Genomic DNA, 184633 nt, shown 5'->3' with positions numbered 1-184633 from the left:
CCCTGATCAATAACGACTACATAAATTTTTCAGTCATTTTTTGTCCGCATGCGGACATTCAAGCGAAGGATTGTGCATGTCAGGCGGCAAACTCGCGAGGCCCTTTCGCTCAAATGCGCGACTTTCTAGCCCTCCATAAGAATGGCCATTAACTACTTCATCCCACGTCCAGGTCGCTTTCATAAAAGCTATCTGACTCAATCAAGTTATGAGCGAATAAGGTCAAAGGCAGATAACCCAGCAACAAATGTCATTTCCTTCCGGCCGTCGCCCACATCAAACGTCGAGCACGCTCACTTAACCACAACTTATTGAAACCATGAAAAGAAAAGCAATCGCAGCACTACTACTTGCCCAAACCATGCTATTTGGTTGTGCCAGCTACAACTACACCGACGCTCCGCCGACACTAGGGGTGTTGTACTCAAAGTACGCCTACATCGGATATACCGGTGAGCCAAAGCCTATCGAAGACGTTGGCATCGTCACAACGGATGGACTGATCAAAATCAGTTTGGTTAATGGCCAGCCCATCTCGAGCTACAAAGTGTTCAAAACATCAGGAATGTATTCGGGTGGGCGCTATCAGTTGCATCTACTTCCTGGGACGCACGTCTTATCAATGGGCTTTCACGATGACAGGGGAAATGGCTCAAGATCTTGGTCGACCTCCGACGTCACCAGAACGATCTCTATTGCTAAGGGGCAAGTCGTTCACTTATCCGTAACTGGTGGAAGTGGCAGAGGGACATGGACGGCAAAAGAATCTGATGGAAGTAGCGTGCTTCCGCTGATTACAAGCGATTTCAAAGAACTGACCAATGCCAAATAAAGCTCGCAAAGCGTTATTAACGGCCGCTTCAGCTGATCGAGGGTCGTTTGAATTTATCTCCTGAAACGCTTGAAAAACTTATTGTCACACCTACGGATTACAGACTACCCTTTACTTACTATGAAAACTTCCTTCTCGGCATTTATCTTTTCTGCATGTTTGGCCACTCATGCCATCTCAAGTCACGCGATGAGCGCATCCGATGACTTCATCACCAAATTTTCCGCCTGCGACTCGGGCTTGTTTGCTGAACTAAAAAGCGATGACATCACATGGCGCAAGGTCGCTCCCGTAGAGATCGGCGATGGCGCGGCTTGGATCAAAGTACCAGACCGCAAAGACGGAGGAAAGAATGAGGTGCTCTTGCAAAGCCCGGTTGCTGTGGCAGGAATGGAGCTTCTCTCCTACTTCGACGAAATTTTGGAACTTGATTCCATCGGCAGCTACTACTTCTGGGGATTTACGGTTAAAGGCGATGTTTCCAGTGTAGAAAAGAAAATCCGAGCCTTGGTGTTCGACAACGGGAGACTCAGGCGTGACGGGCCAGCGTTCGTCAGAACGGAACTCAAGGTGGGTCGCGGCCCCTGGCAAAAAGCAAACACGGCAAGCGCCGCAGTCGGGGCAGGGAAGATAGAGCGAGTCTTTCTCATCGAGCCCCATGAAAGCAGGGTAAACACCGTCAGGTTGTCCTGCTCACTTCAGGGAACGTTGTTGCCTGAAGTCATAAAAGATGTCCGCCCTGACATAGCGTTCGACACTGAGAAAAAATAAAACAGTCGACTCAAACGACATAATGATTTGTGACGGTCTCGGAATTAAAGCGCGTCCGCATACGGTTGGATCTACCTCAAAATGGACCGCTGTTCTCGCGACTTGTTGACTCGATGGCCTGCCAGGTGGTCAGTCTCTCTGTGTAGGAATTGATCCTGAACCGCCACGGAGTGACCCGCAACCGCCCACCCTCACAACATCAACCTCTCCACCTGCTCCACCGGATAACTGCGCCAGCGCCGGTTCAAAGTCTCCTTGGGACTGGTGTTGCGGGCGTGCACGCGCGCGACGTAGAGGTGCTGGTCGGGGTTGATCGCGATGCGTTTTTGCTGTGGGGCCCAGACGAAGGCGTTGTCTTCGCCGACGTTGATGTCGGCGAAGGGCGCGCCGCGCCAGAATTCCCTGCGGTAGCACAGGGTGCCGCCGCAGACCCAGGGCGAGCGGCCGTCGTAGACGTATTGCCAGGCGCGCCGGCCCTCGGGGGCGTAGAAAAATACTTTGTCCAGGCCGCAGATGTCGGCGCCCTGCTCCAGCAAGGCCTTGACCTGGGAACTGAGCCAGCGGGGTGCCATCCAGTCGTCGTCGTCCCAGTGCGCGATCAGCTCGCCGCGGGCCAGCTCACAGGCGATGTTGCGTTTGGCGCCCAGGGTCAGCTTGCGGTCCAGCCGCATGTAGTGGATGGCTTCGTGCTGGGGGATCAGGTCGGCCACGCTGTCGCGGCCGTCGTCGAGCACGATGAGTTCGCGCGGACTGTAGTCCTGGGCCAGGAAGTTGCGAATGGCCTGGGGCACGAATTCGCGCCGGTCGGCGGTGGGCATGATGCAGGAGACCATGGGCCGCGCGGGCGCGGCGGGCGGCGGCGCGGCAAGTGCCGGGTTGGGGAAGTAGAAATCGCGGTCGTGCTGCAGGCATTCGGGCTGGGGCATGCGCGTCCAGGCGTTTTGCTGCAGGAACTGGCCTTCCTTGAATTTCCAGGTGTTGCCGTCGTGGCGCACGTAGATGTAGAGCTCGCGCCCGGGCACGCGGCTCAGGCGCGCGCCGCTGCCCAGGATTTTAAGCAGGAAGTCGGCGTCCTCGCGCAGCGAGGTGGCGGGGTAGCGGCAGCCGGCCTCCCACAGGCTGCGCCGGTACACCAGGGTGCCGCCGCTGACGTTCTCGACGAACATGCGGCGGAACAGCGCGCGGCTGGCGGCCCAGAATTCGGCCTGCGGCCGCGCCATGAAGAGCATGTCATGGATGCCGGTGACGTCGGCGATGTTGTGCAGGATGGGCGCGGCCTGCCGGCTCAGGCGCTGCTCGCTGTACCAGTCGTCGTCATCCCAGTGCGCGACGAGCTCGCCCAGGGCCAGGCGCACGGCCTCGTTGCGTTTGGCGCCTATGCTGGTCCCTGGCGGCATGCGGATGCAGCGTATGCGCGGGTCGCTGATGTCGGCGGGCAGGTCTCCGTCTTCCTCGTAAACAATGATGAGTTCCAGCGCCGGGTAATCCTGGCGCTGGAAGTAGCGTATGGACTGCGCGACGAAACCGGGCCGGCCGCGCGTGGGCATGATGCAGCTCAACAGCGGTGAGGCGATGGCCGGCGCCGGCACGGGCGGGGTTGGCGGGAGCGGGGCCAGGCCGGTGGCCGGCGGCACAAAGATGCGCATGCGCTCGGGCATGGCGAAGTAACGGCACTGTTCGCCGGCGCAATGCGCGTGGTAAGGCGGGGGCTGCTGGTGCGCCTCGCCGCGCCAGGCGCAGAAGCGGTCCTGGTAGAGCTGCTTGCTGGTGTCGAGCAGCGTCTCCTGCAGCCGCGACTGCCGCGGGCAAGGCGGCGCGCGGTGCACAAAAGCGCCCTGGGCCCAGACCCCGCGAAAGCCGGCGCGCGCGGCGCGTATGTTGTAGTCCATCTCCCAGCATGGGCCCTGGGCATAGGCGGTGTCGGCGCCGCCTATGGCAGCCACCACCTCGTTCTTCACCACATAACAAAAGTCCGAGAGGCTGTGCAGCGGCTCCAGCGTCACGCAGGCGGTGCCGAACTTCGCCGCCAGCGCATCGGCCTGATTCCACAGGGCATCTTGCGTGGCAGCGCAGGCCGGCGCCACGGCCTGTTCGTTCCAGCAGCGGTTGGTCGAGGGGCCGGCCAGGCCGTGGCTGGCGTCGGCATCGAGCGCGGCCAGCAGCAACTCCAGCCAGCCGGGCGTGACGCGTGCGCCGTTTTCGAGGAAGACATAGACGTCGGCCGGCACGCCGACCAGCCGGTTGAAGCAGGCGGCCGCACCTTCATGCACGGGCCCGGGCAGCTGCTCCATGCCCGGGAAGGTGTCGAGCAGCGCCTGCAGCGCGACGGCCTCGGCTTCGTCGGCGGGGTCTGGCAGCAGCCGCAGGCCGAAAGGCAGGGGCGTGTTCTCGAACAGGCTGGCCAGGGTGGCGGCCAGGGCGTCGGCATGCGCGGCCACATGCACGCCGACCAGGATCTGGCGCTCTTGCGGGGCCGGCATCTACCACTCCTCGCAGCTGGCGGGCAGGGCGAAGAGGCTCGCGCGCGCATCGCCGGACAGCACCCGTAAGACGCGCTGGTGGACGGACACGCTGAGCGCGTGCCGCGCGTGGTCCGCGTGCGCCATGGCCGGGAAGCTGCTGGTTTGCATGGGCGGTTCCGCGCGCCGCTCACCAGCTCTTCATCGGCTCGGGGCCGGAGGTTGTGGCGCTGAACTCGAAGGCATTGCCCTGGAAGACAAAGCCCGGCACGTTGATCTTGCACCAGACGGCGCCGTTGTAGGGACTGCTGCCGGGCCTCAGTTCCATCTGGATGCTCACATTCTGCTTGAGCGCATCCTGCGTCTGCAGCGACAGCGACAGCGGCAGGAAGTAGTTGTTGCCGTAGAAGTTGGTCTTCTTGCTGCGCGGTTCGCAGACCATGGTCACGTACTTGCCGTTGTCGTCGTAGACCAGCAGGAAAACGAACTGGTAGTCGGTGCTGGCCTGCCAGAAGAGCCGCACGGTGCTGCCCGGCACGGTCTGCTGCGCCGGAATGGCGCGCGCGGGGTAGATGTTGACCACGCCGGCGCCGCTGGCGTAAAGGTGGTCGACGGGCACTTCCAGCACCGGCGAGGTTCCCTGCAGCGCAATCGGGTCGTTGCTGACCGGCGTGCTGGAGGACATCACCACATTCCTCAGGGGCGGCACCTGCTCGGCCAGGGTGGAGTGGCGCGCGGCGCCGGAGCCGTCGCAGTTGAACACATAACCGCCGAACTGCGTGACCACGCTGGGGGCCTGCACGCCCATGCCGCAGGAAGGCACCAGCTGCAGCTGGATCAGGTCCTGGCCCGGCAGCTGCGGCGACTTCTGCAGGCGGCGCACCGTGCCGAGGTGGTCCAGGCAGACCTCCAGGCCCCAGGTGATGCCGGCCAGCGAGAACACGCCCGAGCCGTCGTAGTTGAGCACCTGCTGCTCGCGCCCCGGCCCGCCCGTGGTGGACGGCGCCAGGTGGTTGACCTCGCCCAGCAGCAGGCCGCCGGGATTGGCCGCGGTGGCGATGAAGTCCACGCCCGACATGAGTTCCTTCATCACCACGACCGCGCCCGTGTCGCCCTGCGACGCCACGCCGCCCTGTTGCACCAGCGCGAAGTTGTAGACCTCCTTGTTGGCCAGCGGGTCGATGTCGTAGGGGGCCGTCTTGAAGGTGGGCGAGGACACGCCCAGGATGGTGCCGAAGGTGAACAGCCAGTCGGTCCAGCCGGGTTTCGCGGCCATGCCCTGCAGCGTCGCGATGACCAGCTGCACGTCGTCCATTCCGTAGGCGCCGTTCACGCCGCGGAAAAAAAACTCGGGCGCCATGAAGACGTTGAGGGTGTCTCCGTCGGGCACCGGCGGCGACTGCGGCGGCAGCGCATCCTTGGCGACCTGCATGGCGCGCAGCATCAGCTCGCAGCGCGCCTCGATATCCAGCGCCGGGTTGTTCAGCCCGAGGTAGATTTTCGAACCATCGGGATTCGACTCGGGCGCGGTATCGATCACGTAACCTATGAATCGGACATTGTTGTAAGCCATGCTGTTTCTCCTGTTAAAAATACTCGAGGTCATCGGATGAACGGCGCCAGACCGTAGGTGAACTTGATGATGTGGTTGACGTAGACGTTGATGGGACGCGTTTCGTACAGGCTCACCTGCACTGCAGACTGGCCCTGCTCGGTCACCGGCCCGGTGGTCGGCGTAGAGGTGCTGGTGGAGGCACCGGCCGCCGTGCCACTGGACGAGGGGGTTGCCGGTGCGGGTGCGCTGTCGTAATCGTGCGCATGGGTTTGCAGCGCGAAGGACTGCGTCGAACCCACACCGCTGCCCTGCCCCTGGCCGCCGGGCGGCACGCTGCGTGTACCGATGTCGGGGTCGTTCTTCGTGCCGGTGCCGTTGCCGCGCAGGAAGAAGCCGCGGTAGTCGGGAATCAGGAACTGGTTGCCGCTGCCGCCGTAGACATAACCAAGCACCGCGAACAGCTCGGGGTAGTCATAGGTAGGCAGCGAGCGGCCGTCGCAAAACATCCAGCCCCAGGCCTCCAGCGGGTCGGTGACGTAGTCCTGCGGGGTCACGGTGGTGGCGGCGCCGGCGCTGTCGGGCGCGCCCAGGGTGCCGGCAAAGGCCGTGACGGAGCCGACCGGCAGATCGCCGAAGCCGGGGCGCACGAAGAAAGGGTTGTTCATGCCCGGCGCCATCATGGTGCTGCACTCCCCAGGTCGATGCCGGGCAGTCCCTCCGCGCCGGCGCCGGACTCGTCGAGCACCTGCATGGCCGTGGGCACCACCACCTCCCAGCACGGGCCTATGGGCCGCAGCGGTGGGCGTTCCGGCCCGGACTGCTTGAGGTCGTTGACCAGCGGGACGTCGGCGGGATTGGCGGGTGCCAGCCGGTCGCCGGAGGCCCACAGCATGCCGGACGAGTAGAAATACAAAAACGCCATCACCTGCGCGGGTCGCACCGGCAGCAGCACACGCGCCTGGTCGGCCTGCAGGAAGCTGGAGAACAGCGCGTCGTCGTCGCCGGCCAGGCTGCCGAGCTCGAACTGCGCGCCGCCCGGGCCCAGGCCGGGGCTGGCGTAAAAGCTGTAGACCATCTCGTTCCACTCGAGCACCTCGTCGAAGAACTGCAGGTAGCGCGGCTCGTAGACGGCGAACTCCGAGGGCGGCGACAGCGCGCCGCCGCGGGCGTCCATGCCGGTCAGCGTGAGCATGCGCTCCAGCAGCAGGCGCAGGCAGGCGTTGCGCAGTTCGCGCTGCTCGATCTGCCGGTTCGCCAGCGGCGAGCGCGGGGCGATGCGCCCCTGCGGGCCGCCGTCGGCGCGTGCGTAGTAGGCGGCCAGCCGCTCCTGGTAGGCGCGCATGACGGCGGCGTAAATGCGGATGCGCCACTCGTCCATGCAGCGCTCGGAAGGCGCGCACTGGATCTCGACGTTGACCTGCACCTGCGGATCGACGGGCGGCGACAGGCTGGGCGGGTAGTCGAGCACCGACACCGGCACGCTGTCGTCCTCGCCGAACAGCGCCAGGCCGTCCGGGCTGCCGGGCGGGGTGAAGGTCTGCCGCCCCACCAGCACCACGGGTGCCGGCAGCCCCGTGGGTGCGCTGACGTAAGCCACAAAGGCCTTGGTGGCGCAATAGCCGGCGGGAATGGCGACCTGCTTTTCTTCCCCGTCGCGCAGGGTGGCCGAGGCGAAACGCTGCGCCAGCGGCGGCGGCTCCAGGTCCAGCACGCCGTAGTAGGCGCCCAGGGCGGCGTAGTTGCCGGGCTGGATGTCTTTGAAGGTGGCGATGTGCAGATGCAGCTGCAGCGGCGACACCGGCTTGACGAAGTCCTGCCCGGCCGAGGCCTGCTCGCCCGCAATGAAGGCGGCGGCGGGCCTGCACACCATGAACTCCATCATGAGCCGCTGGCCGTAGTTGACGACGCAGGCCTCGTAGACCTTGTTGAGCCAGCGGTAGACGCCGCGCAGGCTGCGCGTGCCCCCGGTGTTGTCGACCAGGCTGACCACCGAGTCCTCGGTCTGGCTCATGGTGCTGCTGGAGCGCGTGAGGCTCACGCTGCGGCTGATGCGGTTGACGGTCTTGTTGAGGATGTCGCGCGCGAAACGTGTGGTGTCGTCCAGGCCCGGCGTGGCGCCGGGCTGCACGGTCTTGCTCCAGGAGCCGTCCAGCGTGGCCTGCGTGGGCGGGCCGTAGCTGCTGGTGAACTTGTTGTACTGGTTGGTTTCGGTGGCCTCGGCCACGGTCTTGCGCGACTCTTCCTGCAGGTTGCTGCGTTCGTCCGCGGCATCGTTCTGCAAGAGTTGCTTCTCGCCGCTGCTCTGGTGCAGTTCGTCGAGCTGGCGGTGGGTGCGCCTGTGGGTCACTTCGCGGCGTTCGCCGCGCATCACGTTCTCGATGCGCGCGATCTCGCCGCACTGGTAGCGCAGCAGGCGTTGGCGCACCATCTGCAGGTCGCCGATGGCATACGGCTCTATCCAGCCCGGCAGCCCCGGCGGCGGGGAAGCCGCGGGATCCTGGTCTTGCGCCGCCGGCAGCGGGAACACCTGCGCGCTGAGCACGGGCGTGGCCTGCAGCAGCGCCTTGATCTGCTGCGTCGTCAAGCGATCCAGCAGCGGCGCGAGGACGGGTGGCGCGGCGACAGGCGTTTCGCCGGCTGCCGCGGTGGGCGCATGGGCGGCATTGGCGGCATCGGCTGCGGTAACGGCCGCATTGGCCTGCGCGAAGCTCTCGAAAGGCTGCAGCGCCACCTCTATCAGGTGCGCCATCAGCAGCGCGCGGGTGAATTCATCGCGCAGCGCGCTGTCGTAGCCCAGCGTGACCACCAGGGCGAAGTAGCTCTGCCAGACCTGGTCCAGCGCTTTGGCATAGCCGGTGGAGTCAAAATAAGTCCAGTCCAGCGCATAGCGCGACAGCACCCGCGTGAGCTGCTCGCAGGCCTTGGCCAGCCAGGCCGCCGGCGGGCCCTCGGGTTTGGGCAGGCGCATGAAGAGCTGCGGGAACTCGCTCACGGGGCAGGCCAGGCTGTCCATGCTGCTGACGAAGTCTCCCGCATAAACCTTGCCGTCGATGAAATCCACGGCCAGTTGCTGCGCGGCCTGGCGCGCGCCCTGCGCCTGGTTGCGCGCGTTCACCAGGTCGCCGAAGAAGCCGCTGGAAGGCGGGCTGGAACTCACGTAGTTGACGAAGCCGTAGAGCAGGTCGGCGGCGCTCACCTTGGGCCAGCGCCGCACGTAGACATAAGGAAACAGCTCGTCGGGATGGCTGGTGACGATGGGAATCGGTTCGACCGGGTCCACGGAAGGATCCGGATCGATGGGCAGCGGCCCCGGTGGCCAGGGCGGCGGCGGCAGGGGCCCGCGTGCGGGGCAGGCCACCATGATGCCTTCGAAGTGGTGGTCGTCGCTCTGCCCTCTCATGCCGTAGTGGATGTCGGCAAAGATGGCGGTGTTGGTGATGCCGTTGATGTGCACCGGCGTTTTCTGCTGCAGGTAGCCGGTGACGTAGCAGCCCGAGCGGAATTTGAATTCAAAAGGCTTGCTGGGCCACAGGCGCGTGATGGTGACCTGCTGGCTGTCGGCCGGGCCGGACTTGCAGGACACGCTGGCGATGGACGGAATATCGTCGGCCGGCTCCCGGTTGATGGTGAAGTCGAAGACCAGGCAGCCGTCCATGGCCGACCAGCTTCTTTTGACCATTTCATTCACGCGGGAGCTCCTGGGTAGGCGGCATTCTGCGCGCATCACCGGCGCACGGCCCGGGGGCCGCGCGCCGGCGAAGCGGCTTAGCACATCACGATGTTTTCGAGGTTGAAGGCGAAAGGCGTCGAATTGGCGCCAGGGCCGCCGCCGGTCATGACGATGTCGGCGCTGGCAATGCCCAGCAGGGAGATCTCGGTGTTGATGTTGGAGATGATCGCCGAGTCCATGACCTGGCCCTGCACGATCTGCGAGGCCACGCCGATCCAGATGGTCGGCTTGAACTCGAACACCGCTTTTTGCTGCGGGGCGATCGAGGTCTTGATCGCCAGCAGCCTGCCGGACTTGTAGATGCTGGCGTTGATGGCGCCCTTGGCCAGGCTGTTGAGCACCTGCACTTCCTTGGAGCTGGTGCCGGCGCCCGCGGCCACCAGGCGGTCGCCCGAGGTCGTCAGCGCCATCTGGAACAGCTGGCCGTTCTGCGCGTCGAGCTGCGGCGTGTAGTTGCCGTAGCTGTCGCTGGCGCCGACCTGCATGGTCATGGGGAAGGTGAAGGGATGGTTGTCACCCTGGCCGCAGTAGCGGATGACCTGCCAGGCCACCGCGAGCTCGTCGAAGTTGGTCGCGACGTTCTTCTGGAAAATCACGATCTCCGAGTTGTTCGCGTCGTTCGAGTTGTTGATGAAGTTCAGTGCAATATCCATGGTTTTCTCCTGTTGATAAAAAAGATGGCAGCGCACCATGCGTTGCCCGTTTGCCATCGTTGCCCTGCTGCCCCGGCGGCGAACCCTGCGTGTCCAGGCCTGGCGGACGCCCTCAGGCCTGGACGATGTTCTCGAGATTGAATTGGTAGGCGGTCGAGCCCTCGCCCGGCCCGCCGCCGGTCATCACGATGTCGGCGCTGGCGATACCGAGCAGCGAGATCTCGGTGTTGATGTCCGACATCACGGCCGAGCTGATCGGCTGGCCCTGCACGACCTCGGAGGCCACGCCTATCCACAGCGCCGGCTGGTACTGGAAGACCGCCTTCTGCCCGGGCACCACCGAGGTCTTCGCGCCCACCATGCGCCCGTCGCGGAAGATGCAGATGTCGACCGAGCCCTGGTTCATGGCGTTGAGCACATCGAGTTCGGTCGAGGCGCTGGCCGGCCCCGTGTACAGCAGGCGCCGGCCACCGATGGGGGTGGAGACCAGGCTCAGCATCTGGCCGTTCTTGGCCGGCAGGCGCGGCGTGAAGTTGCCGTACTCGTCGGTGATGGACACCTCGTAACCGTCGGGGTAGACAAAGGGATGCGTGCAGTCGCGCCCGCAATAGCGGATCACTTTCCAGGCCACCGCCAGCGAGGCCATGGTGGTCAACACGTTCTTCTGGTAGACCACCACCTCGGACTTGTTGCCGTCGCTGGACTTGTTGACGAATCGCAGTTTGATATCCATGGTGATTCCCTGTGGTGGCTGCTCTGCTCGGGCCGGTGGGCCTTTGTGCTTCAGTGCCGCTACTCTAGGGAAGGCCCATGGCCAAAGCGATTACAGGCGATTACAAAAGCGCACAGGGAGCGCACGTGAAAATTACCCTTGCGCGGCGGCCCTGAATGCGCTGCGAGCCCAAGGGCCGCCTTGTCATAAACTTGACGCACTTGCGCTGCCCATCCGGACGCGATGCGCCCCGCCCTTGCTCCCTACCCGATTGGAAATTTGCCCATGGCCAAGCCAGACACCCCCAAGCCACCCGCCGCGACGCCCCGGCTCACCAGCCTGTCGCACGGCGGCGGTTGCGGCTGCAAGATCGCGCCCGGCGTGCTCAGCGAGATATTGAAAAACTCGGGCAACCTGCCCGGCATCAACCTTCCGCCGCAACTGCTGGTGGGCATTGAAACCGCGGACGACGCGGCCGTGTACCAGCTCAACGACGAGCAGGCGCTGATCGCCACCACCGACTTCTTCATGCCCATCGTGGACGACCCCTACGACTTCGGCCGCATCGCCGCGACCAATGCGATCAGCGACGTCTACGCCATGGGCGGCACACCCATCATGGCGCTGGGCCTGGTCGGCATGCCCGTCAACGTGCTGCCGCTGGAAACCATAGGCGCCATCCTGCGCGGCGGCCAGGACGTCTGCCGCGATGCCGGCATCCCGATCGCCGGCGGCCACACGATTGACTCCGTCGAACCGATTTACGGCCTGGTGGTGATGGGCCTGGTGCACCCCTCGCGCGTCAAGAAAAATTCCGGCGCGCGCGCCGGCGACGTGCTGGTGCTCGGCAAACCGCTGGGCGTGGGCATTCTTTCAGCCGCACTCAAGAAAGAGGTGCTGGACGCCGAGGGTTATGCCCGCATGGTCGCACTCACCACACAGCTCAACAAACCCGGGATAGAACTCGCACGCATGGAAGGCGTGCACGCGCTGACCGACATCACCGGCTTCGGCCTGGCCGGCCACGGCCTGGAACTGGCGCGCGGTGCGGGCCTGCAGGTCAAGATCGACTGGCAGCGCGTCCCGCTGATTACCGGCGCGCGCGAACTCGCAACGCAAGGTTGCGTGACCGGTGCTTCGGGACGCAACTGGGCCAGCTACGGCCATGAAGTGATGTTGCCGGCCGGCTTTGCCGAAGTGGACAAGGCCTTGTTGAGCGATCCGCAAACCTCGGGGGGACTGCTGGTGTCTTGCAGTGCGGAGAGTGCGGCGGAGGTGCTGAAGATTTTTCGGGATCAGGGGTTTGGGGAGGCGGCGGTGATGGGGGAGGTTGTTGTGGGGCGGGGGATGGTGGTGCGTTGAGAAAGACAAAGAGACTGCCCAGAATCCATAGCGGCTAGCAACAGACACTTCCCTACTTCGCAACAATAAATCCATCAGGTGAATCGATAACCGAGTTAAACCCCAGTTCACGAATAATTTTGTTCGACGGTCTTTCGTTTGTGCCGATGACTTGCAACAACTCATACCCTGTTGCTCGGCTCTCTTCGCCGCAGTGCTCGTCAACCGCGTACAACGCACGTATCAAGAGATCTGCCGAACTCTCTTGAAAGCGGGTCGACAGAGTGGTAATCCGTCCGTCAACCAAACCCGGTCGCGCAGATCGAACGGCCAAGTCATTTACCGGGCTCGATACAACCCATATCGGCATCTGCCTGGCAAGTTCGATGATTTGATCACCAAACGCTCGATCAAGAACGAGCGAAATCATTGCTTTCATGGTTTGGCTTTTTCGTTTTTCACCTAGAGCTTCGGGATTAGTATTTGCCCAATCAATTTTGGCTATTCAGCAATAAACATTCTGCCAACGCTACGTCCTCACTGCTCCACCCAAGGCCGGGCGTACTTATCGTTAGTCGAAGTCTCTTTTCAAACTCTTCCTTTACGGCATCGAGTCTTAATGCAGAAAGCCTCACCTCAGTGCAAAACAGTGCAGTCGAACGAATGATCGAGCAGATACCCGGTCATAAATTCTAAGCGTTCCATCGGTATCAATGCGGAACTCTGTGCCCTGCGTGCTCAAGGCCGAAGTGCGAAAATCCTGCGCAAGCCTTGCGTAGTCACCTGAACTCTTCACACCGAAATCTCGTCCATGTCTGTCAAAGTGATCTTGCAATGTATCAGGCCGACCCCAGCAGTCATTGTGGAGGCAATTGTTAAATAAATACCCAAATGCCGCAGTAACCGCTCCGCTCTCAAACTTCCCACCGGCAATCATGGAACCCACTCCACCAGCGATCGTGGACCCCATCAAACCGTAAGCTGTACCGGCCAAACCGGATACGCCGGATAGTGCACCCGAGCCGCAGCTGCCGCCGCTGGCAACACTGGATACACAGCCCACTGCGGCATGCGCTCCAAAATGCTCGATGCCATATTTACCGTAAACCTCACCGACGTCCCCAGCCCAGTTAAATGCTTGTGCCATGGCATAGGTCGTGGCGTAGGTAGTAGCCCCTGCTCTGTAAGCCGCAGCCACAGACCCGGTACTTTGATAGGCGTAGTACGAAGACCAGATCGCTCCGCCGCAACCGCCGCAGATGGCCGTGAAGGCAGTCGCCGCAACCTGCCCAGCGGCATAGAGCACCGGGTTGTTCATCACATACTGGTCGACCTGCTTTTGCCCCGGTTGCGCGGCCACGAGATTGAACAGGTTCCGGGTGGAAGTGAAGATTGAGAAGGAGGTGAATGCCTTGAACATTCCCCCAAAAGTGCTGCTCAACCAGCCATACCCGCTGGGATCAACCAGGCGCAAAGGATTGTTGCGAACATAGGCATAACGGTTGTAGTTCTGCAAATCGCTGGCGTTGTCGATGAAGGGGTCCGAACTCATGAACCTGCCAACCAGCGGGTCATAGATGCGTCCATTCATGTGAATCACCCCCATCTCATCGAGGTGCTCATGCATCGTGTAGCCGCGGTCGGTGTTGAATCCCACAATGGAATCCAGTACGTCCGGCCTGCCGTTCACAAATCGCCGCTTGCCCCAGGGGTCAAAGGCCATGCGCTCGACGACTGAGCCCGTTTCATCACTGATCGCGACCACGCTGCCCAGGTGATCGTTGTGGAAGTAACGGGTGCTGGTAGCCGGTGTTGAACCGAGTGCTCCCGTGCGGTTCACAAACAAGGCAAATGCCACCCCGCCGGCACTGACGTAATGTTTGTTCTCGGTAATGCCGCTGGCGAGCTGTTCCTTCTCGTAGCTCAGGCCCAGGCTGTCTTCGCCATTGAGGTACCAGGTCGTGCCCGGATTCGGTCCGCCCGTGACCACTTGTTTGATGCGCTGGTGCTCGGGGCCATAGACAAATGCCAGCTTCCTGTCCACCGGCCCGGCCGCGCTACCCGCCGTGGTGCCGAGCAGGCTGCCGAAGGTGATGGTGGACGGCATGTTGAAGCTGGTGTAAACCTCTCCCCTGTACGTGTGTCGCCCGTTCACCGCGTCCAGGCTTACCGTGTATTCAAGGTTGCCGTTACCCAAGGCCGTGCCATTGACCGTCTGGGCGCCCGGCTTGTAGTCGTCAAAGGCATAAACCAGCTGGCGTGTGCCGGTCAGCGCCATCTGCGCACCCGGCGCCGTCTCCAGCGTGATGTTGGTCATGCGGTTGGGCCGCGCGCCGTCATACCAGTAGCGACCTACGTCACTCTTGTAGGTGATGTTGCCCCTGGCGTCCGGTTGATCTGCCAGTGCCAGGTGCCGGTGTAGTTCAGCTTCTGGTCCGCGATCCTGAAGGGAAGCGTGAGGCTGGCATCGGCGGTGACCAAGGCAAAGCGTGAAGTGCCTTCGTTGTATTGTTCTTCCGGTGCGGTCAGCGAGCCAAAAGCGCCGGTGCCGCGTTTGTAGGCCAGGTTGCCTTCCAGGACGGCCTCCAAGATGAACTCCTTGTGGCCGATATCGAAGGCCCAGCCGCCGGTCGCGCGGCGCTGCGGTTCCAGCTCATAGTCGTCGATAAAGTTCTTCGACTTGCGCTGCCAGCCCTTGAGGCTGAGCGTGGTCTTGCGCGAGGCATCGCGGTAGACCAGGCGCGAGAGTTTGATTTCCGCGGTGTCGCTGGTACCGCTATAGGTATAGGTCTGGCTGGGGCCGACGACGTTCTGGTGGTAGTTGCTGCGGCTGGCGGTGACGCCCAGCAGCCAGTAGCCGTAGGGCACGCTGTAATGCACGACGCCGCCGCGCGTTCCGCGCTCACCCGCAGCGCCCCCGCCCAGGTCGTGGTTCACCGTGACATAGAACAGGTCGTTGAGCGTCCACCAGTTGTCATAGCTGAAGGTCATGCTGCCTTGGTATTTGCCGGTGGTTTTGGTGCCGCTGTCGTCGGCGGAGAGGGACAGGCGAAAGGGGCGGGGCTGCTGGTAGCGGATGACGAGGTCGCTGCGGCCGGGAGCTCCCTGGACCGGCTCGACCACGATTTCGGCCTGGGCGCTAGGCACGCGCCTGAAGTTTTCGATGGCCTGCTCAAGGTCGCGCAGGTTCAGGACGTCGCCGGGCTTGAGTGGCATGGCATTCCAGGCATTGCCGCGAGGGCTTGCGGGCTCGGCGAAGCGGATGGCATGGACGCGGCCCGGGATGATGGTGAAGGTGAGCGCCTGACTGGCTTTGAGGTCTTGCTGCGCCAGCAATACCGCTGTGGTTGTGAAGCCGCGTGCCACCACCGCGTCCTGCATGCGCTGGGTCAGCAGCTTGATGCCGTCGGTGCCCAGGCAACGCCGCAGTGGCGAGTCGTCATGCCCCGGGCCGTCCAGGGACTTGAGCGCCCAGTCCCAGTCGGCGACCGGGCTGGGGTCGCCCGCGATGACTTGCAGGCCGACCTGGTGGACGGAAAAGCAGGGCGCCTCAATTGGCAGGCGCGCTGCCGGTGGGGGTGACGCTGCGGGCCGGCGTTCGTCGGGGATTTTTTCCTGCTGCTGACGCAGGGCGCGCTCGCGTTCCTGGGCGCGGTTCTGGGCCTCGCTGTCGTCCCGATTGCGTTCCCGCTGTTCTGCCGGTGGCAATACCCTCGGAGGGACGGATTGCGCCATGGCCACATAAGGCAAGGCCAACACCACCGCGATGCCGAATGACGCACACCAACCGTAGCTTGTTTTCCTGAGACTTCGTTTCCGCACACGCACACTCCCTCAATTCGTTCCGGTCCAGCTTTTTTTGAATTGAGGCGTGACGGACTCAACATGGAATATCCCGCCCGAGCGCGCGAGGATTTTTCCGGTTCATGGTGAAACCCGGCATGGGCCGGGGCGGAAATTTCGGTCAGGGAGCAGCTCGTCTTCACTCTCGATCAGGCGAAGCAACAAGACCTTGAGCCCTCGCAGTGCCGTGCCTTGATGAGAAACCCAGCCGCCGGGTGTCCGCGTTTTTTTTGCAACCACGAACCATACCGGCGATATATCAACGGCCTGCCGCGAATTGTCCGCAGGCGGATATTGATTGTTGGAAATGCTGCAGAAAATGGATGAGTGGTCGGTCGGTGACCGGGCGTACCAACTCGCCGGACATCCACACAGGCGGTTTCCGGGGCCCAGGAGTCCCAGGCCGCGACTCAGGTCAAAGGCGGGTTCACGCGCGGTGCTCAGCCATCAGCCTGAACACCCGGTCTTCCCCCTCATGCCGCGCGGCGGCCGTGCCCAGGTATTCCTCCAGCTGCATATTCGCCGCCAGTTCGCGGCGGGCGTGCTGGCTGGCGACGATGGCGCCGGGGGCAGCCACGCTGTTCAGGTGCAGGGCGACGTTGGCGCCGTGGTTGCGGCTGGTGGCATCGTGGCGCGAGGCCGGGACCACGCTGTGGATGCCGCCCGAGATTTCGAGTCGCACGCCGTGCTGGACTTCCAGCAGGCGGCTTCTGCGCTGCACGCGCGTGCACAGGTCCATGGCGGCGGTTGCCGCCTGCTGCAGGTTCTGCGCGCTGCTCTGGCCCTGCTCAAAATGAAACAGCATGCAGTCGCCGAGCACGCCGGCGCTCTGGCCCTGGCCGCCCTGCACGGCGTTGGCGCACCAGCGCATCTGCTGCTCGCGCATCTCCTGCAGGTAGGCCAGGGCCAGCGAGGAATTCCTTGCGGGGTACAGGCGCAGGCCCACGCACAGGATGCCCAGGGCATGCTCGGCGCTGGAGGCGTCTTCCGGGATGTCCAGGCTGTCCAGCGTCAGCTGCCTGGCGGTGGCCGCAGGGGCTGCCGGCGCGGAGGGCGCCTGGCGCGCGCCGTGCAGTTGTGCCAGGCACTGCACCAGGTCGAGGTAGAGGCCGGCCGCATCGGTCGCGCGTTGCTGGAGGTCTTTTTGCAGGGCCTGCCGCAGCAGCGGTGCCAGCGGGTGGCCGGTCAGTTCCTCGGGCAGGGCAATGGCGGTTTCGCTCAGCTGGCGCTGCAGCACTTCGCCGACGTCCGCGCCCTGGACGCAGGGCCTGCCGCTCAGGCATTCGAGAAACACCAGGGCCCAGGCATAGATGTCGGTCGCGGGTGTGCAGGCTTCGCCGCGCAGCTGCTCGGGCGCGCAGTAGGCGGGCGTGCCCTCGGCGCCGGCCTCGAAGCGCGGCTCACCCTGGTGGCTGGCCAGCCCGAAGTCGAGCAGCTTGAGGTGCAGGGCCGTCCCGGTGGAGGCGACCATGATGTTCTCGGGCTTGAGGTCGCGGTGCACGACCTGGTGCTGATGCAGAAAGGTCAGGGCGTCCAGCAGTTGCGCCATCAGGGCCATGGTGTCGGGCAGGGGCAGGCCGCCGTTGCGCTGCAGAAAATCCCTGAGCGTTTCCCCGGGGATGAACTCCAGCACCGCGAAGAGCAGCCCGCCCGCGGCCATGCCTTTGTCGATGAGCCGCACCACGTGCGCATGCTGCAGCATGGCCAGCACCCGGGTCTCCTGGTGCAGGCGCTGCTGCACGCGCCGGTTGGCCGCGGGATCGTCGGCCGAAGCCGGATGGGGAATCTTGATGGCGACGAACTGGCCGGTGCTGCGCTGCCTGGCCTTGAACACCTGGCCCGATGCGCCTTGCCCCAGCAAGCCCAGGGACTGGTAACCCGGCACGCCCACGGGAAAGCCGTGCGTGGGCACCCGCGTCATGGTCGGGAGCAGGGGTCAGGCCAGGAGCGATTCTTCCGGCAGGCTCTGGCTGCCTGCCAGTGGATCGAAGTCGGCCTCCAGCGCGGCGCCGCGCAGGATGCGAAAGCGCAGGCTGCCGAAGCGCAGCGAGCCGCGGCGGCGCTCTATGAGCTCGGGTACGTGCGCGCCCTGCGGCATGGCGAGCGCGAGCTGCTTGCGCATGCGGAAGATCTGGATGTTCAGGTGGCCCGGCTCCAGGCCCAGCATCTTGGCCAGGCGGTCGAGTTCGACCCAGCCCTGCGCGTGGGGCGCGAGCTGGCGCTGCGCATCGGCCAGCCTCAGGCGCGCCAGGATCAGCAGCGCGTAATGGTGCGAGCGCTCGCCGAGGTTGAGGTGCAGGCCGGCATCGTGCAGTTCCAGCCACGCGTGTTCTTCGTCCTGGCTGACCTTGAAGAACAGCGCCGGCTGCGCCCGCCTCAAAAGGGCCTTGCCGCCGGCCATGCAGTCCATGGTGGAGGCCACCTCGGCGGCCAGCAGGAAGCACCAGGCCTTGCCGGCAAAGCGGACCTCGTCGCCGTCTTCGAGCAGCCAGCTGCCCTCGGGCGTGGTGCACACCCATTGGCCTTTGTCGCTGCGGTGGATGGACAGCTCGGCGGCCAGCCCCTGCGGCAGCAGGTTGGAGTGGCCCAGGGGGATGTAGGGATCGTCATGGCCCAGCGGCCACAGCAGGTTGCGGGGAGGGGAGAGGTCTTCCACCAGCCAGGCGGCCCCGCCTTCGCGCCCGAAGGCCAGGGTGGCACCCACGTGCAGTGCCAGGCCCTTGGTGTTGGAGAGCAGCGCGTCGTCGAGCAGGGTGCCGTTGCGGCTGTGGTCGTGCAGTTCCCAGGCCTTGCCGGTCCAGCGTATCGACGCGTGCAGCTGCGAGGCGTCGAGGTTTTCAAGCAGGGTGTCGGCGGAACGGCCCCGCCCGAAAACATGGTGTGCCCGCAAATAGATTTTGCGCTGCGTGGCGCGGTTTCTCAGAATAGCCACTTGCGTTCTCCCTCTTCTTGCCATCAATCCCATGGCAAGAGCCATCGCTCTGCGGCGCTGTGCATCCTGCCAGTGTCGGAAAACCGTATCGGTCGGCGCAGTATCTGCGAGAGCTTCAATCGTCGTCAAGCGCTGCGGCGCCGTATTTACAGAACAAATCCGTTTCGGCATTAATTGCCTTGATCCAGCTTTACACGGCGGACGTATCCAGGGGAACCCGCGGTGGCCGTGCACACACACAGCATGGCGTAATTTGAAGCGCAGTCAATCGGGGATTTCTTCCTGGATGGCCATAGCCGGCGGCAATGCGCCGAGGCTTTAAGTCAAAACGTTTCGCCGAAAAAATTACGTGAACGCGTTTGAATCTCAAAGTGTTAGTGATGCAGGGCGCGGCGCCGGCCATCTGTAATGCGCTGTAATCGCCAACGCATGGACCCGCGCCGACAATTTCTTCAGCGAGACGGCAGTTGCCCTTCGCAGCGAACCCCTTTGCCGGAGAAGTCCATGCCTTACCTCACCAACGCACAACGCAACCTGCTGGCCCCGGCCGGTGAAGAGCATCCCGAACGCGGGGCAATGGTACCTACCTCTGACCAGGCGCCTTTCTTCAACGCCGCGTGCTGGGGCTGGGCCCTGACCGGCGAATACGAGAACGCCAACAACGCCTACACCGCCCCCACCATCTACAACTCCGACGAAGGCGCGTTTGTGTTCGACGAAGACCGCGTGCCGACCGGGCTCAATGCCGACTTCTTCGCCACCACCGACGACTTCTTTCCGCAGACGGCGCCTTTCCACCAGGTGCTGGTGGACAACCTTCCGGCGGCGCTGAACGGCGACGAAGACGCGCAGGACGCATGCCGCGTGGCCCTGATGACGATCACCGCGCAGCTCAACGGCCTCACGGTGCTCGCCGACGACGGCTCGGAGGTCTACACCCTGGTCATGAAGTCCAGCAGCTGGTACGGCTGGGACCACTGGGGCCTGGGCATACAGGCCACGGACGGCGTGACCACCACCTGGCAGCAGAAGGTCAGCGGCAGCCCGGCCGACCCGCAGGCTCTGTACTACAACTGCGGCGAGATGTGGGACGCGGACCTGGCGCTGGAAACGGTGCTCAAGATCGACGGCCTGCAGCAGGCGCAGGTCGACATGCTCAACAACGTCGTCTGAGGGAGGCGGTCATGCGGGTGAGAGGCATAGACGTCAGCCACTACCAGGGCAGCATCAACTGGCAGCAGGTGGCCGGCAGCGATGTGGCCTTTTGTTTTGTCAAGGCCACGGAGGGGATGTACGTCGTGGATCCTTTTTTCAAGGACAACTGGGCGGGGTCCGCGGCCGCCGGCTTGCAGCGCGGCGCCTACCACTTCGGGCGCCCGAGTACCAAAGCCCAAACCCAGGCCCAGCAGTTTTTCGCGACGGTGGGCCCGCTGGGACCGAATGATCTGCCGCCGGTGCTGGACATCGAAACCCTGGACGGATGCAGCGCCCAGGCTGTGCTGCAGTGGGTGCTGGATTTCACCACCGACGCCGACGCCTTGTTCGGGCGCCAGACCATGGTCTACACCGACCACGGATTCTGGGAGAAGCTGGTCCCCCTTCTGGCCGGCGATCCGGCGGCCTCCCAGTCCCTGGGCGCGCGGCCGCTGTGGCTGGCCGGCTACGTGGCGGCCCCTACCGTTCCCGCGCCCTGGCAGGCATGGTCTTACTGGCAGTACAGCGACGGCACCGTCAACGGCGGAACGCCCGTGCCCGGCGTGGCCGGCGCCGTGGACCAGAACTGGTTCGAGCAGGCCGACCCCGAATCGCCGACCTCCGCATCCCCCTCACCGTAGTCCAAGGATTCCCATGACAAGTTACGTCACCCTGAGCATCGTCAACAACAGCCAGGCAAACGGCACGGCATCGGGCCTGGCCGACGATGCGATCTACCTGTTCCTGACCCAGGAAACCCTCAACCAGGCCTGGCGCATGGACCCCGCCACCGGCGTCGCCTCGCCCATGCCCGCGCCGGGGACGCCGGCCCCGGCCTTCACGCTGGCCGGCCTGAAGGCTGCCGGCGGCGCGATCCAACTGGACGCCGGTGTCCCGCTTCCTTCGGCACGCCTTTACTTCAGCAGCTCGCCGGATGCGGTGACCGCGCCGAACGGCAAGATCAGCGGGCCGACCGCCAGCACGGCGGATTTTTTCTATGACTTCGTGGAGGTCTCGCTGACCTGCACCGCAGCCAATCCGCCGGCCCACGCCGCGCCGGACAATCTCAACCTGGACTGCACACAGGTGGACCAGCTGGGCATCCCGTTCACGCTGCAGGTCACGCCCCGTGACCCCAGCTTCGGCGCCGGATCGGGCATCGTGGCCACGCTGGACCGGCAGACCCTGGTGGCCGATTACAAGGCCATGGCGGTGGGCCCGCTTGCGCCTTTTGCCGACTGCGTCTACCCCGAGGGCAGCGACGCGTCCACGCCTTACCGCCTGCTTAACCCCAACGACGTGATCAACGGCCAGCTGCAGGCGGCCAGCCTGCAGGGAACGCTGGCCGTCTCGGGCAGTCCCGGCGCATGGCAGGCCAGCTTCAGCATCACGGGCCCGGGCACCCCGGCTCCCACCAACGGCGGCCTGGTGGTGGGCATGCCGGTCAGCGGCCCCCTGATGCCGGCCGGCGCCACCGTGGGCAGCTTGCCCGGCGCGCCTTCGGGCAACACCGTGGTGATCAGCAGCGCGAGCAGCGCCGCCAGCAACCCTTTCACGGCCAGCACCAGCCCGGTGGAGCTGTTCTTCGTGACGCCGCCCACCACCGCACTGGCGACCTGGTTCGACGCGGCGATCGACAATTTTTTTGCCTGGTGCAAGAAGAATCCCGGCTTGCTGCAGATCGAGCAGAACAACAACGGCAACCACCTCTACACCGGCAACCTGGTGCAGGTGGGCGGCATCATCGACATCAGCGGCAACAGCAACACCTATACCGTGCTGCAGTTCACCGGCGGCAACAGCGAGACCTACAACCTCTACTATCCCTTCTTCAGCACCAACTCGGCCGCCGGCAAGACCACGCCTTTCGGCGCGGACGTGCCGCCGCCGCCCGCCTGGTGGACGCCGCTCAAAGGCCTGGCGTACTACCAGCCGCCTTCGGCGATGGTGTTCGGCGCCAGCGGTGTATTTGCCGACAACACGCAGCAGCCGCTCACCGCACCCAACAGCAGCGCGGTGCTGGGCGCGATCGAGAACGTGATCGTCACCGCGCTGGGGCGCGGCTACGCGACCAGCTGGAAATTCCTGCAGGGCGGCATCACGCCCGGCAACCCCGCCACCACCGCGACCGTCAGCCTCAGCGGCGGCGCCACCACGGCCGGCCTGGTGGACGGGATAGACATGGCCTCCTTCCAGATCGCCAACATTCCGATGACGGCCTCCATCCCGGCCGGCGCGCCGGTGAGCAGCTTCGGCGTGAGTTCACCGCTGGCCATACTGCCGACCACACCGGGCCTGCTGACCTTCTCGCAGTTCTATCCCGCCGGCGGCACCTTGAGCGCGTTCGCGAATTTCCTGCACAACCCAGCCGTCACGATAGACGGGCGCGCCTATGCCTTGCCCTTCGACGACCAGGGCGGCTTTAGCTCGGACCTGAATGCGGCGACCTCGGTCGCCAGCCCGGCCGGCGTGCTGCTCACGCTGGGGGCCTGGGCGCCCGGGTCTGCCGGGCCGGCCGTCGTGGGCGGCGACAAGTTGCCGGTACGGCTCGTCTGGCAGGCCAGCGCGGACTATTGCTTCACCTTCCTGCTGCACTACGACACCAGCGGTGAATACTCCACGATGCAGATTACGATTCAGGGCGGCCAGTTCAGCGGCGGCTACACCCCGCCGGTGGCGCTGCAAAGCACGACGGAGATCATCGATATGAACCTGGTAGCCGTGGGCGCACCCTACAACTGGGGGCTGTGGTGCAACATCCACGTGCCCGGTTTTGACTTCGAGGGCAATGCCTTCGAGTTCAGCACCCAGTACAACAATCCGCCGCCGGACACGGTCTGGGATTAAAAACGGTTCAGGCCCTGGGCAGCTTTGAACCTGCTTACTGGTCCTTGTCCGCCTTGAGTTCGCCCTTGGCGGCATCGTAGACAAACAGGCGTTTGGCCAGCGCCGGCTGGTAGTTGAGCATGTCGATCAGGAAGCTCAGCGCGCCCAGGTTGTTGCCGAGGCGGTCGAAGACGCCGGCCGCGTGGGCCTGCTGTTCGTCGGCGCCGGGCTTGAGCATGCGCTCGACCAGCTCGCGCATGTGCGTCACCGCCAGCGCCGCCTGGTCCAGTCCCAGCATGGAGAGCACGCCCTGCATCTGCGCCAGCTGCCCCGGCACCACGGTCAGCAGCTTGGTGTCTTCGGGTGTGCGGAAAAACTGGTCCAGCGATTTTTCCAATGCGGCCAGGGAGGAGTGCAGCTCACCGACCACGCTGCCCATGGTCTGCTTGTCGTTGACGCGCTGGTAGAGCTGCTCCATCCAGGATTCCAGGGGCTGCGCCTTTCCGCCCTTGCGCGCGCTCTCGAGCCGCTCGGCGAGCCGCGCCGTGCGCGCCCACAGCTGGGGGTCGTTGGGATCGAAGTCGTCGAACACGGCCTCCAGGAAGAGCACGGCGGTGGCGAATTCGAGCCCCAGTTCGGGGCTGGGGGCCTGGCCGGAGCTGACCGTGCTTTCAATCACGCGCCCCATGGCGCGCGCCAGCGCTTCGCTGGGCGGGTGCAGCTTGACCAGCGAATCCGTCACCAGGCTGAACTGGTCGGTCAGCGCCTTGAATTTGCCGAGGTCGCCCGCGGTCGCCGCGGACCAGGTTTCCTTGGCCGAGCTGATGCGTTTGCGGGCCTGGGCGATCAGGGCCGGCGCGAAGCGGCCGAACTGCAGCGATTCATAGTCGACCGGCTTGAAGCGTTTCAAGCCGTAGGCCGTGCGCACGGCCGACAGCACGGGCGAGTCGGCGGCGCGCTGGACCTTGGCCTGGGAACACAGGAAGAGCAGGTCTTCGGCGAGCCGGGCCGAGGCCTCCGTGCCCTTGGCCAGCCACACGTATTGCAGCAGCACGCGCAGGGTTGCGCGCTTGACGTAGAGGTCGACGTTCAGCAGGCCCTGCGCCAGCGCCTCGAAAAAGCCGGCGGCGATTTTCCAGAAGGTCCGGGCCTCGATGCCGGTTTGTGTCCACGCAAAACCCAGGCAGATGTCGCTGAGGCTGCGCGCCGCCTCCGGGTCGCCGGTGCGTATCAGGGTCAGCATCAGCTTGTCGAGCAACTGCCTGGACTCGTCGCCGTACTCGCGGGCCGGGGCGGTGATGTCCAGCACCGGCTCGATCCAGCGCCACTCGAAAACCCAGAGGTCGGCGGGGTGGACGCGGTCGGCGCCGACCAGGCCCTGGATGTCGCGGTACTGGGGGAACAGGGAGACCGCCGAGCCCGGTTTGCCGGCCAGGACGTTTTCCAGGTAGTGGACGATGGAGAAGCCGGCGAGCTCGATCTTGCCCACGGCGTCCGGGGTGCACAGCGCCGGCGACTGGATGAATTTCTGCACCGCCGTTTCCATGGCGCGCAGCACCAGCGCCGGGGCGCTCATGCCCACCATCTCGAGCGCGCCCACGGCCTGGTGCAGCTGCTGGCGCGCGGTGCGCAACTGGGTCGCGTCCAGGGCGCCGATGTCGGATTCCTTCCCGGCCTCGGCCTCGCGCACAAAACGTTTGAGGGCCTTGGTCGAGCCTTCCAGCGATTTGCGCAACTCTTCCAGCACCCAGGCCAGGGGCCCGAGATCCAGCAAGGTCATGTCGAGTTCGGCGGGCGATGAATTCAGGTCGTGTACTTGCATGGAGGTCGGATCGGTGAGGGACTGGAGGTCGGATCGTGGGAATTGTGGAAAGCGTGGATCTGGGGGCCAACGCTGCGCCTCAAGACCCCTTCCTCCAATTGCAGGAGGGCTGGGCGCAGTCTATCCGTGTCCTTGCCGAATCAGAAGGGGAAAATACGGATGGATTAACCCGGACCGACCGGCGGTGCCGCGGGCGCGACAGACAGGCGCCGGCCGCCGGAAACGCGTGATGCACGCTATTGGCTTATAGCCGCCAGGACGGCCGTGTCTCTGCTATTCTGGCCTTAACGCGTGCGCGGTGTGATGGCGCCTTGTTGGCGGCCATCACCACCGGGCACGGCAGGACGGCAGCCTTGGCTTCAGACGCTACACCAAATTCATTACCCTCCTCATCGCCGGCCGCGGCAGGCGCCCTGACGGACTCGCCCGCGATGCGCAGCGCGGGCCGTGACCCGCTGTCGCTGGCACTGATGGATGCGCGCAACAACACCCTGCACCTGTTCGCGCAATACCAGCATGCGCTGGAGGCCGGCTTCACCGTGCCGCGGCTGGCCAACGTGAACCCGCCCCTGTGGGAACTCGGCCATGTGGGCTGGTTCCAGGAATGGTGGATTGCCCGCAACATGCAGCGCGCCCTCGGCGCGCGCTGCGCGCCCGCGCACACCCGGCTCGCCTCCATAGAGCCGAACGCGGACCGCTGGTGGAGCGCGCAGGTGCCGCACGCCATGCGCTGGACGCTGGACCTGCCCGACATGGCGAATTGCCGGGCCTACCTGCTGGACACGCTGGAAGGCACGCTGGACCTGCTCGAAAAAACCGCCCCTGCCGGTGGCCGGGGGGAGGGCGGCGACGACGCGCTGTATTTCTACCGCCTCTGCCTGTTCTTCGAGGACATGCGCGGCGAAGCGCTGGTGCGCAGCGCGCAGACCCTGGGCCTGGCGCTGGACAAAGCTTTGCAGGAGGCCTTCACACCGGCGCCCATGGCACTGCGCGATCCCCTGTTGATCCCGGCCACGGTGTGGCAGATGGGCAGCGCATCAGGCGTGGGGTTTGCCTTCGACAATGAGCAGGCGGTGCATGCCGTCAGCGTGCCGGAGTTCGAGATCGACGCCCAGCCCGTCAGCTGGGCGCAGTATGTGGAATTCGTCGGCGACGGTGGCTACGACCGAGAGGAACTCTGGCACCCGGACGGCTGGCGCTGGCTCCAGGGCCAGGCCGCGGGCGAAGGCCGGCGCGGCCCGCGCTACGTCGACCAGATCGGCATCTCCAGCGGCGCGGTGATACAGAACCGTTTCGGCGTGCCGCGCCGCATGCAGGGCAGCCAGCCGGCGATGCACATGAGCTGGTGGGAGGCCGATGCCTGGTGCCGCTGGGCCGGGCGCCGCCTGCCGGCTGAAGTCGAGTGGGAACTGGCCGCCCATACGGCGGCGCGGCGCGGTTTTAAATGGGGTGATGTCTGGGAGTGGGTGGGCAGCAGCTTCAGGCCTTATCCGGGTTTTGTCCCCGGCCCCTGGCAGGCCTATTCGCAGCCGCGCTTCGGCACGCACAAGGTGTTGCGCGGCGCTTCTTTTGCGACACGCGCGCGCATGAAAACCCCCAGGCACCGCGGCTTTGCCCTGCCGGACCGGGACGATTTGTTCTGCGGCTTCCGTTCCTGCGCGCTGTGAAAGCGGGGGGGCTCTAGGCCCTGCCGGGCTTTTCCTTGCGGAAGGTCCACCAGGGCAGGGTGGCGCGCAGCGACAGCACCTTGCCGCTCTGGGCCTGCTGGCCGCTGTAACCGGGCAGTTCTTCCAGCGTGGCCTGCCAGTCGCGGCTCTGCAGTTCGGTAAGCAGCGCCTGCACCTGCGGCGTGGGCAGCTCGGACTTCAGGCAGACCAGGTGGTAGCGCTCCTGCGCCAGCGGCACAAAGCCCAGGCCTTTTTCGCGCGCCGCCGCCTCGATGCCCAGGCCCGCGTCGGCCGCGTCGCTGGCGACGGCCTGGGCCACGGCCGTGTGCGAAGGTTCCTGGCGCGGGTAGCCCGTGATCGCGGAAGCGGCCACACCGGCTTTGGCCAGCAGCTCGTCGAGCAGCACGCGTGTGCCCGTGCCTTCGGCGCGGTTGACGTAACGCAGGCCGGGCCGCGCCAGGTCGGCGATGCCGGTGATGCCCAGCGGATTGCCCTTGGCCACGATCAGGCCCTGGGTGCGGTGGGCGAACCCGATCAGCTTGTGCAGGCCGGGTTTGAGCAGGTTGCGGTAGCTGCGCGCGGTGACCGACTGGCTGCCCGGCTGCTCCAGCGTGTGGAAGCCGGCCATCATGCAGCGCCCGGCGTTCAGCGCCGCGATCGCATCCACGCTGCCCATGAAGCGGATGTCCAGGTGCAAGCCGCGCGCGCCGGCCTGTTCGCGCAAGGCGGACAGCGCCGCATCGTGGCTGGCATACAGCGTGAGCACATGGGCATCGTCGTCAAAGGCCGTGGAAAAGGCGCGCTCGATGTCGCTGGTCAGGGCTTCGATCTGCGGCGCCAGCCGGGCCTGCGCCTGGCGCTCGGCCCACAGCAGCTTCTCGCCGAACTCGGTGAGCCGCGCGCGCTGGCCCTTGTCCCAGACGATGAGCTCGCGCCCCAGCGTCTGCTCCCAGTCCTTGAGCGCTCCCCAGACGTGGCGGTAGGACAGGTCCAGCGCTTTGGAGGCTTTGGAGATGGAGCCCTGCTCGCGCACCGCGTGGAGCAGGTCCATCAGCGGATTGCGTATCAGCGCGCTTTTGCCGCGCTGCGGCGTGAGCAGGTAGGAGAGTTCGACTTTGTGCATGGCGGGGCGGAAGTGGCTCGATTATGAGTGCAGGGGCGGGCGGGGCCGGGAGGCGAAGGGCAATCCGCCGCGCAACCTATGCAAACCCATTCATAGCGATGATTCCTGATGTAAATCAAGGACTTAGGCCCTAGGCTAGAGTGCTCCCCAAAACTGCCAATGAACACTTTCTCCGACAGCGCCGCCACGGCCTTCTCCCTCATCACCTCGCTTGACCCCGTGCTGGCCAGCATCGTCGGCCGCTCGCTGGCCGTGAGCGCGTCGGCTTGCGTGATCGCCTGCGGCGGCGGCCTGCTGCTGGGCGCCTGGCTGGGCGTGTCGCGCTTTCGCGGCCGCGGCGCGGTGCTGGCGCTGCTCAACACCGCGCTGGCGCTGCCCTCGGTGGTGGTGGGGCTGGTGGTGTATTTGCTGCTGTCGCGCACCGGGCCGCTGGGTTTTCTGGGCTGGCTGTTTTCCTTCAAGGCCATGGTGCTGGCCCAGGCCGTGCTGGTGCTGCCGGTGGTCACCGCGCTGGTGCGCCAGGCGATCGAGGATGCCGACCGCAGCCACGGCGAGCAGTTCCAGTCGCTGGGCGCGGGCCGCTTCGTGCGCGGCCTGATCCTGCTGTGGGACGAGCGCTACGCCTTGCTCACGGTGCTGATCACCGCCTTCGGCCGGGCCGTCTCGGAGGTCGGCGCGGTGATGGTGGTGGGCGGCAACATCGACGGCTTTACGCGCGTGATGACCACCGCGATCGCGCTGGAAACCAGCAAGGGCGACCTGCCGCTGGCGCTGGCCCTGGGCATGGTGCTGCTGGGCGTGGTGCTGCTGCTCAACATCCTGATCGCGGGTGTGCGGCGCTGGCGCGAACAGTTCGACGACCGCCTGCCGGATCCGGCCAGCCTGGCCGCGCAGGGAGGGCCCGCATGACGCAGCTCTTCAACCTGCACGGTGTCGGCGTGCGCTTCGGCCGCGTTCATGCGCTCAGCGATTGCACATTGCGCATCCAGGCCGGCGAACGGCTGGCGCTGGTGGGCTCCAACGGCAGCGGAAAAAGTACCTTGTTGCGAACCCTCAACGGCCTGGTCCGTCCCGTGGCCGGCAGCCTGCAGCATGACGCGCAGGCGCGCCAGGCCATGCTGTTCCAACGGCCTTACATGCTGCGCGCCAGCGTGCTGCACAACGTGGCCCTGGGCCTGTGGCTGGGCGGTGTGCGCTGGCGCGAGGCCAAGGCGCAGGCCCTGGCGGCGCTGGCGCGCGTGGGCCTGGAACACCTGGCCACGCGCAACGCCAAGGCCCTGTCGGGCGGGCAGCAGCAGCGCGTAGCGCTGGCACGGGCCTGGGCGCTCAAGCCGCAGGTGCTGCTGCTCGACGAGCCCACCGCCAGCCTGGACCCCTCTGCCAAGCGCGAAGTCGAACGCCTCATGGCCGAGTTCGCCGATGCCGGCATGACGCTGATCTTCAGCAGCCACAACCTGGGCCAGGTCAAACGCCTGGCGCAGCGCGTGATTTACCTGGAGCAGGGCCGGCTGGTGGCCGACCTGCCGGTGGCGGAATTTTTCAACGGACCCGTCCCCGCCGCGGCGGAAGCATTTTTAAAAGGAGAACTCGCATGATGACCTTGAAGACCCTCAGGACACTCGTTCTGGTCCCGCTGGCCATGGCGGCCACGCTGGCCGTGGCGCAAACCGGCACCATCGTGATGGCGTCCACCACCTCGACCGAGCAGTCGGGCCTGTTCCCCCACCTGCTGCCCGAATTCAAGAAGGCCACCGGCATAGACGTCAAGGTGGTGGCCGTCGGCACCGGCCAGGCCATCGACATGGGACGGCGCGGCGACGCCGACGTGCTGTTCGTGCACGACCAGGTCGCCGAAGAGAAAGTCGTGGCCGAAGGCTTTGCGATCAAGCGCTTCCCGGTCATGTACAACGACTTCGTGCTGGTGGGCCCCGCGGCCGACCCGGCCAAAGCCAAAGGCAAGGACATCGTCGAGGCCCTGAAAAAACTCAGCGCGGCGAATGCCAATTTTGTCTCGCGCGGCGACAAGAGCGGCACCCACGCGGCTGAGCTGCGCTACTGGAAAAACGCCGGCATCGAAACACCGGCCGACAAGCCGGCGTTCGCCAACTACAAGGCCTGCGGCTGCGGCATGGGCCCGGCGCTCAACATCGCGGCCAGCAGCGGCGGCTATGTGCTGGCCGACCGCGGCACCTGGCTGTCCTTCAAGAACCGCGGCGACCTGGCCGTTTTGGTCGAAGGCGACACGCGGCTGTTCAACCAGTACGGCGTGATGGTGGTGAACCCTGCGAAGCACCCGCAGACCAAGGTAGTCGAAGCCCAGAAATTTGTGGATTGGGTGATTTCGCCTGCGGGGCAGGGGGTGATTGCTGGCTACAAGATCAATGGGGAGCAGTTGTTCTTCCCTAACGCCACCAAATGAGTTCCCCCCTGCCCAGGCTCACTGCGTGTAGCCTGTTCCCCCCTCGAGGGGGCGACGCCTGCGGTCTGGCAAAGCCAGTCCCGCGGCGCCTGCTGGCCTGGATTGCTGCTGTGCTTGTTTTTTCAGGAGGCTTGACTATGGCGCATGCCCAGTCGCCCGCAGCATCTGCTGAAGGTGCCGCGCCTCTGCGCGTTTACGCTGCGGGCAGCCTGCGCGAAGCGCTCACGGAGATTGCGCGTGTTTATGAATCACGCACGGGGCTCAAAACCCAGTTGACCTTTGGCGCGTCCGGCCTGCTGCGTGAGCGTATTGAAAAAGGCGAGCCGGCGCAGGTGTTCGCATCGGCGGACACGCAACATCCGCAGCGCCTGCATTCCATGGCCGGCAGCACGTGGGCACAACCCACCCTGTTCGTGCGCAACCAGCTGTGCGCGCTGGCCGTGCCGGCGCTCAAGGCCGAACCGGACCGGCTGCTGGACCTGATGCTGGACCCGGCCGTCAAGCTAGGTACCTCCACGCCCAAAGCAGACCCGTCGGGCGACTATGCCTGGGCGCTGTTCCGCAAGGCCGATGCCCTCAGGCCCGGTGCTTACGCAGCGCTGGACGCCAAGGCCCTCAAGCTCACCGGCTCGCCCGAGACGCCCCCGCCCCCGCCCGGCCGGAGCGTCTATGAGTGGCTGATCAGCGAAGGCCGCGCCGACCTCTTCCTGACTTATTGCACCAATGCCGTTGCGGTGCAGAAGGAGTTGCCCCGCATGAGCGTGGTGCAGATTCCGGCCGCCTTGCAGGTGAGTGCGGCTTATGGGTTGACTGTGCGGGGTGGGGATGTGGCGGCAGGGGAGTTTGCCGGCTTCTTGCTGTCGGCGTCGGCGCAGGAGGTGTTTCGCCGATTTGGCTTCGGCGCGCCTTGAGGCAGGGTCTTGCGCCGGCAGCGCGCTCCCTTTCCTCTGTGCTCTCTTCTAAGTTTTGTTGGCCGGGGGTTGCCCGGCAGCAAGTAACTTTCTTTTGCTTCGCCAAAAGAAAGTCACCAAAGAAAAGGCGACCCGCAGTCTGGGTCCCTGCGCTTCGCTCCGGGCAACCTGCGGTGCTCGAGCCAAGCGGGGTCCGGCTAAACTCGCTTCGCTCAGACAACGCCGGCCCTGATCCGCTTGTCTCTGCTCTCCTCGGCCCAGCCAGGACGGGGCAATCGGGATCGGGGACAAAACACAAAGAATCAAACCAAGATAAACAAGGACTCGCCACGGCGAGTCCTTGTTTCTTAGGTATTGGTATTCATTCCCCACCCCTTGTGGATGCGCCGAGGAGCGGAGGTTCAGGCGGATCAGGGATCGCGTTGTTTGAGCCGAAGGCGAGTTTAGCGAGACCCCGCCTGAACCGAGCACCGCAGGTTGCCCGTAGCGAAGCGAAGGGACGCAGCAACCAGGGTCGCCTTTTCTTTTGCTTACTTTTCTTTTGGCGAAGCAAAAGAAAAGTGAGTAGCCGCCGGGCTACCCCCGGCCAACAGCCCTCAGCAAAGAGCGCAAAGGCCGGAGCAAGAACCGGCCTGCCTATAATCCCCCCGTGCCCCACCACCCCACCTCGCGAAAAACCCTCCCCGTATGGGAACGCCTAGCCACCTGGCTGGCCTTCCTGGCGGTGTTGTCGGCGCTGTGGGCACCGGTGTCCATGCTGGCCCAGGATGTGCAGACCGGCAAGCTGGGCGGTATCTGCAGCATCAACACCGCTTCATCCAGCGCCAGCGGTGATGCCGCCGACGGCGATGCGGGTTCCACGGGCCTGCGCTGTGACCTGTGCGCTTCGCCGGGCCTGGTGCTGCCGCCTTTGCCGGTGGCCGCTGCTCCCTGTTTTTCCGGCGACTATGTTGCCGTGGCGGATGTCCCGGTAAGTGCCGGCGCCGCCGTCCCCGGGCTGCCCTTCAGCCGCGGGCCGCCCGCACTCTGAATTGAACCGCCTCGCCTGAGGCCTTCCCGCGCGCGGCCTTGCTGCTGCGCGTCCGTTCATTTCAGAGTGTGAGTTTTCATGAACCTTTCCCGTACACCGTGCGCGCTTGCCTGGCGCGGCGCCACGGCCCTGGCCTTCCCCTTGGCGGCTTTCGCGCAGGCGCCGTCGGCCGACGCGCCGGCCAAATCCCTGGGCGTGGTCACCGTCAACAGCGGCCAGCCGACCTCCTTGCCCACGCAGATCCCGACCACCATCGAAGGCATCACGCGCGAGCAGATCGCGCAGACCATCAACGCCACCGACAGCGAAGACGCGCTCAAGTACTTCCCCAGCCTGCTGGTGCGCAAGCGCTACATCGGCGACTACAACCACGCCATCCTGTCCAGCCGGGCCTCGGGCACCGGCAACAGCGCGCGTTCGGCGGTGTATGCCGACGGCATCCTGCTGTCCAACTACCTGGGCAACGGGATCGCCAACGGCACCAATTACGCGCCGCGCTGGGGGCTGGTCACGCCCGAGGAAATCGAGCGGGTCGACGTGCTCTACGGCCCGTTCTCGGCGGCCTACCCGGGCAACTCGGTGGGCGCGGTGGTGGATTACGTCACGCGCATGCCCACGCAATTCGAGGCACACGCCAAGCTCAGCGGCTTCACGCAGGACTTCAAGCTCTACGGCACCCACAGCAGCTTCAGCGGCAGCCAGGCCAGCGCCTCGCTGGGCAGCCGCAGCGGCGACTGGTCCTGGTTCATCAACGCCAACCGCACCGAAAGCGCGGGCCAGCCGCTGACCTTCGCCACGCGCACACTGAGTGCGGCGGCGCCCGCGGCCGGCGCCACCGTGGTGAGCGGCGCGGTGCCCGGGCTCAATACACGCAATGTGCCCTGGCTGCTGCTGGGCGGCGCCACGCAGTACGAGACGCGGCAGGAACACCTCAAGCTCAAGGTCGCCTACGATTTTTCGTCCACGGTGCGCGCCAGCTACACGCTGGGCTACTGGAAGAACGATGCCGAGAACCGCTCGCAAAGTTATCTGCGCGACGCGGCGGGTACCCCGGTGTACAGCGGAAACGTCAGCATCAACGGCCGGGGCTACACGCTGGCGGCCAGCGACTTCGGCGTCAGCAACGAAGCCCTGACGCATCTGATGCATGGCCTGTCGGTCAAGTCGAACACGCAAGGCGTGTGGGATTGGGAAGTCTCGGCCAGCCTGTATGACTACCAGAAGGACCAGGTCCGCGCGGCCACCACCGCGCAGCCGGGCGCGCTGAATGGCGGGGCCGGCACCTTGCAGGACCAGGGCGGCACGGGCTGGAACACGCTGGCCTTCAAGGGCATCTGGCGGCCTGAGGGCATCAAGGGCGCACACATCGTGGACTTCGGCTTCCAGCAGGATAGCTACACGCTGCGCATCCTCAAATCCGCGGCGGCCAACTGGCTCAATAGCGGGCCGGGCGCCGTGGTCAGCGACGTGGGCGGCAAGACCCGCTTGCGCAGCGTCTATGCGCAGGATGCCTGGGCCTTCGCGCCCAAGTGGAAAACCGTGCTGGGCGCGCGGCTGGAGAACTGGACGGCCTCCGGCGGCTTCACCAGCTTCGGCGCGGGCAATCCGGCCAACACCGGTTATGCGGCGCGCAGCGAGAGCGCTGTTTCGCCCAAGGCGGCGCTGTCCTACCAGTGGTCGGCCGACACCACACTCAAGGCCTCCGCCGGCCGCGCCGTGCGCTTCCCCACGGTGGGCGAGCTGTACGGCGCGACGGCCAGCGTCAATTCGCAGTACATCAACGACCCGAATTTGCGGCCCGAGAAATCCTGGACCACCGAGCTGACGGCGGAAAAAGACCTGGGCAACGCCTTGCTGCGCCTGACCTTCTTCACCGAGAACACGCGCGACGCGCTGTATTCGCAAACCACCTTCGACCCCGTCGCCAACAGCAACATCAGCCGCGTGCAAAACGTTGGGCGCATCAAGACACAAGGTGTGGAAGTCGCCTTCAGCGGCAACGACGTGCTCAAAAAAGGGCTGGACCTGAGCGGCAGCGTGACCTACGCTGATTCACGCATCAAGGACAACAGCGGCTTTGTGGCGGTGGCCGGCGACACGCTGGGCAAATACCAGCCGCGCGTGCCGGTGTGGCGCGCGACGGCATTGGCCAGTTACCGCTTCGACGCGGCCTGGACGGCCACGGTGGGCGCGCGCTACAGCGGCAAGCAGTATTCCAGCCTGGACAACAGCGACGTCAACGGTTTTGCCTACCAGGGCACCAGCAAGTACTTCACGACCGACGTGCGCGTTCGCTACCAGGCCGGCAAGCAGTGGAGCGCGGCCGTCGGCATCGACAACCTGAACAACTACCAGTACTGGAATTTCCACCCCTATCCGCAGCGGACCCTGATGGCCGAACTCAATTTCAGCCTTTGACCCGCTGCTTTTCGTTTTTAAATTTTTATCGTCACCAAGGATGAACATGAACTACCTGAACACGCTTAAAACCCTCGCCGCTTCCGTGCGCCCCTGCTGGGCTGCGAGTGCCTTGCTGCTCGCTGTCTCGCTGCCTGCCGCCGCCCACGTCACGCTGGAATACCAGGTGGCCAATGCCGGCAGCTATTACAAAGGGACCTTCAAGGTTGGGCACGGTTGCGGCAACTCGCCGGTCAAGCAGATCGTGGTCACGATTCCCGCGGGTGTGCAGGGCGCCAAGCCCATGCCCAAAGCCGGCTGGACGCTGGAAGTCACGCGTGAAAAACTGGCCCAGCCGCGGCAGGACCATGGAAAGGCGATTACCGAGGAAGTGTCCCGCATCAGCTGGACGGCCAAGACCCCGGCCGACTACCTGCAGAACGACTGGTACGACGAGTTTGTGCTGCAGGCCAAGCTGCCCGCCAAGCCCGGCATGTTGTACTGGCCGGTGATGCAGGTCTGTGAAGAGGGCAAGGTCGACTGGGCGGAAGTGCCCAAGCCGGGCCAGAAACCATCGGAGCTGAAAAATCCCGCCGCGGCACTGGAGCTGATGCCCGCGGGCGGTGGCGGTGAGCACAATCACTGAGTGGGTGCGGCCTTTTTTTCTAAATCAATCACCGTTCAAGGAGAACCTTCACATGAACATGACATTCGCAAAATTCCCCAAAGCCGTCCTGATGCTGTCACTGGCGCTGGGCGGCATGGCCGCCCTGGCGCAGACCGCCGCCGTCCAGGTCGATGGCGCCTGGGCGCGCGCCACCGTGCAGGGCCAGAAGGGCACCGGCGCTTTTATGAGCCTGACCGCCAGGGACGCGACCCGGCTGGTGGGCGTGTCGTCGCCGGTCGCGGGCGTGGCCGAAGTGCATGAAATGAAGATGGAGGGCGACGTCATGAAAATGCGCGCGTTGCCATCGCTGGAACTGCCCGCCGGTAAAAAGGTGGAGCTCAAGCCGGGCGGCTACCACGTCATGCTGATGGACCTGAAAGCGCCGCTGGCCAAGGACAGCACGGTTCCCGTGACCCTGCTGTTCAAGGATGCCAAGGGCGTGGAAAGCCGGCTGGAGCTGAAGTTGCCGGTGACCACTACCGCGCCGGGCGCAACCGGCGCCGCGGCTGAGCACAAGCACTGAGCGAGAAGTGGTGATTTGAATGAAAATTTCGCAATAATTACTATTCTGTAGCGTTAATTGATGAAATTTCATTCGATTCCTTGAATCTGAATAAAAAAACTGCGATAGTTGATCTGTGAAGTCAACTGATCAAGATTTTTCATTCAAGAAAATGCTGGCGGTCCTGCCTCGGGCAGAACCGTTGGACGTGGCCGACCTGAAGGAAAAAGGCCTCAGCCCATCCCATGCTTCTCACCTTGCGAAGGCCGGGTGGCTGACCCATCTGGGTCGTGGCGTTTACATGCTGCCCGGCGATACGTTGAGCCGGGACGGATGTCTTGCCTATCTCATGCGCCGCAATGCCGGCCTGCATGTCGGGGCTAAGACGGCTCTCGCATGGCGCGGCGTTAAACACAACATCGCCTTCCGGGAAACCATCGCGCTCTGGGGGGAACAGCCGATGCGCCTTCCCGCCTGGCTGGTGAGTCGCTTTGAGTGCAGCTACCAGACAACTCGCCTGTTTGGCGCCGGGATGCCGTCCGGTTTCGGCTTGCAGTCTTTGCCCGGTGGCCATCCCTCTGTCCTGGTCTCGGTTCCCGAACGCGCCATGCTGGAACTGCTCAGCGACGTCGGCAAGACAGAATCGCTGCAGGACGCTCGCCAGCTCGCTGAGAGCGCGCGCAACCTGCGCGCGTCCGTCCTCGAAACACTGCTAACGCATACCACGCGCACAAAGGTGGTTCGCCTGGCACGCGCTTTGTCGGAGGAGCTTGACCTGCCCTGGGCCGCTATCGCCAGGAAAAGCAGCGAAGCCAAAGGAGGCGGGTCGCGATGGATCGCTGTTTCCAGAAACGGTGAAAGGCTGGACCTTAAACCATGAAGCAGGAATACATCGACACGGTCCGCCTGCTGATCGACATTGCTCCGGAGGTTTTCAAGTCGCCCCGCTTTGCGATGAAAGGCGGAACGGCACTCAATTTATTTGTGCAGGACATGCCGCGCCTGTCCGTCGACATTGATGTGGTTTTCACCGACCACACGCTGTCGCGCGATGATGCGCTGCAAGCCATCGAGAGCGACTTGAAGGACGCGGCCGTCATTCTCGAAAGGCGCGGGTACGAGGTCACCGTGCCGCGAAAGCCCAATGGCGAAGACGTGAAACTTTTTGTGCGCGGCGATACGACTGAAGTGAAGATCGAGGTTAACCACGTCTTTCGCGGCACTCTGCTGCCCGTCAAGGCGGTTGCGCTCTCACCGGCAGCGCAGGAGATGTTTACGGCGGAGCTTTCGGTGCCGATGCTGGATCGGGCCGAAATCTACGGCAGCAAGCTTGTTGCGGCCAGGATCGCCAGCACCCCCGAGACATCTTCGATGTCTTGAAGATGTATGAAAAATTCGGCCTGGACAGTGCCTTCGTGGAGTGCTTTGTCGCTTATCTCGCGGGACATAACAGGCCTGTTCATGAAGTTCTTTTCAGTGCCGATGCCCCCTTCGAGACGATTTACGAGAATCATTTCAAAGGCATGACCAGCGAAGAGATCTCTCTTGAGACTCTTTTAAAGGTTCGCGCCGACCTGAAAAGAGATTTACCAAAGGCACTCACACATCAGCACAAAGACTTTCTCCTTTCACTGGCCAAGGCGGAACCAGCATGGGAACTCATGCCGTTTGTCCATCTGAAAGACCTTCCCGCTCTGAAGTGGAAGCTCGCCAATCTGGAAAAACTGAAATCGGCAAAACGTCCGGTATTCGACCAACAGTACTCGCTGCTGGCAGAACGCTTCGGAGACTAGCGGTTAACCGCGCTTGCCCGGGCCCAGCCGGCGGTACACCGTGGCCCGGCTCACGCCCAATGCTTTGGCGGCCTGCAGCACATTGCCGCGCGCATCGCTGACGGCCTTGCGGATCAGCGCGGTTTCAAGTTCCTTGAGCGGCCGGCCTGAATCGCCCGAAGGCGGCAATTGCAGCGAGGCGGGCGCGGCTTCGCGGCCCGCCAGCACCGGCAGCGCATGCAGGCGCAGGCCTGTCCACAGCGGTGCCTCCAGCACGCCGCCCTGCGGGGGGCTGCGGCGCTGCGCCGCGTCAAACAACATTTCAAAAGGCATGGCAAACAGCTCGCTGCAATGCAGCATGCCGTCGGCCGTGGCGCCCAGGCGCGAGACCATTTGCCGCGCCGCCGGATTGGCGCCGGTGACGCAGCCGTCGTCGTCCACGCAGACCAGGCCGTCGGTGTCGTCGCCGAGCACCCGGCCCGGCCAGTTGAGCCGGATCAGCAGGGCATGGGGCCGGCCCAGCGTGAGCGCGTTCTCGATGCTGCGCGCGGACTGCGCGACCAGGTGCTTGAGTTCGGGCCGCTCGGCCGCTTCGATGCCGGTCAGGTCCAGCATGCCGGCGCAGTGCCCGTCGGGGCCGAACAGCGGCGCGCCGGCGCAGCTGTAGACCGAGGTCGCGTCGAAGAAGTGCTCGCCGCGGTGCAGCCAGACCGGCTGCAGCTCGGTCAGCGCCGCGCCTATGGCGGTGGTGCCCACGCGCGTCTCCGACAGGTCGGTGCCTATGCGCGTAATGAGGTCGGCGCGGCTGTCGCCGCGGTCTATCGGGCCGTTGACGTCGACCACCACACCGGCCTGGTTGGTCAGGATGGCGAAGTAACGGGTGTCGGCAATCGCGCGCCCCAGGCGCTCCAGGGTGGGCTTGGCGGCCTGCACCAGCTGGTGGTTGGCGTCCTGGTGGCGCCGTGTTTCGGCGGCGGGCAGGATGTCGAAGGAGGGGGGGTGTTCGGGGCGCTGGCCGCTGGCCAGGCAGCGCAGCCAGGAGCGCTCTATCCAGCTTTCCAGGGCCGGTGCGGCATCGGCGGCCCCGGCTTCGCCGTACAGCACCGCCTGCCGGGCATGCCCTATGCGCGCCAGCCGGTCCTGGCCGCCCGTTGCGTGGGCGGTATGAAGGGAGGTCATGGAAGCCATGGCCGATTGTGGCCAATTCCGGCGGCTTGCGGTAGCCAGGGGTTTTGCCTGACTGCGCCGCTGCGGCAAAGGCCTGGGTTCACGGAGAGCCTCAGCGCGCGTGGGCGGCGATCAGGAACATCGCGGACTTCAGGCCCGCCACCGTCATCAGCAGCGAGCCCAGCACGTGCGCCGTGGCCGTGAGCGCCGCCAGGCCGTAGCGCGCGTCCATCAGGAAGATCACCACCTCGGCCGAAAACGAGGAAAAAGTGGTCAGCCCGCCCAGGAAGCCGGTCACCAGCGCCAGGCGCCAGACCGGGTCCAGGTGCGGCATGGCCTGGAAGGCCGCGATGCAGACACCTATCAGGTAGCCGCCTATCAGGTTGGCCGCCAGCGTGCCCCAGGGAATCATGCCGCCGGGCGTGAGCCAGAGGCTGAGGCCCCAGCGGGCCAGCGCACCCAGCGAGGCGCCTATGGAGATGGCAAGGACAGTCAGCATGGCGTGTGTGGGAGGTAAGGGTGGTGGCTTTGGCGGGACAATGCAGCCATGACTTTAACCGCTGCATCCCCGTCCGGCGAGACCGGCTTCCTGGGCGTGGTCATGCTTGATACCCGTTTCCCCAGGCCGCCCGGCGACGTGGGCCATCCCGACACCTTTGGCGTGCCGGTGCGCCAGCGTGTGGTGCGGGGCGCCTGGCCCGGCACGATTGTGCAGACGGCCGAGGGTTTGCGCGCCGCGGGCATGGCGCCGGCCTTTGTCCAGGCGGTGCAGGCGCTGGAGGCCGAGGGTGCGCGCGCCATCACCACGAGCTGCGGCTTCCTGGTGCTGCTGCAGGCCGAACTGCAGGCGGCCGCCCGGGTGCCCGTGATCACTTCCAGCCTGCTGCAATTGCCGGGATTGCTGGCGCACCAGCCCAGGGTCGGCGTGCTGACCATCAGCGCGGCCGCGCTGGGGCCGGAACATTTGCTCGCCGCAGGTGTGCCTGTGAGCCGGCTTGATGACGTGGTGGTGCAGGGCCTGGAGCCTACCGGGGAGTTTGTGACTGCCATCCTGGGCAACCGCGACACCCTGGACATAGAAAAAGCCCGCCGGGATGTGGTGCATGCCGCAGTGGCGCTCAAGCAGCGCGAGCCTTTGCTGCAGGCTGTGGTGCTGGAGTGCACCAACCTGCCGCCTTACCGGCAGGCGATTGAAGCGGCCACAGGCCTGAAGGCCTGGGCGCTGACGGACGATGAGCGGCTGCTGCGTCCGTGGCGATGAGCCGCCGCAGACCTTTGCAAGCCCGCTACATCTTGCCCGGTAGCCAGGTGGCGATCTGCGGGAAGAACCAGAGCAGCAGCACCATGCCGCACATCAGGAAGAAAAAAGGCAAGGTGACCCGCGCGATATAGGTGATTTCTTTCTTGGTCATGCCCTGGAGCACAAAGAGGTTGAAACCCACGGGCGGCGTGATCTGCGCCATCTCGACCACGATGACGATGAAGATGCCGAACCAGATCAGGTCCAGCCCGGCCGCCTGCACCGTGGGAAGGATGACGCCCATGGTCAGCACCACCATCGAAATGCCGTCGAGAAAGCAGCCCAGCACGATGTAGAAGATGCTCAGCACGATGATGAGCATGAAGGGGCTCAGGCCGAGGCTTGAGACGAATTCGGCCAGGTGGCGGGGCAAACCGATGTAGCCCATGCTCAGCGTCAGGAAGGCGGCGCCGGCCAGGATCAGCGCAATCATGCAGTACAGGCGCGTCGCACCCAGCAGCGACTCCTTGAAAGTGCTCCAGCTCATGGACCTTTGTACTACGGCCAGCACGAGCGAGCCGACGACGCCGATGGCTGCGGCTTCGGTCGCGGTAGCTACGCCGGTATAGATGGAGCCCAGCACAGCGCTTATCAGCAGCACGACCGGTATCAGGTGGCGCGACTCGTAGATTTTTTCACCGAAGCTCATCGCGGCATCGGGCGGCGGGATCTTGCCTTTGTTCAGCAAGGCCCAGACGATGAGGTAGCCGGAGAACAGCGAGGCCAGCAGCAGGCCTGGAAAAACGCCCGCGATGAACAGCCGGGCGATGGACACATCGGCACTGACGCCGTAAACAATCATGATGATGGACGGCGGGATCAGCAGGCCCAGCGTGCCGGCGCCCGCGAGTGAGCCTATCGTGATGTCCTCCGGGTAGCCGCGCTTGGCCAGCTCCGGCAGCGTCATCTTGCCGATGGTGGCGCAGGTCGCCGCCGAGGAGCCCGACACCGCGGCAAAGATGGTGCAGCCGATGACGTTGGTGTGCAGCAGGCCGCCCGGCAAGCGGCTGACCCAGGGCGCCAGTCCCTTGAACATGCTTTCGCTGAGCTTGGTGCGGAACAGGATTTCGCCCATCCATACAAAAAGCGGCAAGGCCGTCAGCGTCCAGCTTGAGGACGATCCCCAGATGGTCACGGCCATGGCGTCGCCGGCGGCGCGTGAGGAGAACAGCTGCATGCCTATCCAGGCGACGCCTGACAGCGTGAGGCCTATCCAGACGCCGGAGCCCAGGATCAGGAAAAGCGAAAGAATCAGCAGCGAGGTGATGGCGAGATCGGACATGAAGGTTCTTTGTTGTTATTCGTGGTGCAGCGCTTCGTCGCTGTTGGCCTGGGTGCGCCGGCCCCGGATCTCCAGCACCAGTTCGTCGATGAACGCGATCATCAGGATGACGGCACCTACGCCCATGGTGATCTGCGGAATCCACAGCGGCGTGGCGTCGTTCCCGGTGGAGATGTCGTGATAGGCGTAGGAGTTGACCGACAGCATGACGCTGTACCACGCGAACAGCATGGAAAGCGCCGTGGCCGCTGCCAGCGCCCAGATTTCCAGGGCACGCCTGGCAGTGCCTTTCAGCCCATTGAGGATCAGCGTGACGCGGATGTGCTCACCCTTCTTGAGGGTATGGGCCAGCGCCAGGAAGCCACTGGCCGCCATGCAGTAGCCCGCATACATGTCGGTGCCGCGCAGAGACCAGGCGAACTGACGGTCCAGAACGCCGGCCAGCACCGACACCAGCGTGCCGATCATGAACAGCGCCCCCAGCCATGCCGCGCTGTCGTACAGCGCATCGAGCAAGCGGCGCATGCTTATTTCTTCGCCGCGTTGGATTTGTCGAAGGCCGACAGCATTGCTTCGCCCTCGGGGCCGGCGCGCTTGATCCAGTCGGCTTTCATGATGCCGCCTACCTGGCGCAGGTCGGCCACCAGTTTCGGCGAGGGGGTCATGATCTTCATGCCTTTTTCGGCCAGGGCTTTTTTGTAGAAGTCGTTTTTCTCCTCGCTGATCTTCCAGCCGCGGGTTTCGGCGTCCGCGGCGGCCTTCAGGACGGCGGCCTGGGTAGGCGCGTCCAGCGCGTCAAAGGATTTTTTGTTGACGATGACGGCATTCTTGGGCAGCCAGGCTTGCACGTCGTACCAGTACTTGATGCTTTCGTAGGTCTTGGTGTCGTAACCGGTCGATCCCGAGCTCATGTAGCTGTTGACGACACCCGTCGCCATGGCCTGGCTCAGTTCCGCCGCCTGCACGGTCACGGGCTGCGCGCCGACCAGCTCGGCGATCTTGCTGGTGGCCGGGCTGTAGGCGCGCCACTTCAGGCCCTTCATGTCGGCAACGGCGGTGATTTCCTTGTTGACGTAAATGCCCTGGGGCGGCCAGGCCACTGTGTAGAGCAGCTTCATGCCTTGCGTGCCCAGCAGCTTTTCCAGCGCCGGTTTTTGCGCTTCGGCCAGCTTGTGCGCCGAGGTGTAACTGGAAGCCACAAAGGGCAGGCCGTCCGCGCCGAATATTGCGTTTTCGTTCTCGAAGTTGACCAGCAGGATTTCACCGATCTGCGCCTGGCCGCCTTGCACCGCGCGCTTGATCTCGTTGGCCTTGAACAGCGAGGCATTGGCATGCACCGTGATCTTGAGCTTGCCGCCGCTGGCCTTGTCGACGTCGGCGGCAAACTGCGTCAGGTTCTCTGTGTGGAAATTGCTGGCCGGGTAGGCGGCGGGCAGGTCCCATTTGGTCTGGGCAAAAGCGTTGGCGCCGAAGGCAAGGGCGGCGGCCGTCAGGGTGATCTTGAATTTCATGAAAGGCTCCAGGGCAGGAAATTGATAAGTCGTAATAGGATAGACGCAAATCCCGCGCCAGTTCACCGGGCATACCCCGAAAACCGGCCCCCACCCGTTTCGCGACCCAGAGGCCCCGCCATGAACCTGCGCTTTGTTGAAGCCTTTTACTGGGTGGCCTCGCTCAAAAGCATCTCGCGCGCCGCCGACAAGCTCTACCTCACGCAGTCGGCCATGTCCAGCCGCATCGCCACGCTTGAAGATGAATTGGGCGTCCTGCTGCTGGATCGGCGGGACAAGCAGTTCAAGCTCACGGGAGCGGGTATGCGCTTCCTGCAGTACGCGGAGAAACTGCTGGCTCTACAGCGGGAGGTCAAGGCCGAAATGGGATCTGGGCAGACCATGGCGGTTTCCATGCGCATAGGCGCCATCGAATCGGTGCTGCACTCGTGGCTGATCCCCTGGCTGGAAAAACTGCGTGCCGACTATCCCGGCCTCGAACTGGAATTGACCGTCGAGACCACGCCCATCCTGATCGACCAGATGCAGCGCGGTACGCTCGATCTGGTTTTTGCGGTACTGCCTGCCTCGGCGGAGGGCGTTCGAAATCATGCGCTGCCGGCTATGGACATGGTGTTTGTTGGCCACCCGGACCTGCATAAGAAGAGAAACTACAAGCTTGACGAGCTTGCTGGCATGGAATTGCTGACCTTCCAGAAAGGCTCGCAGCCGCATGTCACCTTGCTGGACCTGTTCAGGGCGCATCGCATGGAGCCCAAAAAGGTGCATGCGATTTCCTCTATTTCCGCCATGGTGCAGCTTGTCCAGGGCGGCTTCGGCGTGGCCTTGCTGCCTCGCGCGGCGGTCGAACGGTTGACCGGTTTCGCCCGGTTGAAACCTTTGACCTGCGACGCGAAACTGCAGTCCCTGCCCATCCACGCCAGCTACCGTACGGACCCCAGCTCCAAGACGGTGGAAACGGTTGTGCAATCGGCGGTTGCTTTTGCCGGTAACCGCAAAAACGCACCAAAAGGGCGTCAGAAAACCGTCTAAAGGTAAACCCCTAGCATCGAAAAAATCGATGACTTGAGCGAAAAATTTTGAATTTGCTGAAGGTCGCCGACACTCACACAATTCGCCCATCGTCATGAAAGTGACATACGTAAACGGGGAATTTTCTGGTGAGCACATCGACTGAATCGGCGCTTTCGGTTTTCGGCGCAGGTGACATCCACGATGCCGCGCACGTTCGCGGCGTTATCCGGCAAGGTCGCTGGACTTCGCAGACGAGCGGCCTGGCCAAGGGCCACGTGCAGGGGAACGTGGTCATACTTCCGGCAGCCGAAGCCGGGGACTTTCTGCGCTATTGCCAGCGCAACCCCAAGCCCTGTCCGGTGCTCGCGGTATCGGAGCCGGGCCATGCGGAACTGCCGGCGCTGGGCGGCGGCATCGACATCCGCACCGATCTGCCGCGGTACCGCGTGTGGCGCCATGGCGAACTGGTCGACGAGCCTATAGACATAAGCGCGCTGTGGCGCGACGACATGGTGACGTTTGTGCTCGGTTGCTCATTTTCTTTCGAGCAAGCCCTGCAGGAAGCGGGTTTACGCATCAGGCATATCGACCAGGGCAGCAATGTTCCGATGTACCGCACAACTACGGCCACCGAACCGGCGGGCCCCTTCCATGGACCTATGGTGGTCACCATGCGGCCGTTCAAGGCGGCCGATGCGATCCGCGCCGTTCAAATCACCTCGCGTTTTCCCGATGTGCACGGCGCGCCGGTGCATATCGGCGATCCGGCCGAGATCGGAATCGCCGACATCACCAAGCCCGACTACGGCGATGCCGTCGAGGTGCTGCCGGGTGAAATCCCGGTGTTCTGGGCCTGCGGGGTGACGCCGCAGGCGGCCATCATGCAGGCGCGTCCCGAATTCTGCATTACCCACGCGCCGGGTGCGATGCTGATCACCGATCTTTTGAACCACCAACTTGCCAGTTTCTAAAAGGAGTTTTGATGAAGACACTTATTTTTGGTTTGGCGCTTGCCTGTGCCGGGCTTGCCGGGGCCCAGACAAAATGGGACTTGCCCACAGGCTACGGTGCCAACAGTTTCCAGACCCAGAATGTGCAGCAGTTCGCCAACGAGGTGAACCAACTCACCGGCGGCAAACTCAAGATCACCCTGCATGCGGGCGGTTCGCTCTACAAGGCCAACGAGATCAAGCGCGCGGTGCAGACCGGCCAGGTGCAGGCTGCCGAGTTCATCCTTTCCGGCGCTGCCAACGAGAACCCGCTGTTCGGTGTTGACTCCATTCCCTTTCTGGCCACCAGTTACGGCGATGCGAAACGCCTGTATATGGCTGCCAAGCCCGCGCACGACAAGCTGCTGGCGTCCCAGGGCATCAAGGTCCTTTTCACCGTACCCTGGCCCGGCCAGTCGCTGTATTCGCTCAAGCCCATCAACACGCCGGCTGACTTTGCCGGCACCAAGATGCGTGCCTACAACCCGGCGACCACGCGCATCGCCCAACTCCTCAAAGCCCAACCGGTAACCATCCAGCTGGCTGAACTTGGCCAGGCGCTGGCGACCGGTGGCGTGCAGAACTTTTTGACGTCCAGTGCCAGCGGCGTGGAAAGCAAGTTGCATGAACAGGTCAAGTACTTCTATCCCGTCAGCGCCTGGCTGCCGCGCAACGCTACGGTGGTGAGCCAGAAAGCGTTCGATGCGCTGGACAAGCCCACGCAGGACGCGTTGCTCAAGGCCGCAGAGGCTGCCGAACAGCGCGGCTGGGCGACCAGCGAGAAACTGGATGGCGAATACATAAAAGAACTTGCCGCCAAAGGCATGGCCATCAGCCCGCCTTCGGACAGCGTCAAGAAGGAACTCGCCGCTATCGGCGAAACCATGACAGCCGAGTGGCTGAAGACTGCGGGCCCCGAAGGCCAGGCGGTGATCGACGCTTACCGCAAGAAATAAGCGGTTTTTTGCGGCGGGCGGGTTTGCGGCATGCAGACCCGCTGGCGGAAGGCTCGCCGCTCTTTCTTTCCTTTTTTGATCGATGCAGGAGCACGCGATGGGCAAACTCGTCCAGAATTTTTACAAACTGCTAATGGGCTTGTCCTGCGTGGCGATGCTGGCGGCCTTTGGCACCGTCATGCTGGGTGTGCTGGCGCGTGAGGCGAACTGGGATATTCCGGGCCTCGACGGCTACGCCGGCTATGCGATTGCCGCGGCCCTGTTCCTTGCGCTGCCCGGTACGCTCCAGCATGGCGACCACATCCGTGTGACCCTGTTGCTGGAACGCGTTTCTCCCAGGGTGCGCGGCATTCTTGAGTGGTGGTCCCTGGGCGCCGGGCTGGTGTTGACCGCTTATGTGGCCTGGTACGCGGTGCGGCTGGTCTGGGTGTCTTACAGCACCCACGACACCTCACCGGCGGCAGACGCCTCGCCCCTTTGGATTCCGCAGCTCGCCATGGCGCTGGGCTGCATTGGCTTTGCGTTGTCCTTTGTACAAGCTCTTGTCGATCGCTGGCGCGGTGGCAGCTTTATTGCCGTCTCCAGTGAAGCTGCCCATATTGAATAAGCCTTGGAAAAAAAATGGACATCGTTATTGCTTTCGGATTGATCGTGTTGCTCTTTGTGGCGTTGGGATCGGGTTTGTGGATAGGGCTGTCCCTGCTGGCTGTGGCCCTGCTTGGAATGGAACTTCTGACCCAGCGCCCCGTGGGAGATAGCATGGTGCTGACCATATGGGGCTCCACGTCCAGCTGGACTTTGACGGCCCTTCCGCTGTTTTTGTGGATGGGTGAGATCCTTTTCCGCAGCAAGCTGTCTGACAGCATGTTCAAGGGCCTGGCGCCCTGGCTGGATCGGCTGCCTGGCCGGCTGCTGCATATCAATGTCGTGGGTTGCACGATCTTTGCCGCGATTTCGGGCTCATCGGCGGCCACCTGCGCCACCATTGGCAAGATCACCTTGCCCGAACTCAAAAAACGCGGCTACCCCGACGACATTTCCGTCGGGACACTGGCCGGCGCGGGCACGCTGGGTCTGTTGATTCCGCCATCCATCATCATGATCGTGTATGGCGTGGCCGCCAATGTGTCTATCGCCAAGCTGTTCCTGGCCGGCGTGATTCCAGGCTTGATGCTGGCTGCGCTGTTCATGGGCTATATCGTGGTCTGGGCCTTGTTCAACAAGGACAAGGTGCCGGCGGCTGACGTGGCCATGAGTTTCGGTCAGAAAATCTACGCTTCGCGTCACCTGATTCCGGTGGTGTCGCTCATTGTGGTGGTTCTCGGTGGCATATACAGCGGTATCGCCACCGCTACCGAAGCCGCCGCGCTGGGGGTGGCGGGCTCACTGGTGCTCGCAGCCATTGAAGGTTCGCTGAACTGGAGCAAGTTCAAGGAAGGGCTGGTCGCCGCCTGCCGCATTTACTGCATGATCGGCCTGATCCTCGCCGGTGCGGCTTTTCTGACCTTGTCCATGGGATTCATCGGGCTGCCGCGGCACCTGGCTGAATTCATAGGCGCATTGCACCTCTCGCCCTTCATGCTGATGCTGGGGCTGATCGCCTTCTTTATTGTCCTGGGCTGTTTTCTCGACGGCATCTCGGTGGTCGTGCTCACCATTGCCGTGTTGCTGCCGACGGTGGAGGCGGCCGGGTTCGATCTGATCTGGTTCGGCATCTTCATCGTGCTGGTGGTCGAGATGGCACAGATCACACCGCCGGTCGGCTTCAATCTTTTTGTCATCCAGGGCCTGACGAGGCGCGAGGTGACCTGGATCGCACGCACGGCGCTGCCCCTGTTCTTTCTCATGATTGCCGCGGTGCTGATTACCTACTTTTTCCCCGATGTGGTGCTGTGGCTGCCACGTCATATGTAGTTCAACAGCAAACAGCCGCATCTTTTCAGGAGTTCCCATGAGAAAGCTTTTGATGTCCGCCTTGTGCGCGGTTTCGCTGGGTCACGCCTCCACCGTCGTGGCCCAGACGACCTGGAAGCTGGCCACGGGCTACCGGGCAGAGTCCTTCCATACGCAGAACATCCAGCAGTTCGCCCGCGACGTGGACCTGGCCACACGTGGAGGACTGCTGATACAGGTCTACCCCAACAACACGCTGGCCAGGCTGGCGGACATCAGTGCGGCCGTGCAGCAGGGAAAGGCCGAAGCCGGCGAGACCATCATGACCAGCATGGTCAAGGACATCCCGCTGGCCGGCGCGGACTCCATTCCTTTTGTCGTTACTTCCTACAAGGATGCGCAACGCCTCTGGAAGCTGCAGCGGCCCGGGCTGGAAAAACATTTCAACGAGCACGGCATGAAGCTTCTTTACGCCGTGCCGTGGCCGCCGCAAGGCCTGCATTCGAACAAACCGGTGCGGGGCCCGGTGGACTTCCGCGGCACCCAGATGCGCACCTACAACCAGACCACGATGCGCATCGCCGAGATGCTGGGCGCCAAACCTGTGGACGTGGCCATGGTGGACGTGGGCAAAGCGTTGGCCGAAGGCCGGATGGACAACATGATCACCTCGGCGCTGACCGGGGTGGAGAACAAGGTATGGGGCCCGATCAAGTATTACTACGAGATCAACGCCTGGTTCCCGAAAAACGCGGTGTTTGTGAACAGCAAGGCCTTTGAGGCGCTGAAGCCCGAGGCGCGCGCCGCCGTGCTCAAGGCGGCGGGCGAGGCGGAGGTCCGCGGTTGGCAGGCCAGCCAGGCACTGGCCGCCAGCGCCACCGAGGAACTGCGCGCCAACGGCGTGAAGATAGAGCGCATTTCGCCCGAACTGGACACCGAGATCAAGCGCATGGGCGAGAAGTTCTCGCGCGAGTGGATACGCTCCGTGGGCAATGAGGCCAATGATATTTTTGTGCCCTACTACATGCCGCAATAACCCGGCATTCAACCCTTCAAAAACAGGCAATCAAGCCGGCAGGGCCCGTCGGGCCGATTTGCCGGTATTCTTCAGGCAACAGCAGCAAAAACATGACACAAACCAACTCATCGAACACGGGCGGCACGGGCAGCGGACGCTGGCAATTCTGGATAGACCGCGGCGGCACTTTCACCGACATCGTGGCCAAGAAGCCCGACGGCTCGCTGGTCACGCACAAGCTTCTGTCGGAAAACCCCGAGCAGTACCGCGATGCGGCCGTGGCCGGCATACGCCACCTGCTGGGCCTCAAGGCCGGCGAGCCGATACGCGCCGACGTGGTCGACTGCGTGAAGATGGGCACGACCGTGGCCACCAATGCGCTGCTGGAGCGCAAGGGCGAGCCCACGCTGCTGGTCACCACACGCGGTTTTCGCGATGCGCTGCGCATCGCCTACCAGAACCGCCCGCGGCTGTTCGACCGCCACATCGTGTTGCCCGAGCTGCTTTACAGCGCGGTGGTCGAGGCCCAGGAGCGCGTCGGCGCGCAGGGCGAGGTGCTGCAGGCGCTGGACGAAGCGCTGCTGAAAAAAGAACTGCTGGCGCACTACGACAAGGGCTTGCGCAGCCTGGCCATCGTGTTCATGCACGGCTACCGCTTTACCGAACACGAAAAGGCCGCCAAACGCATCGCGGCCGAGGTGGGTTTTACGCAGATCAGCACCTCGCATGAAACCAGCCCGATGATGAAGTTCGTGAGCCGCGGTGACACCACCGTGGTCGACGCCTACCTCTCGCCCATATTGCGCCGTTATGTGGAGCAGGTCGCCAGCGAGATGCCGGGCGTGCGCCTGTTTTTCATGCAGTCTTCGGGCGGCCTGACCGATGCCCATGTGTTCCAGGGCAAGGACGCCATCCTGAGCGGCCCGGCCGGCGGCATTGTGGGCATGGCCCGCACGGCGGCGATTGCCGGCCATGCCAAGGTCATAGGCTTTGACATGGGTGGTACCTCGACCGACGTGTCGCATTACGCCGGGGAGTTCGAGCGCGAGTTCGAGACCCAGGTGGCGGGTGTGCGCATGCGCGCGCCCATGATGAGCATCCACACCGTGGCGGCGGGCGGGGGCTCCATCCTGAAGTTCGACGGCGAGCGTTTTCGCGTCGGCCCGCAGAGCGCGGGCGCCAACCCCGGCCCGGCCAGCTACCGGCGCGGCGGGCGCCTGGCGGTGACGGATGCCAATGTGATGGTCGGCAAGGTCCAGCCGCGCTACTTTCCCAAGGTGTTCGGACCCAATGCCGACGAGCCGCTGAGCTACGAGGCCGTCGAGGCGCAGTTCAATGAGCTGGCCGGCCAGACCGGGCGCAGCGCCGAGGTGGTGGCCGAGGGCTTCATCAACATCGCGGTGCAGCAGATGGCCAACGCGATCAAGAAAATTTCGGTGGCGCGCGGCTACGACGTGACGCGCTACACGCTGCAATGCTTCGGCGGTGCGGGCGGCCAGCATGCCTGCCTGGTGGCCGACGCGCTGGGCATGACCAAAGTCTTTGTGCACCCGCTCGCCGGCGTGCTGAGCGCCTACGGCATGGGCTTGGCCGACCAGAACGTGATCCGCGAGCAGGCGGTGGAATTGAAGCTCTCCACTGCTGCGCTGCCCGAAATCGCCGGCAAGCTCGAGGAGTTGGCCGCCCATGCCGAGGCCGAGCTGCAGCGCCAGCAGGTCAGCACCGGAAGCATCACCACGCACCGGCGCGTGCATGTGCGCTACGAGGGCAGCGATTCCGCGCTGATTGTTCCTTTCGGCACGCTGGACCAGATAGCGGCCGGCTTTGAGGCCGCCTACCGCCAGCGCTTCGCCTTTTTGATGCAGGGCAAGGGCCTGGTGGTGGAGGCGGTGTCCGTCGAGGCCGTGGTGGCCGGCGATGCGCCGGCCGAGCCGCGCCATGCCACGCACGAGCCGCGTGAAGTGCCGCGCCGCGAAACCGTGCGCATGTATTCCGGCGGCCAGTGGCACGACGCGGCCCTGGTGGTGCGCGAGGACTTGCGGCCGGGCGACATTATTTCGGGCCCGGCCATCATTGCCGAGAAAAACGCGACCACGGTGGTCGAACCCGGCTGGGAAGCGGCGCTGACGGCCCTGGACCACCTGGTGCTGGACCGCCGGGCCGAGCGCGCCGTGACCTTCGCGGCCGGCACCACGGTGGACCCGGTGCTGCTGGAGGTCTTCAACAACCTCTTCATGAACATCGCCGAGCAGATGGGGCTACAGCTGCAGAACACCGCTTATTCGGTCAATATCAAGGAGCGCCTGGATTTCAGCTGCGCGCTCTTTGACACTGAGGGCAACCTGATCGCCAACGCGCCGCACATGCCGGTGCACCTGGGTTCCATGGGCGAGAGCATCAAGACGGTGATTCGTGAGAACGCCGGCAGCATGCAGCCGGGCGACGTCTATGTGCTGAATGATCCCTACCACGGCGGCACGCACTTGCCCGACATCACGGTGATCACGCCGGTCTACCTGGGCACGGCCACGCAGCCGACGTTCTACGTGGGCTCGCGCGGTCACCATGCGGATATTGGCGGCACCACGCCAGGCTCCATGCCGCCGTTCTCGACGCTGATCGAGGAGGAGGGCGTGCAGATCAACAACGTCAAGCTCGTGGAGCGCGGCGTGTTGCGTGAAGCGGAAATGATTGCTTTGCTCAAGAGCGGCAAATACCCGAGCCGCAACCCGCAGCAGAATATGGCCGATCTCAAGGCGCAGATCGCCGCCAATGAAAAAGGCGTTCAGGAGTTGCGCAAGATGGTCGACACCTTCAGCCTGGAGGTGGTGCTGGCCTATATGCGACACGTGCAGGACAACGCGGAAGAGTCGGTGCGTCGCGTGATCACGCGCCTCAAGGATGGTGAATTCACGCTGCCGCTGGACAACGGCGCGCAGATCAAGGTGGCGATTCGCGTCAATGCCAAGGGCCGCAGCGCCGAAATCGATTTCACCGGCACTTCGGCGCAGCAGAGCAACAACTTCAACGCGCCAACGGCGGTGTGTATGGCGGCGGTGCTGTATGTCTTCCGCACGCTGGTGGACGACGACATCCCGCTGAACGCGGGTTGCCTGAAGCCGCTCAAGGTCATCATCCCGGCGGGCTCCATGCTCAACCCGAACCCGCCGGCTTCGGTGGTGGCGGGTAATGTGGAGACCTCCACCTGCATCACCAACGCACTCTACGGCGCGCTGGGGGTGATGGCGGCCAGCCAGTGCACCATGAACAACTTCACCTTTGGCAATGCGCGCCACCAGTATTACGAAACGATTTCGGGTGGCTCGGGTGCGGGCGGCAAGCTCGACGACGCCGGCAAGCTGGTGTCGGGGTTTGACGGCACCAGCGTGGTCCAGACCCATATGACCAATTCACGGCTGACCGACCCCGAGGTGCTGGAGTTCCGCTTCCCGGTGCGGCTGGAGAGTTATGAGATTCGTGAAAACTCCGGCGGTGCGGGGCGCTGGCATGGCGGCAACGGCGGCGTGCGCCGTGTGCGCTTCCTGGAGGCCATGACGGCCAGCATTCTGTCCAACGGCCGCAAGCACGGGGCCTTCGGCATGGCCGGCGGCGAGCCGGGACAGGTGGGGCGCAATCTTGTTGTGCGTGCACAAGGGCAAGTCGAAGCGCTGGACCACATAGGCCAGGCGGACATGCAGCCGGGTGACGTGTTTGAGATCCATACGCCGGGCGGCGGAGGTTACGGCAAAGCCTGAGTGTCGGACGCTACATCTCGAAAGCTGCTGGCTGTCGGCCGTCTATGTCGGTGAAACCATATTCGCGCGCCAGGTGGGCCACCAGGTGCACGCCGCCGCTCTTGTCCATCACGGCCAGGTCAACCGCAAGAGCGGCCACGGCACGGCCCAGGTAGTGCGGCGACTCGGTGCGCGCCAGTGCGGGCCGCTCTTGCCAATGCGCTTCGTCGGTTTGGTGGCCGGTCAGGACGAATTCGGTGCGCATCCAGCCCGGTGACACGGCGAGCGAGGCGATGCCGCGTGGGCGCAACTCTTCTGCCATGCCGAAGGCCAGGCGTGTCATGGCGGCTTTGGCCATGTCGTAGAACAGGTTGCCCTTGAGGTAATGGCCGCGGTCCCAGAACGTCGTCGTGACCAGCAGGCCTTTGCCTTGCCGCAGCATCAGCGGAACGGCCAGGCGGCTGGACAGCAGGTGGTTGCGCAGGCCGCGGTCCATCATGCTGTCCCAGTGCTCCATGCCGCGCTCCCAGAAGGGGGCGTCGAACACGCCGTCGAATGTTTCATGGCCGCCCCAGGCGTTGTTGACCAGCAGGTCCAGCCGGCCTTGCTCGTCCTGCACGCGTGCGAAGAGGCGCGCGACGTCTTCCTCCTTCGTGTGGTCGCAGGGCAGCGCAATGCCTCTGCCGCCCCTGCGGCTGACCTCGTCGGCTGTGTCGTCTATGGTGCCGGGCACAACCGGCAGGCTGGACAGCGCCAGCAGCTTTCCGTAGGACTGTGCCGGGTGGCCGCGTGTGCTGCGGCCCGTGACGTAAACCGTCGCGCCCGCGGCGCCCAGTTCCACCGCGATGGCGCGGCCCGCGCCCCGGCTGGCGCCGGTCACCACCGCCACGCAGTTCTTGAGATCGGGTGGGCTGTATTTGCTGTCTTGTTCCATGGGTCGCCTTTTTGTGTGTGTTGCACTCAGACGAGAAGATAGCCGTGCGTCAATCGCATGTCTTGGAAGATTGCGCAATGCCGCGCCGCAGGAACAAGGTCGGTGACAGCCCGCACAGCGCGCGAAATTCATTGGCCAGGTGTGCCTGGTCGTAAAAACCGGCGTCCACGGCGACCTCGGCCCAGGCGGGCGCGGCCTGTTGCCGGATCAGGCGCAGGCAGGCGTGCAGCCGCGACAAGCGGGCCCAGGCGCGGAAGGAAAGGCCCACATGCTCGAAGAACAGCTGCTGCAGGCGGCGCTCGCCGACGTTGACGGCGGCAGCGGCCTGCCGCAGGGAAAGCCGGCCCTGCGCGCCGGCTACGAGGCGCGCGGCATGGTGGGCTCTTTGCTGGTGCAGTGAGGCGTCCCTCGCAAGGCGGCGCCGCAGGGCGGCTATCAGCAGCGCGGCGCGTGCAGCATCGCTACCGGCTTCGGCCATTCGCGCCGCCAGGGTGGAAACCTCCGTGCCCCAGAGTGCCTGCAAGGGCAGGGCCTGGCCTTCAATCTCGCCGGCCGGCAGGCCCAGCAGCGCGGCCGCCGCGCCGGGTTGCAAAGCCACGGACAGGCCCTCTATGCGGCCGCTGAGTTGCAGGACGGTGGGTGAGGTCGAGGCGCCCGCAACGCGTACCGCAGGCCCGCTAGCCGGAGAGTCGGCAAAGTCGAACATCAGGCGCACGGCGCCGTCCGGCAGCACCCGTTCCGTCACGGTTTCACCCGCGGGCAGCGTCTCGCGGTAGGCGAGGACCTGGGAGACATGGCCGCGCAGCGGCGCACTCACGGGGAAGGCCCGCAGCGTGGCGGCGGGCACCGTGGTCTCGGGGCCGCAGGTGCTGTCGTCGGCAAGGCGCAGGAACAGGCGTTCTTTCATGGCGCCACCATCCTACCCGCCGGGGAGGATGCCTGCCGCGCCTGCGCTCAAAGCAGATGCAAAATACCGGGAGCCCGTGACGGCATGCCGGCCGCCACCTCTTCCTGGAGCGCCTTCGATGACCCCTGAATTTTGCGACAACTACCGCCTTATGGCCCGCTACAACCGCTGGATCAACGAGCGCCTGTACGAGGCCTGCGAGGCGTTGACGGATGAAGCGCGCAAGCAGCAGCGCGGCGCTTTTTTCGGCTCCATCCACCACACGCTGGGCCACCTGGTGCTGGCTGACCAGGTCTGGCTCAGGCGCTTCGCACAATGCGGGGCGGACAACGGCATGCCTTTCGCGTCGCTGGGCCCGGATGTGCTGGACATGCCTGAGGCCTACACACTGGACATGGTGCTGTTTGAGGGCTGGGCGGAACTGAAGGCAAAACGCGTGCAGCTGGACGCCGCCATCGAGCAATGGACCGCCGATATGCCGGACGCCTACCCGCAACTCACCATGCGCTATGCCAATTCAAAAGGCGTGCAACGCGAGCATGTGGCCTGGAAGGCGATCACGCATTTTTTCAATCACCAGACGCACCACCGAGGCCAGGTGAGCACGCTGGTCACGCAGGCCGGCGGCACGGTGGGGGTGACCGACCTGATCGCCTTGGTGTAGCCACAAGAAAAAACCCGCGCAAGGCGGGTTTTGGGAGAGCGCAGGCCGGTTTACTTTTTGGCGGCGCTTGCGGCGGGCTTGGCGGCCTCCACCTTGACTTCGGCTTTGGTTTCTTTCTTGGACGTCACGGCTGCCTTGGCATCCTTGGCCGTTTCTTTCACGGCGTCTTTGGTGGCGACGGCTGCGCCCTTGACGGCGTCCTTGGTGGCCACCGCGGCATCCTTGGCTTTTTCAGTCACGGGCTTGTCGGTTTTCCTGTCTGCCTTGGTATCCGCTTTGACTTCGGCCTTGGCTTTTGCCTTGGCATTCGCGGCGCCCGCGCCGGTGTAGGCAGCGCCGCCTACCGTCAGGCCTGCGGCGGAAAATTCGGCCGCGCGCTTTTCCTTGACACCTTTGACGCGGGCCATGAAGTCTTCCCAGTTTTTGAACTCGGCCTTCTTGCGTTCGGCAAGGATCTGCTTCGAAGTGGCGGGGCCTATGCCCTTGATACCGTCGAGGTCGGCCGCGGTGGCCTTGTTGACGTCAACGGCGGCAAACGACACGGCCATGTACATGGCGGCGACGAAGGCCAGTATTTTCTTGAACATGAGAAGACTCCCCAAAGATTGGATTGATGTGAAAGCACGTGATCCATCCTTGTGAAGAAGGATGTCTTCTTCATAACGGCCTGTGGGAGGCGGCGTTGACGGCCCCTGTGGGCTTTCAGGCCAGGAAAACCCTAGTGAGGCACCAGGGTGTGGCCTTAGCCCGCGGCGGCGCTCAGGGCCTGCATGTAAGCCGTCACACCTGTCTGCACGTCGGCGAAGACGTGATCGCAGCCCGCCGCGCGCAGGGCGCGCGGGTCGGCTTGGGTGTAGCTCTGGTATTTGCCGACCAGCGCGGGCGGGAAGGCGATGTAGTCGATCAGGCCGCCGCGCACGGCTTCCTCGAGGCTCAGCGCCGCGGCGTTCTGCCCTTTGCGCAGGGTGTTCACGACGGACAGGGCCACGTCGTTGAAAGGCTGGGCCCGGCCGGTCCCGAGGTTGAAGATGCCGGACTTGCCGGGGTTGTCGAAGAACCAGAGGTTCACGGCCACCACGTCGTCGATGAAGATGAAGTCGCGCATCTGGCCGCCCGGGCCGTAGCCGCCGTATTCGCCGAAAAGCTTGACCTTGCCTTCGGCCTGGAACTGGTTGAACTGGTGGAAGGCGACGCTGGCCATGCGGCCCTTGTGCTGTTCGCGCGGGCCGTAGACGTTGAAGTAGCGAAAGCCCGCGACTTGGGTGGCGGCGTTTTCAAAACGGGCCCCGAGCTCGCGCCGCATGCGCTGGTCGAACAGCAGCTTGGAGTAGCCGTAGACGTTGAGCGGGCGCTCGAATTCAGGTGACTCGGTGAATGTGTCGGAGCCGCCGTAGGTGGCGGCCGAGGAGGCGTACAGCAGGCGCGTGCCCTGGTCCTGGCAGGCATGGAACAACTCGCAGGACAGCGTGTAGTTGTTGTCCATCATGTACTTGCCGTCGGCTTCCATGGTGTCGCTGCAGGCGCCTTCGTGGAACACGGCCTCGACCTGGCCGTAGGCGCCTTCGGAAAACAGGTCGTAGAAGTCGTCGGCGTCGACATAGTCGGCGATCTTCAGGTCGGCCAGGTTGCGGAACTTGTCGCCGTGTGTCAGGTCGTCGACGGCGATGATGTCGTCGATGCCGCGGGCGTTGAGGCCTTTGATGATGTTGCTGCCGATGAAACCGGCGGCGCCGGTGACTACGATTTTCATGGTGAATCCTTGGCTTGCGCTGGTGTGCGCTTTGGTTCAGTGCGCGGCGAACAGCTCGCCGTAATTGACGGTGGCGGTGCCGAACTTGCCGACCACGATGCCGCCCGCGCGGTTGGCGATCGGCACGGCGTCGCGCAGGCGCATGCCGGTGGCGGCCATGGCGGCCAGCGTGGCGATCACGGTATCACCGGCGCCTGTCACGTCGAACACCTCACGCGCCACCGCGGGGACGTTGAGCTCACCCTCGGCGTCAAACAAGGTCATGCCTTCTTCGCTGCGCGTGAGCAGCAGGGCTTCCAGGTTGAGCGCGGTGCGCAGGTTATGGGCCTTGGCGCGCAGGTCGGCTTCGCTGCTCCAGGCGCCGATCACATGTTCGAGTTCGGCGCGGTTGGGCGTGATGACGCTGGCGTTTTTGTAGCGCGCGTAGTCCGAGCCTTTGGGGTCGACCAGCACCACCTTGCCGGCGGCACGGGCCTGGGCGATCATCAGCACGATGTGCGCGAGGCCGCCCTTGCCGTAGTCGGAGAAGAGCACCGCATCGTGTTCGGTGTGCAGTTTTTCGAAGGTGGCGGACTGCGAGGCCAGCACCTCGTTTTCCGGTGTGTTCTCGAAATCCAGGCGTATCAGCTGCTGCTGACGGCCGATGACACGCAGCTTGACGGTGGTCTTGAGCTGGGCGTCGCGGCCGAAATAGGGCGTGATGCCGGTCTTGGCCACCAGCGCTTCGAGCTGGTGGCTGGCTTCGTCGTCGCCCACCACGCTCAGCAGCGAAGCCTGCGCGCCCAGCGTGACGATGTTGTAGGCCACGTTGGCCGCGGCGCCTATGCGCTCTTCGGTGCGCGTGACACGCACCACGGGCACCGGCGCTTCAGGCGAGATGCGGTCCACCGCGCCGTACCAGTAGCGGTCCAGCATGGCGTCTCCGACCACGAGGACGCGGGCTTTGGCGATTTTTTCAGGAGATAGGGTTGAAACGGTCATGTATGTCTGCTCTTAAGCAAGTAACAGCGTGGAACCGGCTTTGCCGGGCCACAGCTGTTGCCCCTGCAAGGGGGAGGAGGCGAAGCCTCCATGGGGTGTTCATAATTCTTCTATTCGGCGTGTCGGGTAGCTGTCCCAGGCCTGGCAGCCCGGGCAGTGCCAGAAATGCTGTGTGGCCTCAAAACCGCAGGCGGCGCAGCGGTAGCGCATCAGGGGCTTGGTGGCCTGGTCGAGGGCGCGCTGGACCAGCGCGTGGTGCTGCTCGTCCTGCAGCTTTTCGCCGGCGATCCACTTGCCGGCCGCGACCAGGGAGGCTTGGCGCTCCAGGTGCTTCACATACCATTGCCGCGCCGTGGCCGGGTCTTTCTCGAGCTTGACGATGGCTTCGATCAGATCGATGGACGGCACGTTGGCGTAGCTGGCCTTGAGCAGTTCCAGCGCCGTGGCTTCCTGGCCGCCGGCCTGCGCGATGTTGGCCAGCAGGCCGGCGGCGAGCAGCAGGCCTTGCGGCGCGGTTTTTTCGAGTTTGAGCAGGGTTTGCAGGGCATCCTGCGTGCGGCCGAGCTGGTTTTGCAGTTTCGCCAGGTCGATCAGGGGGCGGGCCAGGGCCGGCGCCATGGCGATGGCTTGCTGCAGGGCGCTGAGCGCCTGGGTGGTGTCGCCGGCGGCGACGGAGGCGCCGGCCTGCTCGCACAAATAGTGCGCCTGGCGGGCGCTGAAGCTGCCGTGGCTGGAACTGCCGAGGCGGGCGGCGATTTCAGTGGCATTGCCCCAGTCGCGTGAGCGCTCGTAGATGGACAGCAAGGCCAGGCGGGCCTCTTCTTCAAAGGGTGTGCCTTCCAGCCTGCGCAGGGCGGCCTCGGCGCGGTCCAGCAGTCCGGCTTTCAGGAAGTCGAGCGCCAGGGCGTGCTGGGCGCGGTCGCGCTCGGGCTGCGTGAGGTCGCCGCGCGACATCAGGTGTTCGTGCACGCGCACGGCGCGCTCGTACTCGCCGCGGCGGCGAAACAGGTTGCCCAGGGCGAAGTGAAGCTCGGAGGTGTCGGGATCGTTCTGCACCGCCTCGATGAAGGCGTCGATGGCCTGGTCCTGCTGCTCATTGAGCAGGAAGTTCAGGCCCTTGAAATAAGCCTTGGGCGCCTGGCGGTTTTCGATGCGCAGTTGCCGCAAGTCCAGGCGTGAGGCCAGCCAGCCGAGCGTGAAGGCAATCGGGAACCCGAGCAAGACCCAGGTGAAGTCAAATTCCATGGTGGAGCGTGGAGGGATCGTCGGTCACGGTATGGGGGCCGCCGGAGGAGGTGTGTTTCGCCGACCTGCGTTTTTTCCACCAGCGCGGCATCATGACAAATATGCCGAGCGCCAGCCCGCAGGCAAAGGCAGCCAGCACAACCAGCACCAGGGGTGCTTGCCACATGGTGCCAAAAAAGAAATACACCGAAACCGTCTGCTGGTTATTCAGTGCGAAAGCGAAGAGCGTAAAAAAAATGGCTGCTTTAAGCAGCCACATGAGGTATTTCACTTGGTAATCCCCCGGGTGGTCTGGCGATTGTAGCCAGCCCACCGAGGGAAACCAGAAAGACCGTGAACCAGTTTACTTGGATTCCGTGACCGCCAGCAATTCCTGGGTCCGGGCATCGACGGCTTCGCGCAGTGCCTTCCCGGGTTTGAAGTGCGGCACCCGTTTTTCCGGGATGGCCACGCTCTCGCCGGAACGCGGGTTGCGCCCCATGCGAGGCGGGCGCCGGTTGATGGAGAAGCTGCCGAAACCCCGGATTTCAATGCGGTGGCCGCGCACCAGCGCGTCGCTCATGGCATCAAGAATCGTCTTGACGGCATATTCGGCGTCGCGGTGCGTCAGCTGGCTGAATCGGGCCGCCAGTTCTTCGACAAGGTCGCTTCGAGTCATGGATCAAGTAGCTGCACAGCGATGCGACCCGCCCGGAGGCGCATCACACCGCTGCACGGTTGCCTTACTTTTCGTTGTTGTCCAGCTTGGCGCGCAGCAGGGCGCCCAGGCTGGTCGTACCGGCGTTTTCGCGGGAAGACTGCTGGCTCAGGTTGGCCATGGCTTCCTGCTGGTCGGCGTTGTCCTTGGCCTTGACCGACAGCTGGATGTTGCGGGTCTTGCGATCCACGTTCACCACGACTGCGGAGACTTCGTCGCCTTCCTTCAGCACGTTGCGCGCGTCTTCAACGCGGTCACGGCTGATTTCGCTGGCGCGCAGGTAGCCGATGATGTCTTCGCCGAGGTCGATTTCAGCGCCCTTGGCATCAACGGTCTTGACCTTGCCGGTCACGATTGCGCCCTTGTCGTTGATCGACACGAACGTGGTGAACGGATCGGAATCCAGCTGCTTGATACCCAGGGAGATGCGCTCGCGGTCGACGTCGACGGCCAGCACGATGGCTTCCACTTCCTGGCCCTTTTTGTAGTTGCGAACGGCGGCTTCACCGGGTTCGTTCCATGAGAGGTCGGACAGGTGCACCAGGCCGTCGATGCCGGCAGCCAGGCCCACGAAGACGCCGAAGTCGGTGATCGACTTGATCGGGCCCTTGACGCGGTCGCCGCGCTTGGTTTCCTGCGCGAACTCTTGCCATGGGTTGGCCTTGCACTGCTTCATGCCCAGGCTGATACGGCGCTTGTCTTCGTCGATCTCGAGGACCATGACTTCGACTTCGTCGCCCAAGGCTACGAGCTTGCTAGGAGCAACGTTCTTGTTGGTCCAGTCCATTTCGGACACGTGGACCAGGCCTTCGATGCCGGGTTCGAGTTCAACGAACGCGCCGTAGTCGGCGATGTTGGTGATCTTGCCGAACAGGCGCGTGCCTTGGGGGTAGCGGCGGTTCACGCCCATCCAAGGGTCGTCGCCCATTTGTTTCAGGCCCAGCGAGACACGGTTCTTTTCGGTGTCGAACTTCAGGATCTTGGCAACGATTTCCTGGCCAGCCGTCACCACTTCGCTTGGGTGACGCACGCGGCGCCACGCCATGTCGGTGATGTGCAGCAGGCCGTCGATGCCGCCGAGGTCAACGAAGGCACCGTATTCGGTGATGTTCTTGACGACGCCCTTGACGGCAGTGCCTTCTTTCAGGGTTTCCATCAGCTTGGCGCGTTCTTCGCCCATGCTGGCTTCGACCACGGCGCGGCGGCTCAGCACCACGTTGTTGCGCTTGCGGTCGAGCTTGATGACCTTGAATTCCATGGTCTTGTTCTCGTACGGAGACAAGTCCTTGATGGGTCGGGTGTCGATGAGCGAGCCGGGCAGGAAAGCGCGGATGCCGTTGACGAGGACGGTGAGGCCGCCCTTGACCTTGCCGCTGGTCTGGCCGGTGACAAATTCGCCGGATTCCAGGGCTTTTTCCAGGCTCATCCACGAAGCCAGGCGCTTGGCCTTGTCGCGGGACAGCAGGGTGTCGCCATAGCCGTTTTCGACGGAGTCGATGGCCACGGAGACAAAATCGCCGACCTGGACTTCGAGTTCGCCCTGGTCGTTCTTGAATTCTTCGAGCGGCACATAGGCCTCGGACTTCAGTCCGGCGTTGACGACGACGTGGTTGTGGTCGATGCGAACGACTTCAGCGGTGATGACTTCACCGGTGCGCATTTCAGAGCGCTGGAGCGATTCGTTAAATAGGTCGGCAAAAGATTCAGACATGATTTTCCTAGTCCACACAACAGGGTTCCAATAGCGGGATTGCCATTGTTTTTATAGCTGCTTGCGGCGGTGTTTTGCGGCCAGACGTCTGTGAGGCCGCGGGTTACGTTGATGAACCTGCTGACCCAAGCGCAGGCTGCGCGTCGGGGGTCAGAAGGGCCGGGTGCCTTGCCACCATTCAATCACCTGGTCCACCGATTTTTCAATCGAGAGATAGGAGTTGTCCAGCGGTTTGGCGTCATCAGCGGGTTTCAGAGGGGCTGCTTTTCGCGACGAATCGCGCGCATCGCGTGCCTCAAGATCCTGCTGAATCTCGGCGATTGTAACCGAATTTCCCTTTGAAATCAACTGCTTATGCCGGCGCTCGGCCCTGTGCAGGGCGCTGGCCGTCAGGAAAACCTTGAGCGGTGCGTCGGGGAAGATGACGGTTCCCATGTCCCGGCCGTCAGCGACCAGGCCGGGCAGCTTGCGAAAGCTGTGCTGGAGCTCCAGCAGGGCGGCGCGGACCTCGGGATGGGCCGACACCCGGGAGGCGGCCATGCCGGCGGCTTCGGTGCGGATGGCGTCGGATACGTCCTGCGGCCCGAGGAAGATTCGGTCGCCCTGAAAGTGCACCGGCATGGTGCGTGCCACGCGCGCCACGCCGGGCCCGTCGTCCAGGGAGACACCGGCCAGCGCCGCGGCATGGGCGCTCAGGCGGTAGAGCGCACCGGAATCCAGGTAGTGGTAGCCGAGTCGGTGGGCCGCCAGGGCCGCCAGCGTGCCCTTGCCGGAGGCGGTTGGGCCGTCAATGCAGATGACGGGAATGTGGGGGGCGCTGGTCTGCGCCACCTCAAACAGGGCCTCGAAGTAGTCGGGGAAGGTCTTGGCCACGCACTTCGGGTCCAGGATGCGCACCGGCAACTGCGCCGGGTTGAAGGCCGCCAGCGAAAAACACATGGCCACGCGGTGGTCGTCATAGGTATGGATGGCGCCTGTCGTCCACAGGGCGGGTGGGGTGATCTTGAGGTAATCGGCGCCTTCCTCGACCACGGCGCCGAACTTTTGCAACTCGCAGGCCATGGCGGCGATGCGGTCGGTCTCCTTGACGCGCCAGCTGGCAATGTTGCGCAGGGTGGTGGTGCCGTCGGCGTACAGAGCCATCACGGCCAATGTCATGGCGGCGTCGGGGATGTGGTTGCAATCCAGGTCTATGGCCTTGAGCGGCCAGGCGCCGCGCGAGATGCGCAGCGAGTTGGGGGTGCTCGCAACCCGAGCGCCCATCATTTCGGCGGCTTCGACGAAGCGGATGTCGCCCTGGATGGAGGCCGCGCCCACGCCCAGGATCTCGATGCCGGTATGCCCGGGGGCCGCGGCCGCGATAGCGCCCAGCGCGATGAAATAGCTGGCCGACGAGGCGTCGCCCTCGACATGGATCTCGCCCGGCGACTGGTAGCGGCTGCCGGCGGGGATGGTGAAGCGTTCCCAGCCTTCGCGGCGGACGTCTATGCCGAAGCGCTGGAGCAGCTTGAGGGTGATTTCAATATAGGGCCGGGAAATCAGCTCGCCGACCACTTCAATGCGAATGTCCTGTCTGGCGACCAGCGGCAGGGCCATCAGCAGGGCGGTCAGGAACTGGCTGGACACGTCGCCGCGCACCCGTATGGGTTCTTGCAACTGGAGCTGCCCGGGGCGCAGGCGCAGCGGCGGAAAGCCTTCGTTGCCGAGGTAGTCGATGGCGCAGCCCAGTTGCCGGAGCGCGTCGACCAGGTCGCCTATGGGTCTTTCGTGCATGCGCGGAACGCCGGACAGCTCGAACTCGCCGCCCAGCAGGGCCAGGGCCGCCGTCAGGGGGCGCATGGCCGTGCCGGCGTTGCCCATGAACAGCTTGGCCGGGCTCTGGACGGGTTTGCCGCCCAGGCCGCTGATGACGGCGGTGTTGCCGTCCTGCGTGACGGTGCAGCCGAGCTGCCTCAGCGCGGCCAGCATCACGGCGGTGTCGTCGGAGGCGAGCAGGTCGTGCACCGTGGTGTCGCCGTGGCTCAGGGCGGCCAGCAGCAGCACGCGGTTGGAAATGCTTTTGGAGCCGGGCAGGCGGACAGTGCCGCCCGCGCTGCTCAGAGGCGGAATGTCCAGGAACTCGGTATCGAACATGGACCGCGGATTATTTGTGCGATTTTTGCGAGGAGATGCGCCAGTTGGCCCGGGTCTCGCTGGCCTGCTCGATCATGGTTTCCAGGGCGTCGCCGCTGCTGCTGGAAATCAGCTGCTCGAGCGACTGCAGGGTTTCCTGGAAAATTTTGGATTGGGCCAGCAGTTCTTCGCGGTTGGCGATCAGGATGTCGCGCCACATTTTTGGGTCGCTGGCGGCGATGCGCGTGAAGTCCCGAAAGCCCGGGCCGGCCAGCGACATGTAGTCCTTGCCGTGTTCCTGCCCGGTGATGCCGTTGATCAGGGCGAAGGCGATCAGGTGCGGCAGGTGGCTGACGGCGGCGTAGGCCGCGTCATGCGACTGGGGCGACATCTTGAGGACGTGACAGCCCAGGGCGGTCCAGACGTCGACGGCTTTCTGGAGCTGGACCGTGAAAGTGCGTTCAATCGGCGTCAGGATGACCTGCTTGCCGGCATACAGGTCCACGTCGGCATGCTCGACACCCGAGACTTCCTTGCCGGTGATCGGGTGGCAGGGCACGAAGGAGCCGACGTTGTCGCGCAGCACGCGCCGGGCGGCATCCACCACGTCGCGTTTGGTCGAGCCGACGTCCATGATCAGCGTGTTGGGGCCGACCAGGTGGCGGATCGCCTTGAAGGTGGCCTCGGTCGCGGAAACCGGCACGGCCAGCAGCACGATGTCGGCGCCCGAGACCGCCAGCAGCGCCGAGGGTGCCTCCACGTCGATCACGCCCATCTGGCGCGCCCGCTCCGTGGTGGAGGGGGATTTGCTGTAGCCGACGACGCGCTTGACAAGGCCGGCGCGTTTGAGCGCCAGCGCGAAAGAGCCACCCATCAGGCCGCATCCAATGAGACCTAATTGTTCAAACATGTCGTGGCACCAGGAGGTTTGTGAGTCGTTGCATTAGTCGCCGATGGGATAGGTTCCAAGGACCTTGTAAAAGGCGCACAGCTGCTGCAGATCGGCCAGCGCGGCTTTGACATGGTCTTGGGACGGGTGACCTTGCAGGTCAATGTAAAAGTAGTATTCCCACTGGCCGGAGCGCGCCGGGCGCGATTCAAAGCGGGTCATGGAGACGCCGTGGGCCTTCAGCGGCATCAGGATGTCGTGCACGGCGCCGGGGCGGTTGGGCACGGACACCACCAGGCTGACGCAATCCTTGCCGGAGGCGGGCGGGGAGGGCAGTGTCTGCGGCAGGCAGACCACGGCAAAACGCGTGCGGTTGAAAGCGTCGTCCTGGATGGCGTGGGCCGCTGTGTAAAGGCCGAACTGGGTGGCCGCGCGTTCGCCGGCAATGCCGGCCCAGGCCGGGTTGGTGGTGGCCAGCCGCGCGCCTTCGGCGTTGCTGGAGGCCGTGCGGCGATCCACATTAGGCAGGTGCGTCGTCAGCCAGCCCTGGCACTGGGCCAGCGCCTGGGGGTGGGCATAGACGGCTTCTATGCCGTCCAGGGACTCCGAAAGCCGCAGCAGGTTGTGGCGCACCATGAGGCTGATTTCGCCGACGATGTGCAGGGGGGAGTTCAGGAACAGGTCGAGCGAGCGCGACACCACGCCTTCAGTGGAGTTTTCCACCGGCACGACGCCGTAGCTGGCGCTGCCGGCCGCCGTGGCGCGAAAAACCTCGTCGATGCTGACGCAAGGCACGTGCTCGATGCTGGCGCCGAAAAACTGCAGTGCCGCCTGCTCGCTGAAGGTGCCGGCGGGGCCCAGGTAGGCGACGCGCACCGGGGACTCGAGGGCCAGGCAGGCCGACATGATTTCGCGCCAGACGGCGGCGACGTGCTCGTTCTTGAGCGGGCCCTGGTTGGCCTGCTGGATCTGCTCGATCACCTGGGCCACCCGGTCGGGGCGGAAGAAGGGCGTGCCTTCGCGTTTCTTGACCTCGCCCACCTGCTCGGCGACCTGGGCACGGCGGTTCAGCAGGGCAAGCAGTTCCCTGTCCAGGGCGTCGATCTGGACGCGTAAATCAGCAAGGTTGGCAGTCATATCAGGGGCCGTCCGGCCGCGCCAGATGCACTGAACACCCCCTCAGGGGCAGTGAACGCGGCGGGCATGGGGGTATTTCATCCTAGGCGTGTTTTTGTTCGAATTCTCGCATGTACGCCACCAGCGCCTCCACACCGGCGAGCGGCATGGCGTTGTAGATGCTGGCGCGCATGCCGCCTACCGACTTGTGGCCCTTGAGCTGCAGCAGCCCGCCGGCCTTGGCGCCGGCCAGGAAAGCGTCGTTGCGCGACTCGTCGCGCAGGAAAAAAGGCACGTTCATGCGCGAGCGGCAATCCTTGCCGACCTTGTTCAGGTAGAACTGCGAACCGTCGATCGCGTCGTAAAGCAGCTGCGCCTTGGCGAGGTTGCGTTTTTCCATGGCCGCGATGCCGGTGGCCGAGCCCTCTTTCTGGCGCTTGAGCCATTGAAAGGTCAGGCCCGCGATGTAGATGGCGTAGGTGGGCGGCGTGTTGTACATCGACTGGTTGTCGGCGACCGTCTTGTAGTCGAAGGCGCTGGGGCAGGCCGGCAAGGCGTGGCCGAGCAGGTCCTCGCGGATGACCACCAGCGTCACGCCGGCGGGGCCGAGGTTTTTCTGCGCCCCGCCGAATGCCAGGCCGACGCGGGACCAGTCGACGGGCCGGGAGGCCACGTGGGACGAGAAGTCAATCACCAGGGGTGCGTCGCTTCCCAGTGCCTTGAGGTCGGGCAGGCTGTGGAATTCCACGCCGTTGATGGTTTCGTTGGTGCACAGGTGCACATAGGCCGCGTCCGGCCGCAGCTTCCAGCTCGAAGGCGAAGGCAGCAGCGTGTGCCCGTTGTCCGCATTGCTGGCGGCGACCTGCACGTCGCAGTACTTGCGCGCTTCTTTTTGCGACTTGTCGCTCCAACTGCCGGTCACCACAAAATCAGCGGAACGCCCGCGCGAAAGGTTCAGGGGGACGATGGCGTTCTCGGCCAGCCCGCCGCCCTGCATGAACAGGATCTTGAAGTGGGACGGAACGGCCATGAGTTCGCGGAAATCGGCTTCGGCGGCCTCATAGATGGAGATGAATTCCTTGCCGCGATGGCTCATCTCCATCACGCTCATGCCGCTGCCCTGCCAGTCCAGCATTTCGCCCGCCGCCTGCTGCAGGACCTCCTCGGGGAGGTTGGCAGGGCCGGCGGAAAAATTGAAGGGACGGGTCATTTCTTCGCGGGTGGCTTGGCCGCTCCGGGGGCAGGGGCGGTACCGACGATCTTTACCGCGGCCTCGTCGAACTGCTTGATGCGCGCCACCACGTCGGTGCGCGAGGCCTCGACCAGCTTCTGCACGAAGACATTGCCGAGTTCAGGCGCGGTGGCCTGGTATTTTTTGATGGCGGGGGATTCGAAGAAGGCGGCGATCTGCTGCAGCTCTTCCAGCGTGAAACGCTCCGCGTAGGCGGGCACCAGCGACTCGGTGCTGACCTTGCTGACCTGCTTGCCGATCAACTGGCTGGCGTCGTCAGCGTACTTCTTGAGTTCGGCGTTGAGGTCTTCCGAGGCTTTCTTCTGCTTGGCCTTGGGGACGTTGGCCTCCAGCTGGGGGCCCCATTTCATGATCAGCTCCTGGGCCGTGCTGCCCGCCAGCTGGCCTACCAGACGGTCGAGCTCGGGGCCTTGCTGCAGGGTGACCACTTTTTTGGCCAGTTCGGTTTTGGGATCGGTCTGGGCGTAGACGGCGGCGCTGCAGGCCATGCCGGCGATCGCGAGGGCGGTGATCAGTTTCTTCATCAATTGCTTTCGGTGTTGGAGGCGTCAGTGCCGGTGTCGTTGTCGTTGTCGATATCGTCCAGCGTGGCATCGTTTTCGACGATGCGCTGCAGGCCGCTCAATTGTGAGCCCTCATCCAGGCCGATCAGCGTAACACCCTGTGTAGCCCTGCCCATCTCACGGATTTCACTGACGCGCGTGCGCACCAGAACGCCCTTGTCGGTGATCAGCATGATCTCGTCGTCGACGTGGACCAGCGTCGCGGCCACGACCTTGCCGTTGCGTTCGCTTTGCTGGATGGCGATCATGCCCTTGGTGCCGCGGCCGTGGCGCGTGTATTCGGTGATGGAGGTGCGCTTGCCGAAGCCGTTCTGGGTGGCCGTCAGCACGCTTTGCTGCTCGTCCTCGGCCACCAGCATGGCGATCACGCCCTGGCCATCTTCAAGCATCATGCCGCGCACCCCGCGCGCGTTGCGGCCCATGGGGCGCACGTCGTTTTCATCGAAGCGCACGGCCTTGCCGCCGTCGCTGAACAGCATCACGTCGTGTTTGCCGTCGGTCAGCGACGCACCTATCAGGTAGTCGCCCGGATCCAGGTCCACGGCGATGATGCCGGCCTTGCGCGGGTTGCTGAACTCGTTGAGGGCGGTCTTCTTCACGGTGCCCATGGAGGTGGCCATGAAGACGTACTGGTCGGCCGGGAAGCTGCGCTTTTCACCGGTCAGCGGCAGGACCACGGTGATTTTTTCGCCTTCCTGCAGCGGGAACATGTTCACGATCGGCCGGCCACGGGAGCCACGCGACCCCGCGGGAACTTCCCAGACCTTGAGCCAGTAGAGCCGGCCGCGGTTGGAGAAGCACAGGATGTAGTCGTGCGTGTTGGCGATAAACAGCTGATCGACCCAGTCGTCGTCCTTGGTGGCGGTGGCCTGCTTGCCGCGGCCGCCGCGTTTTTGCGCCCGGTATTCCGACAGCGGCTGGCTCTTGATATAGCCTGTGTGCGAAAGCGTCACCACCATGTCGGTGGGTGTGATCAGGTCTTCGGTGCTGAGGTCGAAGGAGCTGTGCTCGATGTGGCTGCGCCGCGCGCCCAGCTTGGTCTGGCCGAACTCCAGCTTGATCGCGGAGAGCTCCTCGCCGATGATGATGGAGACACGCTCGGGCTTGGCCAGGATGTCGAGCAAGTCGTCGATCTCGGCCATGACTTCCTTGTATTCGGCGACGATCTTGTCCTGCTCCAGGCCGGTCAGGCGCTGCAGGCGCATCTGCAGGATTTCCTGGGCCTGGGTTTCCGACAGCCGGTACAGGCCGTCGCTGCCCATGCCGAAGTCCTTCTCGAGGCCGTCGGGGCGATAGTCGTCGGCGTTGACGATGCCGCCGTCGGCGCGCGTGCGGGTGAGCATCTCGCGCACCAGGCTGCTGTCCCAGGGGCGCAGCATCAATTCGGCCTTGGCCACGGGCGGCGTGGGCGCGTTGCGGATGATGGCGATGAAGTCGTCGATGTTGGCCAGCGCGACTGCCAGGCCTTCCAGCACATGGCCGCGCTCGCGCGCCTTGCGCAGCGTGAACACCGTGCGGCGCGTCACCACTTCGCGGCGGTGCGAGAGGAAGACCTGGACCAGGTCCTTCAGGTTGCACAGCTTGGGCTGGCCGTTGACCAGCGCCACCATGTTGATGCCGAAGGTGTCCTGCAGCTGGGTCTGCTTGTACAGGTTGTTCAGCACCACCTCGGGCACTTCGCCGCGCTTGAGCTCGATGACCAGCCGCATGCCGGATTTGTCGCTTTCGTCCTGGATGTGGCTGATGCCTTCGATTTTTTTCTCGTGCACCAGCTCGGCCATGCGCTCCTGCAGCGTCTTTTTGTTGACCTGGTAGGGCAGTTCGTCAATGATGATGGACTGGCGCTGGCCCTTGTCGATGTCCTCGAAGTGGCATTTGGCGCGCATCACCACCTTGCCGCGGCCGGTGCGGTAGCCGTCCTTGACGCCGTTGATGCCGTAAATAATGCCGCCCGTGGGGAAGTCCGGCGCCGGCACGATCTCCATCAGTTCGTCGATGGAGGCCTCCGGATTCTTCAGCATGTGCAGGCAGGCGTCGACCACTTCATTGAGGTTGTGGGGCGGGATGTTGGTCGCCATGCCCACCGCGATACCGCCGGAGCCGTTGACCAGCAGATTGGGCAACCGGGTCGGCATGACCAGCGGCTCCTGTTCGCTGCCGTCATAGTTGGGGCCGAAATCGACGGTTTCCTTGTCCAGGTCGGCCAGCAGTTCGTGGGCGATTTTTGACAGGCGGATTTCCGTATACCGCATGGCGGCCGCGTTGTCACCATCCACGGAACCGAAATTACCCTGGCCGTCGACCAGCAGGTGGCGCAGCGAGAAGTCCTGGGCCATGCGCACGATGGTGTCGTAGACCGACTGGTCGCCGTGCGGGTGGTATTTGCCGATCACGTCGCCGACGATACGGGCCGACTTCTTGTAAGGCCGGTTCCAGTCGTTGTTCAGTTCGTGCATCGCGTACAGCACGCGCCTGTGCACGGGCTTGAGGCCGTCCCTGGCATCGGGGAGGGCCCGGCCCACGATCACGCTCATGGCGTAATCGAGATAGCTGCGCCGCATTTCCTCTTCAAGACTGATGGGCAGGGTTTCTTTAGCGAACTGGGTCATGAGCGGCCTGGTTGGGATTTCGAGATTCTTGAGGAAAGCCAGCGATTTTAAGGCTTGAGTTTAAAGCGCCTACTTGTGGCGGGACAGCAACAAATGCTCAAGAATCTTATGTCTGTGTCAGACGAAGCCGATAGCGTGCTTGAAGGTTGAGGCAGGTGTGGCACAATCGATGTAACGCTTTGAGTGATGGTCACTCACGGCGTGTAAATTACTAATCGCAGCAAGTCTGCGGCTTTTCTCTAGAGGAGAACCATGAAGAAACTCAACAAAGTGGCAATGTTGTTTGCTTCCGCAGCGCTTGTTACCGCCGCTGGTGCACAAACGATCGACAACTGGAAAAACGGCAACGGCGAACTGGTCTGGAAAAACGGAACCAATGAACTGTGCTGGCGCGATGCTAACTGGACGCCTGCTACCGCAGCGCCTGGTTGCGATGGCGCAATTGCCCCTGCGATGGCTCCTGCTGCTCCTCCAGTCGCTGGCCAGCCAGCGCGTCCGGCTCCTCCTCCTGTGGTTGCTCCTCCTGCCGCAACGAAGGTTACCTACGCTGCTGACGCTTTCTTTGACTTCAACAAGTCTGTGATCAAGCCAGAAGGCAAAGCCAAGCTGGATGACCTGGTCGGCAAGATCAAGGACATCAACCTGGAAGTCATCATCGCCGTGGGTCACACCGACTCCGTGGGCAGCGATGCTTACAACCAGAAGCTGTCGGTTCGCCGTTCGGAAGCCGTCAAGGCATATCTCGTGTCCAAGGGCATCGAGAAAAACCGCGTCTACACTGAAGGCAAGGGCGAGAAACAGCCAGTTGCTGACAACAAGACCGCCGAAGGCCGCGCCAAGAACCGCCGCGTCGAAATCGAAGTGGTTGGTACCCGCGCCAACAAGTAATCCTTCGGGATCGCTTCAAAAACCGCGCTCAGGCGCGGTTTTTTTATGCCTCAACGATAATGCCTCATGTCTACAAGCGATAACTTTGACCCCGCCGAACTGGCCAAATTCTCCGACCTTGCCCACCGCTGGTGGGATACGGAAAGCGAATTTCGCCCCCTGCACCAGATTAACCCGCTGCGCCTGGGCTGGATTGACGGCCAGGTTCCGCTCAAGGGGCGGCGCGTGCTGGACGTGGGTTGCGGCGGCGGCATCCTTGCCGATTCCATGGCCCGCAAAGGCGCCGAGGTCCTGGGCATAGACCTGGCAACCAAAGCGCTGAAAGTCGCCCAGCTCCACGCGCTGGAAGCCCAGACCGAGGGCGTGCAATACCGGGAAATCAGCGCCGAGGCGCTGGCGGCCGAGCAGCCGGGCAGTTTTGACGTCGTCACCTGCATGGAAATGCTGGAGCACGTGCCCGACCCCTCGTCCATCGTCAAAGCTTGCGCGGCACTGGTCAAACCCGGTGGATATGTGTTTTTCTCCACCATCAACCGCAATGCCAAGGCCTTTCTGTTTGCCATCGTGGGCGCGGAATACGTGCTGAACATGCTGCCCCGCGGAACCCATGAGTACGCCAAGCTGGTCAAGCCCAGCGAACTGGCCGGCTACTGCCGTGCCTCGGGGTTGTCGCTGCAGCAGACCCGCGGCATGGAGTACAACCCGCTGACGCGCCACTACTGGCTCAGTGCCGACACCAGTGTCAACTATCTGCTGGCCACCCAGAAAAGCTGAAATCCCGGCTTTACACCCTCACATTCACACTCCCGACATGTTTAAAGACATCGCTGCTGTGCTGTTCGACCTGGACGGCACCCTGATAGACAGCGCGCCAGACCTGGGCGCCGCAGCCGACAAAATGCGCACCGACAGGGGACTCGAATCGCTTCCCCTGGCGCTTTACCGGCCCATGGCGGGCGCGGGCGCGCGCGGCATGATTGGCGTGGCTTTCGGCCTGACGCCGGACGACGCCCGCTTTGCCGATCTCAGGGAAGAGTTTTTCCGCAATTACGAATCCCGCATGACCGAGCACACCACGGTGTTCGACGGCGTGGCCGAATTGATCACCGACATCGGCCGGGCCGGCTTCCAATGGGGCGTGGTGACCAATAAATCAGCCCGCTTTACCGTCCCGCTGACCAAAGCCATGCCGCTGTTCGACACGGCCCGGACCATCGTCAGCGGCGACACCACGCCGCATGCCAAGCCGCATCCGGCGCCCTTGCTGGAGGCGGCCCGCCAGCTTGACGTCGCTCCCGAACGCTGCATCTACGTCGGTGACGACGAGCGCGACATCGTGGCCGGCCGGGCTGCCGGCATGCCCACGGTGGCGGCTGCTTACGGCTATCTCGGAAAAATGGCCGATACCGGGGGCTGGAAAGCCGATGCGACCATCGCCGTACCCGGTGCGCTCTTGAATTTGCTGCGAATGGCGTAAACTAGGCTTCCTGGGGCTGCATTGGTTTCGACGTGGGTTCGGACGCGGTGTGGTGCATGTCGAGCTGAGTGTGCTCGTAAAACAGATTCAAACAAACTAACTGCAAACGACGAACGTTTCGCACTCGCTGCTTAATTGCCAGTGAGCTTTACAACAGCAGGCCGATGGGCTGGGCAAGGGGTGTTTAGCGCAAGTTAAACGCTCCCGGCTGTAAAGATAATTTCATCGGCTGGCTCCGGGCTGGGTACCTTAACCCGGGGCAAGAAAATAGGGTGCTGGCGTCCTGTGTAGCGTGCGACTGCGCGACACAGGTGGCGAGACTCAAATCAGACCGCTAAACATGTAGATCTGCCCGAACAAGGCTTGCGGACGGGGGTTCAAATCCCCCCAGCTCCACCACTATAACGTCCAAGGCCGTTTACTGAAGCTCAGTAAACGGCCTTTTTCATTGGTAAATCGCTATTTTTGCGTCCAACACGATTTAACGAAATTCAAGGGTAGCCAACGCAAAACCGGGGAACAAACCGGGGAACAAAATCGAAAAGTACTGCATAATTCAAAATTGTTCCCCGGTTTCCCTCTGAAAAGTACCCCGTTTTACGCCGAATCCCGATGCTGACCGACAAGCACTGCAAGAACGCTTTGTGCCCGCCTGAAAAGAAGCGTGCGCGGTTTACCGACGCCAACGGTTTGTACCTAGAAGTCAGTCCTGCTGGTTCCAAGCGCTGGTTCTGGAAGACGTACGCTAACGGCAAAGAAGGGCGCCTCGCGCTCGGCAGTTATCCGGCAATTAGCTTGGCTGAGGCCCGTAAGGCGCGGGACACCGCTAGGCTTCAAAAGGCTAGTGGCCAGAATCCAGTAGAGGTCAGAAAAATTGCCAAGCTGCGGGCAACGAATCCGACGGGTGACACGTTCCGCGCAGTGGCTCTGGAGTGGTACGCCAAGCAGCTGCCGCAGTGGAGCCCGGCTCACGCGGATAGGTCATTGCGCCAATTTGAGCGTGATCTGTTTCCTTGGCTAGGTGATCGGCGCATGCAGGAGATCGAGCCTATTGAGTTGCTGGCTACCTTGCGCAAAGTAGAGGCGCGTGGTGCGGTGGAGACTGCCGATCGAGAGTTGATGCTGTGCCGGCAGGTCTGGCAATACGCTGTGGCAACCGGCCGGGTCTTGCAGGACATCACCTCTAGTCTCAAGGGTGCCCTAACTCCCTATCGAGGCAAGCATTTCGCCGCAATCACCGATCCCGAGGAATTTGGGGTGTTGCTTCGGGCGATAAAGGGCTACCGTGGCGGTGTGATCGTGAAGGCAGCTTTGGAGTTGGCTCCATTGGTTTTTCAGCGCCCGGGTGAGCTTAGGGGTGCTGCCTGGTCAGAAATCGATCTGGAGGGCGGTTTGTGGACAGTTCCCGCTGCTAGGATGAAACGTGGGGTCGATGGCAAGGAAAACGGCGAGCCTCACCTAGTACCACTCGCAAGGCAGGCCGTTGAGGTTTTGCGGGGCCTGCATCCATTTACGGGGCACGGCAAACTCGTGTTCCCTGGTGAGCGAAATCACGAACGGCCTATTTCTGAGAACTCCGTTCGTACAGCTCTCATTTCGCTTGGATACTCCTCAGAGTTGCAGACTTGGCATGGATTCCGAGCAACGGCGAGAACAATGTTAGCTGAGCGTCTAGATTGCGATCCCTTGATCATTGAAGCGCAATTAGCTCATGCAGTAAAAGATGCGAACGGTAGGGCGTACAACCGTACTCAGTACCTGACGCATAGAGTATTGATGATGCAAAAGTGGGCAGATTATCTTGATAGCCTTAGGTCCAATTAGCAGTAGATCACTGCGCATTCCACCCTGTCCGCCAGAAGTCCCTGTAAGTCGTCGAAAAGCAAAAGCTTTCAGGTTAGTAGGGCGCGACTAACATATCAAACTCATATGGGCGCTTCGGCGCCCATATTCTTTTCCGTAGTGGACCCGGATCTTTTCGCGCCGCCTACCCAGCGCCGAAGGGGGAAGGACCTCTATCGTCGCGCAGAACGAGTTATGCTGATATGTAGCCTGCACAGGTCAGTCGCTTGGCTGCCGCAGGCAATCTGATGGCGCACATAAGTCTCCATCGGCGCCGTGGGCGGATTCTCCAGGTACGCGTCTGATAATCTGTCCCTAACGAAATCTAGTGATTTAGGGAGGGGACAATGGAAGGTCGTTACGACGTTGGCGATTTGCTCGCGAAAATTCCGCTGGAAGATGTGGTGCAACGTCTGGGCATGGCGACCGAGCGGCGCGGCGCTATCACCCAGGCTTTGTGTCCGTTTCACCAAGACACCCGACCGTCGTTGAACCTGTATTCGGCCGATGGCGCTAACACCGCTCACTACCACTGCTTTGCATGCGGAGCGCATGGTAACGCTGTTGACCTGGTCAAGAAGGTCTTGGGTTTGGAGTTCTTGCCGGCGGTGCAGTGGCTAGGTCAGCAGTTCGGAATCAAGGCTCCGAGTCGGCAGTCTAAGCGCCGCGCCGCCAATGCCGCCACCAGTGAAACGGCGCTAAAGTTTGCCCTGCGCGTCTACGACGAGCAGCACGACGACAGTCGATTCAAGGCCTGGTGTGCCGAGCGCGAATTTGACCGAAACTTCCTTTATGAGGAAGGTCTGCGCTGCATCACGCGCGGTGTTTTAGTGGATACGCTTCAGTACAAAAGCGTGGGTGAGCGTGCCGAACTGACCGATGGCCTGCAGACTCTGGGCTTAATCAAGCGTTTGCATCAACGCTCTGAGCCGGTGCAGGGCAAGCTGAACCTGCATGACCAGTTTCAAGACTGCTTTCATGACGGCCGAATGATCATTCCTATTCGGGGTGGCACTGCGAAACAGTCCGAGTTACTTGGCTTTGCAGGCCGAGCATTGCAGAGCATGCCCCCCGAGGGCGTGGCCAAATACTTACTTACCTCGGGTTTTGAAAAGGCCAAGGCCCTGTTCAATGAACCCGCGGCCTTCGGTGCGGTGAAGCAAGCACTAAAAGCTCACTTGCCGGCCAAGCTATATCTCGTGGAAGGCTTTCTGGACGCCTTGCGCCTGAAATCCCTTGGACTGCCTGTCGTGGCTCTAATGGGCACCAGTTTGGGCAAAGAGCCTATGGAGCGACTGAAGAAGCTCGCAGAAGAGTCGAACTCCAGTGCTGAGTTGGCGTACATCCTGTTTCTTGACAATGATCCGGCCGGTTTTGGGGGCACGGACCGGCTGGTACGCCGCCTGCTGGATCTGCGCGGCGTGAACCTGCGCTGGGTAGGCATGCCATGGCGTAGCAAACCTGCTTTGGGCAAAGACCCAGACACCAGTTTGCGCGGGTTACGCACGGCAGAGCAAGCTACAACTTGGCTGCAGCCCTTCGACTTGCCGGCTGAGGCTGTACTGTTGGCGCAGGCGCTGGGCGGGCAGGATGCTTCAGTTCTGCAGCCCGAGCGATTTAGTCATTTGGTGCCTACCGTGCGCGAACGCGCCTTGTTTCGAGTCGGCATGGCGCTCCGGCGCTTGTACGGGCCCCGCCCAGCCGAGGTTGCTGCGGCGCGTTTAGAGGCATGCGCTTGGGAATGGGCGCAGCAATTACACGCCGAGTTGGCAGTGGCCCAAACCAGCCATCGCGCGTTGCCAACACGAGGCCTGTACCTTGAAGAAAAACTTCCGCGTGTGGCGCTGGCTCGCAGCCTGGCTTACCACGGCGCGCGCCGTGGTGAGTTGCCCTGCGATGAAGAGGTCTGGCAGATTATGGGCGGCAATGCACGGCTGTTTGACCAGATCGCCTTGGATCGTCTGCAGGCCATGATGACTGGTGATCCCTTCTGGAAGCAGGCAGCACCCTTTGACGCGGTGAACCTGCCGCGTAAGCTGACGGCCGATCCGAAGATTCTGGACGACCCGCGTCGCAAAGTGATGCCCCACCCTGCCGACCTGCTTGTGCAGCAGATTGTGCTCGACGAACTGCTCAGTCAGCGTCATGACCGGCCAACTGCTGCCGGCCGGGCCTTTTCAGACTGCATACCTGCGGTGCGCTGGTATGCCTCCCGCAGAGAAGTTCTGGTCACGGGTTTGAGTTCGCCGCTCAATGAACTCGACGAAGAATTGGATCTGCCCAAAACGCTGAGCTTTGGTTACCAGATAGACATGGACGTCCTGGAGGGTGACCAGACCCCGTCTGACCAAGGCATGTTTCGCCCATTTGGGCAGTGCTGGCGAGAGTTCATGGGCAGCCTAGCTAAGCAGTGCCACGCCATAGGGCCTCGCGTTCATGTGCTGCGGTTGGATGCCAAGCGTTACTACGACTCGATCCAGCGCTTTGTCGTGCGGGATGCGCTGTTGACACCACTAAACCAAGCATTGGCTACGCATGGCGTACCAGAGGGTTTTGGGCGCATCTTCGGCTTGCCAGAAGCTAGCGCAACTCTTTGGGACACCTCATTGGAGGCCAAACTGGAGCGCCTGCTGGTTGGGCTGATCTTTCACCACGAGTACCGTGATCCTGATGCGGAAGGCAAGACTCAGCGCAGCAGTGAGTTCGTGGGCATCCCGCAGGGGCCTGTGCTGTCGGCCTATCTCGGCACCATTGCCTTGTTTCCTGTGGACGAAGCGGCGCGCGGCTTCATCCATCGCACAGCCGATAAAGGTATGGATGCCACTTTGCGACCGCGAGCCGGCTATGCGCGCTATGTGGACGACATCGTTTTGTTTGCAGACAGCGAAGATTTGCTCAGGCAACTACGCGAATTGCTGCAAGCCAAGGCTGCCGAGCGTTCCATTGACTTGATTCACAAAGGCGAGCGTGTGCGTTCCGGCTCGCCCCAACAAGTGATGCGCCAGCTCAATGACGGACGTGGCCTAGCGCCGTCTGTGCCGGCTTGGGATGCCCCCCTCGTGGGCGATGGCGAGACCGACTACAGCTTAGGCGGCGAACTGCCTGAGGTGGATCGCCAGTGCGCCTTGCAGATGCTGCGGCGTGTGGCGATGATGAATGAGCCCAGAGAAATCGCGGGGCAGGTCAAGGCTGTCTTGGGTGCGCCTGATCTGCGCGCGGGGGACTTGGGCCTGTGTGCACGCTGGTTGTGGTGGCAGGTGGCGGCCACCGCCAGTATCGTGGAGATGCCAGAGAGCTTGTGGGCGCGGTTCTGGGAGTTGTGGGATGGGGTCTGCGGTGAGCATCCCTGGGCCGGTGCGTTTGCGCAGCGTGGCTACCACTGGCTGTTTGCCGTTGAGGGCCTGGACAAGTTGCTCGATAACCACCCGTGGCAGGAGAGCGGTAAATTTTTGAGCGAGCTTGAGGAAGATCGCAAGCTGCGCCTAAACCTGGCCCGCTTAGTGTGCGAGCCAGCGTTCAGAGACGAAGTGAAGCCGGTGACTAACCTCGATCATGTGCAGCGGCGCGTTTGGCTGGTTGTACGCAAGGCCCAACGCCTGCTGGGCAAACCAAGCGCCACGTTGGCTCTGCCCCCGCAGCAAGGCCGCCCGTTGACAGCCCTTGAGTGGCTCTGCCTAGCCGGTCAGAGTTTGGCTCACCAAGACACCGCACAACGTCAAAACACCGCCGATCATCCCTTGAACGCACTTTGGGGTCGGCGACCGCAGAGGTCGAGCGATGACGGATTGGACCGCGCGTATGAGGTAATTGACCAACTGGCCCCGCCCGAAAACGATGACAGTATGGCATCGCTGGGCGGCACCACTCCCTCCGTGGACTTAGCGATTGACTTCGTCCTCAACAGTTCGCCAACGAAAAATGCGCTTCCAACCCTGGCGCACAGATTTCCACGTTTGCTTTCTCAGTTTGGCACTGAGAAGCAACTAATACCTCATCTTCCGACGGTCAGCGAGATTGCCGCGTCGCTTTATGCTATTGATGCTCAGCCCAGCGCTGACGGGCGCTTGCTCTATCGATACTCGTTGCGAGTATCAGATTCTTCGCCACCCGCACTTGGAACTGAGCAACGACTTGCCCAGGTGGTCATGTGTGCCCAGCCGCCTTGCCCAGCCGACGAAACAAGTGTTAACTTTGTTGAAGAGGAGTCGGCAGCTCAACGGCTTGTTGTGACGAAGAGCGCGGAGTTGAAACCGTGGACTGAACTAGCTCTCGCTGTAGTCGGTACGCAACATGCTAAATTGCCCATCACGCATCGGGCGGCGCGCCTCTACTACGCCCTCTTGGCCATGCACAAAATGGCGGTGGGTGGCGATCACAGACTGGCCTACGTGCCCTTCCGGCCTCAGTTGTTCCAGCAAGTCCAAGGCAACGAAACAACGCTTTACCTTCTGGCTGATTGCGTCGAACGCGACCAACTGGGCGTCAACGCCTGGTACCACGATCTGGACCACCGTGTGCAATCGGTGACGGTACCCTTTGCGGGGGCCGAACTGTGGCGTGTGGGCTGGGCAGTGGCGGACGTGCTGGGTGTGGCTACCGACATGGCCGGCGAGACCGGCGAGCGTGACGAGCAGCTTGATGAGCTCCAGACAACGGACAGCGAAGTAGGTAGCGCAGAAGCCACAGAGGCCCAAGCCATGCAAGAACTTGAGGCCTATGTACTGCGCCAGCAACTGCGCAAACTGCAGGGAAGCTACTTATCTTCGGCCCAGATTGACTCGACAAGCAGGACGGAGGCCGGCCTGCCGCGCACGGTGACACGGGCTCTGGCTTCGCTGGAAAAGTTTCCGGCGCATCTAGGCTTGGACGCCCAGGTACGACACCTACTTGCGGTAGAGGCCGAAAGCCGCGCCATGGTCCTGCGCCTCGAACTTGGCAGCGGTGATGACATGCGGCATGTTTTGCACCGGGTGTTTCCCGAGGCGTTAAGCAGACTGCCCCTGTGGGTTCTACAAGGCCTGCCACTGCAGCGTCCTTCCGGGCAGCTCGCTACTTTGCGCCCAGACCTGGGCTTGCTGCTGGCTCTGTATAAGGCGCTTTACAACAACACGGGTGCGGTTCCCGAGATCAATGTTGCACCCTTGCGCTTGGCGCTTACGCTGGCCGCCATAGGCACTGGGCTACGGGGCAGCGTGGCAGCGCTTTGGGGTTATGCGCAAGCGTCGGGCGCTGCTCGCATGCCCGAACATTTGAACCTACCGCCCCATTGGGCGATGGCAGACATGGAGCGCCTGGACCCGCAGGGTGACTACAGCGCGATGCGCAAACGATTGTTGGATGGAAATTGGCCAGCGCTGTGCAAGGCCAGCCCATGGCAGTGGATGCTAGCCATGATCGGCTTGCTGGATACAGACTTACCGCAAGCTTTTGATCTGCCAAGCCTGACCCAGATTTACCAGACTCTGGCACAGTGGCAGACAGCTTCCGCTGATGGGCTCCAGGGAGAGGCCAGTGTCGAGGAAGAGGATGCGATCTGGCCCTTTGATGCCTTGCCAACTGTCTCGCTGCAGCGCTGCGACGATGTAATGAACGCTTTGCCCAAGGCGCTGTGCGCGCTTGACGCCTTACGCGGCATTCGTGTGGTGAATGTGCAAGCGCAGAAGTTTGGCCGCCATCCGCACACCGACGAGTTCACTGACGCCAGTGGCGCGAGCTGGCAAATGAGCACGCCACAATTCACCAGCTTGTTTGCCAATACCTTGCCGCAGCGCCACTTTGGCCGGCGCAAGCTGACGTTGTGGTCGGAGACACGCAGCAGCGGCATGGACGATGACCTGCTCGCGGTGCACACGCTAGATCACAAACTCGGCCGGTGGTTCAGCTTTGAGAATCTGACGCCCGCGATGCCAGAGGTCACGCCACGATCACACGGTGTGTCCGGCGATACACCTGTTCAGCGGACCATCGCTGCTGAAGCAGGCGAGGCACCGGCCACGTTCTCTTTTCATGGCGAAGCAGATGAGCCCGAGCAGCGTCCCCAAGCTGCGGAGCGTTCCGCATCCTCTGCACCAACGCCCCATGCTGTTTCTGGCGCAATGCTGCTTGATCGATTAAAAGAGTGGCAAACAAACTCATGGAGCAAGCGCTTCGGCGTTGGCAGAACCAGAGAGGACGAGGATTTAAATGCCCATGGGCAACTCCGCGTCGCGCTGTTCCAGTGGCGGGTGGATGACAGCTACAGCCACCCACTAGCGGAGGTTGGGCTATGCGGCCTTCCCTTGGCGTCAACACAGAAAAAGGAGCTACAAACTTTTCTGGCCGCGGACTTCAAGGCTGTTCACAAGGCTGCCAAGCGCGGTTCGGAGTTCAATTGGCAGGATGACTTGAGGGTCATCTCATGGCCGGAGCATCGGCGCCGCGTCTTGCTGAGCCAGGCCTTGCGCGCATGCCGTGAATTAAAGGTGCAACTCTTGGTACTCCCCGAAGTTTCGGTTCGGCCAGACACTGTGGAGTGGTTGAAGGGTGAGTTGATTCACCATCCAGGCTTGGCTGTGTTGGCGGGCACCTTCCGTCAGTTCGAGGCGGCGAGCGACCACCCGGAGCATCTGAAAGAAAAATTGACTCTTTTGTGGCAGCCGGCCAAGGCCGAAGCCGAAGCCTTTGGCTTGCAAAGCGATGCCCTCGTTATGCAGTTTCAGCGTGACAAAAAGTACCGCGCCGTGGCGGCGCATGAACTGTTTCGCCCAGGCAGCAAAGAACTGGCACCCCTGTACCGAGAGGCAGAGGTATTGGAGCAATTGCGTGGTACATCGGGTCGCACATGGACGCTGGACCAGCTCAAAGCACTGATGCAGGCCCTCACCCACGGCCCGCAAAAGCTGCATTACTGCATGGAACTGATTTGCTCCGAATTGTTCTTGCTTACCAGCCCCGCCAACCGCCGACCCCTGCTGCAAGACTTAGCCAAGTTGTTCAGGCAGTTTGGCTTGGATGCAACTAGGGCTGCAAAACTTGTGGACGACGATATTCGGGCGCTTGGCGAGTGGTTGACCATCAGCCAAGCCAATCGCGAGCGACGGTCAGTGCTGTTGGTGCCCGCCTGCACAAGCCGCAGCAACGATTATTGGCATGCTGGCCAGGCCAGCGTGCTAGCCTCAGGCACGGCCACCGTCTTCTGCAATGCCGTCAGCAAGGGGCTCAGTGTGGGCGGCAGTTGCTTCATTGGCTGCGACTCGGTTCAGAAGCCGAAGGAACATCCCGGCATTGTGCGTCTGCTTACGCCCTACCACGGCTGGCACCACGGCATTCTGCAGCCGTCATGCCAGGGAGCGCTATCTGAGGCGGATCAAGCCCTAGTGGTGGTTGATCTGGACCCAGTTCACCTGGTCAGCGGCAAGCCACGTCCGCAGTTGTTGCCTGAGCCGGTGTCCATGGTGGCCTATCTGCCCATCGTGGAAGTTTTGTGCAAAGAAGACAACGCGCTGGGGCTCGTGGCGGCCTTACGGGATCAACTCACCGCCGAAGGCGTCCACACCTTGACGCGATTGCTGAATGCAGAAACGTTTCCGATTCCCTGCGAGGCACTGCACACCAGTGAGCTCTTTTACGAGGCCCTAGCCAAACTCTTCAATGCCAAGACGGGCGATATTCTGAAGGCTGAGTCGGGTGGCCCAGCGCTGGACGCGTTTGCTGGGTTCTTCAGTGACCCAGCAGCCGTTCGCCAGCGCATCATGGCCAGCTTGAAGGATCATCACCAGCAACCCGCGCCACTGACCAAGGCCGACGGCCTAGACTTGACGCCAGCGTGGTTGGACTTCTTAGTGGCCGACATGACCTGGAAGCAGCCTGACGCCGAGCGGCGTGGGGATGAACAGTCTCGCGACAAGCAGCCGGCGATCAGAGTGGCACCATGGCAGCATGTGTTGACCCAACCACATGCAGGCGAGGACGGTGTCAGGGGCGGAGATCCAACTGCAGCCTGAACTGGTGGCCGATATGACAGTAATAAAGCCACTCGCGGCCCCACGGCTCCCGACGATTAAGCGCCTGTTCACGTTCTGCCGGAACCAGTGTGCCTACCCTGGTTGTACCGACGAAATCGTTAGGGATGCAACGGTGGTCGGAGACATCTGCCACATTGAAGGCTCCAAGGACGGCTCGGCCCGCTACCGCAGCGAGCAAGATCCAGAGGAGCGCCACGGGTACGATAATTTAATACTCCTTTGCAAACTGCACCATTCCAAGATTGACGGTGACGAACAAACATACACGACCGCTCGCCTCAAGGAAATCAAGCAGGCACACGAGGAAGAGGCAACTCCACTCCCCGCGACCCTAATCAACACTGCAGTAGGCCTCTTTGTAGCACTCATCGATACCGACTCGGTTTCTGCCCAGACGATTCACGTAGGGACAATAAATATCGCGGCTCTCCCAAGGGTCAGTTCCGATGCATTTGAGCCAGGTCGGGGGCCACTGGGTTTGCTCTCGCAAGAGCTCGGGCGAGTTCTCGCCCATCAAATCTATATGCTGGACCGCGCGGTAGTGAATTTCTCTTCAGCGTCAGCCTCCCATGCTCCGCCACCGGATCCATGGACGACATTTCGACCGTTCAAGCCTTCGCTCTATCCGAGCGCTCCCGCATGTCTGGATCTCTCCCACAGCGACGCTATGCTGCTCACTGAGTTCTACGGCGGCACGCAAGAAATAGACGACCACGTTTGCCGTTGGCACGAGCAGAAGGCAGACTGGGACATGAACACCTGGAACGTCTTGATGCAGACAATCGGTCACAACGTAGAGGCCGGCCTACAGGCCGCCGCTCGGTTCTGCCCCACTCGTCTGTATGACAACAAAGTTCCGATACTAGGTACATTCAGTGACCGCGGCAGCAAGGCCCTGGAGAGCATGCGCGGCATCATGGCAGCTCATCTGGCGCGCTTCGCGCGGACTCACGCTGCCATCAAGGTGATAAGAGCGCAATACAAGGGCGGCCGCCGTGCCGGCGACTTCGCGTCGGAACTGACTCAACTCGCTGGCGGCAGCCGTTCGGACTGGACGGCCGCAGTAGAGGCCGGAGTCAGATGCGCTGCATTGCCATTAGATCTGACCGACGTGTTCTACAACCATCGATTGCATACCCTCTCTCGCGACGAGATAGCGATGCTGTGGATCGAACTCGCACGACAGAAGAAGCTCAGTCTAGACCAACGGTCACGTGCGTGCCCTGTGGCCATCTCATACTAAGGGTAGCAGGTGCTCATTCGGTGCACGTGATGCGTCGGCATAGGTCATTTGCGCCGGCGATTCGATGTTCGGCAATCTCTGCGGGTTGCCGGCGACGCCGCGGTTCAGCCAACCTACACGCGTGAGGCCAAGTAACGATAACACGCACTTGTGGATAGTCAGCAAGCACGCACTGGCAGTCGATTTGGCGCTAGTTGATATCAGCGCAGGCAAATATTGACGACATGCTATTTGGGTGATCGGATTAGCGTCGAGGCATACTTGCTCTCCCCCCAACTTACCGCGCATGTCTCCGAAACTTCGTACCACCGACCCCCAGGCTGTCCGGATCCGTGATGCTCGCCCATGCAAGAACATTCGCAACTGACACCTTCCGCGTTCCAGCAGGCGGCAGCACATTTTTGCTGAACTTTGAGCGGCTGAATCACATAGATTTGACCAAATCGGACGATTGCGTGTTGAATTCCGTCGAAATCTGATCCAGTTAGCGCAGTAATTTCCATCCAAATCTGACCCACGTAGGCACTACCCTGCTTGTTTTAAAAGCAGGGGAATTCAGGAGTGATAGACGTGGCGACATTGAATGTCATCAGACGTTGGGCATTGAGGGATCAGATGTCCATCCGCGAGATCTCAAGGCGTACAGGCCTGGCTCGCAACACAGTGAAGAAGCACCTGCGATCGGAAGAGAGCGAGCCCAAGTACCCAAGACGGGTCAGCTCAAGCAAGCTCGATCCCTACGCCGAGAAGCTGGCCACCTGGCTGGTAATCGAGGCAACAAAATCGCGGAAACAGCGGCGCACTTTGAGGCAGATCCACACACAAAAAGGAGAAAACCAAGAACTTATCCACATCGTGAGCAGCTTCTGCTCACAAAGAGTGTGGGTCAAGATTCGATGGAAAACTCGGGTCAGACTTCAGTGCAATTCAACACACTTAGCGCAGTGAAGGTTCCCAGAGGAGGACCGACAGACTTTGGTTCTCTTTATTTTGAAGATGCCCTTTTAGTGCCTATTGGCGGATCCTACCAGCACTGCTGACCGCACTACTTGTTGTCGAATACGGCCGTTGAGGGCAAACCGGATTGGTAGTCGCAATGGCAATTCAGCTTGAAGGATGAGTCTGGTGGTTACCGTATTCGACCGAATGCCTGCTCCGAATGCTGCCATCGAGAGATACGGAGCCCTGCTTGCAGGGCAGCTTGATGAAGCCGTTGTGGTGCCTTACAGGCAGGTCAACATTGGCGATTGGGCGCCTGAAGAAAACAAATGCCACCATAACGTGGCCATCTGGATTGAAAGAAATCCACACCACGGACAAGTACTAGGCTGGCTGGTCATCGCCGCAGCAAACAGCGACTTCATACGGTTCGTTGCCCATTCGGTGGTTGAAGACGAAATGGGGAACAGGTTCGACATCACACCCCTTCACGCCATGGAGCCACGGCCGTTCTTGGACGCCGGCATTGACGCTGACGACTATTTTTGGATAGAAGAACAGTCGTTTGAGGTCTATGCAATGAGTGGCTTCGACCATTTCATCTAGCTCCCGAGAAAACAGAATTGGCGACGGGGCGACCTGGGCAGGGCGAGGGGGAGACGAGTGTTGTCCAGATCGAGGAGGTTCTGTTTAATACAAGCTGAGGCCGCAGTCGGACACGATGTTCGTTAAGGCCGCCCAAGAAGGGCCAGTTTCATACTAAGCTCTACGGATTGCAAGGTCTAAGAGAATACGGAGGGGCTGAATGTCTTCACGTCTGCGGCGCATGCTGCTGGTCAATACAAGAACAAGTGGATCGCTATCTTCGGGCGCGATCAATGAGATAGACCCGCGCAATGGGGCGGCAGTCACAGGGGAAAACTCGGTCGGCAAGACGACTACGCTCGAGTTGATTCCTCTTTTCTTTGGTACTTTGCCGAGCCAAATCGCAGAGGCTGGTGGGGGCCGTGAACCCATGCTCCGGTTCGTGCTGCCGACCCCCCAAAGCGCGATCGTTTTCGAATATCAGCGCGGAAATGATGAAGAGCACGATGTTCGGTGCGTGGTGATTCGCCGGCCGTCCAGCGCCGACGCGGCCGAATACCGCCTCATCCGCGGACCATTTGATGAGGGCTTGTTCACAACGGCCACTCCTGGTGGCTCCAAAGTCTTCACCGATGATGCGCAATTGGTGGACGCTGCACGTGCCAGGCCGGTCGCAACCACCCGAAAGCTGAGCACCGCCGAATATCGGTCTGTGATCCTGGGGCTCAAGGCCACCAATCATGATGCCCGCGAACTGCGGATCATGAGTGGTGACTACTCCTTCGGAAGTCGCGGTCGCGGTTTGCCCCATTTGGACCGCCTTATCTCGGCGGTGGTCAAGGAGCGCGTGAATTTTCGAGACTTCATCCATGTGTCCGTGACCATGATTCAGGACGCAATTGGAGGCACAGCAGGGGCGGGTCTGGAGCGCAATAAGTTCTCCTTGAGGCAGAGTCGCTCGCAGATCGAGCGGTGGCTCGATGACAGGGACGCCTGTGATGCCGCGTTCAAGCTGGAGCCCCGTATTGCCAGGTTGCGCGAGGCGACCAAAGGGTTTACCAATGCGGAAGCCCAGCTCCGCGACGAGAAGCAGCAGATCCCTCTACTGCTGGATGTTCGTGTGGAGACACATACCGCTCGCAAAGCGACCCTTGATTCCTTAATCGAAGCGCGGAAGGAAGAGGTTGGCATTGAAGGGGAGGTACTGGGTAATCTGCAAGGGGCTAGCCGGATAGCGAGACAGGAAACCAAAGCGGCCGAGCAGCTTCGGCAGGGCGAGGAGATGCGTCGAGACGGCCTTCATCTCAAGAAAGTGGAGGAGTGGGCCTCCCAGCTCGACCAGATCCCGGGACTGAGGGTCCAACTGGGGCAGATCGATGAACAGGTTCGGGCCGCTCAGGGGCAGTACGAAGGAATCTCAGAGGTCTATGACCGTCAGATCAGTGAAGTAGATCTTGCTGCCGCTCGGGAAGACGGCCGGCTGCAGGAGCTGAAGAGTGGGCCCAACCAACAGCTCGAGATCGAGCGAGGGGACATCGAAAGCGCAAAAAGCGAACGGCTAGACGAACTCCAAGCGGCGCAAGCGCAAGCTCAGGTGGAGCTTAATGATGCGGTCAACGCCATTTCCGAACGCATTGGTGAGGCCAAAACCTTGGCCGCACATGCCGGCGCCAGCCAGAGTGCACTTGCTGCGGTGAGCTTGGCCGAGTCCAACAATGAGGCGCATCAGAGCAACTTGCAACAAGCATTAGCTCTTACGCGTGAGGCAGGCGGTACCGTAACTGAAGCTGACACAAGCTATCGCACTACGGAGGAACGTCGAACTGAGGCTCACCGGCAGAAAAAGGCTGCCGAAGCGGCGCGTCAGCAGGCTTCTGCGCTATTGGTCCCTGGTAATGGAACTTTTCTGTCGTCTTTGCGTGCAGTAGACCCGGGCTCATGGAAGGCAACGCTTGCGCGGGTGCTGGATCCGGAATTGCTCGCGCGTACAGACCTGTCCCCTCAACTACTTGGTAAAGATGCGGCCGACACACTGTACGGTTGGGATTTGGCCGTTGACAAGATTGATTTACCCATTTGGGCCAATGACGATGCGCTTCGCGAACGAATGTCTGCCGCGCAAGATCTGGAAAAGAGCACTGCACAGGCCGCGGCGGCCGTCGATATCGAGTTTTCGAAGATCTCCGCTGCTTTGACCGCTGCAAAAAGAGCGCATGGTATCGCCGAATCAGCACTTTCTGTGCTTCAAGGCAAAACCTCCGCAATGCAAGATGCTGTGAAGCTTTCCAAGGATCGCCGAGATCGCGAGATTCAAGAATCTCGTCAGACTGCACAGAATCAGATCGCCGTCTTGATAACGGAGCAGAAGGGCTTCTCGGCTCAGTTGGCTGCTCTTGCCAAGCGCCAACTTGCCGAACGTACAGCGATTACTTCCGCAGCGGCTGCGCAACTTGTTCAGGCGCAGAAGCGGTGCGCCCTTGCAATTGAGCTGATTGAAACTCAGCGCACCCAGAATAACGAAGCCGCTATCAAACGCAAAAAAGAACTGGAGTCTCAGAGAGACACGCATCTTGCAAATGAAAACGTCGATGTTGCCCGCTTAAATGAACTGAAAAACAGTCGTAAAACACTGGCTGAATCAATTGAAAAAATCGAAGCTCTTGAACCTACAGTTAATCTCTGGCGGAAATGGTTAGCCGAAGGTGGTTACGGCATTCTTGAAGCGCTGAAAGCAGACGAATTGAGTAAGATTGCCGCGCAGACAAAGGCGAGCGATGCGCTCACCGCGCATGAAGGCAGCATGGACAAGTCCCGGCAGCGATTCAATCGTGACCACACTGGCCTTTCGGAAGATGTGGACCAACTGCAGCGAGACGTTGAAACCCTTCGAAAGTTACTGGAGCAGCATCCAACTTCACGCAACAACAACATCACGCTGTCAGACCCGGGGCGATCAGCAGCCTCTTTGCGGTCTCGCATTGCTGAACTTAGCGACGAGATGGACAAAGCGGAAAACCAGGTGCGCCAGCAGTACCGCAGCATCAAGGAAGACCTTACCGGTCAGCCCAGTTCAGTCAAGGAACTCGTCGAACAAAGCCTGCTGGAGTTCAACGGTCAGTCCATCATCAGGCAAGCCGACGAGTTGTGCACTATCTACCGCACATTAGGTCGACAAATTGTCCCCAATCTAAATAATGAGGTCGCGGCGATTCTTGAGCACATCCGCCAGTTCCGCAAAAAGATAACCGACTTTGAAACCGAATCGGTCCGTTACAACAAAAATCTGCAGGGTGGGTTGGACTCCGTTGCCGGCTTTAAGCGCTTGAAAGAGTTCAAGATCAACGTGGTGACCGATTTCGGGACTTTGGGATTCATGAAGAAACTCGATGCCATCGACGAGATCACGCGAGACAATAAAGCGCGCGTGATCCTCGATCCCGAGAGAGACATGCCTGATGCCAAGACCGCCGCTGCACTGCGCGACTTCATGAGCGTGCTTGGTCAAAACGCGGCACTGGAAGTCGATTTGTCTCGCCACATCAATCTCTCTGGAAGTGTGACTGTCAGCGACGTGGTCAAACATTTCAAACGCGAAAGCGATCTGGAGCACATCGCGTCGACGGGGCTTAATGCCATTATTCTGATCACGCTGCTGTCGGGCATGCTCAACATGATTCGGGGTACCGAGGAGGTCTACATCCCTTGGGTGACCGATGAGGTTGGGAAATTCGATCCAGGCAACTTCAAAGCCCTGATGGAAATGCTGGGTGAAAACCGCATTGACGTCGTAACCGCTTCACCTAAGCTGACCATAGCGGAATTCAGGCATTTTGAGCGTTGCTACGTGTTCTCAGACCGTGGGCGAATCGCTCGCTATGCGTTGCCTCAGCGTCGCACGGCGACATAAGGACTGCCCATGAATACCCAGCTTCTGACTGATCTTCTGGCGGGAAAATTCATTTGTTCGATCGCCTTCGAACAAGAGTACGAACAGCTCAAAGCCCCGGAAGTCCGCGCCGAGGTGGAACTTTGGCTCGCCGGTATTGACCGGCGTTTGGCGCAACTTGGCGAGGACGGTGCCTATTTCGCGGCTCCAATGCAAATCATGGCCCCGCATGCCGCTAAGGTGCGCGAGGACCTCAAGCATTTTCGGGATGTCTACGGTCCATCGGTGCGCATGCTCAATCTCATTCGGGAGGCCAAAGAAGGTTTTTCTTGTAGCCCGGGCGACTATGTTCAGCTTGCTGATATTGAAAGCAGCATCAATGAAAGCTCCACCCTGGAGTCTCATCTGCGTTCCATGCATGGGACGATCACCGGAGCGTCAATCAAACACAACAACCGGGAGTTCCTCAAGCGCATGCTTGAGAATCTCAAGGATGCCGGGTACCTGGTACTGTCCAACCCGCAGAACGAGACCTATCGGGTCACCGGGAAAATCGATCACCTCCATGCGGTCTTGGAGTTCATTTCAGAACATGAACCCGTGATTTCCACAGCGCCTGAAGATGAAGCGCAAACGGAGGATCTGGTTCTGAAGGCGGCACTTGAGGATGGAAAGAGCGATGTCTGAGCGTAACGGCCAGATTCAGCGGGTTCTCAGCACCCTTGCCAGCCATGGTGACCTCATTGCAGAAGGCTTGGTCGGTACCATCCATTCCGGGGGAGGCTACAGGGCGCGTGACAAGGCCATTGAGGCCTTGGTCTCCATTCATGCACTAACGCCGTATGAAGAGGGCGCATACCGGCTCAATCCACGGCTGCGCGAGTTCATCTCCGATCATTTGGTTAGCTACAACGCGTTCCAAACGTTGACCCGCCTGCGAGACCAAATCTACCAAGCTCGCACCCAATGGACGAATCTGCGGCTGATGCACAGCGAAGGTGTCGTCACCGACGCAGAGAAGTTGGAATGGGCGCTGGATGATACGGTGACAAATATCAGCTATGAGATGGACCGCAATCTCACGTTGCTGAACTCTCACATTTCCACCGAATACGGAAATGTTGAATCGTTATCGGCCAAGATCCGACAGAACGTGTTCTACGCCAAAGAGGTTAAGAGTTGTCTGGACGAAATTCGCCAGCTCGATTCCACCGTTGAAATGATAGACGGTGAGGCATTGAGCGGTGGTTTCCAGCGGGTGCGAGCATTAGTCAATGGGCGTTTGCGTTCCCGTCTGCATCATTGGACAACCCGGCTGAACGATATCCAGCACGAAATCAGCAAACGCCTGTTTAAAGCCAGAAAGCTTGAGCAGAAATTGCGCAACCTGGGCAAGGTGGCTCTTTGGCTAAATCAGAACCAGCTCACGGGTGGCTTCGATATTGACGTTGACGAGTCACTGCCTGTGGCGCTCATCACCCCTACAGTGGTGGTTAATACCTGGAATGTGGATGTACGCGACACGGATCCAATCGTTTACGACGGCTTGGTGGCTGCAGTGGCCAGGTTACCAGCCCCACGGATGCCTCCCGTGGAGCAGGCCGCACCTGACGCGCAGCAGGTCATGTCCGTTGTCCAGGAGATTGTCGTGGCCGAACGGGAGCCGGTTGACGACCTGATCGAACATCTGCTTGACGTCATGCTCGGTGAGCCGGATCGAGGCATGTCTTTGCTAGAGTGGAAGCGTACGCACGGTCTGGCGGATGTGGGAGATGAGGAATGGCTGCTTTATGCCTCGAGTCAGATGGCCACAATGGGATATAAGGTTGATCCGCAATTGATGGATCGTGCCGAAGGCATCTACAACGATCTTTTTGATGACATTGTTGTTTCGATCCCTACCTGAGATTTCATGTTATTCACGACCGTCCAGATCCAGTTTTTGCGTCGCTTAGCCACCGAAAGGCCCACGCAGTCCGCAGGCAGCCAGGTGGCCGAATTCTTCAGCTCGGATCAGGGCATTGGGGTTCGTATGGGCCGGCGCTACGAGTATTCCCCTGCCGATCATGCCAAGGCGGCGCAACTCCTATCCAATTCTGGACTGTCGCTACTAGACCTACCTGCTGGATCCACGCGTGCGCAGGCAGTAGAGCGGCCAGGAGTCTCGGAGAAGGTCGGTACGGTCGGTCCGCATGCAGATTCAATTGCCGTGAAAACGGCTAGCGGGCTTTGCACCCACGGTGTGGAGGCCATTGCCACCACCGGCTACTCAGTTCTCACGACCGAACAGGCTCTACGGGTGAAGGCAGACCGTATTCTCGTGGTTGAGAATTTTGAGACATTTCGCTGGCTAGCACGTACGCAATGGATCGACTACCAGGGGCTCAATGTAATGGCCGTCTATCGGGGTGATCCGCTGTACAAGATTGATGACGCGCTACGCGTGGTGGCCGCGCGGCAAGAACCTGTGTGGACGTACTTCGATTTTGATCCTGCAGGTCTGTCCATGAGCGCCACGATGCCGCGGCTGGAGCGCGTCATCTTGCCCAATACCGAGGTACTATCTCGGACTGTGCGTAAGGCCCGCCAACTGCACCTGTATGTTGATCAGCTCTCCCAGTACGAAGTCACTTTAGATGTGTTACGCGCTGGTCCCGTGTTCGATGCCTGGAAATTAATGAGATCCCTTCGCGCTGGGATATCGCAAGAATGGTTGGACACTCTCAATCTAGAGATCAAATAGGAGATATAGGATCTGGATTATGTGCGTGCTGAATTCCGTCGAAATCTGATCCAGTTAGCGCAGTGAAAGTCCCCAGAGGAGGACCGACAGACTTTGGCCCCCTCTATTTTGAAGATACCCTTTTAGTGCCTATTGGCGGATCCGCCCAGCAATACTGACGATGGACAACTCAACGAAGTTGGAGCCAGAGTGCTGTCCAGGTTTAAAGCTGATTAAGTAACCTCCGACATCAAAACTGCTCATACCGTCTAAAGCTAGAACGGTCCCCTCGCGGCTTGGTTTACTTCCTTGGCGGCGTATCGCCTCGGTAATGACGCGAGCAGCGATGTAGCCCTCCATCATGGCGTAACTCACGGGCACGTCCAGATTGGGGGTCTTGGCAACGGTGTCAGCAAATTCCTTCACCAACTGGCTAGAGACCTTGTATGGACTTGGCGTAACCTGGGCGATAGCCACGCCTTGCATCTGTTCTGACGATAGCCGTTTTGAGAGCTGCTCGATGTCGGCGCCGGAATGCGCGAGCAGTTGAGCCGCGCCGCCAGCGATACGGTACTTTTCTATGAAGCCGGCCGCAGCAGCCCCGCTGGAAATCATGATGATGGCTTGCGGCTGCATGTTCATGAAGGTGTCCACGGCATCAGTGACGCTTACCGTGTTAGCGACGTAGGAGGCTCGTCCTTCGATATTTGCTTTGGCTTTCTTAGCCGCACTCTCGGCAGCGGCGATTAGCGCTGTCGAACCCGGACCGGCCTCATGGAAAAGCCCGAGGCGAGTAATGCCGACGGTGGCCAAATGCTCAATGAGCTTGGTGATCTCGTCGCGTAGGCCTGCCCGCACGCTATATAGGTAAGGAGTGTCCGGCTGAATCTCCGACGTACGATAGCCCACCAGTGCAATCTTCTCTTTTGACAACACTCCGGTGGACACCAAGTCTGTAACGTTCTTGCCGCCAAAGTATCCGGCCAAGACCAGCGGCCTGTCTTCCGCAAGCATCTGCTTGGTCAAAGCGACAGTGTCGTCTGGCCTCCCGCCGTCATCCTTTCGCAAAAGAGTGAACTTGTGACCATTGATGCCGCCGGCCTTGTTCAGGGCGTTGAAATGCAGTTGCATGCCTGCAGCATATGCGCGGCCTTGGCCGGCCTCCGACCCTGACATCGGGCCGACCTGGCCCACTACGATCTCTGCGGCGAGTGTCGGGCCGACTCCCATCACAAAGCCACCCAGGGTCAAAGCCATCAAGATCTTGGCGAAAGCCGACGACAAACAACGGTTGCGCATGGTGAGGGATTCCTTTTGTGCTGCGGATACTGGTTGACCTGCGTATCGAATAGTGGTCAGCCGGCTACGGCGACCACGGTCATTTCCACACGCAGGCTTTCCGTCGCCAGTGCGGCTTCGACTGTGGTCCGGGCTGGTGCGCCGGCCTGTTGTCCTGCGAGCCATGCTTCCCAGACAGCATTCATTCCTGCAAAGTCGGCGATATTGCGCAGATAGATCGTGACCGTCAGCAGTCGTGTGCGATCGCTGCCTACTTCAGCAAGCAAGGTATCGATACGGGAAAGCACTTCCATCGTCTGAGTGGCGATGTCGCCAGTTGCGCTAGGGCTGCCCTTGGCCGTCTGGCCGCAAAGGTATACGAGGCCGCCGTGACACACGATCTTGCTGATGCGTGCGTTCGTATGGTGGCGCTGGATGTCTTTCATGGAGGTGTCCTCAGTGTGATGATGGTTTGGCAGGCGCGGCCAGCTGGCCCAATGCGGCGAGGGAGCCCAGACTGACGGGTTTGAGCGGTGCACGAATGCGGTAGGCACCCACTTGTGCGGGCGTGCGGTTCAGCGCCTTGGCCAGTACCTGGGTGACGGTGATGCCGCACATACGGCCCTGGCAGGGGCCCATGCCGCAGCGGCTGAAGAACTTGGTCTGGTTAGGGCCTTCACAGCCTAGGCGTGCCATCTCCCGCACGCGGCCGGCCGTCACTTCTTCGCAGCGGCACACCACTGTCTCGTCAGCGCAGTCAGTGAGCCATTCGGGCGGTCGGTAGAGTGCATCGAGGAACGGACGAATGCCCGTCTGTCGCGCGAGCCGGGCACGCCAGGGTGCGGCCAACTGCTGCGCTCGGCCAGTGTCCAGCTTGCCCAGCGCAACGGCCGCCCCGATGGTGGCGATGGCGCCACTGGCTTCGGCAGCCAGCGCACCGGCAATGGCCGCACCGTCGCCGGCCATGCGAAACCCAGCCAACGAGGTCTGGCCCCACGCATCCACCTGCGCTTGCCACGCCAATTGCGCGTCGCTCCAGGTATGGTCCACGCGCAAAAGCCGACTGATCTGGGTGTTGGGGACTACACCGTGGTGAAGGAGCGCCACGTCGGCCTCCAGCCGGTGGGTCGTGCCACCCGTGGTGAAGGACACTGCCTGCACACGCTGCTTGCCGTCCGTGTTCTCGGCTCCTTCCACGCCTTCAATGCGCACTTCTGTCGCCTGTTTGAACATGGGCACGCCCGCGCGCCGCAGCCGCCACAGCATGCGTAAGCCCTTTGCCAGCAATGCCGGCGCACCCAGGGCGCCCAGCACATGGTGCATCGCCCGGACACGGTTGGAAGCCGCTGAGGTTTCAACGATGCCAGCAATCCGCGCACCAGCCTGCAGCAGTTGACAGGCCACCAGCAACAGCAGCGGACCACCTCCGATCAGAACCACACGCCCGTCGGGTACCTGCGCGGCCGTCTTAAGGGCGATTTGCGCCGCCCCGGCATTGAGAACGCCTGGCAGGGTCCAGCCTGGCAGCGGGGAAGGTCGCTCCATAGCACCGCTGGCTACCAACAGCTGAGGCGCCCGCACATGGAAGGATCTGCCTGACTTCTGGGCTGTTACCGTCAGATCGCGTGCTACGTCCCACACCAGTGTGTCATGGTGTACTTCGACGCCACACGCGGCGAAACGCTGAGCCAGTGTGGCGCCGTGACGGTAGTCCGGACCTAACAAACTGGACACCGCAGGGGGTGCCACGGTCACGTTCCGGTAGATCTGACCGCCGGCGCGTGGCTGCTCGTCGAGCACCACAGCCCGTAGGCCGCACGCAGATGCCATCACTGCGGCGGACATACCCGCCGGGCCAGAGCCGATGATGACGAGGTCATGGGTGAAATTTGCTCCCGTGTTGGTGCCATCGACCTCGTTCAGTTCGTGTGGTCCGCTCATGCCGAACCCCCTGCGCGCCGCGCGCCGGAGGGAAGCCGCACCTGCATGCCTTCGCGTACCTCGACGAGGCAGGACTGCACGTTCTGCGAACCATCTACTTCGACCAGGCAATCGAAACATACGCCCATCAGGCACAACGGCGTGCGCGGTGCACCGGAAACGGCCGTGCGGCGAAATGGGACGACGCCTGCGCCCAGCAGAGCCATGGCTAGGGTCTGACCTTCGCTGACGTGTACCTCCCGGTCCTCCACTCGGATCAGCACGGTTTTTTGCTGCTCTGCAGCGGGAAGATTAATTGGTTTGAACATCGAAACGCTCCGCTTTGAAACCCCGGATTTCCGCCGGTTCGGTGCCGGTGCGCATCCAGTCCACCAATGGGCCGGCGTGAGCCGGTGCGAGCGTAATGCCGCTGTGGCAGGTCACAACGAAGGCGCCAGGGCATTCGGTCGAGGCCTGGTAGATGGGATAGCCGTCAGGACTCATCACTCGCAGCGCTCCCCAAGTACGCACGACGTTGACGTTGGCCAGCATCGGAAAGGTCCGCGTCGCTCGGGCGGCGATACGCGCCAACTCGCCCAGCGTGGTGCTGTCGTCCATGCCCACCTCTTCCTTGGAGTCGCCAATCTGAACCACACCCTCACCCGTTTGCCGTACGTAGTGGCAGGGGTAGTGAAGAAAGGGCTGGACGCGCTCGCTCACGAGGAGCTGACCGCGCACCGGCCGTATCGGCGCCTTAAGGCCAACTTGCGGCGCCAGCTCGCGGTTAGCCAACCCTGCAGCCAGCACTACACGACCCGCTGTGTAGACCTTGTTGCCAGCATGCACGTGGAACTCGCCGCCACGGCGCTCGACACGATCGACATTTACGCCGGATACCAACTGGCCTCCGCGGGCTCTGAAACCTTGTACCAAAGCGCGAAGAGTCCGCAATGGGCTGACATGCCCGTCCAGCGGGCAATAGATTGCGCCAACCACGTCCGGACCTATGTCCGGCGTCAGCTTGCGCAGACCGTCGGCATCCAGCCGCTCGTACGGGTAGACGATGCCGAGCTCCTTGCCGAGCGCGTTCAGCTTTTCGCTGGACGCAGCCAGCACCTTCTCATCGAAACTCATGCTTAGCCCGCCGGGTTGACGCAACTCAACGTCGACGCCGGTCAACTCTTGCAGCTCGGTGGCCAGGGACTGCCATGTGCGCGCCGCTTGCATCGTCCAGCGTGCATATGAGGGACGGCCAAGCCCCTTGTTCTGCACCCATATCAGGCCGAAGTTGCCGCGTGACGCGCGAAAGGCATCGTCGCTGCCATCGAGCACGCACACGACGTCACCGGAGCGGGCCAGTCCATAGGCGATGGACATGCCCACCACGCCGCCGCCCACCACGAGGGTGTCGATGTGGGGATGGTCAGTCATCGGCCTTGCCCCCTGTGACGTGCAAGAGAACGGCTATGAGAAAGGTCCGGCAGCAGCGGGTTCATGCTGACCAGCAGGTCTTGTGCGAGGACTGAGATCGCGTACGCCCAGGGCAAGACAGTAAAAATAGACATGATTGGATTCTTTTGAGCAACTTTGAAAGGTCTAAAGGCGACACGTCAGCCGCATTTACCGCTGACGAGATTGGCCCGCCCCGTCCGGCATAGGAAGGCGATCTAGAACGTCTAGGCGTTCATGGAAAAAACGGCCTGGATCCTCAAGTGATCCAGGCCATGTTCCTTACGGCGAGATCACTCGGCCTTGATGTTGCGTTCGCGAATGATCTTCTCAAACTTCTCCGCTTCGCTGCGGATGAACTTCGCCACATCGTTCGACGCCATCTTCGTTTCCGGCTCGATTCCAAGTTTGATCAACTTCTCTCGAAAGCCGGGAGAGGCAACGATGTCGCGGATAGCGGTGTTGAGCCGGAAGACGATCGCTGGCGGCGTTCCGGCAGCGACCTGAATTGACTCCCAAGCGACCAGTTCGAATCCGGGCACGCCAGACTCGGCGATCGTCGGGACATCCGGAACGGCAGACACGCGTTTGCTGCTGGACACTGCGATTGCTCGCAGCTTTCCCTCCTTGACCAGAGTCAGAGAAGAGGCAACGGTCGGCATCATCATCGTGACTTGGCCGCCGATCACGTCGACGATAGCTGGCCCGGTGCCTTTGTAAGGCACGTGGATCATGTTCGTCTTGGTCATTGAGAGCAGCAGCTCAGAGGCTAGGTGTCCCGCACTGCCGGCGCCATAGCTGGCATAGGCCAGCTTCCCTGGTTGAGCTTTCGCTAAGGAAACCAGTTCTCCAACAGATTTCACGGGGACCTGATTGGGGGTGACGAGCCACAAAGGGATGACGCCGAGCAGGGCAACTGGAGTGAAGTCCTTGTAGATGTTGTAGTTGAGCTTTTGCAGCGCCGGATTGATGGCGAATGACGATGACACCGAGAAAAGGGTATAGCCGTCTGCAGGCTGGCTGCGAACGTACTGGGTCGCGATGACTGTGTTCGCCCCGGCCTTGTTTTCCACTACGACTGGTTGCCCGAGCTTATCGGCAAGCGCTGTGGCGAGCAGTCGTGCCGTCGCATCTGAAGATCCACCAGGTGGGAATCCGACTATCAACTTGATAGGGCGGTTGGGATAGGTTTGGGCTTGTACGCAGTGGGTGCCTAAAACTGTGCTGAACACAAACGCCGCCATCGCGGCCGTGCGTCCCAAGTTTCGCGTTACGTCGGAACGCATGGTGTCTTGCGCGGTAGTAGTTAAAGCTGGGAGGCTAGCGAAAAGCATATGGTGAATTGGGGGCATTAATGTCTCCTTTTAAGTCTGTTGCAGGGATATGCGACGAATCGTATGCCTCTGCTTCGCAACAAACAATTTGAAAATTCGCCACAGCTTATGCTCAAATGCTATGTATGAAACCAACGTTAAATCTTCGGCAGATCGAATCGTTTTACTCGGTTATGCGCACAGGCACTGTGGTGGCTGCAGCTCGCCACATGAACGTCACGCAGCCGGTGGTTAGTCGCGCCATTAGCCTGCTAGAAGCACGTATCGGATACAAGCTCTTCGAGCGTATGGGGCGCAAGCTGGTCGCTACACCTGAAGGTCATGCGTTTTATCGTGAAGCTGAACCGATCTATGGCAGCTTGGATAGGCTCGCGCAGGTAGCACAAGACATTCGTTTTCAGCGTGCGGGGGAACTTCGCATCGCGACGCTGCCCTCACTGTCTCAATCGCTACTGCCCCGAGTAACCACAAGGTTTTTGTCGACTCGCCCCAACGTTTCTGTGTTCGTGCAAAGCCTGCCGTCGCGGCAGGTCGCTGATCTAGTTGCCACGCGTCAGTTTGATATCGGCCTCATTGAGCTGCCCATGGCGCGTCCGTCAATATCCATCGAGCCGCTGATACCGGCACGGTCGGTAGCCGTTATCCCGGCCGGCCATCGGCTGGCAAGCAAGAAACAGATATCCGTGAAGGACTTGGATGGCGAGCGTATGGTCCTGTTGTCCCAGCACAGTTTCCTGCGCTATCAGATCGACGACGCATTCTCTAAGCTGGGAGTAGCCCCGCACGTGGTTCTGGAAACGCCACACTCCAACATCGCGTGCGCATTCGCGGCTGCAGGCGCGGGGATCACTCTAGTTTCCCATTGGGCTGCAGAATCCTTTTCGGGGCCGAACGTCGTTGTGCGACCGGTCAAGGAGGAACTTACATCGCGATCGGCCATCATCTTCCCTTACCCCGGCGCTAGGTTAATGTTGGCAGAGGCCTTCGTAAAGGACCTCAAAGAGGAAATCCGTCAGTTCAAACAGCGATGACTTGTTAAGAGTGGCACCGTCACCCTCTATTTGGCGGTAGATACCGCATTGAACTGTTCCATTTGAGTAAGTGGGAACAGAAATGACTAGAAAGGCACATCAATGGGAACGTGCCATCTAGTAGCCCCTGTGCGCCCTTCTGGCGAATCAGCTTACGCACTCGTGAACCCAAGTGCTTTTGGACGGGAATACCTGGTCACTATCAACACCTAGCGTCTCAAATTGCTCTCGCGAGAAGAATGTGAAAACGCTGCGAGCGGCTTGAATGCGCTCAGTGCTTCTGCGGGGCATAGGGTTTTCCCTCCTATATCACCATTGAATAGGGCGGTCCTTTATATCTATTTGACCTGATATCCACCCCCTCGATACAGTAGCTAAGCACTACAGGTTGTGGTGCCCGCTGATGTCGTAGAACGCAGCGTGAAGCTACCCCCTCGCCAGCTTCGGCCGGGACCCTACTACTTCTATAAAGCGGTGAAATGATGAGACAAATTAAGGCATTCTGTTTTTCTCTTGCACTACTTGGCGCGGGTGCCTCCATGGCGCAGCAGCCCACGCTTTATGTGGGTGGTCCCGGGGGTAGTGCTCAAAAGCTGTTCCAGGAAAGAATCATCCCTGCTTTTGAGGCGACCCACAAAGTCAAGGTCACGTATGTTCCTGGGATATCCAGCGAGCTGGTCGCCAAGTTGCAAGCCCAACGTGGCAAGCAAGAGATGAATGTGGTCATCGTCGATGACGGTCCGATGTACCAGGCAATCCAATATGGTTACTGCCTACCTCTCACAAACGCTCCCGTCTATTCCGATGTTTACGAGACGGCCCGTTTTGGTGGCAACGCAATAGGTGTGGGTCTGGTCGCCACGGGCATTGCCTACAACAAGGACGCGTTCGCAAAAAAAGGCTGGAAGGCGCCGGTTTCATGGCAAGACCTGACTGACTCAAAGTACAGCCAGCGCTTCACGACATCGTCATTGTCTGGCACCTACGGCGTTCACACCTTGGTTATGTTTGCACGCTCGAACGGCGGAAGTGAAAAGAATATCGAGCCCGGTTTTGACGTCATTGGAAAGAAACTGGCCCCCAACGTGCTGAGCTGGTCTTCGTCGCCGGCCAAGCTTGCCGAGATGTTCCAGAACCGTGATGTGGACGTTGCGATCTGGGGTAGCAGCCGCGTTTACGCGCTGAAAAAGACCGGCTTCCCAATCGAGTTTGTTTATCCGAAGGAGGGCGCTGCAGCCCTGGTGCTCGCGGCCTGCCCGGTCGTGCAAAACAGCGCTCCTGAGCAATCTCAGGCTTTTGTGCAGCATCTGGTTTCGCCACAAGTGCAGCAATGGCTGGCTGAAGAGGGCTTTGGTCCCACCAATAGCAAAACCAAGCTCGAAGGAGAAATTGCCAAAAACGTGCCGTACGGCCCAGACTTCATCAAAAAGCTTATCAAGGTCGACTGGGATGTGGTGAATCAGAAGCGTGCCGAATGGACCAACCGTTGGAACCGCACCATCGAACGTTGATCCCTCGGTACCCGCTTTAATTTCTCTTTCTGGAGGGGGATTCAGTCCCCACATGCCCCATGAGCTTCTTATCACTCCGAGCTTTGTCCAAGACGTACGGTGGCGAATCGCACGTCGTACGCGAGTTGAGTCTGGACGTTGAGCGCGGCGAATTTATTTCCTTGCTTGGTCCATCAGGTTGCGGCAAGACGACCACTTTGCAGATGGTTGCCGGATTTGTGATCCCGACTGCGGGCCGCGTCCATCTGAATGGCCAAGATATCACCGATGTTCGCCCTGAAAAGCGGGATATGGGCTTGGTGTTCCAGAGCTACGCACTGTTTCCCCATATGACTGTCGCCGAGAACATCGGTTTCGGCCTGGAAATGCGAAAGCTTCCCCGTCAGCAGGCTGCCAGCCGTGTTGAAGAATCTCTTGAGATGGTTCGGCTGGGTGGTTTGGGCAAGCGATATCCCCGGGAGCTGTCGGGAGGCCAACGTCAGCGCGTCGCGATTGCTCGCGCCTTGGCGATACGTCCTCAGGTACTCCTGCTGGACGAGCCCATGTCCAATCTGGACGCCAAACTGCGCGGGGAAATGCATGTTGAGCTGCGTGGCCTTCAGCGCCAGCTTGGCATCACGACCATTCTCGTGACGCACGACCAAGTCGAAGCCATGACGATGAGCGACCGTATCGCCGTGATGAGCGAGGGCAAGATCGCACAACTCGGGACCCCGTTCGAGGTCTATGACCGTCCGGCCTCGGGTTTTGCGTCGAGCTTCTTAGGGCAAACCAACGTTATTCCAGGCCGGGTTACCGAAATGCGAGAGCAATGCGCGATCGTCCAGGCCGGGCCGTGCACCATGCGTATCCCGTACTTGGGAAGCAAGATAAGCGGAGAAGTCGGCGTCTACATACGGCCTGAGCGCCTGCGGTTGGCGGCGGCCGGTCAAGGCAATCTGCCAGGCAAGGTGACGACGCGACTTTTCCTGGGCGACCACTGGCTTTATGAAATTGAAAGCGTGCTGGGCAAGCTACGCTTGACATCAACGAATCTGGGTGACCACCTTCCCGAAGAAGGGGAGAACATCGGGTTGGTCTGGCGAGATGATGATTTGCGTGCGATTCCCAGTGAGGGTACCAATGGCTGACGTCTTAGCACCTCGTCCCAGTACGCCTTGGGTACTGTCGTCGCCTGCGCTGCTCCTATTTATCGGCATCTTGCTGGTGCCTTTGGGGCTGACTGCATTACTGTCATTTAATGTTTTCGACGGTATGCGCGGTATTCAGCCAAGCTACACCTTGCATAACTACGTTGAAATACTCACCGACAGCTATTACCACCAGATCTTCATCCGAACCGGCCTGATGGCATTAGGTGTCACCGCCTTGTGTGTGATTCTGGGCGTGCCGGAGACTCTGATTCTGGCCCGCATGCAGGCTCCCTGGCGCGGCTTGTTCCTTGTGGTCATTCTCGGCCCACTTCTGATATCAGTCGTTGTGCGCACGTTGGGGTGGTCGATTTTGCTCGGCAGCCAAGGCATGGTCAATACCGCACTGCAGCGTCTAGGCGTTGTTGACGAACCCGTGCGTTTTCTCTTTTCCATGCTGGGGGTCGTGATTGCCCTGACTCACGTGTTTGTGCCATTCATGGTAATTGCCGTGTGGAGTGCGCTGCAGAAGCTGGATCCCCAGGTGGAGCACGCCGGCCGCTCATTAGGGGCAACCGCGTCTACGTCATTTCGGCGTGTCGTGTTTCCGCAATTGCTGCCCGGTGTGCTTTCGGGAAGCATCATTGTTTTCGCACTCGCCGCGTCGGCCTTTGCCACGCCATCGATTATTGGCGGCCGTCGTGTCAAGGTGGTCGCAACGGCGACCTATGACGAGTTCCTCAATTCGATGAACTGGCCGCTGGGCGCGGCTATCGCGGTACTGCTTCTTATAGCCAATGTCGTCATTATTGTGGGTTGCAACCGCATGCTTGAGCGCCGCTTCAAACAGGTATTTGCATCATGAAAGCCGAGATCGGAAAAAACGGCTGGTTGGCCCTGCTGTATCACACCTTCTTTGTGATTTTCATCGTCGCGCCCCTCATCGTGGTGGCTTTGGTCTCGTTCACCGACAAAGACTACATTTCTTTGCCGTTTGATGGCGCGTCGTTTCGGTGGTTTGTGGCAATACTGAACACACCGGACATCATCGATGCATTCTGGTTGTCCATTTGGCTGGGACTTGGTTCTGCGACGATTGCTTCCGCCTTGGCGTTGCCTGGCGCAATTGCAATTGCCCGCCATCGCTTCCGCGGACGCGAGACGCTGACGGCCTTCCTCATGTCGCCGTTAATGATCCCTCACATCGTGATGGGCGTGGCATTTCTGCGGTTCTTCTCTCTGGCTGGCTGGAGCGGCTCATTCACTGCTTTGATGCTGACACATGCGGTGATCGTCCTTCCTTATTCCCTGCGTTTGACCCTTGCAGCCCTGATTGGTATGGACCGCGATGCGGAGATGGCGGCAATGTCGCTAGGCGCCTCCCGCCTGACCACATTCAGACGTGTTCTATTGCCGCTCATCATGCCCGGCGTAGCGGGTGGTTGGATGCTGGCATTCATTCAGAGCTTTGACGAAGTCACCATGACGATCTTTGTCGCCACACCTGGAACAACCACGCTACCAGTTGCCATTTACCACCGCATCTCGCAAATCACCGATCCCCTCGTCGCGTCAATCTCGACCGTGCTGATTGTCGGCACCTTGATTCTGATGGTCTTGCTGGACCGGGTGGTTGGACTAGACCGTGTGCTGATCGGCAAGAAGTAACCCTTTCTCTTTAACAGAAATATTTAACAGGCCAAGCCTGTGAAGGAAGGCGCTCGTCCCAACGGACGCCAAACCCCACATCGCAGGCAAGGAGAACATCATGCAAACACAAGAATTGGTAGTGATTGGCGGTGGCCTAGTGGGCGCCGCTATCGCCTACGGAGCGGCCCGAGCCGGCGCCCCGGTGACCCTGCTTGACCAAGGCGACGTTGCTCACCGAGCTTCACGTGGAAATTTCGGGCTGGTGTGGGTTCAGAGCAAAGGGGACAAGGTGCCGCGCTATGCGCGCTGGAGCCGGGACGCCCTGACATTTTGGCCGGCGCTGGCCAAAGAGTTGCTCGAACTTACTGGTGTCGATGTGGCCCTGCACCAGCCAGGGGGCTTCTGGATTGGTTTTAGCGAAGCCGAGATGGAAGCGCGCCAGGCAATGCTGCAGCGAATTGATAGCTCGGTGGGTGGTATTCCTTTTGAAATGCTCGACCACGCCGCACTCAAAGCACGTCTTCCAGCCATTGGGCCTGCGGTCGCGGGAGGAAGTTATTGCCCGTTAGACGGGCACGCCAATCCGCTCATGCTCTTGCATGCACTCCATGCTGGTCTGAAAGCGCGCGGGGCACGGGTGGTTTCCAGCGTCGACGTCTCCCAAATCACCCACCAGGACAATGGCGCCGGCTTTGAAATCAAGAGCAAAGACGGAAAAAGCTGGCGGGCTGCGCGCGTTGTGCTTGCCGCTGGTTTGGGCAACAACGAACTTGCTCCTCAGGTCGGGCTGCATGCCCCGGTTATGCCCAACAGAGGCCAAGTCCTTATTACTGAAAGGCTCAAGCCTTTCTTGCCATATCCCACCAACAAGGCACGGCAAACCAATGAGGGCAGCGTTCAGCTGGGCTATTCAGTCGAGGACGTTGGGCTGGACGACGGGACCACGGTCTCTGCCGTTGAGTGGATTGCCAAACGTGCTGTGACCACCTTTCCCGTACTTTCCAGCGTGCGGCTCGTCCGAGCCTGGGGAGCCCTGCGGGTCTTGACGCCAGATGGTCTGCCGATTTATCAGGAGTCGGCGTCGTGCCCAGGCGCATTTGTGGCAACCAGCCATAGCGGTGTATCCCTGGCTGCCGCCCATGCCCAAGTGATCGGGCCCTGGGTGGCCGGGTTGGGCGCCGCACCTGACGCCTTCGAAGTATTTGCAGGGGAACGATTCCTGGACCCCAACCGGAGCTTTTCAAATGCACACTAAAACTTCTTCTCCTTGCCCTGCGCTATTTACGTCGAAGGGGGACTCCCCTTCGGATCAAGTCACGCTGCAGTTCGATGACCGCCCGATTACCGCTCCTGCGGGTGTCAGCATTGCCGCAGCTTTGCTGTTAAACGGGGTAGGGCCGTTCCGGGCTACTCCGGTCACATCTGCACCGCGTGCAGCCTATTGCATGATGGGTGTGTGCTTCGACTGCTTGGTTGAAGTAGACGGCACGCCTAGCCGCCAAGCTTGTTTGATCCCTGTCCGGGAGGGAATGGTTGTAAGACGTCAACAAGGTGCCTCTGCCCTGGAGATTTCCTCGGGAGGAGAAAACCATGGACGCTAATGTCGTCGACCTCGCCATTGTCGGTGCGGGACCGGCCGGATTGGCCGCGGCATGTGAAGCATGCAGATGGGGGCTGAGTGTAGCTCTGCTGGATGAGCAGACCGCTACAGGCGGACAGATCTATCGAGCTGTAGATGCCGCGAGCAAAAAGAGAAAGTCGGTGCTTGGCGAAGACTACGCTGCCGGCGCAGAGTTGACCCGCGCTTTCGCCAAAAGCGGGGCTCAGCATATCTCCGGAGCCGCGGTATGGAACGTGGGTCGTGACCTGAAGGTGAACTACGTTCGCCAAGGCGCTAACCAATCTTTGCAAGCGCGCCAGATCATTCTCGCCAGCGGTGCCATGGAACGACCGTTTCCCATACCCGGCTGGACCTTGCCCGGAGTTATGGGAGCAGGCGCGGCACAGATTCTGTACAAAAGTGCTGGCGCGCTGCCCAGTGAGCCGGTCGTTCTGGCCGGATGTGGTCCCTTGCTTTACCTTTTGGCTAGCCAGTACCTTCAAGCTGGGGTGAAGCTGAAGGCGGTAGTTCACACCACCCAGGCCAGCGACTACGTGCGCGCATCTGCGCATATTGGAGGAGCACTACGCGGATGGCGCGATCTGCGCAAAGGCATGCGCATGCTCAACCATCTACGTCAGCATGGGGTTCAGGTCTATGCGGGTGCTCAGGGCCTTTCGATTGAGGGCTCCGAACATGCCGAAGCGATCAGCTTCACCCATAAAGGTCAAACCCGCCGCATCGAATCACCGCTCATATTGCTTCACCAGGGGGTGGTGCCGAATACTCAGTTGAGTTGGTCGCTTAGGGCCAAGCACCGTTGGAACGATGCCCAGCTGTGCTGGGAGCCGGAAACAGACGAGTTTGGCCAGATCGAAGAAAGCGGCATTTATATCGCGGGTGACAGCCGAGGAATTGTGGGTGCCAAAGCCTCCGCGTCGCAAGGGAAGTTAGCTGCTCTCGCGGTTGCTGCAAAGCTCGGTCACCTTGAAGCAGGGGACCGGGATGATCGCGAAAGTGCCGTGCGAGAAGAGTTGAGAAAGCAGCTTCACATCAGGCCCTTCCTGGATGCACTCTATCGTCCACCGGCGGCCCAGCGCATCCCCCAGGATGACTCAGTCGTCGTCTGCCGCTGCGAAGAGGTGACGGCCGGCCAGATCAGGAAGTACGTGGAGCTCGGCTGCCAGGGTCCTAACCAGACCAAGGCGTTTGGACGATGTGGTATGGGGCCTTGCCAGGGTCGACTGTGCGGCTTGACCGTCACCGAATTGATTGCAGATAGCCGGGGCCTACCCCCGCAGGAAGTGGGCTACTACCGCATTCGGCCTCCCGTTAAGCCAGTGACGATAGGGGAGCTGGCTGGCTAAGCCGTCTTAAGGTAAGCGCCTCCTATAGGCGCTCCCCACGTAAGCAGAACCATGCACTGACCGGCATGAGATTTTTAATCAAACAAAGGAGATTCAAATGAGCGACATTACCCGCATTGCCACCGATACGCGCCGTAGCCGTACCGTGGTTTACAACGGCATGGTTTTTGTGGGCGGCATGACAGCTGACGACCGCAGCCAGGATATTCGGGGCCAGACCCGCCAGACGCTGGCAAAGATAGAAAAGTTTCTTGCAGAAGCGGGTACGGATAAGAGCCGCCTGCTGACTGCACAGATCTGGATCAAGGACCTCAAGAACGACTTCGCAGGCATGAACGAAGTTTGGGATGCATGGACGGCGCCCGGTGCCGCTTCGACACGCGCTACTGCCCAATGTGAGCTGGGCGCCCCCGATGTACTGGTAGAGATCATCGTAACGGCCGCAGTGGGAAAAGGTGCGGCATAAATGAAGATCGCAGATATCCGTTGGTATGTGGTTCCTACTCCGTTTAAGGACTTCACGATGGTCGTCGTCGAAACAGACGACGGCATCACCGGAGTCGGCGAGGCTACTCTTGATTACCGATCCGGCCAGGTATGCGCTGGGATTGACTCTGCGGCCCAGTACCTGAAAGGCCGTAGTGCCATTGGTGTCGAGCGAATCTGGGCAGACCTTCACGACCGGATCTTCTGGCGCGGAGGGCCGGCCGATATGGCAGCCCTTAGCGCTATAGACCAGGCTCTGTGGGACATCGCCGGGAAATCAGCTGGCTTGCCAGTTCATCAGCTTTTGGGCGGCCCCTACCGAACGCGGGTGCGTGCCTACTTGAATCAATGGTGGCGCGACATCGCAAAGGGCGCGGACCTGGTTGATCTCGCCAGGATTGCTGTCTCGGAAGGCGCAACGGCATTGAAGTGGTACCCCTTCCGCTTTCTTCCGCAGCACGAGCAGAACTGGGCTGTGAGGCCTGTGGAAGTTCAACGAGCGGTCGATGAAGTTGCCGCTGTTCGTGCTGCAGTGGGCCCTAACATCGATTTGATGGTAGATCTGTGGCGACGCCTGGACCGAGCCGCCGCCGCGCAGTTTTGCACGCAAGTGGCTCCGCATAACCTTCTTTTTATCGAGGAACCGGTGATGGCCGAGAACCTTGAGGTGCTCTCCGGTCTGGCCCGGCAGTCTCCCGTGCGTCTTGCGACGGGTGAGCGGCTCGCTGGAAGGCAGGAGTTTCGCGCGGTGATTGAGCGCCAAGCTGTCGGAATTGTTCAGCCGTCCGTCATTCGGGTTGGCGGCATCACCGAGATGCGAAAGATTGCTGTAATGGCCGAAGTTTATGGAATTGGTGTTGCTCCCCATAATCCGGTAGGGCCCATCGCCACAGCTGCAAGCGTGCAGGTGTGCGCTGCCATTCCCAACGCGGTGATGCTCGAGACCTATGCCAATGGCGTGCCGGCGGTGAGGGACGAGTTCATGTCGGTGAACCTGCTACTCGATGGCGACGGATTTGAGGTCGGCAATCGGCCTGGTCTGGGTGTTGAGGTGGACGAAAAAGCTCTGAAACGCTTGGCAACCGCTACCGGCTCCGTCCGGCCTTGAACTGCTTGGGACAACCGCGTGGTGTAGCGACGCGCGGTTTCCCCGGCTCCTCTTGTTATTCATCCAATTAGGCGATTAAATTGCCTGTTGTACCGATACTAGGAGCCTTACTCAATGATGAACCTCTCGCAGGTTGAAGCTTTTCGCGCGGTAGTGCTCTCAGGCTCCACCACGGCAGCTGCGCGCGTTCTTCATACTTCGCAGCCCAATGTCAGCCGGCTGATATCTCAGCTTGAAAAGGCCATTGGTCTCCTCCTATTCGAAAGATCCCCAGGAAAACTGACCCTTACAGAGGAGGGCCATACGTTCTTCACTGAGGTTCAGCGAAGCTTTCTCGGCCTTGAGCGGCTGGACGAAACTGCGGACAAAATCAGACGATTCGGCACCGGGGAGCTGAGGATTGCTGCGGTCTCAACAATCGCATTCGGCCTTCTGCCCAGGGCGATAAAGCGGTTCGCCCAAGATCATCCGGAAGTGGGGATCTCTATTCACATGGGCCATTCGTCAGTTATTTCGCAGTGGGTGGACTCGCATTTTTGCGACTTGGGGATCGTCTCGCAGCTGTCGCGCCAGGACATTTCCACTGAGCGAGACGTTTTATACCGGATAGATGGCGTTTGCCTGATGCCTGAGAACCACCGGCTTGCGCAGAAGAAGCGTCTTACTCCAATCGATCTTGAAGGCGAGACTTTCATCTCGTCAGCCAAACCTGACGAACTGCGTAAAACTGTCGATCGCATTTTCGATGAGGCAGGGGTTAAGCGAATAATAAATATCGAAACGTCCTACAGCTCCATCATCTGGTCGCTTGTGGGGCTGGGCATGGGGGTCAGCATCGTCAATCCGCTTGCCGTACAGGATTACCGGTCGGCACCCGTCGTGACACGGCCTTTTGATCCCGCACTGCCGTATGAAGGCATTCTGATCATTCCAAAAGGACGACCAGCCAATCGCCTCGTTGCGAAGTTTTCAGAGGTGTTGCGTACGGTTGCCCGAGAGGAATGTGACGCACTGCTTGCTCAATGAATTGCCCCGCCTCGGTCTTCAATGTCTGGGGTATCGTCTTCTGGTTTCATCCTATATCGTCTTCGAATAGACCTGCCCTGTATTTCTATTTGACCTGACATCGACCCCGTCACTACAGTACCCAGGCACCACATTCGTGGTGTCGCTGGTGGCGTAAGGCCCCGCGTGAAGCTCTCCTTTGCCTAATAAGCAAGGGCTCTTTTTATGTGGCGGGGAATCATGAAACGACTACAGGCATCCTTGTTTGTTCTGGCACTGTATGCCGCGGGCCACGCGGCAGCGCAACAGCCCACTCTTTATGTCGCCGGCCCTGGCGGTAGCGCCCAGAAATTGTTCCAGGAAAGGATCATTCCTGCGTTTGAGGTGAGTCGCAAAGTCAAGGTGACCTACATCCCGGGCAACTCCACTGACGTTCTTGCCAAGTTGCAAGCTCAGAGGGGCAGGCAGGAGATGCATGTCGTCATCGTCGACGACGGTCCCATGTATCAAGCTATTCAGTACGGGTACTGTGAAACGTTGAGCAAGGCGCCGGTCTACTCCGACGTGTACGAAGCGGCCCGCTTTGGCGGAAAGGCCATCGGTGTGGGGCTGGTTGCCACAGGCATTGCCTACAACAAGGCTGCATTTGATAAAAAGGGCTGGGCCGCCCCACAGTCCTGGAACGATCTGACTGACCCGAAATACAAGCAGCGGTTCACGACTTCGTCTTTGTCGGGCACTTATGGGGTTCACACCCTCCTCATGTTCGCTCGTGTGAACGGAGGAAGTGAAAAGAATATTGATCCCGGTTTCGATGCCATCGGCAAGAAGCTGGTTCCCAATGTGCTGAGTTGGTCTTCATCACCTGCCGCTTTGGCCGAAATGTTCCATAACCGTGACGTGGACGTCGCGATATGGGGTAGCAGCCGTGCCTATGCGTTGAAAAAGACTGGCTTTCCGCTTGAGTTTGTCTACCCGAAGGAGGGCGCTGTTGCCTTGGTCACCGCGGCCTGCCCGGTCGTGCAAAACAATGCAATGGAACATTCTCAAGCTTTCGTGCAGCACCTGGTGTCGCCTCAAGTGCAGCAATGGCTCGCTACTGAGGGCTGGGGCCCAACTAACAGCAAGACAAAGCTTGAGGGAGAGCTCGCGCGCAATGTGCCTTACGGGCCAGACTTCATTAAGAAGCTGGTCCGGGTCGATTGGGATGTCGTAAACCAGAAACGTGCCGAATGGACTAATCGCTGGAACCGCACGATCGAGCGCTGATTTCCTTTCCAGCCCCTTTCCTTCGCGGAAGGTCCGGCTGGTCACTTTCTCATATCCCTTATTCCTCGATGAAACAAATCTTCAAGTTGGTAATGCCGGCTGTCCTATGCTGCGCTGCAAGCTTTGCAACTTCATTGGCCCAGGCGGGGCAAATCGTTATTGGGCAGGTAGCACCGCTTTCTGGACCGGAGGCTAGTCAGGGACGCGCCTACGCCGCCGGCATGCAGTTGTTCTTCAATGAAACAAACAAGTCGGGAGGCGTAAACGGGAATACGTTCGAGCTGGTGAGCAAAGACGATGGTGGTAAGCCAGAAGAGACGGTCGCCAACACCCGTCAGTTGCTCTTCGAGAGTCAGCCGATGGTGTTGGCCGGTTATTTCGGTAATCGCAACATCTCAGAACTTGTGAGTTCTGGCTTGCTCGGGAAGGAAAAGCTCACCTTGGTTGGCTACCGTGTTTCTGAGATTGGTGCCGAGCCTCCCCAGCTCTTCAACGTCAGGGCCAATTTCCGCACTGAACTCAGCAAGATTACCGAGCATCTGGCCGCTATAGGAGTTACGCGCCTGGGTCTCCTATACGAGGAGGGCCCAGGTGCAGCGGCTCAAATTGCCATAACCGAGGAAATCGCGAAGAAAGGCAATGCCACCATTGTCTCCAAAGCGTCCTACGAGGCAGGGACCACGCGCGTGGCGGACGCGATTGACACGTTCGTCAAGGCAAAGCCTCAGGCGATCATTTTGGTGTGCAGTGGTGCAACTGGCGCGCGTTTTATTGAGCGATATCGCGCGGATGGCGGCTCCGCACAGATCTTCGTGCATTCTGGCGCCGACATGGAGCGCGTGACGAAGCGTATTGCGGAAAACCGCTTGGCGTTCGTCTCGAGCGTTATGCAGGGCGTCGCTATCGTACAGGTGGTTCCAAGCCCGTATCACTCGTCCAAATTGGCAAAAGAGCTCAACGAGGCGGTGGCCAAAGACGGCAAGCTGGAGGTGCCGGTGAGCTACGTCATGATGGAAGGCTACATCGCAGCGAAGGTCATTGTTGAGGCTGTGCGACGCCAGGGAAAACGTCCGACTCGAGAAGGCATGGCTGCCGCGCTGGAGGGTATCGACAGTCTTAACCTTGGCGGATATACGGTCGGCTTCAAGCCTGGCGTTCGAAGCGGATCCAAATTCGTGGAGCTGACGATCATTAGTGACACCGGCAAGATCCGCCAATGAAACGGGTGAGATCGATTGAATCCTATCTGATCCCAAAGGTTCTGTGGTTTCGATATTTAGCCATCAAAGGGCCGGTTCAGACTTCATGTGTTGATTCGTTATGACGCGAGATCTTGCGCGTCTCATCGCGACTCTGGTTCTCTTTCACGGTTGCATGACCGGTACACGGCTAGCGGCATCGCTAATTGCACTGCGCGATGGGTACAGCGCCGCGGCGGTCGGAATTTTGCTTGCCTTGTTTGCATTGGCTCAGATTTTTCTGGCTTTGCCGGCCGGGCGGTTTGCAGACCGACACGGACTCAAGCGGCCCATTCGGTACTGCGTTTTGGTCGGTGCTGTCGGTGCGGGTTGTGCTGTGTTTTTCCCTGTCTTCACGGTGTTGTGCTTTTCGGCCCTGATGACAGGCGCTGCCGCGGTTACCGTCGTGATCGCAGTGCAGCGGCACGCTGGCCGCTCAATCACTGGGGCAGTGCAACTCAAGCAAGTCTTTGGCTGGTTGTCTATTGGGACGGCGGTATCTAGCTTTATCGGCCCTTTTGCTGCGGGACTACTGATCGACCATGCTGGTGATGTGGCTGGCAGCACTACAGGCTATCGCGCGGCTTTTTTGTTGATGGCAATTTTTCCTCTGGCATCCTGGCTGCTGGTGCGTAACATGGTCGAGGCACCGCTTACTGATGTACCGAAGGCCGGCAAGGCGCTTCGCACCATGGACTTGCTGCGCGATCAGCACTTCCGCAATCTCATGTTGGTGAACTGGTTCCTGCAGTCTTGTTGGGACGTGCATATGTTCATGGTGCCGGTACTTGGCTTTGAACGCGGAATAAGCGCTTCGGTGATCGGCATCATTCTGGGCACATTCGCTATGGCTGCTGCTGCTATCCGCGTTGCATTGCCGATTATTGCGGCTTGCTTGCAGGAGTGGGCTGTGCTCCTTGTTGCGATGATCGCCTCAGCCCTAGTCTTTGCTGTCTACCCTCTGGTCCATTCCGCAGTTTCTATGGGACTGTGTTCGGTGGTTTTGGGGCTATCGCTTGGTATGGTTCAGCCGATGGTAATGAGCATGTTGCATCAAATCACCCCTGAAGCTCGCCACGGCGAGGCGATCGGTCTCCGACTGATGGTTATTAATGTGTCTAGCGTCGCTATGCCAATGTTTTTTGGCACAGCGGGTACGATTATTGGTATTTCCGGCGTATTCTGGATTGCTAGCGTGATCGTTGGCACAGGCTCCAGGGTTGCCTGGGCGCTTAGGAAGAGCACGCAAAACGTCGGATCTTCCTGCTAGCGGTCGCTATGCGAAATATCGCACTTTTGCCTGCTATGCCATCCCGCTCGTCAAGTGCTCTCGTAAGGGCTGTCGGAATACTGCGGCGTGAAGGTAAGCAAGCTGAGTCTCGAGAATCCCACGATCGAGACATCCAGGGTCGCAAGGCTGCACCATTGGCAACAACAGCCGCTTAGTGGTTTCATACGTACGCACGGACTGGTAACTTCCTAGCGTCCGCGTACTCGTCTCCCTAATCTGTCGACCCGATCGGTTAAGGCAGTTCCGTGTCTTTGGGCCACAAAGGCTAGATCCCTTCTCGGCGGAAAACCCGGTCTATCAGACGGTGCATCGCCGTAGAGCGCGCTCCGTCGGATGGCCTCTAGACCGAAGTGCGAAAGAGTTCTGAGTTCAATCTTTCCCCGACTGGCATCAGCGGTCCCGTAGTGGTCGAAGGTTCTTGGAGTCTGGGAGGCGGGGCGCTGCTGACCCAGGGTGCAACCACTCCAGTCAACCGTTAATCGTCAAAACATAACGTTTCCTGATGCGCGTCCAACATGGACTGCAGTTGTTCGTCGTTCCTTGCCACCGCATGATTCGACTGCTGAGGTTGCTGTCTAAAACGGCGAGCTGAAGTCGCATGCGCTGGCGATTTGGGAATATGAGGAATCGCAGGTTCAGATTTTCGATAAAGAACTTTGGAGTCATTTGAATGAAGAAAAAGCATATCCTGATTGCTGCAATTTCGGCAGTATCGGGCCTTACCCACGCCCAGTCCACCGTAACTATCTACGGCATATTGGATGCCAATATCGGCAGTTTTAAAGCCAATCAACTTTCGGGTGCTGGTGCCACTGCAACTATTCAGAGCATCACCATGTCAAAGGTCGACTCAGGTGCTTTTTCAGGGAATCGCTGGGGAATAAGATTCACCGAAGACCTTGGAGGTGGCTTGGCCGCGGTGGGTAATCTGGAGTCGGGCTTCAATCTTGATTCAGGTTCATCAGCTCAGGGCGGGCTTCTTTTTGGGCGTCGAGCCGTGGTCGGCTTGGCTAGTACCACCTGGGGTACTGTCACAGTCGGTCGTAATAGCACCTCCTATAACGATGTGGCTGTCGACTACGCGATGATGGAAAACTCTATTTTTGATCCTTCTGGAAACAGTATCAGCACTCCCGCCTCCACCCTGACCACAATTAACACCTTGGCGGGTCAAGCTGCATTTCTAAGTCATAACAACAGCACCGGTCTGGGTGCGCAGATGACGTGGCTAGGATTTAACAACCGTTTCAACAACAGCATTAAATACGCGTCGCCGAACTTCGCCGGCTTTACGGGAACGTTTACTTATGGTTTTGGTGAGGACAAGACCACGGTACAACCATCGAGTCGCTCTACGTCATTGGCTTTGAAATACGTTAATGGCCCGCTCCTGATCTCGGGTGGCTATCAGTCTGAGGGTGGCGCAATTAACCAAGTAACGGGTGCAAAGCCGGCGCTGGAAAACACGCTGATCAGCGCCGCGTACGACTTTAAGGTAGTGAAAGTGGGGGTGGGCTACAACCGCGGGCGGTACAAAGGCGTGACCGCCACCGGCGGCGACCTCGCAGCACAGAATGAATACAGTATCAGTGCTGCCGTTCCTGTAGGAGCGTTTACCGTCGCCGCTGGATATGCGCAATCTAAAGGAAATGATCTGGGAAAAGCCTCTGGATTCGGATTGCAAGCCACTTACGCATTGAGCAAGCGTACGACGTTGTACGCGGGGGGCGTAAGTACAAAGAACTATGACAAGGTCGCAGCTGCAGCCCGCGTAATTGCTCCTTCGAGCAATATCGCACGCACCGCGATCTACGCGGTAGGTATACGACACAACTTTTGATTACACGCTGCCGTTTACGGCAAGCATAAGCCGCTTCACTCGAAGCGGCTTTTTTTGTTTGTCGGTCAGGTGTTTAAGTTGCGTTCGATCCTTTAGCGAAGAGATCCTTCATGACATGTATGAAATCATTAAGAACCTTTGAGCGGGGCTGGTGTGCAGGAAGGACCATTGCAAATTCGAATGGAACGACAGGCACCAAAGGACGACTAACCAATGCCAAGCCACGCAGATGAGTAGCGGTAAATGGATCGGTCACAGTGACACCTAGCCCGCCAGCGACCAGGCCGCAAGCCGAGTGGGCTAGTGTTGTATCCACCGATCGTTTGCAAGAAACGCCGGCCGCTTCCAGCGCCATGTCGAGTCGCATACGGAACGGGCTGTTGCGACTTAGCGAGATTAATGATTCGTCTTGGAGGTCTGTGATGTGCACTGCCTTCTTCCGAGCGAGAGGATGTCCACGGGGAAGGACGCATACAGCTGGCACAGTTGGTAGCGGGAAGACATCGACTCCTGGGTACTCTGATCCGATCATTTGAACAAAGCCGATATCAAATTGGTGGGCGGCCGTGAGTTCCAGAATTCCTAGTGAATTTCGGACGTCTAGGGAAATCGCAATGCTAGGACGAGCTAGCGAGAACTGACGAACGCCTTCAGTAAGCAAGCTTAAGCCTAGTGTGTGCATAGAGGCTATCCGCAAGGTTCCAATGCGTACGGACTTCAGATCTTCCGCAACTCTCTCGACTTGTTCGATGCCTTGGTAGAACCGATCTACCTCCCGATATAGGCGCTGTGCTTCGGCACCTGGCAACAGGCGATTCCCTTCGCGCCGAAACAGTCTGATCGTTAGATTTTTTTCCAGATCTTTTATTAATCGGCTAACTGCAGGTTGGCTGACTTTTAAAAGCTCCGCTGCGATTGTCATGCTGCCAGTGACCATTACATGTCGGAAGGCTTCTAGCTGTTTCGGATTGAGATTCATAGCTGCTCCAGGAAGGCACAAGACACGCTAAGGGCAAGAGCCAGAGCATAAACATCAAAAATGGTCATGCGCATAACATTTTATTATGCGCGTCAAACGTTTTTTGCAGTTGTGCCGGGTGCACCGCCGCGTCATCATTCGGTCACACAACTGGACGCGCATCTTGTCGGTCCTACCTATTAACTAGTGACCGCGCTCGCGGGAAGTCAATGCTCAGCTACGTAGTTCGACGGCTCTTGCTATTTTTCCCAATGCTTCTGGGAATATCGCTCGCGGTTTTTCTTGTGATGCATGCCATTCCAGGAGACTTGGCTCGGATGGCCGCCGGCCCCGATGCGGCGGAGACAGACATTGAGCAGATCCGCCGAAACTATGGCTTAGATAAGCCGCTTCATCAGCAGTACTCTATCTACCTTCAGCGCGTGGTGCTACAGGGCGATTTGGGAGACTCCTTTCAAACCTATGCGCCGGTGGCCGAGAGCATCGCACGTACGCTTCCAGCAACCCTTGAACTGGCCACTGCTGGGATGTTGCTCGCCGTGGTGCTCGGTGTCCCGCTGGGCATCGCGGCTGCACTCAAGCCCCGCGGTCTGCTCGACAGTGCCTTGACGGCACTTGCAGTGGTTGGTATTTCGATGCCGGGGTTCTTCTTGGGCCTTCTGTTGATGCTTCTCTTTGCATCCACGCTGGGGTGGCTGCCGCCTACCGGTCGAGGCAACTGGCAGCAGTTAGTAATGCCTGCAATCACGCTTGGTTTGCCGTACGTGGCTACCTTCTCTAGGCTTGCGCGCTCCAGCATGCTCGACGTGCTGGGGGAGGATTACATCCGAACCGCCTATGCCAAAGGGGTCGCACGGCCACGCGTCGTGTTGCGCCACGCCCTGTCCAATGCATCCATACCGCTGGTGACTTCGTTCGGCATGGACTTTGGCCGCCTGCTTGGAGGGGCGGTCATTGTGGAGACCGTTTTTGCCTGGCCCGGTATGGGTCGTTACATGATCGACGCGATCATGGTCCGCGACATCTACGTCGTGCAGGGAACCATCCTGGTCTTTGCCGCGCTTGTCGTTCTCATCAACCTTATCGTCGACCTGGCATATGGATTCCTTGACCCTCGCATCACCTACGCTTGAAGTGCAATCCAACGCGCCCGTCAGCACTTCTGCGGTGGCTCGGCGCCCGCCTAGAGGTTTCCTGCGTTACCTCGTCAGCGCGCGGCGCTGGATTGCCTTGGGCTCGTTAGCCATCCTGTTGGTAATTTTCGCGGCCGCCGCTATTGCACCATGGATTTTCGATTGGATATCCATCACGCAGGTGAGCCTTGACCGAGCGCTGCTCGCGCCGGGCAACGCCTTCTGGCTTGGGACGGACGAGCTTGGACGGGACCTCTTAGGACGTGTCCTTTGGGGGGCGCGAATCACACTGGCAGTTGCCTTTGGTAGCGTTGCAATGGGTATGACCGTAGGTATTTCACTCGGTGCGATATGCGGCTTTTACTCTAACGCAGCCACCGGCGCTCTGATGCGGTTCATGGATTTCATGATCGCTTTTCCACGTACTTTGGTGGCCATTATGGTGGTGGCCGTTGCCGGCAATAGCGTGATGAGTCTGACTGCTGCTATCGCTATTTCCACCATGCCGATCTATGTGCGCTTCTTCGCAGCACCGGTACGAGCGCTCAAGGAGCGCGAGTTCGTGCTTGCATCACGTTCCATAGGCGTGGGCGATCTTCGGCTGATCCTGAGCCACATCATTCCGAATATTGGCTCCCTCATCATCGTGCAAGCCACAACCTCATTGGCCGAAGCTATTTTGATTGGCTCTGGTCTGAGCTTCCTCGGTTTAGGCCCGCCGCCCCCAATTCCTGAGTGGGGCGCCATGATCGCGAACTCCCGCGCCCATCTCACCAGTCACCCGCATGTTCTGCTCGCACCGGGCTGTGCGCTGTTCATCGTGATCTTGAGCTTTAACCTCGTCGGTGACGCACTGAGGGACTACGTGGATCCGCGTTCCCGGCAGGCACGGCGCTGAAAACTCAGATCTTCCCTTCACATTCCAACTTCATCCGAATCCCCGTCCCGCATTTGTTATTACCTTCCAAACTCCGGAGTACCTTCCATGCGCTACAGTTTTTCGTCCATCATGCGTGAGCTCACCGCAGCGGGCCTTGCCCTAGTACTGCTCGGCGGCGCCGGCTACGCCTCGGCAGAGACCAGTCTGACCTATGTCCAAGGCACAGAGATTGACACGTTGGATCCAGCCGTGAGCCGTAGCACCCCCTCGCAAATAGTCATCACCCATATTTTTAACAAACTGGTGAGTTGGGACGGCCCAGGCTTTAAGAAGATCGTGCCCGACCTTGCGGAGTCATGGAACGTTTCTGCTGACGGAAAGGTATGGACTTTCAATCTGCGCAAAGGCGTGAAGTTTCACGATGGAACGCCACTGGACGCAGCTGCTATCAAGTTCAACCTAGATCGTTTGCGCAGTCCAGAGTTGGGCTCACCGAATCGCTCCTACTACGCTTCTATTGAGACAGTTGAAGCCCCGAGCACGTACGTCGTGACCATTGCTACCAAGGAGCCGTCGCCCACACTGCTTGAAATTCTGACAGAGGAGTGGGCCTCTATTAGCAGCCCCACGGCTATCGAAAAGCGTGGCAGGGCCTATGGCCGCAACCCCGTGGGTACGGGGCCCTATGTATTCAAAAGTTGGGTGCCTAACGAACGCGCCGAGATTGTGCGCAATCCCGATTACTTTGGAACTCCTGGTAAGACAGACCGGCTAGTCTTTCGCCCCGTGCCAGAGAATGCGGCACGCGTAATCGAACTGAAGACTGGAAACGCGGACGTTGCAGCGAACATTGCGCCGGAGCTTACCGGTGACTTCAAGGGCAGCGACAAAATGGTGCTGCAACAGGCCGCTAGCGCTTTTCAGGTGTTCTTCGAGCTGAATGTCACCAAGCCCCCCTTTGACGATGTGCGCGTACGCAAGGCAGTGAATCTGGCCATCGACCGCCAAGCCATAGTAGACAAGATCCTATTGGGCTATGGCCGCGTTCCCGTCAGCCCTTTTCCCGAGGGAACGCAGGCTAGGCGCATATTCCCGGCTTACAAGTACAACCCGGACGAGGCGCGCCGCTTGCTGAAGGCCGCATTTCCCAATGGTTACACCGGTGTCGTAACTATGTGGACCCCCTCTGGTCGTTACACAAAAGATCGTGCCGCCGCGGAAGCCGTACAGGGCTACCTGAACGCCATCGGCCTGAAGACCGAGTTCAAGGTCTGGGAGTGGGCAAGCTACCAGAAGGAGCTGTACCGCGCCGAGGCTGGCAAAGGTACAGGCAAGGGGAGCAACGGCGCCAATATGTGGTTGCTGGGAACCGGTATCCCGAATGCGGATATTCGCCTGCGCCGTAAATTGAGCACGGGCGACCCCTCCAACCTCACCGGCTACTCCAATCCGATGGTCGACGGACTGCTAGCCAAAGCCGCCGGCGAGATGAACTACGAAAAACGCATGGGGACGTATGGCGACATCCAGCGGGTTGTCTGGGAGCTCGAACCCAACACCATACCTCTGTTTGACCAGGTGCAACTCATCGGCCAACGCAAAGGCGTTAAAGGCCTGACCGTCTACAGCGATGAGATCGTCGAATTCAATAGCGCAACCGTCACCCGTTAATCCACTCTACGCCCACTCTCAAATTTCCGATGACATCCACCTCCCATCATGAAACTCTGCTGACCGAGGCCAGATTGAGTGCTCCGCCAGCCGCACGTTTGGTCAAATATCACGACCTGCCAGGCCTGGAGCGCGAAAAGAAGCAGTTCCAAGAATTTGTCGCTGTCGATATGGCGCACACCACCATGCTTGTGGAGGAGGGCATCATCTCGGCGGGAGTGGGCCGCGCCATCCTGCAGCAACTGCTTGGGATTCGTCGCATGGAACCGGCGGACTTCCCTACGGACGTTCGTAAAGGCAGCTTCCTTCTGCAAATCGAGTCCTATCTCTTTGCGGCAATCGGTGAAGATGTAGGCGGACAGATGCACACCGGTCGCAGCCGTATCGACCAAGGCGCCACCGTTCGGCGGCTCTACAAGCGAAACCGCATGCTGGACGTTATGGACCAGCTTAATGGTCTGCAGGACGCTATCGCCCAGCAGGCTCGGCGCCATGCTCGCACCATAATGCCTGGCTACACCCACCTTCAACATGCGCAACCTTGGGTCTTCGGTCACTACCTGCTGAGCTTCAGTTCCCGACTACACGACAGTTTCGAACGGCTTGCCCAAGCGTATGGCCGTGTCAACCGCAACCCATTGGGTTCGGTCGGCCTGGCTGGAACCTCTTGGCCCTTGAACCGCATGCGCACCACTGCACTGTTGGGTTTTGATGGGTTGGTGGAGAACTCCAAATTGGGACGTGAGGCTTACTATGCCGCCGAGGCAATCGGTGCTTTGGCCTTCGTCATGGCCGATCTCAACGATCTGGCGACCGACCTGCATCTTTGGTCCAGCACTGAGTTCGGCCTGGTTGAGAGCGACGACAGCTACTGCGGTACAAGCAGCATCTTCCCCCAGAAGAAGAACCCAGCCGGCCTTGAAACTATCAAAAAAGCCGCCGGCTCTGCCGTAACCTGGCTGGCAACCGCTCTGGCCACCTTCCGTGCGGAGGGAACAGGTGACCAAGCCATGCGCGAACTACCGCTGATCGACGAGGCACTCGCGACCACCGAAGGCATGCTTGACCTTTTTACGGGAGTAATCGAGACGTTAATCGTCCATGACGACCGGATGGCTAAATCACTCAGCGGCAGCTGGTGTACGGCTAGTAACCTTGCCGACCTGATCGTACGCGAGCGCGGCCTTTCATTTCGACAGGTGCACCACATCGTGGCGCGTGTGGTGCGTAACTGCATTGCACTAGGCATTGCACCGGCCGATTTGACCAGCACGCTACTCGATGAAGCCGCGCTGGAGACTGCCGGCCTTGAGCTAAACCTCGGTGATGAAACTGTACGCGATGCGCTTGACCCGAGGCGCTTCGTCGAAACCCGTGTGACCGATGGCAGCGTAGGTCCGCTACAAGTCGCTCGTCTGCTCGCGCATGCGCAAAGTGAGCGAGTAGCCGATCGGCGATGGGTGGAGGAGGCGCGCGCCCGCCTGGCTCGAGCACAGAGCGAACTGAACGAGGCTGTTGGCCGACTTGTTACTGTCGCGGAAACCGTATGAACGAAGACCTCGTCGCCCGTGTACAAAACCTGAGCGTAGGATTCAGCGGCGATGCCAGCACTCCTATGGCGGTGCGAGATGTCTCTTTCGAGGTGGCTCGTGGCAAGACGTTGGCTATCGTCGGGGAGTCAGGCTCGGGAAAATCGGTGACTTCGCTGGCCATCATGCGCCTGGTGGAACTGGGCGGTGGCCGTATTGCGTCCGGGCAGATGCAACTGCGTACCCGCCATCATGGGGTGATAAATCTGATGGGTGCACCCGAATCCCAGCTCCGTCGCCTGCGGGGCGCTGACATGGCCATGATCTTTCAGGAGCCCATGACCTCCTTGAACCCGGTGTTCAAGGTGGGCGACCAGATTCTGGAAGCGATCCGATTGCATCAGCCCGGCGATCGTGCGGCCACATTTGCACGCGCGCTTCGCATGCTGGACCTTGTGCGAATCCCTGACGCAAGGCAGATGATGGGGCGCTATCCGCACCAGCTCTCCGGTGGAATGCGCCAGCGGATCATGATCGCTATGGCATTGGCCTGCGAACCTACTTTGCTCATTGCGGACGAGCCGACCACGGCGCTGGACGTGACCGTACAGTCGCAAATCCTGCAGATTATTCGAGGGCTGCAGGACGACCTGAAAATGGGCGTGATATTCATCACTCACGATATGGGAGTTGTGGCCGAGATCGCTGACGAGGTGATGGTCATGCGCAACGGCGAGACCGTAGAGCGCGGCTCTGTAGAGGCTATATTTACGCAGCCCAAGCATCCATATACACAAAGTCTGCTGGCCGCCGTGCCCAGGCTTGGCGCTATGCAGGGCACCGATTTTCCAGCCAAATTTCCTTTGATCGAGGCTCGTACGAGCGATTTGAGGCAGACAGTTGTCTCGTCAGAAATTGCGCCGAATGCATCAAAGCCGGATTACGGTCTCTCACCCCTGCTGCGTGTGCGCAATTTGGTGACCCGTTACGACTTGCGCGGCGGCATTCTCGGACGAGTGCAGCGCCGGGTTCATGCGGTGGAAAATGTGAGTTTTGACCTCTTCGCTGGAGAAACACTAGCGTTAGTCGGTGAATCGGGTTGCGGAAAATCGACAACAGCCCGTGCGGTGGCGCGGCTGCTACGCACACAAGGAGGGGAAATCGAATTCAATGGGAAGCCCATCGGGGGCATGACTGGCAGCGCATTAAAAGGCTTACGCCGAGAAGTGCAGATGGTGTTTCAGGATCCCTACGCATCACTCGATCCGCGCCGTACCGTCGAAGACTCATTGATTGAGCCGCTTAAGGTACACAACATTGCGCATGGAGCGGTTGCCCGTCGCAGGGTTTGTGAGCTATTAGAAAAGGTTGGCTTGCTGCCGCAGTATGCCCAGCGTTATCCGCACGAATTTTCAGGTGGACAGCGTCAACGAATCTGTATCGCGCGAGCGCTTGCTCTCTCACCACGCTTAATCGTTGCGGACGAGTCGGTTTCCGCGCTTGATGTTTCCATTCAAGCTCAGGTAATTAACCTCATGCAGGATCTTCAGCGCGAATTGGGGATCGCTTTTCTCTTTATCTCTCATGACTTGGCTGTTGTTGAGCGTGTGAGTCACCGGGTAGCTGTGATGTATCTTGGACGCATTGTGGAGATCGGAACCCGTCGCCAGATCTTCGAAAATCCCCGCCATCCCTATACGCGGAAACTCCTGTCAGCTGTGCCTGTGGCAGACCCGCAGCGTCGTAATCTGCGCCATATGCTGGACGGTGAAATTCCCAGCCCGATACACGATCTGCACTATGTGCCGCCCGAGGTAAAGCTTGCCGAGATCGCACCCGGGCATTTTGTGGCTGATGAAGTGTGCGTAGCAGTCTGAGCGATTAGCTAAGCGCTGTCATCGCCATACTTCTGATAGCACCCAGTGAAGAGTAGCAACCGCCCCTTTCATATTCCTTCTATATTTACCGAGAACGCATCATGACAAAAATTTCTAGGTTGGTTATTTGTTTACTCATAGCACTGTCCGGTACAGCCGCTTGCGCTGAAGGCTATCCAATGAAGCCGATCCGTTTGGTCGTGCCATTTCCTCCAGGAGGAACGACGGACAATCTTGGCCGGTTATTGGCCGGCCGTATGTCCGAAGCGCTTGGGCAGCAGGTGATTGTTGACAATCGTGGAGGAGCAGGGGGAACTCTCGGTGCAGATATTGTGGCCAAGTCGGCGACGGATGGATATACGTTGTTGTTCGGAACCGTCAGCACGCAATCAATCAATGCGTCGCTTTATAAGCGGTTGCCATTCGATCCTAAGAAGGACTTCACCTCCATTGCAACGTTTGCGACTGTCCCGAATATCTTGGTAGTCAACCCAAATGTCCCGGTTAAGTCCGTTCAAATGTTAATTGAATACTCAAAGAGAAATCCCTCTGCTCTGTACATGGGTTCCGCAGGTAATGGAACTACGAACCATCTTTCAGGGGAGTTGTTCAAAGCCATGACGGGGGCTTCTTTCACGCACGTGCCGTACAAGGGTAGCGGACCTGCGATGACTGACTTATTGGGAAATCAGATTCAGCTGATGTTCGACAACCTCCCGGGATCGTTGCCGCAGATCAAAACTGGAAATCTTCGTCCGCTAGCTGTAACGGGAACAAAAAGATCACCGGTTTTGCCCGATGTGCCGACTGTCGCAGAGGCAGGAGTGCCTGGATACGAGGTGGGTGTGTGGTTTGGCGTGTTAGGACCAAAGAACCTACCGAAGGAGGTGGTAACCAAGCTTTCCTATGAAATCTCGCGCATCGCTCGTGACAAGGCAACTGTAGAGAAATTAACACTGCAGGGTGCCACCCCACTTGTCTCATCGCCAGAGGAATTCAGTAAGCGTATTCAATCGGATGCCGAAAAATGGGCAAACCTGGTGCGCAGTTCAGGTGCAACTGTAGATTAATTGTGATTACGAATCCCAGCGCTTCTAAAAATAATGAAGTTTTTATGAGAATTAATTCAATCTTTGTTGTCATCTTTGCACTGCTGGGAATGCCACTAGCTCACGCCGTCGAGGTTGTTGTTGGGCAAGTTGGTCCGATGTCGGGCTTAGATGCCAATCAGGGTCGGGCATATGCGGTCGGTATGCAGTTGATGTTTAATAACATTAACAAGGCCGGCGGCATCAACGGTCACACCTTCGCTCTGATTCGCAAGGATGACGGTGGACGGGCGGAAAACACTGTGAGTGTGACCAAGCAGCTGCTGAGTGAAGAGCGACCGTTGGTCTTGGCTGGATTTTTTGGTAACCGCAACATCACAGACGTGGTGAATTCGGGCTTACTTGAAGCAAATTCAATCGCCGTCGTAGGCTATCGCACGACGGAGATACGTGTGGAGGCTCCGTTGTTATACAGCGTGCGTGCCGGCTTGCGTGACGAAATCAACAAGATTACCGAGCACTTGGCCACCGTCGGTATCAACCGAATCGGTCTTTTTTACGAGGACGGTCCCGGAGCTGCTTCACTCCTTTCTGCTACAGACGAAGCAGCCAAGAAGACTGCTGGTAATGTCGTTTCCAAAGCATCCTATGCGACCGGGACGGCCCGTGTTACGCCGGCTGTTGAGGTGTTCGTTAAAACCGCACCGCAAGCCATCATCATGGTCGCAAGCGGTGCCGCCGCAGCAGCTTTTATTGAGCAGTACCGGGCGGCCGGTGGGGCGTCACAGTTGCTTTCGCACTCAGGGGCTGACATCGAACAGTTGTCTAAGAGATTGAGCGAGGAGCAACTGAGGGGTGTGGCAATTGCACAAGTTGTGCCCAATCCGTACAAGATTTCAGTACGCCTGGCTAAGGAGTTCAGCGATACCATCGCGAAGGCTCAGAGTTTAGAGGTGCCGGCGAGCTACACCATGATGGAGGGCTACATCGCAGCGAAGGTCATTGTTGAAGCCGTGCGGCGACAAGGAAAGAACCCTAATCGCGCAGGTATGGTGACAGCGCTAGATGGGATGGAAAACTATGACCTCGGCGGCTACCTGGTGAGTTTCAAGCCAGGAATGCACTCAGGTGCAAAGTTTGTTGAATTGTCCATCATCAGCGGCAGCGGAAAGATACGCCAGTAGAACGACGAGGGCCGACTTAACTGCTTGGTTCGTTATCAGCACTCAATAATGTTCACCGCGAGGCCGCCGCGAGAGGTTTCCTTGTATTTAGTCATCATATCGGCGCCAGTCTCTCTCATGGTCTTGATGACCTTGTCCAAACTCACGTGATGTGAGCCGTCGCCATGCAGTGCCATTCGGGCGGCGTTGACGGCTTTGACAGAGGCGATAGCGTTTCTCTCGATGCAGGGTATTTGCACCAATCCGCCTACTGGGTCGCACGTCAGCCCAAGATGATGTTCCATGCCAATCTCGGCGGCGTTTTCGACTTGTTCAGGAGTACCGCCCATCACGGCACACAGCGCGGCCGCTGCCATCGAGCAGGCGACTCCCACCTCACCCTGGCAGCCGACCTCGGCGCCTGAAATCGAAGCATTCTCTTTGTAGAGAAGGCCTATAGCGCCGGCGGTGAGTAAAAACTCGATTACGCCAGCATCGTCGGCACCATGAACGAACCCCACGTAGTAATGCAACACGGCAGGAATAATGCCCGCGGCACCGTTCGTAGGCGCTGTAACAACCCGTCCACCGGACGCATTTTCTTCGTTGACAGCCAGTGCGTAGAGGTTGATCCAGTCCATCGTGCTGAGTGGGTCTGGTGTCGCGCCATTTTTTTGTGTGGCCAAAAGCGACTGCTGTAACGCGGCGGCACGGCGACGGACCTTAAAGGGGCCAGGCAAAGTGCCTTCGGCACGGCATCCACGCGCGACGCAGTCTTGCATGACCGACCAGATGTTAAGTAGGCCGCGATCGATCTCCTCATCCGTTCGCCAGAAACGCTCATTGCGCCGCATGATCTCTGCGATGCTGCACCGGTTGGCGCTTGTAATAGCCAGAAGCTCATCGCCACTGTGAAATGGGTGTGAAAGCACGGTGGTATCCGGTGCGATGGTCTTGTGCCTGGACCCGTCATCGGCAACTTCTTCGCTCACGACAAATCCGCCGCCTACGGAATAGTAGGTGTGCGCGCATAGGAGTTCGCCCGATGCATCAAACGCTGAAAATGTCATGCCGTTTGCATGAAAAGGAAGCGTCTTAGTGAGATAGAAGAGAACGTCGGTCTTTTCTTGGAAAGCGATGGGGTGAGCCCCTAGCAACTGGATTTGATGGGTCCCTCGGATACCCTCCAGAATAGAAGGAATCTTGTCCGGATCAATCGTGTCCGGTTCGAAGCCAGAAAGCCCCAAAAGCACGGCAGTTCCGCTGCCGTGGCCTTTACCGGTGGCACCGAGCGATCCGTAAAGCTCGCATCGCACCTGCACTGTGGCGTCCAATTTGGCCTCGTTCACCAAACGCTGCGTGAACATGCGTGCTGCACGCATCGGCCCGACCGTGTGTGAGCTCGAAGGGCCGATACCTATCTTGAAAAGGTCGAAAACGCTGACAGCCACAAAAACTCCAAGTCACTTCTGACAATGTAGGAGTGCGAATAGTACGGGTGGCATTCAACCAATACAATTGATCTTTATTTGACGTATACATTAGAAATATTAACTATTTCTCAGGGTGGTTATGGACATTGCACGTCTCAAAGCTTTGCGAGAACTTTCAATCCGTCAAACGATGGCCGCGGTCGCCGATGCCCTAAGCCTCACCCCTTCGGCTGTTTCCCAGCAAATTGCCCAGCTTGAAGAGGAGGTTGGTGTTCCGCTAACCGAGCGCAGGGGACGCGGCGTCAAGTTGACTCACGCTGGTGAGGTCTTGGTATCGCATGTGGAGCGCATCATGGGCGTTCTAGACGAGGCAAACTCGGAACTCGCTCTGATCCGTAAAGAAATTGCCGGCACATTGCGAATTGCCGCATTTGCCACCGCTGCAGCGGCATTGCTTCCTCCCGTGCTGCAAGAACTCCGGAAAATTTACCCGCGCCTTCAGATAACCATTATTGAGATGGAACCATCTGAGGGTTTGGCAGCCCTAGGTTCCTGGAACGTTGATTTAGCAATAGTGGACGACCTGTCCGTCCGCTTGGCACGGATGGAAAAGACGGTTCACAAAGTGCGGCTAATTGACGACGAGTTGAATGTGGTCATGGCTAAAGATCATCCTCTTGCGCTCAAACCTTCAATTGCCTTATCAGAACTAAAAGATGAGGAGTGGGCAATGGACTCCGCAACCAGCTTTTATGGCGAGTTTGTGATGAATCTTTGCCGCCAAGCTGGCTTTACTCCGCGGGTCAATGCCGCCTGCCGAGGCTCAGAAATCATTGCCGCAATGGTGGCGTCGGGCTGCTCTGTATCGATCATTCCCGGGTTGCGCCTGGGTCAGATTTCGCAGGATTTGATTGCTCGTCCCCTGCGGCCGGCTGTGACTCGTCGGATTTCAGTGGCTCTTCGCCAGGGGGAACGATCGCATCCGGCGATAAAGGTTTTTGTTGAGCAGCTGCTGCGCACTTCACAAGCGATGACTTCTTAACTTCATCGCTTGCGCCGGACTGCGTGGTGGCGGGCCGCCCTCGCATTGCGATGTATTCGAACCAGTTAAGCATTTACGCTTGAGGAGGGCGTCTTCACTGATTCTGGGAGATGCTTCAGCATATCTGTCACCAATGCAGGTAAGTCAAACCTGCACTTCCACTTCCAGTCGTGCTGCGCGCATGAATCGTCGATTGAATTTGGCCAACTACTTGCAATCTGTTGCCTGAAGTCCGGCTCATATGCAACTTCGAAGCTCGAGAGGTGCTTGCGGATCTCAGCGGCAATTTCACTAGGGGTAAAACTGATCCCTGCCAGGTTGTAGCTGCCACGTTCGGTAATCGACTCTGCTGGCGCCTCCATCAGTTCTAGTGTGGCGCGCACTGCATCGTCCATATAGAGCATGGGTAGCGCTTCGTCTTCAGCAAGGAAGCAGTTGTATCTCTCGCCTTTAAGTGCCGAGTAGAAAATGTCGATGGCGTAGTCCGTCGTTCCACCGCCCGGTTTTGTCTTGTACGAAATCAGGCCTGGGTAACGCAGGCTACGCACGTCCACCCCGTGCTTTTCAAAGTACCAGCGACACCAGCCTTCTCCGGCGAGTTTGGAAATTCCATACACGGTCTTGGGTTCCATGACCGTACTCTGCGGGGTCGCATCGGCAGGTGTAGTTGGGCCGAAAGCAGCAATAGAGCTTGGCCAGAACACTTTGTCCAGTTTGTAGTGACGGGCGGTTTCCAAGACGTTCAGCAATCCACCCATGTTCAAGTTCCAGGCCCATGTAGGGGATGTTTCGCCTGTGGCCGATAACGCCGCAGCGAGATGGTAAATCTGGGTGATGCCATGGCGCTTTACAAGTTCCTTGAGTTGCCCCGCGTCGGTCACGTCCAGCATCTCGTGGGCAATATGCGCGTGGCGACCAGTCGGGACCATATCGCTCGTTATTACGTTGTGCGAGCCGTGACGGTCGGCGAGTGCGGCTGACAGTTCGGTGCCGAGTTGGCCGTTGGCGCCAATGATCAGAATTTTGGGTTGGCTGCTCATGCTGTGATCCCCAACTCTTTACCTGCTTGTGCAAAGGCATCAAGGGCGCTACTAAGCTGTTGCTTGGTGTGTAGCGCGCTGATTTGCACCCGAATGCGCGCTTGACCTTTCGGGACTACGGGGTAGAAGAAGCCGGTGACGTAGACACCCAATTCCAGCAGGCGCCGCGCCAGTCGCTGCGCCGTCTCTGCTTCGTACACCATCACGGGAATGATGGGGTGAGTGCCCGCTTTCAAGTCGAATCCGCGCGCCGCTAGGCCGTCGCGGAAGAATCGAGTGTTTTCTTCAAGGTTGTCGCGCAGGCAGGTGTCTGCCTCTAGTAAGTCAAGGACTTTGATGCTCGCACCGACAATGACAGGTGCAAGTGTGTTCGAAAAGAGGTATGGCCTGGAGCGCTGCCGAAGCATTGAAATCACCTCGGCCTTCGCGCTCGTAAATCCACCTGATGCACCGCCCAAGGCTTTGCCAAGCGTGCCGGTAATGATGTCAATCTTGCCGAAGAGGCCTCGGTATTCGTGCGTCCCGCGACCAGTCTTTCCAATGAAGCCGGTGGCATGTGAGTCGTCCACTCCTAACAGTGCGCCGAACTCGTCGCACACTGCGCGAATCTCATCCAAACGCGCAATCGTGCCATCCATTGAGAAGACGCCGTCTGTGAATACAAGTTTGTACCGCGAGCCTGCGGCGTCAGCCTCCCGCAGTTGGTGCCGAAGATCCTCTATGTCGTTGTGCCGATAGCGGTAGCGCTTCGCTTTGCTCAGGCGGATGCCGTCAATGATCGAAGCGTGGTTGAGTTCGTCGCTGATGATTGCATCTTCGGCGCCGAGTAAGGTCTCAAAAAGACCTCCGTTGGCATCAAAAGCCGAGCCATAGAGGATCGTGTCCTCGGTACCCAGAAATTTCGACAGTCGAGCCTCTAACTCCTTGTGGATGTCCTGCGTACCGCAAATGAACCGCACCGAACTTAGGCCAAACCCACGGGTGGCGAGGGCAGCATGGGCAGCTTCCAGAATTCCGCGGTGAGAAGACAGCCCCAGGTAGTTATTCGCACAAAGGTTGATGATTTCACTGGAATCCGCTGTCGAAACGAGAGTGCTTTGGGCGGAGGTAATCGGACGTTCGACCTTAAAAAGGCCGGCGGCCTCAATTTGTTGAAGCTCCTCACGAAGTGAGGCGTAGAAATGAGAGGTAGTAAGCATTGTGTAGTCCTGCTAGGATCGGGTTATTCATCATCGTGGCGATTTCCACTAATAAACGCAATATGTCCACTATATCGAACAATTCGTGAATATGCAAATGTCGCGTGCAGAGACTCGTTCTGAGGGGCCGCCAGCCGTTGGCGAAACGTTGAAGACGCTGCGTCAGTCGCAGCGCCTTTCACTCGATGATTTGTCGAGGCGTGCCGGGGTTTCCAAATCGATGCTGTCGCAGATTGAGCGCAACGAGGCCAATCCGACTGTGGCGATTCTTTGGCGCCTGGCCAGTGCTCTTGGCATTGACATCACGGATTTCCTCAGCAATGGTCAAACCAAGGCTGCGGCGGCCGCCGTTACCGTTACCGCGGCACACGAGATGCCGACCATCAAAAGTGCCGACGGGAAATGTGAGCTTCGCATCCTCAGTCCAATCAACATGGCCGGTACCGTCGAGTGGTATCAGTTGACCATCACGGCCGGAGGAGTTCTAGCATCAGAGCCGCATGAGAAGGGGGCCAAGGAGCACCTGTCCGTGCAAAGCGGCGCTATGACGGTGCGCGCTGGGGACAGCGAGGTAATTGTCCGCAGTGGTGATACCGCACGATATCCAGTCGATCTGCAGCATTCGATTGCCAATCAAGGCAAGACTGCAGCAACCGCACTACTTGTTGTCGAATACGGCCGCTGAGGGAAACCCGGATTGGTAGTCGCAATGGCAGATTTCAGCTTGAAGGAATGAGTCTGGTGGTTACCGTATTCGACCGAATGCCCGCTCCGAATGCTGCCATCGAGAGATACGGAGCCCTACTTGCAGGGCAGCTTAATGAAGCCGTCGTTGTGCCTTGTAGACAAGTCAACGTTGGCGATTGGGCGCCTGAAGAAAACAAATGCCACCACAACGTAGCCACCTGGATTGAAAGAAATCCACACCACGGTCACGTACTAGGCTGGCTGGTGATCGCTGCACCAAACAGCGACTTCGTACGGTTCGTCGCCCATTCGGTAGTTGAAGACGAAATGGGGAACAGGTTCGACATCACACCCCTTCATGCCATAGAACCTCGGCCGTTCTTGGACGCCGGCATCGACGCCGACGACTATTTTTGGATTGAAGAACAGTTGTTTGAGGTCTATCCAATGAGTGGGTTCGACCATTTCATCTAGCTCCCCGGAAACTCTCGGAATCCCCAAGCGTAGCCAGTACTTCGATGTACTGCGGGGCAAACGGCATCGGGCAGTGCTTTATGTGGAATCTTTCACCACGAGGGCTTTGGCAGCTCCTACTGCCGGCAGCGCGTAGAAAAATCCAATCGATTGGACTATCATGCGATTCAACCGGATTTGTGGTTAAAAGTCACTTTTAGTCAGACGGATCCTTAATCTCAACAGCGCCTTACAAGCGGGCAATTTAGCATATTGGGCCAAGTGAACGAACAGAAAATGCCCGCCATAGCGAGCGACGATACAACGGGGCTGCCAGCTGGAAAACGACCCAGAATGGCCGATATAGCGCGCATCGCGGGCGTCGACGTCTCCACCGTCAGCCGTGCCTTGGCGGGAAGCCCGCGCGTCACTAAGGAGACCAGGGCACTGATCGATAAGATCGTGCGCGACACGGGGTACGTGGTGAATGAAGCGGCCCGCAATTTGCGGGATGGGCGTGCTAACCAAGTGCTCGTCATCGTTTCAGATATTGCGGCACCGTTCTATTCTGATGTGGTTCAGGGTATTGTCGAGACGCTAGCGGAACGTGAAATCAACGTTCTGTTGGGCGTAACGCTGCGGCAGGCCAAGCGAGAGGCGAAGCTGGGGCAACAACTGCTGACTGGCGTGGTGGATGGCATCATTACCGTCACCGGGAGCGTGCCCAAGCCGATCCTGGGCATGCAAGGCTTTGACCGCAAAGTTGTCGCGATATCGCGACCTGTGCCGTATGAGGGCGTCACGTGCGTGACGATCGATAACTATGTTGCGGCCAAGGAGGTAATGGCACACCTCTATGCTGCGGGACATCGACGTATTGTCCACATTGGTGGACCGAATCACTCGGAAACATACCGTGATCGGAGTGCAGCGTATGTCGATTTTATGCGCGACCATGGCCTGGGCGAGCTGACGAAGGTACGCTCCACCGAGTCTTTCAACGATGATGCTGAGTCTGGTTTTGAGATCATGAAGGCCATGCTCAGCGACGGATTAAGTCCCACTGCGGTCTTCTGCGCAACCGACGAGCTTGCAATAAGCGCCATGGCAGCTGCTCGGCAAGCAAACCAAAACATCCCCGGTGACGTGTCGTTCTTTGGGTTTGATGATCTGAAATTGGCGGGGCTTATGCATCCCCCGCTGTCGACAGTGTCCGTTCCGCGCTTCGAGATGGGGCGCAGGGGAGCGGAGGAACTCTTCCGCCAGATCTATAAAGGCGCTAAGACCGCCTCCAAGATCACGCTTAAGCATCGTTTGGTCCTGAGGGGCAGTGTGGCGCATATCTGATGGCCAATCCCGCTGGCAGCGCCTAAGAGCTAAGGGCGTGCCGTCGAGATTGAGCGTTGCGGTTACTTGCCAGTAGAGGGGCCATCAGTGCCGCGTCCGAACTGTTTGCTAGTGAAGTTATGGCGTGATGGCCGCGCCCTGATGGGAATTTCCCATTCGCCATAGGCGTATGGCACTCAATCTCCTGGCGCCCAAGCATTTGATGCCCGCGATTTGGCGCCGGTTGCGCCGAGCAGCTCGCGGGTCGACGCCTTCTCATGAATCCGAGAACAAGTGCGTCCCGGGGCCCACGCACCCGGTTCCCCATTTCTGCAGCCCCCTTTGAGACAGTTTTCTTACGACCTATTGACAATACAATCGATTGGATTTCTAATACAAACGATTGGATACAGACTAATCGTACAAACCGAGAAAGCACCATGACTGAAAATACGGCGACTTCGAAGGTCGCTTTTCCATCTGATGTGGATTACCGCAATCGCATTAAACGTGCCCAAGCTGCGATGAAAAGGCATGGCATCGACGTTCTCGCATTAGCGGGTGTCGACACCCACCGCTTCTTCGCCGGCCTGCACGGCCTGCCGGTCAGCAGGCCGATATGGCTGGTTCTTCAGCAGGACGGCAAGGCCGGTTTCGTCTCGCCTGGCAGTGAAGTCAAAGAAATACGGGCGCGATGCAATACGCCGGTGGTTGCCAGATGGGTTGAGTGGGAGGAGCCCGTGCCAGCCCCTATGACGCATCAGGACGCACTTGCCAAATATCTTGAGGAGGTCGCACCGGGGGCTCGCGTGATCGGTGTCGATTTCAATGGCACCAACGGCGGAAACATCGAAGTGGTCAAGCAAAAGCTTGGCGCCGATCGAGTCAAGGATGCTGGGGCGCTGCTGCGCGAATTGTTCGCTGTAAAGGATGCGGCGGCGCTGGGCGTCATCCGACTCAGCTGCGACGTTATTGCTCACCAGTTCAATGCCAGCCGTGACGCTATCGCTCCGGGGGTTCCCGAGTGGGAAGTGTCGCTTGCCTCCTTTGTCGCCGGCACCAGACGCGCGGCTGAACTATGGGACGGAAATGAGGAGCAGTCGCCGTTGGCGCATGGTTTGCACATGACGGGCAGTGGGGCTGAACGCACAGCGCGCTGCCACGCTTCTGGCGCCGGCCGAAAGATGCGCGAAGGTGACTACGTGCAGATATGTCGCTGCAGCACAGGCTTCTTCGGGCATCTGATCGGCTTCGACCGGCCGGTTCTGCTTGGCTCGAAAGAGCCATCTAAGGAAATGCGAAAGGTAGTTGATCTTGCACGTGAGGCGCAAGAGGCGGCATTGGCAGCGGTTCGCCCCGGTGTAACGGCTGGCGAAGTGCACGCTGCCGCAATGAAGGTGATCGACCGCGGTGGTTGGGAAAACCCGGTCCTGCACCGCACCGGACGTTCGATTGGGTACTCCGGCTGGGATGGGCACGAGCTCAAGGCCGATTCACCGACAGTGCTTGAGCCGGGCATGGTGTTCACCGTTGAGCCTGGAATCTATGTTGATGGCGTTGGCGGTGCGCGCTTTGGCGATACGGTGGTCGTTACTGAAGCCGGATGCGAAGTGCTCACTCCGTTCGAACTCGGTAGGAGTATTTGATGACAAACCAGTTGCTCCCTGCCGTTTCTTTCCAAGGCGTCACTCGGCGGTACGGTTCCGTCGCGGCGGTAAACGACGTCAGCCTCGACATCTCACCAGGTGAATTTTTTGCACTACTGGGCTCGAGCGGATCTGGCAAGACGACGCTCCTGATGCTCCTTGCAGGTTTCGACAAGCCCACCGAAGGCAGTGTCCTGATGTCGGGCACCTCTGTCTCCGACGTACCCCCGCATCGGCGCCAGATCGGGGTGGTATTTCAGAACTATGCGCTTTTCCCGCACCTGACGGCTGCCGAGAACGTAGCCTACCCACTCAAGATGCGTGGTGTCGGGCGCGCCGAGAGCGAGACGCGAGTGAAGACGGCACTTGGGCTCGTCAACCTGACTGATCGCGGGTCATCGTATCCGTCGCAATTGTCAGGTGGGCAGCAGCAGCGTGTGGCACTTGCTCGCGCTCTCGTGTTTGGCCCAGACCTTCTGCTTATGGATGAGCCGCTCGGTGCACTTGATCGGAGACTACGCGATCAAATGCAGCAAGAACTCAAGCGTATACAAGGCGAGCTCGGTATCACGGTTATCTACGTTACGCATGACCAGTCGGAAGCCATGGCCATGGCAGATCGGATCGGAATCATGGCCGAGGGGCGGCTTTTGCAGGTCGCGGATCCGGAAACCATCTACGCAAAGCCGGCCAATCATTTCGTCGCGCGTTTCCTGGGCGATTGCTCGATCCTGCGTGTCACCGAAAAGGATGGCGGTCGAGGATACGAGATTTGTGGCGTGCGTCAGCCGCTGTCGTCTCAAGCAGCGGGGCGGTTCGATGTTGTGGTGAGACCGGAGAACGTCACCGTTCATCCTGCAACGGAGGCTGCATCAGGCGACATCCCTGGTGTACCTGCCACGGTCCGCGACGTCACATATCTCGGTGCCGCTTGGCGCGTAACGCTGGAGCTTCCTGATAGGCAACTTTTGCTCGCCAGCGTAGTGCGCGGAGATCGCATGGCCGGTCATCTGGTGCCCGGTGAGTCCGTCGTCGCGCGATGGTCTCCTGAGTTCGTCGCAGTTCTTCCGGCAGAGAAATCTATCTGAAGCAGAGTTTTTGAAGGAGTGGAAAAAATGAATGAAACGAGACAAGTCTTCCTGAAACGTAGTTTTTTTGAAGGAGTAAAACCAATGAAATCGACCCGCCTTTACACGAAAATCTCAGCCGGCCTGCTCGCTGCGGCCAGTGCAATATTCTTCCATCATGCGGCACTAGCCGCCGACCCCGCCAAGCCGGTCGTGGTCGCCTCTTATGGGGGCTCATTCCAGGAGGCCCAGACAAAGGCCTTCTTTGATCCCTACACCAGAGCCACGGGGACCAAAGTCATCGGTACCACTGGTACCGGTCACGCCAAAATCAAAGCTATGGTCACGAGCGGCAATATCACGTGGGACGTGGTCTCAGCCGACGCTGCGGCCTATGAGAACGAGGTGAAGGATGACTTACTTCAGCCGCTCGATTACTCCGTTATCAAGGCCGAGGGAATCCCGGCCGCGTTTCGCACGAAATACGGCATCGGTTACATGAAGTTCGCGCAGAACCTGGCCTGGAATAAAACCAAATTCCCCAATGGACTTACTCCTGCACAGTTCTTTGATCCCAAAGTGAAGGCGCGTCGGGTGATGTTGGCATTGCCGTACTACAACATTGAGTTCGCGTTGCTTGCTGACGGTGTGAAGCCATCCGAACTCTATCCGTTGGATGTTACCCGTGCCCTCAAAGTTATCGACCGTGTGAAAGATCAGATCGTCGGGTTCAAGCCGCCTTCGGATGTCCAGGCTCTTATTCAGCAGGGCGAGGTTGATGCTGCCTACGGCCCGGGCGGTCGCATTCAGAATGCCATCAAGGGCGGCGCCAACTGGGCTTATGGATGGAACGCATCGGTCACGGTTGTCGAATACTGGGCAGTAGTCAAGGGCGCGCCGAACCCGGCCGAGGCGATGAAGTTCATCAATTTCGCCGTTCAACCAAAGCAGCAGGCAGATTTGCCTCGCCATATCTTTTACGGTCCGACCAACGTTGACGCACTGAAGCTTATTGACGGAGCAGCGCTTTCAGCTGTCGCCAAGGATCTTCCAGGAAATCCGGCGAACGAGAAGCTCGGCGCAATTCTCAATTCGAAATGGTGGAACGAGAACCTCGAGCCCGTGGCGGCCCTGTGGAACACGTACGTCATGCGCTAACAGCGCGCAAATAGGAGAACGCGAAGATGAGACGCAGCAGTGGATTCGTAAATTGGTTAGTAAGTTGGGAACGGTTCTTACTGCTGGCTCCAGTAACCATCTTGCTTCTCCTGGCTTTCGCTATACCGCTACTGGCGATCGTTCCAGAGGCGTTTGGCGGTGATGCCATCGGCCGTTTTATGCGGATCTTTGGCAACCCGGTCTACCAAAAGGTGATCTGGACGACCGTGCGCATCAGCGTAGAGGCCACAGTGATAACTCTCGTTATCTCTTTCCCACTCGCCTGGATTCTGAGTCGCGCAACTGGAGTGAAGGCGCTGCTTCTGGGGTTGTTGGTGCTGGTTCCCTTCTTGACCAGTGTGATGGTACGTACGTTTGCCTGGTTGGCGATCCTGGGCCAGCGTGGCCTTGTGAACGCAACACTTATGGGTCTGGGGATAACTTCAGAGCCAATTTCGCTTCTCTTCAGTGAGCTAGCGGTTGTACTGGCGCTCGTGCAATGCTCGATTCCGATGATGGTCTTCGCTCTCTTCACTGTCCTCAGGCGCATTGACGGACGTCTTGTTCTGGCCGCTCACACGCTCGGAGCTAACCCGTTGCGGATCTGGTCGGGCGTGCTCCTTCCACTTGCAATCCGTGGAATCCAATCCGGCGTTACGATCATCTTCCTCTTCACCATGGCGAGCTTCATCGCGCCGACCTTTCTGGGTAGCCAACGCCAGCAGATGCTCGCCCAAGTAGTTCAGGCGGAAATCGACGTCGGGGCCGACTGGGCTTTGGCTGCGGCACTCGGCATCACGCTTGCCTTCGTCGCGACGATCATTGTCACGGCGCTCTCCTCGGTAGCGCGATACTTGTCGCGTTGGCAGCGCCCGGGTGTGCCGCCGCAGACTTTGCCTCAAGCGCCTGTGGGCCAGGTAGACAAGTCGCTTCTTCGCAAATCGGTCAAACTGCCGCCGACTCGTTTCAAAATTCCTGAGGTCTTGCGCGCCAGTGTGCGGTTTGTTCAACCGGTCTATCTGTTTTTGATATCGGTGTTCATTCTCCTGCCATTGGTCGTGCTCATACCGGTATCTTTCAGCTCAGCTGAGGTACTCATATTCCCGCCGCCTGGCTACTCATTGCGGTGGTTCGAGACGATCTTCCACAGCCAGGAATGGACTGCGGCGGCCCTGACCAGCCTTCGCATCGGCGCTGCGACTTGTATCTCAGCTCTCATCATCGCCACGCTGGCGGTTCTCGGAATTGGTCGCAATTTTCGGTATCAGGGCGCTGTTGAGGCGATGCTTATGTCGCCGCTGACCGTGCCAAGCGTTGTTTTCGCGCTCGGTGCTTATCTGGCCTTCTCGCGTGTAGGACTGGTGGATACCGAGACCGGGATCATCATCGTTCACACCGTGCTGATCTTCCCAATCGTTTACCAGGTCGCGTCGGCAACATACAGCTCAATCGATCCTTGGCTGTCCCTTGCTGCGGCAAGCCTTGGAGCGAATGCCTGGCGGGTCTTTCAAACGATCACTTTCCCTTTGCTTCTGCCAGGCCTCGGCATTGGAGCTCTGCTGGGAATGCTTCTTTCATTCGACGAGTCTGTCGCTTCGATCTTCCTCAGCAACTTGTCGGTGAAAACCTTGCCGAGAAAGTTGTGGGAGGGGATTCGCTTCAATACGAGTCCCGAGTCCGCCGCCGTCTCTGTGGTGTTGTTGGGTGTGACATGTGTCGTGGTAATTATCGGCATGGCGATTATTCTCCGGCGCCGAAAGAATGCGCTACTGCCGGCGTAAACGTACCCGGTTGTAGGAGTAGCGCTGCTACTCGACCACGTCTGCTGGTCTTGCCCTAGCCGCAATCCAAAGAAAGCGGCATCCGATGGTTTCATACGAGGCCTTCGGATGTCCGATGCAAAAACTATCTTCTAAAAGGAAATGACATGGATATTGCCTTCCTTTCAGCCACCGATCTTGGTCGGGCATTGGCCCAAGGCGAATTTACATCGGAGGCGCTGGTGTCTGAGTTGCTCAGTCGCATCCAAACCTACAACCCGAAGCTGAACGCTTTCGTCGAGGTCTACGGCGAGCCTGCCCTTCTGGCGGCGCGTGAGTCTGACAGACGGCGCTCCCGCAACCAGACAAGAGGGCCCCTTGACGGCGTTCCTTTCGCGGCCAAGGATCTGTTTGACGTCGAGGGTTATCCCACTTTGGCCGGATCGAAGGCGCTGGCCGCCAAAGCCGCCACGCAATCAGCCACCGCAGTTCGGCGATTGCTGGCCGAGGGCATGGTTCTGCTGGGCAAGACGCATACAGTAGAGTTCGCGTACGGTAGTTGGGGAACAAACCCTAGCTGCGGCACACCGATCAACCCGCGCGATCCGCTAGTTCAGCGCGTTCCCGGAGGGTCATCCAGCGGATCAGGCGTTGCGGTGGCCGCTGGGCTTGTACCCGTCGCCCTGGGCACCGACACGGGAGGCTCGGTGCGCAGCCCATCAGCTTTGTGCGGCGTCATCGGCATGAAGACATCGCTCGGACTGATCGGACGGGGTGGCGTGCAGCCGCTCGCTCTCGTTTTTGACGCGGTGGGACCCATGACCCGTTCTGTTGAGGACGCGGCACTCATTCAGGCAGCGTTGCAAGGCGAAGATCCCGAAGATCCGTCGACGTTTGGCGTACCACGGTCAAACTCCCTTGTCGACCTGGACAAGGGCGTCGCAGGGTTGACGCTGCGCTACCCGAGTATGGAGAACCTGAAGTCAGCGGAGCCCGGCGTCCTTGAGCGGTTCAAGGAGACGCTCGCTGATCTGGAAGCGATGGGTGCGGTCCTCGACGAGGTGCCACTACCTCGACCCCTCGAAGCATATGCGACTCTTACGGCCAACATCACGACGGTAGAAGCCTGGAATCGCTACCAGCATGTCGTCGAGAAAGAACCTAGCCTCGTCGACCCCGAAATCGCAACTCGGATGTCCCGTGGAAAAACGATGAGCATAGCGGACTACCTCGGCTACCTGGAACAGCGACGGCTCATGCAAACGGAGTTTCACCGTTACTTTGCCGGAGCGAATGCCATTCTGCTGCCCTCGTCACCGATTACAGCGAAGCCGATAGAGGGAATTCACACCACCAACGCTCCGTTTGGGATTTTCACGCGCTTGGCCAATCTAATGGACCTGGCATCGCTGAGCATACCCATGGGTGATGCCGAGGGCCTCCCGACCGCTGTTCAGATCATGGTCCGTCGCTATGCCGACCCCATGGCATATCGGGTTGCTCGCGCGCTGGAAGTTCAGCGCGGCGGATTGTTTACGCCTCCTCGTGGTTACGAGCAACCGCATCGCATCGTGGCGGAGAGCGCTTTATATGCAGGCTTTCCCTGAACAACTGACGCCTCGATCAGCACCGGGAATAAGAAGTCGCAATCTATAAATAAATCAACTGGGCGGCTACCAGCTGCCGCGAAGGAGCAATATTGAAGATCAGAAAAGTACAGGTCTATCTCGTCGAAAGCGGTCGGTTGCGACCGGTCATTGTGCGCATCGAGACAGACGAAGGCATCTCAGGTATCGGCGAGGCCGCCATTGCCTATGGCTTGGGGAGCACCGCCGCTGCCGGGATGATCAAGGATCTGGCAACCCGCATACTCATCGGCAAGGATCCTCACGCCATCGAAGCCATCTGGTCGGAGATGTACGACCATTCCTTCTGGGCCAAGGGTGGCGGCGCCATCGTATTCGCTGGCATCAGTGCTATTGAACAGGCACTGTGGGATATCAAAGGAAAAGCTCTCAATGTGCCGGTGTATCAGCTGCTGGGTGGCAAGGTACGCGACGAGTTGCGTGTCTATGCCAATGGCTGGAGCACCCAGGCCGTGACGGCCGACGATTTCGCCCGCGCGGCCGAACGGCCTCTCAAGGACGGCTATACGGCGCTCAAGTGCTATCCGCTGGCGTTTCCCGACGCCGCCGGTACAGTCCGCCATCCAACGCGCCGTGCCTTGAACAAGGATGAAACGCGCTTGGCTTACGACCGGGTCAAAGCCCTGCGTGATTTCGTCGGTCCTGATATCGACATCATGTTGGATCTGAGCGGCGCTCTGACGACGGACGAGACAATTCGTCTGTGCCAGCGCTACGAAGACCTCGGTATCGATTTCATCGAGGAACCGGCCGATCCGTTCGATCTCGGTGCGCTCAAAAAAATCTCTGCCAAGGTCAACATTCCGATCGCGCTGGGCGAGCGTCTCTATACCCGCTATGGTTTTCGCAAGGTGCTCCAAACTCATGCGGTCGACACCGTGCAGCCTGACATCGGTAATACCGGCGGCATTATGGAAACCAAGAAGATCGCCGCCATGGCTGAGGCCTTCAACATGCGCGTCGCTCCGCACAACTGCGCAAGCCCGGTATGCACTGCGGCCACGCAACACGTTGCGGCCAACATTGCAAACTTTTCGATTCTGGAGATTTATCCATACTGGAGCCGGTATGAAGGTCACCTGGAATTCACTGATCGAGTGCCTGAAAATGAAATAAAGAACGGGTACCTCAAGGTTTCCGACAGGCCAGGTCTGGGCATAGACCTCATTGAGGAAAAGATTGATACCTATCTCTGGGCCGAAATCAAAGCCTAGTTCGCTGAGTCAAGCATTGCCGGTGTGTGCCGGTTATCGCCTCCTAGCCCTGCGAGCATCGAGATACATGGTTCCCGGTTGAATCCGTGCCGAACCCAACAGGAAAAGAACCATGACACCTTTCCTCCTGGATGCGCCCCTGCGCGTCTATATCGAAAACAATCGCGCTCGCGACCTCGCTTACTACGTCACCGAAGACGCAGTGCGCCGGGCGCTTGCTGGTGTGGTAGAACTATCTGTGGTCGTCGATCGCTACCGCGGAGAGGTAGACGCTGCGACCCTAAGTCAGTGCGATCTGCTCATCGGCGCGGCTTTCGAAACAGATGCAGTTCGCTCCCACGGTAAGAACCTTCGCCTGGTTCACAGCACTAGCGCTGGCGTGGAGGCGCTGCTGCCGCTTAACTGGCTGCCAGAAGCTTGCGTGCTAACCAACAGCAGCGGCGTGCATGCTGACAAGGCCGGCGAGTTCGGTTTGCTGGCATTGCTGATGCTCAACGATCACATCCCGCAGCATGCAACCAGCCAGCGGGCGCACATCTGGCGGCGAAAGCTCGGAACGCCCATTCGCGGCAAGCGCGTACTGATTTATGGGGTGGGCGCGCTGGGTGGAGGGGTTGCCCGCAACGCCCGCTTGTTGGGGCTCGAAGTCTGGGGTGTCAGGCGGTCGGCTGAGTCGCACCCTGATGTCGATAGTATGTTTTCTCCGGGCGATTTGGATGCTGTCCTGCCCGAGGTGGATTTTCTCGTCGTGACCGCACCGCTGACTACGAGCACACGAGGGGCTATTGGCCCCGCACAGATCGACCGCATGAAGCCAGGCGCCGGGTTAGTCAACATGGCACGGGCCCCAATCGTGGACTATGAGTCCCTAGCTCGGGGCTTACGCGAAGAGAGACTGTCCGGCGCCGTGTTGGACGTTTTCGAGCCTGAGCCCCTGCCGCCTGATGCACCGTGGTGGGATGTTCCCAATTTGGCGGTCATCCCGCACGTCTCGTCAGATAACGCGGACGATTACATCACGCAGTCCCTTGCGATACTCCGCGAAAACGTCCGCCGAATGCGAACCGGCGAGGCGCTGGTCAACGTGGTCGATGGGGATGCCGGCTATTGAATTACCCGCGTGAAAGTATGAGTACGCGACATTGGCTGAACTCGCCGAAGGCAGCCGACATTGAAGGGTTCTTAGTGTTAACGATTAAGACCCCGGTTTGGGGCAATTGGCCACGGGACTTGAGGCCAATCGGCTGATCGATGGCCGACATCCAGATCTGGTACCTCGATCCTGCTGGCAACACCCTATGCGCGCGCCGTGGTTATTGAGGACCGGAGCAACGTGGCCTCGGAAATCTCTAGTGACGTCCAAAGTAAGACGCCATGCATAGCTGCTATACAAGGTGAACTGGCCCGGACAGCCTTTAATCGACGTGACTTTCACTCTACCTCCTCCATTCTGAGGATGCCGGTTTGTCCTCGCAATGCTTAAATCACCAATCGAGATCTGTCTCGCTTGCGACAAGCGTAGCCAGCGTCCGCACCCTGTTCAGTTTTTGGCTCCGTACAGCACACGTCCATAAGAGGCAAGGCTGTACCCCATGGTAGGTAAAAAAAGAGGAGGGGACTATGTCGACAGGGCCAGAAGGAAGTCTTTTCTGCAGACTCGAGGATCTGAGTGCGACCCCGGAATTTGGTCGGAGGGGCGCGTGCATGCGGTTCATTGGAGTGCAATCAAAAGATTTCAATGAAGCCGCATTCTCAGAAGACGGCGACAGCAATGGCGTAGAGACCTTTGTTTTTGACGTTCACAAGCAAGCGCGAGGCAATGGCGCGCCAAGAAGCGCTGTACCCCGAATTTTAGAAATGCTTTGCAATCTGCCTGAGGATTGTGAGATTTGCTACGGGCAACTTCAGGAGTGGTACCGAATTGATTTCCATACTGACGTCGAGGGACGGAGTTACTTTTACCCCACTTTCGGACGAGCCGATCCTTCCCCGGTTACTGTAAGGTCGATCACTCGTCTGGCAGGCCCGAAGCTCACAAAATTCCGCACGTACAGCTACGTTCCTGGCTCCTCGTCAAAGACGTTTGCACTATCTACCTTCGAAGTTGGGCAGGGAATGGCCAGCCTAATCTATAGCGAGAGCGAGGGATTTTTGATCGATGCAGGTGCGGGCACGCCCATCCGTAGAGATGCCTATGTCAAAAATCAACTTTCGTGCAACCAACTCCTCGATCGCGTCCAGGGCAAGCAGCTGCGGTTTTTCCTGTCACACGCTGATACCGATCACTGGCGAATGCTTGGGTGGGATGACCGCCTCATAGCGCAAATCAAAGAATTTGTAATACCCAGCGACATGAAATCCGTAGCCTTCTTCGACATAAAAGTCAAAAGCAAGGTGCGGGAACTAGCTTCGCATCTGACGATATCGCTCACTTCAGATACGACCCTAAGCATCTTCAGAACTGATCCGCCTCGAAAAACTTCGAATAACGATGGATTGGTATTTGTGTTCGAGAAAAAACGCAAAAAAGCTTTGCTGGCAGGAGATTGCACATACGTGGAGATGTTGCAGGACGGAAATATTGATGTTCGCCAGTTACCTCACTTTAAGTACGTTGCAGTAGTAGTCCCCCATCATGGGGATGAAAGAAGCTCCAAAAATGTCCCGTTAGCTGAGGCCCGCGGCATCGCTTTTTTTTCAGCTGGCAACCACGCGAAATTTCGACATCCGAGAAAACCTTCAAAAGACGCCCACCAGCTCCAGGGCTTCAAGAACCACATTCAAAAAAATCCGACGGGAATTCGAGAGAAGAAGTTGATGTAATCGCCCACCTCGGCATCGGTCGAAAAAAGCTGCACACCGGTGAAATTGCCGGATGAGTGCCGCTATTTAAATAGCACACAACTAAAACAGATGGTAGGGAGCCTTCATGACCAAGTTAATCGGAAATACGCCAAAGCGGATCGCGCTTGCTCTATCGGGAGGTGGGTTTCGCGCAGCGGCATTTCATCTAGGTGTGATGCAGAAGCTGCAGAAACTCGCACTACTCAGCTGCGTTGATCTAATTTCATGCGTCAGTGGAGGCAGTATCGCCGGTGCCTTTTTGGCTTTGAACTGGAAATCCGCCAGTGTTTTAAAAGACCTCGAAAAATATCTACTTACCAGATCCATTGCAGTGAGTTCGGTCATTGGAGGTATCTTGGATCCATTTGACAGTCGCATAGATAAGCTGGCCAGTAGCTACGATACCGATTTGTTCCGAGGTGCGACTTTGTCCGCACTGAAAGAGGGCCCGCGGATCTATTTAAACGCTACTAACTTGTCCACTGGGAACATGTTTTTCTTTGTGGCTGGGGGAGGTGGATTGACTGAGTTGGGAGAGCATGAGTTAGGCGTTGTTCCGGGCGATGCCTTTCCTCTTGCCCGGGCAGTGGCGGCATCGTCGGCATTTCCGCCTGTATTTCCCCCACTGAGATTGTCTGCAAAAGAGTACCCGCCAGGCGCTGCATTTGACTACGTCACGCTCACGGACGGCGGTATTTACGACAACATGGGCATCAATCCAGCCTTGCGTGATCGCAACGCAATCAACTACTTAATAGTTAGCGACGGAGGAAAACCGTTTGCTAATGACTCAAATCCAACCGAGTCGGGCGGTCTTGTTTTAAAGGCTGGCCTCGACATCATGATGGAGCAAATCCGTGGCTTGGAGTTTGATCGCCTCGAATACAGGTACAAGGCAAAGTCGGGTCCCGTGCCACTTTGGTTCTCAATAGACAGCACGGATGGCGAGGCCCGAGACGGCGATGCCGTCATGGCTAGCGGAATTTCGACAAATCTTGCAGCTCTTTCCAAATCACAGCTCGATGTTTTGGTGCGTCAGGGGGCGTCGCTTGTAGAAGCACGTATCCGCAAATACGCGCCCGAGCTCGTTGCCTAAAAATATCGAACAAGGGAGAAATCATGCTTTCGATATCAAGTGACGAGTACCGTGAAATTCCTAACGAGCAGCTTGCCAATCGTCCGCCATTTCGACGGCTTAGAGGATATGCGTTTGACCCTAGTCTGTCGTTACGGCTGGAAACCGCGGCAATCAACCACGCGGTATTTGATATTCCGTGGGAGCAAAATCTTAAGCCTGGTCCACGAGGGGAATATGTTGAAGTCGTAGATTACGATCCATCGAGCGGCTGCTGGTATGAGCCGGTAGATCTAAATTCCACAAATATCCTTGCGCAGGATGGGCTTGCTCCGTCGGAGGGTAGTCCTCAATTTCATCAGCAGATGGTGTATGCGGTGGCCATGAACACCATTACCAATTTCGAGTTGGCGCTAGGCCGGCAAGTGCTGTGGTCTCCTAAGACAAATCAAGGGGCAGAGGCAGGATTTCAGGAGGAATTTGTCAGGACATTGAGGATATATCCCCATGCTTTGCGTGCAGCGAATGCCTACTACAGCCCACAGAAAAAAGCTCTGTTATTTGGATACTTTCAGGGCCCAACCGGAACGGTATTCGGATGCTTGTCGCAAGATATTGTTGCGCATGAGACTACGCACGCACTGCTGGACGGTATGCATCGACGGTATGTCGAAGATAACCATGCAGATACGTTAGCCTTTCATGAGGGCTTCGCAGACCTGGTTGCACTGTTTCAGCATTTCACCTTCCCAGAAGTGTTGAAGCATCAGATCGCACGTACGCGAGGAAATCTGGAAACTCAGTCACTTCTCGGTGAACTGGCTCAGCAGTTCGGTGAGGCTACCGGAAGATATGGTGCCTTGAGAAATGCAATCGGCGAGACTGGGGAGGACGGTGTATGGCGACCAGTAGAGCCCAGCCCGAAGCGCATGCAGGAAGCGACGGAGCCGCATGAGAGAGGGTCAATACTTGTGGCAGCGATGTTCTCGGCGTTCCTCGCAATATACAAAGTTAGGACAAAAGGCATTGTCACTTTGGCCACTTCTGGGACGGGAATTCTTCCAGAAGGGGCGCTTCACCCATATTTGGTCGATGCACTCGCAAAAGAGGCTACTAAAACGGCGAAGCATTTTCTCGGCATTTGCATACGTGCTCTTGACTACTGTCCCCCGTTCGATATCACCTACGGCGATTATTTAAGAGCACTTATCACTGCGGACTTTGACATGGTGCCAAACGACACGCATGGCTACAGGGTGGCACTAATTGAATCATTCCGCCGATGGGGAATTGTTCCGGAGGGGCTTAAGACTTTGTCGGAAGAACAGTTACGCTGGCCTTACGCGAAGCTTGAGTTCGATAAGGCAGGGCCCGGTGAATGGAATGCGCTTTCAGCTTTGGCGGTCGATCTGAAGGACCTAGTTAGCAAGGCGCTGTACCTTCGTGATCGAAAGGACGTCTTCGATAACCTGCGGGCCGCCAGATTGAAGGCTCATGCTTTTCTAAGGAGCATATTTGAAACCCGGGAAACCCTAGCTCAACGGGAAAACTTCATGGCTGTTACTGGACTGAATATGAAGCTCGATGCATCGGTTATTGGGCTTCGAAATAAGGCGTCAGGATTGCCCTCATTTGAAGTTCACGCTGTGCTCCCGACACTCAGGGTGACACCAGATGGGCAAATCATGAAGCAACTCATTATTTCGATGACTCAGCGGTTGCGGAAGACTCCGATTGATCCTCAATTTCCCAATAAAGGATGTTTTGATTTTCGAGGTGGAAGCACGCTAATTTTCGACATGGAGGGCGAAAGGCCGACCCTGCGCTACGCGATAACCCGCCCTATTAACGACGTAGCGCGCCTGGAGCGTATACAGGCTTACAAGAGAAATCGCGCCGAGCAAGGCATGGGGTTGAGGGATATCTATTTCTCAACAGACACCGGTCAATATGCCGCTGAGCCGTTTTGCTTCCTTCACGGTGAACACTAGGAGCAAATAATGCCCGCAGCAACAAAAAAAGTCGCAAAGAAAGTACCGGCAAAGAAGGTGCCGGCAAAGAAGGTGGGAAAAAAGGTCGTTGCGCGTAAGCCAACGACTGAAAGCCGATCCCGACGCGTGCCTCGGCTAGCAATCAGAATGTACAGGCACGGGCTTGGGGATTGCCTCTTGCTGCGGTTTTCCCGAAAGGGCATGGACACCTTTAATGTACTCATCGATTGCGGGATCATCATGGTTGCGACCGATGCAAAGAAAAAAATGGAGGCGGTCGTAAATGACATAGCCAAAGCTTGTGCGAAGCGAATTGACGTTGTTGTCATGACGCATGAACACTGGGATCACGCATCGGGGTTCTCGACACAGCACGCTCGGTCGTTGTTTGACGAGATTGAGATTGGTGAGGTCTGGTACGGCTGGACTGAGGACCCAACTAGCGAGTTAGGTCAACGGCTAAGAAAAGAGCGAGCAGAAAAGGTCAAGGCGCTAACCTTGGCTGTCCGCGCCCTAAACCTGTCATCCAGTCTGGCTGCTAAAAAGCGCGTCAAAGGTCTGACCTCGATACTGGGATTTTTTGGCATAGACCACAAGGCACAAAGCCTAGGCGTCGATAAGCCGATCCAAAAAACTCGAGATGCCTTTGAATATCTGATGAAGCGAAGAGGTGTCAAAACACGCTATCTCTATCCTGACAAACCTCCTATTTCGATTCCAGGTGTTGCTGACGCCAGAGTATTCGTCCTTGGGCCGCCTCAGAATGAAGCGCAAATAAAGAAGAGCGCACCGAGCAAGAAAGACCGGGAGGTTTATGAGCTGGCTTCGGAAGCCAGTTTGGCAACTAGCTTGGGCGCGGCATTTGGCAGAGTTGCCGGCGTGGAGTCTGCCAATGGGGCGGCAGACGATTGCCCTTTTGATGCGACGCTACATATGTCGAAAAGCTCTGACTTATATAAACAGCTTGTAGGTGAGACATGGGATGCACCTGGTCAGGAATGGCGCCAAATCGAAGAAGACTGGACCCAGGCAGCTGAGACACTAGCCTTAAATTTGGACAGCCATACCAACAACACTTGCGTAGTGCTGGCGTTTGAATTTTCAGATACGGGGGAGGTTTTCCTCTTTCCGGCCGATGCGCAAGTCGGTAACTGGCTATCTTGGCAAGATCTTCGCTGGCGTGCCAAGACCTCGGCGGGCGTGACCGAGGTAACTGGCCCAGAACTACTTGAGCGTACCGTGTTCTACAAAGTTGGACACCATGGCAGCCACAACGCCACTTTGAGAAAGTTGGGCCTTGAGCAAATGACTAGTGAGGATCTCCTGGCGTTCATCCCTGTCATTGAAGGCGAGGCAGTAAAGAGCCGCTGGCTGAACATGCCGTTTTCGCCGCTTCTCGAACGGCTTAAGACTAAAACAGGCGGTCGATTATTGCGCTCTGACTCTGACATACCTGCTGCGGCAGATCTAAGCGCGCTTCCAAAATCTGCGAGAACCAAATTTCTGAAACAAGTCGCAGTTGGTCCGAATGATCTCTACTTTGAGTACCGGTTCGACTGAACATCGCGGCTCGAAAGTCTTTCTCAAAAACACATCATTGCGTCGATGCACTTAATAACTAGCTAAATAGGAAGGGATAGATTATGGCTGCAAAAATTAGTTTTCTGCCAGTGGGCAATGGAGACATGACGCTCATCACGTTGGCAGACGAGGTGAGAATTCTCATCGACTGCAATATTAGAGATGCTGCTGACGACCCCGATCATATTGCGCGTGATGTAGCGAAAGATCTCCGGAAGCGAATACTCCGAGACGACAAGAAGCGTCCCTACGTAGATGTTTTTGCTCTAAGTCACCCAGACCAGGATCATTGCAATGGACTTGTGGAGCATTTTTATCTGGGGTCCCCCGACGACTATCCAGACGATAAAAAACCTGATGCAGAAAAGAAAATATTGATAAGAGAAATTTGGTCATCTCCCATGGTTTTCCGACGTCGGTGCAAAGACCATGTTCTTTGCGACGATGCGATCGCCTTTAACTCTGAGGCGAAGCGTCGTGTCAAGCTAAACAAGGAAAAACAATTTAAGTCGATAGGGGATGGAAACAGTATTTTGATACTCGGGGAAGACGAGGGCGAAAAAACTAAAGATCTCGCCCCCATTCTGGTCAAGGTAGATACCACCTTCGATCGCGTAAATTGGGTAAGAAGCAAATGCTTTTCGGCAACTTTGCTTGCCCCAATGCCCAAGGGGGACGACGAGACTGAAAAGCTTCTGAGTAAAAATCACTCGAGCGTGATATTGAACATGTCCATCTCGGCTGAGGCCACCGGTGGCGGAAAGAAGAAATTTCTAAGTGCCGGTGATGCCGAAGTTGCCATCTGGGAGCGTCTTTGGACTAAACATAAGAAAGATCTCGCTGTTCTTACATACGATCTTCTTCAAACACCACATCACAATTCTTGGCACTCTTTATCTTGGGATAGCTGGTCGGGGAAAAATCCGAAGGTTTCAGCTGAAGCGAAGTCCGCACTCGCCCAGATCAATACAAAAGGGGTGATCGTTTCTAGCAGTGACCCCATAGATGATGACGATGTGGATCCACCATGCCATGGCGCAAAGGTCGAGTATGTCGAAATCGCCAGCGCGAAGGAGGGTACGTTTTATTGCACCGGTGAATATCCAAAACGCGATGCGACCGAGCCGCTGGAATTTTCTATCGAAAATGGAAAACTGGACGTCATAACCAATGGCCGCACAGGGGGCTCGCTTCTGCGATCTGCGGTTCCAGCAGGCGGTCTTTCCTTCCCTGATAAACCCGTTGTTCCAAACAAGTCGTCCGGCTTTGCCTGATGCAGTGGGCGATTTCAGATCCGGCACGTTTTCTCAGTGAACGCGCCGCAATCGAAGTTCTCGAGCGCGAGCACTCATGGGTTAGTACGACCTGGCGAGTGGATGAAGCTTTGAACGTGTCCGTCGATGTGGATATCACCGTACACGGCGAGGTTTTTGCTGGCAGGATGACCTATCCCTCAGTATTTCCCGCAACCCCTCCCTATTTTCGCCCACGGGAGTCGCATGAGCGTTGGTCCGCTCATCAATACGGCGCAGGCGGTTCACTTTGCTTGGAGTGGCGAGCCGATAACTGGAATCCGGGCGTTACTGGCGCGGAAATCATATCCAGTGTTTATAGGTTACTGGATGCTGAAAAGCATCCAAATCAGCCTATCGCCGTTGAGTCGGCACATCAAATGACAGAAGGCCAATCGCTACGCGGAGAGTTGCTCAGATTTGTTGCTACAAATGATCTGCTGAAGCAGCTGAATTATCTTGCTGAAAATGGGAGCGTTTTCTATAAAACGGTCGAGGTCCGCCACGGAACGTTTTTTGCACTATTTGTTTCGCAGGTGGGGCAGACCGAAACATCACAGGTTGTGATTGGTGATGTACCGAGTGCGCTTTCGCTTAAGCCTGTGGCATCTACGGAGGGAACCGGACGTGCTTTGCGCTGCAGTTCGCTTTCCGCAGAAACACCGATTTCAAATTTTGAAGATATAAAGCTATTTTTGGAGTCCATCGGACTGGCCTCTGAGGAAATTTTGTTTGAAGCAGGAGGTGCCAAGGAGGTTAAGCCTCAGACTTTGATGCTTTGTGGGAAAACAATCAGAGTCTTTCAGATATTTATCTCACGCACATCGTTCAAAGAAACAGTCGTCGAGTACAACGTTATCTTGCCCCCTGATACCGATGTGAGGATACCGGCTTCATATGCAAGATTAGCTGAATTGCGATTCGGCATCGTTGGCCTTGGGTCATTGGGAAGTAAGGTCGCGATATCGCTGGCCAGGACGGGCGCACGAAATTTTCTTTTGATCGATGACGATTTTTTGCAGCCAGGAAATCTGGTTCGTCACGAACTAAGTTGGCTTTGGGTAGGTGCTCACAAAGCGGACGCGGTAAAAGCGCAGTTGATGCTTACCGCCCCTGGCATGGCTGTTGATGTGAGAATCCATCGGATTGCGGGCCAAGAGTCGCCTTTGAACGCGGCTTCCGCCCTGAAGGATTTGGCTAAGTGTGACGTTCTGATTGATGCCACTGCCGATCCTGAAGTGTTTTTGCGATTGGCATCGGTAGCTCGTTCCGGGCGAAAGACCTTGTGCTGGGGTGAAATATTTGCTGGTGGGTATGGAGGTTTGATTGCGAGGGCGAGGCCCGATATTGATCCAAACCCGCTCGCGGTCAGGGATGCCATTTATGACTATTGTTCGCAGCTGCCAAATGCACCGCATAAAAATGCTGGCGCCTACGATATTGATGGCGACGTACCTCTGATTGCTCAGGACAGTAGTGTTTCGCAAATTGCTGCGCAGCTCACTAGTCTCGTCATCGATTCGTCCCTGCAAAAGGAGTCAAGTGATTTCCCTTGTTCCGCATACCTCATTGGAATGAAGAAGGGTTGGGACTTTGACCAGCCGTTCGATGTCCGACCCATTTCTCCTCTGGGGGATGGTTGGAACGACTCGTCTGCCGAGGCTGCGCCAGAGGATCGGGAGCAGGTGGCTAAAACCTTACTTGAGCTGTTGGAAAAGACCCAAGATGTTAAAACTGATTCTTCCCCTTAACATTCAGAAGGAGCTTCGCCAAGCACTACAAGCTGCTGGTCGCGTTGAGACGGGGGGGATTCTTCTCGGAGAGCATGTCGGAGTCGATGAGTTTAAGGTCGTCGAAATCACGGTACACAGAAAAGGGACATTTGCAACTTTCGTGCGCCATATTGAAGAAGCACTTGGCCGAATTACCAAATTCTTTGAACGTAAACAGCAGAACTATAAAAAGTTCAACTATTTAGGTGAGTGGCATTCACATCCGTCGTTTGAACCTATACCAAGTCGAAAAGATGATGCTTCGATGCTGGAAATCGTACAGGATCAAAGAGTTGGGGCGCACTTTGTGACGCTGCTGATCGTGAAAATCTCCGGCGAGTCAATGGTAGGTACTGCTCATACATACCTCCCGGACGGAAGTAAATGGCAATCTAACCTAGTCTGGCTTGAGGGAAACTCATCTCGCTTGTAGAGCAAGCGTCTGTTTTGATGGGTGTTGAATTGCACTGAAGTCTGACCCGAGTTTTCCATCGAATCTTGACCCACACTCTTTGTGAGCAGAAGCTGCTCACGATGTGGATAAGTTCTTGGTTTTCTCCTTTTTGGGCTGAGTCTTTGCAGAGCTGTTTTTGAACCGATAGCTATCGTTTCCAGTCTCAAGGATATGACATCTGTGGGTGAGTCGATCCAAGAGAGCGGTCGTCATTTTTGCATCACCAAAGACACTTGCCCATTCTCCAAAGCTTAGATTGGTCGTAATTACGACACTGGTTCTCTCGTAGAGTTTGGATAGCAAGTGAAATAGAAGCGCACCACCCGACTCACTGAATGGCAAGTAGCCCAGCTCATCCAGGATCACCAGGTCCACGTGCATCAATCGATTGGCCATGTGTCCTGTATTGCCATTCGACTTCTCGACTTCCAGAGCATTGACTAGTTCGATCGTGGAGAGGAACCGGACACGCAAGTGGTGGTGCTCAATAGCCTGAACCCCTATTGCTGTGGCCAAATGGGTCTTTCCGGTGCCTGGACCACCAACCAGAACGATATTTTGGGCCTTTTCAAGGAAGTCGCATCGATGCAACTGGCGCACCATCGCCTCGTTCGCTTCGCTGTGGCTAAAGTCAAAGCCAGCCAGGTCCCGGTATGCGGGGAACCTGGCAAGCTTCATCTGGTAAGCCATGGATCGCACTTCTCGTTCAGCGGTTTCGGCCTTGAGCAACTGGGCAAGGATGGGCTGAGCTGCCTCGAACGCTGGAGCACCTTGATCGCCCAACTCGGAGACGGCCTGGGCCATACCGTGCATTTTGAGTCCCTTCAGAAGGGCCACTATTGAATTTGAGGCGGAATCACGTGCCATGGCGCAGCTCCTGGTTCTCGTCGACCTCGCGAAGCGAGTCATAGCGCCCGACGTTGGCCTGCGGTTCCGTAGCAAGCCTTAGCGCCTGAGGGGCGATGACTTCGGGAACGGCCGTCTTTCCGTCCACCAGGCGGTGCAGCACGTTCAGGATGTGGGTCTTGGTTGGAACACCCGCATCCAGGGAAGTCTCCACCGCTGCCAGCACAGCTTGCTCGTCATGATGCAGAACCAGTGCCAGGATCTCGACCATCTCCCGGTCCCCGCCAGCCTTCTTGAGCAGCAATGCCTGCAACCGCTTGAAGGCCGCGGGGAATTCGGTGAACGGAGCACCGTTTCTCAGAGCGCCAGGCTTCCGCTGAAGCACCGCTAGGTAGTGGCGCCAGTCGTAGATAGTGTGCCCCGCCCCGTCATGGCGGCGATCAATGATTCTTGTGTGCTCACAGACCACTCGACCTTCTGCGGCAACGACTAGGCGGTCTGCGTAAACCCTAAGACTTACAGGCCGATTGGCAAACGATGCCGGGACGCTGTACCGGGTGCGTTCATGGGTCACCAGGCAGGTCGGTGAAACGCGCTTCGTGTGCTCGACGAAGCCATCGAAGGCGGGCGGGGGGGGCATCAGGAACGGCTTTTCCTGAGCCCACACGTCGGCCACCGTGCCTGGCAGCTTCCCATGGAGGATCTCCTTCCAGAGGGCCTTGCAGCGCATCTCGAGCCATTCATTGAGCTCTATCAAGGTGCCGAAGGCCGGCATGGGCTGCCAGAGGCGATGGCGGGAATCACGGACGTTCTTCTCGATCTGCCCCTTTTCCCATCCGGAGGCAGGGTTACAGAACTCGGCCTCAAAGAGGTAGTGGTTCACCATGGCATTGAAGCGGGCGTTGACGTCCCGGTCTTTACCGCTGCGAACCTTGTCCACAGCAGTCTTCATGTTGTCGTAAATGCCGCGCTTTGGAATGCCGCCCAGCACGCCAAAGGCGTGGTTGTGGGCGTCGAAGAGCATCTCGTGCGTCTGGAGCAGGTAGGCTCGGACGCTAAACGCCCGGCTATGGCTGAGCTTGAAATGCGCGACCTGCAGCTTGGTACGCTCGCCGGCGATCATCGCCCAGTCCTCGCTCCAGTCGAACTGGAACGCCTCTCCGGGCCCAAATACCAGCGGGATGAACGTACCGCGGCCGGCAGTTTTAAGCGCCTCTTGGCGTTCCGCGCACCATTTCCGGTAGAACGCCGCCACCCTTCCATACGAACCGTCGAACCCGAGGGATACCAAATCTGTGTGGATCTGCCTCAAAGTGCGCCGCTGTTTCCGCGATTTTGTTGCCTCGATTACCAGCCAGGTGGCCAGCTTCTCGGCGTAGGGATCGAGCTTGCTTGAGCTGACCCGTCTTGGGTACTTGGGCTCGCTCTCTTCCGATCGCAGGTGCTTCTTCACTGTGTTGCGAGCCAGGCCTGTACGCCTTGAGATCTCGCGGATGGACATCTGATCCCTCAATGCCCAACGTCTGATGACATTCAATGTCGCCACGTCTATCACTCCTGAATTCCCCTGCTTTTAAAACAAGCAGGGTAGTGCCTACGTGGGTCAGATTTGGATGGAAATTACTGCGCTAACTGGATCAGATTTCGACGGAATTCAACACGGGCACGGTTTTTCACCAAAAAGTGATCCACTGGAAGCGGAATTTTTCAAGTTGACTGACCCGGGCGATCGAGCAAATCACCATTGCAATCCAGCTGCTCAGCCTGGTCTTGTTAAATGAAAAAGGTGGTTCACTGTTTGGCGGAATTTATAAAGCCTAGATAGTCGAGAACTGCCACAACCTTCGAAAAAAGTGTCGCAGCAATTGCTTTTTAAACTTTAGGGGTTTGATTTCCGAGTTCAGCCTGCTGGTGTAAAACCGGGGAACGAATCGGGGAACAAAATCTTTGTGATTCATCGGCCTTCAGCAGAAATTTTTGATGCTGATGCGACTGCGAGTTTTAAACTTGAATAGTGGATTTTTTTGATCTCGAAAATTTGAGCCAAAATTTCGCGATTGAACTTTTCGGCATAAATAAGCTAGATTGAACGGCATTGCATGTGCGTTGCGGTTTTTTCGCCAGCCACTAAAACACCGGGGAACAAGCCGGGGAACGAAAAAACGTAAAAATCCAAAAATCCTAGTATTTATGCGGGATAGCGGGTATCTATCAGTAGACCCCAGCGCCACCACTTCACCAAAGCCCGACCTTTAACCGTCGGGCTTTTTTCATGGCTACCGGCTGCACGGGTCGATCACTTAGCGCTCGCGGCGACAATACGCCCATGGCAAGCATGCAACTTCAGGAAATTCTCTTCTCTCAGGGCTTTGGCACGCGGCGCGTCTGCGCGGGGCTGGTTCAACAGGGCCATGTGGCGGTGGCCGGCGCGCCTTGCGACGACCCGGCCGCCGAATTCGAGCCCGTCGAAGGCCTGCGCTTCACGGTGCAGGGCGTGGCCTGGGAATACCACGAAAAAGCCTATTTGATGCTGCACAAGCCCGCGGGCTATGAGTGCTCGCAAAAGCCCAGCACCTATCCGAGCATCTACACGTTGCTGCCGGCGCCGATACGCCAGCGTGGCGGCGGGGCGGCCGCCGGTGTGCAGGCGGTCGGCCGGCTGGACCAGGACACGACGGGGCTCTTGTTGCTGTCGGACGACGGCAAGTTCATCCACCGCATGAGTTCGCCCAAGCACCACGTCCCCAAGGTGTATGAAGTACGGGCCAAACACCCGGTGGACGAGAAACAGGTGGCAAAACTGCTGGCTGGCGTGGTGCTGGACGACGACCCCAAGCCGGTGCGGGCCGCTGCCTGCGAAAAAACCGGCGAGAACCAGCTGAGCCTGACGCTGACTGAGGGCAAATACCACCAGGTCAAACGCATGATTGCCGCCGTGGGCAATCGCGTGGAAGAGGTCGGCGGCCTGCACCGCTCACGCATAGGGTCGCTGGATTTGCCGGCCGACCTGAAAGCCGGTGAATGGCGCTGGTTGACCGCGCAAGACCTGGCCCGTATCGCGGCCTGAGCTATCGCAGTTCGGCCGGCCGCGTGTTGGACTGTATGAGAAACGAGTCGTGCCAGTGGCCGGGCATGCTGCTGGTGTGCTCCTGGTCCATGAGTGTGCGTATCTGCCGCTGTTGCGCAAGGGTTTTTTTCAGGTTGATGCGGGCGACTTCGAGGACCGCCTCCTCGCGTTTGAGATGCCGCGCTTTGGTGGCCGCTTCACCGAAGAATTCATTGCGAAGCTCGTCCGGATCCGGCAGCATGGATGGGTTGAGCACGGCATAAGAAATGCCGCATTGCGCCAGCAAGTTGCGTTTCAGGCTTCGGGCCTTGTGGGAAAGGCCGAAGGACTTGGGAATATCCACGCAGCCGACCACATGGCCGTCACTGGCGCAGACTGAAAATGTGCAGGTGGTGTTCTGGAGCATTTCATACCAGTACAGGCTGTTTTCACTGGCATTGGGCCTGGTGAAACGGGTCACCGGCATCTTCACCAGGACATGGTGATCGTCAAAAGCGGCGATCATCCAGTGCCAGGCCCGCAGTTCCTCGCTGTTCATCAGCACCCGGGCATGCAGGGGCCAGTGTTTGGGAATGCGGCGTTTTCCGCGGTTTACCCAGCGTGACCACAAGCTGTACCATTCCGCCAAGTGCGGCATGTGAAGCTGCTCCGCCGGCGACCATTCTGAGTTTCTGTACATGACGAACTCCTGGGTGTTACTGGTACTTACAATATGCGCCGATTTGGGTACTTTGACTTGACGTTTGTCGTGAAAACGAGAATTTATTACTGAATAAGTGTGATGTTTTAGACGGAACCACCATTCGGCAGCATTTACTTACAAGGAGGAGCGAAAACATGGATAAGCGCAAATTTATGGGGATAGCGGCCCTGGGTGCCGTCGCCCTGCCTGAACTGGCGCAGGCGCAGCTAGCGCCCAAAGCGCAAAAAGGCCCGACCGTGCTGACCGTCAGCGGCCTCATTGGCGCCGGCAACCGCGCTGCACTCGACCCGGCACTGGACCAGATGATGGCCAAGCAGAAGATCAAGTTCGACAAGGCGCAGGCCTTTGACTTCGCCGCGCTGGCCGCACTGCCGGCCGTCACCATCAAACCCACGCTCGAATACGACAGCAAGCCGCACACGCTCAAAGGCCCGCTGCTGGCCGATGTCCTGAAGGCCAGCGGCGTCAAGGTCAACGACAAGACCACGGTATTCCTGCGCGCGGTGGACGGCTATGCGGCGCAGGTAACAGCCGCCGAAATTGCCAAATACCGCTTTATCGTTGCCACCCACATGGATGGCCAGCCTTTGTCATTGGGCGGCTTGGGCCCGCTGTGGGCCGTCTATGATGCGGACCGATTCCCCGAGATGGCGGCCAAGCCCTTGCCCGCGCGTTTTGCCTGGTGCCCCTGGGCGACTTATCACATTGAGGTCAAGGAGGCCTGAAGCTCAATGACGCTCAAGCTATCGGCTTGAGGAAGTCAGTGATCGCCTCCACGGTCTTGGCGGGCTGGTCGCGCTGCGGCGAATGTCCGCAGGCCGCCAGCCGCAACTGCCGGGCGTGGGGCGCCACCTGCGCGATCTCGTCCAGTTGCCTTAGGGTGCCGTATTCGTCGTCAAGGCCCTGCACCAGCAGCAGCGGCGCCGTGATGCGGCCGCATTCCTCGCGGATGTCGAAGCGGCGAAAGGCTTCGGACAGCCAGACGTCGTTCCATTGCCAGAAAGCCACGTCGACTTCGGCGTGGTAGCGCGCCAGCCGCTCGCGCAGCGCCCCTGATTCAAAAGCCGCGCGGGCTTCAGTGATCGCCTGCACGGCAATGTCTTCCACCAGCACATGCGGCGCCATTGCGATGCAGGCCGACACGGGATGCCGGCTGGCGTGGAGCAGGGCGATAGTGGCCCCGTCGGAATGGCCCAGCAACACAGGCCGGCTGATGTTCAAGGCCTGCAGCAGGGCGGGCAGCACTTCCCAGGCTTCGCAGTGCATGTAGTCGGGCGGCAGCCGGCCGCTGCCGCGCACGTCGGGCACGGGTGCGGACCGGCCGTAGCCGCGCCGCGAGTAGACGATGCCGGCCCGGCCTGTCGCTTCGCACACGGCCTGCGGCCAGTCCAGCCCGCGCTGCGTCCACAGGGCGACCGAGCCCAGGCCTTCGTGCAGGAAAACAATCGTGGCCAGGTCGGCCCGCCCGGCAATGCGCCTGACTTCCAGGCGCACCCCGTTGATTTCCACCATCTCCGTCAAATTCATCACCGCATCGTAAGGGATGTAAACGGATAGGGCGTCCAGCGCATTAGGTCTCCTGCAGGCTGCTATTTGCCGGCTTGAGTGGTTTTGCGGCAACTTCGCGCCGCTACACTAGCTGGTTGCACCTAGAAAGACCGTTTTTGTGAATGTTTCAGCCCGTTCTGCAGCCGCCTGGCTGTGCGCCCTCGCCGCCCTGGCGAGTTTTCCGGTCCTTGCCCAGACCGCGGCGGCTCCGGCCGCTTCCGGGATCACCACACCTGTCTTCGTGCTCAACTCGCTGGACGACACCGTCAGCGTGATCAACCCGGCCACCTGGACCGAGACCCGGCGCATCGCCACCGGCAAGCAGCCGCACCACCTTTACCTCACGCCCGACGAAAAATCGGTGATCGTGGCCAATGCCCTGTCGGACTCGCTGACCTTCATCGACCCGAAAACCGCCGAGGTGCAGCGCACGATACGCGGCATCCTGGATCCTTACCAGCTGCGCTTTTCGCCCGACATGAAATGGTTCGTCACGGCCGCCAACCGCCTGAACCACATCGATATCTACAAGTGGGACGGCAAGGACATCACGCTGGCCAAACGCGTGGCCACCGGCAAGACCCCCAGCCATCTGTGGATAGACAGCAAAAGCACGACGATCTATTCCACCATGCAGGACAGCGACGAGCTGATCGCCATCGACCTGGCCAGCCAGGCCATCAAGTGGCGCACCAAGACCGGCCCCATCCCGGCCGACGTTTACGGCACAGCCGACGACAAATTCATGCTGGTGGGCCTGACGGGCGGCGACGCCGTCGAGGTCTATGACGTGAGCGGCGCGCAGCCCCAGCGCACCAAGAGCATCAAGACCGGCGCCGGCGCCCATGCCTTTCGCGCCTTCGGCGACAAGCGCCACGTGCTGGTCAGCAACCGCGTGGCCAACACCATCAGCCGCATAGACTTGCAAACCCTCGAAGTGGTCGACCAGTTTCCTGCGCCGGGCGGCCCCGATTGCATCGACGTGAGCCGCGACGGCAAGCAGATCCTGGTGACCTCGCGCTGGGCGCGCAAGCTCACGGTGATCGACGTGGCGACCCGCAAGATCGTTCGGCAGGTGAATGTCGGAAAGAGTCCCCATGGCGTCTGGACCCTGGATCACGCCCCCCGTTGAGCGGCCGAAAGATGGAACCCCCACGGTCGCTCTCTGCGTGTAGCCTGCGGCTTCTCCCTGCCCCTTTCATCACGAAAGGGGCCGCTTCGCCTGCGGCCCGGCAAAGCCGGTTCCGCGGCCTCTGCTTGACGATGAACTCGCTGCCATCGCTGGCTGCTATTTTGCTGGTTGCCTGCGTGCATCCCGCCTGGGCTGCGGGCAAGAACGTTGCGCAAAATGCGGTACAGCCGGTCGCAGCCGTTTGCAAACCCATCTACCTGACGCTGGACACCGGCCACATGGCCGTCGCGCCCTTGATGGCCGACATCCTGAACAAGCACCATGTCAAGGTCACGTTTTTTGCGGCCAATGAGCGCACGCAAGAGGGTGACGGCAGTTTGGGCGCGCATTGGGCGCCTTGGTGGAAGGCGCGGGCGGCTGAGGGGCATGAGTTTGCTTCGCATACCTGGGACCATGTGTACTGGCGCGGCGATGTGCCTGCGGCACCGGGTTCGCAGGCGCAGTTCAGGATGCGGCCCTCGGCGGGCCAGCTGGAGGGCAAGGACTTCACCTGGTCGGCCGCGCAGTACTGCGAGGAAATCGGCAGGTCCGCCAAACGCCTGGAGGCTATTACCGGCAAGAAGCCGCTACCGCTGTTCAGGGCGCCGGGCGGCAAGACCTCGCCCGCGCTGCTGGCCGCCGCCAAATCCTGCGGGTATGAACATGTGGGCTGGTCGCCCGCGGGCTTCCTGGGCGACGAATTGGCCAGCGAGAAATACCCCAACGACTTCCTGCTGAAGAAGGCGCTGCGCGATGTGCGCTCCGGCGACATCCTGCTGGCCCACCTGGGCATCTGGTCGCGCAAGGATCCGTGGGCACCCAAGGTGCTGGAGCCGCTGGTCACCGGCCTGCAGGCGCGCGGTTTCTGCTTCAAGACACTGCGCGAGCACCCCCAGTACAAGGACTGGATTGACGCGCAGTCCGGCCCGGCACCGGCCAAGCCCGCAAAATAAACGCCATGGACTGGTTCAGCGATTCTTTTTCAGCGGCGCAGCAATGGCTGTTCGAGGCGGCCGTGCAACCGGCCATGTTTGCGCTGGGCATGGGTAACCTGCTGGAAGACGGCTACGATGCCACCGCCTGGTTCATGGTGGGCGTGATCCAGGTCGTGATCCTTCTGGCCCTCATAGGTCCGCTGCAGCGCTGGCGGCCGGTGGAGCCGGTGACCGACCGCGCCACCATACGCACCGACGTGCTGTACACGCTGATCCACCGGCTGGGCCTGTTTCGCATCGCGTTGTTCTTCACGCTGGACCCGTGGTTCGACGAAGCCTTCGGCGCGCTGCGCACCGCCGGCTACGGCACTTTCCACCTCGACCAGCTCTGGCCGGGCGTGAGCGACCACGCGGTGGTCAGCCTGCTGATCTACCTGGTGGTGTTCGACTTCGTGGCTTACTGGACACATCGCGGCCAGCACCAGGTCGAATGGTGGTGGCGCCTGCATTCGCTGCACCATGCGCAGCGGCAGATGACCATGTGGAGCGACAACCGCAACCACCTGATCGACGATATCCTGGTCGACACCATCGTCGTGCTGGTGGCCCAGCTCATAGGCGTGCAGCCCGGCCAGTTCGTCGCCATCGTAGCCTTCACCCAGCTCAGCGAAAGCTTCCAGCATGCCAATGTGCGCATCTGGTTCGGCCGCATCGGCGAGCGCCTGTGGGTGAGCCCGCGCTTTCACCGGCTGCACCACAGCATAGGCATCGGACATGAGACGGTGAAGGCTGAACGGACTGTCCTGGGGGGACACAATTTTGGTGTGTTGCTGCCCTGGTGGGATGTGCTGTTCGGCACGGCCAATTTTGAGCAGCGTTATGACCCGACCGGTATCCGCGACCAGGTCGAGGCCAACCGCGACTATGGCAAGGGCTTCTGGTCGCAGCAGTGGATTGGCCTCAAGCGACTATTCGGCAAGGCCTGAAGATAGCTGAGGTTTTCAACCAAGTCTGAGCCGTGGAACCGGCTTTGCCGGGCCACAGGCGGGCGGCCCCCTGAGGGGGCAGGGAATTACACGAAGTGAATGACCGTGGGGGCTACACTGTTTTCATGAGCAAACTCCTTGATGCTTTCTGGCGTGCCGCGATGTACTGCCTGCACCCGCGGGTCATTGCCCTGTCGGTGCTGCCCCTGGTCATCATGGGGGCGATCTCGCTCGGGCTGGGCTACTTTTTCTGGAGCGACGCGGTCGAGGCCATCCGCTCCCAGATCAGCAATTACGAGCTCGTCAACAGCATGGTGCGCTGGCTCGAAACGCTGGGCCTGAGCAGCCTGCGCATGGTGCTGGCGCCCGCGCTGCTGCTGTTCCTGGCCATCCCCGTGATCGTGATCGTCTCGCTGCTGTTTGTGGCCATTCTGATGACGCCGGCCATGGTGGCGCTGGTGGCCGAACGGCGCTTCCCGCAGTTGGAGCGCAAACTGGGAGGCTCCATGCTGGCCAGCCTGTTCTGGTCGCTGGGCTCGACCCTGCTGGCGGTCGTCGCACTGCTTGTGTCGATTCCCCTGTGGCTGATTCCGCCCTTGATACTGGTGCTGCCGCCCTTGATCTGGGGCTGGCTCACCTACCGCGTCATGTCCTATGACGCCATGGTCGACCACGCGAGCAGCGAGGAGCGGCGGCAGATTTTCAAGGAACACCGCATGCCCCTGCTGGCCATAGGCGTGCTCAGCGGCTACCTGGGCGCCGCACCCAGCCTGATCTGGGCCTCCGGCGCCATGTTCGTGGCCATGGCACCCCTGCTGGTGCCGGTGGCCATCTGGATCTACACCCTGGTGTTCGCGTTTTCCTCGCTCTGGTTCGCCCACTACACCCTGGCTGCGCTGGAGCAGCTTCGCAAGAAAAACAATGCGCTGGTCCCGGACCCGCTGGCGCAGGCCGCGATCACGTCGATGGCGGCGGAACTGGCCCCCGAGGCCCTGCCGGGGCCCGCGCCCAGCTTCGGCTCGATGGGCGGAAAACCCGATATACCCCTGCCTTGAACCTCTCCTGAAACATGACTCCTCACTTCGGCCTCATCATCGTCGGCGACGAAATCCTCTCGGGAAAACGCGCCGATAAACACCTGCCCAAAACCATTGAACTGCTGGGCGCGCGCGGCCTGCAGCTGGCCTATGCCGACTATGTGGGTGACGACCCGGAGCGCATTACCGCCACGCTGGCGCGCGCCTTCGCGGCGGCGCGCGAGAACGGCGACGTGGTGTTTTCCTGCGGCGGCATAGGCGCCACACCCGACGACCACACCCGGCAGTGCGCGGCGAAGGCGCTGGGGGTCGAACTGGCCCTGCATCCCACGGCCAAAACCCTGATCCTCGAACGCATGGCGGACGTGGCCAAAGAGCAGGGCACACCCTATGAGCCCGACCGCGACGACAACATCCATCGCCTGAACATGGGGGTGTTTCCGGTGGGGGCGGAGATCATTCCGAACCCGTACAACAAGATCCCCGGCTTTACCTGCCGGGCGGGGCAGGGCGCGGTTCACTTCGTTCCCGGGTTCCCCGTCATGGCCTGGCCGATGATCGAATGGGCGCTCGACACGCACTATGCCCATCTGCACCAAAAGTCCCCCTACACCGAAAAATCGGTGATCATTTTTGGGTCCATGGAAGCCATGCTGACGCCGCTGATGCTCGCGATTGAAGCGGCGCACGCCGGCGTCAAAGTCTTCAGCCTGCCCAGCGTGGACCACCCGGAATACGGCCGCCATATTGAGCTGGGCGTCAAAGGCGCGCCCGAGGCGGTGAATCTGGCCTACCCCGCCATGCTGGCCGGCCTGCACAAATTTGATCTCAAGTTCGGCCCCGAGTTGGTGCGTTGATTTTTTGCACTTAAAAGGTGCGCTTGAGGTAATGCACTCAAATGGTGCAATCGTTACCGCCAGGTGTTTTTTCTCTTTTCAGCCTCGCCAAGGCTGGAAGTGAGGCCAGATAACGGCACAATCCGAGGCTTGGCAGGAAACCGTAGAGCCAACGGCTTTGGCACAAAAAGTGCATTCAACAGGCCCGAAGATAATTTTCAACCACCCATCCAGCACAGGAGATTTTGATGGCAAAGACCGTCGCAGACGTCATGAAAATGGTCAAGGAAAACGAAGTCAAGTTCGTTGATTTCCGTTTCACCGACACCCGGGGCAAAGAGCAGCACGTGACCGTGCCCGTGTCCCACTTTGACGAAGACAAATTCACGTCGGGCCACGCCTTCGACGGTTCTTCGGTTGCCGGCTGGAAGGGCATTGAAGCCTCCGACATGCAGCTGATGCCTGACCCCAAAACGGCCAACATCGATCCTTTCTTCGAAGAAACGACGCTGTTCATGAGCTGCGACGTGCTCGAGCCCGCCGACGGCAAGGCCTATGACCGCGACCCGCGCTCCATTGCGCAGCGCGCAGAAGCCTACCTCAAGGCTTCCGGCCTGGGCGACACTGCTTACTTCGGCCCGGAGCCGGAATTCTTCATTTTTGACGACGTGCGCTGGAACACCGACATGTCGGGCACCTTCTTCAAGATCGAAGAATACGAAGCTCCCTGGAATTCGGGCGCCAAGCTCGAAGGCGGCAACCGCGGCCACCGTCCAACCGTCAAGGGCGGCTACTTCCCCGTGCCTCCCGTCGACAGCACGCAAGACATGCGCGCCGAGATGTCCCTGATCCTCGAATCGCTGGGCGTTCCGGTCGAAGTGTTCCACCACGAAGTGGCCGGCGCCGGCCAGAACGAAATCGGCACCCGCTTCAGCACGCTGGTGCAGCGCGCCGACTGGACCCAGATCCTGAAGTATGTGGTGCAGAACGTGGCCAATGCCTACGGCAAGACCGCCACCTTCATGCCCAAGCCCATCGTCGGCGACAACGGCTCCGGCATGCACGTTCACCAGTCCATCTGGAAAGACGGCAAAAACCTGTTCGCCGGCGACGGCTATGCAGGCCTGTCCGACTTCGCGCTGTACTACATCGGCGGCATCATCAAGCACGCACGTGCCCTGAACGCCATCACCAACCCCGGCACCAACAGCTACAAGCGCCTGGTTCCCGGCTACGAAGCACCGGTCAAGCTGGCTTACTCGGCCAAGAACCGCTCGGCCTCGATCCGCATTCCTTACGTCGCCAACCCCAAGGGCCGCCGTATCGAAGCGCGTTTCCCCGATCCGCTGATGAACCCGTACCTGGGCTTCTCGGCCCTGATGATGGCCGGCCTGGACGGTGTGGAAAACAAGATCCATCCCGGCGAAGCCGCCACCAAGGACCTGTACCATCTGCCGCCCGAGGAAGATGCAAAAGTGCCAACCGTCTGCCACAGCCTGGACCAGGCGCTGGACGCGCTCGACGTGGGCCGCAGCTTCCTGACCAAGGGCGGTGTGTTCACCGACAGCATGCTCGACGCCTACATTGAACTGAAGATGGGTGAAGTGACCCGCCTGCGCCAGGCGACCCACCCCATCGAATTCGACATGTACTACTCCCTGTAAAACAGGAGGGCTCGCGCCCAGCCGCTTACTGTGGTTTTTTACAGTTTGTGGCCAAAAAAGGACGGCAAATGCCGTCCTTTTTTATTGTCCCGGCAGGTTGTGGGTGTGCTGGCTTTGTATTTTTGTTCCTTTGCCGCATACTGATAGACCGTCCTAGCCCTTACCGGCATCGGGAGTTCCTTATGAAAAACACCTTATTGCTTTCTACCTTGTCCCTGCTGCTGGCCGGCGCGGGGAATGTCGCGTGGGCGCAGCAGGTTTTCCGCTGCGCCGGCATCGGCGGCTCCACACCCGAATACATCAACAACGCCAAAGAGGCGCAGACGCGCAGCTGCAAGCTGGTCTCGGGCGGCAACGTCACGGTGGTGCAGAGCACGCCCGTTGCCAAGTCCACCTCTTCATCCAGCTCTGCGTCCACCTCTACGGTTCGTGTGGCGACCGCCTCCGGCCCCGAGCAGCGCGCCCGTGACAGCGATTCGCGCGCCATCCTGGAAGCCGAGCTGAAAAAAGCCGAAGCCAAACTGGCCGAGCAGCAAAAAGAGTTCAACAACGGCGAGCCCGAGAAGCAGGGCATCGAAGGCCGCAATTACCAGCGCTACCTGGATCGCGTGGCCGAGCTCAAGGACAGCATCGCCCGCAACCAGAGCGACATCGCCGGCCTCAAACGCGAAATATCCCGGCTTCCTTCGGGCGCTCCCGCCCTCAATTAAGCGCGCAGCGCCGGCTTCTGGGTGAAAATGGATGGCTTGAACAAGCCCTCCCTACGCACCACATCGCCCTCCACCCCGGTTTCGGGGCTCCCCCGCTTCCAGGCCTTCGACCTGCTGGCCACGCTGGTCGCCGTCGTCCGCACCGACGGCACCGTGGTGTTCGCCAATGCCGCGCTGGAAGACGCGCTGGGCACCTCCCGGCGGACCATTGAAGGCTCGCAGCTTCCCGACTGTTTCACCGAACCGCTGATCCTGCAGAACGCGCTCGAGGGCGCGGGCAGCAATGAGTTCGCCGCCCTGCGTTATGACGCCTGGCTCAGGCGGCTGAACCATGAGCCCCTGCCGGTCCACGTGGTGGTGGCGCAGACCGATACCCCGGGCGAGGCCATCGTCGAGCTGCTGCCGCTCGAGCAGCAGGCCAAGCAGGAGCGCGAAGAGCGCCTGATCGACCAGGCGCAGGCCAACAAGGAGCTGATCCGCAACCTGGCCCATGAAATCAAGAACCCGCTGGGCGGGATCCGCGGCGCGGCCCAGTTGCTGCAGATGGAAATCGGCAAGGACCTGACCGAATACACCCAGGTCATCATCCACGAAGCGGACCGGCTGCAGACGCTGGTGGACCGCCTGCTGGCGCCGCACCGCCGCCCGCACCTGGTGGGCGACGTAAACATCCACGAGGTTTGCGAGCGCGTACGCTCCCTGATCCTGGCGGAGTTTCCTAAAGGCCTGAAGGTCACGCGGGATTACGACATCTCGATTCCCGACTTCCGCGGCGACCGCGAGCAGCTGATCCAGGCGGTGCTGAACATCGCCCACAACGCCGCGCAGGCCCTTGCCGAACGCATCGCGGCGGGCAATGCGCAGATCACTTTCAAGACCAGAATCGCCAGGCAGGTAACTTTTGGCAAGCAGCGCTATCGCTTGGCACTGGAATTGCATGTTATCGACAATGGACCGGGTGTGCCGGACTCCATCAAAGACCGTATCTTCTATCCCCTGGTCTCGGGGCGCGAGGGCGGTTCGGGGCTGGGGCTGACATTGGCGCAAACCTTTGTGCAGCAACACCACGGTTTGATCGAGTGCGACAGTGTGCCGGGCCGTACAGATTTCAAGCTGCTCATACCGCTTCCTTGAAATGTGTCTCCTTCATGATTGATACATAACGCGATCGGCGCGGAGGGCTTGCAGAAGGCCCCGCGCTGAAAGCACGACAAAAGGGACTGCATACATGAAACCGATCTGGATCGTTGATGATGACCAGTCCATCCGGTTTGTTCTGGAAAAGGCCCTGCTTCGCGAGGACCTTCCTACGCGCAGTTTTACCAACCCCCGCGAAGTGCTTGCCGCGCTGGAGAACGCGACCGAAGAAGACGGCCCGCAGATCCTGGTGAGCGACATCCGCATGCCCGGTGGCTCCGGCCTGGACCTGCTGGAAAAGGTCAAGGAAAAGCTGCCCGGCCTGCCGGTCATCATCATGACCGCGTTTTCCGACCTGGACAGCGCGGTCTCCGCCTTCCAGGGCGGGGCTTTCGAATACCTGCCCAAGCCCTTCGACCTGCCCAAGGCGGTCGAGCTGATTCGCCGCGCGGTGGAAGAAAGCCAGCGCGAGGAGGTGGCCGAGGAGCGCATGGCCTCCGCGCCCGAGATGCTGGGCCAGGCGCCTGCCATGCAGGACGTGTTCCGCGCCATCGGGCGCCTGAGCCAGAGCATGGTGACGGTGATGATCACCGGGGAATCGGGCTCCGGCAAGGAGCTGGTGGCGCGCGCGCTGCACAAACATTCACCGCGTGCCAACGGGCCTTTTGTCGCCATCAACACCGCCGCCATCCCCAAGGACTTGCTCGAGAGCGAACTTTTCGGCCATGAGCGCGGCGCTTTCACCGGCGCGCAGACCATGCGGCGCGGCCGCTTTGAGCAGGCCGAGGGCGGCACGCTCTTCCTCGATGAAATCGGCGACATGCCCTTTGACCTGCAGACGCGCCTGCTGCGCGTGCTCAGCGACAGCCATTTTTACCGCGTCGGCGGGCACAACGCCGTCAAGGCCAATGTGCGCGTCATCGCCGCCACGCACCAGGACCTGGAGCAGCGCGTCAAGGAAGGGGGCTTCCGAGAGGACTTGTTCCACCGCCTCAACGTGATCCGCCTGCGCCTGCCCGCCTTGCGTGAGCGGCGTGAGGACGTCTTCATGCTGACCCGGCACTTCCTGCAGCAAAGCGCCAAGCAGCTTGGCGTCGAGCCCAAGCGGATTTCCGACACAGCATTGCAGCAGCTGAGCAACTTCGGCTTTCCCGGCAACGTGCGCCAGCTTGAGAACATCTGCCACTGGCTGACCGTCATGGCGCCGGCCCAGGTGATAGAGCCCAAGGACCTTCCGCCTGAAGTGCTGGGCATGATTCCCGAGCCCGGCAAGGCCCCGTTTCCGGCAGAAAGGACTGAAGCTCCGCGCCAGGATTGGGCGGGTGCCGAAAAACCGTCGGCCGCCCAGGCGCCCGAAGCCGCTTCGCCCGTTTCAGCTGGCGGCGGCCTGGAGCAAAGCTGGGAAAGCGGCCTCGAAGCCGAAGCCCTGGCATTGCTGGCCACCGGGCGCAGCGACGTGTGGGACGTGCTGACACGGCGTTTTGAATCCAAGCTGATCCAGACTGCGCTGGCCAATACCCGTGGCCGCCGCATCGAAGCGGCCCAGAAGCTGGGTATAGGCCGCAATACCATCACGCGGAAGATCCAGGAACTCCATCTGGAGTAGATGGCCCCCACGGTCGCTCACTTCGTGTAGCTCCCTGCCCCCCGAGGGGGCCGCTGCGCCTGCGGCCCGGCAAAGCCGGTTCCGCGGCCCTGGCTGGGTTGAAGAGTTCCGTGGCGTAAACAGCGGGGGTATTCACCAGTGGGGGCCGCGGGTCCGGCTTTGCCGGCCCCAGGCGCCGCCCCCTGGAAGGGGGGAACAGGCTACACGAAGTGAGCCTGGACGGGGGTCAGCCGAGTTCCACGGTCACCGGCGCATGGTCGCTGGGTTTTTCCCATTTGCGCGGCACGCGGTCTATGGTGCAGCCTTTGACTTGCGGCTTCAGGGCTTCGCTGACGAGGATGTGGTCTATGCGCAGGCCGCGGTTCTTCTGGTAGCCCAGCATGCGGTAGTCCCACCATGAATAGCTTTTGGGCAGTTGCTCGAACATGCGGAAGCTGTCGGTCAGCCCCAGTGCCAGCAACTGGCGGAAGTGTTCGCGCTCTTCTTTCGTATGGTGGATGGTGTCGCGCAGGCCTTCGGGGTCGTAGGAGTCCTGGTCTTCCGGCGCGATGTTGAAGTCGCCCAGCAGCACCAGTTGTGGATGGGCCGCCATCTCGGCACGCACGTAGGCCTGCAGGCCATCCAGCCAGCGCATCTTGTAGGCGAACTTTTCGCTGCCGGGCTCCTGCCCGTTGACGAAGTAGCCGTTCATCACGCGCACGGGCCCCGCGGGGCCGTCCACCGTGGCGGCGATCACCCGCGAATGCTCGTCTTCAAAACCCACGATGTTTTTCACCACCTCGCGCATGGGCGTGCGCGACAGGATGGCCACGCCGTTATAGGTCTTCTGGCCGAAGGCGGCGGCTTCATATCCCACCGCCTTAAGCGCCTCCAGAGGGAACTTGTCGTCCGTCATCTTGAGTTCCTGCAGGCACAGCACGTCCACAGGGTTGGCGGCCAGCCAGTCCAGCACATGGGCCAGGCGCGCGGTCAGCGAATTGACGTTCCAGGTCGTAATCTTCATGGTTTCATGCTCCAGCCCCGAAAAAAGACGGTTCAACAGCGGTCAAATATGCAGCGCGGCGAGCACGCCCACCACCAGGCCCACGCCGGCCACGGCGAACATGCCGTATTCCAGCCACTTCTTGCGCGTCAGCAGGGCAATCGCCGCCAGCGCGATCGCCACCTGCAGCACGGTGGTGGCCTGGGCCCAGCGGTGGTGCTGGTGGATCTGCTCGTCCGAGGATTTATCCCAGACCGCGGATTCAGCCTCCAGCTTCTCGGCGGCCACCTTGATCTCGTTCTTTTCTTTTTCGTAGCGGTCCACCTTGCCCTGGTAGCCGGCTTTTCTGTCTTCGGGCGCCAGGTCGCGCGCCAGTTCGGCCAGCGACTGCTTGGTGCTTTTCGACTGGAAGTAATTCCACTGGTTGGACGCTTCCGTCTTTTTGATCGCCGCGTTGTTTTTGTAGAGCCCCGCGTTGGCCTGCGTGGCGCCGCCCATGTAGGCAAAGATGGCGCCTATGGTCGCGATGATGGCGGTGATCACCGCGATCTGCGCGATCATGCCGCCGCCGCTTTCGTGGCCGCCATGGCCGCCTTGCGCCGCATGCTCGAGCTCATGGTCGTGGGGCCCGTGCACGTGAAATCCGCCTCCTGACATATCAATTCCCCCTAAAAATGTTGTTGTGGTTGTGGATGGTTTATTTTTGGTAGGTGACGAAGCTGAACTTCATCCCGTTCACCGATACGTGGTCTTCGCGCGCGGCCTGCCGCCATTCAGGGCCCAGCGGCGGCGCGAAGGCGTCGCCTTCTATGTCCTCGTCAATCTCGGTGACCTCAATGCGTTCGGCCAGCGGCATGGCCTGCGCGTAAATCTGCGCGCCGCCGATGATCCAGGCTTCTTCGGCCGCCGCGCACAGCGCCAGCGCCTCGGCCAGGCTGGCTGCGGTTTCGGCCCCGGCTGCGTCCCAGCCCGGCTGGCGCGTGATGACGATGTTGGCGCGGCCCGGCAGCGGCCGGAATTTCGCCGGCAGCGAATCCCAGGTCTTGCGGCCCATGATGACCGGCCAGCCGTGGGTCAGGCGCTTGAAATGCGCCATGTCTTCCGGCAGGCGCCAGGGGATGGTGTTGTCGCGGCCTATCACGCCGTTGCGGGCGCGGGCGAAGATCATGTGGATTTTCATGAAGTTCAAAGGGAGTCGATGCGGATGATATCCAGGTTTATGGGCTTGGCCGGCGCGATGATCTGGCTCTCCGGTACAGCCTGCAATTGTGTCAGCAGGCGCGGATTGAACGCTTCGGAGGTGTAGACGGTGTGCACCATCGCCAACTGGTCGGGCGGCGTGACGGCCTGCAGATAACGCCCGTACCGCCCGCGAAGTGCGTCCTCCGCCAGACCTGCCTTGTGCGACTCTTCATGCTCCAGCCGCACCACGAGAACGTTGACGGCGTGGGAAAGGCCCGCGGCATCGGGCAAGTCGAGCTGCACAGCCCAGCAGCCGTCGGTCAGCGATTCACCCGCCAGCGCCTGCGCAAGGACCGGCGCCGCGCCGGAGGCGATCGGGTGAAGCGGGCCGAGCAGCAGGGTTGACCACACTTTTTCGTACAGAGGTGCCAGTCTTTTGAGGGTGTTGCGGCGGCGTGATTCAGCCGCCTTCATGGCCTCGGCGTCGCCATGCGAAGCGAGGTAAGAGCAGATGGCGTTCTGGGCTCCCGGCGCCAGGCGTTTATCCAGCCGGATGGATTGCCGCAATGCTTCGACGCCGGCATCGTCACTTCTTTCCAGCAAGGCAAGGCCCAGGTAATAACTCGCCATGGCATTTTCAGCTTGGCCGGCTGCCGCTGCCCGCAACAAGGCCAGGCTGCTGTCGTCGCCCTGCAATTGTTCCTGCATGATCGCCGATGCCAGCGCCGTATCCGCCGGCGTTCTGCGTGGAAAGAGGATGTGGACACCGCCCGCCACCAGCCAGCGCATCCGCAGGTGGTCGAATCGCCAGTTCGCCTGGGCGTCTTTTTGCCAATCCGCATTGCAGGCCGCCAAAATCCCGGGCCATTCATGGCCCAGCAGCGTCTCTCCCGCGCAGGGCGTGTCGTCAAGCGGCGGCGGTGCTACTTGCAGGCCCAGTGCCGCCACGCGCTCATGCATGGAGGGATGCGTATCCTGAATACGCCGCTGCCGGCGAGCGCCTTCGGCAAGGGCCTGTTGCAGGGTGCTGCCGCTGGCTCGCACCAGGTCTGCGGCCAAACCCCAGAAATTGCCGGGAGCTTGTGGAGACTCCATGCGCAGGCCGCTCAGGCGCGCGGGTAATTTTCTGGCAAGGAGAAAAGACACATACTCCAGCTTCGCGAGGGAATCGGCGAAGTGGCGCGCCGATGAAATCCGGGCCGCCACGGCATCGGCCTCGAATTCGCATTGGCGAGACCAGCTTGAAGATTGCGCGACAAAGTAAGGAACGAAGCGGGACGCGATGGCCTTGAGTCCTCCGTCCACGAAGTTGTCGTTGCCCTGTATGTGAAGGTAGCGGTCCCATTTCGCGCGGACCCGGTAGATCCAGTGGCCCAGGCGGCCGTGGTTGCGGGAAAAATGGCCCAGTTCGTGGGCAATGACGGCTTTCACCTCGTCAGCGCTCAGCATCCGCAGCAAAGGCACACCGAGTATCAGTGTCCGGCGGCTGCCCACCAATGACAGGAAACCGCCGGTCTGGTAAGCCGCGGCATTCAGTTCATTGTCCAGCACGATGCGGTGAATGCGCGGCGCCGCGGCATCGGCGCACAAGCCGCTCACCATCTGGAAGAGGGCTGGCGAATCGTCATGGCTGACGGTGTGCCGGCCCACCGTGCCGGGCGAGGGCTGGACCAGCCACCACAGGAAGATGAAAAGCGCGAAGCCAAACACCACGGCAAAAGTCGTTCCCAAAATGACTGCCTGAAGCATCACGAAGGGAACCATCGGCAAGACCACCACCGTCACATAAATCAACTCCGATGCGAGAGCCAGTAATGTGAGTGAAAACCGTTGCCGAAAATTGAATAGGGAGGCTGGTGCCGCGAATGACGCCCCGGCCTGCACGGATGTCACACCGCGACAGGCGCTTTGATCGCCTCGTGGTGCTGGTAGTCCAGGAATTCAAAATCCTCAAACTGGTAGTCGAAGATCGATGCGGGCTTGCGTTTGATCTGCAGCGTGGGGTAGGGGAAGGGCTGACGGCTCAGCTGCAGCGCGACCTGCTCGTGGTGGTTGCTGTAGATGTGGCAGTCGCCGCCGGTCCAGATGAAGTCGCCCACGCCCAGGCCGCACTGCTGCGCCACCATGTGGGTCAGCAGGGCGTAGCTGGCGATGTTGAAGGGCACGCCCAGAAAGATGTCGGCGCTGCGCTGGTAGAGCTGGCAGCTCAGCTTGCCGGGCTGGCCCTGCACCTCGGACGGGGCCACGTAGAACTGGAAGAACGCGTGGCAGGGCATGAGCGCCATCTTGGAGAGGTCGGCCACGTTCCAGGCGCTCACGATGATGCGGCGTGAATCCGGATTGGTCTTGAGCGTCTTGATGACTTCGCTGATCTGGTCGATATGGCCGCCGTCCGGCGTGGGCCAGCTGCGCCACTGCACGCCGTAAACCGGGCCCAGGTCGCCGTCGGGCCGCGCCCATTCGTCCCAGATGCTGACGCCGCGTTCCTTGAGCCAGTTGTTGTCGCTGGAGCCCTGCAGAAACCACAACAGCTCGTGGACGATGGATTTCAGGTGCACTTTTTTCGTGGTCACCAGCGGAAAGCCTTCGTTCAGGTCGAAGCGCATCTGGTAGCCGAACACGCTTTTGGTGCCGGTGCCCGTGCGGTCGGCCTTGAAGGCGCCGTGGCTGTCCACATGGCGCATGAAATCTTCGTATTGGGAGCGGATGGGGCGGGTCATTTAAAACCAGTCGGCGTGGGTTCAGGAAGGAGGTGCTGCGGGCCGGCAAGGCGGGTCAGGCAAGGGTTTAATTATGCCTTCAGCACCCGTCCCGGGTTCATCAGGTTCAACGGATCCAGGCCTAGTTTGATGGCGCGCATCATGTCCAGCGCCACGGGCGATTTGTGCTTGGGCAGGGTGTTCACCTTGAGGCTGCCGACACCATGTTCGGCCGAGATCGATCCCCTGTAGCGGTCCACCGCTTCGTAGACCAGGGCATTCATGGGCGTCTCTTTTTCATTGAGGAAACGCGCCTGGTCTTCATTCTCCGGCGCCTGCACGTTGTAATGCAGGTTACCGTCGCCCAGGTGGCCGTAAACGACCATGCGCGCGCCGGGAAACTGCTCGAGCAGCAATGCATTGGTTTCCGCCACGAACTCGGGGATGCGCGATACGTTGATGGAGATGTCGTGCTTGATGTTCAGGCCTTCTTCGGCCTGTGCCATGGGGATGCTTTCGCGGATGTGCCACAGCGCGTGCGCCTGCGCCATGCTCTCGGCGACCACGGCATCAGCAACGCAGCCGGCTTCCATGGCGGCTTCGAGCAGGCGCTCGAAACATTCACGCGCGTGGGTTTCGGACTCGTTGTCCGAGTTCTCCAGCACCACGCACCAGGCGTGCTCCTGCCAGAAGGGCACGCGCTGTTGCGGGAAATGTTTGGCCACGAGGCCCAGGGCGAACTGGCCCATGACTTCGAAACCGGTCAGGCCCGAGCCCAGGTGCTCATGCGCCAGGCCCAGCAGTTCCACCGCAGCCTCAAGCGTGGGCACGGCGGCAAAGGCGGTGAGCTGGGCCTTCGGCATGGGATACAGCTTCATGGTGGCGCCGGTGATCACGCCCAGCGTGCCTTCGCTGCCGATGAACAGGTGGCGCAGGTCGTAGCCGGTGTTGTCCTTGCGCAGGCCCGTGAGGCCGTCCCAGATTTCACCCTGCGCGTTCACCACTTCCAGCCCCAGGCAGAGGTCGCGGGTGTTGCCGTAGCGTACGACCTGAGTGCCGCCGGCGTTGGTGCCGAGGTTGCCGCCTATGGTGCAACTGCCCTCCGAGGCCAGGCTCAGGGGAAACAGGAACCCGGCTTTTTCGCAGGCTTCCTGCAGGTTTTGCAGCACGCAGCCGGCGTCTACGGTGATGGTCAGGTTGCCGGCATCCAGCGTGCGCACCTTGTTCATGCGCGTGAGGCTCAGCACCACCTGCGTGCCGCTGTCGTCCGGCGTCGATCCCACCACCATGCCGGTATTGCCGCCTTGGGGCACGATGCTCACGCGTGCCGCGGCGCAGGCTTTCACCACAGCCGCGACTTCCGGTGTCGAGCCCGGGCGCACCACGGCCAGGGCCTTTCCGGTTTCGCGCTTGCGCCAGTCCTGCACCCAGGGCGTCAGGTCGCCGTCGGTCAGGACGTTGCTGGCGCCGACGATCTGGCGCAGGGAGTCAATCAGGGGGTTGTGGGTGCTCACGATGTTCCGGCTCAGGTTAGGGGGTCGATGGGGTCGGGATGGTTGGGGCGTTTTTCAGGCGTACGCGCACGTGGAGCGCGCAGGCCGCGAACAGCGTGAGGCACAGCAACACCTCGATCAGTCCCAGGTAGTTGCCAGGCGCGCGGTCGCTCCAGGCCCGCACCACGCCTTCGGTGAAATACAGCCATACCAGCAGGCTGAGCCAGCGGTAGGTGTACATGCGGTTTTTCAGGACGCCGGCCAGGGGGATGCACAGCGGCAGCACCTTGAGCGCCAGCAGCGAGCCGCCCGGCCGTATGGGCGCCAGCCACATTTCCCAGGCCAGGCCCAGCACGATGAGGCCCAGCAGGCTGGCCAGCGCCAGGCGGCGGGTGAGGTCGATTTGTGTTGTTTTGTTCATGGTCGTAAGAATCTCAGTGGCATGATACCGGGGATGAAATTTCAGCAATCCCTGCAGGACCTCCTGGCCGACCTGTCGCGCTTCCCGTGGCGCGGCACGGCACTGACCCTGCGTGACCGTTTCCGCGAAGACCACATGGGCCTGACGGCCAGCAGCCTGACCTTCACCACCTCGATTGCGCTGGTGCCTTTTTTTACCGTGGCGCTGGCGATTTTCACGGCCTTCCCGATGTTTTCGAAACTGCAGGGTGCGCTGCAGGCCTGGCTGGTGCAAAGCCTGATCCCGGACAACATCGCGCGCCAGGTGCTGGGCTACCTCACGCAGTTCAGCCGCCAGGCCAACAAGCTGGGCATCGCCGGCCTGGCTGTGCTGCTGGTCACGGCCATCGCGCTGATCCTCACCATAGACCGCACCCTCAACGGCATCTGGCGCGTCAAGAAGGCGAGGCCGCTCACCCAACGCGTGCTGATCTACTGGGCCGCCATCACCCTGGGGCCGTTGCTGCTGGCGGCCAGCCTGGCGGTCACTTCCTATGTGCTGTCGGCCTCGGGCGGCCTGGTGGGCGCCTTGCCGGTGAGCCTGCGTTTCCTGCTCAGCATCCTGCAGTTTTTCCTGGTGGCCGGGGGCATGGCGGCGATGTACCGCTACGTGCCCAACACCTATGTGAAGTGGTCGCATGCCTGGGTGGGGGGACTCTTCGTCGCCGCCGGCATCGAAGTCGCCAAGCGGGTGCTCAGCCTTTACCTGGGGGCCGTGCCCACTTATTCCCTGGTCTACGGTGCTTTCGCCACCTTGCCTATCCTGCTGGTGTGGATTTACGTCTCATGGGTCATCGTGCTCATGGGCGCGGTGATCGCGGCCTACCTGCCCAGCCTGCTGGCCGGCGTGGCGCGCCGCGGCAGTGCGCACGGCTGGTACTTCCAGCTTGCCATCGAAACGCTGCAACAGCTGCACCAGGCGCTAGCCACCCCGCGAAGAGGCTTGAGTGCCTCGCAGCTGGCTGAACGGCTGCAGGTGGACGGGCTCCAGCTCGAGCCGGTGCTGGAAACCCTGGTGGCGTTGGACTGGGTGGGCCAGCTTAACGAGGCGGAGGGCGAGGAAGAAGCCCGCTTCCTGCTGCTGGCCGACCCCGACGCCACGCCGCTGGAGCCGCTGATGCGGCAGTTGCTGCTCGACAAGGCCGAGGCGGTGCAAGGCCTGTGGGAAAAGGCTGGCTGGCCCGGCCTGCGGCTGCGCGACGCGCTATAAGAATTTGTTCCGGGCGTAAGCCGCGTCCGGAAAAATCCGACGGAATGACGGGGAATACTTGTTGGCAATGGCACCTTGTAACAAAATAAAAACCCCCTGTTTTTCCACGCACAGAAAGATGCCAGCAAAAACCCATGCCCGGGAAAAGCTTGACGGCGCCATCGCCGAGGAGCGCCAGCAGCAGCGCGACGCCAGGCAGATTTACGACGCACTGACGGCCAAGATGTGGGCCTACCAGACCGGCAACGGCCCCGCGCCCACCAATGAGGATTTCGAGCAATGGAGCCTCGCCGTGGAGCAGCGCGTCAAGATCAAGCAGCTGGGTATCCGCGTGGACGGCGAGCCCGGCGCCTGAGCCCGCCCCGACGGCCAGTCGGACTGGCCGCACACAGGTTTGCGGCCCAGGCGCACCTCCGCGCTGCGATGAAATTCCTACGATGTGAGACAGGCTGATAGCCGGCCTTGTCCTTTCACTTCACGGAGATTTCTCATGCTGAAAAAATTGCTGGTATTTGCCATCACCTCCGGCCTGGCAGCCAAGCTCTATCAACGCTACACCGAAAAGCAGGCCGCTTCCCGCCCCACGGCCGCGGCAGGCAAAAAGCCGGTGGCACGCAAACGTGCGGCGCAAAAACAGGTTTGAGCCCGCAATCCGGCTCCACAAGGCCCGATCGCCCTGATTGCATAGAAGCTCATAAGCTCTGGTTTTAAAAGCGTCAACCTTTTGTCAAGGTTGTTAAGCCTCTGTCACCTCAGGCACGTTTCGTTGCTCTTGTTCGGGCGTGACTTCAAATTCGCGGGCCGGATTCTTACAAGGCGCGCGTACGGCATGGGTCAAGATTCTCCGCATCCCTTTCAACCCTCGCTGGAGAAAACCCGTGACATCACCCGCTTATGCGCCCGCCGCGCCCCTCAAAAACGAGCCCATCGACATCAACAAGGAAGCTTCCCTGAACTACTGGGTCGCCGCGCTGGCCTGCAGCGAACTCGAATTGCGCGTGGCCGTGGCCGAGGTCGGCCCCGCGGCCAAGGACGTGAGCAATGAACTCGGGAGGGTGTTATGAGTGCCATGCCTCCAACGCTACCGCTGCCGCCAGGGCCGCTCGCGGTCCGCGTCAAAGAGCCGTCGGTCGGCCTGTTTTATTGGGTGGTCACCCAGCTGTCCGCCGACGAACGCGACGCCGATGTCCGCATTGAAGGTTCTGACCATCCCTACCCGACACATGAAGCCGCCCTGCACGCAGGGTCTGCTTGCCTGAAGGCGCTCAAGGCCAGCATTTTCCAGCCGCAGGGCCCGCATTAGGCCCAGCTTGCAGGCCTGCCAGGCGCCTCTTTAAAGTGTTTTAAGGCGTTTAAAGGCCTGCAGCCACATATCCCGGTACATGACCCAGTCGCCCATGAAGCTGTAAAGCGGCCGCTTGAAGGACGCGGGCTTGTTCTTCTCAAACCCGAAGTGGCCTATCCAGGCAAAGCCGTAACCGCACAGCAGGCCGGCCAGCAGCCACCAGGGGTTGCGCGTGGCGACCAGGGCCGCCAGGCACAGCAGCGTGAGCGTGGAGCCCACAAAATGCAGGCGGCGGCAGGTCGGATTGCGGTGTTCGTTGAGATAGAAGGGGTAGAAGCTCACGAAGGAGTCGAAGCTCCGCGGGTCTACAGGTGGGCTGGCGGATGCGGTGGGCAGGCCGGCTTGCGCCGTCTCGCCGTGCGTGGTCGTGGTGTCCATGATGTGTCTCCTGCGCCGGGATAGCCCCGTGTCGCTCCCCATTTTGCGGGCGTCGCCATAATAGTCAATCCCCGCTGCCCACGCCGGTTCCCTCCATCGCATGCCCCTCACAATAACGCCGCCAGCGGCATCCCCCAGTCCACCGGATTCTTCGGTGCATTGGGTCATCTGCCTGTGCGCCGACTGGTGCGGCCTGTGCCGGGACTATGGCGAACTCTTTGCGGACATGGCGGCGCGCTACCCCGGCAGCCGCTTTGCCTGGCTGGACATCGAAGACCAGGCCGAACTGGTCGGCGACATTGAAGTGGAAACCTTCCCCACGCTGCTGGTCGCCGATGCGGGCGGAACGCGGTTTCTCGGGCCCTTGCTGCCGCATGCGCAGAACCTGTCGCGCCTGCTCGATTCACTGGCGCAGCCGGGCCAGCCCGCCACGCCCCACCTGCCTTCAACCCGGGGCTTGCTGCAGGCGCTCGCGGCGGCGCCGCAGCACTGGATCAAGGCCGATTAGATGATGGAAAAAGGCGCTTTCAGGAAACCCCTGAAGCGCGCACGGCCGCCGCGCGTGGGGCTGGCCGTCAGGCGATAGCCCGGGAAGCGCTGGAGAAAGCGGCCAATGGCGATGCGACCCTCCAGTCGTGCCAGGCTGAGCCCGGCGCATTGGTGGATGCCGAAACCAAAAGCCAGGTGGCGGTTGTCCCGGCGCGCCAGGTCCAGCTCGTCGGGTTGTGCAAACTGCGCCGGGTCGCGGTTGGCCGCGCCTATGCACAAGGTCAGCAGGCTGCCGGCCGGCATGTCCACACCGCCAATGTTTGCGTCCACCAGCGCGCGCCGGTTGCTGAGCTGGTTGGACGATTCGAAGCGCAGGAACTCGTCGACGGCCGGCGCCAGCAGCGCCTCGAGCCCCTGCGCATCGTGCGCCAGCCCTTTTATGCCCGACAGCAGGCCGGCCAGCGCCGCCGGCTGCTCCTGCAGCGCCACCAGCGCGTTGCCTATCAGGTTGGTGGTGGTTTCGTGGCCGGCGTTGAGGATGAACACGCAGTTCTGCAGCAGCTCGGTTTCGCTGAGCTGCTCACCTCTACCTTCACTGCCGATCAGCCGTGTCAGCACGTCATGCTCCGGGTCGCCCGGGTGCCGGCGCCTGTCGGCCACCAGGTCCCTGAGGTAGGCCGTGAACTCGCGCACGCTGTGGTTGCCCAGGGCCTCCTGCTCGGGCGTCAGTCTGGGTTCCAGCGCGCCCAGTATCGCCAGGGACCAGCCGCGCAGCGGCGCGCGGTCCGCATGCGGCACGCCCAGCAGGTTGCCGATGATCTCCACCGGGATGGCCGAGGCGAAATCCTCCACCAGGTCGCCGCTGCCCCTGGCCTCCATCGCATCGAGCAAGCCGTCGACCAGTGTGAGCAGGCCGGGCTCCATGTCGGCGATCGCGCGCCGCGTCAGCGCGCCCATGATGAGCTTGCGCACACGCGTGTGCAGCGGCGGGTCGTTGAACACCAGGCTGGTGGTGTGGTGCTCGAAGAGCGCGGACGCCGCGCCGTATTTCGGCTCGAACTCCACTTTTTTGTCGGAGCTGAAAGCCTGCGCGTCGCGGTAAACCGCCACCAGGTCGGCATGGCGCGTCAGGAAGAAGGAGCCGTCGGGCATGCGCCTGACGGGCTCGGCCTCGCGCAGCGCGGCATACACCGGATAGGGGTTGGCGTAAAAGTCGGCGGGCAGGGCGCGCAGGTCCAGTGCCGCCGCGATTTCCTGCGCGCGGGCGTCGGCCATGGGCGGTGTGGCGTTAAAAGGCGGCGGGGCGGTCACGTGCTCCCCTCAAAGGTTGCCGGCAAACAGCTTGCGCAAAAACATTTTCTTGAAGCTGGTGGCGTCGTCCAGCCCCAGCCGCTCCAGGTAGGCCGGCGGGGCCTCGCGCGTGCCGGCCAGGCTCTTGAGCACCATGGCGACCAGTTCCACGGGATGCCGCGTGGCCTGCTGCATTTTTCGCAGCGCGGTCACCATCTCGATCTCGCCTTCGGTCAGGTCGGTACCGAAGGGAAAGTCGGGCAGCAGGCCTGATCGCCAGGGCTGCAGGCGGGCGTGCAGCACCTCGGGCAGGTTCTGGCGGTACTGTTCCGGCACTTCATAGCCCGCATCCAGCTTGCCGGCGGCCTTGGCCTGCGCCACCAGCGCGTCCTGGAAGCGCGAATCGGCAATCGCGACCAGCCGCTTGATGACTTCGCCGTCGGGCTGGGCTCGCAGGTCGGCCACGCCGTATTCGGTGATCACCACGTCGCGCAGGTGGCGGGGGATGGTGCCGTGGCCGTAGTTCCAGACCAGCGTGCTGCGCAGGCCGTCCTTGTGTTCGTAGCTGGCGCGCAGCATCAGGATGGAGCGCGCATCGGGCAGCGCATGCGCCATGGCCACAAAGTTGTACTGGCCGCCCACGCCGGAGACGACCTGGCCCGACTCCAGCCCGTCGGACACGGCCGCGCCCAGCAGCGTGACCATCATGGTGGTGTTCATGAAGCGGGCCTTGCGGCGCTGCGCTGCCTTGAGCGCGCTGCGGCCATGGAGCTGGTTGATGAAATCGATGCGCGTCATGGCGATGCGGGCCAGCGCCTCGGGCGGCATGTTGCGCAGCCCTTCGTAAAAATCGGTCGGACCCAGGAAAAAGCCGCCGTGCAGCACCACGCCGCCGGCCAGGCGTTGGCCCAGGCCGCCCGCGTCCCGCAGCGCCGTGCGCACTGCGGCATCGTCCAGCCGGTTGGCGATGCGCCGGCCCTGGACGTCAAGGTCACCGTCAGCGCTGAGGCTGACCCCGGCGGTTAGCACGCCCAAGGCATGGAGGAAGGTCAGGTCCTGCGCATCCAGCGCGGGCCGTATGCGCCCGGCTTCCAGCAGCGCGGCCAGGGTGTCCGGAGTGACGGCCAGGCCGGGTATCCGGCCCTCGTTGACCAGGCGCTGCACAGCCTCGTCGTCAAATACCTCGCGGCGCAGGATGCCGGCCCGCATGAGCTGCAGGAAGCCGTTGACGAACATTTCCGAACAGCCGTAGAGGCCTTGCCCAAAGCCGCCCAGTTCGCGGCCGTCCAGGCCGTCGGTGCAGAGCGCGGCCATGATGCGGCGGTAGTCGGCGTTGGCGCGCTCGCGCACGACCAGGGCCTGGGCGATCGCGTCGCCCAGCGCGCCTATGCCGATCTGCAATGTGCCGCCGTCCACCACCAGGCTGGCCGCATGCAGGGCAATGGCGTAGTCGGCCGTGGCAACCTTGCCGTTGGGCGGCGCAAACAGTGCGTGCGTGGCGGCGGTGTCAGTCACCACCACGTCAAAAAACCCGGGCGGCGTGATCGCCGGCCCGGGCATGAAGGGCAGTTGCCGGTTGATCACGCCCACTTTGAGCAGCGGCCGGCCGCCTTCGGCCTGGCGCTGCGCCAGCTCAAACGTCACGTCGGGGTTGCTGGACAGCGAAAGTTCGGTGCCATCCGCCGTGTCACGGGCCGCCACCGCCTGCGCGATCACGTTCACGCCGAGCACGCCCATGTCGCGCGCCACGAAGGTGTAGTTGGTCGAGATATAGGCCTGCTGCGCGCGCTCGTTGCCGAGGTAGTCGCCGGTCTTGAAGAAGAACTCGCTGACCTCGATGTGCGGCGGCAGCACGCCGGCGCGCAGGTCCTTGACGTAGTCGAGGTCGGGGTAGTCCTTGAACACCCGCTCCACCAGCGGCGCCAGGAAGTGCTGCTCCAGCTCGCTGGCGCCTTCCGGCTTTTCCAGCGACAGCGCGGTGATGATCTTCAGGCGACGGGGCTTCGCGTCGCCGCCCATGGCCTTGATGCGGCGGTAGAGCAGGTTCACGAAGGGGTTGGGCTTGCCTATGCCCAGCGGCAGGCCGAGCACGATGTCGCCTTCCACCGCGGCGAGAACGTGCTCCACCGCCTGCGCGAGCGTGGGGATGAGGAGGGACGCGGCCATCGGCGGTTCAGGCGGATTGAAGGAAATCGCGGATCGCGAACAGCGTGGCCTCCGGCGTCTCGCTCATCTGGTGGTGGCCCACCGGCAGGCTGGCGACACTGACCTTTTTGCCGCTGTCCCTGGCTTTGCTGACCAGCGCCTGCGCGGCCTTCGGGGTGGTCATCTGGTCCTGCGCGCCCAGCACGAACAGCACCGGGCAGCTGATCTGGGCCATGGCGGCCTCGCCATTGGCATAGCTGTCGCAGGCCTTGAAGCCGCGGTGGAACACATTGGCTTTGGTGTTGCTGGCCAGCACGCGCCGTCCCAGCGCCATGCTGGCACCATGCACCCAGCTGCCGGCGCCCAGCGGCGGCGCCAGCGTGCTGCGTGAGAACACATTGACCATGTTCAGCGCCTTCATCGGCTCGTGGAGTGCGGCGTCGAGCAAAGCCTGCGAGACCTTCATGGGAAAGGCCGTGCCCACCAGCACCAGATGGCTCACACGCTCTTTGAGCCGCGAAGCCGCTTCCAGTGCGATCAGCGAGCCCCAGCTATGGCCGACCAGGGCGGCGCGCTCTACGCCGGCGGCGCCCAGCAGTGCCGCGATAAAGTCCGCGGCTTCTTCCACCGACGACGGTGCTTCGCCTTCGCTTTTGCAATGCCCGGGCAGGTCGACCGCCAGCACGTTCCAGCCGTGGTTGGCCAGATAGCGTGTCTGAAAAATCCACACGCTGTGGTCGTTCAGCACGCCGTGGATAAATACCACCGTGGGTTTGGCGGCGTCAAAAGGCTTGCCGCCGGTGTAGCAATAGGTTTTGTGGCCGTTGACGTCGAGGTACATGCTCAGGCCCCCGCTTTCACGGCCGCTTTTTCAGCCGCCTTGAGGGCACGCTTGAGGTCGTCCACCAGGTCGTCCGGGTCTTCCAGGCCGATGGACAGGCGTATCGTGCCCTGCGTGATGCCGCCGGCCGCCAGCGCCTCGTCCGTCATGCGGAAGTGGGTGGTGCTGGCCGGGTGGATGACAAGGCTGCGGCAGTCGCCGACATTGGCCAGGTGGCTGAAGACCTTGAGCGCCTCGATGAAAGCCTTGCCCTGCTCACGGTTGCCCTTGATGTCGAAGCTGAACACCGAGCCCGCGCCGCGCGGCAGCAGCTTTTTCGCGAGCGCGTGGCTGGGATGGGATTCGAGCATGGGATGGCCCACACGCGACACCATCGGGTGGCTGGCCAGGAATTGCACGACTTTTTCGGTATTGCCCATGTGCCGTGCCATGCGCAGCGGCAGGGTTTCGATGCCCTGCAGGATCAGCCAGGCGGTGTGCGGGCTCATGCAGGCGCCGAAGTCGCGCAGGCCCTCGCGGCGCGCGCGCAGCAAAAAGGCGCCCACCGTGCTTTCCTCGCTGAACACCATGTTGTGGAAACCGTCGTAGGCCTCGGTCAGTTCGGCGAATTTGCCGGACTTTTCCCAGTCGAAGCTGCCGCCGTCGACCACGATGCCGCCGATGACGGTGCCGTGCCCGCTCAGGAACTTGGTGGCCGAGTGGTAGACCAGGTCGGCGCCGTGTTCAAAGGGCTTGATCAGCCAGGGCGAGGTGAGGGTGGAATCCACCAGCAGCGGCACGCCCGCCTCATGGGCCAGGGCCGACACCGCCGGGATGTCCAGCACGTCCAGTCCGGGGTTGCCCACGGTTTCGCCGAAGAACAGTTTGGTATTGGGCCGGACCGCGGCGCGCCAGCCGTCCAGGTCGCCGGGCTTGACGAAAGTCGTGTCTATCCCGAAGCGGCGCATGGTGTAGTGCAGCAGGTTCTGGCTGCCGCCGTAGAGCGCCGTCGAGGCCACGATGTGCGAGCCCGCGCCCATCAGCGTGGCGATCGACAGGTGCAGCGCGGCCTGGCCGCTGGCGGTGGCGATCGCGCCTATGCCGCCTTCCAGCGCCGACACCCGCTGCTCCAGCACCGCGTTGGTCGGGTTGCTGATGCGCGAATAGACGTGGCCCGCACGTTCCAGGTTGAACAGGCTGGCCGCGTGGTCGCTGGACTCGAAGACAAAAGAAGTCGTCAGGTGGATGGGCACGGCGCGCGCACCCGTGGCCGGGTCGGGCGAAGCGCCCGCGTGCAGCGCCAGGGTGTCGAATCCGGGATCGGAATAACCGGGCATGGGTTTGTCTCCAGTCAGAAAAAAGTGGCCGTACGCAGGGAATTTGTTGCAACCAGCCGTTTGATTGTGGGCTATATTTAAACTGAATTCCCCCTCTCACCGCGCGGCGGTGGGACAATGAGGGCCATGTTGGCAGCACAACCGAGGAGATCGCCATGAAGGTTCTAGACATACTGCGCGTGAAAGGCAACACGCTTTACACCGTCCAGCCTGACGAACCCCTGGCCAAGGCCACCCAGATCATGGCCGACAAAGACATAGGCTCGCTGGTCGTCATGGAGCACGGCGACCTGGTCGGCATGCTGACCTTCCGCGAGGTCATCGTCTGCATCGTCAAGAACGGCGGCGAGATCGGCAGCACGCTGGTGCGCACCGCCATGGACGACCACCCGCTGACCTGCACCTCCGAAACCGAACTCGACGAGGTCCGCCGCATGATGCTGGAGCGCCACGCGCGCTACATGCCCGTCATGAACCAGAAGGTGTTGATGGGCGTCATCAGCCTTTACGACGTCGCCAAGGCCGTGGTCGACAGCCAGAACTTCGAAAACAAGATGCTCAAGGCCTACATCCGCGACTGGCCGGCCGAGGACGCCGCAGACCACAACTGAGCGCCGGCGGCCGGCACCGCGCCGGGCCGCCCCATTTTTGGAACAACAACAAGCCGGTGCGCAAGGCATCGGGATCAGCGGGAGCAGGGGTGAGCGACAAGCGTGATGCCAGCGGGCTGCTGTTTTATGCCTCGCTGTTTTTCTCCCGGCTGGCCGACCAGATCCTGCTCTTCCTCGTGCCCCTGGTGGTGTTTGAAACCACCGGCAGCGTTGCCTGGTCCGGCATCGCCTTCACCCTCGAAACCCTTCCGCGCTTCCTGGCCTTTCCGGTCTGCGGCGCGCTGTGCGACCGCATCTCGCCGCTCAAGCTGCTGCGCATCAGCCAGTTGTACCGCGCACTGGTCTGCATTGCCGGGGTGATCGCTTTCCAGTGGGCCGGCGGCGTCGGCTGGCTGATTGCGCTGTCGGCCGTCTGCGGCGTGCTGACCACCCAGGGCTTGATGGCCCGCGAGGTCATGCTGCCGCAGATCTTCCGCGAGCATCGTTTTGAAAAAGTGCTGGCCCATGCACAGATCGCCGACCAGCTCGGCATGGTGCTGGGCCCCTTGCTCGCCTCGCTGCTGCTGCGCTGGATGCCCTGGCCCATGGTGGTCGGCGCAACGGCGGTGTTCTTCCTGATCGCCGACGGCGCCGTGACCTGGTGGCATCGCCGGAACAAGGTGGTGCTGGCCGCGCCTGAGCCCGCACCGGGCCACTGGACCGCGCCGGTGCGCACCGCGTTCTCTCAGGTGCTGCACCTGCCCGGCCTCAAGAAAGTCATCGCACTCGCGGCCGGCGTCAACCTGGTGATAGGCGTCACGCTGGCCACCTCGGCCGCCATGGTGACCGGCCTGCTGCAGCGCTCGGCCGGGGACTATGCCGTGTTGCAAACGGCAGGCGCGATCGCCACCGTCGTCATCCTGCTGTTCATCGCACGCAGCGTGCTGTCCTTGCGCACCCTGGGTTTGGTGTCCTATACCGTGATGCTGGCCGGGGGCCTGCTCACGGGGCTGGCCACCAACTTCTGGGTCTATACCGCCGGGTTTTTGCTGGTGATCGGCTTTGACAAGATGTTCAATGTCTACATCCGCAGCTTGCGGCAAAAGCTCATCCCGCCCAAGGACCTGGGCAAGACCACCGGCGTGATCGTGATGCTCAACAATTTGTCGCAGCCGCTGGCCGGGATGCTGGTGGGGGTGTTTGCGGGCGTGATGGAGGGGCGGGGGGTGATTTTGGGCTTGGTTTTGGTTATGGGGTTGATTGGGGTGGTGGCGGCTTGGAGTGGGAAGGGGCGTTGAGCCGGGTCTTGCTCCGGCGTGCGCGCTCGCCCTCTGCATGGGCTTGCTGGCCGGGGGTAGCCCGGCGGCTACTTACTTTTAGCGAAACCCGCAAAGCGGGTTTTCTTTTCTTCGCCAAAAGGCGCGCTACGCGCGCGGGGTTTGCTCACTTCGCGAAGCGAAGTT

General features: G+C 60.4%; 155 protein-coding genes, 1 other RNA gene and 2 pseudogenes. 98 read left to right on the top strand and 60 right to left on the bottom strand.

The annotated features are described in order from the left end of the window. Positions 1–319: 319 nt before the first annotated feature. Together ACSQ27_RS22885 and ACSQ27_RS22880 are read left to right on the top strand one after the other, a co-directional pair. Positions 320–832, top strand: a complete 513-nt coding sequence (locus ACSQ27_RS22885) for a hypothetical protein (protein WP_436157790.1) — start codon at positions 320–322, stop codon at positions 830–832. A gap of 189 nt (positions 833–1021) precedes the next feature. Then, positions 1022–1603 (top strand): hypothetical protein, encoded by a 582-nt coding sequence (locus ACSQ27_RS22880; RefSeq protein ID WP_436157789.1) that lies wholly within the window; start codon positions 1022–1024, stop codon positions 1601–1603. Between the two features lie 191 nt (positions 1604–1794). Here ACSQ27_RS22880 and ACSQ27_RS22875 read toward each other — a convergent pair whose 3' ends face one another. From ACSQ27_RS22875 to ACSQ27_RS22845, 7 genes are all read right to left on the bottom strand, one after another. Continuing rightward, positions 1795–4083: a glycosyltransferase family 2 protein gene (locus ACSQ27_RS22875; RefSeq protein ID WP_436157788.1), complete on the bottom strand. Its 2289-nt coding sequence runs from the start codon at positions 4081–4083 to the stop codon at positions 1795–1797. Continuing rightward, positions 4084–4233: a hypothetical protein gene (locus tag ACSQ27_RS22870; RefSeq protein WP_436157787.1), complete on the bottom strand. Its 150-nt coding sequence runs from the start codon at positions 4231–4233 to the stop codon at positions 4084–4086. A gap of 19 nt (positions 4234–4252) precedes the next feature. Then, positions 4253–5635 carry a hypothetical protein gene (locus tag ACSQ27_RS22865; RefSeq protein ID WP_436157786.1) on the bottom strand — a complete coding sequence of 461 codons (1383 nt, stop codon included), beginning with the start codon at positions 5633–5635 and terminating at the stop codon, positions 4253–4255. A gap of 29 nt (positions 5636–5664) precedes the next feature. Next, positions 5665–6282 carry a phage tail protein gene (locus tag ACSQ27_RS22860; RefSeq protein WP_436157785.1) on the bottom strand — a complete coding sequence of 206 codons (618 nt, stop codon included), beginning with the start codon at positions 6280–6282 and terminating at the stop codon, positions 5665–5667. Between the two features lie 11 nt (positions 6283–6293). Then, positions 6294–9296, bottom strand: a complete 3003-nt coding sequence (locus ACSQ27_RS22855; RefSeq protein ID WP_436157799.1) for a hypothetical protein — start codon at positions 9294–9296, stop codon at positions 6294–6296. Between the two features lie 86 nt (positions 9297–9382). Then, the gene (locus ACSQ27_RS22850; protein ID WP_436157784.1) at positions 9383–10000 is read right to left on the bottom strand and encodes a hypothetical protein; all 618 of its coding nucleotides are present in this window, start codon (positions 9998–10000) and stop codon (positions 9383–9385) included. Between the two features lie 112 nt (positions 10001–10112). Continuing rightward, positions 10113–10733: a hypothetical protein gene (locus ACSQ27_RS22845; RefSeq protein WP_436157783.1), complete on the bottom strand. Its 621-nt coding sequence runs from the start codon at positions 10731–10733 to the stop codon at positions 10113–10115. A 264-nt stretch (positions 10734–10997) separates the two neighbouring features. On the opposite strand from ACSQ27_RS22845, the gene selD reads away from it, so the two are divergent. Further along, positions 10998–12074: a selenide, water dikinase SelD gene (selD, locus tag ACSQ27_RS22840; RefSeq protein ID WP_436157782.1), complete on the top strand. Its 1077-nt coding sequence runs from the start codon at positions 10998–11000 to the stop codon at positions 12072–12074. Between the two features lie 52 nt (positions 12075–12126). Here the strand turns inward: selD and ACSQ27_RS22835 are convergent, their stop codons facing one another. From ACSQ27_RS22835 to ACSQ27_RS22815, 5 genes are all read right to left on the bottom strand, one after another. Next, complete coding sequence (locus tag ACSQ27_RS22835; protein WP_436157781.1) at positions 12127–12492, bottom strand: hypothetical protein; 366 nt, start codon at positions 12490–12492, stop codon at positions 12127–12129. Between the two features lie 192 nt (positions 12493–12684). After that, positions 12685–14370, bottom strand: coding sequence for an RHS repeat-associated core domain-containing protein (locus ACSQ27_RS22830; protein WP_436157780.1), 1686 nt, complete (start codon positions 14368–14370; stop codon positions 12685–12687). A gap of 35 nt (positions 14371–14405) precedes the next feature. Continuing rightward, positions 14406–15875: a ShlB/FhaC/HecB family hemolysin secretion/activation protein gene (locus tag ACSQ27_RS22825; protein ID WP_436157779.1), complete on the bottom strand. Its 1470-nt coding sequence runs from the start codon at positions 15873–15875 to the stop codon at positions 14406–14408. Positions 15876–16323: 448 nt separating this feature from the next. Further along, positions 16324–17817 (bottom strand): protein kinase domain-containing protein, encoded by a 1494-nt coding sequence (locus ACSQ27_RS22820; RefSeq protein ID WP_436157778.1) that lies wholly within the window; start codon positions 17815–17817, stop codon positions 16324–16326. A gap of 15 nt (positions 17818–17832) precedes the next feature. Beyond that, positions 17833–18828 (bottom strand): FHA domain-containing protein, encoded by a 996-nt coding sequence (locus tag ACSQ27_RS22815; RefSeq protein WP_436157777.1) that lies wholly within the window; start codon positions 18826–18828, stop codon positions 17833–17835. 504 nt (positions 18829–19332) lie between these two features. On the opposite strand from ACSQ27_RS22815, the gene ACSQ27_RS22810 reads away from it, so the two are divergent. The 3 genes from ACSQ27_RS22810 to ACSQ27_RS22800 are packed head-to-tail and all read left to right on the top strand — an operon-like array spanning position 19333 to position 22869. Then, entirely contained in the window at positions 19333–20001 is a 669-nt protein-coding gene (locus tag ACSQ27_RS22810; RefSeq protein WP_436157776.1) for a hypothetical protein, read from the top strand. Positions 20002–20012: 11 nt separating this feature from the next. Then, positions 20013–20663, top strand: coding sequence for a glycoside hydrolase family 25 protein (locus ACSQ27_RS22805; protein WP_436157775.1), 651 nt, complete (start codon positions 20013–20015; stop codon positions 20661–20663). 13 nt (positions 20664–20676) lie between these two features. Further along, positions 20677–22869, top strand: coding sequence for a hypothetical protein (locus ACSQ27_RS22800; protein WP_436157774.1), 2193 nt, complete (start codon positions 20677–20679; stop codon positions 22867–22869). A 34-nt stretch (positions 22870–22903) separates the two neighbouring features. On the opposite strand, the gene ACSQ27_RS22795 is transcribed toward ACSQ27_RS22800, so the two are convergent. Next, positions 22904–24670, bottom strand: a complete 1767-nt coding sequence (locus tag ACSQ27_RS22795; protein WP_436157773.1) for a hypothetical protein — start codon at positions 24668–24670, stop codon at positions 22904–22906. 431 nt (positions 24671–25101) lie between these two features. On the opposite strand from ACSQ27_RS22795, the gene senA reads away from it, so the two are divergent. After that, on the top strand, positions 25102–26337 hold the full coding sequence (gene senA / locus ACSQ27_RS22790; protein ID WP_436157798.1) for a selenoneine synthase SenA: 1236 nt from the start codon (positions 25102–25104) through the stop codon (positions 26335–26337). 13 nt (positions 26338–26350) lie between these two features. Here senA and ACSQ27_RS22785 read toward each other — a convergent pair whose 3' ends face one another. After that, a complete protein-coding gene (locus ACSQ27_RS22785; protein ID WP_436157772.1) occupies positions 26351–27460 on the bottom strand; it encodes a substrate-binding domain-containing protein in 1110 nt (369 codons plus the stop codon). 159 nt (positions 27461–27619) lie between these two features. On the opposite strand from ACSQ27_RS22785, the gene ACSQ27_RS22780 reads away from it, so the two are divergent. The 10 genes and pseudogenes from ACSQ27_RS22780 (at position 27620) to ACSQ27_RS22735 (ending at position 37179) form a co-directional block, all read left to right on the top strand. Next, positions 27620–28369, top strand: coding sequence for an ABC transporter permease (locus tag ACSQ27_RS22780; protein ID WP_436157771.1), 750 nt, complete (start codon positions 27620–27622; stop codon positions 28367–28369). Further along, positions 28366–29055, top strand: a complete 690-nt coding sequence (locus ACSQ27_RS22775; RefSeq protein WP_436157770.1) for an ABC transporter ATP-binding protein — start codon at positions 28366–28368, stop codon at positions 29053–29055. Before ACSQ27_RS22780 ends, ACSQ27_RS22775 begins: the two co-directional genes overlap by 4 nt. Further along, positions 29052–29879, top strand: coding sequence for an extracellular solute-binding protein (locus ACSQ27_RS22770; protein ID WP_436157769.1), 828 nt, complete (start codon positions 29052–29054; stop codon positions 29877–29879). The genes ACSQ27_RS22775 and ACSQ27_RS22770 overlap by 4 nt, the downstream gene beginning before the upstream one ends. A 137-nt stretch (positions 29880–30016) precedes the next feature. Further along, entirely contained in the window at positions 30017–30790 is a 774-nt protein-coding gene (locus ACSQ27_RS22765) for a molybdate ABC transporter substrate-binding protein (RefSeq protein ID WP_436157768.1), read from the top strand. Between the two features lie 649 nt (positions 30791–31439). Beyond that, entirely contained in the window at positions 31440–31820 is a 381-nt protein-coding gene (locus ACSQ27_RS22760) for a DUF2946 family protein (RefSeq protein ID WP_436157767.1), read from the top strand. 78 nt (positions 31821–31898) lie between these two features. Beyond that, positions 31899–34238 (top strand): TonB-dependent receptor, encoded by a 2340-nt coding sequence (locus ACSQ27_RS22755; RefSeq protein ID WP_436157766.1) that lies wholly within the window; start codon positions 31899–31901, stop codon positions 34236–34238. A gap of 46 nt (positions 34239–34284) precedes the next feature. After that, positions 34285–34863, top strand: a complete 579-nt coding sequence (locus ACSQ27_RS22750) for a YcnI family copper-binding membrane protein (RefSeq protein WP_436157765.1) — start codon at positions 34285–34287, stop codon at positions 34861–34863. Between the two features lie 58 nt (positions 34864–34921). Then, positions 34922–35407, top strand: coding sequence for a copper chaperone PCu(A)C (locus ACSQ27_RS22745; RefSeq protein ID WP_436157797.1), 486 nt, complete (start codon positions 34922–34924; stop codon positions 35405–35407). 115 nt (positions 35408–35522) lie between these two features. After that, a complete protein-coding gene (locus ACSQ27_RS22740) occupies positions 35523–36266 on the top strand; it encodes a type IV toxin-antitoxin system AbiEi family antitoxin domain-containing protein (RefSeq protein ID WP_436157764.1) in 744 nt (247 codons plus the stop codon). Beyond that, a pseudogene (locus ACSQ27_RS22735) lies at positions 36263–37179 on the top strand (nucleotidyl transferase AbiEii/AbiGii toxin family protein). Before ACSQ27_RS22740 ends, ACSQ27_RS22735 begins: the two are co-directional and overlap by 4 nt. A 3-nt stretch (positions 37180–37182) precedes the next feature. On the opposite strand, the gene ACSQ27_RS22730 reads toward ACSQ27_RS22735, so the two are convergent. Together ACSQ27_RS22730 and crcB are read right to left on the bottom strand one after the other, a co-directional pair. Continuing rightward, positions 37183–38346 (bottom strand): helix-turn-helix domain-containing protein, encoded by a 1164-nt coding sequence (locus tag ACSQ27_RS22730; RefSeq protein ID WP_436157763.1) that lies wholly within the window; start codon positions 38344–38346, stop codon positions 37183–37185. A gap of 91 nt (positions 38347–38437) precedes the next feature. Next, complete coding sequence (gene crcB, locus ACSQ27_RS22725) at positions 38438–38824, bottom strand: fluoride efflux transporter CrcB (RefSeq protein ID WP_436157762.1); 387 nt, start codon at positions 38822–38824, stop codon at positions 38438–38440. A gap of 48 nt (positions 38825–38872) precedes the next feature. On the opposite strand from crcB, the gene ACSQ27_RS22720 reads away from it, so the two are divergent. Beyond that, positions 38873–39586 carry an aspartate/glutamate racemase family protein gene (locus tag ACSQ27_RS22720; protein ID WP_436157761.1) on the top strand — a complete coding sequence of 238 codons (714 nt, stop codon included), beginning with the start codon at positions 38873–38875 and terminating at the stop codon, positions 39584–39586. A gap of 25 nt (positions 39587–39611) precedes the next feature. Here the strand turns inward: ACSQ27_RS22720 and ACSQ27_RS22715 are convergent, their stop codons facing one another. Genes ACSQ27_RS22715 through ACSQ27_RS22705 form a run of 3 tightly spaced genes read right to left on the bottom strand, consistent with a single transcriptional unit; the run spans position 39612 to position 42418 of the window. Continuing rightward, positions 39612–40907 carry a TRAP transporter large permease gene (locus ACSQ27_RS22715; RefSeq protein WP_436157760.1) on the bottom strand — a complete coding sequence of 432 codons (1296 nt, stop codon included), beginning with the start codon at positions 40905–40907 and terminating at the stop codon, positions 39612–39614. A gap of 15 nt (positions 40908–40922) precedes the next feature. Beyond that, complete coding sequence (locus tag ACSQ27_RS22710; RefSeq protein WP_436157759.1) at positions 40923–41432, bottom strand: TRAP transporter small permease; 510 nt, start codon at positions 41430–41432, stop codon at positions 40923–40925. 2 nt (positions 41433–41434) lie between these two features. Then, complete coding sequence (locus ACSQ27_RS22705; protein ID WP_436157758.1) at positions 41435–42418, bottom strand: TRAP transporter substrate-binding protein; 984 nt, start codon at positions 42416–42418, stop codon at positions 41435–41437. A 120-nt stretch (positions 42419–42538) separates the two neighbouring features. Between ACSQ27_RS22705 and ACSQ27_RS22700 the strand changes: the two genes are divergently transcribed. The 7 genes from ACSQ27_RS22700 (at position 42539) to ACSQ27_RS22670 (ending at position 52043) form a co-directional block, all read left to right on the top strand. Next, positions 42539–43450 carry a LysR family transcriptional regulator gene (locus ACSQ27_RS22700; protein WP_436157757.1) on the top strand — a complete coding sequence of 304 codons (912 nt, stop codon included), beginning with the start codon at positions 42539–42541 and terminating at the stop codon, positions 43448–43450. Positions 43451–43578: 128 nt separating this feature from the next. Continuing rightward, positions 43579–44403 carry a putative hydro-lyase gene (locus ACSQ27_RS22695; RefSeq protein WP_436157756.1) on the top strand — a complete coding sequence of 275 codons (825 nt, stop codon included), beginning with the start codon at positions 43579–43581 and terminating at the stop codon, positions 44401–44403. Between the two features lie 11 nt (positions 44404–44414). Continuing rightward, the gene (locus ACSQ27_RS22690; protein WP_436157755.1) at positions 44415–45377 is read left to right on the top strand and encodes a TRAP transporter substrate-binding protein; all 963 of its coding nucleotides are present in this window, start codon (positions 44415–44417) and stop codon (positions 45375–45377) included. Between the two features lie 97 nt (positions 45378–45474). Next, on the top strand, positions 45475–45984 hold the full coding sequence (locus ACSQ27_RS22685) for a TRAP transporter small permease (RefSeq protein WP_436157754.1): 510 nt from the start codon (positions 45475–45477) through the stop codon (positions 45982–45984). 14 nt (positions 45985–45998) lie between these two features. Then, positions 45999–47291: a TRAP transporter large permease gene (locus ACSQ27_RS22680; RefSeq protein WP_436157753.1), complete on the top strand. Its 1293-nt coding sequence runs from the start codon at positions 45999–46001 to the stop codon at positions 47289–47291. Between the two features lie 37 nt (positions 47292–47328). Next, complete coding sequence (locus ACSQ27_RS22675) at positions 47329–48306, top strand: TRAP transporter substrate-binding protein (protein WP_436157752.1); 978 nt, start codon at positions 47329–47331, stop codon at positions 48304–48306. Between the two features lie 92 nt (positions 48307–48398). Next, a complete protein-coding gene (locus ACSQ27_RS22670) occupies positions 48399–52043 on the top strand; it encodes a hydantoinase B/oxoprolinase family protein (protein ID WP_436157751.1) in 3645 nt (1214 codons plus the stop codon). A gap of 10 nt (positions 52044–52053) precedes the next feature. Here ACSQ27_RS22670 and ACSQ27_RS22665 read toward each other — a convergent pair whose 3' ends face one another. Beyond that, complete coding sequence (locus tag ACSQ27_RS22665; RefSeq protein ID WP_436157750.1) at positions 52054–52956, bottom strand: SDR family oxidoreductase; 903 nt, start codon at positions 52954–52956, stop codon at positions 52054–52056. 49 nt (positions 52957–53005) lie between these two features. Then, a complete protein-coding gene (locus ACSQ27_RS22660; RefSeq protein WP_436157749.1) occupies positions 53006–53863 on the bottom strand; it encodes a helix-turn-helix domain-containing protein in 858 nt (285 codons plus the stop codon). 118 nt (positions 53864–53981) lie between these two features. On the opposite strand from ACSQ27_RS22660, the gene ACSQ27_RS22655 reads away from it, so the two are divergent. Next, positions 53982–54527 carry a DinB family protein gene (locus ACSQ27_RS22655; protein ID WP_436157748.1) on the top strand — a complete coding sequence of 182 codons (546 nt, stop codon included), beginning with the start codon at positions 53982–53984 and terminating at the stop codon, positions 54525–54527. 50 nt (positions 54528–54577) lie between these two features. On the opposite strand, the gene ACSQ27_RS22650 is transcribed toward ACSQ27_RS22655, so the two are convergent. From ACSQ27_RS22650 to gyrA, 13 genes are all read right to left on the bottom strand, one after another. Next, entirely contained in the window at positions 54578–55114 is a 537-nt protein-coding gene (locus tag ACSQ27_RS22650) for a ComEA family DNA-binding protein (RefSeq protein ID WP_436157747.1), read from the bottom strand. A gap of 155 nt (positions 55115–55269) precedes the next feature. Further along, positions 55270–56277, bottom strand: a complete 1008-nt coding sequence (rfaD, locus tag ACSQ27_RS22645; RefSeq protein ID WP_436157746.1) for an ADP-glyceromanno-heptose 6-epimerase — start codon at positions 56275–56277, stop codon at positions 55270–55272. Between the two features lie 36 nt (positions 56278–56313). Continuing rightward, the gene (gene rfaE1, locus ACSQ27_RS22640; RefSeq protein WP_436157745.1) at positions 56314–57258 is read right to left on the bottom strand and encodes a D-glycero-beta-D-manno-heptose-7-phosphate kinase; all 945 of its coding nucleotides are present in this window, start codon (positions 57256–57258) and stop codon (positions 56314–56316) included. 99 nt (positions 57259–57357) lie between these two features. Beyond that, complete coding sequence (gene lapB, locus ACSQ27_RS22635) at positions 57358–58503, bottom strand: lipopolysaccharide assembly protein LapB (RefSeq protein ID WP_436157744.1); 1146 nt, start codon at positions 58501–58503, stop codon at positions 57358–57360. Continuing rightward, complete coding sequence (locus ACSQ27_RS22630) at positions 58493–58774, bottom strand: LapA family protein (RefSeq protein WP_411878847.1); 282 nt, start codon at positions 58772–58774, stop codon at positions 58493–58495. The genes lapB and ACSQ27_RS22630 overlap by 11 nt, the downstream gene beginning before the upstream one ends. A 72-nt stretch (positions 58775–58846) precedes the next feature. Next, a complete protein-coding gene (locus tag ACSQ27_RS22625) occupies positions 58847–59161 on the bottom strand; it encodes an integration host factor subunit beta (RefSeq protein ID WP_436157743.1) in 315 nt (104 codons plus the stop codon). Between the two features lie 64 nt (positions 59162–59225). Continuing rightward, positions 59226–60911: a 30S ribosomal protein S1 gene (gene rpsA / locus ACSQ27_RS22620; RefSeq protein WP_007869489.1), complete on the bottom strand. Its 1686-nt coding sequence runs from the start codon at positions 60909–60911 to the stop codon at positions 59226–59228. A 150-nt stretch (positions 60912–61061) separates the two neighbouring features. Next, positions 61062–63044: a bifunctional 3-phosphoshikimate 1-carboxyvinyltransferase/cytidylate kinase gene (locus tag ACSQ27_RS22615; RefSeq protein ID WP_436157742.1), complete on the bottom strand. Its 1983-nt coding sequence runs from the start codon at positions 63042–63044 to the stop codon at positions 61062–61064. 10 nt (positions 63045–63054) lie between these two features. Then, complete coding sequence (locus tag ACSQ27_RS22610) at positions 63055–63933, bottom strand: prephenate dehydrogenase (protein ID WP_436157741.1); 879 nt, start codon at positions 63931–63933, stop codon at positions 63055–63057. A gap of 33 nt (positions 63934–63966) precedes the next feature. Further along, positions 63967–65049: a prephenate dehydratase gene (pheA, locus tag ACSQ27_RS22605; RefSeq protein ID WP_436157740.1), complete on the bottom strand. Its 1083-nt coding sequence runs from the start codon at positions 65047–65049 to the stop codon at positions 63967–63969. An 82-nt stretch (positions 65050–65131) separates the two neighbouring features. After that, a complete protein-coding gene (serC, locus tag ACSQ27_RS22600; RefSeq protein ID WP_436157739.1) occupies positions 65132–66238 on the bottom strand; it encodes a 3-phosphoserine/phosphohydroxythreonine transaminase in 1107 nt (368 codons plus the stop codon). Then, positions 66235–66804, bottom strand: a complete 570-nt coding sequence (locus ACSQ27_RS22595) for a DUF2059 domain-containing protein (RefSeq protein ID WP_436157738.1) — start codon at positions 66802–66804, stop codon at positions 66235–66237. The genes serC and ACSQ27_RS22595 overlap by 4 nt, the downstream gene beginning before the upstream one ends. Further along, positions 66804–69452, bottom strand: coding sequence for a DNA gyrase subunit A (gyrA, locus tag ACSQ27_RS22590; RefSeq protein WP_436157737.1), 2649 nt, complete (start codon positions 69450–69452; stop codon positions 66804–66806). The genes ACSQ27_RS22595 and gyrA overlap by 1 nt, the downstream gene beginning before the upstream one ends. A 252-nt stretch (positions 69453–69704) precedes the next feature. On the opposite strand from gyrA, the gene ompA reads away from it, so the two are divergent. The 13 genes and pseudogenes from ompA to ACSQ27_RS22525 all read left to right on the top strand — a co-directional run bounded on the left by ompA (position 69705) and on the right by ACSQ27_RS22525 (position 91058). Further along, a complete protein-coding gene (gene ompA, locus ACSQ27_RS22585; protein ID WP_436157736.1) occupies positions 69705–70340 on the top strand; it encodes an outer membrane protein OmpA in 636 nt (211 codons plus the stop codon). Between the two features lie 66 nt (positions 70341–70406). Continuing rightward, positions 70407–71114 carry a bifunctional 2-polyprenyl-6-hydroxyphenol methylase/3-demethylubiquinol 3-O-methyltransferase UbiG gene (gene ubiG, locus ACSQ27_RS22580; RefSeq protein ID WP_436157735.1) on the top strand — a complete coding sequence of 236 codons (708 nt, stop codon included), beginning with the start codon at positions 70407–70409 and terminating at the stop codon, positions 71112–71114. 37 nt (positions 71115–71151) lie between these two features. Beyond that, positions 71152–71817, top strand: a complete 666-nt coding sequence (gph, locus tag ACSQ27_RS22575; protein WP_436157734.1) for a phosphoglycolate phosphatase — start codon at positions 71152–71154, stop codon at positions 71815–71817. 12 nt (positions 71818–71829) lie between these two features. Then, positions 71830–72216, top strand: a transfer-messenger RNA (tmRNA) gene (gene ssrA / locus ACSQ27_RS22570). A 213-nt stretch (positions 72217–72429) separates the two neighbouring features. Continuing rightward, on the top strand, positions 72430–73641 hold the full coding sequence (locus tag ACSQ27_RS22565) for a tyrosine-type recombinase/integrase (RefSeq protein ID WP_436157733.1): 1212 nt from the start codon (positions 72430–72432) through the stop codon (positions 73639–73641). 365 nt (positions 73642–74006) lie between these two features. Continuing rightward, on the top strand, positions 74007–81641 hold the full coding sequence (locus ACSQ27_RS22560) for a CHC2 zinc finger domain-containing protein (RefSeq protein ID WP_436157732.1): 7635 nt from the start codon (positions 74007–74009) through the stop codon (positions 81639–81641). A 133-nt stretch (positions 81642–81774) separates the two neighbouring features. Further along, positions 81775–82905 (top strand): hypothetical protein, encoded by a 1131-nt coding sequence (locus tag ACSQ27_RS22555; protein ID WP_436157731.1) that lies wholly within the window; start codon positions 81775–81777, stop codon positions 82903–82905. A gap of 561 nt (positions 82906–83466) precedes the next feature. Further along, a pseudogene (locus ACSQ27_RS22550) lies at positions 83467–83724 on the top strand (IS21 family transposase); the annotation flags it as partial. A gap of 306 nt (positions 83725–84030) precedes the next feature. Further along, positions 84031–84450 (top strand): hypothetical protein, encoded by a 420-nt coding sequence (locus tag ACSQ27_RS22545; protein WP_436157730.1) that lies wholly within the window; start codon positions 84031–84033, stop codon positions 84448–84450. Between the two features lie 199 nt (positions 84451–84649). Then, positions 84650–88336, top strand: coding sequence for an ATP-binding protein (locus tag ACSQ27_RS22540; protein ID WP_436157729.1), 3687 nt, complete (start codon positions 84650–84652; stop codon positions 88334–88336). A gap of 9 nt (positions 88337–88345) precedes the next feature. Continuing rightward, positions 88346–89002 (top strand): hypothetical protein, encoded by a 657-nt coding sequence (locus ACSQ27_RS22535; protein WP_436157728.1) that lies wholly within the window; start codon positions 88346–88348, stop codon positions 89000–89002. Then, the gene (locus tag ACSQ27_RS22530; protein WP_436157727.1) at positions 88995–90221 is read left to right on the top strand and encodes a hypothetical protein; all 1227 of its coding nucleotides are present in this window, start codon (positions 88995–88997) and stop codon (positions 90219–90221) included. Before ACSQ27_RS22535 ends, ACSQ27_RS22530 begins: the two co-directional genes overlap by 8 nt. A 6-nt stretch (positions 90222–90227) precedes the next feature. After that, on the top strand, positions 90228–91058 hold the full coding sequence (locus ACSQ27_RS22525) for a DUF7281 domain-containing protein (RefSeq protein ID WP_436157726.1): 831 nt from the start codon (positions 90228–90230) through the stop codon (positions 91056–91058). Positions 91059–91187: 129 nt separating this feature from the next. Here the strand turns inward: ACSQ27_RS22525 and ACSQ27_RS22520 are convergent, their stop codons facing one another. From ACSQ27_RS22520 to ACSQ27_RS22495, 6 genes are all read right to left on the bottom strand, one after another. Then, complete coding sequence (locus ACSQ27_RS22520; RefSeq protein WP_436157725.1) at positions 91188–92336, bottom strand: ABC transporter substrate-binding protein; 1149 nt, start codon at positions 92334–92336, stop codon at positions 91188–91190. 56 nt (positions 92337–92392) lie between these two features. Next, positions 92393–92761 carry a RidA family protein gene (locus tag ACSQ27_RS22515; protein WP_436157724.1) on the bottom strand — a complete coding sequence of 123 codons (369 nt, stop codon included), beginning with the start codon at positions 92759–92761 and terminating at the stop codon, positions 92393–92395. A gap of 10 nt (positions 92762–92771) precedes the next feature. Continuing rightward, entirely contained in the window at positions 92772–94256 is a 1485-nt protein-coding gene (locus ACSQ27_RS22510; RefSeq protein WP_436157723.1) for an FAD-dependent oxidoreductase, read from the bottom strand. After that, positions 94253–94564, bottom strand: a complete 312-nt coding sequence (locus tag ACSQ27_RS22505; protein ID WP_436157722.1) for a (2Fe-2S)-binding protein — start codon at positions 94562–94564, stop codon at positions 94253–94255. The genes ACSQ27_RS22510 and ACSQ27_RS22505 overlap by 4 nt, the downstream gene beginning before the upstream one ends. Next, positions 94548–95666, bottom strand: a complete 1119-nt coding sequence (locus ACSQ27_RS22500; protein ID WP_436157721.1) for an NAD(P)/FAD-dependent oxidoreductase — start codon at positions 95664–95666, stop codon at positions 94548–94550. Before ACSQ27_RS22500 ends, ACSQ27_RS22505 begins: the two co-directional genes overlap by 17 nt. Before the next feature lie 311 nt (positions 95667–95977). Further along, positions 95978–96970, bottom strand: a complete 993-nt coding sequence (locus tag ACSQ27_RS22495; protein ID WP_436157720.1) for a tripartite tricarboxylate transporter substrate binding protein — start codon at positions 96968–96970, stop codon at positions 95978–95980. 164 nt (positions 96971–97134) lie between these two features. Between ACSQ27_RS22495 and ACSQ27_RS22490 the strand changes: the two genes are divergently transcribed. The 15 genes from ACSQ27_RS22490 (at position 97135) to ACSQ27_RS22420 (ending at position 113544) form a co-directional block, all read left to right on the top strand. After that, positions 97135–98049, top strand: coding sequence for a LysR family transcriptional regulator (locus ACSQ27_RS22490; RefSeq protein WP_436157719.1), 915 nt, complete (start codon positions 97135–97137; stop codon positions 98047–98049). 482 nt (positions 98050–98531) lie between these two features. Continuing rightward, a complete protein-coding gene (locus ACSQ27_RS22485) occupies positions 98532–99560 on the top strand; it encodes an ABC transporter substrate-binding protein (protein WP_436157796.1) in 1029 nt (342 codons plus the stop codon). A gap of 59 nt (positions 99561–99619) precedes the next feature. Then, complete coding sequence (locus ACSQ27_RS22480) at positions 99620–100690, top strand: ABC transporter ATP-binding protein (RefSeq protein WP_436157718.1); 1071 nt, start codon at positions 99620–99622, stop codon at positions 100688–100690. Beyond that, the gene (locus tag ACSQ27_RS22475) at positions 100683–101555 is read left to right on the top strand and encodes an ABC transporter permease (RefSeq protein ID WP_436157717.1); all 873 of its coding nucleotides are present in this window, start codon (positions 100683–100685) and stop codon (positions 101553–101555) included. The genes ACSQ27_RS22480 and ACSQ27_RS22475 overlap by 8 nt, the downstream gene beginning before the upstream one ends. A gap of 8 nt (positions 101556–101563) precedes the next feature. Continuing rightward, positions 101564–102358: an ABC transporter permease gene (locus ACSQ27_RS22470; RefSeq protein WP_436157795.1), complete on the top strand. Its 795-nt coding sequence runs from the start codon at positions 101564–101566 to the stop codon at positions 102356–102358. 100 nt (positions 102359–102458) lie between these two features. Next, positions 102459–103595, top strand: a complete 1137-nt coding sequence (locus tag ACSQ27_RS22465) for an NAD(P)/FAD-dependent oxidoreductase (RefSeq protein WP_436157716.1) — start codon at positions 102459–102461, stop codon at positions 103593–103595. Further along, complete coding sequence (locus ACSQ27_RS22460) at positions 103585–103941, top strand: (2Fe-2S)-binding protein (RefSeq protein WP_092130932.1); 357 nt, start codon at positions 103585–103587, stop codon at positions 103939–103941. The genes ACSQ27_RS22465 and ACSQ27_RS22460 overlap by 11 nt, the downstream gene beginning before the upstream one ends. Continuing rightward, positions 103931–105307: an NAD(P)/FAD-dependent oxidoreductase gene (locus tag ACSQ27_RS22455; RefSeq protein ID WP_436157715.1), complete on the top strand. Its 1377-nt coding sequence runs from the start codon at positions 103931–103933 to the stop codon at positions 105305–105307. The genes ACSQ27_RS22460 and ACSQ27_RS22455 overlap by 11 nt, the downstream gene beginning before the upstream one ends. A gap of 97 nt (positions 105308–105404) precedes the next feature. Next, positions 105405–105773, top strand: a complete 369-nt coding sequence (locus ACSQ27_RS22450; RefSeq protein WP_436157714.1) for a RidA family protein — start codon at positions 105405–105407, stop codon at positions 105771–105773. Further along, complete coding sequence (locus ACSQ27_RS22445) at positions 105774–106901, top strand: mandelate racemase/muconate lactonizing enzyme family protein (RefSeq protein ID WP_436157713.1); 1128 nt, start codon at positions 105774–105776, stop codon at positions 106899–106901. A 114-nt stretch (positions 106902–107015) separates the two neighbouring features. Beyond that, positions 107016–107927: a LysR substrate-binding domain-containing protein gene (locus ACSQ27_RS22440; RefSeq protein ID WP_436157712.1), complete on the top strand. Its 912-nt coding sequence runs from the start codon at positions 107016–107018 to the stop codon at positions 107925–107927. A 219-nt stretch (positions 107928–108146) separates the two neighbouring features. Then, positions 108147–109175, top strand: a complete 1029-nt coding sequence (locus ACSQ27_RS22435) for an ABC transporter substrate-binding protein (RefSeq protein WP_436157711.1) — start codon at positions 108147–108149, stop codon at positions 109173–109175. A 68-nt stretch (positions 109176–109243) separates the two neighbouring features. Continuing rightward, positions 109244–110395, top strand: coding sequence for an ABC transporter substrate-binding protein (locus ACSQ27_RS22430; protein ID WP_436157710.1), 1152 nt, complete (start codon positions 109244–109246; stop codon positions 110393–110395). Between the two features lie 100 nt (positions 110396–110495). Next, the gene (locus tag ACSQ27_RS22425; protein WP_436157709.1) at positions 110496–111683 is read left to right on the top strand and encodes an MFS transporter; all 1188 of its coding nucleotides are present in this window, start codon (positions 110496–110498) and stop codon (positions 111681–111683) included. A gap of 691 nt (positions 111684–112374) precedes the next feature. After that, a complete protein-coding gene (locus ACSQ27_RS22420) occupies positions 112375–113544 on the top strand; it encodes a porin (protein WP_436157708.1) in 1170 nt (389 codons plus the stop codon). Between the two features lie 73 nt (positions 113545–113617). Here the strand turns inward: ACSQ27_RS22420 and ACSQ27_RS22415 are convergent, their stop codons facing one another. Beyond that, positions 113618–114523, bottom strand: coding sequence for a LysR substrate-binding domain-containing protein (locus ACSQ27_RS22415; RefSeq protein ID WP_436157707.1), 906 nt, complete (start codon positions 114521–114523; stop codon positions 113618–113620). Between the two features lie 209 nt (positions 114524–114732). Between ACSQ27_RS22415 and ACSQ27_RS22410 the strand changes: the two genes are divergently transcribed. The 7 genes from ACSQ27_RS22410 to ACSQ27_RS22380 all read left to right on the top strand — a co-directional run bounded on the left by ACSQ27_RS22410 (position 114733) and on the right by ACSQ27_RS22380 (position 123846). After that, positions 114733–115656 carry an ABC transporter permease gene (locus ACSQ27_RS22410; RefSeq protein WP_436157706.1) on the top strand — a complete coding sequence of 308 codons (924 nt, stop codon included), beginning with the start codon at positions 114733–114735 and terminating at the stop codon, positions 115654–115656. Next, a complete protein-coding gene (locus tag ACSQ27_RS22405) occupies positions 115631–116554 on the top strand; it encodes an ABC transporter permease (RefSeq protein WP_436157705.1) in 924 nt (307 codons plus the stop codon). Before ACSQ27_RS22410 ends, ACSQ27_RS22405 begins: the two co-directional genes overlap by 26 nt. 87 nt (positions 116555–116641) lie before the next feature. Continuing rightward, entirely contained in the window at positions 116642–118207 is a 1566-nt protein-coding gene (locus tag ACSQ27_RS22400) for a glutathione ABC transporter substrate-binding protein (RefSeq protein WP_436157704.1), read from the top strand. 29 nt (positions 118208–118236) lie between these two features. Next, a complete protein-coding gene (argH, locus tag ACSQ27_RS22395) occupies positions 118237–119757 on the top strand; it encodes an argininosuccinate lyase (protein WP_436157703.1) in 1521 nt (506 codons plus the stop codon). After that, complete coding sequence (locus ACSQ27_RS22390; RefSeq protein ID WP_436157702.1) at positions 119754–121613, top strand: dipeptide ABC transporter ATP-binding protein; 1860 nt, start codon at positions 119754–119756, stop codon at positions 121611–121613. The genes argH and ACSQ27_RS22390 overlap by 4 nt, the downstream gene beginning before the upstream one ends. Positions 121614–121714: 101 nt before the next feature. Beyond that, positions 121715–122683, top strand: a complete 969-nt coding sequence (locus ACSQ27_RS22385; RefSeq protein WP_436157701.1) for a Bug family tripartite tricarboxylate transporter substrate binding protein — start codon at positions 121715–121717, stop codon at positions 122681–122683. Positions 122684–122727: 44 nt separating this feature from the next. Then, positions 122728–123846 carry an ABC transporter substrate-binding protein gene (locus tag ACSQ27_RS22380; RefSeq protein WP_436157700.1) on the top strand — a complete coding sequence of 373 codons (1119 nt, stop codon included), beginning with the start codon at positions 122728–122730 and terminating at the stop codon, positions 123844–123846. Between the two features lie 35 nt (positions 123847–123881). Here ACSQ27_RS22380 and ACSQ27_RS22375 read toward each other — a convergent pair whose 3' ends face one another. Then, a complete protein-coding gene (locus ACSQ27_RS22375; RefSeq protein ID WP_436157699.1) occupies positions 123882–125276 on the bottom strand; it encodes an L-serine ammonia-lyase in 1395 nt (464 codons plus the stop codon). A gap of 121 nt (positions 125277–125397) precedes the next feature. Here ACSQ27_RS22375 and ACSQ27_RS22370 point away from each other — a divergent pair, with 121 nt between their 5' ends. After that, the gene (locus ACSQ27_RS22370) at positions 125398–126300 is read left to right on the top strand and encodes a LysR substrate-binding domain-containing protein (RefSeq protein WP_436157698.1); all 903 of its coding nucleotides are present in this window, start codon (positions 125398–125400) and stop codon (positions 126298–126300) included. Positions 126301–126365: 65 nt separating this feature from the next. On the opposite strand, the gene ACSQ27_RS22365 is transcribed toward ACSQ27_RS22370, so the two are convergent. Beyond that, the gene (locus ACSQ27_RS22365) at positions 126366–127340 is read right to left on the bottom strand and encodes an NAD-dependent epimerase/dehydratase family protein (protein ID WP_436157697.1); all 975 of its coding nucleotides are present in this window, start codon (positions 127338–127340) and stop codon (positions 126366–126368) included. Next, positions 127337–128539: a glycine C-acetyltransferase gene (kbl, locus tag ACSQ27_RS22360; protein WP_436157696.1), complete on the bottom strand. Its 1203-nt coding sequence runs from the start codon at positions 128537–128539 to the stop codon at positions 127337–127339. Before kbl ends, ACSQ27_RS22365 begins: the two co-directional genes overlap by 4 nt. Before the next feature lie 91 nt (positions 128540–128630). Here kbl and ACSQ27_RS22355 point away from each other — a divergent pair, with 91 nt between their 5' ends. The 17 genes from ACSQ27_RS22355 to ACSQ27_RS22275 all read left to right on the top strand — a co-directional run bounded on the left by ACSQ27_RS22355 (position 128631) and on the right by ACSQ27_RS22275 (position 150484). Beyond that, positions 128631–129224, top strand: coding sequence for a helix-turn-helix domain-containing protein (locus tag ACSQ27_RS22355; RefSeq protein ID WP_436157794.1), 594 nt, complete (start codon positions 128631–128633; stop codon positions 129222–129224). A gap of 56 nt (positions 129225–129280) precedes the next feature. Next, entirely contained in the window at positions 129281–129700 is a 420-nt protein-coding gene (locus ACSQ27_RS22350) for a hypothetical protein (RefSeq protein WP_436157695.1), read from the top strand. A gap of 333 nt (positions 129701–130033) precedes the next feature. After that, positions 130034–131026: a LacI family DNA-binding transcriptional regulator gene (locus tag ACSQ27_RS22345; RefSeq protein ID WP_436157694.1), complete on the top strand. Its 993-nt coding sequence runs from the start codon at positions 130034–130036 to the stop codon at positions 131024–131026. 419 nt (positions 131027–131445) lie between these two features. Continuing rightward, positions 131446–132651, top strand: a complete 1206-nt coding sequence (locus ACSQ27_RS22340; RefSeq protein ID WP_436157693.1) for a M24 family metallopeptidase — start codon at positions 131446–131448, stop codon at positions 132649–132651. After that, a complete protein-coding gene (locus ACSQ27_RS22335; protein WP_436157692.1) occupies positions 132651–133739 on the top strand; it encodes an ABC transporter ATP-binding protein in 1089 nt (362 codons plus the stop codon). The genes ACSQ27_RS22340 and ACSQ27_RS22335 overlap by 1 nt, the downstream gene beginning before the upstream one ends. Before the next feature lie 27 nt (positions 133740–133766). Next, on the top strand, positions 133767–134876 hold the full coding sequence (locus ACSQ27_RS22330; RefSeq protein WP_436157691.1) for an ABC transporter substrate-binding protein: 1110 nt from the start codon (positions 133767–133769) through the stop codon (positions 134874–134876). Between the two features lie 26 nt (positions 134877–134902). Further along, positions 134903–136657 (top strand): ABC transporter permease subunit, encoded by a 1755-nt coding sequence (locus ACSQ27_RS22325; protein WP_436157690.1) that lies wholly within the window; start codon positions 134903–134905, stop codon positions 136655–136657. A 146-nt stretch (positions 136658–136803) separates the two neighbouring features. After that, the gene (locus ACSQ27_RS22320) at positions 136804–138243 is read left to right on the top strand and encodes an amidase (RefSeq protein WP_436157689.1); all 1440 of its coding nucleotides are present in this window, start codon (positions 136804–136806) and stop codon (positions 138241–138243) included. A gap of 92 nt (positions 138244–138335) precedes the next feature. Further along, positions 138336–139496, top strand: a complete 1161-nt coding sequence (locus ACSQ27_RS22315) for a mandelate racemase/muconate lactonizing enzyme family protein (RefSeq protein ID WP_436157688.1) — start codon at positions 138336–138338, stop codon at positions 139494–139496. Between the two features lie 112 nt (positions 139497–139608). Continuing rightward, positions 139609–140607 (top strand): D-2-hydroxyacid dehydrogenase, encoded by a 999-nt coding sequence (locus ACSQ27_RS22310; RefSeq protein WP_436157687.1) that lies wholly within the window; start codon positions 139609–139611, stop codon positions 140605–140607. Between the two features lie 593 nt (positions 140608–141200). Further along, complete coding sequence (locus ACSQ27_RS22305; protein WP_436157686.1) at positions 141201–142319, top strand: hypothetical protein; 1119 nt, start codon at positions 141201–141203, stop codon at positions 142317–142319. 106 nt (positions 142320–142425) lie between these two features. Continuing rightward, entirely contained in the window at positions 142426–143436 is a 1011-nt protein-coding gene (locus ACSQ27_RS22300) for a patatin-like phospholipase family protein (RefSeq protein ID WP_436157685.1), read from the top strand. A 23-nt stretch (positions 143437–143459) separates the two neighbouring features. Continuing rightward, entirely contained in the window at positions 143460–145406 is a 1947-nt protein-coding gene (locus tag ACSQ27_RS22295; protein WP_436157684.1) for a hypothetical protein, read from the top strand. A 9-nt stretch (positions 145407–145415) separates the two neighbouring features. Further along, positions 145416–146966, top strand: a complete 1551-nt coding sequence (locus ACSQ27_RS22290; protein ID WP_436157683.1) for a hypothetical protein — start codon at positions 145416–145418, stop codon at positions 146964–146966. A gap of 83 nt (positions 146967–147049) precedes the next feature. Next, complete coding sequence (locus ACSQ27_RS22285; RefSeq protein WP_436157682.1) at positions 147050–148261, top strand: metallohydrolase; 1212 nt, start codon at positions 147050–147052, stop codon at positions 148259–148261. Further along, positions 148261–150030 carry a ThiF family adenylyltransferase gene (locus ACSQ27_RS22280; protein ID WP_436157681.1) on the top strand — a complete coding sequence of 590 codons (1770 nt, stop codon included), beginning with the start codon at positions 148261–148263 and terminating at the stop codon, positions 150028–150030. Before ACSQ27_RS22285 ends, ACSQ27_RS22280 begins: the two co-directional genes overlap by 1 nt. Beyond that, positions 150005–150484, top strand: coding sequence for a Mov34/MPN/PAD-1 family protein (locus ACSQ27_RS22275; protein ID WP_436157680.1), 480 nt, complete (start codon positions 150005–150007; stop codon positions 150482–150484). Before ACSQ27_RS22280 ends, ACSQ27_RS22275 begins: the two co-directional genes overlap by 26 nt. Before the next feature lie 96 nt (positions 150485–150580). Here the strand turns inward: ACSQ27_RS22275 and istB are convergent, their stop codons facing one another. Next, a complete protein-coding gene (istB, locus tag ACSQ27_RS22270; RefSeq protein WP_436157679.1) occupies positions 150581–151372 on the bottom strand; it encodes an IS21-like element helper ATPase IstB in 792 nt (263 codons plus the stop codon). Beyond that, positions 151362–152906: an IS21 family transposase gene (gene istA / locus ACSQ27_RS22265; RefSeq protein ID WP_436157678.1), complete on the bottom strand. Its 1545-nt coding sequence runs from the start codon at positions 152904–152906 to the stop codon at positions 151362–151364. The genes istB and istA overlap by 11 nt, the downstream gene beginning before the upstream one ends. Positions 152907–153686: 780 nt before the next feature. On the opposite strand from istA, the gene ACSQ27_RS22260 reads away from it, so the two are divergent. Beyond that, positions 153687–154418 (top strand): pseudouridine synthase, encoded by a 732-nt coding sequence (locus tag ACSQ27_RS22260; RefSeq protein ID WP_436157793.1) that lies wholly within the window; start codon positions 153687–153689, stop codon positions 154416–154418. A 1-nt stretch (position 154419) separates the two neighbouring features. Here the strand turns inward: ACSQ27_RS22260 and ACSQ27_RS22255 are convergent, their stop codons facing one another. Further along, positions 154420–155097: a DUF2726 domain-containing protein gene (locus ACSQ27_RS22255; protein ID WP_436157677.1), complete on the bottom strand. Its 678-nt coding sequence runs from the start codon at positions 155095–155097 to the stop codon at positions 154420–154422. Between the two features lie 158 nt (positions 155098–155255). Between ACSQ27_RS22255 and ACSQ27_RS22250 the strand changes: the two genes are divergently transcribed. Then, positions 155256–155846, top strand: a complete 591-nt coding sequence (locus tag ACSQ27_RS22250) for a molybdopterin-dependent oxidoreductase (RefSeq protein WP_436157676.1) — start codon at positions 155256–155258, stop codon at positions 155844–155846. A 13-nt stretch (positions 155847–155859) separates the two neighbouring features. On the opposite strand, the gene ACSQ27_RS22245 is transcribed toward ACSQ27_RS22250, so the two are convergent. Further along, the gene (locus tag ACSQ27_RS22245; protein WP_436157675.1) at positions 155860–156648 is read right to left on the bottom strand and encodes an alpha/beta fold hydrolase; all 789 of its coding nucleotides are present in this window, start codon (positions 156646–156648) and stop codon (positions 155860–155862) included. A 139-nt stretch (positions 156649–156787) separates the two neighbouring features. On the opposite strand from ACSQ27_RS22245, the gene ACSQ27_RS22240 reads away from it, so the two are divergent. The 9 genes from ACSQ27_RS22240 (at position 156788) to ntrC (ending at position 166751) form a co-directional block, all read left to right on the top strand. Continuing rightward, entirely contained in the window at positions 156788–157801 is a 1014-nt protein-coding gene (locus ACSQ27_RS22240; protein WP_436157674.1) for a YncE family protein, read from the top strand. 131 nt (positions 157802–157932) lie between these two features. Beyond that, positions 157933–158793, top strand: coding sequence for a polysaccharide deacetylase family protein (locus tag ACSQ27_RS22235; protein WP_436157673.1), 861 nt, complete (start codon positions 157933–157935; stop codon positions 158791–158793). Positions 158794–158798: 5 nt separating this feature from the next. Beyond that, positions 158799–159761 carry a sterol desaturase family protein gene (locus ACSQ27_RS22230; RefSeq protein ID WP_436157672.1) on the top strand — a complete coding sequence of 321 codons (963 nt, stop codon included), beginning with the start codon at positions 158799–158801 and terminating at the stop codon, positions 159759–159761. 125 nt (positions 159762–159886) lie between these two features. Next, entirely contained in the window at positions 159887–160816 is a 930-nt protein-coding gene (locus ACSQ27_RS22225; RefSeq protein ID WP_436157671.1) for an EI24 domain-containing protein, read from the top strand. A gap of 14 nt (positions 160817–160830) precedes the next feature. Then, the gene (locus ACSQ27_RS22220) at positions 160831–161655 is read left to right on the top strand and encodes a competence/damage-inducible protein A (protein ID WP_436157670.1); all 825 of its coding nucleotides are present in this window, start codon (positions 160831–160833) and stop codon (positions 161653–161655) included. 227 nt (positions 161656–161882) lie between these two features. Further along, complete coding sequence (gene glnA, locus ACSQ27_RS22215; RefSeq protein WP_436157669.1) at positions 161883–163298, top strand: type I glutamate--ammonia ligase; 1416 nt, start codon at positions 161883–161885, stop codon at positions 163296–163298. A 182-nt stretch (positions 163299–163480) separates the two neighbouring features. Then, positions 163481–164008 carry a hypothetical protein gene (locus ACSQ27_RS22210; protein ID WP_436157668.1) on the top strand — a complete coding sequence of 176 codons (528 nt, stop codon included), beginning with the start codon at positions 163481–163483 and terminating at the stop codon, positions 164006–164008. A gap of 27 nt (positions 164009–164035) precedes the next feature. Then, positions 164036–165142, top strand: a complete 1107-nt coding sequence (gene glnL, locus ACSQ27_RS22205; protein ID WP_436157667.1) for a nitrogen regulation protein NR(II) — start codon at positions 164036–164038, stop codon at positions 165140–165142. Positions 165143–165236: 94 nt separating this feature from the next. Next, positions 165237–166751, top strand: coding sequence for a nitrogen regulation protein NR(I) (ntrC, locus tag ACSQ27_RS22200; protein WP_436157666.1), 1515 nt, complete (start codon positions 165237–165239; stop codon positions 166749–166751). Positions 166752–166977: 226 nt separating this feature from the next. Here ntrC and xth read toward each other — a convergent pair whose 3' ends face one another. The 7 genes from xth to ACSQ27_RS22165 all read right to left on the bottom strand — a co-directional run bounded on the left by xth (position 166978) and on the right by ACSQ27_RS22165 (position 173528). Then, positions 166978–167754 (bottom strand): exodeoxyribonuclease III, encoded by a 777-nt coding sequence (gene xth, locus ACSQ27_RS22195; protein ID WP_436157665.1) that lies wholly within the window; start codon positions 167752–167754, stop codon positions 166978–166980. A 42-nt stretch (positions 167755–167796) separates the two neighbouring features. Further along, positions 167797–168390, bottom strand: a complete 594-nt coding sequence (locus ACSQ27_RS22190; RefSeq protein WP_436157664.1) for a DUF4337 domain-containing protein — start codon at positions 168388–168390, stop codon at positions 167797–167799. A 40-nt stretch (positions 168391–168430) separates the two neighbouring features. Then, complete coding sequence (locus ACSQ27_RS22185; RefSeq protein ID WP_436157792.1) at positions 168431–168913, bottom strand: dihydrofolate reductase; 483 nt, start codon at positions 168911–168913, stop codon at positions 168431–168433. A gap of 5 nt (positions 168914–168918) precedes the next feature. Continuing rightward, positions 168919–170700, bottom strand: coding sequence for a M48 family metallopeptidase (locus ACSQ27_RS22180; RefSeq protein WP_436157663.1), 1782 nt, complete (start codon positions 170698–170700; stop codon positions 168919–168921). A 104-nt stretch (positions 170701–170804) separates the two neighbouring features. Continuing rightward, the gene (locus tag ACSQ27_RS22175) at positions 170805–171635 is read right to left on the bottom strand and encodes a thymidylate synthase (protein ID WP_436157662.1); all 831 of its coding nucleotides are present in this window, start codon (positions 171633–171635) and stop codon (positions 170805–170807) included. A gap of 71 nt (positions 171636–171706) precedes the next feature. Further along, positions 171707–173128: an FAD-binding oxidoreductase gene (locus tag ACSQ27_RS22170; RefSeq protein WP_436157661.1), complete on the bottom strand. Its 1422-nt coding sequence runs from the start codon at positions 173126–173128 to the stop codon at positions 171707–171709. A 16-nt stretch (positions 173129–173144) separates the two neighbouring features. Next, positions 173145–173528, bottom strand: a complete 384-nt coding sequence (locus tag ACSQ27_RS22165) for a DUF2069 domain-containing protein (RefSeq protein WP_436157660.1) — start codon at positions 173526–173528, stop codon at positions 173145–173147. A 33-nt stretch (positions 173529–173561) separates the two neighbouring features. Here ACSQ27_RS22165 and ACSQ27_RS22160 point away from each other — a divergent pair, with 33 nt between their 5' ends. The 5 genes from ACSQ27_RS22160 (at position 173562) to ACSQ27_RS22140 (ending at position 176079) form a co-directional block, all read left to right on the top strand. Next, positions 173562–174776 carry a YihY family inner membrane protein gene (locus ACSQ27_RS22160; protein ID WP_436157659.1) on the top strand — a complete coding sequence of 405 codons (1215 nt, stop codon included), beginning with the start codon at positions 173562–173564 and terminating at the stop codon, positions 174774–174776. A 118-nt stretch (positions 174777–174894) separates the two neighbouring features. After that, entirely contained in the window at positions 174895–175131 is a 237-nt protein-coding gene (locus ACSQ27_RS22155) for a hypothetical protein (protein ID WP_436157658.1), read from the top strand. Positions 175132–175266: 135 nt separating this feature from the next. Further along, positions 175267–175419: a hypothetical protein gene (locus tag ACSQ27_RS22150; protein ID WP_436157657.1), complete on the top strand. Its 153-nt coding sequence runs from the start codon at positions 175267–175269 to the stop codon at positions 175417–175419. A 235-nt stretch (positions 175420–175654) separates the two neighbouring features. Further along, positions 175655–175840, top strand: a complete 186-nt coding sequence (locus ACSQ27_RS22145; RefSeq protein ID WP_436157656.1) for a DUF3606 domain-containing protein — start codon at positions 175655–175657, stop codon at positions 175838–175840. Beyond that, a complete protein-coding gene (locus tag ACSQ27_RS22140) occupies positions 175837–176079 on the top strand; it encodes a hypothetical protein (RefSeq protein WP_436157655.1) in 243 nt (80 codons plus the stop codon). The genes ACSQ27_RS22145 and ACSQ27_RS22140 overlap by 4 nt, the downstream gene beginning before the upstream one ends. Positions 176080–176109: 30 nt before the next feature. Here ACSQ27_RS22140 and ACSQ27_RS22135 read toward each other — a convergent pair whose 3' ends face one another. Further along, positions 176110–176499 carry an Mpo1-like protein gene (locus ACSQ27_RS22135; RefSeq protein WP_436157654.1) on the bottom strand — a complete coding sequence of 130 codons (390 nt, stop codon included), beginning with the start codon at positions 176497–176499 and terminating at the stop codon, positions 176110–176112. Between the two features lie 100 nt (positions 176500–176599). On the opposite strand from ACSQ27_RS22135, the gene ACSQ27_RS22130 reads away from it, so the two are divergent. Then, on the top strand, positions 176600–177007 hold the full coding sequence (locus ACSQ27_RS22130; RefSeq protein WP_436157653.1) for a thioredoxin family protein: 408 nt from the start codon (positions 176600–176602) through the stop codon (positions 177005–177007). Here the strand turns inward: ACSQ27_RS22130 and ACSQ27_RS22125 are convergent. The 4 genes from ACSQ27_RS22125 to ACSQ27_RS22110 are packed head-to-tail and all read right to left on the bottom strand — an operon-like array spanning position 177004 to position 182580. Then, positions 177004–178263, bottom strand: a complete 1260-nt coding sequence (locus ACSQ27_RS22125; RefSeq protein WP_436157791.1) for a cytochrome P450 — start codon at positions 178261–178263, stop codon at positions 177004–177006. The genes ACSQ27_RS22130 and ACSQ27_RS22125 overlap by 4 nt on opposite strands. Before the next feature lie 45 nt (positions 178264–178308). Then, on the bottom strand, positions 178309–180444 hold the full coding sequence (locus ACSQ27_RS22120) for an acetyl-CoA hydrolase/transferase C-terminal domain-containing protein (RefSeq protein WP_436157652.1): 2136 nt from the start codon (positions 180442–180444) through the stop codon (positions 178309–178311). Between the two features lie 7 nt (positions 180445–180451). Next, positions 180452–181264 (bottom strand): alpha/beta fold hydrolase, encoded by an 813-nt coding sequence (locus ACSQ27_RS22115; protein ID WP_436157651.1) that lies wholly within the window; start codon positions 181262–181264, stop codon positions 180452–180454. A gap of 2 nt (positions 181265–181266) precedes the next feature. Then, complete coding sequence (locus ACSQ27_RS22110; protein ID WP_436157650.1) at positions 181267–182580, bottom strand: O-acetylhomoserine aminocarboxypropyltransferase; 1314 nt, start codon at positions 182578–182580, stop codon at positions 181267–181269. Positions 182581–182735: 155 nt separating this feature from the next. Between ACSQ27_RS22110 and ACSQ27_RS22105 the strand changes: the two genes are divergently transcribed. Together ACSQ27_RS22105 and ACSQ27_RS22100 are read left to right on the top strand one after the other, a co-directional pair. After that, positions 182736–183191 carry a CBS domain-containing protein gene (locus tag ACSQ27_RS22105; RefSeq protein WP_436157649.1) on the top strand — a complete coding sequence of 152 codons (456 nt, stop codon included), beginning with the start codon at positions 182736–182738 and terminating at the stop codon, positions 183189–183191. Between the two features lie 89 nt (positions 183192–183280). Beyond that, the gene (locus ACSQ27_RS22100; RefSeq protein WP_436157648.1) at positions 183281–184468 is read left to right on the top strand and encodes an MFS transporter; all 1188 of its coding nucleotides are present in this window, start codon (positions 183281–183283) and stop codon (positions 184466–184468) included. The last annotated feature ends 165 nt before the right edge of the window (positions 184469–184633 follow it).

Source organism: Polaromonas sp. LjRoot131 (assembly GCF_964252805.1).
Lineage (GTDB): Bacteria > Pseudomonadota > Gammaproteobacteria > Burkholderiales > Burkholderiaceae_C > Polaromonas.
Note: the sequence above shows the minus strand (reverse complement) of the source record. Positions and strands in the feature narration are given on the sequence as shown.

Coding starts and splice junctions, on each gene's coding strand:
- ACSQ27_RS22455 (WP_436157715.1), top strand. CDS start 103,931: ATGGACGCTAATGTCGTCGACCTCGCCATTGTCGGTGCGGGACCGGCC.
- ACSQ27_RS22835 (WP_436157781.1), bottom strand. CDS start 12,492: ATGAAAGCAATGATTTCGCTCGTTCTTGATCGAGCGTTTGGTGATCAA.
- ACSQ27_RS22365 (WP_436157697.1), bottom strand. CDS start 127,340: ATGAGCAGCCAACCCAAAATTCTGATCATTGGCGCCAACGGCCAACTC.
- ACSQ27_RS22755 (WP_436157766.1), top strand. CDS start 31,899: ATGAACCTTTCCCGTACACCGTGCGCGCTTGCCTGGCGCGGCGCCACG.
- ACSQ27_RS22130 (WP_436157653.1), top strand. CDS start 176,600: ATGCCCCTCACAATAACGCCGCCAGCGGCATCCCCCAGTCCACCGGAT.
- ACSQ27_RS22300 (WP_436157685.1), top strand. CDS start 142,426: ATGACCAAGTTAATCGGAAATACGCCAAAGCGGATCGCGCTTGCTCTA.
- ntrC (WP_436157666.1), top strand. CDS start 165,237: ATGAAACCGATCTGGATCGTTGATGATGACCAGTCCATCCGGTTTGTT.
- serC (WP_436157739.1), bottom strand. CDS start 66,238: ATGACCCGTCCCTTCAATTTTTCCGCCGGCCCTGCCAACCTCCCCGAG.
- ACSQ27_RS22830 (WP_436157780.1), bottom strand. CDS start 14,370: ATGACCAACATCACGCTGGAGACGGCGCCGGGTGCGCAGATGGCGCTG.
- ACSQ27_RS22280 (WP_436157681.1), top strand. CDS start 148,261: ATGCAGTGGGCGATTTCAGATCCGGCACGTTTTCTCAGTGAACGCGCC.
- ACSQ27_RS22610 (WP_436157741.1), bottom strand. CDS start 63,933: ATGTTTGAACAATTAGGTCTCATTGGATGCGGCCTGATGGGTGGCTCT.
- ACSQ27_RS22475 (WP_436157717.1), top strand. CDS start 100,683: ATGGCTGACGTCTTAGCACCTCGTCCCAGTACGCCTTGGGTACTGTCG.
- ACSQ27_RS22385 (WP_436157701.1), top strand. CDS start 121,715: ATGACAAAAATTTCTAGGTTGGTTATTTGTTTACTCATAGCACTGTCC.
- ACSQ27_RS22135 (WP_436157654.1), bottom strand. CDS start 176,499: ATGGACACCACGACCACGCACGGCGAGACGGCGCAAGCCGGCCTGCCC.
- ACSQ27_RS22770 (WP_436157769.1), top strand. CDS start 29,052: ATGATGACCTTGAAGACCCTCAGGACACTCGTTCTGGTCCCGCTGGCC.
- ACSQ27_RS22185 (WP_436157792.1), bottom strand. CDS start 168,913: ATGAAAATCCACATGATCTTCGCCCGCGCCCGCAACGGCGTGATAGGC.
- ACSQ27_RS22430 (WP_436157710.1), top strand. CDS start 109,244: ATGAAACAAATCTTCAAGTTGGTAATGCCGGCTGTCCTATGCTGCGCT.
- ACSQ27_RS22810 (WP_436157776.1), top strand. CDS start 19,333: ATGCCTTACCTCACCAACGCACAACGCAACCTGCTGGCCCCGGCCGGT.
- ACSQ27_RS22460 (WP_092130932.1), top strand. CDS start 103,585: ATGCACACTAAAACTTCTTCTCCTTGCCCTGCGCTATTTACGTCGAAG.
- ACSQ27_RS22750 (WP_436157765.1), top strand. CDS start 34,285: ATGAACTACCTGAACACGCTTAAAACCCTCGCCGCTTCCGTGCGCCCC.
- ACSQ27_RS22295 (WP_436157684.1), top strand. CDS start 143,460: ATGCTTTCGATATCAAGTGACGAGTACCGTGAAATTCCTAACGAGCAG.
- ACSQ27_RS22515 (WP_436157724.1), bottom strand. CDS start 92,761: ATGAAAGACATCCAGCGCCACCATACGAACGCACGCATCAGCAAGATC.
- ACSQ27_RS22870 (WP_436157787.1), bottom strand. CDS start 4,233: ATGCAAACCAGCAGCTTCCCGGCCATGGCGCACGCGGACCACGCGCGG.
- ACSQ27_RS22510 (WP_436157723.1), bottom strand. CDS start 94,256: ATGAGCGGACCACACGAACTGAACGAGGTCGATGGCACCAACACGGGA.
- ACSQ27_RS22530 (WP_436157727.1), top strand. CDS start 88,995: ATGTCTGAGCGTAACGGCCAGATTCAGCGGGTTCTCAGCACCCTTGCC.
- ACSQ27_RS22330 (WP_436157691.1), top strand. CDS start 133,767: ATGAATGAAACGAGACAAGTCTTCCTGAAACGTAGTTTTTTTGAAGGA.
- glnA (WP_436157669.1), top strand. CDS start 161,883: ATGGCAAAGACCGTCGCAGACGTCATGAAAATGGTCAAGGAAAACGAA.
- ACSQ27_RS22565 (WP_436157733.1), top strand. CDS start 72,430: ATGCTGACCGACAAGCACTGCAAGAACGCTTTGTGCCCGCCTGAAAAG.
- ACSQ27_RS22780 (WP_436157771.1), top strand. CDS start 27,620: ATGAACACTTTCTCCGACAGCGCCGCCACGGCCTTCTCCCTCATCACC.
- ACSQ27_RS22700 (WP_436157757.1), top strand. CDS start 42,539: ATGAACCTGCGCTTTGTTGAAGCCTTTTACTGGGTGGCCTCGCTCAAA.
- ACSQ27_RS22260 (WP_436157793.1), top strand. CDS start 153,687: ATGCAACTTCAGGAAATTCTCTTCTCTCAGGGCTTTGGCACGCGGCGC.
- ACSQ27_RS22355 (WP_436157794.1), top strand. CDS start 128,631: ATGCAAATGTCGCGTGCAGAGACTCGTTCTGAGGGGCCGCCAGCCGTT.
- ACSQ27_RS22310 (WP_436157687.1), top strand. CDS start 139,609: ATGACACCTTTCCTCCTGGATGCGCCCCTGCGCGTCTATATCGAAAAC.
- ACSQ27_RS22245 (WP_436157675.1), bottom strand. CDS start 156,648: ATGAATTTGACGGAGATGGTGGAAATCAACGGGGTGCGCCTGGAAGTC.
- ACSQ27_RS22855 (WP_436157799.1), bottom strand. CDS start 9,296: ATGGTCAAAAGAAGCTGGTCGGCCATGGACGGCTGCCTGGTCTTCGAC.
- ACSQ27_RS22480 (WP_436157718.1), top strand. CDS start 99,620: ATGAGCTTCTTATCACTCCGAGCTTTGTCCAAGACGTACGGTGGCGAA.
- ACSQ27_RS22500 (WP_436157721.1), bottom strand. CDS start 95,666: ATGACTGACCATCCCCACATCGACACCCTCGTGGTGGGCGGCGGCGTG.
- ACSQ27_RS22155 (WP_436157658.1), top strand. CDS start 174,895: ATGCCAGCAAAAACCCATGCCCGGGAAAAGCTTGACGGCGCCATCGCC.
- ACSQ27_RS22680 (WP_436157753.1), top strand. CDS start 45,999: ATGGACATCGTTATTGCTTTCGGATTGATCGTGTTGCTCTTTGTGGCG.
- senA (WP_436157798.1), top strand. CDS start 25,102: ATGCGCAGCGCGGGCCGTGACCCGCTGTCGCTGGCACTGATGGATGCG.
- xth (WP_436157665.1), bottom strand. CDS start 167,754: ATGAAGATTACGACCTGGAACGTCAATTCGCTGACCGCGCGCCTGGCC.
- ACSQ27_RS22465 (WP_436157716.1), top strand. CDS start 102,459: ATGCAAACACAAGAATTGGTAGTGATTGGCGGTGGCCTAGTGGGCGCC.
- ACSQ27_RS22745 (WP_436157797.1), top strand. CDS start 34,922: ATGACATTCGCAAAATTCCCCAAAGCCGTCCTGATGCTGTCACTGGCG.
- pheA (WP_436157740.1), bottom strand. CDS start 65,049: ATGACTGCCAACCTTGCTGATTTACGCGTCCAGATCGACGCCCTGGAC.
- ACSQ27_RS22445 (WP_436157713.1), top strand. CDS start 105,774: ATGAAGATCGCAGATATCCGTTGGTATGTGGTTCCTACTCCGTTTAAG.
- ACSQ27_RS22705 (WP_436157758.1), bottom strand. CDS start 42,418: ATGAAATTCAAGATCACCCTGACGGCCGCCGCCCTTGCCTTCGGCGCC.
- ACSQ27_RS22485 (WP_436157796.1), top strand. CDS start 98,532: ATGAGACAAATTAAGGCATTCTGTTTTTCTCTTGCACTACTTGGCGCG.
- ACSQ27_RS22860 (WP_436157785.1), bottom strand. CDS start 6,282: ATGAACAACCCTTTCTTCGTGCGCCCCGGCTTCGGCGATCTGCCGGTC.
- ACSQ27_RS22235 (WP_436157673.1), top strand. CDS start 157,933: ATGAACTCGCTGCCATCGCTGGCTGCTATTTTGCTGGTTGCCTGCGTG.
- ACSQ27_RS22775 (WP_436157770.1), top strand. CDS start 28,366: ATGACGCAGCTCTTCAACCTGCACGGTGTCGGCGTGCGCTTCGGCCGC.
- ACSQ27_RS22660 (WP_436157749.1), bottom strand. CDS start 53,863: ATGAAAGAACGCCTGTTCCTGCGCCTTGCCGACGACAGCACCTGCGGC.
- ACSQ27_RS22615 (WP_436157742.1), bottom strand. CDS start 63,044: ATGTTCGATACCGAGTTCCTGGACATTCCGCCTCTGAGCAGCGCGGGC.
- rfaE1 (WP_436157745.1), bottom strand. CDS start 57,258: ATGACCGTTTCAACCCTATCTCCTGAAAAAATCGCCAAAGCCCGCGTC.
- ACSQ27_RS22540 (WP_436157729.1), top strand. CDS start 84,650: ATGTCTTCACGTCTGCGGCGCATGCTGCTGGTCAATACAAGAACAAGT.
- ACSQ27_RS22785 (WP_436157772.1), bottom strand. CDS start 27,460: ATGCACAAAGTCGAACTCTCCTACCTGCTCACGCCGCAGCGCGGCAAA.
- ACSQ27_RS22370 (WP_436157698.1), top strand. CDS start 125,398: ATGGACATTGCACGTCTCAAAGCTTTGCGAGAACTTTCAATCCGTCAA.
- ACSQ27_RS22410 (WP_436157706.1), top strand. CDS start 114,733: ATGCTCAGCTACGTAGTTCGACGGCTCTTGCTATTTTTCCCAATGCTT.
- ACSQ27_RS22325 (WP_436157690.1), top strand. CDS start 134,903: ATGAGACGCAGCAGTGGATTCGTAAATTGGTTAGTAAGTTGGGAACGG.
- ACSQ27_RS22690 (WP_436157755.1), top strand. CDS start 44,415: ATGAAGACACTTATTTTTGGTTTGGCGCTTGCCTGTGCCGGGCTTGCC.
- rfaD (WP_436157746.1), bottom strand. CDS start 56,277: ATGAAAATCGTAGTCACCGGCGCCGCCGGTTTCATCGGCAGCAACATC.
- ACSQ27_RS22140 (WP_436157655.1), top strand. CDS start 175,837: ATGAGTGCCATGCCTCCAACGCTACCGCTGCCGCCAGGGCCGCTCGCG.
- ACSQ27_RS22220 (WP_436157670.1), top strand. CDS start 160,831: ATGACTCCTCACTTCGGCCTCATCATCGTCGGCGACGAAATCCTCTCG.
- ACSQ27_RS22125 (WP_436157791.1), bottom strand. CDS start 178,263: ATGGCCGACGCCCGCGCGCAGGAAATCGCGGCGGCACTGGACCTGCGC.
- ACSQ27_RS22110 (WP_436157650.1), bottom strand. CDS start 182,580: ATGCCCGGTTATTCCGATCCCGGATTCGACACCCTGGCGCTGCACGCG.
- ACSQ27_RS22820 (WP_436157778.1), bottom strand. CDS start 17,817: ATGACGCGGGTGCCCACGCACGGCTTTCCCGTGGGCGTGCCGGGTTAC.
- rpsA (WP_007869489.1), bottom strand. CDS start 60,911: ATGTCTGAATCTTTTGCCGACCTATTTAACGAATCGCTCCAGCGCTCT.
- ACSQ27_RS22800 (WP_436157774.1), top strand. CDS start 20,677: ATGACAAGTTACGTCACCCTGAGCATCGTCAACAACAGCCAGGCAAAC.
- ACSQ27_RS22520 (WP_436157725.1), bottom strand. CDS start 92,336: ATGCGCAACCGTTGTTTGTCGTCGGCTTTCGCCAAGATCTTGATGGCT.
- ACSQ27_RS22675 (WP_436157752.1), top strand. CDS start 47,329: ATGAGAAAGCTTTTGATGTCCGCCTTGTGCGCGGTTTCGCTGGGTCAC.
- ACSQ27_RS22305 (WP_436157686.1), top strand. CDS start 141,201: ATGCGGTTCATTGGAGTGCAATCAAAAGATTTCAATGAAGCCGCATTC.
- ACSQ27_RS22335 (WP_436157692.1), top strand. CDS start 132,651: ATGACAAACCAGTTGCTCCCTGCCGTTTCTTTCCAAGGCGTCACTCGG.
- ACSQ27_RS22115 (WP_436157651.1), bottom strand. CDS start 181,264: ATGTACCTCGACGTCAACGGCCACAAAACCTATTGCTACACCGGCGGC.
- ACSQ27_RS22730 (WP_436157763.1), bottom strand. CDS start 38,346: ATGGCTTCCATGACCTCCCTTCATACCGCCCACGCAACGGGCGGCCAG.
- ACSQ27_RS22850 (WP_436157784.1), bottom strand. CDS start 10,000: ATGGATATTGCACTGAACTTCATCAACAACTCGAACGACGCGAACAAC.
- ACSQ27_RS22670 (WP_436157751.1), top strand. CDS start 48,399: ATGACACAAACCAACTCATCGAACACGGGCGGCACGGGCAGCGGACGC.
- ACSQ27_RS22450 (WP_436157714.1), top strand. CDS start 105,405: ATGAGCGACATTACCCGCATTGCCACCGATACGCGCCGTAGCCGTACC.
- ACSQ27_RS22165 (WP_436157660.1), bottom strand. CDS start 173,528: ATGAACAAAACAACACAAATCGACCTCACCCGCCGCCTGGCGCTGGCC.
- ACSQ27_RS22845 (WP_436157783.1), bottom strand. CDS start 10,733: ATGGATATCAAACTGCGATTCGTCAACAAGTCCAGCGACGGCAACAAG.
- ACSQ27_RS22595 (WP_436157738.1), bottom strand. CDS start 66,804: ATGAAGAAACTGATCACCGCCCTCGCGATCGCCGGCATGGCCTGCAGC.
- ACSQ27_RS22535 (WP_436157728.1), top strand. CDS start 88,346: ATGAATACCCAGCTTCTGACTGATCTTCTGGCGGGAAAATTCATTTGT.
- ACSQ27_RS22505 (WP_436157722.1), bottom strand. CDS start 94,564: ATGTTCAAACCAATTAATCTTCCCGCTGCAGAGCAGCAAAAAACCGTG.
- ACSQ27_RS22250 (WP_436157676.1), top strand. CDS start 155,256: ATGGATAAGCGCAAATTTATGGGGATAGCGGCCCTGGGTGCCGTCGCC.
- ACSQ27_RS22340 (WP_436157693.1), top strand. CDS start 131,446: ATGACTGAAAATACGGCGACTTCGAAGGTCGCTTTTCCATCTGATGTG.
- ACSQ27_RS22230 (WP_436157672.1), top strand. CDS start 158,799: ATGGACTGGTTCAGCGATTCTTTTTCAGCGGCGCAGCAATGGCTGTTC.
- ACSQ27_RS22415 (WP_436157707.1), bottom strand. CDS start 114,523: ATGAATCTCAATCCGAAACAGCTAGAAGCCTTCCGACATGTAATGGTC.
- ACSQ27_RS22400 (WP_436157704.1), top strand. CDS start 116,642: ATGCGCTACAGTTTTTCGTCCATCATGCGTGAGCTCACCGCAGCGGGC.
- ACSQ27_RS22650 (WP_436157747.1), bottom strand. CDS start 55,114: ATGTTCAAGAAAATACTGGCCTTCGTCGCCGCCATGTACATGGCCGTG.
- ACSQ27_RS22685 (WP_436157754.1), top strand. CDS start 45,475: ATGGGCAAACTCGTCCAGAATTTTTACAAACTGCTAATGGGCTTGTCC.
- glnL (WP_436157667.1), top strand. CDS start 164,036: ATGGATGGCTTGAACAAGCCCTCCCTACGCACCACATCGCCCTCCACC.
- ACSQ27_RS22160 (WP_436157659.1), top strand. CDS start 173,562: ATGAAATTTCAGCAATCCCTGCAGGACCTCCTGGCCGACCTGTCGCGC.
- ACSQ27_RS22495 (WP_436157720.1), bottom strand. CDS start 96,970: ATGCGTTCCGACGTAACGCGAAACTTGGGACGCACGGCCGCGATGGCG.
- ACSQ27_RS22320 (WP_436157689.1), top strand. CDS start 136,804: ATGGATATTGCCTTCCTTTCAGCCACCGATCTTGGTCGGGCATTGGCC.
- ACSQ27_RS22380 (WP_436157700.1), top strand. CDS start 122,728: ATGAGAATTAATTCAATCTTTGTTGTCATCTTTGCACTGCTGGGAATG.
- ACSQ27_RS22665 (WP_436157750.1), bottom strand. CDS start 52,956: ATGGAACAAGACAGCAAATACAGCCCACCCGATCTCAAGAACTGCGTG.
- ACSQ27_RS22525 (WP_436157726.1), top strand. CDS start 90,228: ATGTTATTCACGACCGTCCAGATCCAGTTTTTGCGTCGCTTAGCCACC.
- ACSQ27_RS22710 (WP_436157759.1), bottom strand. CDS start 41,432: ATGCGCCGCTTGCTCGATGCGCTGTACGACAGCGCGGCATGGCTGGGG.
- ACSQ27_RS22345 (WP_436157694.1), top strand. CDS start 130,034: ATGGCCGATATAGCGCGCATCGCGGGCGTCGACGTCTCCACCGTCAGC.
- ACSQ27_RS22805 (WP_436157775.1), top strand. CDS start 20,013: ATGCGGGTGAGAGGCATAGACGTCAGCCACTACCAGGGCAGCATCAAC.
- ACSQ27_RS22625 (WP_436157743.1), bottom strand. CDS start 59,161: ATGACTCGAAGCGACCTTGTCGAAGAACTGGCGGCCCGATTCAGCCAG.
- ACSQ27_RS22420 (WP_436157708.1), top strand. CDS start 112,375: ATGAAGAAAAAGCATATCCTGATTGCTGCAATTTCGGCAGTATCGGGC.
- ACSQ27_RS22435 (WP_436157711.1), top strand. CDS start 108,147: ATGAAACGACTACAGGCATCCTTGTTTGTTCTGGCACTGTATGCCGCG.
- ACSQ27_RS22210 (WP_436157668.1), top strand. CDS start 163,481: ATGAAAAACACCTTATTGCTTTCTACCTTGTCCCTGCTGCTGGCCGGC.
- ACSQ27_RS22390 (WP_436157702.1), top strand. CDS start 119,754: ATGAACGAAGACCTCGTCGCCCGTGTACAAAACCTGAGCGTAGGATTC.
- lapB (WP_436157744.1), bottom strand. CDS start 58,503: ATGGAATTTGACTTCACCTGGGTCTTGCTCGGGTTCCCGATTGCCTTC.
- ACSQ27_RS22105 (WP_436157649.1), top strand. CDS start 182,736: ATGAAGGTTCTAGACATACTGCGCGTGAAAGGCAACACGCTTTACACC.
- ACSQ27_RS22425 (WP_436157709.1), top strand. CDS start 110,496: ATGACGCGAGATCTTGCGCGTCTCATCGCGACTCTGGTTCTCTTTCAC.
- ACSQ27_RS22275 (WP_436157680.1), top strand. CDS start 150,005: ATGTTAAAACTGATTCTTCCCCTTAACATTCAGAAGGAGCTTCGCCAA.
- ACSQ27_RS22285 (WP_436157682.1), top strand. CDS start 147,050: ATGGCTGCAAAAATTAGTTTTCTGCCAGTGGGCAATGGAGACATGACG.
- gyrA (WP_436157737.1), bottom strand. CDS start 69,452: ATGACCCAGTTCGCTAAAGAAACCCTGCCCATCAGTCTTGAAGAGGAA.
- ACSQ27_RS22655 (WP_436157748.1), top strand. CDS start 53,982: ATGACCCCTGAATTTTGCGACAACTACCGCCTTATGGCCCGCTACAAC.
- ACSQ27_RS22175 (WP_436157662.1), bottom strand. CDS start 171,635: ATGACCCGCCCCATCCGCTCCCAATACGAAGATTTCATGCGCCATGTG.
- ACSQ27_RS22885 (WP_436157790.1), top strand. CDS start 320: ATGAAAAGAAAAGCAATCGCAGCACTACTACTTGCCCAAACCATGCTA.
- ACSQ27_RS22720 (WP_436157761.1), top strand. CDS start 38,873: ATGACTTTAACCGCTGCATCCCCGTCCGGCGAGACCGGCTTCCTGGGC.
- ACSQ27_RS22880 (WP_436157789.1), top strand. CDS start 1,022: ATGAGCGCATCCGATGACTTCATCACCAAATTTTCCGCCTGCGACTCG.
- ACSQ27_RS22440 (WP_436157712.1), top strand. CDS start 107,016: ATGATGAACCTCTCGCAGGTTGAAGCTTTTCGCGCGGTAGTGCTCTCA.
- ACSQ27_RS22560 (WP_436157732.1), top strand. CDS start 74,007: ATGGAAGGTCGTTACGACGTTGGCGATTTGCTCGCGAAAATTCCGCTG.
- ACSQ27_RS22765 (WP_436157768.1), top strand. CDS start 30,017: ATGGCGCATGCCCAGTCGCCCGCAGCATCTGCTGAAGGTGCCGCGCCT.
- ubiG (WP_436157735.1), top strand. CDS start 70,407: ATGTCTACAAGCGATAACTTTGACCCCGCCGAACTGGCCAAATTCTCC.
- istB (WP_436157679.1), bottom strand. CDS start 151,372: ATGGCACGTGATTCCGCCTCAAATTCAATAGTGGCCCTTCTGAAGGGA.
- ACSQ27_RS22795 (WP_436157773.1), bottom strand. CDS start 24,670: ATGCAAGTACACGACCTGAATTCATCGCCCGCCGAACTCGACATGACC.
- ACSQ27_RS22875 (WP_436157788.1), bottom strand. CDS start 4,083: ATGCCGGCCCCGCAAGAGCGCCAGATCCTGGTCGGCGTGCATGTGGCC.
- ompA (WP_436157736.1), top strand. CDS start 69,705: ATGAAGAAACTCAACAAAGTGGCAATGTTGTTTGCTTCCGCAGCGCTT.
- ACSQ27_RS22120 (WP_436157652.1), bottom strand. CDS start 180,444: ATGGCCGCGTCCCTCCTCATCCCCACGCTCGCGCAGGCGGTGGAGCAC.
- kbl (WP_436157696.1), bottom strand. CDS start 128,539: ATGCTTACTACCTCTCATTTCTACGCCTCACTTCGTGAGGAGCTTCAA.
- ACSQ27_RS22225 (WP_436157671.1), top strand. CDS start 159,887: ATGAGCAAACTCCTTGATGCTTTCTGGCGTGCCGCGATGTACTGCCTG.
- selD (WP_436157782.1), top strand. CDS start 10,998: ATGGCCAAGCCAGACACCCCCAAGCCACCCGCCGCGACGCCCCGGCTC.
- ACSQ27_RS22865 (WP_436157786.1), bottom strand. CDS start 5,635: ATGGCTTACAACAATGTCCGATTCATAGGTTACGTGATCGATACCGCG.
- crcB (WP_436157762.1), bottom strand. CDS start 38,824: ATGCTGACTGTCCTTGCCATCTCCATAGGCGCCTCGCTGGGTGCGCTG.
- ACSQ27_RS22255 (WP_436157677.1), bottom strand. CDS start 155,097: ATGTACAGAAACTCAGAATGGTCGCCGGCGGAGCAGCTTCACATGCCG.
- ACSQ27_RS22490 (WP_436157719.1), top strand. CDS start 97,135: ATGCTATGTATGAAACCAACGTTAAATCTTCGGCAGATCGAATCGTTT.
- ACSQ27_RS22190 (WP_436157664.1), bottom strand. CDS start 168,390: ATGTCAGGAGGCGGATTTCACGTGCACGGGCCCCACGACCATGAGCTC.
- ACSQ27_RS22150 (WP_436157657.1), top strand. CDS start 175,267: ATGCTGAAAAAATTGCTGGTATTTGCCATCACCTCCGGCCTGGCAGCC.
- argH (WP_436157703.1), top strand. CDS start 118,237: ATGACATCCACCTCCCATCATGAAACTCTGCTGACCGAGGCCAGATTG.
- ACSQ27_RS22290 (WP_436157683.1), top strand. CDS start 145,416: ATGCCCGCAGCAACAAAAAAAGTCGCAAAGAAAGTACCGGCAAAGAAG.
- ACSQ27_RS22715 (WP_436157760.1), bottom strand. CDS start 40,907: ATGTCCGATCTCGCCATCACCTCGCTGCTGATTCTTTCGCTTTTCCTG.
- gph (WP_436157734.1), top strand. CDS start 71,152: ATGTTTAAAGACATCGCTGCTGTGCTGTTCGACCTGGACGGCACCCTG.